Consider the following 230,686-nt stretch of genomic DNA (forward strand, 5'->3'; position numbering starts at 1 on the left):
GCAGCGGCACTAGTGCTCATGGACAACCCTTAGCTTATATGGCTTAGACAATAACTGAATAGTAACTGGATGATAATGTCTCAACGATAAATGATGGCTAATACGGTGAGTTTAGTGGCAGTCATTATAGCACAATCGATATTAGCATTGAGGCTAGGCTATCAGGCTTGTCGCTTATTAGTTTTGGGACAGAACCAATATCTCTCTTGATAAAAGCAAAGCAATCTCAATATACAAGTGTAAACTTAACTACGAAAATCACGGTTATATGCTAAACTACGTGCGCTTTCGCAGTCTAATATAATGACTGTAATCCCAAATATAAGTGTCAATAGCGCACTGTAACACTAGTAATGATCGATAGGACTATTTATGAAACGTTATGAATGTATTGTCTGTGGCTGGATATATGATGAAGAGCTCGGCTGCCCAGAAGAAGGAATCGCACCAGGTACCAAATGGGATGACATCCCTGATGACTGGACGTGCCCAGAGTGCGGTGTGGGAAAGCTTGATTTTGAGATGATTGAGCTGTAGTAGACGACTCGCTAATTAGGACACTTCATGACTATATCAAATGATATCAATAATGCCAAAGTAAGTGCCAAAACATCTGCAAGCCTTGATGACAGCGTAGGGAGCTACCCCACTGCTGAATGGCAAAAGTTTGGCGCGCATCAATGGTGCGACTCTGACTTGAGCAAACACCTGTATCAATCGATGATTAACATCGGTGATGGTATTGAACTCTGTGTCGAGGCTGGTGGTAATCCTAATAATCCACCACTGCTGATGATTATGGGGCTTGGCTCACAGATGATATTTTGGCCAGATAACTTCATCAAACGCCTCATTGATGCGGGTTTCTTTGTGATTCGTTTTGATAATCGTGATATTGGCTTGTCTTCTAAAGTTCAAATTGATGGTCTACCGCGTATCAGTCAACTAAAAATGATGATGCGTTTGCAAACAGGTCTGTCTAATAAAAGTACGCAAGTTGCTTATAATTTGACAGACATGGCAGAGGATACCGTGCGCTTAATTAAGGCACTGCAGTTGGGTAAAACACACATAATAGGCGCTTCTATGGGCGGTATGATTGCCCAAATCGTAGCGGCACGTTATCCAAGCCTAGTACAACGCATGGCATTGATGTTTACCACGACCAACCGTGCTTTTTTAAAGCCACCAAAACCAAAGCAGCTATACACACTCATTAATCGTCCTGAAAGCCATTCTGAGCGTGATATTGTGCGTCATAGCGTCTGGTTTATGAAAACCGTCGGCACACCCGGACATGTCAATGTGCGTATGGTGCGTGAAATTGCCAAAATTCGCTATCAACGCAATTTTCATCCGCTCGGTACGGTGCAACAACTCAACGCTATTTTGGCATCAGGTTCTATCAGCCGGTTTAGCAAACAAGTCAAAGCACCGACTATCGTGCTACATGGTAGCGCAGATGGCTTAATTCCTGCGTCACAGGGCCGAGTCGTTGCCAAGACCATTCCTAATGCCACGTTCCATCTAATCGAAGGCATGGCGCATGACATTCCTGAGTATTATCAGCCATATATGGTTGATTTGATTGGCTCGCACTTATTAGAAAAATAGTTTTTAAAACGCTAGTGGCTTAACTGCTTCACATAAAAAAGAGTGTAAAACCTATTATCAACTCATAGGCTTACACTCTTTTTTATTGCTAGAATACGACCTAAATATTTTACATGGGTCTTTAAACATAAGGGCAGCCTCTACTCACAACTGATACTAGTCCCTTCTTTATCAATGCACATTTTATTACCATTTTTTAGATTACCAATCCACGCCTTACCATCCGTAAATACAAACGCAGGCTTACCTTTGTAGCTGTCATTCTCAGACACACCGCTGTCAGAAAAACGAAACGGAATCACAAGCTCACCACCAAGACTGAGAAACCCCCAGTCTTTACCAATTCGTATGCCAGCTAAGCCTTCGGAAAATGACTGCACCTCATCAAACGAATACGTAATCATAATCACGTTATTATCATCAACAAAACCCCACTTACCATCTTGTTGGCTCGGCTGCAATGTCGTAAAACGATTGAGAGGTGCTGTCTTTGATTGGGCAAGACCGGATTTGGCAGAATTAGATTCTGATGAAGAGGGTCCATCATCATCTTTGCCATTTGGATCACTGGTCGTATTGCCGTTTTTATCCAACCAACTGATTGCTCGGCTTTTATTGACGCGAGCTACGCCACCTCGATAATCATCGATATCACTAATCGCTGCCGAAAATGGCACAATGGTTTTATTGGCGGTGTTAATTACTCCATAGTTACCATTTTTTTTCACGACTATACGGCCTTCCGAGACTCCTCTTGCCCAGCCTGCTGACTCACCTAATAGGTCATAAACGACTGGCACAACCTCACGACCCTGCATATTGATGTAACCAACTTTATTGCTGCGTTGTACGGGGATTAGGCCGCCAGCGATTTTATCTGCCTTGATCTCTTGATAACGTGATAAATCAACGACAGCTTTGCCTTTACTATTAATCAAAGCCACTGGCGCACCGAAATCTTTTATTGCCAAAAAATAACCGCTACTTGACGTACAAGAGACGTTTTTATAATAGCTCTTGGGCAATTTACAACTTGCAGCATGCGCGGGCATACCCATCACAATGGCCAATAAAGCTCCAAGACACAGGTAAAGCGCATATGTTGGAGATGACCATAAACGGACTAAAGCAGATAATGGTGAAAAAGACAAAGAACGTTGACGCATAAATAACCCTAAACTAAAAGTATGGTGGCGTTTTAAACCTTCACGACTGGCTGACAACTCACTTAGCACTAATATCGCACTTAATGCGATTAACACACTTAATATAGTGCCATCACCTAGTGAATATAGTAAGCCCATGCTAGGGCGTGTCATCGATTAGATTGTGAGGCTTAAAATGAGAGAAATTGTAGATAAACAAGGAAGAAATTGCCATTAATATGAATATATTGACAAAATTTCTAACGATGTTTAGCCATTTTAAGGCCACTAAATGTATTAATGTGCTAATTGATGACACGCCCTTATAACTTATGACTATTATAAACCCTCACATTGATAAATAGCGAATAGCTACCTAGTTTTAAGATTGCTAGCATGACAATGTCATAGTACAGCTATCCGAATAAAAACCTTAATCTATTTATTTCTAATATTTTTTTATGATTCTTGTTTTTCTTTAAAAATGTTTGCTAATTGCCTAGCAAGGCATTCATTTTTTAAGCCAAAACGTTTACAGTGAGACTTATATAAAATCGAGCATTACTCAAATTAGCTTGTCGTACTATTACCATCATTTTATTGTCTATAAATGATATCACTCCAACAACGTAACATCACTTTAGTCATAAGTATTAAAGTAAGGATAATTTATGGCAGTGACCTCTTCGCGCTCTGCATCTATCGGCTTGGTCATCGGCTGTATCATTTTTGGTTTGGGTAGTTTGATTGTGGCTCATGTGGATGTGGGCGGTTGGGCAATGGCCTTTTGGCGACTGGCCATCTCTGGTGTCATATTTACCGTACTGGCCAAACTAACAGGGCAACATTTGCCACGTTCAAGGCGTGCCATCATTTATGGTTTATTGTCAGGGGCGTTTTTGGGGTTAGATTTGGCGCTATGGCATGAGAGTATTTATGCGGTCGGACCTGGTATTTCAACCCTGCTTAATAGCTTACAGATTTTCTTTTTAGCCGCTATCGGATTTTTGTATTTTGCAGAGCGTCAGTCTATCTTGCAACTGATCAGCTTGTGCCTTGCCATGTTGGGTGTGGCCATGATTGGCAGCCCTGAGTTTGCACATAACACAGATGCCATTTGGGGCTTTGTGACGGGTATTCTATCAGGAGCTATGCTAGCTGCTTCTATGACCTTTATTCGCAAAACTCATGACACAGAACCCACACCCATATTTGTATTGATGCAATTGGTCAGTATTGGTGGCGTATTAGCCATGATTGTACCGATGTTCATATTTGATATGGGACACATATTACCCAATACATGGTCTGAGATTGGTTGGATACTGATTTATGGCGCCGTCATGCAATGCTTGGCATGGGGACTCATTGCTTACTCTATCCCTAAAATGTCTTTGGCATTAACAGGGCTACTTCTGTTGAGTGAGCCGGTGGCCGCATTAATAATTGACTATAGCTGGCTAGACAAACCTATCAATACCTTGCAATGGAGCGGTGCCTTATTGACCATGTTTGCCATTTATTTAGGATCGTTGAAGCCCAAACCACGCGCCCTACGTCGTTATCGGTTTTTTGCGCGCTTTTATAAACGTAGATATAAATAGCGCTAACATTATAGGTCAATAAAAAGCACCCATGCTATCGATAGCATGGGTGCTTTTTTAACGTTAACAATTTGGCTGAGATGTTCTATAAATATTCTGGAAATCAATCCATTATTTGGCTAACGATTTATTAGCAGCCTTCATCTCAGCGCTTTGGTTAAATAATGCATTTAATACGATAGCTGCCAACGTAGCAGTACCGATACCGCCCAAATCAAAACCGCCTAAGTGCAAGCTGAAGTTACCAGTACCCATAATAACGGTCACTGCCGCAATGATCAGGTTACTGTTTTTGCTAAAATCAATATGGTTGTCTAACCAGATTTTTACGCCTGCAAGCGCAATTAAGCCAAACACCACGATAGATGCGCCGCCCAATAATGCCGCTGGTATCGTCTGAATGATGGCACCAAACTTTGGTGATAGCCCAAGAATGATAGCAACTATACCAGCTACAACGAATATCGTCGTGCTATATACTTTAGTCACCGCCATAACACCAATGTTTTCGGCATAAGTGGTCACACCTGTACCACCAAATCCTGCTGAAAAAGTCGTCGCTAAACCATCTGCAAAAAATGCGCGGCCCATATAAGGCGTCACACGAGCTTTGGTCATGCCTTCGACGGCCTTAAAATGCCCTAAGTTTTCAGCAACCAAGATAAAGGCTACGGGCGCAATCAGAATAACGGCATTTTTATCAAAACTAGGCGTATGAATGGTTGGTAGACCGAACCATGAAGCGGCTGCGACACTACTAAAGTCAATCGGCGACCCGAAGCCTAGGACGTTAGTCATTACAAAATAGGCAAGATACGATAGTATCAGACCAACCAGTAGTAGCAAGCGACGCAACATGCCGCCTGTAAACACAGCCACACCACTAATCAATAGTACCGTCAATGTAGCCATCCAAGCGTCAAACTGATTACTAGATACCCCTTGAATGGTGACTGGTGCTAAATTAAGACCAATAATCATCACGATAGCACCAGTGACGATAGGTGGCATCAGACGCTCAATCCAGCCAGTGCCGGTTTTCATCACCAGCAGTCCAATCAACGCATAAATGATACCGCACGCCATAATGCCGCCCAAAGCGACACTTAAATTATCATTGAATCCTGCACCTGCATACGCGGTAACAGCAATAACTGGACCGATGAAAGCGAAGCTTGAGCCCAAGTAACTTGGCATACGACCGCCTGTGATCATAAAAAACATCACAGTACAGATACCTGACATCAAAATAGCCAAGTTAGGATCAAAACCCATTAACAATGGTGCCAGTACCGTCGCCCCAAACATCGCAAACGTATGCTGTACACCTAGCAACACACTTTTTGATGGCGGCAAGTATTCATTAATACCAACTGGATCACGATCCAAATCACCCTGATAAGAACGCCATGTTGGAAACCAACGGCCATTTTCAAAATCTGGGTTTTTTGGATAACTAATGGCTGCTGAATCAATACCTGCAGCTTCTAGTGCATTGTGAGCCGATTGCTCTTGGGCGCTACTTTCTGAATGCGAGGAAGGGTCTTTTTGAGAGGGCATGCGCTTATCCTATGTGAGCTGAGCTAAAATAATAGGCGACAATAAATGATGGAATCAAAACTGAGTCAAATCGTGAATTCAATAGATAAAGAGATGTAGGTAAAGATGAATATAGTCGATTCAATTTAAAAGTAGTACAAGATAACCGAGTGCAGATGTATATCAAATACTTCAAGCGAGGTTAACGCTGTAATGCTTTTATAGTGGAATGACTATAGCAAGCTCCACATCCTTTCATTTATAATATGTCGCCCTAATTCATTCATTTATGTTGCAACATGGCAAACCAAAAGTATTATTTGGTATGATGACCATGTTTTGCTAGATGTATCAAGTCGGATATGTTCTACTAAAAACGATTTCGGCCGTTATGTACTCAACGTACTTCATAGCGACAACCAACTTACAGGATGTTACACGGCAGTTGACTCCGAGCATGATAACGGAGTTTCAAAATAAATAAAAGTTATTATTCAATCACTAGTTGTACCCCTTTACGCTAATATTTTCATAGGTGTTGCCCTGCACACGTTTGCTTTCGGTGCATAAGGGTGGTGGCTGTCTATCATATTCTCAATAAAAGTGCCTAAAGCAATCAATACAACAGGCTAAAGCACTCAATACTTTTGGTAACTTATTATGATCAGTGTTTTTGATTTATTTAAAATCGGCATAGGACCATCAAGCTCACATACCGTCGGGCCGATGCTTGCTGCAAATCTTTTTTTGGCTTCACTAAGTAAGCATCAAGAACTGACAACGATTAAAACGATTGAAATTGAGCTTTATGGGTCTTTGGCGGCTACAGGCAAAGGGCATGCCACCGATACTGCCATATTGCTAGGTCTGCTTGGACACGCTCCTAGCACTATTGATACACGTATGACGAGTAGCTATTTATCGCCTATATTTTCTGACAAGACACTGAATATATCGGGTACTCACCTCATTAACTTTGATACTGAGCGCGATATTCATTGGTATGACGATACGGTGCTTCCTTATCATCCCAATGCCTTGATGCTTCGAGCCATATCGACAGACGGTACTCACTATCAGCAGACTTATTACTCAGTCGGCGGCGGATTTGTGATTAATGAAGAAGACGCTACCAATCCAGATGAAGATCATGCCAGCCCAACGATTGATGTGGTTCCTTACCCGTTCAATAGTGCCGCAGAGCTTTTAGAGCAGTGCCGCAAGCATGATCTAAGCATCAGCGATCTGGTACTGGCCAATGAGTGTCACTATCGCAATCAAACAGAAGTATTTGCCTATTTAGATTCTATTTGGACTTCTATGCAGGACTGCGTGACACGAGGGTGTCAAAATAGCGGCATATTACCTGGTGGCCTAGATGTGAAGCGTCGTGCTCAAGCGCTGCATCTGCAACTATGTGCTGAAAAAAACCAGCCAGTGACGAAAAACGATAAGCTTGCGGCGATGGATTGGATTGATCTATATGCCTTAGCCGTTAATGAAGAAAATGCCAACGGCGGTAATGTCGTGACTGCCCCTACCAATGGTGCTGCAGGTATTATCCCTGCCGTCATGCATTATTACCGTGACTTCCTATCAACTTATAGCATAGAAGGCGCTCGCCAGTTTTTATTGAACGCCACCGCTATCGGCAGCTTAATCAAACAAAATGCTTCAATATCTGGTGCTGAGGTCGGCTGTCAAGGTGAAGTTGGCTCTGCTTGTGCGATGGCAGCATCAGCATTGGCTGAAATCCTAGGCGGTGACCCTGCCAAATGTCTCAATGCCGCTGAAATTGGTATTGAGCACAATCTAGGTCTCACCTGCGACCCTGTTGGCGGACTAGTACAAGTACCTTGCATCGAGCGTAATGCGATGGGCGCGGTAAAAGCTGTGAACGCAGCACGCCTTGCCTGCCGTGGTAATGGGCAGCACTTTGTTTCTTTGGATAAAGTAATCGAAACGATGAAAGTAACAGGTGCTGATATGCTTGATAAATATAAAGAAACATCTCGTGGCGGACTTGCTGTCTATGCAGACAATCGCATCCCTACGGCAACTCGCGGCTTTACTGTTAATTACAGCCAGTGTTAAAGCTACTCAATAATTGATTAAAAATTGATTAAAAAAAGGCCTCTAATTTGCTAGAGGCCTTTTTTATTGTCTTTTCTATAGCGAGGTCGTAAGACACTCAGTAATCCAAGTAATTTTTACTCAGCAGTTTTTGAGATAACTTCATTCAAAATCCAAACTGGCTGTACGACGTTAGAGCCTTCTTCAGTCACAGCTTCTTGACGTATATCGAGCATATAACGATAGTTTGGCTCATAGGTAAAGCCTTGGATGTTACCGTTTAGAGTAGTGTAGTTTTTCTGATAGGTTTGACGATATTGTAAACACTGAGACTCAACTGTAGAGCCATCAGTTGCGGTAAGGTCACATACAGCTTTACGCGGTGCAACTTCTACTTCAAAACTTGGAATATTCACCACTTTTACATTCATAGGCTGCCCTTCAACAACCATCGTACGTTCATTGTCCATAGTAGAACAACCAGAAAGTGCAAAAGTCGTCATCAATGCTGCAAGTGCAAATTTTTTCATTATAAAATCCTCAGTGAGTTGTTATTAATTATAAGTAGCTTGTCTAAATTTATTTTTTTAACATCTAATCTGTGTAATAGCTAATCCTTGTAACAGTAAGCACGGCACTGCAAATGTGTTATTAACAAATAAATCATCAAAGTTTAAAAGTCTGGCCATGTGTTATTTACTAAGATTAGTATAAGCCGCAAGCTCTCTGTCTCTCTACAACTGCTTTGTAAAGTAACGTCAGCTTTTGCAACTGATGTTAATAGTACGTATTAACTAGTAGGGCTAATTGATACTGAGCAGGCGTCAGACAGCAAAAATCCAGAATGATAATCACTCTGGCTCAATCAACAATGTATTTACTTCAGTAGATTCTAACTACGATAATCAGCATTTATCTTAACGTAATCATAAGATAAGTCGCAGGTATACACCGTATCACTGGCATCGCCACGTGCAAGATTGATATGAATAGTAATCTCAGGACGACTCATGACTGCCTTGCCCGCCTCTTCCGTATAGCTAGGCGCAACGCCACCACTTTGGCAAATCATTACATCATCCAGATACACGTCGACTTGCTCTGTATCTAAATCTTCGATACCCGCATAACCAACTGCCGCTAAGATACGACCCCAATTGGCATCGCTCGCAAAGAATGCAGTCTTTACGAGTGGTGAATGTGCAACTGCATATGCCACATCGCAGCACTCTTTCGTCGTCTGGCCACCAGTGACTTTCACTGTCATAAACTTAGTTGCACCTTCTCCATCACGCACGATTAATTGCGCCAAACGCACAAATATTTCTGTCAACGCCGTAAATATTGACTGATAATGCGGATGTTCTGGGCTATCGATTACCTCTGAGCTAGCAGCGCCAGTGGCTATTAATACACAGCAATCATTGGTAGAGGTATCACCATCGACAGTGATGCGGTTAAAAGATTGCTCATTGATGGCACTTAGCATCTCTTGTAATAAGTCAGCAGCGATATTGGCATCAGTCGCCACGTAACCTAACATGGTCGCCATGTTCGGGCGTATCATGCCTGAGCCTTTTGACATACCTGTTATGTGATAACTGGTACCCGCTACATCAACTTTTTGACTGGCAAGCTTAGGAATCGTATCAGTGGTACGAATGCCATTGGCTGCTGCAAGCCAGTTATCAGCGCCTAAAGTAGCAAGTGCATTGTCTAAGCCTGCGATCACTGCGTCGCTATTTAATGGCTCGCCAATGACACCTGTAGAAAATGGCAATACAGCATTGCTATCTACGCCAGCTTTATGAGCCAGTGCAGCACAGATATCGACAGCACGACGCTTGCCATCAGTGCCCGTCCCTGCATTAGCATTACCTGTGTTGGTCACCAAGTAGCGAGGGCTGGCTTTAGCGAAGTGTTCGCGCAATACTCGTACAGGTGCAGCACAAAAGGTGTTTTTTGTGGTTACAACCGCAGTGGTCGCCTTATCCGCTATCTCTATGACGACTAAATCATCACGGTCTTTATAGCGCACACCCGCTGCAGTCGCACTTAGCTTGATACCTTCGATAGGATAGATCGTATTGGGTACTTCAATATTTCCGACAGCCATCATTACATCCTTATTGTTCAAGTTTTATTATGATTTATAGACTATGTTTTGATAAATACTATAGTCTGTTCAATATAATTTGGATACAAGGAAGCTGAGTGAAAGTACTAGAAACAATAGACTAAACGAAGCTGACACCGTATCCAATTTATAGAGGATTAACTATATAAACGTATTACTATTTTTTTTAAGTCAAATGCCGACCAAATTGGTGCATGATCAGACGGTTTTTCCATAGCGCGCAGATCATAGCTGATACCTGCATCAACACATGCTTCAACTAGGTCTGCGGTACACAAAATATGGTCGATACGCAGTCCACGCTTAGGCTCATCATTGAAACCACGACTGCGGTAATCAAACCAGCTATAGAGCTCAGTACTTTCTGGATAATGCAAACGATACGTATCTGTCAGCTCACGCGACATCAGTGCACTGTACCACTCACGCTCTTCTGGTAAAAATGAAGTCTTTCTGTTTTTCAGCCAGCGCTTGGCATTGACTTCACCGATGCCGATATCAATATCTTCTGGAGCGATATTCATATCACCCATAATTACAAGCGAGCGGCCTTCTGCTTTTAACGTATCAATATAAGCCATCAAATCTGCGTAATAAGCACGCTTCATTGGAAATTTAGTCGGATGGTCTTGGCTTTCTCCTTGCGGAAAATAACCGTTAAGCACATCGACTTCACGGCCTTCAAACTCATAGCGGGCATGGATAAAACGCTTTTGTGCTTCTTCCTCTTCACCCGGAAAGCCTTTTTGCACAAAAATAGGCGCGACTTTAGACAAGAGTGCAACACCATAATGCGCTTTTTGACCGAAATACTCTACGTGATAACCCAAGCTTTCTATGTTTTCTAAGGGAAACTGCTCATCGTGTACTTTGGTTTCTTGCAGACCCACCACATCAGGATCGATGACGTCTCGCATAGCCTCAAGCTGATGTTGGCGAGCACGAATACCATTAATATTAAAACTGACAAAACGGGTCATAAATTATCCTATACTGATTGATGAAATACGGTGCTAATACGAATAGTTGAGAGGCAAAAGATACAAACCACTATAGTCGATTCAATTTAAAAGTAGTACAAGGCAACCGAGTGTCGATGTATATCAAATACTTCAAGCGAGGTTAACGCAGTAATATTTTTATAGTGGAATGACTATATGATAACAGACGGAGCGCAACCTAACTATTGCGTGTCCTGATATCTTAAGCTAGAGTAGCTCTTATTATTAACTGTTATTTCTATAATAGTTTTGAATGACGCTTTATTATCGTCAAAACCCTATTATTAAAAGCAGTATTGTTATTTATTCAAAAGGCAATACTAAGGCGTGTCTTCATTTTAAAGATGGTGATGAAAATGAGATAAATTGCCGTCAAACAAGAAAAATAGCTCAGATAATATCGGGATATTAACCAGCTATTTGATGATGTTTGACAAGATTTAGCCATTTTTAGCCCATTTAGATGACTATTGAGTGAATTGAAGACACGCCCTAACCTTTATTAAGCAAAAACTTTTAAGCCATTTCTATTTATTTATACTGATAAAAAATACTGAGCATGATTATGACAACCACTAACAGCAAAAACTCAACTGCCGCATTGACGCCATTATTTGCTAAAGATTATAACGTCTATATTAACCATACTGATGCCGGTGGTATAGTCTACCACGCCAATCACTTGGTGTTTTTTGAAAACTGCCGCCGTGATTGGTTTGGCCAAATTGGTTTGAATGGTTATTTTCTACAGACGGACAATGGTGATATACAGCACTTTGTCGTGAGTCAGGCAGACTTGCAATACAAACGAGCCATTCTCTTAGATGAAGTGATCAGCGTGCGTGTCGATAAAGTCGAATTGAAACCTGCCAGTATGATTTTTTATCAAAGTATTCATCGCCATATGGTAGGTAGCACCGCTACAGACAGCAGCAACAGTTTACTAAGTAGCGGTAAAATCGTTATCGCCTGTGTACAAAATCAAGTTCAAGCAGAGCCTATATCTAATGATAAATCAGATACTACCGCTGCGAACAATGCACCCATGCGCCCTATCCGTGTACCACACAAGTTACGTAGTGCTATCGAGCAAGCTATTAGCGAGCAAATCGGTAGTTAATAATCCTAATAGATGAGCTTGCTCCATAACAAGGGTGCGGTTGATAAGGGTGAGTTTGAGGTTATGCTTACATTCGAAAATATTTGGGTACACAGCAAACGTATAGCGCCTTCGTATTCTCCTGGCACTGTGTCTGATAATGTATCTAGCAATGTCACTAGCGTTCAAACAAACCCATTTACGCCATCTAATATTTATCAAAAATGGTCTAAAAAACTAAGAAAAATAGTAAAGCCAGATCCTATCTTACCCGCTCATAATCGAGTATTGATAAATGGTGTGACTGGTACACTATTATCAGGACAAGTCACGGTGTTGACAGGGTCTTCTGGTAGTGGCAAATCTGTGTTGTTACGAGTATTAGCGGGACTATTGCCAATGAGCAACGGTGACGTCTATCTCAATAATGAGGATGCATCAAACATCAATGCGCCTCAGAGTATTTATGATATGCTGCCCACACAATGGCGCACGCAAGTTGCTCTGCTCGCACAGCATCCACAGTTGCTAGAAGGCAGTGTCATTGACAATCTAACAATGCCCTATCGCCTACAAGCTCATCAGCATCTCGATTTTGATATAGATTGGCACATCGCACAGCTCGAACGCTTGCAACGAAACGCTGATTTTTTACAGCAAGATACCTATCACTTATCAGGTGGTGAGCGGCAACTGGTCAATACCCTGCGCCTTTTACAGTTAAATCCACAGGTATTATTACTAGATGAGCCTACAGCCGCTCTAGACATTGACACTTCGGCACAGCTGGTACAACTACTACTGAACTGGCTACAACTAGATACGCAGCGCACATTACTATGGGTCACTCATGATACGCAAGATATCATGCCACTCGCCAATCATCATTGGCATATGCAATCAGGCGTATTAACTGAGGTGTTTTAATACCAGAACATAGTCAACACCTCATGTCATATCTTCACTGACTGGTTCTACCTAGTATTTATATTATAATATAGTCGGTGCAATATAATTTGGATACAAGAAAGCTGAGTGCAAGTGCTACAAATAGTAGACTAAGCGAGACTGACACCGTATCCAATTTATAGAGGATTAACTATAATGAGCACTTATGAGTGGTACGGATGATATACAAATGGTTCTGACTTATGGGGATGTCGCTTTAGCTAGTAGTCTAATTCTCATCGTACTTCTCGTATCATGGCGACTGCGCTTGCATCTGACTAAGATACTACTAACCGCTGCTATTCGTACCGTGGTTCAGCTTAGTTTCATTGGTTTGATATTGGCATGGATCTTTGCACGTGAACAATGGTATGAAGTACTCCTCATTTTAACCATCATGACCTTAATTGCAGGCAGCGCTGCCAAAAACCGGGTCAAGCGTAGCTATAAAGGCTTATTCACCGATACGTTTATCGCAGTCAGTACTTCAGCAGTATTCGTTACGGCAATCGCAATTCTTATTATTTTGAGGGTGCAGCCTTGGTACACCCCGCAGTTCATCATTCCTATACTAGGCTTAATACTGGGCAACTCGCTCACTGCCATTTCTTTGACTAGCAACCAATTGATTGAATCCTTTCATGAGCAACGCGGGCGCATCGAGATGATGCTCAGCTTATCTGCGCGACCATTTGAAGCCGTACATGAGCCCATACGTGCCGCGATTATCAATGGCATGACGCCAACGTTAAACTCAATGTTAGTCGTTGGTATTGTCAGTTTACCGGGTATGATGACAGGTCAAATCCTTGCTGGCGCCGATCCTACTCAAGCAGTTCGCTATCAGATTGTGACCATGTTTTTGATATGTGTGAGTAGCACGCTCGGCTGTACAATCAATGCATTGCTTATCTATCGACGTTTTTTTAATAAAAAACATCAATTTATCCTACCGTAAATACTGCGGTATTAATGTCTAATTACAACAATCACCTTATGTCTGAAACATACTTCTATATATTTGATATTAGCTATATATTTGAGCTCGATTTATGTACTGACCAGTGCTGCAAACCAATATTTCCTTAAGCCACATTCGTGCTAATGTGTTGAATAGATATCTATTTATTTTTGGATACTTCAACCATATAAAATAGACTTTTTTATTATTAAGGCATCTGTTTTTTCAACGCTCTTAATGATAAATTATACTTTCTAAAAATCATTCTCTCGAATGATTTATTTTTTTGAATGATAGCTAGATTCCATTATACAACGATGAAACAAACCCATCAGTCAGTCAATCGATAAGAATTTATCACTCTCAACAGCAAACGATCACGTCAGTGCTGATGAGTGTCATTGACACGGATACGACTGCCACATCACAATTTTAAATAGTAAAACTCAAGGACGCTGACTATGACGCCGAATAAACCATGGCTTGCCCATTACCCTAATATTGTGCCTAAGACGATCAATCCCGATAGATACAACAGCATCATAGATCTATATGAAGAGTGCTTTGATCGCTTTCGTTTGCACCCTATGAGCATCTGTATGGGCGTGACTCATACTTATGGTGACGTTGATAAAGCCTCACTGGCAGTTGCGGCATGGTTGCAAGCACAAGGTATCCCTAAGGGCAGCGTCGTCGCGCTAATGATGCCAAACGTTCCACAGTACTTGCCTACGATGATTGGTATTTTACGCGCAGGATATGTATGTACGCCTATTAATCCACTTTATACCGGTCGAGAATTGCGCCATCAGTTGAATGATTCAGGTGCGCAGATTATTTTTGTGGTTGATAACTTTGCCCAAGCACTTGAGCAAGTCATTGATGAAACCAATATCAAGCGCATTGTTCTCTCAAGAATGGGCGATATGATGGGGCTAAAAGGTATCTTGGTCAATACAGTTATCCGTCAGGTCAAACGCCTCGTTCCTAAATATAAGCTGAACGACCCTAAGCACGAATTGACCAAATTCCCTGATGTGCTCAAAAAAGGTAAAGCTCTTCCGTTCCATAAACCAGCCATGCAATTAAGTCAAAAAGCATTTTTGCAGTACACAGGTGGAACGACTGGACTGTCTAAAGGTGCGATTTTGTCGCAGCGTAATATCGTTGCTGCAGCCTTGCAGTCAGAAGCATGGACTCGGCCGATTACCTCAGAGATTAATGAGGTTTATATCAATATGGTGATGGCCCTACCGCTATATCATATATTTGCGTTTATGCTCAGTATGTTAGGCATGCGTTCCGGCTACACCTTTATATTGGTACCAAACCCACGTGACATACCAGGATTTGTCAAAACACTATCAAGGCAACCATTCCATATATTGCCAGCAGTTAATACTTTGTATAAAGGCTTACTCGATAATCCAAACTTTAAAAACTTAAATTTTAGTTCCCTGCGTCTCTCTCAAGCGGGTGGTATGGCTGCGACTGAGCAAACAGCTGCACGCTGGCTTGAAGTAACTGGCTGCCCTATGGTCGAAGGTTGGGGTATGACTGAAGGTGTGGCAGCAGGCACGGCTAATATTGTGACGGATCACAAATTTAATGGCACTATTGGTTTGCCGCTCCCGAGCGTTGATATCATTGTGGTCGATGATGAGGGCAATCGTCTTGGTATCAATGAAACGGGTGAGATGTGCATCAAAGGCCCCAATGTCACCTCTGGATACCTTAATAGAGACAGTAGTGATGACTTTACCAGTGATGGTTATTTCCGTACTGGTGATATTGTCAGCATGGATGAAAGAGGCTATATCACCCTACTTGATCGCAAAAAAGACATGATTTTAGTCTCAGGTTTTAACGTATTCCCGAATGAGATTGAATCTGTCATGTTGGATTGTAATGCTATCGTTGATTGCGCAGTCATTGGTATTCCAGATGAAAATCAAGGCGAAGCCGTTAAGATTTATGTCGTTCCTGCTGATAAAAATGTCACCAAAAGTGATATTAAAGAATTTGCTCTAGATAATATGACTGGCTACAAATGTCCACGTTATATCGAGTTCATTGACGAGCTACCAAAAAGTAATGTCGGCAAAGTATTGCGTCAAAAACTACGTGAAAAACACATATCAGACAATCCGAAACCTTAGATAGAAGTTCTATAATAAGAAAGCGTTCTATATCAATATAGAGCGCTTTTTTGTGCAGAGCTAATAATTGTTATTAAAAAAATTGCAGAATTGTAACAATGACATTAAAGTAATTATGTAGCGAACTGTTTTACCAGAGAGATACTTGGTATAATAATTTAACAAATTTCTCGAAAATAAACCGTTTATCAGTTTTTTTAACCGTTTATCTCAGTATTAGTTACAACATATATTGTTATTTTTATCAAATTTAAGTATAAACTATCAAGTTCTTGTATTGTCATAACGAAATCAATTGTAGTTATGTTAATGTATTACCAAAATAAGTTACTTCACTTTTTTTGGCAGTAAAGAAATAACCCGCCGTTTAATCTACTCAGATTCTTACCTTTTGCGGTTAAATCAATTTGTAGTTAAAAACTTTATACATGTAAAGGCCACCGTATTCTAGCAGTCTGTGAATCACTATGATGTCACTCGACAATTTATTGCTATTTTAGCGATAAAATATTGTTGACACGGATGTGACTACTTTTTTATAGAACCTTAACTTATTTCAACACTTAGGGACTTCAAGTATGACAGTAGATAAACCTTGGCTTGCTCAATATCCAAAAAACGTACCCAAAACCATTAACCCTGATCAATATACCAGTCTTATAGAACTGTATGAGGAGTGTTTTGAGCGATTCCGTATGCATCCTATGACCATCTGTATGGGTGTTACTCATACTTATGGCGATGTTGATAAAGCCTCAATGGCGGTTGCAGCATGGTTACAAGCACAAGGCATTCCTAAAGGCAGCGTTGTGGCATTGATGATGCCAAACGTTCCACAATACTTGCCTACGATGATTGGTATTTTGCGCGCAGGATACGTGTGTACGCCTATTAATCCACTTTATACTGGTCGTGAACTGCGCCATCAGTTGAATGATTCGGGCGCTCAGGTTATTTTTGTGGTTGACAACTTTGCCCAAGCACTTGAGCAAGTCATCGAAGAGACCAACATCAAGCGCATTGTCCTCTCAAAAATGGGCGATATGATGGGGCTAAAAGGTATCTTGGTCAATACGGTTATCCGTCAAGTTAAACGACTTGTTCCCAAATATAATCTTAATGATCCTAAGTACCATGTTACTAAGTTTCCTGAAGTACTCAAAAAAGGTAAGCACCTACCTGTTCAGTCACCAAAAGCCACCATGCAACAAAAAGCCATTCTGCAGTATACGGGCGGAACGACTGGACTGTCTAAAGGGGCTGTTTTAACTCAACGTAACATCGTTGCTGCTGCCATGCAGTCAGAAGCATGGTACCGCCCCGTTACCTCAGATATTAATGAAGTCTATATCAATATGGTTATGGCCCTACCGCTATATCATATATTTGCGTTTATGCTAAGTCTGCTCGGTATGCGCTCTGGCTACACCTTTATATTGATACCCAATCCGCGCGATATGCCAGGGTTCATCAAAACTTTATCAAAGCAACCGTTCCATATTTTCCCTGCGGTAAATACCCTATTTAAAGGTTTGCTCGATCAGCCAAACTTTAAAGATTTGAACTTTAGCTCATTACGTATCACTCAAGCGGGCGGTATGGCTGCGACTGAACAGACAGCAGCACGCTGGCTTGAAGTAACTGGCTGTCCTATGGTCGAAGGTTGGGGTATGACTGAAGGGGTAGCTGCAGGTACTGCCAACGTCATCACTGACCGTAAATTCAACGGCACTATTGGCATACCAGTCCCTAGTGTTGATGTCATCGTAGTCGATGATAACGGCAAACGTATGGGGCTGAATGAAGCGGGTGAAATGTGCATTAAAGGCCCTAATGTCACTTCAGGCTATTTCAATAAAGACAGTAGCAATGACTTTACCAGTGATGGTTATTTCCGCACTGGCGATATTATAAGTATGGATGAAAAAGGCTATATCACCCTACTTGATCGCAAAAAAGACATGGTGTTGGTTTCGGGCTTTAACGTATTCCCGAATGAGATCGAATCTGTCATGCTAGATTGTAAAGCTATCGTTGATTGCGCAGTCATTGGTATTCCTGATGCACATCAAGGCGAAGCGGTTAAAATTTATGTCGTTCCTGCTGATAATAATGTCACTAAAAATGATATTAAAGAATTTGCATTGGAAAACTTAACTGGTTATAAGTGTCCACGCCATATTGAGTTCGTAAGTGAACTGCCAAAGAGTGCTGTTGGTAAAGTCTTACGTCAGAAATTGCGTGAAAAACATATATCAGACAACCCTCAAACTCTTTAATTTTTAAGCGCTGTCAACTTAAAAATAGAAAGAATAAAAAAAGCCCTTTACCTAATAGGTAAAGGGCTTTTTTTATTCTGTGTAATACGTTTACTTTAGGGCGTATCATCAGTTAGATTGTGAGGCTTAAAATGAGAAAAATTGTAGATAAACAAGGAAGAAATTGCCGTTAATATGAATATATTGACAAAATTACTGACGATGTTTAGCGAAATTTAGCCATTTTAAGGCCACTAAATGTATTAATGTGCTAATTGATGACACGCCCTAGCTAGCTATTTATTTACTTTATTAATCACCTGTAGTGGCATATGCTTCATCGCCTGTCCCACGATCGACCATGGCAAACTTGGTACACAAGCTTCGTCAACACCAGCTTCAATCGCCGCAACGATTGCCTTGGTACCCGTGTCAGAATCTACTTCGAACGGTAATGGCTTCGCATTTTCGTTGATTTCAGTACGAATATAGCCTGGGTAAATAGTAGAAACTTTGATGGGTAATTTAGTTAGTAGCATATCAGCACGAATGCCTTCTGCTAAGTGCGCCAAGCCAGCTTTACTAGCACCATAGGCTGTCAAATGCTTGGGCATTCCACGAATGGCTGACATGCTTGATATGACCACTAGATGGCCACTACTCTGTGCCCGAAAAATATTCATGGCGGCTTCACATTGTGCCAACGCTGAGATAAAGTTAATCTCAACCGTACGGCGGTTCGTTTCAAACCGACCTTTACCAATCCGGCGGCTTTCGCCAATACCTGCATTCACAATCACCTTATCGATATGACCAAAATCAGTCACGAACGCATCAAACACCTCAAAGATCGCATCGTAGTCACTGACATCTAAAGCTCGGTATTCAACACGGATATTAGGATACTCCGCTACTAGTTCTGACTGTAAGGTTTCTAAGCGATCAGTACGACGAGCACATATCGCAAGGTTGTAGCCAAGTTTAGCAAAGAGTTTGGCCATCCCCTCACCCAAACCTGAACTCGCACCCGTGATGAGCACGGTTTTATCATGTCCAACCTGATGCTTATTTAACTTTCGTAAATAACGTGATGGCTGAACGGCACCGATTATCTCATCTTTACGTTGTTTAGCGCTTTTAGTGACTAAATTTATCAATCTATTTTGCATGGACAGTCCTTTTCATATCGACATGAGATCAAAACAATAATCTATCATATCGCAAATTTATAGGTTGATTTTGTCAGTGATCAAAATAAATTCATAGTATTCAACAATTACGACGGCTAATCTTAATCGAATAAAAGGTGGCTACCTACCTTAAGCAACCACTTTACCTTGCTTTTAACTTTATTTACTGGTTGCTAGCTTAACGCCACGTCACAAAAGAATTACCATCAGAGAATAAATGACTATATTCATTGAGTGACATCAAGCGAGTACTTTGATCTTTGAATGTGACCGAGGTTACCCCAGTATTGACCAAGCTTTTATTCAATTGATAAGCCGTCTGACTGCCTTGCTTGAGCAGCTGTGCAGTGATAGCTGCAATCACACCACCTGAGGTGAATACCAACACCGTACTGTCACGACTTAACCCTAAACGTGCTACTTGTGCGCGTACCTGTTCAAGCGCTTGCTGTGCACGGTCATTAAACTGCGGCCAGCTTTCAATATAGTCCTGATCATTGTCGCCACCATGCCAGCGCTGCATTGCCTGATCAAATAGCTCAGCCAAACGCGTGGCTGGCATCTCTGATTTAGCCACCTCAGCCGTAATTGCACCTTTATTGATGAAGTCAGGATCAGATTTAATAAATACATCTTTGTGATTAAACTCATCAAATTGCGGCAGAATATGACTATCAGGCTCATTTATATTCATGATAGGCAACACAGGTATACCATTGCTCTCATCAGCAGCGATAGACAATTGATAGCGTGCTAAAAAATGGCGTGCAGAGTCTTGTTGCCTTACCAAACTGCCAGTAAATATCGCATCGATACGGCGCTGTGTGGCTGCATAATGCTGACCTAACATTTGCGCCTGAATACCACCCAGCTCTGAGAGTTGATCATAGTTCTCTTGCCCAAAAGACGCTTGACCATGACGTGCTAAAAGTATGGTTGTCATAAATTATTACCTTTTATCATATTTGCTAAAGTACGGTTTTCTGAATGCTTAAGCTTCAGGAGAATGAGGTGCTTTTGCAAAATAACCTTTCGGTAAAATACTTTTGACAACTTGTTGAACAGTAATTGGTAACTGCTCGATAGCAGCAGCATCTACGCCGATGTCTTCTAAATTTGGCTGGACGTACTCATTAAACAGCGCCTCACCTTCGTATTGCGCAATTAATTTAAGACATTTAGCATGCATCACGTGTATGGCAAGCCACGCATTTTTGAAAGCAGAATTGGTCGTTTGCTTGTGGTAATAACGATAATAAATCTGTTGGATAATACCTGACAAGCGGAACAAGCCGAATACTTCATAGAAAGTCCAGTTGTCTATTTCCAAACCCGATTGTTCGAGATAATAAGCAACCACTTCGTCACGTGTCATCATTCCTTCTAGATGGGTGGGCTGACGACGGAACTGCTGCATCACGACATTGTCATCTTCTTCAATCCAATAAGCCAATGCACTACCCAAATCCATCAATGGATCACCAAGCGTTGCCATCTCCCAGTCAAGAACGCCGATGACTTTGGTGGGGTCAGCCACATCAAGTATCACATTATCAAAACGCCAATCATTATGAATAATACAGGTTTTACTATCAGCAGGTGTGTGCTTGGCAAGCCAGTCTCTGACTAACGCAAAGCTGGGTACATTGGGGGTTTTTGCTTTGACATAACGCTTGTCCCAACCACTCACCTGACGCGCGCAATAGCCATCGCCTCGACCCAAATTCACCAAATCAGGGTGCTCGGTATAATCTATTTGATGTAGTTCAACCAAGGCATCTAGGACATTGGTACAAAGTAGACGAGTCTGCTCCGGATCTAGATCGATACCCTCTGGTAATTCTGCACGAGGAATAATGCCTTCCATGCGCTCCATCACGTAAAAATCTGAACCGATAACGGCTTCATCGGTACACAGAGCAATCATCTCTGGTACATAAGGATAGGCTTCTTTTAAGGCTTTTTGAACGGTATGCTCACGCACCATGTCATGGGCAGATTTGGCTTTGGTACCTTTTGGTGGACGACGCAGTATCAAATCTTGGTTTTTGTCGTTGCCTTCGTACTGTAAACGATAGGTCCAGTTTGATGCGCCACCTGAGAACTGAGTGATGGTAGGCTCGCCTACTACATCGACACCTTGGCTTCGAAGCCACTCACTAACCGCTTGGGCATCGAGCTCTTCGCCTTCACGTACCATGCCGCCTTGGTCTAGTACTTTATTATCAGTTGCCATGAGATATTCCTTATCATGTGGTCTTTTATTTTTATAACAGATATGCGAGCTAGTTCTCAATTCAATTTATCTTATGCTTATTACCATTTTTGAAATGAGGATACGCCCTAGTGATAAAACATCAGTAGTGATGAAAAATTCACTACTAAATCGTTAATAGTGAATTTTCAATTAGCATTACGATTGGCTTGTTTCTAATAAAGGTTGCATGAGCAGATCAAGATTGACTCACACCGCCGTTTGTTGAGATTGAGATTGAGATTAAGCTTAAGCTTTATCAGATTTAGTCGAACGGCTAAAGCCCTGACGTTTGAGTTCTAGTTTGGCAATCATGGTTTTGTGTACTTCATCAGGACCGTCTGCCAAACGTAGCACACGTGCTTGCGCATAGAAATTTGGTAGCAGCGTGTCTTGACAGACGCCCATACCACCATGAATCTGAATAGCCATATCGACGACTTCTTGCAATACAGTTGGTGCCACTACTTTGATAGCAGAGATTTCAGTCAATGCTGCTTTGGTGCCATGCGCATCCATCTTCTGTGCAGCATATAAGGTCATCAAACGAGCTTGATCAATCTTAATACGGGCTTCAGCGATACGCTCAAAGTTACCACCTAATTGTAGCAATGGCTTACCAAAGGCAGTACGTGACATGCCGCGCTTAACTGCTAACTCTAGAGACTTTTCAGCAGCACCGATACAACGCATGCAATGATGAATACGACCTGGCCCTAAACGACCTTGCGCAATTTCAAAGCCTTTACCTGGTCCACCAATAAAGTGGCTGACTGGCACACGTACATTTTCAAAGCTAATCTCGCCATGTCCGTGCGGTGCGTCATAATCACCAAATACTTTGAGCATACGTTTAATGTTCACACCCGCCGTTTTGACTGGTACAAGCACCATTGAATGTTGATGATGACGGTCTGCGCTCTCATCAGCGGTATATGCCATGACAATTAGAATATCAACCGCAGGATCGCCAAGACCCGATGACCACCATTTGCTACCGTTTATGACAATCTCATCGCCATCGACTACAGCGGTTGCTTCCATATTGGTTGCATCACTTGATGCCACATCAGGCTCAGTCATGCAGAACACAGAGCGCGTCTTACCTTCTAAGATTGGTGTCAGCCACTTGTCTTGCTGCTCTTGGGTGCCGTAGCGCCATAATAGCTCCATATTACCGCTGTCAGGTGCATTACAGTTGAATACATGGGGCGCAAGTAAACTGCGACCAGTTAGCTCTGCGATAGGCGCGTAATCAGTTACCGAAAGCCCTGCACCTAATGTGTCATCAGGCAAGAATAAATTCCACAAGCCAGCTTCACGCGCCTGTTTACGTAGGCTTTCGTAGGCTTCAGGCCACTCCCAGTTTTCCCAATTACCATCAGGGTTTTTCTTATGACAATCTTCCCAAAATTGCGCTTCGATTGGCTCAATGTGTGTTTCAATGAACGCTTTGACTTTGGCATGCATGGCTTGACCATGTTCTGTTGCGGTAAACATTAAATTATCGTTAGACATAAATGACTTCCTTTTCTTTATTGATTGTCTAAATCAAGTGTTGATAAAAAGCTCCATGAGAACCTTATAGTCGATTCAATTTGAAAGTAGTACAAGGCAACCGAGTGAAGATGCATATGTGATACTTCAAGCGAGATTAATGCAGTAATACTTTTATAGTGAAATGACTATAGTGCACGTACGTATACTGTTTTCTGTATGCTACATTTATATCACAGCAATTATCAATAAACAGCAAAAAGGCGCGACCAGCTAGGCCACACCTTTTACAAAATACAAACAATGTATAAAGAACCATTTGAACTCTAAAATATTAGAGATTCACTATCATAATGATATCTAACATTATTTTAGAATATTTAAGCGATTATTTAAATCAAAACGCGCGAGTGCATCAGGCAGTTTATCAACTGCTATACTCAACGTTGCCTCAGCTGCTTGCGCCAATCCTAGCTTTTCAGCGAGTGTTGGTTTTTGACGTGAATGTAGTGCGTACACTTCACTATCTTCCATGCGCTCTAAGATATAGCTGTCTGATGTTTGCAAGCTATCAATCAAATTAAGTTTTAGCGCATCTTCGCCATACCAATGCTCTCCAGTGGCCACTTTTGCCACATCGAGTGTTGGACGATAGTTATTGACAAAGTGTTTGAATAACTCATGCGTCTGCTCTAGTTCTTCTTGATATTTGGCACGATCTTCAGCATCGTTCTCACCGAACACAGTAACTGTGCGCTTGTAATCACCTGCGGTAAACATCTCATAATCTACATCATGGTTTTTTAGCCATTTATGAAAGTTTGGCAACTGTGAGACCACGCCAATTGAGCCAATAATAGCAAATGGTGCGGCCACTACCTTATCTGCCACACAAGCCATCATATAGCCACCGCTCGCGGCGACTTTATCAACACAGACAGTTAGCTTTAAACCAGCATCTTTTAGGCGAACCAATTGCGCTGCGGCCAAACCATAACCATGCACCACACCACCACCCGACTCAAGGCGCACGACGACTTCATCACCTTTGCTTGCCGTGCTGATAAGCGTGCTGATTTCTTCGCGTAGATGCTTAACCGCTGTTGCTTTGATATCACCATCAAAATCAAGGACAAAAACTTGTGCTTTATCATCAGCATGTTTTTTCTTATTTTTGGTTTTTACCTTTAGTGCCTGCTTGGCTTTCTTGGCCATTGTTTTTTTGAACTGCTTGAGCGCCGCTTTACCTTGCGTGGCTTCAATTAAGTCTTCACGGCGTTGCTCTTGGTTTTTGTTTAGATGAATGACGCGCAATTCGACAGGGTTTTTGGCAGGATGAAAAAGCATGAACAGTATTCCTTACATGATTAAGATAACTTTAATAAGATCAATAGCAATAGGATCAATAGAATTTTATAAGTGAGCTTGATATAGGCACAGTCACTCAGGTTTTCAAGCAAAATGACAATTTTTAACCCAATACAAATGTTTGGGCACAAATACATCTGATACCTAGGCATTCCTATACTTCGATTGGACTCAGCTGGTTGTATAACAAGGGCAGATTAGGCATAATACGCGTTTACATTAAATTTTCTGCAGTCGACGTGATGGCCATTTGTCTTAATCGCGTTGTTTGTGCGTTTTTTTAGCGAATAGCTTGAATCGCGCAGTAATGGCTGCATTATTGTATTTCGAATTGGGCTGACAACTGGATAACTATATTATGACGCATAGCGAATACCGAGACGAATATTGCGGAGCTGTAACCGAAAGCTTAATTGAGCAAACCATTAGTGTCGTAGGCTGGGTACATCGTCGTCGCGATCACGGTGGCGTGATTTTTTTAGACATGCGTGACCGCGCTGGTATCTTGCAGGTAGTCGTCGATCCTGATACCCCAGAAGCTTTTGCTACTGCTGATGCGGTACGTCCTGAATATGTGCTAAAAATTACTGGTCGTGTACGTCGCCGTTATGAAGGCACTGAAAACGCTACTATGACCAGTGGTCAAATCGAGCTACTAGGCAAAGAGATTGAAGTACTGGCCAAATCTGAAACACCACCATTCCCATTGAACGATGAGAAGACTACCGTATCAGAAGATTTGCGTCTTAAGTATCGCTATCTCGATATGCGCCGTCCGCAAATGCAAGAACGTATGGTGTTCCGAGCCAAAGCGACTTCAACAATTCGTCGTTATTTAGACGATCATGGTTTCTTAGATGTTGAGACACCTATTCTGACTCGTGCGACGCCAGAAGGTGCGCGTGATTATCTAGTACCATCGCGTACTCGCCCAGGTAACTTTTTTGCATTGCCACAGTCACCACAGCTGTTTAAACAGTTATTAATGGTGTCAGGTTTTGACCGTTATTATCAAATCGCTAAATGCTTCCGTGATGAAGATTTACGTGCTGATCGTCAGCCTGAATTCACTCAGGTGGATATTGAGACTTCTTTCTTAAATGAAGAAGAAATCATGAACATCAACGAAGGCCTTATCAAGCATTTGTTTAAGACCATGATGGACGTTGAGTTTGAACAATTCCCTCGCATGACTTACGCAGAAGCGATGCGTGACTATGCATCAGACAAGCCTGACCTACGTATTCCACTAAAACTGGTTGACGTTGCAGATTTGATGAAAGATGTCGACTTCAAAGTGTTCGCAGGTCCTGCTAACGATCCTAAAGGTCGTGTGGCTGCCCTACGTATCCCTGGTGGCGCATCATTAAGCCGTAAGCAAATCGATGCCTATACCAAGTTCGTTGGTATCTATGGTGCACGTGGTTTGGCTTATATTAAAGTCAATGATGCTAGCAGCATCAACAACGGTGTGGACAAAGAGTCTGGCCTACAGTCTCCAATCATCAAAAACATGACTGATGATGTGCTTGTCAGCCTAATCGAGCGTACTGCTGCAGAAGATGGTGATATCATCTTCTTTGGTGCGGACAAAGCCAGTGTCGTGAACGATGCAATTGGTGCACTACGTCAAAAAATTGGTCTAGACCTTGAGATGACTACCTGCCAGTGGGCGCCACTTTGGGTCACTGACTTCCCAATGTTTGAAGAGACTGACGATGGTCGTTGGACATCAATGCATCATCCATTCACCAAGCCTAAAGGCTCAGTCGATGAGTTGAAAAACAACCCAGAATCTGCCCTTTCTATCGCTTATGATATGGTATTGAATGGTACAGAAGTTGGCGGTGGTAGCTTACGTATCAATACTTACGATATGCAGCAAGCCGTACTTGAAGCTCTAGGTATCGGCGAGCAAGAAGCTGAAGACAAGTTTGGCTTCTTACTTGATGCATTGAAATTCGGTGCACCACCGCATGGTGGCTTAGCATTTGGCTTGGATCGTTTGATTATGCTCATGGTAGGCGCTGACTCTATCCGTGACGTGATTGCCTTCCCAAAAACCAAAACTGCTGAGTGCCCACTAACTCAAGCACCTGCTGGCGTTGATGGCAAGCAACTGCGTGAACTTGGTATCCGTGTGCGTGAAAAAGCACAGGCTGACACCAATCAACCTGCACAGTAAATAGTTAAGATAATGTTTAGTTCTTTGCTATCTAACTGGTTACGTGATTCATCACCGTGTGAATGGTCATGAATCCGTATCATATTTTTAGAATCGTGCCATTGTCTGTATTGCAGATGCTGGCACGTTTTGTTGCGTGGGTGATTATAAAGATACCCAGCTTAAGTATTATGCGTACTGTCAGTACCAACATGGCGCTGATTGCCCCTGAATTATCCACTACGCAAAAACAAGCGTTAACCAAAGAAATCATCTATCACCAGTGTTTAACCAGTATTGAGTCGATCAAAAGCTGGGCGATGTCTCCTGAATGGAGTATCGCTCAAATTCGTGATGTCCATAATAAAGATATTTTATTAGAAGGACTTGCCAGTCCTAACGGCATGCTTGCAATCGTCCCACATCTCGGTACATGGGAGATGATGAATGCTTGGCTCAACCAGTTTGGTTCGCCGACCATAATGTACAAGCCCGTCAAGGGTAATATTACCAATGACTTTGTTTTACAAGGTCGTTCACGACTCAATGCCACGTTAGTTCCTACTGATGGTAGCGGTGTCAAAGCTGTCTTTAAAACGCTTAAGCAAGGTGGTTTTAGTATTGTGCTTCCTGACCATGTACCTGACCCATCGGGCGGTGTGGTTGTACCCTTTTTTGGGGTAGAAACATTGACCAGTACGCTGGCCTCAAAACTCGCTAGCAAAACCAAATGTGCGCTAGTCGGCATATCTTGTATTCGCCGTAAAGATGGTCATGGGTTTGATATCTATTGTTATAAACTTGACGACCCAGCACTCTACGACCGCAATGCCGAAACAGCTGCTCATGCGCTGAACCAAGCCATGCAACAGATGATTGAGAGCAAATGTAGTCACTATATGTGGGGCTATCGACGTTTCAAGCGCATTCCCTCATTGGGAAATCCTTATAACGCCAATGAAGAAACTTTGGCGAAATTCATTCGCAATAATAAGCAGTCTATTCATCACGATCATAACGCTAGTGATACGGTAAAATCCAATAGCAATGAGTAATAACCGTACAATCAGTTAAGCGTTTAGAGAGGTGGTGAATCGTAGTCGTGCTAATATTAGCTAACTTTTAAATCTTTTATTTTTATACCTTTTATTTTATTAACTATTTTTTATTGAAATCAATATGAGTGCATTATGGCAACTGACGTAACGAAGACCTCATCGACAGACCACACGAAAGCAAAGCTTAAAGTTGCTGATCAGCGTTATGTCATCTGTATGAAATGGGGTGATAAATACGGTCCTGAATACGTCAATCGCCTTTATAATATGGTCAGCCGCCACCTTACCTTAGATTTTCAAATGGTCTGTCTCACCGATGATAGTACGGGCATTGATCCTGCTATTACGTGCCACCCTATCCCAGAGATGGACCTACCAGCAGGTCCTGAGCGTGGTTGGAAAAAACTCACAACGTTTAAACCAGAGCTGTATGACCTTAAAGGGGTTGCGCTATTTCTAGACATCGATATCGTGATTGTCGATAATATCGATGCTTTTTTCACTTATGAAGCTGCACATAGAGACAGTGTTGTTATTATTCGTGATTGGAAAAAGCCATGGCGAATGATTGGTAACAGCTCCGTGTATCGCTTTAACATTGGTATGGGCACTTATCCTGATTTGCTTGCAAACTTTGAGCGGAACTTCGACACCATTAGGCAGCAAGTGCGCCACGAGCAAGCTTATCTATCCAACTATTTGCGTGAGCATCATCATTTAGAGTACTGGGATAAAACCTGGTGTGTCAGCTTCAAGTACCAGTGCATTGCCCCCATTCCATTCAACTTTGTGCGTACACCTACTCTGCCTGATAACGCAAAGATTGTTATCTTTCATGGTGAGATTAATCCACCAGATGCCATCAACGGTAGTGGCGGCAAATGGTATCGTCATGTTAAGCCAAGTCCTTGGCTAAAAGATTATTGGCGATAGGCTCGAACAGAGGATAAACCATGAAGTCAAATAATGAAAAACAAATAGATATTGTCATTGCTTGGGTAGATGGTGATGATCCAGCGCTTAAACAAAAAAGAGCACAATATCAAAAAACAACGAGCGCTGCCTCTGACGCCATCAGCTCAACACGATTCGCTAGTAATGATGAGATTTATTACAACATTGCTTCTATCTTAAAATACGTTCCTTTTTGTCGCTATATTTATGTGGTTACAGACCAACAGCAGCCAGCACTTATCTCTGAATTTTCCAATCAAGGTATTTGTGCTAAAGATAAAATACGTATTGTCGATCATAAAGAAATATTTTCTGGATACGAGCAATTTCTGCCGACCTTCAACACCAGATCTATTGAAACCATGCTATGGAATATCTCAGGTCTATCTGACTACTTTATATACATGAATGATGATTTTTTCTTTAATCAGCCTGCTATTCAGGAAGACTTTTTAGACAATGACAATATTATTATTTATGGACATTGGAGAAAAAGTGCTCTTTTACAAGCCAAGCTAAACTATCGGAAATCTCTACAAAAATTATCGGGTAAAGCCGTTCAACCCAAACATACCGTTGCTCAGATGTTAAGTGCTAAAGCGCTTGGGATGAATCAGTTTTTTGAGGTTCACCATTATCCACATGTCGTTGATAAGAACATTTTAAAGAGCTATCTACTAGACAACCCTCAGTTGCTGAACGAGCAGATTAGGTATAAATTTAGAGACGTGGCTCAAATAAATCCTATTACACTAATGAATCATTTAAAAATTCAGAAGAACGAAACCTCTCTTAAACCACCGATATCCGTTAACTACCTCAAAAATGAAAATAGTGTTGAAGGTTTTTTAGCTGATTTGCATAAAGAATCAATTAAATATGGCTGCATACAAAGCTTAGACTTGCTCAATTCAGGCTCATGCAAAAGAATTAGCGATGCTATGATTCATAAATTTTCAGCGTATCTGCCGCCATCACTATTACAAGCTGCTAACTAATAAATGCTAGATAGCAGTCGATAAAATAATAAACAAAATATAATATTGGGATTTTTATGAAAATAACAGTGGTAGGTACAGGCTATGTCGGTTTATCTAATGCTATGTTGCTTGCTCAGCACAATGACGTTGTAGCTGTTGATATCATCGCTGAAAGAGTCGAGCTGCTTAATGCCAAGCAGTCGCCTATTGAAGACATAGAGATTGAAGATTTTTTACTGAATAAAAATATTAACTTTACCGCTACGTTAGATGCTAAATCTGCTTATAAAGATGCTGATTTCATTATCGTTGCCACCCCTACTGATTACGACTCAAAAACCAATTACTTTAATACTAAAAGTGTAGAGAATGTCATTGAGGAAGTGCTTAGTGTCAATAAAACCGCGTTAATCATCATAAAATCCACTGTCCCTGTTGGATACACCAACGAAGTTAAAGAACGTTTTTCAACAGATAATATTGTCTTTTCTCCTGAGTTTTTGCGAGAAGGCAAAGCGCTCTATGACAATCTTTACCCTTCTAGAATCATCGTTGGTGAGCAATCTGAACGTGCCAAGCAATTTGCAAACTTACTTCTTGAAGGCGCCTTGAAAAAAGAAGTCCCTCAGCTGTTTACAGAATCTACTGAAGCTGAAGCCATTAAATTATTTTCTAACACCTATCTAGCGATGCGTGTTGCCTATTTTAATGAGCTAGATACTTATGCCCAGACCTTTGGACTGGATACCAAGCAGATTATAGAAGGCATTGGCTTAGATCCTCGTATTGGCAACCACTATAATAACCCATCATTTGGCTATGGTGGCTACTGCCTGCCCAAAGACACCAAACAGCTATTGGCAAATTATGATGAAGTGCCGAGCAATCTTATTAGAGCCATCGTTGATTCAAATAGTACCCGTAAAGACTTCATTGCGGATAAAATCATCGAAAGAAAGCCCAGAATTGTGGGTATTCATCGACTGGTTATGAAAAGTGGCTCAGACAATTTTAGAGCCTCCGCTATTCAAGGCATCATGAAACGTATTAAAGCAAAGGGTATCGAGGTCGTTGTTTACGAACCTGTATTGAAAGAAAATAACTTCTTTAACTCGCGAGTTATTCAAGATTTAGAAGCATTCAAATCAATGAGTGACGTCATTGTAGCAAACCGCCTATCTACTGACATAGAAGATGTAGCGGATAAAGTATTCACAAGAGACTTATTCGGGAGCGACTGATGAATATATTAGTCACTGGTGCGGCAGGTTTTATCGGTTTTCACTTAATCAAGGCGCTCTTAAAAATAGAGTCGACTGATCAAAACCATTTCATCGTTGGTATCGATAACATCAACGATTATTATGACGTCAATCTAAAAGCAGAACGTCTAAAAATATTAAGTGACTTATCAGAGCCAGAAAATTTTACATTCATTAAATTGGATCTTGCTGATCGCGAAGCCATATCTGGACTTTTTTCCACCTACCAATTTGATACGGTTATTAATTTGGGTGCACAAGCAGGTGTCCGCTACTCTATAGAAAACCCACACGCCTATGTTGATTCAAATGTGGTTGGGTTTGTGAACATCCTCGAAGGCTGTCGTCACCATGCTATCAAGCATCTGATCTATGCAAGCTCTAGCTCTGTCTATGGTATGAACATCAAGCAGCCATTTACAACTTCTGACTGTGTTGATTTCCCTATTAGCTTGTATGCTGCCACAAAAAAATCAAATGAGCTCATGGCACACAGCTATAGTCACCTATATAACATTCCAACGACAGGACTACGGTTCTTTACGGTTTATGGCCCTTACGGTCGACCTGATATGGCATATTTCTCTTTTACTAAAAGAATACTGGCTGGCGACCCAATTGACGTCTTCAACAATGGCGATATGCAGCGTGATTTCACTTATATTGATGACATCGTAAAAGGTGTCATTCGAATAATAGACAAAGTTCCCTCTCCCCAACATTCCACTATCACTACAACATCAGCCCCTTATAAGATTTATAATATTGGCAATAATCAACCTGTAACTTTACGCCGTTTTATCACTGCTATTGAAAGCGCTTGTGGCAAAAAAGCTCAAGAGAACTTGTTACCTATGCAAGCAGGCGATGTACCGATCACTTACGCAGATATAGACGACTTGGTAGATGATATTGATTTTAAACCTGAGACTAGCATCGAGGATGGGATTGAAAAGTTTGTCACTTGGTATAAACAATATTATTCAGTATGATTGGGTATCTTTCAGAAGCAATATAAGCATCTATATTTCGGACATTTAAGCTCTAATCGCATCATACCTTTTTAAAGGATTTTAGTGACATGACCACATCTACAAACTGGCAAAGAAAACTGCTATTAATATTTCGAAGTGAAAAAAGATTGAATGCGGGTAAAGTTTTTAAAAATTATGATGGCAAAAGCTTTGATGAGATGAAAGCAACAACCATTACTGAAGCATTGTGCGATATTGAAGCGCTAACAGATGAGCGTAAAAGTACAGACTTAGAGATCCATTTAAACAACCTAAAGCATCAATCGTTGGGTGAGTCTGAGCTCTGTTTTTATCACAATACGCTTGTTATATTGATGCGTCGCAAATACAAAACAGATAAAACCTTTGCTGAATTTGAAAGACTTTGGAAGGCAGAAAGCGATTATTTATTAGAGCATCTCTCATTACGTTGGATAGTTTCTGCTTGCGATACTTTCATCGACTATTCAGATGACACTCATAGAGCTGCAATCCTGATGAACGTCATTACTCTAATGAATACCTTGAGAGTGCATGAAACCAGAAGTTTTTTACAGTTAAGTGCTAACGCTGAACCCATGCCACTACTGGATGAAAAAACTGATCAACTTTATGCTGGGGATTTACCCTTATATGACGGGCTTACCTATTTTCGTATAGGTACAGACGATAGCTTAAGAAATATGCGCAAACGCTATAATAAATTCCTTAAAGTCGACAAATTAGCGACAACTATACTATTGGCTGTATTCGAAAAACTACAAAATAATCAAAGTGCGTTTGCCACGCTACGGCAATTACACAGAGATGATTGGTCTAAATGGTGGTTGGATTAAGATTTCTCACCTATATTCTCACAATTAGAAGCGAACTCAATATATTTTTTGGCTATCGTGATAGGTAGCAATGCCTCATTAAATTCAGAATGAAATTGCTCTGAATTTTTCATTGCTAAGCTTAATTTAGCAGCAATCGCATCTATATCTCTCATTGGCATTAAGTTGTTTTGAGGCAATAATTCACTTGGACCTGAGGGACAGTCAGTACTAATAACTGGTGTGCCTAACACTTGAGACTCTGCAATTACCAAAGCAAAACCTTCCCAATCAGAAGTTAGTACTTTAAATCTTGCATGTTTTATATAAGGGAAAGGGTTTTCATGGAAACCTAAAAAAACCACCTTATCCTCTAAGTTGAGTTCAACTACCAGTTGCTCTATATCATTCTTAAGTTTACCTTTGCCTAAAAGCAATAAAGGTAGAGACTGATCTGTCTTAGCATAAGCTCTCAAGAGTACATCATGACGTTTTGCTTCTTTAAAGCTACCCACATGAATAATATAATTCTCATACTCAGGAACGAACGCGTCACCTAGTTTTCGAATACAGTCTCTATCTATTGGATTGTGAATGGCTATCGTTGGTGTAATATCACCAAAATTTTCTAAAAAATCTTTCTGAACGCCATTGCTTACGCAGGCACAAGGATTTTTTGAGTAAATCTTAGTAAAGTTTTCTTTTTTCTGATGACCGATATCAGCCTGTTGAAACTTATACAATAAAGATAAAGTATTATGAATCACATATACAATATTGGGCAAACGACTATAACTAAAAATGCTGTCTGAGCGATCAAGATTGGATAAAATCACATCAGGCTGACCAATTTTTTTTGTGATATAGCGATCTACAGTACGAGCAAAAAACTTATCTCGACGCTGTGCTCCTGGTATCTTTTTATAAAGCCTGAATTTTAGAACATGATAAATAAGGTTCGGATTAAGGTCATACTCTACCCGAGGCTTGAATCTTAAAACATGTACTTCATATCCCAACTCATAAAAGCCCTGCCCTAATGTAAGTACAACACGCTCAGCGCCACCACCTTGTAGGCAGTTGATGACTAAAAGTATTTTTTTCTTATTTTCTCTAGGTAAATTATTGATTATGCTCGTGGCATTATTAGTCATTTTAAACTTTCTTAAAAGTGAGTGTTTTGAGTATAAAGAGGATTTGACAGTATCACTTTATGACATCTAGTCTTTGAGAGAATTTTAGATATTTCTCAGCTATTTTAACTGGAAGCAGTGACTCATCAAACGGGGTATGGAACTGTTGTGGATTGCTCATTGCCTGACGCATTTTTTCAGCAATGGCTTCAACATCTCCCATCGGCATCAAGTTGCTTTCAGGTAGCAGCTCACTCGGGCCTGACGGACAGTTGGTGCTTATAACTGGCGTACCTAGCACTAAAGCTTCAGCAATGACTAAAGCAAAACCTTCCCAGTCAGAAGTCAGTACCTTAAATTGTGCATGTTTGATATAAGGAAAAGGATTTTCGTGAAAGCCTAAAAACACCACCTTATTTTCTAGTTTCAACGCTGTGACTAAATTCTCTATCTCATTTTTATGCTTGCCTTGGCCTAAGAGCAACAATGGCATAGATTGATCAGTTTTTGCGTAGGCTTTTACCAATACATCATGACGCTTCGCATCTTTGAAGCTTCCCACATGAATTATATAGTTCTGATATTCAGGAACAAAAGCATTGGCCTGTTTTTGGATATTGTCTCTATCAATTGGATTGTGGATGGCCGCCGTTGGTGTGATATTGCCAAAGCTTTTGATAAAATCCTTTTCAGCACCCTCACTCACACATACACAAGGATGTTTAGAATAAATCTCGACCATTTTTCTTTTTAATTGCTCAGCATCTTGATTTTTATTGAATTTGTAGAGCAGCGATACGGTGTTATGAATAATATAAGTGATATTCGGTAGCTTACTATTACTCAAGATACTATCCGCACGATCAAGATTAGAAAGTATCATGTCAGGCTGACCGATATTTTGTGAAACATACTTATCGACAGAACGCGCAAAAAGCTTATCACGCCTTTCAGATCCTGGTATGAGCTTGTAAGGTTTAAATTTGAGCACATGATAATGAAGGTCTGGGCTCAACTCATACTCTACCAAGGGTTTAAATCGTAGAACATGTACTTCGTAGCCCAATTCATAAAACCCTTGACCTAACGTTAATACCACACGTTCCGCACCGCCGCCTTGTAAGCAATTAATAACAAGTAACACTATTTTTTTGTGCTGTTTCATAAACTACGACCTATCGAGTGATATCTTTATCCACTTAAAGAAACTTACAGTTATTTGATCGAAAAATCAGCGCTTAAAGAGTCTCGAAAACAGTGATTTGGAAGCACTCGGGCGAGTGACTTTATTACCACTGTAGCCTTGTTGAGATTTTTTTGGAAAACTACCGAAAGGTTCAACTCGATAACTGTCTAAATGATATCCAGCGGCAAGCGCTTCATGATAATACTTATCAAAAAGGTCGACCAAATCTTGTCTTGGATGTGGCATTATTTCACCATCGAACCAATGCTCGAACCCTTCCTCGCTCACTCTGGGTAACGAATATTTGTGACTGAACTGCGTTCCCATATCCGAGTAATGTAAGACCTTGATGTCCTCTATCGCTAAGTCTTCACCATCTATACAGTTATAGCTATTTTGATAAGACTCAATCAGCTGAGTATTTTTCTTAAATACCGCCATCATTTCTTTATGACTTTTAGGATCTTGTTTGAGTTTTTCGATAGGTAAAATGACAGACTTTGCAGCTTCACAATCCCACACGCAAGTACATAACCGAGTCATATCAGCATTCGTTTTAGCCGCTACTATGGCCTGTCCTTCGATAGGATGCTGCCATAATTTTGCCAAATCATCTAAAACAACGACATCAGCATCCATATAGATCGCACGTCCAGAATAATTGCAATACGCTGGAATCGCCCATCTAAAACCTGAAAAAGGCGTTGACCACTTGGTGGTATCCCAGCCTTTACCAGTCTCAGGGTTAGAATACCAATAACTATCAGGGTCACGTGAGAGCTGCATCCACACTATTTCCACTGGCACACTGGTATGTTTATGGATACTATAATCTAGAACCATCATCTGTTCTAGATCACAGTTATTTGGGTCACAGCCCACAAAGACTCTGATGATATCGTTTGTTTTCATAGTTCTATCCGTTCACTGGAGAATACTCTAACCCTAGTCATTTACAAGGCTATAAAACATCAGTATTAATTACGTCTAATGTGATAATACTCACTTATAAAGTTAAGCCTATTCTTTCCAATACTTTTCAATCCATCCTACTGGCAAGATAAAGTGGCGTAAATGTCGTAAGGGGCGTTTCAAATTTTTAGGTTCTGCCAGTCTTTTGAGATGATCTTTAGCATTATTAGCCGCATTTTTATTATACATGCCATCAATTGCATGCGTAGGGTATAAATCACCAGGGAAAATAACCAGACGAGCACCTTTAGGAATCTTTGGCTCTTTAAAGTAATTGAACGGAAATGGCTGACGACATTTACGTCTAAAGTGTGCCACCCATGCCTTTGGAAACAGCTTCACACCACCTGGTGCGTTACGAGTGACAAAACGCTGCTCGAAACGATACTCATCAGCGATACCTTGTGGATCCGCCTTGAATTTTTCTTGTAGTGAAACAAGCGAACCTATCTGGAATCTGAAACACGAAGTCTGTCCCAAACGCTCTAATGGGTTGCTCGGGTTATAAGATAAAATAACATCGTCCGGCTTGCCATACTCAAAGAAAGGATCGAGGCTATCGACAATAATCACATCCAAATCTACAAACAGTACTGTACCGGTTAAATCGCCAAGCTTTTCACCCCATAAACGAGATTTTGGCCACTTACCTAGTGTATTGGTTGGCATAGTGACATCTAATGGTGGCAATGCTTGGCATTCGATCTCTGGACGTACATCGGTGGTATCATCTGTAAAGCAAACAAAACGAAATGGCGGCGTAATATTACGAGACACCATGCCATATAGTTTGTTGGCATAATCAGCCCCGTACTTTGTACCCCATTTAATACAAATGATTTGTTTGATGTTTTTATTATCTGCTGTATCAGAATCTATTGGCATTGACTGCTCACTTTAACGGTATGAATAAATATGATGGCTATATTAGCATAAAAAAAAGACTGGACAATTATGTTCAGCCTTTTTAGTTTTTCAAAGTAACAGCATTGTATCAGTCAATAAAGCTTAACCAATCCATATATTGCTCATTGCGACCGTGTACTACATCAAAGTATAAAGTTTGTAGCTTTTCAGTCAAAGGTCCGCGGCCACCGTTACCGACCGTGCGATCATCATATTCGCGAATAGGTGTCACTTCAGCAGCAGTACCTGTCATAAATATCTCATCCGCTAAGTAAAACTCATCGCGAGTAATACGGCGTTCAACCACTTTGATACCTAGATCATCAGCAAACTGAATGATAGTGCGGCGAGTGATACCATCTAACGCACCACCAGCGAGATCCGGCGTATGCAATACGCCATCTTTTACTAAGAACAAGTTCTCGCCTGCACCTTGGCAAACATAGCCTTGTGAATCCATCAAGATAGCTTCGTCATAACCATTACGAGTGACTTCTTGATTGGCCATGATAGACACTGGATAGTTACTTGATGCTTTAGCCTTACACATCGTCACATTGGTCATATGATGTGTGAATGAAGACGTTTTCACACGGATACCGTTTTTGATACCTTCGTCACCCAAATAAGCACCCCAATGCCAAGCAGCAACCATCGCATTGATACTGTTATCACGCGAAGACAGACCTAGCTTTTCTGCACCGACCCAAATTAATGGACGAATATACGCTTCTGCCAAGTTGTTTTGTTTAACCACATCTTTATGTGCTTGCTCTAAAGTAGCTGCATCGAATGGTACGTCCATTTGAAAAATTTTTGCAGAGCCTAACAAGCGCTCGGTATGCTCTTTTAGACGAAAAATAGCAGTACGATTATCAGCAGTTTGGTAAGCACGCACACCTTCAAATACAGCCATGCCATAATGCAAACTGTGTGTCAGTACGTGAACTTTAGCATCTGGCTGCTCAATCATTGTGCCATTCATCCAAAGCTTACCGTCTTGTGTTGCCATGTTCATTTTGTAGTCCTTATGCTAGCGCTAACGTCTAACTTTTTTAGGTAAATTATATTTAATAGTATTTATCGACATCATATGATAACACCACTGCGTCAAATTTCATTGCTAAAATTCAGCATTATTGTCACCAATAAATGATGAAGAATTGCCAGTAATATCACGATGTGTGACCGATTATATCACTGGCAGTCCTAGCAAATGAACTCTTTTGGTTTGGACCTAGTAGGCTATTATTTATAGTTAAAAAACTGGAGATTCATACTACTCTTCATCTGCTGTATCTACACCCATCAAATGCTTCCATTGGTCTTGTACCAATGCCCGTGTTTCTTTCCATAATGACTCGTCAACCAACAATGATTGCTCTGACAATGCCAGTTGATGGGTAGCTGCACGAATTCTTAGATAAGCATCTGTCAAATCTTGACAGACTTGCGCCTCCCAAATGCCAAGTAAGGCAACTTCCTCGAAGATACGGACGTTGTCACTCCATTTGGTCAAACTTGGATGCTCGTGCGAGTAAGCCAATACCGCAAATTGTGCTAAAAACTCAATATCGATTATTCCGCCCGCATCTTGTTTGAGATGGAACTTACCAGATTTCTGCTGCCATTGATTGGTTCCTAGATGCTTTTGCATCTTGATACGCATACTGGTGACTTCCGTTCGTACCTGCTCTAGCGTACGCGGCAATGCTAGTACATTTCGGCGAATATCACAAAAGCGTGCTGTGACTCGTTTATCGCCACAAATCGCCCGCGCGCGCACCAATGCTTGATGCTCCCATGACCAGGCTTTATCTAGTTGGTACGTCTCAAAAGCGTCACATGACACCACCATCATGCCTGCATTACCTGATGGGCGCAGACGCATATCAATCTCGTAAGCACGGCCATCTCGAGTTTGGGTATTGAGATAGTTCATTAATTTTTGTACCAAGCGCGCGGCAAACTTCATTCCACTGACAGACTTTTCGCCCGTGGTCATGCCCTGCTCTTTTATCTTGTGTAAAAACACCAAATCCAAGTCAGAAGAATACGACAGCTCCAGCCCACCAAGTTTGCCGTAACCAATAATAGCAAAGCCACAATCCGCTTCGGTCACAGGATCGCCATCTTGACCAATAGGATAACCATAACGTCTGACAATTTCTGCAAACGCCCGCTCTAACACCGCTTCTAGTACCACCGCAGCGATATAAGTTAAAGAATCAGACACCTTCATAATCGGACGCGCAGCCAATATATCACTAGCCGCTACTGCCAGTATCTGGTTCTTTTTAAACAGCCGTACAACGCTGAGCAGCTTCTCTTCGTCATTGGGCTCTACGCGTAGTAATTGTTGACGTAGAATGTCACGCAGCTCACGCTTATCAGGCAAATGATGATAGCGCTGCTGTAAAAAAGTATCTAGCAGTACAGGATAGTGTGCCAGCTCTTTTGCAATCCAAGGACTGGCTGACAGCATTGGAATCAGCTCAATCGTGGCATTGGGGTTTTCTGCAATCATCACGAGATAGATGGAACGACGACAAATCGCTTCAAGCAACGAGATAAGACGAGGCAACGCTGTATTCGCAAGTTGCTGCTGGTCTTGATGTGCCAGCAGCGCGTGGACGATGACAGGATACGCATCATCTAAACGTTCTCTGGCTTCATCACTTAAATTGGCAACCAGTTTTGACTGCCAAAAATTCTCTAATAGATCTCGGTTTTTTTCCGTAAGTACGTTATCCAATCGTGCAATCTGCTCATCTAGATCTTTTGGCTCGAGGCTAGCATCTTCTTGATCCGGTACTTGACGTTCGGTGACCATACGCTCGAATGGGACGTTTACATTATTTCGATGCTGATTGAGCATGCTGAGTAGCGCGGCCCAGTCCTCAAACCCAAGGGTGATAGCCAGATTATATTGCCACTGCGTATCATGTGGTAAGCGCTGGGTCTGCTGATCGTTAATCGCCTGAATCGCATGTTCAAGTCGGCGCAAAAATCGATAGGCAGCTTGCAGTTGCTTATAGGTCGAAAGCTCTAAATATTTAAGTTGATATAGCACCTTCATCGCGTCCAGACAGGATTTGATCTGTAGCTGAGGATGCCTACCGCCATAAATCAATTGAAACGCTTGTACGATGAACTCAATATCTCTGATACCACCTGCACCAAGCTTGATATTGTCTAAATCTTCACGCTGTGCCACTTGGTTTTGAATAAGAGACTTCATCTCTCTCAATGCTGAAAAAGCACTGTAATCGACATAGTAGCGAAAGACGAATGGCTTAATGAGTGCTTGTAGTTCATCATAGAACGGCTGCTCTAACTGCCCAACCACACGGGCTTTTAGCCAAGCAAAACGCTCCCACGCACGACCGTGTTGAGAAAAGTATTTTTGTAGCGCCGACAAATGAATGGCCAAGTCGCTACCGTCGCCCCACGGACGCAGACGCATATCGACGCGAAAGACAAAACCATCTGCTGTTTTATGATCCAATAGCTTGATAATACCTTGACCCAGTCGAGTCATAAAGCGCTTGTTGTCTATGCTACGGGTACCTTTGTCCTTATCACCATTGGTTTCACCTAGCGCCTGATGGACAAAAATCAGATCGATATCACTAGATAGATTCAGCTCGTGGGCACCAAGTTTACCCATTGCCATGATGGCCATATCATCGATTTGCACATTACCTTTGGCATCAATAAAAGTCGGCTCACCATACTGCTCAATCAAATGCTGATAGGTATAATCTTTGGCAAAAGAGATACAACCCCCTGCAAACTCAGAAAGCTCATCAGTCAACTGCTCAAGTGAGATCAGCTGTAAGGCATCTTGCCAGATCCAACGCATCATTAGCAGAGTACGCAAATCACGTAGTCCTTTCATTACCTTGGCTTCATCAGCGATCTGATAGTTCTCATCCAAAGTATAGTCTTGTATCAGATCGTCAATTTGCTGGCGCGTTAGGGTCTGATCTAATGGATAGCTGCGCAAAAAAGTTTGACATGAGACCGTACGGCTTTCCCAAATCTGATAAGCAAACTCACTCGCCGTCTGCAATACTTGCAGCTGCTCTACTGTAGGCTGACTATCTGTACCATGGGTCTCGCGTGAAGGCATAGCAGGTAACATAGGTAAATAAACTCCTTGCATGGAATGATAAGACTACGTGAACCTAGCGCATAATATTAGCGTTTTTTCTTACGAGGTAGTCACCGAATCTGACAACCATACTAATATATGCCAGTATTTATGATAAAACCACTTTTAATCACACTGACGCACTTTGCTTTTGAGCGCTTTATGGTAGCATAAACACCTTTAGCATTGACGATCGACAAAAATCCTTATGACAACCATGCCCCCTTTACTTTTGATTACCGCTGATCCCAGTCATCCACTGGGTTCTCTAGCGCTACGTTATGCTCGTGCTTATCTTAAAAACACCTCAAACGAAGAAAACACGAATAGCAGTGAAACATTAAATGTCTTTTTTTATGGAGATGCTGCCCATACTGCCAATCGCTTACGCTGGCAGTCAGCAGAGCAAGTTGATTTGACCAAAGAATGGCAAAACCTTGCCAAGCAGTATCAGTTATCGCTACCCGTCTGCGTTAGTACTGCTCTCAGTCGAGGGATTAGTGACATGGATAACAGCTCACGCCATCAGCTCAATGGTGATAATCTTGCGACAGGCTTTTCGCTGGTCGGCCTGAGTGAGCTTGCGATGATGATGCAAGAAGACTGTCGCCTGATTCAATTTTAACAACGCATCGCTTTGAGATATTTTGGCTTGGAAGATATGATTGCGATGACAGCAATCGTCACGCAAGTAATCAGATTAGGATTTAACCATGAAACTATTAATTCAGTTGCACACGCCGACTGAAATGGCCAGTTATGAGGGCTGCGCGCTGGCGCTAACGCTAGCGACCTTTGGTCATGACGTACAATTATATTTGGATGCCCCTGTCTTTGGCCTATTGATGCAGTCTGAATCGCGTTTGCATGGCATGATTCAATCACTTGAGCTGTACGATATGCCAGCAGCTTGGCTGCCTGATGATGTATTCAGTGGATGGGTCACGGGTATGCTGCCAGTAGATCTGGCGTCACAACTGACGTTGATACCTGAAGTCGTGAACTCTCAAGACTTTGAGCAGATACTGACCTTTTAATTGATCAGATAGGAAGAACCAAATGGCAACGTTATATCAATTGCACAGTCCGATGGATACACTGAGACGCGGTATTGACGAGATGTCACGTACATGGCGCACTGGTGACAGTATTTTGCTGCTAGGCACTACTGTTGCCTTTATCGACTGGTTGGACGCTTATTTGGGCGATATTGAGATTGAGGGTATTGCTGGTATTTATGCACTAGCCGATGATGTCTCGCAACTGACGACCAATACGACTCTCAAGCTTAATTTAGAGGCCAAATTGAGTAGAATATTGACAGATAACGAGTGGGTCGAGCTGACTCAAAATACACAATTTGATAAAGTCGTGACCATTGCCTTATGAATAATAATGATGCCACTACCCCTGCTATGACGCCTAGTAATACTGAAATCAGTGTTGAATTAGATCAAGACGGTCATCTGTGTGATCATACTATCTGGACACCTGATATCGCACAACAACTGGCCGACACATTAGACGTCCAGTTGGAAGCTGAGCATTTGCAGATTTTACAACAAGTACGTGCGTTTTTTGCTAAATTCAATCATGCGCCAGCCACGCGCCCATTGATTAAATGGCTACAAAAAACCTTGCCTGAGCACGATATCAGTAATCAAAAACTACAGCAGCTATTCAAAACAGGGTTGGTCGCCCGCCATGTCAATCGCCTGTCAGGTCTACCTAAGCCACCCAACTGTTTGTAACAAATAATTAGCTGCTATATCAAGTCGCTCTGAACGTCATTCTGAACAAAGCGACCTACTAAAAAGACCTATTACTGGGATAATTTTTTTCGCTTACTGTGTTGATGCAAAGATAAGCTATCAAATACTGATATTTATCCCAATAGTACATCATTAAAGGTATAGCTCATTAGCGTGGTGCTACACCTTGATCTAAATATGGATACCTTGCTGTATATTCAGTATTTCACTAGTCAGAAAAAACCACGCTATTTGGGATCATACACCGTCAAGGTCTCATAGCCGACACTACGTCCTTCATCGCCAGCGAAGCCTTGCTGACGCCATATCTCATACAGACATATCGCAACACTGTTAGATAAGTTTAGACTGCGCGAATCAGCCAGCATAGGTAATCTCAACCAATTATCAGCGCCAATATCTTCGCGTATATCATCTGCTAGACCTGCCGTTTCAGAACCAAATACCAATGCAATATTGGGCATTTTCTTAGCTGTCTGAGCACTATTCAAATTTTCACTAGCCTGCAACCCACTAAAGTCATAATCGTAAAATGGTTTGCTCAGCTTAGTAGTCAATGCTGTGACCACATAGCAATCGGCAACGTTCAATGCCTCTCTTGCGGCTGCCCAGTCATCATGTACTTGCAGATGTGCGTATTCATGATAATCCAAGCCTGCACGGCGTAGCTTTTTGTCATCGAGCTCAAACCCTAAAGGTCTGACCAAGTGCAGCTGTGCCCCGCTATTGGCACACAAACGAATGATATTGCCAGTATTACTGGGCATTTTAGGGGCTACCAACACAATATGGATGGTCATACTAACTCCGTCAGTGGACAAAACTTATTATTTGTATTTATCATCGATAAGTAATCGAAAGTTACAGTTTACTGCCAATAATTACATTTTGATACTGTGCACCGTTTTTAACTTTCACTATGATGTCTGTAACGGATAAAGAGATAGTTATTACTTATAATTATCTCTCTATCTAATAAACCTTCAGTGAGTGTTAAGCATTACGCTTGGCATCGCTGTTATTATTTATAACAATCCATTTATTTTTTGAGGATACTATTATGAAAAAAGTAATCATCGCATCTTTGACCGCTATGTTTGTACTAACTGGTTGCAACACTTTTAAAGGTCTAGGCCAAGACGTATCAAGCGCTGGCAATGCTGTAACTGGTGGCGCACAAGACGTACAAGATAAAATCTAAGGTTTGATTTTTTTAGATTTTAGTAAAGGCTTATCATTTATTTGGTAAGCCTTTTTTTATTCCTTTATTTGATACTTATCCTACACTACTACTTTATTCTGAAAAGCTATAACAATACAGTGCTATAAAAACTCTCGTAATATCTGATTGAGATAACGCTGTCCTAATTCTGTTGGCTGTAACCGCTCAGCACTGTCTGTCAATAAACCTTGAGCCACGAGCTTATCTACTGATGGTGCAATACTATTAGCGCTTAGTCCGGTTCTTTCTTGAAACAGTGACCAAGCTACCCCGCCATGTAGGCGCAGCGCATTTAGCATAAACTCACTGACCAGCTCATCACTGTCAATTTCTTGCCAGCCCACCATCTTCGGTGTATTTTGGCTGACAGTAGATTGCTCATTAGCATCTAAATGCCCTACATAATCCTTAGGCAATCGCGACTTGCTAAAACGATAAATACCAGATTGTATTAACAACTCGCTCTTTAACGTTTTATTCGTTTCTGCTGTTTCGCTCGCTTTGTGATGCATCGTCGCTTTATGACTAATTGTCACTTTGCCATGCGCACCAGCCCCAATGGCCAAATAATCCCCAAATTGCCAATAATTGACATTATGACGACACGGCTGATCGGATGCGCCTGCCCAAGCGGACACTTCATAATTGTTGTAGCCCAATTGCTGCAATAGCGCCTGACCTGCTTGTTCAATATCTGCCAAATTGTCTTCGTCTGGCAAAATAGGCTGACTACGATAAAACACGGTATTGGGCTCAATCGTCAGCTGATACCAAGAGATATGTGTCGCCCCTGCATCGTGAGCCATTTGAATATCATCCAACGCTTCGCTCATCGTTTGTTGTGGCAACCCATGCATCAAATCAACATTGACGCGCTCAAAACCAGCAGCGCGTGCAGCGTGAATGGCAGACAGTGCTTGAGCAGGATCGTGTATGCGTCCAAGCGTGGTCAACTTATCAGCAGCAAAGCTCTGTACACCTATAGATAAACGATTGATACCGACCTCTAGGTATTGAGCAAAGGGCGCATGCTCTAGAGTGCCAGGATTGGCTTCCATGGTCACTTCTATATCATCAGCGAATGTAAAAGTATTACGCAAGCTAGTAAACAGTCGACGATACTGTGCAATAGGTAATAGCGATGGCGTGCCTCCGCCGATAAATATTGAACTGATCTCGCGCCCTTGGGCTAGTGATTGCTGCATGTTTGCATCTAACAGCAATGCATCTACGTATTCGTCATACATCGATATCTGACTGTCTATCGGTAGCTCATGAGAGTTAAAGTCGCAGTAAGGGCATTTTTTTACACACCACGGTATATGAATATATAACGCTAGTGGAATGCCACTCATTTCTATTGCACTGGTAGTAGATTCATTAGAGGTATCAGTGTGCTGTAAATCGTTAACGATATTGATATTTGACATAAAAGGATTTATCTATAAATGCGTTGCTGCTGTCATTAGCAGAAAGTAGCGCTAGGATAACGCCTAAATTCAGTAAAAAAAAGACTCTCTTAAAGAAAATCACTGCAATAACAAAACCAGTAACAAACACTCATGTTAACTACATCTTCTTATTGGCAAAATAGCTACTACTGTCGTCGGTTAACGGCTGGTGAATATTCAACACCCCCTAATAAAACCATAATAATTAACAGGATAAAAATATGGCTTACTGGTTGATGAAATCTAATCCAAAGTTTTTTGGCATTGAGGATTTACAACGTCTAAAAACGGATCGTTGGGATGGCGTACGTAATTATCGTGCCCGCAACTTTATGCGCGATGACATGAAAGTCGGTGACCAAGTAATTTTTTATCACTCTAGCGCCAAACCATCAGGCGTGGCTGGCATCATGACGATTAGCAAAGCGGGCTACCCTGATCCCACCCAGTTCCATCCTGAACACCGTCACTACGATCCTATTGCAACCGAAGATGAGCCACGCTGGTATATGGTAGACGTCGAATTTGAGCAGGCCTTTACCGATGTCATACCACTACTAGATCTTAAGTTTTTGCCAGCGCTTGAAGATTCATTGTTACTCAGAAAAGGCTGTCAGCAGTTGACGGTCATTCCGCTAGAGCCAAAGCATTGGCAAGCAATTATGGATATGGCAGAGACACTGGATCTCATATAAAAGGTCATATTTTCTTTCTTTATATTTCTTTATAGTTGTCTTGTATCCGCCATCATTGCTCGCCTTTGAAACATTGACATTATAGCCCAGCTTCTTTACCATCTTATTTATTTATGACCTGTTAATCCCCCCTTTGGATTGACGGGTTATTTTTATTTTAGTGCCGTCACTTTTTTTCATACTCTATTTATCTACTTATGCAACATTATAGGCTTGCTCATATTATTTATCGGAGTATTATCGTCGGCACTACTCTCATCTCATTGTTTCGTTTTATCTCCCTGTCTCGCTATTAGGGTCTGTTGAACATTCAAATGTGGTGCTGGCAGTCACTATTTTTTAGACAATATGCAGTGAAATTTTTGACACCTAGTCATTCTAGGTTAAACAATTTCGCCATGTATTGGCAAAAAATAGTACTGCCCTGAAGGGCTGATGCTAAAATCACCCCAAACGTTGTTGCAAGCCTAGCTAAGGTCTCGACATTATCGTCGACTTGCGCCTAGTTTGGTGCAATTTTAGCAATCAGCAGCCCTAATATTTGAATGTTCAACAGACCCTGGTTTATTGATGGCAGGTTTTGCTCGTTCCTAATAAATACCGTAAAGAATAAAAAGTTGCTCACTATGGTTTTCCCATTATCCTTTAGAGATTTTAAAAGCTACAGCTTACGTTTAGGTGTGCTCGCACTACCTATCTTGATTACCCAATTTTGCCAAGCGGCACTTGGGGTAGTCGATGCCATCATGGCAGGTCAAGTCTCTGCACTCGATTTGGCTGCTGTTGCCGTTGGTTCCGGTATTTGGCTGCCACTATTCTTATTAGCCACTGGTATTTTGATTGCTACCACACCGCTCATTGGTGAGGCAATCGGTCAAAACAAGCATGACCAAGTACCTCATATCACGCAGCAATCCTTATGGACTGCTGGTGTCATTGGTATTATTGGCTTTATTGTGGTTAATTTAGCCCCAAACGTACTTGGAATCATGGGGGTGCCTGAAAACATCCAACCAATCGCCACGCAGTATTTGCATGGTGTCTCGTTTGGTTTCCCTGCACTAGCCGTCTATGCCGTACTACGCAGTTATTGCGAAGCGCTTGGACGCCCTGAGCCTGTCACCGTCATTAGTATCATTGGTCTACTGGCAGATATTCCGCTTAACTATATTTTCATTCATGGTTTATTCGGCATGCCTGAAATGGGCGGCGCAGGCTGCGGTATCGCGACGGCCTTAGTATTATGGATAAATGTATTACTACTTGCTGCTTATACCAGCTTCACTAAACGACAGCAGTTTGCCAGCACACGGTTCTTTTATGGCTTTGCCAGTCCCAATCGTGAACAGATCAAAAAACTGCTGAAATTGGGTATTCCAATTGGTATCTCGATATTTTTTGAAGCAAGCCTATTTAGCTTAGGTGCCCTAGTTATCAGTCCCTTAGGTGAGATAGCAACCGCATCGCATCAAGTAGCATTGGCGGTAACCTCGCAGCTATTTATGATACCCATATCAGTCGCCATGGCGCTGACTATTATGATATCCAATCGCTTCGGCGAAAAAAACCTACTGGCATTACGACAAGTACAAGCCACAGGGCTGATTTGGACCGTATTGATTGCATTGACTTGTATGCTTGGCATATGGCTGTTTAGACCACAACTGGCAGCAGCATTTACTGAAAATCCAGTGGTCAGAGCACAAGCCATGCATTTGCTCATCTTTGCACTGGCTTATCAGTTATTTGATGGCTGGCAAGTCAACATTGCTGGGATATTGCGTGGCATGCAAGACACAACCATACCAATGTGGGTCACGCTATTCTGCTATTGGTTGGTCGCGCTACCGCTCGGTATTTACTTGGTGCGTTTCACTGATGTTGGCGCCCAAGGGTTTTGGATGGCATTAATCACAGGGTTGTTTTTATCGTCTATTCTACTGACTCTGCGACTGCGCTATCAACAGAGACGCTTAACAGCAAAGTGGGCTTAACAGCCTACCTAAATCATATTTGTCTAACGTATCGTTGATTCCAAATAATTTCGATACAAGGAAGCCGAGTGCAAGCGATACATTAGTATGGCTAATGAGAATGACGATGTAGCGGATTTATATGGATTTAACTATAGTATCTGGTAACCATCACTGGCGCTATATGGTTACATAGACTATGATAAATCATTGAACATTTCTTACGCATAACATATACGTACGTCATAATATGTAAAAAATCTCAGTTAACAACTGTACATCGATTGCTCATTGACGTGAATATAGGTATCATTAGCAATTATCTGCACAATATTTAGTTACACTATTTCTCGAATTTAGTACAAGGCAAAATTAAAACTATGGATATTGAAAAAATACGCACTCTGATCGCACTCATGGAAGAAAGTGAACTGGTTAATTTAGAAATCAGCTCAGACGACGAACACATTAGTTTGACTCGTCACTATGATGCCCCTGCACCAACGATGATGGCTGCTCCTACTGCGAGCGCGGCTCCCATTGCTGCCGAAGCAAAACCAGCTGTCAAAGCCGGTAGCGTTGAGACATCACCAATGGTTGGCGTTTACTATTCAGCTCCTAGCCCTAATGACCCACCTTTCATCAAGGTTGGACAAAAGGTACAGGCGGGTGACACACTCGGTATCATTGAAGCCATGAAAATCATGAATCCGCTTGAAGCAACTCAAAGTGGCGTCATTGACGAAATCTTAGTCGACAATTCTGAAGTAGTACAGTTTGGCCAACCTATCGTACGCTACAGAGCATAACGATAACTTTCGCCAAACTTTATCTCATTATGATTGAGACCTCGTTACCATTTGGCATCTGAATTTGAGTTATAGTGCATTAACTATAATAGCTTAGGTTCATGATGCCAAAATAGCGACTCTATCAATGACTGCCGCTTCGACAAGGATGACCCCATGATAAAAAAACTGCTCATCGCCAATAGAGGTGAGATTGCCCTACGTATTGTTCGAGCTTGTAAAGCGCTTGGCATAGAGACCGTCGGTGTCTACTCCACGGCTGATGCCAACTTGATGCACCTGCGTTTTGTTGATGAGGCAATCTGTATTGGCAAACCTAATGCCAATCAAAGCTATCTTGATATCAATACTATTCTAACCGCTGCTGAAATCACTGGTGCCGATGCCATTCATCCTGGTTATGGCTTTTTATCAGAGAATGCTGAATTCGCTGAACAAGTTGAAGAAGCTGGTTTGACTTTTGTTGGTCCTAATGCTGATCATATCCGCTTAATGGGCAATAAAGTTTCTGCTATCAATGCCATGAAAAAAGCGGGTGTGCCTACCGTACCTGGTTCTGTTGGGGCTGTGACACTACATAACGCTGAAGAACAAGCTCGCAATATCGGCTTTCCCCTATTGATCAAAGCAGCTTCTGGCGGCGGTGGTCGCGGTATGCGTGTCGTTGAGCGCTTCGAAGAAGTAATCGGACAAGTACAAGCTGCCAAACAAGAAGCTGAGCTGTGGTTTGGCGATGATACGGTCTATATGGAACGCTATCTACAAAACCCGCGCCACGTAGAAGTACAGGTACTTGGTGACGGTAACGGTAACGCTATCCATCTATATGACCGTGATTGCTCATTGCAACGCCGCCATCAAAAAGTACTGGAAGAAGCCCCTGCACCAGATATCCCTGACGACGTACGCGAGCCTATTTTAAGAGCCTGTGTCAAAGCATGTGAGCTCGTAAAATATCGCGGCGCGGGTACTTTTGAGTTTTTATTTGAAAACAACGAGTTCTTCTTTATTGAAATGAATACTCGTGTACAGGTTGAACATCCTGTGACCGAAATGATTACTGGCATTGATGTGGTCGTTGAGCAGCTTAAGATTGCAGCTGGTTATGGGTTGTCTTATCGTCAAAGCGAAATTGAAATCCAAGGTCACGCGATTGAATGTCGTATTAATGCTGAAGATGCTGCGACCTTTGTGCCTTGTCCTGGTACCGTTAGTCAATTATTTGCGCCAAGTGGCTCAGGTGTGCGTTTTGACTCGCACCTATACCCTGGATATGAGATACCGACTTATTATGATTCATTGATCGGTAAGCTTATCTGTCATGGTCAAACACGTCAGCAAGCGATATCTAAAACGTTGCATGCACTCGATGAATTAGTGATTGAAGGTATCAAAACCAATATACCGTTACATCGTGATGTGATTTTGGCAGATGATAACTTTGTTCATGAAGCGCAAAATATTCATTATCTCGAAAGAGAGCTTTTGACTGCTAATAAAGAAAAAACCAAGTCATAAGTTATTCAACTGGCTCAGAACCTAAAAAACCGCTATCTAAATAGACAGCGGTTTTTTATTTGTACAAGTAATAGGGTTAGGCCAAGTGCTTGATGCTAGATAGCTATACTTTAATGCATATAGCCATATGTAGAAATCGATGAGCGGTGTTCGATAGCGGTGATAGATGATAAACACCTGACCTCTATGGCAACACTTTATGAAAATTCATAAAACACTCTTTTCCTTCAGGATCTGCACACCACTGCATCTGATTACCATCGTGATTCAAAAAAGCAATCAATGCTTCACCAGTCTGATCAACTTGATTACCAGAGCAGTCTATTTCATTGTTGTCAGAGACCGTTCTAATCGCAATGACTGGTAGCCCTTCCTCTCGGTGAGTGACCAGATAACGACTGTAGGTCCTCTCTTTACCACTCACTGCCCACATCTCATTGTCAGCCCCAAAATTATACAACTCGCGGCACTGATTTGACTTTTTCGCAGATGCGTTCAATGTTGTATTAATATTAGGCTTGATATCAAAAACACGATTTTCACTTTGCGAGAAAATACCGCCCTCTGTACTAGTCATTACTTTAGGCTCGGTACTTTCCGCCTGTTGGGAAGATTGCAGCGTGTCTTGCTCGGCTTTGGCTTCTTTTGTCATCGTAATTGGACTATCTAAGTCGATCTCCCATTGTCCTGCAATAGCTGGACTAATATGGGTAGTAATGGTCGGCTTAGTGATAATTTCACCATTCGCTGGCACTGAAGCCAGAATAGATGCCAATGTCACTGAAGCAAAGGATAGAGGTTCCATGATTAACCTTATGTTTATATTAATATAATAATAGGTACTATATACATTAGCGTAAGTCTTAGACACCAAAAACACAAGTAATATTATGCTATTGGTCTTAGCACGCTAAGCAGTTCAAATATAGACTGTGTTGCGGTAGCACCCTCTAAAATGGCTTTTCTTTTTCTTATACAAAAAAATAACACCATCACTTCACTTGCTATAAGCAAGAAGCGATGATGTTATTTGCTATAGTCAATCCTCTATAAGTTGGATACGGTGTTAGTCTCGCTTAGTCTACTACTAGTAGCACTTTCACTCGCCTTCCTTGTATCCAAGTTATATTGAACAGACTATATCTCAAACTTAATTTTTTCTGATATTAAGCAGTAGTCACAGTGCCAAGTGCTTGAGCAAAGGCTGATAATGCACCTTTTAGCATGGCTGACACGGTGCTACTACAAGTACCGATACCTGAGTAAACCTCACCATCGACATTTAGCTGAATATAAGCTGCTGCGTTGGCATTGGTTTTGTTATCACGATTGGTGTCATCGTCGATGCCATCACCGCTATTGTGCTGCGGATTGATCGCATGTTCAGCATAATTGATAACATGTATCGACTTGCCTGTATGCTGAGCAAGACCATCGATGAATGATGACAATGGACCGTTACCTGTACCATCAATATTGATGGTTTCACCATTCATTTGTACTTGACCGTCAAAGCACACTTCACCCGCTTTATTATTGACACTATAATCTAATAGCTCAAACTCACCTTGCTGTAGATAGGTGTTTTCAAACGCCTGTAAAATCTCGTCATTTTGTAATTCACGTGCTGCACTTTCAGCTTGCTTTTGTACCACACCGCTAAAGTCAATTTGCATCCAACGCGGTAAGTTAAAGCCATAATTACGCTGCAAGATATAAGCGACTCCGCCTTTACCCGACTGACTGTTGATACGTACCACGTCTTGATAGCTACGACCAATATGCGCCGGATCAATCGGCAAATAAGCCACATCCCAAACGTTGTCTGTTTCGTCTTGATGTTTTTCATTATAGTCGAGAGATTTTTTGATGGCATCTTGATGCGAGCCACTGAAAGCAGTAAATACTAGCTCACCGACATAAGGATGACGCGGATGCAAAGGTAAATTATTACATTCGCTAACGACCTGAACGATTTCACTCATATTACTAAAATCAAGATCCGGATCGATACCTTGGCTAAACAAGTTCATCGCCATGACCATGATATCCATGTTACCGGTACGCTCGCCATTACCCAATAACGTCCCTTCGATGCGATCCGCACCAGCCAATACACCAAGCTCAGCAGCAGCAACCGCACAGCCACGATCATTATGCGTATGCAAGCTGACAATCACATGCTCACGCTGGGCAAGATGACGGCAGAAATACTCAACTTGATCAGCAAAAACGTTAGGCATAGAGGCTTCAACCGTCGCTGGTAAGTTAAAGATTACTTCCTGACCATGTTGCGGTTGCCATACGTCACAGACTGCATCACAGACTTCTACTGCATACTCAGTCTCTGTTTGGCTGAAGCTTTCTGGTGAATACTGAAAGACCCACTCTGTCTCAGGATATTTCGCGGCATATTGCTGCAATAGCTTGGCACCCGTGATAGCAATTTCTTTAATCTCGGCTTTGTCTTTGCCATAGACTTTTTCACGTTGAATGCGGCATGTTGAGTTATATACGTGGACAACAGCACGCTTCGCACCTTTTAATGATTCAAAGGTACGAGCAATCAAATGCTCACGAGCTTGTACCAAAACTTGCAAAGTCACATCATCAGGCACATGGTTTTCTTCGATAAGTTTACGAGCAAAATCAAACTCAACCTGCGCAGCTGATGGAAAACCAATTTCGATCTCTTTAAAACCCACATCGACTAGAGTCTCAAAAAAGCGCATTTTTTGTTCGATAGTCATCGGATCAATCAGTGCTTGGTTACCATCACGCAGATCCACACTTGCCCATATCGGTGATTTCTCAATTGTCTTGCTCGGCCAAGTACGATCTGGCAACGATGGTGCAAATGCAAATGGACGATACTTTTTATAATCAAACGCGGCATTTTTGGGTGTAACCTTTGCAGTCGTAGCGGCTACAGTGCGTGTGGCTTGGTCAGACATAATCAATCCTTAGAAAGTATGGGAATTTATGTTGTAACTAAATGGTTGATGACTAGGTCAATCTTTCTCATACGAGATAACCAATGTTTATGTCATTATAATATCAAAGTTTGCAAGATAGAAATCGGCTTTCTTCTATTAAATTTTAGGTTTTTTTAGTGGAAAAGTTTATATTGATAAGTATAATTAGATGAATTCACTAATAAGGTCATAAATTATGCCAAACAGCTCTTTTGATAGCACCTCTTTGGCTGATATAGATGAGACTGATAGACAATTATTACGCTTATTACAGACTCAGGCACGCATGAGCATCACGGAGCTTGCTGAACACGTGAACCTTTCAGCCACGCCTTGTGCTCGCCGTATTAAACGCTTAGAAGATGCTGGCGTTATCACTGGTTATTACACCAAAACGGATGCGCAAAAGCTTGGCTACCCGCTGGCCGTGTTCATTGCTATCAGTATGGATCGTCATACTGCCGAGCGCTTTGAACAGTTTGAATCCAAAATACAGAGCTTTGATGAAGTCATTAGCTGCAGTATTGTCACAGGACGTTCTGAAGACTATCTCATCAAAGTCAGAGTACGTGACATGGCGCATTATGAAGAGTTTTTATTGCACAGATTGAATCGTATCGAAGGCGTCGCCCAAGTACATACAAGTTTTGAGTTACGAGAGGTGTTTAGTCGTAGCGTAGTGTAAACAACTGCTGCTAAATTCGTGAGTGAGTACACTAAGTATAGGAAAAAAAGCTTTTAGAGGGCGTAATCATGACAGAGCCATTTTTCGGCAATGATCACAATCCTCTGTCGGCAATGAGCATAGCCCTCTGTATCAGGGTATGCAAATGATATTGGACGTATTGAGAGCACAGCAGTTGTATAGAATCGAGCAATGCCTGTCAATGACACTCTATACAACCTCTCATTAAAAGCGATAACATATTCAATAGTATAGTCGATTCAATTTAAAAGTAGTACAAGGCAACCGAGTGTAGATGTATATGTGATACTTCAAGTGAGGTTAACGCTGTAATACTTTTATAGTGGAATGACTATATTCAATATAACTGGTGAGGTTACATCCGTTTAATCGCGTCTAATGCCAATGACTTTTATGCTTGCCCTAGCATTTGTACGCGCTGATCGCTAAACATGTCCATATCCGGCGCAAGTGTACGCATAAACCGATCAAAATACAGCATCTGCTTAGTCAATAAGGCAAAATCACGTGGGAAATGAATACCATGACGCTTACCTACTTCTACAATCTCAAGCATCATTTGATTGAGCTCATCGGCTTGCTCTTTACTATTAAAAGGTACGCCACTCGTAAAGGCTCTGTCTTCTGCCATGATGGTCTTCATCATACGCTGTAGATCATCACCCAGTGCCACCACATCGACCTGATTGCCACCATGCGTCATCTCCATATCAATCATATGACGCGCCATTGCTTGATAGTCACTGTCTTGCATGGCTTGCATCATGCCCATACACGCACGCCAGCTTTCCGCTTTTAGCTTACCTACGATACCAAAGTCTAAAAATCCAATGCGGCCATCAGTCAATAACATCAAATTGCCCGCATGCAAATCCGCATGAAAACTATTGCACAGCATCAAACTAGCAAACCATGTGTTCAATGTATCTGCCATAACTTGTGCAGGATCAGCACAGTACTGACGCATGAGCGACTCATCGACCATAGAGACACCATACAAGCGACTCATGGTCAGTACACGCTTAGTGGTCAACGCTTCATATACGGTCGGAGCCACCACACGAGTATTGCCTGATACGGCTAAGAACTGCTGAAAGTCACGGATATTCTGCGCTTCAGCGATAAAATCTGTTTCTGCTAGCATACGCAGACGAATCTCATCGATAATTGGCGCAATACTGGCAAACTTCATCGATGGCATAAGGATTTCAAGTAATTTGGTCACGCCATGCAATACGCCCAAATCCGTCTGCATGATGGTCTCAACGTTAGGCTTTTGCACCTTTAACACCACTTCATCGCCATTGTGCAAGCGTGCAGCATGCACTTGGGCAATAGACGCTGAAGCCAATGGCTCTGAGTCGATATGGGCAAACTTGTCATCCAGCGTCATGCCGTCAGCCGCCAACTCTTCTTTTAGCACCTGCTCGATATAAGCATAAGACAAGGGCGTGGTTTGATCTAAGCAGCTTTGAAAAGCTTTTACGTATTCACGTGGAAATAAAGACGGCGTGCTAGCGATGAATTGGCCAATCTTGATATAAGTCGTACCTAATTGCTCGAACGTTTCTTTTAATAGCATCGCGTCGGGCTTTTCCCCTCTCGCGACTCTGAGCGCTGACAGGCCTGCCACACTCGCCGTTTGGCGAACACGATTGACAACATTGAACGTATGTTTTAATAAATGCGGACGGTGAATTTTCATAAGAAACAACTATGGTCATAAAAAGGATGTGGGAAAATAGAAGGTAATATGTGCAGATGAGCCAAGTAGCCACCAACTCATATCTATTGATTAATGACTGCTACAGACAGGACACTCTGCATCTTGGCGATAGCCCATTAGCCGTTGTTGCATTTGGCTACCATCCCATATGAGCAGCTTATTTGTCAGTGGATTTTTGGTTAATCCAAGGTATTGCAGGGCGGCATTGGCTTGCAAATTTCCCATAATCGCAGTCGTGCTAGCAAGCACACCTGAGTTGGCACAAGTACGCTCATCAGACTCTGTATCGCTCACCACTGAACCAAACACGCAATGATAGCAGCCAGTATTTAACTGTGGCTCATACAAAGCTAACTGTCCTTGCATCGCAATTGCAGACGCAGATAATAACGGAATCTGATAACGCACACTAATACGATTGATCACATCACGTGTGGCAAAATTATCAGTACAGTCTAAGAGCAAATCAGGCTTATCGGTCGCTATATCGAGCAATTCATAAGCATTGTCTTCATTCAAACGCGCCACCGTACCGCGAGCAGTGATTAAGGGATTGGTCTTCTCTAACATCTGCGCCGCTGCGATCGCTTTAGGCTTACCGATATCTTCAGGTAAAAACAATGTCTGACGCTGTAAGTTACTGGCTTCAATCTCATCGTCATCAATTAGATGAATATACCCAAGCCCTGCACGCACTAGCGTCTCAGAAGCAGGACAACCTAGGCCTCCTGCGCCTATCATGACCACACGAGACGACTTCAAGCGTATCTGAGCATCAATATCCCAGCCATCGAGTAATATCTGCCGTGCATAACGCAGCAGCTCATCATCCGATAGCTGCGCTGTCTCTAATGAATATGCCATATTTAACCCTTATCTACTACAGTCTCAAATCTATTCTCAAACAAAAAAACTGTCTATTAAATTTGCCCTAGCGTCACACGATCATTATCACCGTAGTCTTTTACCGTATGAACAGACTCAAAGCCATTATCCAGAAACAGCTGTCGAATAGCCACTCCTTGGTCAAAACCATGTTCAATCGCTAACAACCCACCTACACGCAAGTATTGCGAAGCTGTCTGGACGATATGCTCTATATCAGACAGACCTTGATTGGGGGAACTTAATGCGCTAATAGGTTCAGCGATTAAACGAGCCAAATGCTCATCTTCCTCATCGATATAAGGAGGATTGGACACAATCACATCGAATCGCTGACTGTCATCAGTAGGCAGACTGTCGTACCAACTGCTTTGTATAAACTCAATATTGGCAACATTATTGCTCACGGCATTGTGCTGAGCAACGTTAAGCGCCTCTGACGATAAATCAACCGCCACGACTTGCCAATTAGCTTGCTTAAGTTCATGGGCAAGACTAATAGCGATACAACCTGACCCTGTACCCAAGTCAAGCAAGCGCTTTGGTCGACTATCACCTGCACGATTTGATTGCGTATTTATCCAACCTAATACTTGCTCAATCAACACTTCAGTATCAGGTCTAGGAATTAACGTATGCTCATTAACAGTAAACGTCAGCGACCAAAACTCCTGTTGACCCGTCAAATACGCAAGCGGTATTCCTGCCTGCATCTTGGCAACACCTGCATTGAATTGCTCAAATTCGCTGTCTGTTAGCTGATAACCTTCATCTGTCATCAACGCTATCGCAGGCTTATCAACGACATACAACAGCCAGTCCGTTAGCCAAAATGACGGTAGCTTGCTGTTCTCAGCCTCATTCATCCATTGCTGGATGTGCTGCTTTATCTGACGAATATTTGATGCGGTCATATATAGTTCTTAAAAATAACGTACATAGCGAATAATAAGATAAAAACCAGATACAACCACCGCTCTGAAACACGTGGCCGCTCTTTGGTATCACTTAAGTTTGGATTAGACTTGGATAACTTATCCCCCATACCATTACTACTGTTTCCATCACTGTTGTCATCATCGCCATAAATGTCATCGTTGTCGCCAATGACGATATGCTTATCGACATAGTAAATCAGCGCCAGAATCGGAATACCTATTGCAAAGGTAAAAATGAAGAAAAATGGATAGCCCATATTATCGACGATAGCACCCGAGTATCCGCCCATTACTTTAGGAATCAACGTCATGAGTGATGAAAAGATAGCATACTGTACCGCTGTAAAACGAATGGAGGTCAACGCTGATAAAAAAGCAATAAATACCGCACTGGCCAGTCCTGCTGCTAAGTTATCAAATATGACCGCAACATACATAAACGGCAAACTGCCTGGATTGTAAGTGAGTAGCACAAATAACAAATTGGTCACACACGCCAGAATTGCGCCAATCATCATGGCATGCATCATACGGAAACGCTGTGCTAATAGCCCACCCAAGAACCCACCCGCAATCGCCATAATCACACCGACGAGTTTCACTGCATTGGCGATATCTGTTTTACTAAAGCCCATGTCTTGATAAAAGACGTTGGAGATCACGCCTGCCACAATGTCTGAAATACGATACAGACCAATTAGTGCCAGTAATAAAAACGCCTTTTTACCATAGCGTCTAAAGAAATCTAAAATAGGCTCAACCCAAGTGGCCATCGCCACTTCTTTTTTGACCAACCCTACTTGTACAAGCGCATAACCTGCAGCCATCGCCACACCCAAGCTTATCAGCAGATGCAATGTTTCTACAAAGAAGCTAGAAAACGCGCCTTCGAACTCTGGAAATAATGGTCCAATCAAGACATAAGCCATGACAAATGCAACGACAGAGAATACAAACAGCAATACCAATCTTACGTAATCTTCGCGAGTTTCAGCAACTAATGGGGCTTTATTAATAATTTTAGGTTGGTTGATAATGAAGTACAGCAGCAATAAAGGCGCACAAGCGACCAAGGCCAAAAAGTAAAATTTAATCGTTGGCATTGCCATTAATGGTATTAGCGCTAAGGTACTGCTAAATACTTTATTAACCAAGATATTGATTAAATATATCAAACTAAAAATCAATCCCGGTATTAGTAGTAAACCAGAATAAATCAGGAATACCTTAAGATTGCTCTTCTGCTTTTTGTGTTGTAACGTCTCAGCCGTTGGCTCATAGCTGGCAAACGTGGTCAATACCCCTAACGTCATGACACCTGCCATGATGTAGTAAGTATTACGCCATGCCTCATAACTATAAAAAGTCTCATTCGAGCCAAAAAAGTCAGCCAAATATAAAGCGCCTGCCCCAGCGACAATCATACCGATGCGGTAACCTGACACATAGATAGAAGATAGAATCGACTGCATCGATGGCGGTGCCAATTCAATGCGGTAAGCATCAATCACGATGTCTTGTGTAGCAGAAGAGAAGCCCAACAGCACCGCAGCCCCTGCCATATAGACTAAAACGTCTTCACTAACAGGGTTTACATTTGCCATCAAAAAGATAGCCAATATGATAAGTAGCTGCGATACCACCATCCAACTACGGCGTCGGCCCAACCATTTGGTCAGAAATGGTACAGGGAGCGCATCGATTAATGGTGCCCATATAAACTTAAACGAATAGCCAAGTGCTGCCCAACTAAACATGGTCACAACGCTACGATCAATGCCAGCTTCTCTGAGCCATAAGGACAAGCTTGAGAAAATAAGCAGTATGGGAATACCCGCTGAAAAGCCCAAAAACAACATGATAATGACACGAGGGTCTAAATAAGCTTTTGCAGCCTCTCCCCATGATTTTTTGACAACTGCTTGATTGGGTGGTACAGATTTGACAGCAGACATAATAGCTCACCAACAATTCAGACAAAGAACACAACCGTGCACAATTTTTATCAATCTTTAGAATAAGTTATAAACGAAAGGATCGATAAAAATTGCTCTACGTTGCACCAATATTACGATTACAACAAAATTCAGTTATGGTACTTGAGAACCTTTATTTTGACTAGATGTTTTTACATTAACTTATGGCTCGTAGCCTTTGTACAGTAGACTATCTTTCTAAGTAGTAACGCAAATGGTAGTAATATTTCAATAGGGTTGGTTTGGCTTTCTTTTTTCTTACTATCACCCCTTTTTAAAGGGTTCTAATAATGGCATTATCAATGGGCAACATGTAATAGATGGGCAATATATAAACAAAAATGGAATGGATGCCTGCTTGGTAGGTTTACCGCATGTTCAAATAGCCATTACTAAACCGATAGTAATGAGCGGTGGTACTAACAACGATTTTAATAAACAAAACATCAAGCTTTTTATGATTAATAATTTAAAACATATGATTCTTATATATTAGTTTTATAAATCTACTAAGTTTGGTTATGCTCTTTACATAAACAACGGTTACCAAGATTAACGGTTTGTTCTTTTCGATTATCATAACCCAGGAGTAATACCATGTCTGACTCAACCAATACTTCAACTGACAATAAGAACACAGCAGATAATAGCGGCTGTCCTGTAGACCATAAAGGCAGCAATACTGCATCAACCAATACCACCTATGATCAAGGTGATGGTCAAGGCCCAACAATCCATAGCGAAAACGTTGATAACTCACACGAGCCAAAACGCCCTAGCATGGGTGGCTGCCCAGTGATGCATCAAGCACATACTACCACTGCATCTGCTGCAACAGATTGGTGGCCAAATGCGCTTAATCTAGATATCTTACATCAGCAAGATTATAAAACAGACCCAATGGGTGCGGATTTTGATTACGCTGAAGCATTCAAACAGCTAGACTTAGAAGCAGTCAAAACTGATTTAAAAAACCTAATGACAAAATCACAAGAGTGGTGGCCAGCAGATTGGGGTCATTATGGTGGCTTGATGATTCGTATGGCATGGCATTCTGCCGGTACCTATCGCCGTGCTGATGGCCGTGGTGGTTCGAATACTGGTAATCAACGCTTTGCCCCTCTAAACAGCTGGCCGGACAATGTCAACTTGGACAAAGCACGTCGTCTATTATGGCCAGTCAAGAAAAAATACGGCAACAAACTGTCTTGGGCAGATTTGATGATCTTAGCAGGTAACATGGCTTATGAATCTATGGGCTTCAAAACTCTAGGATTTGCGGGTGGACGTGCTGATATCTGGCATCCAGAAAAAGACATCTACTGGGGTTCTGAGCGCGAATGGCTTGCCGCTACCAAAAACCGTTACGACAGTGATGAAGAGCGCGAATCATTAGAGAATCCTTTAGCCGCTGTGCAAATGGGTTTGATCTATGTCAATCCAGAAGGCGTCGATGGTAATCCTGATCCAATCAAGACAGCACAAGACATCCGTACCACTTTTGGTCGTATGTCGATGAATGACGAAGAGACGGTTGCTTTGACAGCTGGTGGTCATACAGTTGGTAAGTGTCATGGTAATGGTGATGCCAGTCTGTTAGAAGATGAACCAGAAGGCGCTGACATCAAAGAGCAAGGCCTAGGCTGGCGCAACCCTAACGGTACAGGTAATGCAGGTGATACTGTCTCAAGCGGTATCGAGGGCGCATGGACCACAAATCCAACCGAATGGAACTATGAGTACTTTGACCTACTGCTCAATCATGAGTGGGCATTAACCAAGAGCCCAGCAGGTGCATGGCAATGGGAGCCAGTCGATATTAAAGAAGAAGATCGTCCTTTAGATGCGCATGACCCAAGTGTACGCCGTAACCCAATCATGACTGATGCTGATATGGCGATGATTAAAGACCCTATTTATCGTGAAATTTCAGAGAATTTCCACAACAACCCAGAGTACTTCGACGAAGTGTTTGCAAGAGCTTGGTTTAAACTAACCCATCGCGATTTGGGACCAAAATCTCGCTATTTAGGTGCAGATGTACCATCAGAAGATTTCACATGGCAGGATCCAATTCCAGAAGGTAATGCTGATCTGAGTACTGATGATATCGATCGCCTAAAAGCACAGATATTAGACAGTGGCATTGATCATCGCGAGCTTATTATTACCGCATGGGACAGCGCTCGTACTTTCCGCGCTTCGGATTATCGTGGCGGTGCCAATGGTGCACGCATTCGTTTAGCGCCGCAAAAAGACTGGTTGGGTAATGAGCCTGAGCAATTAAATCGCGTACTTGCAGCGCTTACGACTATTCAAACGAACTTTGATAAAGAAGTAAGCATAGCGGATCTAATCGTATTGGCTGGTAATACCGCCATTGAAAAAGCCGCAGCGAGTGCTGGTGTCCAGATTACAGTACCATTCAATGCGGGTCGCGGTGATGCTAGCGATGAAATGACAGAAATCGAAAGCTTCTCTGATCTTGAGCCGATACATGACGGTTACCGTAACTGGATTAAAGGTAGCTATGTGGTATCCCCAGAAGAGATGCTATTAGACCGTACGCAGCTAATGGGTCTAACGGCTCCTGAAATGGTTGTGTTGGTCGGTGGTATGCGTGTCCTTGATACCAACTATGCTCAAAGCCAACAAGGCGTCTTCACTGAGCGTGCAGGTACGCTTAGCAATGACTTCTTCGTGAATTTAACTGACATGAGCTACACTTGGAATCCTATCAAAACGGATAATAATGAAGCCACAACACTATACGAATTACGTGAGCGCGCTACTGGTAGCGTGAAATGGCAAGCCAGCCGTGTCGACCTCGTATTTGGGTCTAACTCTATCCTACGCGCTTATGCTGAGCTCTACGCACAAGATGACAACTTAGAGAAATTCGTCAAAGACTTCGTTAATGCTTGGAATAAAGTCATGAATGCGGATCGTTTCAGCTAGAAACCCCCACAAATCATATCATTATTGAAGTTGTAAGATAAGACAGTCATCGAAAGGTGGCTGTTTTTTTATGTTTGTATCATATTATCTTAGGGTATGTCCTCATTTCAAATGATCAACAACCCGCTGACAAAAGATGCTATGAATACCTTTAGAGATTCAAAAACAACTTCCAATACATATTCTTTATACTTATATTCCAAAAATATATAAATAGATATCTATTTAGTATATACAAGAATAACCACTTTGTTTTACACTGTTCTCTTACTATATATTGATAGATTTTTATTTTATGTATACGGACAGGGTTTGTATATTTATATAACAGGATTAAGTTATGGCAATCGATGTAGTGGTCAATCAGCGACATTTACAGATTCAGCTCAAGCAGCTGGAAACAGTATGGCATACAGTGATTAATGGCTATAACTTAAGTCAAGCGGCGACCGTGCTACATACTAGCCAATCAAGTCTGTCAAAGCATATTGCGGCGCTTGAAAACCAGCTAAAGACCGAGGTTTTTGTGCGTCAAGGCAAACGCCTAACAGGTCTGACGACGATGGGTACAGCGCTCATGCCACATATTGAGTCTATCTTCGCTGAAATTCGTACCATTGAAAATCTTAGTCTTGATTTTAACAACCCAAATATCGGCACATTGACCATTGCTACCACTCACACGCAGGCTCGCTATGTATTGCCGCAAGTAGTAAAAGAGTTCAAAGAGCGTTTTCCAAAGGTCAATCTCATCTTACAACAGGCAGATCCAGAGACCATCGCTCAAATGGTGATTCGTGGTCAGGCTGATATTGGTATCGCAACCGAATCACTACTACACAATAACTATCTACGCTGTTATCGCTATTATGATTGGACACATCGAGTCATTGTGCCAAGCGACCATGAACTTGCTAATCAAGAGTCTATTGATTTGCCAACCCTTGCTAGCTATCCGATCGTGACCTATCACGGTGGCTTTACTGGACGTGGTGCGATTGATAAGACTTTCGACGAGGCAGGATTAGAGCCAGATATCGTGCTAGCCGCACTTGATGCCGATGTTATTAGTACTTACGTTGGTCTGGGTTTAGGTATTGGCATTATCGCCGAGATGGCGTTTGAGCCGAGTCATTATCAGAACTTGACCGCCATTCCAGTGGATCATTTTGGTCGCTTTACCAGTTGGATGGCAGTACGTGACGATGCCGAAATTCGCCAATATGGACGTGCTTTTATGGAATTATGCCAAAAGCAATTTGATCATAAAGATGAGATGTAAAAACTAAAATAATAGGTTGAAATTTGTTGAATTATTTAATAATTCACGTTTCAACTTCATTATTTGAATAATATCTGAAAGGGCTGGAAGATTTATCTACATTAATTTCACCTTTCTTCGCTAAAACCCTACCAGCCCATGCTGAGACTTTCTGAACTGTACATCCTACTGAATCTGCAATTTCTCTAGCTGTAGAAGACTCTTCTAAGGATAACTCAGAAATTAATCCTAATATTCTTATCTCAACTTCTGCAAAATTCCCACTTGTTACAGGCGACTCTTGATGAACTATCTCTTCTAATTTTTCGTCATCGATAAAGCAACGTTTTACTTTCACTTGTTTAACATCTTCTTCTGCATAAATTTTAGAGCACTCAGGGCATTTGTAACTTTTCTGTTTTGACTCTAAAAAATATGGATCGAATTCAGAAAGAACAGAGTTATATATAAAACGGATAGGGGTATATTCATCTTTTTTGTCAGCATATTTAATATTGTATTCGCTACAAACGTCATAATCTATTGAATACAAATTGTAGTTACCACCATGTTTTGATGTGACATTTTCCGATATAAAATGTATTAGAAAATTTTCACATAAAACATTAAGATATTCTTTTCTTAGTGGATCAGCCATAAAATGGCTTGCTGCTCTATCTGGAAATTTGTTTTTCTCTTCTATAGCCCTTGCTAAAATAGCACTCCACATATCTAAATGAAATCCTGGAACAAGTCTTTTCTTAACACTCCCAGTAAATTGCTTTTGATAAGTTTTTCTCGCGCTACCGATGCCATAATTAATTTCTGCTAACCCAATTTTTGAGTCTGAATTAGAGCTTGCTTGAACAAAGGCATTCTGAAGAATTATTCCTATAGTTCTTGAAACTCCTAAAGTTTCTCGCGTTATTCTGTAAACAATATCATTGAAATTAGCTTTAAAAACATCTGATGTTGACAGATTTGGACAGAAGCTTTTAATTCGCCTAACAATTAATGTTTCAACAAATGTTTGAGTCTTATTTATAGCAGCAATTGCTCCATTATATCTATCTGCGTATTCATTAAAATCAAGTGGAATAGGAAAAATATCACGTCCTACTATAATTCGTTCTCCAAAATCATAACGGTCAGTGATAACTCCTACTTTGAAGAACATTCCGATTCTAGAACCTAGAAATGATTTTAAAAGGGAACTAAATGTTGCTTGAGATGTTGGACTTAGGTCAGAATATTCGTCTATGAATACATAAATAGAGTCAATACCAGCTTTCTTCTTTATATCACTTATTTTATTTAAAAACTCTTGAACATTTAGCCCTTTAACTTGACTCTCAGTTTTACTTTGAGAAAGCTCAAAATTATCATTTTGACTTGCAGAAATCTTAGCGTTTGTTGTGGATAATTCTGCTGAAGCATCTACACTTCCTCCGATTTTTTTTGCGCTCGTTAAATCAACTACTTTAGACGAGGAAAGAGTAATACCTTCAACTAAAACTTTTTCAATAAAATCTAAATCATCTAAGGCAGGATTTTCTTTAGAAAAAATAGCAAGAAACTTTTCCTCAAACATTAAATTAAGTTGCTTTTTTAAGGAATCTATAATTTGACGGATAAAATGGATTTCTATCAGTTTAAGATCATTGTTTGAATCAAAGAGGTCGTTGCAAGTACTTAAATCTATATAAATTGGAAGCACCTTACTTTGTTCTATTAAAGTATCTTTATCCTTGAGTTTTGGTGATATAGTTTTTAAACACTCATAATAACCTCTTAGCAGATTAGTAGTTTTACCAGTTCCCCTTCTACCACTGATAAAGTTATCTTGTTTTTGAAGCAAGCTTTGAAGTATTCCAAAAAAGTCAATAAAATAGTCTTCTAAATTACCAAGTTCACTTAAATTATCTAATGTAATATAATCCGCTCGTAATATTGAGTCAAAGGCGCTTCTAAGTTTAAGTTTTTCCTGCGTGTTCATTATATGCTTCCTCTAAAATCACTCTAATTATTGCTCTTATAAGACCTACAAATGTCTAGTATCTCATACTTTAACTGTAATATGAAAAAAACTTTAATTTGCTCTAAAACCTAGATATCGAGGACTCTCAATCAATAGTTATAATTTTTTATTTCTTATGATTATAAAATGCTTATTAATTATTTATTTGTTGGTAAAAGATTTATCTTAATGATATCGCCTAGAACCAATAGTGGCGCTGTTTTGTTATCGTCCTTAACAATCACCTTTATATCTACAATAATTACCCCATAATATTAAGGGTCAAGCACTCAACGTTTTTTATAAGCAGCCTATAAGACTGTCAGAAAAACAATGAATGCTTTTAAACTGACCAAACAGGTGATTTATGAGTAAAAACATTCCCTTATCTTTTTTAGACCTCGCACCCGTACCTCAAGGCAAAACCATCGCTGAAGGTATTGCCCAGACCGTTGACACTGCACAGCAAGCAGAAAAATTCGGTCTGAACCGCTACTGGATGGCCGAGCATCACAACATGCCCGGTATTGCTAGTGCGGCAACCTCAGTACTATTGGCTCATATTGGCAGTCAAACCAAGCGTATACGTATCGGTGCTGGTGGCGTCATGCTGCCTAACCATGCACCACTCGTCATCGCTGAGCAATTCGGCACTTTGCAAGCATTGTATGGCGATCGTGTAGACTTAGGTCTGGGCCGGGCACCCGGTACTGATGGTGCGACTTTTCAGGCGTTACGCAGACAAATGAAAGATGCGGAGCGCTTCCCGCAAGACGTACAAGAATTGATGTACTTTTTAGGCAATGATACAGATGGCAGTGCTGTGCAAGCGTTCCCAGGAGCAAAATCAAATATCCCAATTTGGATATTAGGCTCGTCTCTCTTTGGAGCGACGCTAGCTGCACATTTTGGGCTGCCTTATGTATTTGCCTCTCATTTTGCCCCGCAAATGCTTGAGCAAGCGATTACCGCTTATCGTGAGCAGTTCAAGCCATCCGCTTATTTAGACAAGCCTTATGTCATGTTAGCCGCGAACTTGTTACTGGCAGATGATGATGCGACTGCACAGTATCACTTTACTTCAGCGCAGCAAAGCTTTGTACGCTTGCGCCGTGGTGAAACAGGTCAAATGCCAAAGCCTACTCACGATATGGATAGCATCTGGAGTCAAGCAGAAAAAATGATGGTAGATAATGCATTGTCAGTATCGTTCATCGGCTCTGTCGAAACCGTCAAACCAAAACTTGCTGCATTTCTCGCACAATATGAGCCAGATGAGCTGATTGTGACTGCCAACATCTACGATCAGGCAGCTCGTTTGCGTTCACTTGAACTTACATCTGAGCTAAACTTGTTTACTTTACAATGATATATGACAATTGCATAATTATTGATAAACCCTAATAAGACAAGTGCTATGGAAACTTCTACTTTGATTGGTTCATCGATATTTTTGTACATTGTCGCGTTTCTTGCCGTGATGGTCGTTGGCGGTTATTTGACGTACCGCACCAGCCCAAAACGTAAACAGCGCCGAGAAGATAAACGTAATAAAGACAATTTGAATTAGGCCGTATCTTCATACAAAAAGCCCCCTTCTCTTATTTGAAAAGGGGGCTTATTTAATTTCACTATCCGTCACAGAATAATTTATTGTGTTTCAACGATAAACAGATTTTACCAATCTACTGAAGAACCCAGACTCTGTTGTTGGGCTTGTTTTGCTACATATAATGCAACTGCCGCATCGAAACTGGCCGCACCGACCGATTTAAATAGCGTAATACCTTTATCGCTCTTAGCAATGCCTTCTTTTAATTTTGCGGTAACCAACGCTTGCAAATCACCGCTCAGGTCATCCCATACCCACGTACAGTCATCGCTGTCATGCGCCTGAATTAAGTCACCCGCTTCGTGATGGCTGCCAACCAAATCATCCACAATGACCATCTTACTATTAGCGATAACATCATTACTTATCTCTTTCATCGAAGGCTGATAGGCTCCGACTGCATTGATATGTACTTCAGATTTTATTTGATCAATACTAAATAAACCTTCAGTGGCACGAGTTGCTACATTAATAATATCGGCATCACGGACGGCATCGTCTAACGCTTCACAGACCTGAATATCTACATTCCATTGGGCATAATCACGGGCAAAACGCGTTTTAAAATGCTGTGCGCCTTCATGATTTCTATTCCATAAATACACTGTCTCAATCTCTGGACGTACCGTTAGCACTGCATGTAATTGCTCATAAGCCATGCCGCCACAACCAACCACTGCGACACTCTGGCAATCGGACTTTGCCATATACTTGGTCGCGATACCTGACAATGCAGCGGTACGTACCTGCGTAATATAGATGCCGTCCATAACTGCTAGTATAGCGCCAGTATCGTTATTGGATACGGTAACAATAGCTGTAGTCGTTGGCATATTGCGACTGGGATTATCAGGACAGATAGTCACTAATTTTACGACCGTGTATTCATTCTCACCATCATACATCGTGGCTGGCATAGATAGATGTGATCCTGAACGATGACTATCAGAATCAGTAAAGGTACTTATCACCAAACGCTCAGGGGATTTAATCCAATTAGGATGTGCTGCTTGCTGATGTAACAATGTCTCAATTGCATCAATGGCTGCCTGCATATTAAGGTGTTCCGTCACGACTGCTTTATTTAACAATTGCACTTTTAATGCTCCTACTTATGAATTTATTATTTCACTTGTGTGTCATCTTATAGCGCCAAAACAGAGCTTACATCATACCCAATCCGCGTAAAGTTGCCGCGCCAATTGCCATGCCAAACATACCGACGACGGTGGTAAACGCTAGAATATTGGCCGCAAGTATGTCATTGCCACCCATCGCTTTTGCCATCACGTAACTGGCCGCGGCGGTTGGGGATGCTACCATCAAAAACAGCACGCCCATGTGTACGCTAGATAGACCAAATGCCAAGCCAATGGCGATAGCAACAATTGGCGCAATGACGATACGTCCTATACTGGCTTGCATAGACAGCCCTGACGGATGCAACATAGACTTCATATCGATGCTCGCACCTGCGCAAATAAGTGCTAATGGCAAAGCTACTGCTGCCAATAAGTCGCCGGTCGTATGAATGACGCCAGTGATTGGTGGCAATGGCAGTGCTTTATAAACAAAAGCACTGACCAATGCTAGAATCAGTGGATTGGTCAATAGTTTTTTGACAATCATAATGCTACGACTGGACCACGTATCATCCACACTTTTAGACACACGGCTGAGGGTAATCACGGCTAAGATGTTAAATAATATCGTGACGACTCCCATGTAGACGGCCCCGATACTTAAACCTCGCTCTCCATAGGCGTTGGCAACCGTGGCCAACCCTATAATCGCCATATTGCTACGGAACACCCCTTGCACAAATACGCCTTGGTCAGCAGGTTTGCTCACAAAATACTTGGCGTAAATTTCCGCTCCGATAAACAAGAGGAACGTCACTAAGATACCGGCGATGATTAGTGTGATTTGCTTGGCATAATCGACATCACTGTCGACCACACTGAAAAACAGCAGGCAAGGCAAGCAGTAATTAAAGACAAAACTAGAGGCTTGATCGATAAACGTCTTACTCGCCTCACCGCGTCTTTGCATAAAAAAACCCAACCACATTAAGGCAAGGTTGGGTAAGACGATAGTAATAGCAAATACAATAGCATCAATCATAAATAGGCTCAGTTCGATGACAAGCCCATCATAATATGGACATCAGCGAGATAAATTAACAAGTAATGAGAAAGTTTCTGACCTAGTATAGAGACAAAGTAGCAAGTAAGACAAGGTCACATGCTCCTTTCTTTCGAAACCAACTGTAATCCTAACAAACAAAAGCCCGTAACGATATCTCGTTACGGGCTTTTTATACTATAAGTACTTTGTTATGAAAGGCTTTGTTAGGCTGTCATCAAAAATTAATACGGTTATTATGAATCTAGCGCAGCTTTTGCTTTTTTCTGTTTTTTAACCGTCATGGCTAACAATTGAATGGCAGCAGGCGTAACACCACTCACTCGTCCAGCTTGGGCTAAGGTCGAAGGACGAACTTGCGTGAGTTTCTGTACAATCTCATTTGATAGTCCAGATACCACACTATAATCAAAGTCCATCGGTAGCGCGGTATTCTCTAGACGCTTCATCTGATCGATGTCTTCTTGCTGGCGATCAATATAGCCTGCATATTTGACAGAAATCTCTATCTGCTCACCCACTTGTGTATCGACCTGCGAATCAGTAATAGCAGCAATATCAGCAAAATGTATCTGCGGACGCTTGAGCAAATCAAAGGCTGTCGCTTCTTTGCTAAGCACCTCTCCTGTTTGCTCTGTCACTTTTTTGCCTAGCGCATTTGCAGGGGTTGCCCACATGTCTTTTAGGCGTGAAGTCTCTGTCGTAATCGCTTCCATTTTTTCTTGATAAGCCTGCCAGCGCACATCATCAACCAAGCCAAGCTTGCGACCCGTTTCAGTCAAGCGTTGATCCGCATTGTCTTCACGTAAGAGCAAGCGATACTCTGCGCGGCTCGTAAACATACGATACGGCTCAGTAGTACCATGGGTAATCAAATCGTCAACCAACACGCCAAGATACGCTTCATCACGGCGCGGTGTCCACACGTCAAACTCACTATTATTAGTGGTCACGAGTGCCGCGTTTGTACCTGCCAATAAACCTTGTACGCCCGCTTCTTCATAGCCCGTCGTACCATTGATCTGACCAGCAAAATACAGACGATCGATAGACTTGGTTTCTAGCGTTGGCTTTAGGTTTTGTGGATCAAAGTAGTCATACTCAATCGCATAACCTGGACGGGTAATATGGGCATTTTCTAACCCTTTCATACTATGAATAAAGTCTAACTGCACATCAAATGGCAAACTGGTTGAGATACCGTTTGGATATAGCTCATGCGTCGTCAGACCTTCTGGCTCGATAAATATCTGATGGCTATCTTTATCCGCAAAGCGATGAATCTTGTCTTCGATAGATGGGCAATAACGTGGACCCACGCCTTCGATTTTGCCAGAGAACATCGGAGAACGGTCTAAATTCTCACGGATGATGTCATGGGTACGCGCATTGGTATGCGTGATATAGCAGTTGACCTGCTCTGGATGCATAGACACATCACCCATATAACTCATCACTGGCAAGGGTGTGTCGCCCGGCTGTACGGTCATCACACTAAAGTCAACGCTACGCGCATCAATACGTGCTGGTGTACCTGTCTTTAGACGACCGACTGGTAGCTTAAGCTCACGCAAACGATCTGCCAACTTGATAGATGGCTGATCCCCTGCACGCCCACCTTTGGAATTCTCTAAACCGATATGGATCACACCGCCCAAGAAAGTCCCTGAGGTCAGTACCACTGTTTCAGTTTTGAAGATAATGCCTGTTGAGGTGACCACTGCCGTTGCGCGGCCATTTTCGACCAAGATATCATCAGCGGCTTGCTGGAATAAATCAAGGTTTGGCTGGTTTTCTAGCGTATGGCGAATAGAAGCCTTATAAAGAATACGATCCGCTTGCGCACGTGTGGCACGAACGGCAGCACCTTTACGGCTATTCAATACGCGGAACTGGATACCAGCTTTGTCTGTTGCTAGCGCCATCGCACCACCCAACGCATCAATCTCACGCACCAGATGTGATTTACCGATACCGCCAATCGCTGGGTTACAGCTCATCTGCCCGAGCGTCTCAATGTTATGCGTCAACAGCAAGGTCTGCGCGCCCATACGTGCGGCTGCTAGAGCAGCTTCTGTGCCAGCATGACCGCCACCGATTACTATCACGTCGTAATGTTTTGGGTATTGCATGTGTGCCTCACTTGACTCATAACGCTGCCGATTACCCTATTTTATTATCAAACCGTGTGATTATAAAATAGTATGGCAATCGGCAAATAAACGTCAGTCGAATTTATAAAAAAGACAACGACTCAGATAAGTCGTTGGTAATTGGGTAGATAACCTATCATTATAACAATTTTTTGACGCTTAAAAAACGTTACGACAAAAACTATTAAAATTAGGGTCTACTATAAAAATTATTTCCCAGGGCTTAGCGGTACGATCTGATCGAATTGACCACTAGACAGCATATGATGGCTACCATAACCTTCTGGATTGATCTGCAGATACGCATTCATCTGACCAATCGCATCGCCGTCATCACTGGCTAAGATCTGCTCTTTAATCAATTCAACAGGTGGTAACAGTAAGTTTTTAAGCAATGCCAAGCGCTGTTGGTTATCACCTTTATTGGCCACCAACTCAATCAGTTGGCGCGCGTCAATTGGTAAATCTGGTGTGTTTTGTGCCAGTAATGCCAAATGATAAGCACCTGCCGTATCTTGATCGGCGACAATGCGCTGTTCGATAGCAATATACGTCGCTTCTGTCGCGCCGCCTGCCACACTAAGCTGATGGATACATTTCAGTGCTGAGTTAGACTCACTACTAGCAATTTCAATGATACGTGTCGATTCATTTTTTAAATGCTCGCGGCGTTTCTCTATTGCTGCTTGCTCAGCAGATACCGGTTCAGCCAATTGTTGTTCTGTTGGTTGATTGCTCATAATATTCTCTCACTATTTATGTTTTTATAATATTTGCTGTTGAGCCATATATGGGGGCAAGACTGACAAAAACAATAAAAGCCCGAGCGACCAATTAAGGACTGACTCGAGCTTTTATTGTTAATAACTTACCAGCTTGATAATAAAAAAGCTTAGATAAGTGTTTTTAGCATTAAGCAGCTGGGCTGTTTGCTTCAACCAATGGCTTTAGCTCACCTGATTGATACATCTGCAAGATGATGTCTGATCCGCCCATCAACTCACCGTCGATCCATAATTGTGGAAACGTCGGCCAATTCGCCACTTTTGGTAAAGTTGCACGAATTTCTGGGTTTTCTAAAATATTTACAAAGGCAAATGGGCGACCGATCTGAGTAAGAACTTCAATCGATTTAGCAGAAAAGCCACATTGTGGAAACTGCGGTGTGCCTTTCATATAAATAATAACTTTATTGTCACGGATTTGATCACGGATCAATTGTTCAACGTCGTTTGCAGCAGTGTTTGGGGTTTGCTCAGTCATAAAAGCTCCTATTGATAAAGCGGTTCATTGAAAACAGTGATTAATATTACAAAATAATTGAGTAAAGAGACGGCTGATACATGGGGCAATCAACACGATATTACAAGTATGATTATATATCGGTTAAACATCAACTCTATGAGGCACTAATAATACCACGGCATTGGCCATGATGCCCTCTTGACGACCTGTAAAGCCTAACTTTTCAGTCGTGGTGGCTTTCACACTGATATTGCTAATATCCGTTTGCAAATCACTGGCGATATTTTCACGCATTGCCTGACTGTGCGGCGCCAGCTTTGGACGTTCGCACATCACAGTAATATCCGCATTGCCTAACCGATATCCTGCCTCTTGTACTTTGCCATAGACGTAGCGTAACAAGACTCGCGAATCTAAACCTGCATGTGCCGCATCGGTATCAGGGAAATGCTGACCGATATCACCAAGCGCCAATGCGCCAAGCAGTGCATCAGCGAGCGCATGTAACACCACATCACCGTCAGAATGTGCAAGCAAACTGTGAGTATGCTCAATGGGCACGCCTGCTAATATGACATATTGCTGCTGCTGACCATTATTATGGAAAGCATGAACATCGATACCTTGTCCAATTTTTATCATTAGTATTCCAAATAAAATAAAGGCGATTAAAATAATTTAAAACTACTATCTGAATTTTCAAAGCAGTTTTACGAGCAGTAAGATGCCATAGGTCGCCACCCGTTTCAATTAACTGGTATAATATGACGCTTATTTTATCATAATACCAAATCTGAAAGATGAGATGACAGTGTCAATGTGGTCAACTTACTAAATCTAGTAACTTTAGTAAGCAGCACCAGCTTATATGGTCATATCAAATTTTGAATTAAGGTATAAATAGTTGAGCCGTCTTATGTCAGCCATCCCAAATACATCAAGCACACCCGTTTCTGATTCTTTCAGCGCCCAGCGTACTTTGACGCTTGCCGATATTGATAATCCTAGCACCAAGCATGTGATTGTCGGTATGTCAGGTGGTGTTGATTCTTCTGTGTCTGCCGTCCTACTCCAACAAGCAGGGTTTAAGGTAGAAGGCCTGTTTATGAAGAACTGGGAAGAAGATGACGGTACGGAATACTGTACGGCGATGGATGATTTGGCAGACGCGCAAGCCGTGTGTGACAAAATCGGCATGAAGCTGCACACGGCCAATTTTGCGATGGAATACTGGGATCGTGTTTTTGAGCACTTTTTAGCGGAATATAAAGCCGGTCGCACCCCAAACCCTGATATTTTATGCAACAAAGAAATCAAGTTCAAAGCATTCTTAGACTATGCCTTGACCCTTGGTGCTGATTACATCGCTACTGGTCACTATACGCGACGCAGTGTAAATTATACCAATGCCGATGGGGATGAAGTTGCTCAGCTCTTACGTGGCTTGGATAATAACAAAGATCAAAGCTACTTCTTACATGCTGTCGGCGGCGATAAAATTGCCAAGACATTGTTCCCAGTCGGTGAGCTCGAAAAACCTGTCGTGCGCCAGATTGCAGAAGAGCATGATTTAGCGACAGCTAAAAAGAAAGACTCTACTGGTATTTGCTTCATTGGCGAGCGCCGTTTCAAGGACTTTTTACAGCAATACTTACCTGCCCAAAAAGGCGATATCGTGACCGACGATGGACATACCATCGGCACTCATGATGGCCTGATGTATTACACCTTAGGCCAACGTGGCGGTATTGGTATTGGCGGTGTCAAAGATCGTCCTGAAGAGCCTTGGTTTGTATTGGCAAAAGACCTAGACAAAAACCGTTTGATTGTCGGTCAAGGTCACGAACATCCAATGATGCTCAGTAATGAGCTGACGGCTTATAAAATGGATTGGGTCGACGGCCTGCCACCTGCGGAAGTGTTTACCACAGAGGGCCTACTCTGTATGGTAAAAGCACGCTATCGCCAGCCAGATCAAGCGTGTCGTGTATTTGCAACAAGTGCTGACGGAAACGATGTTCGTGTGGTGTTTTACGAGCCACAACGTGCCGTCACTCCAGGTCAGTCAGCCGTATTTTATATCAATGAAGTTTGTCTAGGTGGCGGCGTGATTGCTTCAATTGATGCGCCATGCGGCTTCTAAAAGAATTACAGCGTTACTTTCGAGAACCGCGACACCATTATTAAATTATTTTTACTGTTGTACTTAAAACGATTTATTTCACTACAATCACTGACTAAGCTAAAGGATATCTATGACCACCTCTTTTTCTGCCTTGACAGCCCTTTCTCCAATCGACGGTCGCTATGCGTCTAAAGCCGACAGTTTACGTCCTTATTTATCTGAATTCGGTCTGATCAAAGCTCGCGTCACCGTTGAGATTCGCTGGTTGCAGTCATTGGCTGATAATAGCGCTATCGGCGAATTGGCAGCATTTGATGAAGCAACGAATGCTTTCTTAAATGCTATCGTTGATGATTTTAGTGAAGCCGATGCGCAAGCTATCAAAGATATCGAAGCCACGACCAATCACGATGTAAAAGCAGTTGAATACTTCATCAAAGACAAATTCCGTGGTCAGGACGCACTCATTGATTCGCTAGAGTTCATTCACTTTGCTTGTACCAGTGAAGACATCAACAACTTGTCATACGCCTTGATGCTCAAAGACAGCCGCGAGATCGTGGTTGCTAAAATGCAGCAAGTGACTGATAGCATCGTTGATTTGGCCATTACTCACGCCGAGCAGCCTATGTTGTCGCGTACACATGGCCAGACCGCTAGCCCAACGACCCTTGGTAAAGAAATGGCAAACGTAGCCTATCGCCTAGCCCGCCAAATCAAACAAATCGGTCAAGTTGAGCTATTGGGTAAAATCAATGGCGCGGTTGGTAACTATAACGCTCATTTTTCAGCCTATCCTGATGTAGACTGGCAATCACATGCCGAAACCTTCATCGGTGAGCGTCTTGAGCTAACGTTTAACCCTTACACCACTCAGATTGAGCCACATGATTATATCGCTGAGCTATTTGATGCCGTCAAACGCTTCAATACTATCTTGATCGATTTTAACCGTGATATTTGGCAATATATCAGCTTAGGCTATTTCAAACAGCGTCTAAAAGACGGCGAAGTGGGTTCTTCTACCATGCCGCATAAAGTCAACCCAATTGATTTTGAAAACTCAGAAGGTAACTTGGGCGTTGCGAATGCTATGTTGGCACATTTGGGCGAAAAACTGCCTATCTCACGTATGCAACGTGACTTATCAGATTCAACCGTATTGCGTAACATCGGTGTTGGTCTGGCACAAAGCATGATCGCTTTTGACGCTTGCTTAAAAGGCGTTGGTAAGCTTGAATTGAATGCGCAGCGTTTGAATGACGATTTGAACAATGCACAAGAAGTATTGGCTGAGCCGATTCAAACCGTGATGCGTCGCTACCGTGTGGAAAACCCATATGAAAAGCTTAAAGCATTGACCCGTGGTAACGCCATGACTCGCGAAGCCATACTAACGTTTGTCGAAAGTGATGAGTTGTCTGCTGTTAGCGATGCTGATAAAGCACGCCTACGTGACATGACACCAGCCACTTATATTGGTAATGCCACTGAGCAAGCCCTTACCATTAAAGATTGGATTGCCAAGCTTTAATTGACTGCTATTAACAGCTAGCAAAAAATAAGCGGGCAAAATGCAGCGACATTTTAAATCTGTGGTTGTCAGTACCATTGCGGTATTCATTGTAATGGTGCTGGCAAGTATTGAGCCTCTAGAATGGTCAAGCTACCTACTACATCAGTTGGGTACCTTGATTTTTTTAGGGTTTATGCTGCTAGCCTATCGTTATTGGCATATTAGGTCACGCTCCTATATTCTCGCTTCAATATTTCTATTCATTCATATTATCGGTGCACGTTATCTATACTCATATGTGCCCTATGATGATTGGACACAGCTCATATTTGGCGCCAGCTTAAACGATTTTTTTGGTTGGCAGCGGAATATGTATGACAGGCTCGTACATTTTAGCTATGGGCTTTTGCTGTTCTATGGGATGGTTGAGAGCTCAAAATTTATCTTTAAGATATCATCCATCAAACTTTTGATAGCGATTGCACTTATGATTAATATGTCGTCAAGTTTGCTCTATGAGCTATTAGAATGGGGAATTGCAACCACCTTATCGCCAGAAGCAGCAGAAGCTTATAATGGTCAGCAAGGTGATGTTTGGGATGCCCACAAAGACATGGCATTAGCACTACTCGGTGGGCTAATTGCTGCGGTGATTACTCTATTTCAAATTCGTTACGATAGGGCTATGATCAACATGATCAAGTAGCCGAAAATAACAGCCGAATAATAAACTAATCATCTTTTTTGTCGTCATCACTATCGCCCGGTATGATGGCTTTACCCACTGCGACCGTACCTTTTACCACGCCTTTAGTAGTTTTATAAGCAATCTTAGCAGGGACAGTCACAAGCTTATGTATACAGCCTTGCAATAAGAACACACTGGCGATAATGACAATAAAATGTAACTTTTTCATAAATTTCCTACGATTAATGAGAGGCTCCGATAGCAAGTATTATACTCGCTATTAGATAGGTGATAATCATAAACTATTAAACCCCTCCTATAAAGCAATCCTCATTATTAATCTTATACCTACCCAAAGACACGGATTTACTCATGACCTCTACACCTCTATGCTTGCCAGCCTCTATCACTGCTGAACAGTTCCTAGCAGAATACTGGCAAAAAAAACCGCTCCTTATTAAGCAAGGCTTGCCACAACTTATTGGCATGTTTGAACCTGATGACATGCTAGGCCTAGCACTAGAAGAAGAAGCCTCAGCACGCCTACTGACCCAGTCTGCGACCAAGACCGAAGGACAAGCACAGTGGCAACTTAAAAAAAGCCCGTTGACTGAAGCTGATTTTGATAACTTACCTGAGCAATGGACGGCACTCGTACAGAATCTAGAGCAATGGTCTCCTGAGCTTGGTCAACTGTGGCAAGCTTTTGACTTTATACCTCAGTGGCAGCGCGATGATATTATGGTCTCGTATGCGCCAAAAGGCGGCTCAGTGGGCAAACACTATGATGATTACGATGTATTTTTGGCACAAGGTTACGGTCACCGCCGTTGGCAGCTAGGCAAATTCTGTGATAAAGGTACAGAGTTCGTCGCCGATGAGCCAATCAGGCTTTTTGACGATATGGGCGAGATTATATTTGATGAGATATTAGAAGCTGGCGATGTGCTGTACGTACCACCTAAATTATCGCACTTTGGCGTTGCACAAGATGACTGTTTGACGTTTTCTTTTGGCTGCCGTCGCCCAAACTTGATGCAAATCATCGATAATATGGCTGATATCGCAACCAACGACAGCGATTTATTTATACCGATGCTACTGCCACAAGCGCTACAGGCATCAGGTGAGCTACAAGCTGACAGTATCCAAGCGATCAAAAACCAGTTATTGCAAATGCTACAATCTGATCGTGGTGATGACATGATTCGCCAAGCAGTGTCTGAAGTGGTTAGCAAGCGTCAATATGATGCACTCGTACCAGAAGAAACTTTGGATACAGACGAGCTGATGCAAGCTTTGGCTGAAGGCGCAACACTGCAAGCTGACTATAACAACCGCTTGATCTACAGCCACACTGATGATGGCATCCTACTATATGCGAACGGTCAACGTATTGATGGGCTAGATGATGCGTCAACGACGGTGTTGATACGCTTGGCCAGTGGCGAGCATTTAACAAAGCAAGATGTCACGGATATTGAACCAGATGAATTGAGTGAATGGTTAGAAAACGGCTGGGTTTGGATTAATTATCCTGAATAATGTGCTAATGCTGGTATTTAACTAAAGCTTAAACAGGCTTCATAGCGAAACATGCTCAGTGTCTATTTACAGAGTAACTTTAGTAAAATAGACACTGGGTGCCATTCAAATAAAGGCTATTAAAATAAGAGCCCTTCGAATAAAAGCCATTCGAATATGGACACTTAAACGCTGTCGTTTGAAGCGCTATACTGTGTTAAACAAACCATATTTTTATCACTTATTCTACAAACACTTATCCTATAAAGTCGTAGATCTTTTATAACGACTCACGCCAGCGATAACGGTCTGCTCAATCACTCTATCATCGCCTAGCATCATCAACACAAACAACTGCTCTTCAAGTGACTTGGTCTGTGTCATACGACGCTCAAGCAACTCCGTACCGCCCATATTTATCACGACAAAATCAGCTTCTTTGTTTGGCATGAAATTGCCAATTTTATCATCCAACAATAACGACTGCGCATTACCCAACGTAATCTGATACAACCCTTGATGGGCTGATAGTGATTTTTTCTGTAATTGCTGAACCTTATAAGCCTCTGATAAAGTCGTCAGCATCGATAAGCTAGTACCCGCCCCCACATCAGTCGCGATACTCACGCCGGTATAACTCAAGGTTTTGGACAAATCGAACAGCCCACTACCCAAAAATAAATTGGAGGTTGGACAGTGTGCTATTTGAGTACCCGTATCACGTAACACTTCATACTCTGAGGTTTCAAGGTAAATACCATGTGCCAGTGTGGTTCGTCTGCCCAGTAAGCCCATATCATGATAAACATCCAAATAGCCTTTGTGATTGGGATAAAGCTCACGTACAAAAGCCACTTCATCAAGGTTTTCGGCCAGATGTGTTTGCAAATAAACACTATCATAACTGCGGTATAGCTCACCCGTCATTTGTAATTGTTTTGGCGTCGATGTAATCGCAAACCTTGGAGTGATGGCCACATGTTGACGTCCATGCTCATGCCATTTATCGATGATATTTTGCGTATCTCGGATGCCTTGCTCAGTGGGCACACACAGATTCTCAGGGGCATTCTGATCCATCAGCACATTACCAGTAATCATGCGTGTGTTCAGTCGAATACTTTCAGTAAAAAAAGCCTCTACCGATTGCGGATGACTGGTCGAAAACACCAATGCACTCGTCGTACCGTTGGCCAATAACTGGTTTAAAAAGAATCGGGCAGTATCATGGGCAACTTTTGGATTACCAAAATTTGCCTCGGTGACAAAAGTATAATTATTGAGCCAATCGAGTAACTGCTCTCCAAAAGCAGCAATCATATCTATCTGCGGGTAATGCACATGAGTATCGATAAAACCTGGCATGATTAGATTGTGTTTACAGTTATGAATCTGTACTGATACTTTACTCTCTTGCTCGCTCTCATTGCCATACTGCGATATCATTGAGGCACAATCACCATAATCCACAACTAGACCTGTTGCATCATCGACTACGAGTGCACCGTCTGCAATATACTCAGGATAAACGTTCACGCCTGCGATGACAGGTAATAGTGAGGTACTGCTATCCAGCTCTATGGTATTGAGATACTGGGCATTGTCTGAATCTTTTGCCGCAGCCTCCAATTCTTTTGATCGGATAGCAAGGTCATCTTCGGTAAGATAATGCAGTAATTGAGCTTGATAAATATGTATAGCCATAAAAAATCTCACATTAATGGATCAGCACTTTGGCACAAGATTAGGCCGTGTTAAACACTCAAGCATGACGAGCATATTTTGAACACAAAGTGACTGAGTGCAGCCTATATATCGTTATGGCGTACAAAGATAAAAAACGAAAGTAATGTCTGAGTAATAAAAAGTTAAACCGTAAAGTTGAACAGTAATGCAAAGTTTATGGGTCAATATCAGTTATGACCTATGACATTTATGCACGATGATAAAGCTGTAAAACTTGAGCAGCGATAGATACCGCAACGGCCATAGGCTCTTTGCCACCAATCTCAAGTCCTATTGGCATGGTTAGCTTGGCAATCGCTTGCTCACTATAGCCGCGCTGAAGCAAACGAGTTCTAAAACGATTTTCTTTGGTTTTTGAGCTGATACAGCCTAGATAAGGCATAGATTGTAATGCGCTATCGTCGGTAGTGGCCTCATGAGCATCGGCATTTATATCTAGAGAAGCATCCAATGCAGCACGCACCAAGTCAAAATCAAGACTATGATCATGAGTCATGACTAATATAAAGTGCTGAGACCCTTTGTTGGCAGCTGCATTCCGGCGGCTGTTTGCAATGAATGGGCGTACAAAGTCCACAGGATCTTCTTCGATATGTGGACGAATATGCGCAGGCAATTGATAAGTGACTTGGTCATCTATAGCATTAGCATCCTGCGTCACATAACGCTCGAACATCTCAGCGCGGCTATCCACCCAATCGACCTGACAAGGTAAATCGGCAAGTATGGTCATTAATGCCGCTGCGACATGCCCTGCTCCAAAAACCAATAACGACATGGGCGGCATCACATTAAAGCACTCAAACATGACGGTGACACTACCACCGCAGCACTGCGCTAACTTGGCACCCAATGGGTAATGTTTGGTATAAACAGCGTCACGGCGTACTGCTTTGGCTTTTTCAGACTTACCTTCTCTTGATGGTTTAGAGCCTTTTGAGTCATCTGTATCTGGCTCACCTTTAAGCAGTTTCCTAGCAGTTATCGTCACATCATGCTCGAGACTACCGCCGCCCAACGTGTCACAGCAATCATCAAGCGTTACAATCATTTTAGACTGTAACTCTCGAGGTGCTGAACCATTAACAGCAACGACAGTGGCCAAAACATGTGCGATACCACGCTGCTGATATTCTGCCAGTCCATCATACCAACGCATCGAGGATATCAAAGGCATCGAGTGTACAGCTGAACACGATAACATTTGTGGCTCAGATAAGTGTGGCTCGGATATTTGTGATACTGGTGTTTGTGGCGCCGATATATTACTCACCGTGCGCAGGACCTCTAGCCGTTGATACATTTGGATCTTTTATCGCCTCGGGCTGATCGTCGAATAGCTGACCTTCAGTCTCTGTCGGATTGATATTTTTGCCATGAGATACTTGCTGCGGTAAGACTCGATCATCATCAATACCGTAATTATCATCAGCTGACGTTAAGCTCTCAATAGTGTCAACATCTACTTTATCAGCAATCTCCCACGCTTGACCTTGCATACGCATCACAGCTTTCAATACGGCCTCTGGCGTCGCTGGCATGGTCAACTCTGGATTTTTCTTATAATCCCCCAAGCTTGCGACCGCATTGTTAATCGCACACCAGACGCTGGCGGCCAACATAAATGGTGGCTCGCCCACTGCTTTAGAGTTATAAATAGTCTGCTCTTCATTCTTACGATCGAACAGTTTCACGCTCCACTGCTTTGGTAAGTCATGAGCCGTTGGAATCTTATAATTCGCCGCGCTATTGGAAGCAAGTTTGCCTGTCTTATCCCAAATCAACTCTTCTGCCGTTAGCCAACCCATACCTTGAACGAAGCCACCTTCAATCTGACCAATATCAATATCTGGATTAATAGATTGTCCAACATCATGCAAGATATCGCAGCGCAGTACCTTATACTCACCCGTTAAAATATCAATCTCGACTTCTGAACACGATGCACCCAGTGCAAAGTAAAAGAACGGACGACCCCATGCTTTTGATCGATCATAAAAAATCTTTGGCGTTTTATAATAGCCAGTCGAAGACAAACTAATACGATGCTGGTAAGCCAGCAATGTTAATTCAGCAAAAGTAAGCGTGGCTTTATCGGCAATATAGACATGATTATTCTCAAACTGAATGCTTTCTGCAACGACTTCAAAATGCTCAGCGGCAAACTCAACCAAGCGCTCTTTAATGGTAATACAAGCATTTTGTGCCGCTTTACCATTGATATCCGTACCCGATGAAGCCGCTGTGGGCGACGTATTCGGCACTTTGTCTGTACGTGTGGCCGTTACTTTTACAGTATCCAAATCTACATCAAATTCATTAGCGACAATTTGGGCAATTTTTACATATAACCCTTGCCCCATTTCAGTACCACCGTGATTAATCTGGATACTGCCATCTGTATAAATATGTACCAATGCACCTGCTTGATTCAAATGCTGTACGGTAAACGAGATACCGAATTTAACAGGCGTCAATGCCAGACCTAGGCGCTTATCACTGCCCTCTACTACAGCCTTTTGGTTGGCCTCTGTTATCTGCTGGCGGCGTTTATCGTATTCATTATCATCGGCTAGCGTCTGCATAATTGTGGCTAAATCAAAATGCTCAATCGGCTGCCCATAATGGGTGCTTTGACCGTCTTTGTATAAGTTCGCCAAACGTACTTGCAGTGGGTCTTTGCCCAACGTATAAGCGATATGGTCCATCATATACTCAGCCGTTAATAGACCCTGCGGACCACCAAAACCCCGATAAGCCGTATTAGATACAGTATGCGTCTTACAACGATGACCTGCTATCTGTGCCGCTGGATAGTAGTAGGCATTATCACAATGAAACATCGCACGATCGACGATAGCATCGGACAAATCAGGTGAATAACCACACAGTCCTGCTAATTGCATATCAACACCGAGAACTTGACCCTCGTCATTGACACCAACATCATATCGGTTAGCGAACTCATGACGCTTACCTGTCACCACCATGTCATCTTGGCGATCTAAACGCATACTTACTGGCACATTATGGCGTTTAGCAACAATGCCACACAGACATGCCCATGCAGCAGCTTGCGTCTCTTTACCACCAAACCCACCGCCCATTCTACGTACGACTGTCGTTACCGCATGAAAAGGCAGGTCAATCACTTCGGCGACGAGCTGCTGTACTTCACTGGGATGCTGCGATGAGGTATAGACTTCGAGGCCACCATCATCACAAGGTACGACGTATGAGACCTGACCTTCGAGATAAAAATGCTCTTGCCCCAACATATGAATATGGCCTGAGATGCGAGTAGTAGCCGATTCAAGCGCAGCGGGAGCATCACCACGCGTCATAAAATGACTGGGACGTACAAACTGTTCTTGATTTAATGCATCTTCAATAGTCAGTATCGCTGGTAATACTTCATACTCTATCACTGCTTTGAGCGTGGCTTTTTTGGCAGCGCGATGACTGGTTGCAACGACGACAAACAAGGTCTGACCCACATATTCTGTGATCTTATCCACCATCAGCGGATCGCCATCAAATACAGGACCGATATCGGTTTTGGCTGGGATATCTTCAAAGGTAATCACGTCGACTACCCCATCAGCCGCTTTTACTGCGCTGAAATCCATACTTAAAACACGTGCATGCGCATGGACACTTTTGCCTATAGCTAAGTGTAAGGTCGATTGTGGTTTTAGCATGTCATCGACATAAGTGGCCGTACCCATCACATGACTGATCGCACTATCATGCTTTGCGCCAGTACCGATTTTGTTTTTAGGTGGACGTACGCGACGGATACTGTAGCTGTCAAATAATGAAGAATGATGACTCATGATGATGCTCTCTTATATTTTTGGTCAAACCTGTATGTTCGGCTTCTAGCGTTTTGACGGTATGATAAAAGCTATGTTGCGAACGGCTCTATTGAAAGTTAAGTCAGACGCTAAACTTAATAATATTATTGTCAAAAGCACTGTCGCAAAATCATAACGGTTATAAATATCTATATTTGGGGCAAAGGAAGTTCAGATCCACTTTCGATACCAGCTGTCTCTATCAAGCGCTTATCGTTTGCAGCTCTGCTACCAGTTGCTTACCGCACTTAATGAGCAGTCGTTGCACCACATGCATACGATACTCTCGACTCGCTCTCACATCTGTCATTGGTGATACATCCATTGGTAGCATTTTTGCAGCCTTCTCAAAACTAGCTACCGTCAAAGGCTGTCCAATCAATGCTTGCTGAGATTTTGTCGCTAGCAGAGGGATAGCCGCCATACCACCTAGCCCAAATTTGACATCCTCAATGGTCATGCCATCTGCTGAGATATCCAGTCTTGCTGCAAGCAGACAGGCAGAAATATCATCTTCATAACGCTTACTAATTTTATGGATGTATAGATATTGATTGTCTTGCAGAAGTGGTATATGGACGGCGACCACATAGCTGCCTGCACGTAGCTTGGTTTTTTTATAATCTAAAAAGAATGCTGATAAAGGTATCGTCTCATCAGAGTAAGATGCCTGAGAAACACCGTTACGATTAGCCATATCACAATGACGTAAATGAACCTGCGCATCTAATGCTAATAGAATCGGTGGTAAATCGCCAATCGGTGAGGCATTGGCAATATTGCCACCGATAGTACCCATATTCCGAATTTGTGGTGAAGCAATACGTTCAAATACCGCAGCAAATGTAGGAAAATACTGCTCAAGCACAGGCAGTATTTTTTTATAACTCATACCAGCGCCGAGTATCAGTGATTTTGTAGATGCTGATGCTACGTTTTGCTTATCATCTGATAGCGCATTGGCATTATCATTAGCATCCACCACTGACCAAGTCTTTAGCTCATCAATCGCAGAGAGCTGCACAATCACTTCATGATCAACCAAATGCTGCGTCACACTTAGACCCAGATCAGTCCCGCCTGCCCAAATAGTCGCCTTTGGATTGGCCGCTAGTACTTGATTCAGCGCATCAATTGACTGCGGCATAAATAACTGCCGCGAGTCTTGCGTCAATGCAGGTTCGATAGCATTATCTTTCGGTGGAACAGACGCCTTGCTAGTTGCCATCGCATCGGTAGCTAGCGCTATCGTGAGATCTTTCGCTGCTGTATGCGCTTCGTCGCGCTGCTGACCAATAGTACCCATGGCCAGACCAGCTTCAATAATTGGGCGATAACCCGTACAGCGACATAAATTCCCCGATATTGAAGCGACAATATCATCATAGCTTAGCGCATCTATCGTCGCATCCTGCACTTTTTGCAGACGATGGTTTTCATAAACGCTGGCCAGCGACATCACAAAACCAGGTGTGCAAAAGCCACACTGCGAACCATGACAGTCAACCATCGCTTGTTGGGCTGGGTGCAATGAGGCGCGATCTGGATGATGCTCAGGATTGTCCGCGAGATAAGCCGCTGTCATCAGATGATGACCATCCATCAGTGAAAGCAAAGTAATGCAGGAGTTTAGCGTATAAAAAGGAGTGGTAGATTGTTCGCTATCATCTATAGCCAATCGTTGCGCCATGATGGTACAGGCACCGCAGTCACCACTACCACAGCCTTCTTTGGTATCGGTCTGTCGTTCGTGCAAGCGTAAATACTCAAGTACCGTTGTATTCGGATTGAGGTGGGTTATCTCATGGTGCTTTCCGTTCAGATAGAAACTAATCATAGCAAGACTCGGCTAAAAAATTGGGCTTTATAAAATTAGGCAGCTCAGATAAACCACCAACATAAATATCTACTAAATCGCTCAAAACAATCAATCTATATTTAATAAACCTTAAACAATAATGGCATTTAATAATACTTTTTGGCTAGATAGTTAATTCATTTTAAAAGAGCGTCAAGGCAACCGAGTGCAGATGTAACTGTGATACTTCAAGCGAGGTTAACGCTGTCACTCTTTTGTAGAGGATTGACTATATTTTTATTATATATCAGTGTCTTGAGTATCCACTGGTAAAAACAAACTTAATGTAATGGCTGTGATAGCACCGATTGCTACAGGTGATATCAGCACGTTACGTATCAATTCAGGCACGTGTGATAACACCTCAGGCACCATAGACACACCAATACCCATTCCGACAGAGGTCGCGACAATCAACATATCACGGCGGTCGAGCTTGGCAGTCGACAATACCTTGATACCTGCCACTGCGACTGTGCCAAACATTACTAGCGTTGCACCGCCTAGTACTGGCTGAGGCATGGTTTGCAATAGGGCACCGAATATAGGAAACATCCCTATGATAATCATGAGCGCTGCAATATAAATCCCGACATGGCGACTAGCAACTCCGGTAAGCGCTATAACGCCATTGTTTTGGCTAAAAGTCGTCGACGGCATACTGTTTAAAGTCGCGGCAATCATAGAGTTCACACCATCTGCCAATACTCCACCTTGAATTCGATTGAGATAGACAGGTCCTGTGACAGGCTCTTTGGACACCACAGCATTTGCCGTTAAATCGCCTGTCGTCTCAAGCGCACTTACACAATACAGAATAGCTAATGGAATAAAGGCGGCGATATCAAATTGAAAACCAAATCTAAAGGGAATAGGAACTGTCACGAAGCCAACATTGCTCAGTGAAGAAAAATCCAACCTGCCCATAAAAAAGGCGGCTAGCATACCTAAAACTAAAGCAATAACAATCGAGGAAAGTCTTAATAAAGGATTTTTTGAGCGGTTAAAAACAATCACTGATACCAGTACAACCATACCTAGAAACAGGTTCTGTAAGCTACCAAAATCTTTGGCACCAAAGCCACCTGCAATATCAGTCATGGCTACTTCGATCAATGGAACACCAATGAGAATAATAATAGTACCAGTGACAACAGGCGTAAATATTCTTTTTAATTTATGAATAAAACGACTCAGTACAACTTCGACAAAGGCAGCGCAAAAACTAACGCCAAAGATAGTGGCCAAAATATCTTCTGGTGAACCACCACGTCCTTTTACAATTAGGCCAGCAGAAATAATCGCTGTCAAAAAAGCAAAGCTGGTCCCTTGTAGACTTAACATACCAGCGCCTACGGGACCTATTTTTTTACATTGAATATAAGTGCCAATACCAGAGGAGATTAGAGCACAGCTAATCAAATAAGGAACATATTCACCCAACCCCAAAGTCCCAGCGACAATCAAAGTGGGTGTAACAATAGCAACGATGCTGGCTAATAGGTGTTGTAAAGCCGCGAAGCTTGCCGGCCAAAAACTAGGATTGTCATTGAGCTGATACATCAACTCGCTGTTTTTTTGAGACTCTATAGATTCAGGCACTGTTAATCATCCTTGATTAATATATTTTTAAGTCTACTAACACTTCTTGATAACAGGTGTCAGCAGCCTCGCTAATAGTTTTGGTCTGAGTGATTTGGTGTTAGTGATAACACCGCTTTGAAAGATGACCATTTGGTCAGGTTTTATGATGATATCACTACTGCTGTTTGCCGACAAGCGATAAAATAGCGTTCATAAGTCATAGGATTTTAAGTATTCACCGTCTAAAATATGAAATACTTGAAAAGCAGCCATAAAAAAAACGGTTAATGCTCATTTTCTAAGAGTTTTGAAGCTCTTGAAAACAAACATCAACCGTTATTCAAACAATGCTAAGTAGCGTCTTACTACCTAGCACATTTAATTTTTCTTATGTACCAAGCTCAAGTAAGCTAGCATTACCACCAATAGCCGTGGTATTGATGGTTTTGACACGCTCAGTGACAAAACGATGCAGATAATCAGGCGTTAGCATCTCTGACAAGCCTTCCATATCCGTCACGCTGATCACCTGCGTCAAAATACCATCAGTCTTAGCCAGCTCTTGGCTGATGGTCTGTGCATCAGCTCGGCTACCAGACACTGCCACTTGTGCAAGACGATCGATATACAACAAAGTAATGGTCTGTGAGTCATTAGCAACGCTCAACACATCTTCGCTAATGCCCGTTTCATAAAGCACTTTTGCTGCTTCAACACACATCTCATCTTGGCTTGGGCAATGCAATATGACTTCATTGCCTGTCAATAGTGCGGCAACCAGCTGGCCTAGTACGGCCATTGCACGGGCAGACTCACCGCCCACCACCATCGTCTTACCGCGACCAGTGACATACAAGTCGTTTGACTCGCCAGTGGCACCAACCATACGGTGCATCTCATCCAAGCTAGGTGCTGCACTCAATAGATGATTGAATAAGCGCTTGGCCTTGTTGGCATCACCAGTTAGCAGTGCCAGCTTTGGAATGGCTGCTTGTAGATAGGTTGCACGGTTTACTGCGCCCAGTAACCTCCAAGACTCACAGACCTGTGCATGATTTTTTTTGAATTCAGTCGCCATGATGCTACTCCTTATGCAAGTTCTGTTTGAGTGGTGGTTTGGGCTTGGCTATTGCTAGCCTCGATATCAGTCGCTGGCTCTGAGACTAGCTGCATGAGGCGCGATACATAGTGCGGGCCACCCGCTTTAGGGCCAGTACCAGACAGACCACAGCCACCAAATGGCTGGACGTTGACCACGGCACCAATTTGGTTACGGTTGATATAGGTATTACCGACAAACGCGCGGCGCTCGATGTTTTCAGTGGTGGTTTCGATACGACTGTGGATACCCAAAGTCAAACCAAAACCTGTCGCATTAATTGCATCGATCAGCTTGTTCAAATCACGAGCTTGGTAACGCAGTACATGCAAAATCGGGCCAAAGTGCTCACCGCCGATGACATCGATGCTTTTGACTTCAATCGCCGTTGGCAATACAAACGTAGACTGATCTTGGCTCACGACTGAGGTTGAGCTCATTGGTGTCTGTGCCAAAATCGTTGCAGTTGGCTCTGCTTCCATACGCGCGATATGCGCCTCTAGGCCTTGCTTGGCATCCGCATCAATCACTGGGCCCACATCGGTGGCAGCATACAGTGGATTACCAACAGACAGTTCTGCCATGTTGCCTTGTAGCAGCTCGATCAAATCATCTGCCATCTCTTCTTGCACGCACAAGATACGGCAAGCTGAACAACGTTGACCCGCTGAACCAAACGCTGATAATACCGCGTCTCTAACGACCTGCTCTGGCAGTGCCGTTGAATCAACGATCATCGCGTTCTGACCACCAGTTTCTGCGATAAATACTGGCAGCTCACCGCTGGTTTGGGCATGGTCGTTTAGGCTTTGATTGATACGCTGAGCTGTTTGAGTAGAGCCGGTAAAGATCACACCTGCGATGTTGTCAGCCGCCGTCAATGCGCCGCCCACATCACCTGCACCAGTGACCAATTGCAGGGCCGCTGCTGGAATACCCGCTTGATACATTAATTGTGCAGCAAAGTGCGCAATCAAACTGGTTTGTTCAGCAGGTTTGGCCACTACCGTGTTACCTGCAGCTAGTGCCGCCACGATTTGACCGGTGTAGATTGCCAATGGGAAGTTCCATGGACTGATACAGACAAAAGTACCACGTGCTTTGTAGACTTGACGCGCTTGTTTACCAGACAAATCGGTAAACTCATAAGCAGTCGCTTCTAAACGCTCGGCTTCATCTGCATAAAAACGGCAGAAATCAACCGCTTCTTTGATCTCATCAATACCATCTTGCAGAGTCTTACCCGCTTCAACTTGGCACAATGCCATCAATTCAGCGTAGTTCTCTTCGTATAGCTCTGCAATCTTACGCAAGATCTCAGCACGCTTTGCAGCTGATACATTTTGCCACTCATTTTGACCAGCAACAGCAGCATCGATGGCTTGGCGAGCCAGTTGAGCGTTGGCGTATTTGACGTCACCAGCGCTAACTTCATGGTTCCAAGGCGCACGTACCGTCTGAGCATCTAACTGATGCGTTGTGCCATCGACTTCGTAATCATTAACGGCTTTGCCATTGATGATAGGTGTCGCTGACCAAGACTTGTCTAAGTAGCTATCGATAGCCGCTGTAAACGGAGCCCACTGCGAATCAATAAAGATATTAGGACCAAAGCTGGCACGACGTTCACCATAGATTCCTGATGGTAATGGGATATCTGGGTTGTTCAACGTGGCATTGGCCAGCAGCTTGTCATATGGATGTACAGTCAACTTATCAATAGGATAAGACTTGTCTAGTAACTGATGGACAAACGAGCTGTTTGCGCCGTTCTCAAGCAAGCGACGTACCAAGTACGGCAGCAAGTCTTTGTGAGCGCCTACTGGTGCATAGATACGTACTGGAATCTGATAAGCATCTAAAATATGATCATAAAGTGCATCACCCATGCCATGCAAACGCTGGAACTCAAAGTCTCTGTGCGCGCTCATCGTAATGATTGACGCAAGCGTATGAGCATTATGTGTGGCAAACTGTGGCCAGATTAGCCCACGCAAATGATCCGATAATAAGAAACGCGCGCAAGCAAGATAAGCGGTATCCGTGCCTTCTTTACGAGTCCAAACAGGATAGCCTGATAGACCTTTTTGCTGAGCCAGTTTGATCTCTGTATCCCAATAAGCGCCTTTAACTAAGCGTACTGGGATGCGGTCGCCTACTTCACTTGAGAGACAAGCCAACCAAGCAAGCACTGCGATAGCGCGTTTAGAGTAACCCTGTACAACGATACCCAAACCATCCCAGCCAGCCGTCAAGTTATCACGGTATAGAGACTCAAACAGTTTTAGAGAAATCTCAAGACGATCTGCTTCTTCAGCATCGATGCTCAGATCAACATTGACCTCACGTGCCGCTTCAATAAGCAACATGCAGCGTTGACGCAGCAGTCCCATGACTTGCGTTTCTTGCGTGGCTTCATAGCGAGGATGCAGTGCTGATAATTTGATAGATACTGATGGCTTTGGCATGCCGTCTTTGACTTTAATGCTCGCAGTGGCTTTGATGGCATGCAGATAATCGTTGAAATATTTTTCAGCATCTCTATGCGTGATGGCCGCTTCACCTAGCATATCAAATGAGTAGGTGTAACCTCTATTGCGATATGGTTGGCTGTTTTTATTGGCGTCTTCAATGGTTTCGCCCAATACGAACTGATGCCCCATGATACGCATGGCTTTTTGCATCGCACTACGAATGACAGGCTCGCCCATCTTTTTGGTCATACGGTCTAAGAAACCTGATGCCGTTGTGCTGCTATCAATGCTCACGACGCGGCCCGTCATCATCATGCCCCAAGTAGAGGCATTGACCATAAAGCCGTTGTCATTTTTGATGTGCTTTTTCCAATCAGCCACACTCATTTTGTCATGAATCAAGGCATCAGCCGTATAGTTATCTGGCACACGAATCAACGCTTCTGCCAAGCTCATGAGCAAGATACCTTCTTGGGTATCAAGGCTATACTCAAGCAATAATGAGTCAACCATTTTGACGGCTTTGCCGTCATTACGCACATGCTCGACCAATTTACGCGTTTGCTCAGCAGCAGCATCGCGCTCTTCATCACTAGGTTTGGCAAGTGGTAACAGCTCAGACAACCAACGCACTTCATCCACACTATATAGCGGTGAAATACGGGTATGTAGCGTTTCTAATGACTGGGTAAGATATGCCGGCTTCAGCAAATCAACAGCAGAAAACAAGATAGGCTCTTGCGGGGTAAACTGGTCTACTGGGTTCATAATAACTCCATAACTATCGTTTAAAAACCATAATAAATGGTGCTTTAGGAAGTCTGATCGTCCTGTGTGACGGCTCACAACCGCTATCAAATTGAATAGTGGTTATTAACGGATACTCACAGTAATAATCAAAAGACCAAACGGCGCCATCACAAAACTAAAAATCCAGCAGAGGCTGGAGACGGTTAAGTAGGTCGTTCGACTGTTAAACGGGCTACGCTAACAATACAAAGGCAACAACGCAAAGCTAAGCGGCATTAGTGCCTTCTTCTTGTTAGTAGTGAAAGGAGTATGATGGTCAGATACCAGTTTATCAAAACGACATACGGTCGCTTTAATAAACACCAATCTATCATCTTAGGTGACGCTAATTCACTGTAAGAAAAACCTCTACGGCGTTGATTGAGGTGATGCGCTTAACGTGGCTATAATATCATGAAAAAAAATTTCGAACTAACGATTTTTTTTATTTTTATCGATAAATAAATCTTTATATAACAATAGCTTATGTCATTATTGCTGACCATGACGCTTTGGTTATGTTTTTTTGTTTACTATTGCCGATTGATTGTCATTACAGCACTAGATATCAGTATCAAAAATACTAGCGCGTGCCTTCAATTCACTCGATAGTCATCTCAATGGGCTAACACTCGATATAACGCTTATATCAATAAAAACCCCTCCTTATCTGACATAGATAAGGAGGGGTTTTTATTGCAAGCTAAGCTAAAACTGTATCGTTTAGCAAAGACTGCTGACTGGCTTTAAACCGTTAAACAAAGACAATTTTTGCCAATAGTACGAAAGTCAATATCCATACTGGAATGCTAATGTCAGAAAACTTACCCGTCAGTGCTTTGGTCGCCGTATAAGTGATGAAACCAAGTGCGATACCATCTGCGATAGAGTAAGTCAGTGGGGTAAATAATAATACGACAACGACTGGCGCTGCTTGAGTCAAGTCAGACCACTCTACGTCTTTTAGAGTGCCTAACATCAATACCGCCACATAAAATATCGCGCCTGCTGTTGCATAAGCAGGGATCATACTGGCTAATGGCGCAAAGAATATACTAAGCAAAAATAGCACGCCGACAGTCACAGCGACCAATCCAGTACGACCACCTGCAGCAATACCTGAAACGCTTTCGATATAACTGGTTGTCGATGACGTACCAAGTAAAGTCCCTGCTACTGTCGCAGTAGAATCTGCAAACATCGCTTTACCCATGTTCTTAACTTTACCATCTTTATCTACCAAGCCTGCCTGTTGCGTGGTTGCAATCAACGTACCTGCTGTATCGAATAAATCGACGAATAAGAAAGCAAAGATAACGCTGATCATACTCACATCAAACGCGCCAGCAATATCAAGCTGCATGAATGTAGGTACAATCGATGGCGGTGCAGAGACAATACCAGTGAAATGCGTATTGCCAGTTAATAAGCTGACCAAAGCCACAAGCAAGATACCAATAGTCACCGCACCAGGGACTTTCTTATAAGACAAAGCGAGAATAACAATAAACCCAACAGCAGCCATCGCCGGTCCAAAGCTTGTCATATCACCTAAGCCAACCAACGTAGCGTCATGATTGACGATGACGCCTGAGCTTTGTAACGCAATGAACGCTAGAAATGCACCAATACCAGCGACCACGCCCTGCTTGAGCGACACGGGAATAGAGTTGATGATCATTTCGCGAATTTTGAACAGACTCAACAGCACAAAAATACAACCAGACAAGAACACCGCGCCAAGCGCAACTTGCCATGTGTACCCCATACCAAGTACCACGCCGTAAGTAAAGAAGGCGTTAAGACCCATGCCAGGAGCCTGAGCAACAGGTAAACGAGCATAAAGTCCCATGATCAAACACCCGATTGCTGCTGCCAAACAAGTAGCAACAAACACAGCGCCTTTATCCATGCCAGCATCTGCTAGCACGTTGGGGTTAACAAAGATAATATAGGCCATCGTTAAAAAAGTGGTCAAGCCAGCAAGAATTTCAGTTCTTACCGTGGTGTTTTCACCGTTAATCCCAAAATAGCGTTCGATTGCATTCATAAGTGTCGCGCCCAGCTTGCTAGTGAAAGAACAAATTTATTAATGCCTAAAGTCAACACAACGTCAGCAGACAAATCATGACGTCATCTATAGAAAGGCAGCAGTAACGAAGTGTAACATTCTAGAGAAATTACACTATAAATTCAATCACTACCAGTACCCGGGGCGTACAAACGCGATTTCTCCTACTACTTAGAAATCATATTTAGACAGAATTTTAGGTAAATAAAACATATTTTCAAGATATCTATCGATAGATGCACAAACAGAATTTACCTTTTCAATAAAACAACATAGCTAAACATTCATTAATTATTTGGTATTTAACACTTTATTAAATGACCTTTCCTTCATTTAGCAGTACACTAGGCGGTTAATATAAGTGTGCAGAATTATTGCTCCACCATATTTTTATGTTATCGAATACCCTATTTGGCCTGCGTATTGCACCATGCCAGCTCTTGCCCATTATCCGTGAGTTCATTACATGCCTGAGTCATTAAATATTATTGATCTTATTACCCAAGCCAGTCTATTGGTGCAGATTGTGATGGCACTATTATTATTAGCGTCTTTATTCAGTTGGATCATTATTTTTCGTATGAGTGCGCGGCTTGGTACAGCTCAAAGTTTCGATCAACAGTTTGAAACTTGGTTTTGGTCAGGTGAAGATTTAGCCAAACTATATCAAGGTGTGCAAGGCTCACCTGAACGCCAAGGACTTGAGCAGATTTTTTATGTTGGATTTTCAGAGTACCTAAGAATGCATAAAAAGCGCCAACCTAAAGATGACATCATCGATGGCGTTGAGCGTAAGCTAAGAGTTGGGCTAGGTCGTCAACAGCAACTGCTCGAGTCAGGACTGACAACGCTGGCCAGTATCGGATCAGTGGCGCCTTACATCGGATTATTTGGTACAGTCTGGGGTATTATGAATGCCTTTTTAGGATTGTCGCAGACAGAACAAGCCACCCTCGCCTCTGTTGCGCCTGGTATCGCCGAGGCCTTAATCGCCACTGCCATGGGTTTGTTTGCAGCGATTCCTGCTGTACTGGCTTACAATCACTTTACGGCAAAATCTAGCCGCTTATATGACTCGCGGGCGCTGTTTTGTGATGAGATGACCGGCATGCTCCAACGTGAGACCAGTGCAGCAAACCCTGTCAGCAGAGAAACGCAATCTACTACCAATCAAGCATAAGGACGATGAAGCCATGAAGCAAAGTCCCTATCGCCGTGAAAAGAAAGCGCTAAATGCAGAGATGAATGTCGTTCCTTACATCGATGTGATGCTGGTGTTGCTGGTCATATTTATGGTGACTGCGCCGATGTTGATTACAGGTGTTGATGTCGATCTGCCAAAAGAGCAAACCAACACCATGAGCCAAAGCCAGCTACCGGTGATCGTATCTCTAACTGGTAATGGAGAGATTTTTATCAGTTACGAAAGTAATGTCGATTTGCCAGTGAGCGAACCTGAACTGATTAACACCTTGTCTAATTTGCAGACTCAAAACAGTGATGCCGGAGCGTCACCCGTACAGGTGATGATAAATGCCGACCAAAACAATCAATATGGTGCAATCATGACGCTAATGGCGACGTTGCAACAAGCTGGTATTCAAAAGGTGGGACTACTAACAGGCGCTCCTCTACCCACGCCTTCACTGTAATAAACAGATTAATAAGCACCACATTCGATCAAGCTTATAATAGAATCGTAGTCAACCCAATGAACCACGTTCATGAGTATAAATATTATGCATAATGCTCCTGCCGTCTATGTGCCTACCCAACCTGAAGGCAATGGGCTGACCTTGCCTACGCTACTCAGTTTACTCGCACATGGCCTTGTGATTGGCCTGCTCGTCTATAACTATCAACACACTGAAGTAGACATGACTGGTAGTATCGAAACGGTCATGGTATCACCTGAGCAGCTGGCTGATATGCAAGGTCAGATACTGGCCAATCGTGCTGCCGCGCAAGCTCAAGCAGCCAATGCTAGCAGCAGCTCATCGACAGTTACGCAAGCGAATGAGTCTAACAGTAACAATGCCAACCAAAACAGCAGCCAATCAAGCTCTCAGCAAGTACCTAGTTTTAGCCGCCCTGATGACACTGCTGGGCGTCCTTTGCTCATGAGCGAAGAGCATCATCAACGCTTACTTGAACAAAATAGAGAGTATGAGCAGCGGATGGCTGAATGGGCAGAGGAATTAGATGAATCAGTGACAGAAAAGCACGATGCGATTGAGCGAGACAAAAGAGATGAGCAAGTAGAAGAGCAACAAAGGCTCCAAGAGTATCGTAATAAGCCAAATGACACTCCCAAAATTGTACGTCCTAATAATAAAAGCACCAATATAGAATTTGAAAGTAATGATTCTGATGGCACACCTAAGAATTACAGTCTAGCAAAAGGTGACTCTGTCGTATCTAGCGATACAACAAGCACCACAAAAGAAAGCAGTCGTTCAGCAGCAGGTGGCAATCGCGGTGCTAGCAACAATGAAATTATCAGCTTAATCAAACGTAACTATAATCCACCGACAGGAGCGAAAGGCACGACTCAGCGCGCGACTCTAACGATTACTGTAAATGCTAGCGGCAAGGTAACCAATGTCTCAGTTTCAGGACCTGATAGTAGAGTCAATGAGGCAGCCAAACAAGCAGCTTGGGATGCGGATAGCTTCCCAATAGATACTAGCGATCCCAAATATCCTACTTTCGATATACAGTTTAGGGGTAGTAACTAATAAGTTGCTCATGTCTCACATTATTGATAACGTTACCTTAATAATCTTATACTGTTGAAGGTATTCCCATACCTTTATGGTTGATTGATTACTTGTAGAAATGATCACTATACTTTTTCAGGAGCTTGAATTACTCATGCGTACTCACAAAAAACTACTCACATCTTTACTTGCCAGTGCCTCAGCTTTGCTTGTCGCTCCAAGTATATTTGCAGCTCCTGTCGTTCTGGAACTAGATTACGACATTCCTACTCAACAAAACCAAGCCGCTTTTGTTCCCTTCGCTGGTGACACCGTCATGTCTTCTATTATCCTAAATGACTTAGGTAAAACCGAGCTAAAAGTGACTAGCGAAAATTTGCCACAGCAACCGCATAGTAGCAACGAGTTAGCAGGTACACTACCCGTATGGCAAAGTATCGGTATTCCTTACCTAGTCGTCGGTAGCAGCAGTACCAATCGCGGTAAAGTGACCACCAACTATGAAGTTATTGAAGTAAAGTCAGGGCGAATACTAGCAGGCAAACAAAGTCTAACGGCTAATAACGATAAAGAAAGTATGCGTTATGCTGGGCACGTCATCGCAGATAAAATATATGAGTTGATTACCGGGACGCCAGGAGATTTTTCAGGACGTATTGCTTATATTGAAGAGGAATTAAGCGGTAAGAATAAAGTCTCACGCCTAAAAATCATGGATGCTGATGGTGAAAATGCGAGAACACTTGCTGAAGTCAAAGGGTCTATCTTTTCACCCGCTTGGTCACCAGACGGTAAACGCATTGCTTACTCTGTACAACGTGATCAGTCTTATCAAGTCATCTACGTACAAAACGTTGATGGCGGCGGCGCAACCGCATTAACGCCATTTCCTGGTAGTAACTTGAGTCCATCATTCTCACCAGATGGCAGCAAAATATTATTCTCTAGCAGCTTTGAAGGCAGTGCTGATATTTACGAGATAAGTGCCAGTGGCGGTCAACCTAAAAGACTCACTAGCTGGCCAAGCAGTGAAGTACAGCCAAGCTATGCGCCTGATGGTCAATCTTTTGTGTTCGTCAGTGACCGCGCAGGTTTCAATAAGCCACAAATCTATCGTTATGAGTTTGGCTCAGGACGTACTACGAAGCTATCAAATAGTGGTTATGCGACTAGCCCGCAGTTCAATAGCGATGGTTCACAAATTGCCTTTTTGAATGGCTCATCAGCCGCTATCATGAATAGCAATGGCGCAATAACGGCTAATTTGGGCAATACGGGCATTGATGAAGCACCGAGCTTTTCGCCTAACGGTAAGCGCGTAGTCTATGCTTCAAAACAGGGTGGTAAAGGCATTATTACAATAAAATCACTAAATGGTGGTGAGACGTTTGGCAAGTCCGGACAAGGTACTATTCGCTCACCAGTATGGTCAGCCAGTCCGAAGTAAATAATCCACTTACTTTCTTTCTCAATCTATAAATCCTTGTATATAAAAAAGCGCCTAACTATCTGTTAAGCGCTTTTTTTCTAAGAGCAGTAGTGAAGTAATTTGTATATTAGGGCGTGTCCTCAATTCAATCGATAGTCATCTAAATGGGTTAAAAATGGCTAAATCTTGCCAAACAACGTCAAATAGCTGACTAATATCTCGATATTATCTGCGCTATTTTCCTTGTTTGACTGCGATTTATCTCATTTTTATCACCATTTTTAAAATGAGGACACGCCCTAGATATTTTTCTTTAATAGCCATTAGCTAAAAGTGTAAACAGTATTAATCATCACTCGGATCACCTGCTGGTGGGTTGTCATGACGCAGTTTTGCTACGTCTTCAGCCGTTACCGTCTCGGTAAAGCCATTCAAGTCACTGACCACATATTGAGTAACCGCAGCCATCTGCTCATCATTCATCATCCCATGAAATGACGGCATACCGCGAAAACCATTCATTAAGATATCAATGATGTAATACTTTGATTGCATCTTACTGTTATTAGCCAGTGGTGGATAATAGCCTGCGCCGTAAGCACCCTCACCTTTATGCATATGACAGGCTGCACAAGAGTCGTGATATAGCTTTTCACCATCTGTTGTCACAAATGCATTGGTGCCTTCAAATTTTGCTTCCCACTTAGTAATACTTGGGTCATTTTCCATATTGGGCAGTGAGCTGTCATCGACGATATTTGTAGAAGGTTTTGCAAGCTCATCACGACTCATATGGACTGCACCCCAAGCGCCTGTATTACGGCTGGCTTGATAATCAGCAGGTTGCGTAGCTTCTTTCTCTTGTACACTGGCTATCGTTTGTGCATCATCCGACCGCTGACTACAACCTAGCAGTGTCGCACTACTCACCACACTTAGCAACATCACATTCAGCAGTTTGGGTGTCATGTTTTTTATGACTGTCTTCTTCACGATTGCATTATCCATGATAGCCTCTGAATTTTATAGTTATTCGTATTAACCTAGTATTTTTGCTTTTTTATGTAGGCGCTTTGCGGCATCCATACCAGATAGAATAGCGCCTTCCTGCCATGCTGGAATGTGTGAACAATGCTCGCCTGCCAGTACGATACGATTATCAATACTGCACAGGGTATCGTAATGCTGCCGACGGGTCGATTCGTTCCAGATGCCATAGCAGCCAAGCGTCCATGGGATACGGTGCCAGACAACTGACGTACCTGCGCGGAATTCTTTGGGATACTGAGGATGGATATATTTACCATAGGCAAGTGCAACATTGATACGCTCTTTCGGCGTTAGGGTATTGAACTTATAAGATGTCGGGCCGTAACCATACGCGCCTAGCAACACCCCTGTCCCATCTTTGAACATATTTTGTGACGGATAGGCAATCTGAGCAATGGGCATGTCGGTATAAGTCAGACCACCAAATATCCACTCATCTTCTTCCCAAAATCGACGATTAAACTCTAAGCCAACTTTATAAGAGCTCTCATAAGGCACAGCGGCCATCGCCTGTTTCATAGGTTTTGAGACATTGATATCCATCTGCGTCAATATCGTTAGTGGGATATTACAGACGCACCAATCTGCACGGATGGTCTTAGTGGCGCCATCTGGACTATTGCTGTCGACATAATCGACCGTCACACCACTTTCGTCCTGATGGATTTTGGTGACTTTTGCATTAAACTCAATCATATCTCGACATTCGCGGGTGAATGCATCACCGATTTTACCCATACCACCCACTGGCTGAAACATGGTTGGCTGATGCCCATAAGTCATATGATTGCTATAGATATCTGCCCACATACCCGACTCTAATATCTCACTGATAGGCAGTGGCTTTGATGGGGTCGCATCAGGCATCAAGCCGCCACCCGGAAACACACTAAAACCGCGATGTTTGCTGGTCTCATTACTGGCACGGTAGCGATAGTCTTTATCGAGCACACCCCAACCTTTTAAGCCTTCTAACAGTTTCTCTTTATCTTCTTTATTCACAGAACGATCGAGAGCACCGACGTTAACGGACTTCGATAACAACTCCGCGACGTGACCTTGGATATCGTTTTTTACATCACCCAAACGTTGAGGTACACCGCCAAAATGAGTGCTACGGTGCAGATACGCACGATCATTGGTCTGAATAAATGGCTGCAGCTCAACACCGAACTGTTTGCAATAATGGAAGATGGCATAGTGATGACTGGGCAAACGCCATGGCCCACCATTAAAATAATTGCCTTCTTCAAAATCACAGGTGACTTCTTCACCGCCAAGCTCTATATATTTATCACCGCTGTTCAATGTCCAGCTGCGACCACCGCCACGGTTCTGATATTCGAGAACCTTGACATCATAGCCTGCTTTACGTAACTCATAAGCCGCTGTCAGTCCACCAAGACCAGCACCGAGAACGACAATACTAGCGCCCGGAGGTGCACCTTTTAGATCCATGGTCTCTTTGAAACTCGACTCTGAAGCAAATCCTAATGTCGTCATTGCCTGATACATCGCCGTTGCACCCGCTGTCTTACCAATCATCGAGAGCAGTTGGCGCCGTGTTGGAGACTGAGGCATGTCTTTCATAATAAAGTCCTTAAAGTAGGCGTTCGTGCAAAACAGGAGGCATTGAGACGATGAATCAGCTTGGCTTAGTTTTTCATTTTGTTGTTTAAGCTGTCGTGCCTTACCGTGTTGCCTTTAACGCCTTTCTTGTCATAAGTATTTAAATCGTATTTATAGAATTACTGGATTAACGGCGACGCCTAGCACGCAAGATTGCTCGTATGATAAATACAATAATAATGACGGCCACGATAATGCCAACTATTGCCAGCAGGCCCGCATATTTAATTAAAAATGGCGTATCAGCACCCGTCGTTGCAATGCGATCGACATCATCAGCGCTCACCTCACTACTCGTAAGGCCACCAAAATTCACACGTACATAATTGGTGATACCAGCGATTTGCTCGCTATTAAGCTCGTCTGAAAACCCTGGCATGATAGGCGAAGTATTGGTCGCCCCTTCTACTCCATGAAGAATCATGTTCACGAGTGCATCAGGCTTGTCGCGACGAATACTGCTGAGTCCGACGATAGGCGCATAACGTGCATCAGGCTGTCCATTACCATCGACACCATGACAGCTGCCACAAGCCGCCAGATATAGCGATTCTGATGAATCACTACCGTTGCTAACCTCTGCTTTAGCTTGAGTCAAATACTCATTTTGGGCGAGTAAATCGTGCGTAATGGACTCGTTGATTGGTGTTGGTAAACGAGAGATATCAACGGCTGCGACCTTATCTTCTGTTTGGATCGCAGGAACAGCTTTTAAATAAGAAGCAATGGCACTCAGGTCTTCATTTTTAAGATAGCGAGTACTGTGCGCAACTGCTTCGCCCATTGGCCCTCCCGCATAAGCTCGTTGGTCAAGCTCGCCGGTACGTAGATACGTGACAATATCTTGTTCACTCCAATTGCCAATGCCACTTGACTCGTCAGGTGTGATATTGGGCGCATGCCAATGACCAAGCTGAGCGCCTGATAGATATTTTTCTTTATCAAAGCCCATGGTGCTATTACGCGGGGTATGGCAAGTGCCACAGTGCTCTAGGTTATTGACGATATATTCACCGCGTTGCTGTGTTTGGGTGAGTCCATCACGGTTCTCGGTAGAAGGAACATTTAAAAAGTTCCAGCCCAGCATGAGCGTACGAATGTTAAAAGGAAATGGCAATTCAGTTTTTTGCGTTGGTGCCTCATCAACGACTGGCACGGTTTGCAGATAGGCAAATAACGCGCTGATGTCTTCTTCCTTCATGCCGCTATATGCAGCATATGGCATGGCAGGATATAACATATGCTTGGGAGCGCGACCTTTTTGCAGCGCATTTTTCAAATCCATCTCGGTATAGTCACCGATACCATAACGCTTAGACGGGGTAATATTGGTTGAATAGATACTTCCCATCGGAGTGTCAATCGCTGTACCGCCAGTATAGTCTTCACCGTGGCATGCCATACAGTCAGCAGCACGAGCAATATAAGCACCGCGGTTGACGATATCGCTATTAGCGGGACGCACATTAGGCAAACCGGCATTAGATAGACTAGAATCCGCTAATATGGTGGTAGGCAAGCGAGCACTGGCCGTGCTTGTTCCTTCAGCCATCACAGCACTGGAGGTAATACCCATTACGAGCATCGATAACATCATAGGAATTGGCTTCATAATATCCTCATATAGCTGGTACCTAGGGTATTTCACAGAGAGGTTTGACGACATATTCGATAGTGAGTAGCGTCTTTATAACTATTTATTTTTGCTGCTCTATGCGTCAAACATCAAACATCAAACATCAAACATCAAACAATTCATTAAAAAACAAAATAACGAGTAAACCATCTTTATGGAAAGCATCTGACAAAAAAAGCACCTAGTAAAAATAGTTTCTAGATAATGTCTACTCACCTCACCAATGTAAGACTTTTTCGCTACTATTACTTGAATGGTAACTTATTGGCCTAAAATTTTTACAAAACTTAAAGAACTGTCTGACAGCCATCTATTTCCGGCAAATTTTTATGTGTTTTTATAGGGTAATAATACGTATTTTAAAAAATCCTTTAAAAACAATAACTAAATAGACTGTTTAACAAAATTACGTCTCTCATGAATGATCTATCACTGCGATGAACCATTGCAAATAAGCGATATTTACTATCATTATTCGTTTGGGCTGTACATAATGGATACATAGACCGAAATCAAAATCGTCTGATTATAAATAATATTTTTATGATGCTATGACACATAGTTATTGCACCTCACCATATTTTGTTTATGATAGGCGCTATTTCCACGTTGCCAATCGCCGTCTGAGACATCATTATGAAGTCATTAACGCTCACTTATATATTCACATCTATTCTGTTATTAACAGGTTGTCAGTCGTTCCAGTTTGTTGATAGTCCGATTCCTGTCACATCGAATTTGACTCAATTGAATGACCAGTAACAGAATTGAGAGACACAAAAAAAGCAGACTTTATAGTCTGCTTTTTTTATTCAGGTTACGTTCGATAAAGTCGCTTTAACTCTGTGTATTGGCTGGTTGATGCTTGATAACGGTTTTAGCCAAATGATCACCAAACCAAATAGCAGTGTCGATATCTCCAGATCCTGGCGTTTCTTCAGGTGGGCCATCGAGTGACTGCGTCATTAAACCTAGGAAGCTAGATAGACGGTTTAGGTCGTGGGTTTCATGGCCCGTCGGCATCAATGGTAGTCCAATCCAATTCATCCCATGCTGCATGGCATATAGAGAAATCTGCTGTAATACTGCAAGTTTGTCACCGCTTAATCCGCCAGAGTTGGCAAAAGCTGCTGCCCACTTCCCTTCCCACTTACGATGATACCAACGCTTTGAGGTTTCATCCATAAAAGTCTTAAATTCAGCCGTGACGCTACCCATGTATACGGCACTACCAAATACCAGCAGATCTGCTTGATCTAAAAACTCCCAATCCACTTCATGGACATCTACCGCCTTGGCTTGCGATTCTGGTAACTGCTGACGGGCACCTGTTACTATGGCCTCAGCCACACGCTTGGTATGACCATAATTACTATGATAAATAACCGCGATAGATAGATTATTAGCTTGGTGAGTGACAGTTGAAGCAGACGATATAGATGTAGTCATACGGGCTCTAGTAATGAATGAATTGATGAATAATGAGTCGCTAAATAATAGTAACGTTTAGAATTTTCTGAGTAATTACAGCCATTATAGCCTGTAATCATATCGTTAGTACCGGATAGCTGTCGTTAATGACGCTATCGTCAGGTGCAAAGATAATCACACTACCTATTAACAGACTGTCATAGAGTAGCAATATTCAGCAAATTATCAACTCACTTATGTAAATCGAAACTTTGTCGAACGTTATGTAGCACATCTTGTGCGTATTAAATAAGAAAAAATAATCGTTAATAATTACATTTATTTATTCCATATACGCATATGTTAATTCCAGCTTTTCTTTCAGGCTTGTTTCTATTTTTACCGTAATAGGATTATGATGTAGCGCTTATTCCTAAGTTACGCATAAATACAATTAATGAATTAAAAAAATCATAAGAAAACTATAAAGAAATCACAATCAAATCGATAAGCAGAGGAGACTACTACTGTGACAACGTTAAGAGTTCAACCCGTAAACGAGGCGCGAGATCCAATCGTAAGAGACAGTCTTCGCTTGAATGATCCACAAAAAATGCTGGTAGCAGGCGGCGCCATTGTGAGCTTTCTCATGCTGGTCTATTTGCTAGATACGCAACATATTTCTCAGTCACTATTGCTCGGCATTGGCTTGCTGCTGGGCTATACCCTCTTTCATGCTCGCTTCGGTTTTACCTCCGCATTTAGGCGGTTAATGTCAGTCGGTAATGGACAAGCGATGCGCTCACACATGCTGATGCTCGCCATTGCTGTGACGCTGTTTGCCCCTATTCTAGCCTTTGGCACGACCATTTTTGGTGGGCCAGTCGCAGGTTATGTCGCGCCAATAGGTGTCAGTCTCTTCGTTGGCGCATTCGTCTTCGGTATTGGTATGCAGCTTGGTGGCGGCTGTGCCTCTGGTACTCTTTATGCTGTCGGTGGTGGTCGTTCAGTGATGTTCATCACGTTTATCTTCTTTATCGTTGGTGCCACTATTGGTGCTTACCATCTGCCATTTTGGACAGAAGAGCTGCCGAGCTTTGAGCCGTTTTCTTTGGCTACCTCTACCGGTCTTGGTTACAGCGGTGCTTGGATGGTCTCTTTGGCTCTTTTTGCTATAATCGCATGGATAACCTTGGTCGTTGAAAAAAGAACCAAAGCCCCTAAAATGGCGCCTGTTCCTTCCGAAAAAGGCTGGAAACGTATTTTCCGTGGTTCTTGGCCGCTATTTGCAGCAGCGATTGTACTAGGTGTACTGAATGCATTAACGCTAGCAACACGTGGTCAGCCTTGGGGTATCACGTCCGCATTTTCATTATGGGGATCTAAAATTGCGAGCGCTTTCGGGGTTGATGTCGCGAGTTGGGGCTATTGGCAAGGCGCAAACGCAGCAGCGCTAAATGCGTCTATATTTGCTGATTCAACGACGGTACTAAACATCGGTATCATCATTGGTGCTTTCATTGCGTCAGCGGCTGGTGGCTTATTCAAATTTACGACCATTACTAAAGGCAACTTTGCAGCTTCAGTGATTGGTGGTTTGATGATGGGTTATGGCGCACGTCTAGCATTTGGTTGCAATATCGGTGCTTATTTTGGTGGTATCGCTTCTTTTAGCTTACATGGCTATATCTGGGGCATACTCGCGATGGCTGGTACGTTCTTGGCTCTGTATTTACGTCCTTTATTCGGCTTGTCAGTGCCAAAGTCTAGCGACTCAGTCTGTTAATAAAATAGTGGTGATTGAATAAAAAAACAGCAGGTTAATTTTAACCTGCTGTTTTTTGTTATATAAAGCATATTGTGTTAATCAGACAACACTCATTTAGCCATCACTGCTCTGCATACTACGGGCAATCACTAATGCCATACGTCCCGTGGCTGGCTGCTGCAAATGTGTCTGACGACGATACGAGTAATAACGACTGTCGGCATAACTACAGTCTACAGGTAAGTCATTAATAACCGTCACGCCAGCAGTCTCTAACTGCATAGCCGCAAGCTTTGGTAAATCCAGCTTAATTTTGTCATCTTGAGATGGTATAGAAAAGAGCACCACAAAATCATCAAGTTGTGTCTCTGACATTGCTTGGTTCTCTTTGCACCCTGCAAATAGCTTGTCACGGACGTCTGTATTCACCTCATAATTCGCCTGACTAATACAAACGCCTATCCAAGCTTGAATCGGCATCGTACTATCAAACCTATTCACTGTTTTTTTGATAACACCGCAAGCCAAGCCTTGCCAGCCTGCATGAATCGCGGCTATCTGTCCTGTCGCCGGTTGGTACAAGACGATAGGCACACAGTCAGCCGTCATTATGGCAAGTCCGATACCTTGTTGCTGACTGACCATCGCATCAGCCGCCATGGGTGTCATACTGAGCGCGGAGGCATCGACATCGTGAACTTGATTACCATGGACTTGACTGACCCAGTGCAAACGTTTAATCGGCACATATTGAAAGCGCTTTGATGCTGATGCTAAAAAGCTTTCATTGATGCCAGACAGTAGACACATGCGGTTTTTCAGCACCTTTGCCGCATCATCATTGACATGCAAGCCTAAATTTAGATCACCGTAATCTGCCGGATTTTGCTGTCCTATTGTTTGAGTTTTTGACTCAGAATCATTGACAACATCAGTCAAAAAAGCCGCCGTTTGAAAAACAGCGACATCATCAATTTGCGCTAGCAATGTCATAGGAAGCTTATTAATCATGACTGGATCTACCATCTCAATGAATCATGTATATGTGGCTGACAATATTTCAATACTTGGTTTTATAGTTAGTTCTATAGCTTATATAGCGTAGATACAGATTTATATCAGGCTCGCTCAGTCTACAAGGTGTAGTACTTTCACTCACCTGTCTAGCCTCTTCTGAATTCTAAACCATATTGAACACACCATATTTTACACAACTACTCTGAATAATTGCTTACTCAGCATCATAACCATCGCTAAGTACGGCTATGAGTTGTTGCATATCTTCAGGCAGCGGCGTGTTGACTTCCATATCTTCACCTGTCGTTGGATGTACAAAACCTAGCGTATAAGCATGCAAGGCTTGGCGCGGGAAATTGTTAATCGTTTGACGCTGCGCTTCTGTGAGACCGGCTCGTAATTGACGACGACCACCATAAACGCGGTCACCCACTATCGGATAGGTAATATGGCTTAAATGCACACGAATCTGGTGAGTACGACCCGTCTCCAGTCCTACATCTAATAGACAGTAGTTACCATTAAGCGGTGTCACATTTAATAGATGAGTGACGGCCTCACGTCCTGCTGTCATCACAGTCATTTTGGTACGTTGATTGCGGTGACGACCAATGGGTGCGTCAATATGACGATGGCGTGTTAGGCTTGCCTTATCACCTGCCACCACACATTGATAGTGGCGATAGACTGACTTATCTTTTAGTTGCTCCATCAGTGCCATCTGCGCAGGTTTGGTTTTGCCGATAAGCAACAGTCCAGAAGTATCTTTATCAATCCGATGCACCAGACCTGCACGTGGCAAATGGTGCTGCTGCGGATAGTGATACAGTAACGCATTGACCAAAGTACCGGTCTGATTGCCAGCACCAGGATGCACGACCATGCCGACAGGCTTATTAATAACCAGCACGTCGTCATCTTCATAGACGACATGGATGTCTATATTTTCTGGTTGGTCTTCACTATGCTGCTCTAACGTTGTCGATAGATGCAACACATCATCAGCTTTGACACGAACCTTTGGTTTTTGCACACTGCCGTTATAGAGTAAGCTACCGTCAGTGATCCAGCCTTGTATCTGCACACGCGAGAAGTCTTTGAATGCTAGCGAGGCAACCTTATCGATACGCAGACCTGACTGATCTTCTGTGACAGTATGGGTCAACTCTATCGCTACTGGAACGGCTGGACCCGAAGCTGAAGACTCATCATCATCGCTATCGTCAATGTCGCTATCATCAATATCACCATCATCGATGTCATCTGCATCACTATCTGGTCGCATCACTTCTTCTGAAATCGCATCATCATGCAATTGCTCATCAAGCGCTGGCTGATTGTCGTCAAGTAACTCACTATTTTTTAAAACGTCATTTGTCATCGGTGACTCTTGTGCTGATGAATCAGTATCTAACGATTGATTCGGTGGTAAATGGGTGGTTATAGCATTATTATTCATAATAAATTAATACATAGCAAAGCGCCTAACCTCATTCTGTCAGGCAACTTTTTAAAAATTTTACAAAAAACCAGACTGCCGGTCACGTATTTATTGCTTATCATAATAGCAATCATTGTCAAAAAAATCGGCAGCAATATCGCGATAGTGTACCATGCCGAGTGCTTAAGCCCTATAGAAGCTGCTCGTTATCTATCATTTTTGATGATAACTTACACACACTCAGTATCGCCGGTTAACTCTCTAAAATATGACATTGCTGTAATTTACTGTATATTTATCGGTATCAGCGACATTCGATATCGCTCGTGATAGCCGCTCATGCTAAAATGCCGAACTGAAATCAGATATTATGTGGCTTATTACTAGCCGTATTGCCAGCCATATCATAGATACTAGCACTAATAGGTACTAACACGATAAGTACTGCGGCATAAGCACTGAAGCTCGGCAACCATGACCTGACTCAGATCTTGCAAAAACAATCTTTGCCACTGTCATGGTCGAATATCCAATACGATAGATTGCACATATCGAAAAAATAGACGAAGCAAACGTTATTCTATAAAGTATGACTATGTTTTGCTGTATGCTATTGCACTGAATTAAAAAATAACGTTTTTATTAGGGTCTATTAATAAGCCCATACACCATTACAATAAACTGCATTCAATAAAAACCATGTTGATGGTGAGGCTACTCGACGATGAGTATGCTTGATACTAGACAGTTAGCGGATGCCTCAAAGCATCGTTTTTTATTATTAACCTTTTATGTAGCATAATAGCGCTGCTGTTATTATGCGCCTCGTGTCGGAGAAGAAGTATGCAAGCTGTTGGCAATACGTTTATCAAACTGTCCTCAATAACTCTACTTACGCTAAGTGTAAGCCTAGTCGGTTGTCAAACTTTCAAAAACTTGACCGGCGGCGCTGACGTCGATGCGGTAGAAACTGCTCAAAAATCAGAGCAAAGTTATTATAACGATGCCATCGAACAGCTTGATAAGAGCCACCACACACAAGCTATCGAAGAATTGACTAACTTACGTACCTTTTACCCTACCGGGCAATATGCTGAACAAGCACTACTCGATATGATGTACGCACAATATGAAGGCGGTAAATATGAAATGGCAGCGTCAAGCGCTGAACAGTTCATTCGTCTATACCCTTCTAATCCACAAGTAAGCTACGCCTACTATGTTCGCGGTGTGGCAAACATGCAAGGATCATCAGAAGGCTTAAAACTGTTCAAAATGAACCAAGCCGAACGTGATACTGCTTATTTGCGTATTGCTTTTGCCAACTTCCAAGAGCTGGTTAATAAATACCCAAACAGCCCTTATACACCAGATGCTGCACAGCGCATGACTTTCATTTACAATCAGTTTGCTGAAAGCGAAATGAGTGCTGCCAACTGGTACATCGAGCGCGAAGCTTACGTCGCCGCTGCCAACCGTGCCAAATGGGTATTCCAGTACTATCCACTCAGTGAATCCATTCCAAAAGCCCTTGCCACGCTAGCTTATAGCAACGAAAAATTGGGTCTAACGGATTTGGCAAATGAGTACAAAACCCTATTACAGATTAACTATCCAAGCTGGTTAACCAGTGATGGCAGTGTGAAGTTAGAGACCAAACGTGACAGCACTTGGCTGAACAAAATCACCTTTGGTAAGCTTGGTCGTTCAAGCGTAGACGATGAATCAGTAGCGTCAGGCAACTACAATGGTGCTACCAAGACACAGATGATTCGTAATGCCAACCAGCTAAGACTGCCTAGCGCAAATGCTGCTTCTGCCAATGCACCAGCAAGTAATGCTGCTCCTGCACGTGGTACAAATGGCAATCTGCAAAACAGTCAGCCACCACGCGGCATCACCCAACCAAACCAAGATGCGCCTATTATTCCATAATTTGTCAATCCCTAATACTTTCAACACATTCTTTCAATGTGAATAATGAATGACTTAGAAGCTGTCTCATAAGAAATAAGGCCAACGCTCATGTTGGCCTTATTTTTCTGTTTTTATTTATCTAATACTTTATCTACTGTCAGCTATTACTACTCGCTGATTGTGGATGCCCAACATAATTGACCTATGGTAAACTGTTTTTTGTATGAGCATTCCTAACCATATCCTTGAGCAACTAAATAGCCAAGCTGACTTAGTCAGTATTATTGGGCGTCATACTACGCTCAAAAGAGCGGGTGGTGAGTTTAAGGGTTGCTGCCCTTTCCATGGTGAAAAATCACCCTCTTTCTATGTCAATCCGCAAAAAAACATCTATCACTGCTTTGGCTGTAGTGTCGGTGGCAATGCCATTAGCTTCTTACGTGATTATGAAAACCTCACCTTTATCGAAGCAGTCAATGAGCTATCCAAGCAAACGGGTATCGAAGTACCTAAAGAAGAGCGGCAAAACGTTAGCTATCAGCGTAGTGCACCCAAACCTGCTGTTTCTAAAACTGCCACGCCTAAAACTAGTACGCCTAAATCGAGCTCACAGCAGTCTGTGCCTAGCTCAGCTGTCGACCAAAGCAACTTAAGTCAGAACAGCACAGACCAAGGCGGTGTAGAACAAGGCGGTATAGAACCAAGCCATGTGGCACAGGCTAGTTACGATAATGCTCATAGCTACGACGATTATCCACCGCTAGATGCCTACGACTCTGCGCCTTATCCGGCAGATGCTTATGGTTCAGAGTATCCAGATGATACGAGCTACCCACCAGCTTGGCTCAGCGACAGCGATGAGACAATCAATCTACACGGTATGGATAATAGTGCCGATGCTGATGGCAACCTATACGATCTGTTAGAGCAAATTCAGCAGTTTTATCAGAATAGTCTGACGACTCACCCTCATGCCAAACATTACTTTTTATCGCGTGGTATCACTGAAGACATCTTTGAGACGTTTGGTTTGGGCTATGCACCCTTTGGTTGGCAACATCTTGAGCATCAGTTTCCACAGGATATTGAAGGGCTTAAAGCGTTAGGCTTAGTGCGCCAGTCAGAGTCTGGACGCGATTATGATCTACTACGTGATCGAGTTATCTTTCCGATTCGAGACAATCAAGGCCGTACGATAGGCTTCGGTGGTCGAGCATTAGACGACGAAGTAAAGCCTAAATATATCAACTCGTCCGACTCGCCCGTTTTTCATAAGCAGCATGTGCTATATGGTTATTATGAATCTCGCCAGCAGCGCGCCAACGACTGGCTCGTGGTCGAAGGCTATATGGATGTCATCGCCCTCTATCAAGCGGGCATTTATGGTGCCATCGCGTCGATGGGCACAGCGATTAATGAAAGCCAAATATCACGATTACTGACGTTAAATCCTACCCTAACCTTGAGTTTCGATGGGGATAGTGCGGGACAAAAAGCCGCTTGGCGCACCCTAGAAGTTGCGCTGCCAGTACTTGCCGATGACAAAGAATTACGGTTTTTAACTTTGCCGAATAATCATGATCCTGATACGTTTATCAAAAGTCAGGGCGGTGATGCCATGCGTGCGCAAATCGCCAATGCCATACCTCTGTCGCAGTATATCTTTGCGTATTTAAGTGAGCGCTACGATCTGACCTTGGTAGAAGGTAAAGCCAAGCTCATGTCCCAAGTACGCGCATTAACCATGGCATTACCCAAAGGCAGTAGCTTTAAGTATTTGCTTAACAATGACATTTATCAAAAGCTGGGCGGCAAACGCAGCCAGAATATCGAAGCCAAGGACGCCCTGCTAGATTTTGATGGTGACATGACCATCAGTCAGCAGTTGCAGCTGTGCTTTTTGTTCCAACCACGTGCACTACTTGAAGACCCCATTGAGTCGATTTGGCAACAGGCAGGTATCAGTGACTTACAACTGCCTGCACATATCAAACAAAAAGCTGCGAGCGATACCTTGCGGCCGCTTGCTTGGGAAGATTTGCAAGATACCGACCTGCTAGATATTGTCAGTACGATTAAGCGTTGCTTAAGATATTTACCAGCAGACGCTAATGCAGCGGCGCACTTTATATTGTCCAACGTGCGACCAATGACTCAAGAAACACTCAGCCGTAGTTGGGGTGGGTTTTATAAAACCTTGACGGCAAGAAATATTTTAAGCCTTGATGAATTGGTCGAAAACTTAGTCATGCAACTGCTCAAGCTACATTTGCAAAAAAAGATGCAGGAGCTGATCAAAAATCCTGATCACATTAAGCTGGCGATTGTCCGTAAGCAATCACAGCTGTTAAATGACTGGCTACGTGCACAGCAAGCCGAGCAGTCAGCGCAAATGACCACAGTTAAATCTTGACATTGACCTTCATTTTTGATGAATAAAAGATCAACCCTTTAAAAATACAGTGGCTGCCCCCACTACTAATGATTATGCCGAGTAGTCAAAACCGAATCTAAAAGAATGTTAAACATTCAACTGATAGCAAATAATCAGTAGAAAATGATCGGTAAGTCTCACTGTCTCGTGCTTGATTACTGTGGTCTGTGTTAAACTATGCGGCTGTATATTTGCAGCATTGCTTAGCGAACTATCATAAGCACGCATCATCAGGCACAAATTTTAGGTATTATTTTTGAGTAGCAGTTTTCAACGAATGCTATTTTGAAGTCTTTTTTAATGTTTAGCTGTTTTTCAGCATTGTTATTGTAGTGTTTTGAGCCTTTATTCATATCCACTCATTTTTGATATTATTGACAACCTCTACGCCATATTTTGATCAATCGACTGATAAGATCAACGCACCCAGCCAGCGATAGCGCGTCACGATATAAAAATGTCCGATGCAAGTAAGCGAGTATTTATGAACGATAAGTCAGTTTCTAAGTCCACATCTCAACTGGCCACCTTAATCCAAATGGGTAAAGAGCAAGGTTATCTAACCTATGCTGAGGTGAATGACCAACTGCCCGACTCTATTACCGAAAGCGATCAGATCGAAGATATTGTGCAAATGCTAACCGACGTTGGTATCAAAATCTTTGAGTCTGCCCCTGATGCCGATGACATCTTGATGAACGATGATTCAAGTGATGATGACATGGCAGCAGATGAGGCAGCGGCAGTATTAGCCTCTGTTGAGACTGAGCCTGGTCGCACCACTGACCCAGTACGTATGTATATGCGTGAAATGGGTACGGTTGATCTACTGACCCGTGAAGGTGAGATTGCCATTGCTAAGCGTATCGAAGAAGGTATTCGTGACGTACAGCATGCCATGTCTTACTGGCCTGGTACGGTACAGTTCGTCCTTGACGAGTATCAAAAAGTACAAGATGGCGACAAAAAACTCTCTGACGTCATCACTGGTTTCTTAGATCCTGAAACCGAAGCAGACAAAATCGCTGCTCAAGAAGCAAAAGAAGCGGCGAAAGAAGAAAGAGAGCGTATCAAAGAAGAGAAAGAAAACCCACCACCAGTCAAGCCAAAAGCCAGTGCAAAAGCCGCACTTGACGATGACGATGAAGACGAAGATGGTGATGAGGAAGAAGCCGAAGAAGAAACCAGCGGTATCGATCCAGAAGAAGTACGTCTGCGTCTAGAAGAGATCGAAAACCTATTCATCAAAGCCAAGCAAGCCCTAATTGATTATGGCCGTGGTAGTGTACAAGCAGATACCGCTTATGCCCTACTTGCTGAACGCTTTATGATGTTGAAGCTGAACAACCGCTTGTCAGATCAAGTCATGGCCATCATGCATGATGTCTATGATGATGTGCGTAAGCAAGAGCGTCAAATCATGCGTTTGGTGATTCGCCGTGGTCGTATGCCGCGTGAAGAGTTCCGTAAAACCTTCCCTAGCAATGAAACCAATGTTGATTGGCTCATTGAGCGTATAAGCGGCAAGCCTGCCTTTGCTGCTACGTTAGAGAAAGTCACTGATGACGTGATCTTATTACAACGTAAGATTCGTGATTACGAGCAAAAGCTCGATATGAAAATCCACGATATGAAAGACGTGGCACGCCGTATGGCTGTCGGTGAAGCAAAAGCTCGCCGTGCTAAGAAAGAAATGGTCGAAGCCAACCTACGTCTGGTTATCTCTATCGCGAAGAAATATACCAACCGTGGTCTACAGTTCTTGGATCTGATCCAAGAAGGTAACATCGGTCTGATGAAAGCCGTTGATAAGTTTGAATATCGCCGTGGTTATAAGTTCTCGACCTATGCGACATGGTGGATTCGTCAGGCAATCACCCGCTCTATCGCTGACCAAGCGCGCACCATCCGTATTCCTGTGCATATGATTGAGACGATCAACAAGATAAACCGTGTCTCACGTCAGTTGCTACAAGAAATGGGACGCGAGCCAACGCCTGAAGAATTAGGCGAACGCTTAGAGATGGACGAAGTCAAAGTCCGTAAAGTGCTTAAGATTGCCAAAGAGCCTATCTCTATGGAAACCCCTATCGGTGATGATGAAGATTCACACCTAGGTGATTTCATCGAAGATGGTACGATCTCTAGCCCTGTCGATGATGCGACGGCTGCTGGTCTACAAGAAGCGACTCGTGATGTACTCGGCAACCTGACTGAGCGTGAAGCACGTGTCCTAAAAATGCGTTTCGGTATCGATATGCCTACTGACCATACTCTTGAAGAAGTCGGTAAGCAATTCGATGTAACGCGTGAGCGTATTCGTCAGATTGAGGCAAAAGCACTACGTAAATTGCGTCATCCATCACGCTCTGAGCACCTACGTTCTTTCCTTGAAAATGACTAAATTTTTAAGAAAGTACTGAGCCTAGCTCATATTTTTTAAATAGTTAGAAAAATAAAAAAGCCGAGTTTATCTCGGCTTTTTTTGTGCCTGTTCGTTAATGACAGACTTTCTCAATCACAAATTTCGTTAATTATAGAGCTCTTTAATCACAAAGCCCTCTATCCCTCTTTTCTGTCCTCCTTATCATGCATGTCTACCATGCTGCTTTCTTATCTAACAATATCTAATCATGGACAAAGTACTAACTTCAAAAACCACTTTATAGTTGACACTATCAACCTTATTCTATATAGTTGCTTCTATCAACTATATTAAAGGTTCTCTTATGTCGGATAATTCATTGAGCGAAACGCTTCATCAATTAATGCATACCTATACCAATCTATTATTAGAAGGCATTCGGCAGCAAGGTGTGGATTTGTCCGTGACAAACATCCGAACACTAAAAGGGGTTTGTTACAACCCAAAGAGCACCGCACTATCTATCTCTAAGCACATGCAACGAGACAAAGCGCAAATCACTCGTGCCTTAAATGACCTGTTAGCGGCTGAGCTAATCCTTAAGACAGACAACCCATTGGATGGTCGTAGCCAATTATTACAACTGACGACCAAAGGCGAGGCAATTATGGCAAAGCTCGATGCGGCAGAGGAATGGACCAAAGGGCAACTGACTCAAGATTTGAGCCCTGTCGATATTGCCCTGTTCTTTCGCGTCAGTCGTACCATGATAGACAACGTTAGCATCAACAAGACTACCGATAAATAAGGACAGATCCGTATGAACAACACAATAAATCAAAAACCCGTACGAGAAATCATGACTGTTGCCCATAAACAAATGATTACTCCGCACTATATTCGTATATACCTAACAGGTCAGGCAGAGACGATCGCCAATATTGCCACCATGACAGTCGGCGCCAACAATAAAGTACTTATCCCTAGAGACAAGACGCAGCCTATCGACCTAGAGGATAAATCTACTTTCGTTGTCCGTACTTATACGCATCGCGGTGCCGATGTCGAAAAACAACAGATATGGATTGATTTTGTCGCTCATGGTGATGAAGCACCTGCCTCAGGTTGGGCAACTCATGCTCAAGTTGGCGATGAGATTGGTATCTTAATGAAGCCTAAAAATAAAGCGCTTTGCCCTGCTACAGATAACATTTTGTTGGTTGGTGATGCCACTGCCATACCCGTACTTGGTTCGATACTAGAAAGCTTGCCTGCCAGCGCGACCGGTCAATGCATCATCGAAGTGCATGGTGCAGAAGATGAACAAGAGCTGCCTACTCTAGCCAATATCACCATGACATGGCTACATAACCCACATCCAATGCAAGGCAGTCAGCTAGTCGATACGGTTAAATCTCTCACCTTACCAAGTGCGAGCCAGAGCCGTTTCGCTTATATCGCTAGCGAGTTTTCATCGGTTAAAGCCCTGCGTCATTACTTAAAGGTCGAGCAACAGTGGTCAAAAGATGAGCTATATGCTTTTTCCTATTGGAAAGCAGGCGTAGCTGAAGACCAATCTGTAAGCGATAGACAAGCAGAGAAAAACACAGACTAACCAACCGCGCTTCGTTACGATAGGAAAATAACTATCGCTGCAGAGCTGAGGTTTTGCGTATTGAATACGTCAACAAAAACATCATTACTATAGGGCGTATTGAATCCTCAACACGCCCTAATCTGTTTATGTTCAATCATATACTTGATGGTTCAAAAGTTGCGACGTCCCAGGTTTACTTTGTGTGTCCACAGGGTACATAATAAGTTTTGAGTCTTTAGATTCTTTCACCTGCTAAGGGGATTACAATGAACAATACCAATGACAATCAAAAACAATTAGACCGCTTCCCACATCAGCCAGATGCTAATAAAGACTATCCACATCATACCCCTCAAAACACCCTACCATTTGCTGACAAAATCGGTAATTATCAACGCAATATTGGCAGACCAACCAACGTTTATAAAGACAGCAAGGTCTATATTATCGGTGCTGGTATTGCTGGTTTGTCGAGTGCTTACTACTTCATTCGCGATGGCAAAATACCGGCAGAAAACATCACCTTTTTAGAGCAGTTAGATATATCAGGCGGGTCGATGGATGGCTCAGGTAATGCTAAGGATGGTTACCTGATACGCGGTGGCCGTGAGATGGAATTTACCTATGAAAACTTTTGGGACGTCTTTCAAGACATACCTGCAGTAGAAATGCCCGAGCCTTACAGCGTGCTAGATGAATATCGCCTGATTAATGATGACGATCCTAACTACTCTATCGCTCGTTTACTACACAATCAGGGGGGGATTCAAGATTTTAGCGGGTTTGAACTTAAGAAGTCAGACCAATTGGCCATCATACGTCTATTGCTCAAACGTAAAGAAGCACTGGATGATGTGAGAGTTAATGAATACTTTAGCGACAGCTTCTTTGAGAGTAATTTTTGGATATTTTGGAGTACTATGTTTGCCTTTGAAAAATGGCATAGCTTACTCGAGTTAAAATTATATATGCACCGTTTTTTGCATGACTTAGATGGCCTGCATAATATGTCGATGCTCGTATTTCCAAAATACAATCAATATGATGGCTTTATCGTACCACTGCGCAACTATCTCATCGAGAAAGGCGTCACATTTCAATACAACACTTCAGTGACCGATTTAGATATTGAGTTTGAGCAAGCAGATAACAGTGCGTCAGTGGCAGACTCAGCGCATGAGCCCACCAAAATGGTCAAAGCCATCCTTGCAGAAGTAGAGGGTACGCCCACAACCATTGCCATCACTGAGAATGACTATGTTGTGGTGACCACAGGAACCATGACAGAAGATAGCCGTTATGGTGATAATCATACGGCACCAAATTTAGACACTGTCTTAGGTAATCAAGGTCAATCAACAGGCTGGACACTTTGGAATACTCTTGCCAATAAATCGGCTGTCTTTGGTCATCCTGAAAAATTCAACGGCAATGTCGCTGAATCTTCATGGATGTCAGCGACGTTGACCTGCAAACCATCTGCATTGATAGATATACTCAAAACGCTTTCTGTGAATGACCCCTATTCAGGTAAAACGGCGACTGGCGGTATCATTACCTTTACTGACTCTAACTGGATCATGAGCTTTACCTGTAACCGTCAGCCACATTTTCCAGATCAGCCCGATGATACGTTAGTGCTCTGGGTCTATAGCCTACTGATGGATAAAGAAGGCAATTATGTTAAAAAACCCATGCCAGAGTGTACAGGCAATGAGATTTTAGCAGAGCTTTGTTACCACCTTGGTATTATTGATCAGTTAGACCACGTGGTTGAGAACACCCTAGTCAGATCTGCCTATATGCCATATATCACCTCACAGTTTATGGCACGTGCACATGGCGACCGCCCCGAAATCGTGCCCCAAGGCTGTACCAATTTGGGCTTGGTAGGACAGTTTGTTGAGACAAAAAATGATGTGGTATTTACTATCGAAAGTTCTGTGCGTACCGCCAGAGTTGCAGTATATAGCTTGCTTAATGTTAAAAAACAAGTACCAGACATAGACCCATCGCAATATGATATTCGTCATTTATTACGTGCAGCAAATACATTAAATGATGGTAAAGGATTTATTGGAGAAAGCTTATTGCGCAAGCTCCTAAAAGACACCTATTATGAGCATATCTTGCCGCCCGCTCATTTAGATAATCAGGAAGAGAGCAAGCGTAATGATTTTATTTTTTCAGAATACTGGGAGTCTATCAAGGGGCTTTGGCATAAATAAAATACTTGAACATAAATACATCTGTTTCGTTTGAAAAAATGATGGTCGCTTAGCGTTTAAGTGGCCACTCTTTATTTCTGGCGTTTCGCAGTCTTCGTTAAATTCATGGCGATTGGGGCTTTACAGATTCTTATTCTATATTAGAATCATACCCTGCACTTCATCGTGCATCTATATACCTCATCGCTAGGAAGCCAACATGATTGTCCGGCAAACACCAAACGCCCTTAAGATATTTCTTACCCTGCGTGGATCAGTCATTCCGAAAGTCTATCCGCAAATTTTACTTATCGCCATTCTCAGCACACTCATAACGATTGTGCAACACTGGTATCCTGACTCTTTTCCTTATTATGGTATGGCTCCTTTTACCTTGCTAGGGATCGCATTGTCATTGTTTCTAGGGTTTCGGAACAATGCCAGCTACCAACGTTGGTGGGAAGCACGAGGGCTATGGGGTCAACTGGTCTATGACTCTCGCAGCTTTGCCCGCCAAGTGCTTTCATTTGTAGATGATGACACCGAAGCTGGCCGCGATGCCCAACGTTCGATGATTCATCTGACAATCGCCTTTTCTCACGCTGTGCGCCATCGGCTGCGCGGTACGTCTCCTTGGCAAGATGTCGACCCTTTTGTAGCAGCGACCTATCATGACAGTATGCGTCAATCGAGGAACCTACCTAATTATCTGATGCGCCTCTTAGGTAAGCAGCTTGGTGATGTGCGTCGTCAACAGTTATCATCGGAACTTATGGTACAAAACATGGACGAGCGCTTGACGTCTATGACGATTGTATTGGCAGCCTGTGAGCGTATTCATTACACACCACTGCCGTTTGCTTACATGTTGCTAGTGCATCGTACGACTTACCTATATTGTATTACGCTGCCTTTTGGCTTGGTGGCCTCGCTCGGTTGGGCGACTCCCCTCATCTGTGCTGTCATTGCGTATACCTTTTTCGGTTTAGATGCCCTTAGTGAAGAGCTAGAGGAGCCATTTGGTTTTGCGTCTAATCAACTGCCACTTATGGCATTGTCACGCACGATTGAAATCAACTTATTAGAAGCGATGGGAGAGACAGACCTACCGCCTGAGATCGCACCTATCAACAGTTATTTGCAGTAGCTGTTTGCGACAGAGAGTGATAATAAGGTGGTGGCGTTCCCTATCAAAGTAATTGCCGTGCCCCATCACTTGAATAATAAGGTCAGCACCACTATAAATAGCCAATAAAGCTATTCTCTTAATAGCTCAAATTTTAATAAAAGCGAGGCACATATCATGAGTGATGATTCAAAAGACACTGATAATCAAAACAGCACCAATCAAAGCGCCAAAGACGCTACTAATCAAAACGCCAAAGACGTCACGATGACTGACATGACACCCAATGAAGGCGTCTTAAAAGGTAAAAGAACAGACATCCAAAATCCAGATTTGTGGGATTTCCCAATGAACTACCCATTGAGCATCATTGGTCATGAAGGCGAGCATGAGGGCTTGCTTAATGAAGTGAAGCTAATCCTCGGTAGTCAGTTCCCTGATTTTGATTTGGCTTCTATAGAAGTTAAACCGTCTAAAACGGGTCGCTTCCATTCAGCACGCGTCAATTTATACCTCACAGACGCCGATCAAGTGAATACACTTTATGCGTCATTGGACAATGCCAAAACAGTTCGCATGGTCGTATAAACAGGTAATGGGTATTTAGAAAAAAACAACCCCTTTTCCGTCTAAATCGTCACTCATATGGGTGGCGATTTTTTGTGGTTTGGTGTACAATCTGCGCCCGCATTATTGCCAGTACGATCACTATTATCAGTCGACAATAACCGATAAAATAAAAATCAAACCGTCACGATATTTTTACAAAAAATTTATAATGAGCGCATTTGCGTCTAACCCTTATCCCATCGTCCTTTGCCAAAATTTGGACAACACACAAGCCCTCAGCAACATAGTTTCACTCTAAAATCAATATAGTATTTTCAAAATTTTCCCGCTATATTGTGCCTACCAATTAATAAACACGCTATATGTAGTACTCAGTGATTTTAATCGTCACTACGAGTATTGGGTATTTTTTGCCTAAAAAAAGAGCAGCTAACGCCAGCAGTTACCATGTTTAGATAGCGTGTTTAAATAAGCAGTACGATAAAAAACGTTGAGCGGGCTTTACCGTTTAACGAATAATATAAGCAACCAAAATAGAGGCCAGCATGACACATATCGACAAAATCAAAGTGACCAAACGTGACGGACGATTAGAACTTATTGATTTAGATAAAATTCATAAGGTAATCGAGTGGGCAGCTCACAATTTGGATAATGTGTCGGTATCACAAGTTGAGCTAAAATCGCACATCCAGTTTTATGAAGGTATCAAAACTCGTGACATTCACGAGACGATCATCAAGTCTGCTGCTGACCTTATCTCTGAAACCACGCCTGATTATCAATATCTAGCGGCGCGTTTGGCTATCTTCCATTTACGTAAGATTGCTTATAATAAATTTACACCGCCGCATCTGTATGATCATGTCAAAACGCTAACTAATGCTGGCAAATATGATGAGCATATCCTAGCTGACTATAGCCGTGCCGAATTTGATGAGTTAGAAGAGTACCTCGATCACTGGCGCGATATGAACCTTGCCTATGCCGCTGTTGAGCAAATGGCAGGCAAATACCTCGTCCAAGATCGCGTGAGCAAGACTGTCTTTGAAAGCCCGCAGTTCTTGTACATGCTGGTCGGCATGTGCTTGTTCAGCCGTTACGAAAAGTCAGAGCGTATGAACTATGTGAAGCGTTTCTATGATGCGACCTCACAATTCAAAATCTCACTACCGACGCCTATCATGTCTGGTGTGCGTACGCCATCGCGTCAGTTTAGCTCGTGCGTATTGATCGAATGTGGTGATAGTCTAGACTCTATCAACGCGACCACTAGCGCCATCGTACGCTATGTGTCACAGCGCGCTGGTATCGGCATCAACGCGGGTCGTATCCGTGCCCTTGGTAGCCCTATCCGTGGCGGCGAAGCACAGCATACTGGCTGTATCCCATTCTACAAATTGTTCCAAACGGCTGTTAAATGCTGCTCACAAGGCGGCGTCCGTGGTGGTGCTGCGACTCTATTTTACCCACTATGGCATTTAGAAGTTGAGTCATTATTGGTACTCAAAAACAACCGCGGCGTCGAAGACAACCGTGTCCGTCATATGGATTACGGCGTCCAGTTAAACAAAACGATGTATACGCGCCTTATCAAAGGTCAAGACATCTCGCTATTCTCACCAGGTGACACGCCAGGCTTGTATGATGCGTTCTTTGAAGATCAAGACAAGTTCGAAGAGTTATATACCAAGTACGAAAATGATCCTGCTATTCGCAGCCGTCAAATCCCAGCAGCAGACTTGTTCAGCCTAATGATGCAAGAGCGCGCCAGTACGGGTCGTATCTATATCCAAAACGTCGATCATTGCAACACGCATAGCCCATTTGACGCGACGGTTGCGCCGATTCGCCAGTCAAACCTATGTATGGAAATCGCGCTACCAACCAAGCCACTTGATAATATCAATGACGAAGAAGGCGAAATCGCCCTTTGTACGCTATCAGCAGTCAACTTGGGTAAAGTTGAAAACGTCAGCGATATCGAAGAGCCAGCTGAGCTAATCGTCCGTGCGCTCGATGCCCTGCTCGATTATCAAGACTATCCAGTCAAAGCCGCTCAAAACGGTAGCATGCGCCGCCGTACGCTAGGTGTTGGCGTGATTAACTATGCTTATTACCTTGCCAAGAATGGCGTACGCTATTCAGACGACAGCGCGCTTGGTCTCACGCATCAAACGTTTGAAGCGTTGCAATTCTATCTTTTGAAAGCGTCAAACAAATTGGCAAAAGAGCAAGGCGCTTGCCCTGCGTTCAATGAGACGACATATTCACAAGGTATCTTGCCGATTGATACGTACAAAGCCGACTTGGATAAAATCTGCCAAGAGCCGCTACATCTCGATTGGGAAACGCTACGTAGCGAGATCACTGAGCACGGTCTACGCAACTCTACCCTAACCGCCTTGATGCCGTCTGAGACCTCTAGTCAGATCGCCAACGCGACCAACGGTATCGAGCCACCACGTGGTCTGGTCTCTATCAAAGCGTCAAAAGACGGCATCCTAAAGCAAGTCGTGCCTGAGATTACGACGCTAAAAGATCAGTACGAGCTACTATGGCAAATGCCAAACAATGACGGTTACCTAAAGCTGGTCGCTGTCATGCAGAAGTTCGTCGATCAAAGTATCTCTGCCAACACCAACTACGATCCTGTTCGTTATGCTGGTGGCCGTGTACCGATGAAGATATTGCTAAAAGACTTGCTAAACGCTTATAAGATGGGTGTGAAGACGTTGTACTACCATAACACTCGTGATGGTGCGAACGATGCCCAAGCGGATATGGAAGATGATTGTGCTGGCGGTGCATGTAAGATCTAAGTTTGCGGGAGAAGCTCTTTAAAGAGCGTTTCTGATGGATGGCGGGTTTGGCTTTGGGTTAAGCTCGCTGTTTGTTTAAAACTGTAAAAGCAAGCTAGGGCTCGTCATGAATATTTTATTTATTTTAGGTAATGGTTTTGATATTAATCTTGGATTAAAAACTAGATATCAAGACTTTTATGATGTTTATAGTAAAAATCATAGCAACTACGACTCAGTTATGAAGCTCAAAGATCATATTGGTAAAAATACAGATGGATACTGGTCAGATTTGGAATTAGCATTAGGTGATTATACTAATGCGTTCAAATGTACTGAAGATTTTGATGAAGTAACCGATGATATTAAATTGTCGCTGTCATCTTACTTGGATAAAGTACAAGCTGAATTTGATAGCCTATCTATTAACGAGGTCAAATTCTTGTATGACCTAATGTATCCAGAAGTATATTTGACTCCTGCTCAAAAAGATGAAATTACTAAATTTAAAAATGTATTTCAGAATACTCATTGGCGTTTCAGTATTGTTACTTTTAATTACACACATACTGTTGAGAGAATTATAGAAAAAAACGATAGCTCTGAAATCGGATCCCATGACAATACAAATAGAAATGGTAAATTAAAGCATATTTTGGATGAAAATGTGAATCATATTCATGGCTATGTAAATGATAGAATGATTTTAGGAGTAAATGATTTATCTCAAGTGGCAAATACAGACTTACATAACAATATTGATATTGAGGAGTCACTCATCAAATCAAAATGTAATGAAGCAAGTGGGCAAAAATCTAATATTTTTTTTGATGAGAAAATTGAGAATGCAGATTTAATTTGTGCGTTTGGTTTGTCTTTTGGTGACTCTGATAAGATATGGTGGGAAAAAATTGGACAAAAGTTAGAAAGTGGTACTAGCAGAATGCTAATCTTTGATAGAAGTACAAATGAAAATACGACATTATCATACAAAGACAATCGAACAAGACGAAAGGTAAAGCATCACTTCCTAAGTCAGACAGGTTTGACAGAAGATATGCAAAATTCTATTAGTAGTAGAGTTTATGTTGGTATCAATACCTCAATGTTTCAAAAAGTTGCATTTAAGCCTGAAAAAACTGAAGTGGCTGACAAATTCGGTAATGCGAAAATTGACTTATTATTATAAAGCACCCTTACAGCATAAATATTATGGAATGATTAAAAAGGTGCATGGAATTCACCCTACGCCTACTAGGTCGAAATGTTGAGCTTTGGTTCAAGTTATGAATAGAGCAAAAAGCACTTGTGATGAGTGCCAATCATCATACTTTAAAGATAGCTCAAAGATGTCAGACTTGTGTCCAAATTGCGCTAACAAACTTTATGGCTATCCAAACTGTAGCCATCATTTCGAAAATGGCATTTGTGTAGAGTGTGGCTGGAATGGTCAAGAATCTGATTATGTAAAAGACCTATAGTCATTACGCCAACGGCAAGGCAGATACAAGCGGTAGGCGGAATTGGCTACTGTTATAACTAAAACCTACAGACAGAACTAAAACGACGGAGGTCATGTGCAATATACCGCAATCATCAAAGACGGTGGTTTGTTTATCCCAAACGTATTTTCAGACCTAAACGATGGTGGCTCGCATATCGTACAAGTCGAGGTTGATATTGCAGAGGTGCGTCAGCAGTTAGGTGTAAACGTCGCACCAAAGGCAACCGTCGCCAAAAAGGCTGTGGCAAAAGCACCCAAAAAACCAGCATTAAGAGCCACTAAAAAAGACTCAAAAAGACTGTCAGAAGATGCTGATGTGAGTACCCTACGCAAAAGCGCACTCGATGAATTAGAAGCGCTCGATGATAGTGAGCTGAGCGAGATATTCAAAGCCTATATGAACGATGGACAAGAGTCCTCACAGATATCGTTAGAAAACTTGTAATACAATCAAATGAAAGCCCGTCACAACTATATAAATCAATAACCGTATCCATTATAAAGGCAGTCTCATGACCTACTCGATTTTTTCACAGACACCAAACAATGCGCTAAAAGAGCCGATGTTCTTTGGTAATCCAGTCAACGTAGCGCGCTATGACCAACAAAAGCACCCTATCTTTGAGCAATTAATCGAAAAACAACTGTCGTTCTTTTGGCGTCCAGAAGAAGTTGATGTGTCAAAAGACCGTATGGACTTTGGCAACCTGTCTTCGCATGAGCAGCATATATTTTTGAGTAACCTCAAATACCAGACCCTACTCGACTCTATCCAAGGTCGTAGCCCGAACGTGGTGCTATTGCCGCTCGTGTCTATCCCTGAGCTAGAGACTTGGATTGAGACATGGTCATTCTCTGAGACCATTCACTCGCGCAGCTATACTCATATCATTCGTAATATCGTCAATGATCCAAACATCATCTTTGATGACATTATGAAAAACGAGCACATCTTAGAGCGTGCCTCTGACATCGCCCAATATTACGATGACCTGTACCGCAACTCGCAGCTATATAGCCTATACGGCGCTGGTACGCACAACGTCAATGGCGAGGAAGTCACTGTCGATTTGCGATCACTGAAAAAGCAGATGTACCTGTGTATCGTCGCAGTCAACGTCTTAGAAGCCATTCGCTTCTATGTGTCATTTGCCTGCTCATTTGCGTTTGCCGAGCGTAAGCTGATGGAAGGTAACGCTAAAATCATCAAGCTCATCGCTCGTGACGAAGCACTGCATTTGACGGGTACGCAGCATATGCTCAACCTCATGCGCAATGGTCGTGACGATCCTGAGATGGTCGAGATTGCCGCAGAGTGTTATGAAGAAAGCATTGAGATATTCCGCAAGGCTGCCGAGCAAGAAAAAGAATGGGCAGGCTATCTGTTCAAAGATGGCTCGATGATTGGTCTAAACAAAGACATCCTTTGCCAATATATCGAATTCATCACCAACTTGCGTATGGAAGCGGTTGGCCTGCCAGCCGTGTTCCCGAACTCGAAATCAAATCCAATTCCATGGATCAATACATGGTTGTCGTCTGATAATGTGCAAGTTGCCCCGCAAGAGACAGAAATCAGCTCTTATTTGGTTGGTCAGATTGACTCTGACTTATCAGACAGCGATTTTGATGATTTTGAACTGTAACGTTTGAGCTATAAAATTTGAGTTGTAATAGTTTTACGCTTTAATAGTGTTTTACGTTTCGATGGCTGTAGGATATAGCAGCCAGATAGTCAAATCCAAATAGGATGAATTATGACGTGGGTAATGACCAGTAAACAGCAGTTTTACTTGCATGACGATGAGAGTCTGCTCGATGGACTGCTGCGCACCGGACATGAGGTTAATTATCAATGCCGCGAGGGCTATTGTGGGAGTTGCCGAGTCAAACGTATCGCAAGCTCACATACGGTCGACTATCCATTTGAGCCACTCGCCATGATTGACGAGGATGAGATACTGCCTTGCTGTTGCCGTGTACAAGGCGTTATACATATCAATCATGAGCCTATCGTAAAGTAGAGAAAAACAAATAAAAAGCGCGCTATCTTATATAGATAGCGCGCTTTTTTTATACTAATATCTCATTGCTATGAGCGATGACGAGAGATGTTAAAGGTAACTACTGAGGAGCACCATCATTCTCAAACAGTTTTAGCAGCTCTTCACGCATACGGTCACGCTCTGCTTCTGACATCATTGGAACGTTCTGCTGTTCGCTTTGGAGATCAGGTTGAGCAAAGCTCTCAGCTTGCGCAGAAGCAGGAAGCGCAACAGGCTCTTGCTCTGGACGTACTTCTAGCGAGATGGTGACCTGCTTGTTATTACCATTACGCAATATCTGTGCATCAAGCTGTGTATCAGGAGACTTGCGAGCGACATATTGAATCAACGTATTAGCATCCGTCATCTCAATGCCATCAATGGTCAAGATAATATCGCCCACTCGTAGACCACTCTTCGCAGCTGGGCTTTTGTCAATGACGTTTAGCACTTCTACACCAGTCGACGTTTCTAACTGCGTTGGATCACGTAGCTGTGATTGTATCTCGATACCCAACCAACCTCGACTGACTTTACCATCTTTAATCAAGGCATTCATAACCTGCTCTACGATAGAGGTAGGAATGGCAAAACCGATACCGAGAGAGCCACCAGATTGTGAAAAAATCACGGTATTGATACCAACCAACTCACCGCGAGCATCTACCAATGCTCCACCTGAGTTACCAGGATTGATCGCAGCGTCCGTCTGAATGAAGTCTTCAAACTTATTCACACCCAATCCAGTACGACCTGTCGCTGAGATGATACCTTGGGTCACAGTCTGACCCACACCGAACGGGTTACCAATCGCCAACGCCAAATCACCGACACGAATAGGATCTTCGCGGAATCCTAACGGCGTCAATCCTGTCATATCGACTTTAATCACGGCCAAATCACTGTCTGGATCGGTACCCACCACTCTAGCGCGACTCTTACGACCATCATTAAAGGCCACCGTAATCTCATCGGCTTTTTCGACGACATGGGCATTGGTCACGATATAGCCATCTTCTGACACAATCACACCAGAGCCTAGGTTGGTATTGCCTTGCTCTGCTGATTGGCCACCATGATACTCAAAAAACCGGCGCAGCACAGGGTCATCCATATAAGGATGCTCTGCTACGGTCTGTGTGGTATAGATGTTGACGACCGACTGGGATGCACGGGCGACCGCATTATGATAAGAGGAGATAGGTGCTGGCGTATCGGCAATAGGTTCTGAGGCTTGCTGCTCAGCAGGTGTGGTTCTCGGTGGCTCCCATTTAGCCTCTGACGTCGATTTCATACTCGTAAACAACCAGATAAACGCTGCCAGTACTAGTAGCAATAAGACCCAAGGTAACCATTTTAATAAAGAAGTCTTGTTATTGGTGTTCCGGGATGACGACATATACAACCTCTATAAATTTAATGCAGAAAATGATGATAAGTAATGAGTGAACACTGCTGCTGGTTTGATTTTTTTATTTAACACTAAGACCAGTATTGATGCCACTCTCTAATGAGACGCTATCAATCAGTACAGCTCACGCCTACAAATTATAACCGCCAGCCATACCAAATGGTAACGTATCGTGTACCATTTCAGTTAGTAGCTTTGTCTACTCTTTTACAACGCCATGTTAAAATGATTATTATAAAAAACTATGGATTATTTGCAATCATTTGACCGATTGCGACAACGATAAGGGCATACCATGACGGCTATCGACATTTCGACAGAATCAACCAACACTACCATGACAGCAGAGGCGCTAACGCAGTTTTGTGACGACTATTTGTCAGCCAATGCGTTTAAAGATTATGCACCCAATGGCTTACAAGTAGATGGTGGACGACCTATCCAGCGCATCGTCACTGGTGTGACTGCTTGCGAAGCGTTAATTGATGCGGCCATCGCTGATGGTGCCGATGCCATTATGGTACATCATGGCTACTTCTGGAAAGGCGAACCTGCCACTATCACAGGTATGAAAGGTCGACGTATTCGCAAATTGATGCAGCATGGTATCTCTATGATTGGCTATCACTTACCGCTAGATGCGCACCCTATCGTTGGCAACAATGCCATGCTCGCTGAGATACTAGATCTGACCATCACTGGTGCGCTCTATCCCGCTGAATCACATCCCGTTGGTAATATTACCACTTGTGTACCGCAAAGCACCGATGATCTTATCGCGAAGATTACTCAAGCATTAGGGCGCACACCACTACATATCGCAGCTGAGTATCATGAAAACTCATCTTCTGAAACAAGTAATAGGTTAATAGAACGTATCGGTATCTGCACAGGTGGCGCGCAAGATATGATCGAACAAGCCGCATTGATGGGCTGTGATGCATTTATATCTGGTGAAATCTCTGAGCGCACTACCCACATCGCACGTGAGCTTGGAATTGATTACTTTGCTTGTGGACATCACGCAACAGAACGAGGCGGCATTCAGGCATTGGGTAAGGTAGTATCTCAAGAGTTTGGCGTGCCTGTGACTTTTATCGATATCGACAATCCTGCATGAACTACCCACTACTTTAGAGGTAGGGGTTTCTTAGGTAATGCCCATACTTGATACAATGTTTTGTATCAGTGGTTAGGCAAATTTACTAAGCTAACCCTGTCGCACCGACAGTTTTTAATCGTTTAGCCAGTAGTAATCCTTGATTTAAGATATTGATACTGGCGTTAAGGTCGCGGTCATTTTTTTGCAAACAACTTGGACAATTCCAAGATCGCACCGACAGCGGTAATTCAGCTTTCGTTAGCAAGTGACCACAGTTTGAGCAGGTCTTAGAGGATGGATACCACCGGTCTATTTTGACAAGCGTTTTACCGTACCACTCTGCTTTATAGGTCAGCATAGTGGTGAATGTTGACCACGAGCTGTCTGATATGGCTTTAGCCAGTTTGCGGTTCTTAACCATGCCCTTGACGTTCAAGTCCTCTATCGCAATCACATCGTGGTTTTTGATGATATTGAATGAGAGCTTATGTAGAAAGTCTTTGCGGGTACTGGTTATTTTCTCATAAACTTTAGCGACTTTAAGTTTTTGCTTTTGATAATTACGGCTCTCTGACAGTTTGCGCTGATCCGCTTTAGCAATCGCTCTGCGTTTGGCTAAAATCTTTTGTGCGCGAGCCAGTTTGTCTTGCAGTTTCGATAGAAACTTAGGATTGGCAACTTTTGTACCGTCTGATAAGACGATAAAGTCTGTCAATCCTAAATCAATGCCGATGTTTGATTGGGTTTTTGGTAATACGTTAACGATGGTTTCAACCAATAGGCTGACGTAGTATCTACCTGATGGGGTGCGGCTAATGGTGGCGCTCTTAATCAGACCATTTATTTTGTCGGGGAACTTGGCGTTGATATGGCCTATTTTGGGTAGTTTAACGGTGCTGTCTGTGATCGCTACCGTTCCTTTTTGATTGTTGGTGGTATAGCTGTCCCTAATACCCTTTTTCTTGAAATTAGGGAAACCTGAGCTTTGCTTGAAAAACTTGTTGTAAGCACCTCTTAGCTGCTGCTGCACATTAGCCAATGCTAAGCTATCCACTTCCTTTAGCCACTCAAACTCTTTTTTATACTGAGCAGGTGTGTTGTTTAAGGTGGTTTTTGTGGCCTTGTAGTGGTCTATTTTATCGCCAAGCATCTTGTTCCAAATAAAACGACTACAGCCAAACGACTTGGCAAAAAATATCTGCTGATCCTCGTTTGGATATAGTCTAACTTTATGGGCTTTTAGAATTTGCGTGGGCATGGAGGCTTATTATGAATAAGTGATATAATTATTAATTATAATACCACAAGCACTAAGGGTAGTGATTAATAACGCATTCATCCCACTACTTTAGAAGTAGGGGAATTCTGCGCTAAGATGTTAAAACTTCAGTTTATAACCTCAATTATTATCTCTAAATTCATAGTTATTTATGGGAATTGGGAATAGAGACGACTCTTTCAATTCTCACAATCAATGATTATGACCTCAATCCATGCACCAAAAAGGGTGCTTTTTCTAACCGTCTGTAGCCCTATTGTTAAGTTTTATCGCTAATTTCTTAACTATACTTGAATAATCGGATGAATATCCGCATATTCTTACTTGAAGAAAGAACGTCTTGTCATGAGACTTCCCATTTATTACAGCTTCCGGTTATGGCGCTTAAATTATGGTAAATATCTAAAATCTCATTGTTCTATATGATAGATGAGCTGATATGGCTTAGCCAAAATACATTTTTATGGCTGACTACTCCTGAATTTTAGCGTTGCAATAATGGTTTAGTGATACCTGATTGATAGCTTATTTCGATAGATATTCTATTCATTATCAAACAGACTTATCTGCTGACCTTTGTTGCTGAACAAAATATTTGAGTTGTTATTTACTCTACTACAAACCATTTAAAGAGTAGATAGCGACTGATTTAACGTATAAAAAGTTGGATACTCAGAGTTATTGGTATTCCTTCTATTTTCGCGTTTTTGTTTCAAAAACTTATTTCATGACCTTACCTATGTTTAATATATAGTTGTTTTAGTATTAGCCTTATCTGTTCACCGTTGAAGGAATCATTTGATTTATACCCTTCTCGGTGTTGTGCGTTTTTATGATTTATATTGATACGTTAGAAGTAATATTTCAGCTTTGTACGTATTTGCCAACAGATGATTAGCTATTAAAAGACGGTACCACTCATGCTAATGAAGCAGCGATTAGCGCTATTGTTACTAAAGGCACTATTATTAAACAAGTAACCTCACACTTATACTATTAAGAAGTGTGAGATTATCTAAATGTAACATCGATGTATGCCTCTATTATTGGTATGCACCCATGAACATTTTACGGTAAGCAGGATGGCTAAAATCAGGAGACATCCATGCAGCGTATTACTTATCGTGTAAAAGTATCTGCGCAAGGGGCCAAACGCCGTATTTCTTATTTACTGCGTCCATCTAAACGCCTACTGAACACTAAAAGTAACATCGTTTCATCCGTTACCCCAATGACATCGGCGCGTTTTGCCAAAACAAAAAAATTGGTGCAGTTGTCTAGTATTGCCCTTCTCTCTTTACCTGCTGAGAGTTTGACTATCATGGGTTCGCCAGTGCCAGCCTATGACAATGTCATGCTACAGAACACTTTAACCATTGCTGCTGTCCCAGGCGACAGCACTTATTTTGCAACCGATGGCTTTCAACATGGCTTCGGCTTTGACTTGGTACGTACCTATGCTGACGAGCTGGGTGTTGACGTGAATCTAAAAGCTTATGCCAACGAAGAAGCGGCATTAAAAGCGCTAAGATCAGGCGAAGCAGACATGGCGCTGACAACGGCCAGTACTAAGCTAAAGAGTAGCTTTAATCTGTCATCGATTAACGTGAGCTGTGGTTATGATGCCAGCTTGACTAAAAACGGCTTACACCCAAAGGTCAGCTGGACGTTTAACTCGTCTAATGACCCGCTATCAGAAAAAGCCAGTTACTTCTTATGTGACAGTATTAAGCTGCAAAACACGCAAAAGCTTGCGGCCTTTTACAATCAAAACTTGCTAAAAGACGCCTATAGTCAGGACCATTTTCAAAAGACACTAACTGAAAAGTTACCAGACTACCAGTCTTCGTTTGAAGAGCAAGCACGCAACTATAATCACGATTGGGAACTGTTAGTAGCCATGGGCTATCAAGAGTCACATCTAGATGCGGATGCAGTGTCGCCAACAGGTGTACGTGGCCTAATGATGCTGACTAATAACACGGCCAAAGCAATGGGCGTATCAGATCGTGTTGATCCATACCAAAGTATCGGTGGCGGTGCGCGTTATCTAGAGCAAATGAAAGATGACTTCGCCGATGTACCAAAATCGGATCGAATTTGGTTCGCGCTGGCGGGCTATAACATGGGACCTAATGCTGTAAAAAGTATTCAGCGTACCCTACAAGCGCAAGGTGTCAATGATAAAAGTTGGGCCAATGTCTATGCATACCTCGCTGAAAACAGAGCGTCTAATAGCCGCTACGGTCAAGCGATGCATTATGTGAGTAACATCAGAAGCTACCTTGAGACGATTAAGACGCAAACGGTCTAGTTATCTCTGCTGGCTTAGACAACCACAAAGACTTTACAATAAAAAAGCTGCTCTTATAACAAGAGCAGCTTTTTTGTGGCTAACAATCTACTTTCAAGCAACCTACTTTCGAGATGCTTATTTTTAGTAATAAGCTATTGCTTAGCGATTAGGCACTGTCAAACGCTGACCACGCTGTAGCATAGTATCTGCTGCGATATTGTTCATATCTGCTAGCTCCTGCGTAGATACGCCATATTTGCGTGCCAAGCCAATCAAGCTATCTCCTGATCCGACCGTATAGCTCACTGTGGCTTTTGGTACTTTGAGGATCTGTCCACGTTGCAACTGTGCATTGGTCGCCAGACTGTTGGTCGCAGCCAAGTCTTCTACCGAAACACCAAATTGACGTGCTAAAGCAATCAGACCATCACCTGATTTTACTTTGTAGCTTTCCGTGTTGCTCAGCGTCTTACCACTGCTGCTCGCGGTGCTAGTGCTACTACTCGTAGCGCTACTGCTTTGACTACTACTAGACGCACTGGCGACACTTCCGCTAGCAGGAATGGTAATAGTGCGACCGAGTATGAGATTAGAGCTGGTATTCAAATTGTTCGCTGATGCCAAATCACTCAAACCAATATTGTAACGTTTAGCCACACCCGTCAAGGTATCACCTGACTTTACTTTGTAGCTGACGGCTTTATCATTTAGCTGACGATCAACCAACTCTTTAGAAGCGGGTACTTTGATGGTTTGGCCGCGTTGTAAGCGAGCTTTTGCATCGAAGTTGCTGTTTACTGCAGCAAGATCCGCCGCACTAACCCCAAGGTCGTTAGCAATCCCGATTAAGGTTTCACCAGATTTAACTTTATAGTTAGTAGTCGCCACTGAGCTTGAACTGCTTTGGCTACTAGCGCTGCTGCTAGTGCTAGTAGACGCCGAGCTAAAGTCAACGCTCGCTGGTACTTTAAGTGTCTGACCAACATACAATGAGCTTGTGGTACTGATGCCATTAAGACTGGCTAAGGTATCAGTAGACACATTAAATTGACGCGACAATGCAATCAGGCCATCGCCTGCTTTTACTTTATAGTTTTTAGTCGCAGTGCTTGATTTGGTCGGTTTGGTAGAAGGCGCTGCAGATGTGGTTGCAGGCGCAGTCACTTTACCTGGTATCAGCCATAGCTTTTGGCCTCTACGCAGATCCGAACGGCTGCTCAGGTTGTTATAGGTTGCTAGCTGAGTGACCGATAAACCAAAGCGATTGGCCGTACCAATCAGCGTATCACCACTTTGTACTGTATAACTTTCTGGCTGGCTATCTGTTGTACTACTCGCACTGCTTATTGGCTCGATGCTTTTTGCATTGTATAGGTACAAAGTGCTACCCGATAGCAAACTAGCGCTAGCATCTATTTGGTTCCATTCTGCGATATCACGCCAGCTCACGCCAGCACGACTGGCAATGTTAGATAACGTATCACCACGTTTGACGGTATAAGTGGTACGTGTGCCTTGTGGCTTCGGTTTACTTGCCGACGTCTGTGCAAAACTCAGCTTTTTCTCTGTGCCACTGGCTTCTAGAATCGATTGCTGCGTTTGAACTGCTGATAGATTGATATTGCCATCAGCATTGATGACGTTGGTTTCCGATGTGCTACTACGGATTTGATTGGCAATAAAATCACGCTCTGCATTACTTAGCGGTGGCTCTTGGACAATCGTATTGTTTTGCGTAATCTGCGCAGAGGTGGTTGGTAGACTGTTGCTGCTCTTAAGCTCAGCATTGATTTTATTGGTCTCTGCGGCACTTAATGGTGGCTCAGTACGTGCTGGCGTATTACCATACGAAGAGCTGCTGGTTGGTGTGACTGACGGCGAGATATAACTGGTCGTCTGCTGTGGCACACTCGCGCTAGCCGCATAATCAGCCAATGCGCTTCCCGTAGATGGCAATGAAGAACCACTGTACGGCTTATTGTTATAGCTTGGTGTGGTAGTCGTCGTACTTGGCGTGTTTGCTGCGGCCAGTACGTTGCCGGTACCGTTACCTCTTAGCGTGCTCAATTTGGCATCAGTCGTTAGGCTAACATCATTAGGAATGATAACGCGCTGCGGACCTGAAGAATCAACTCGTCCAGAGGTAAGTGCTGTATTTAACTTTTCTAGCTCGTCGTAAGTCACACCTGTCAATTGTGCTACTTCAGATAAGCTGACACCATAATTCACTGGCACACTACGGAAATGCTGACGGTTAGCAATAGCTGGTAGGTATACGCCATACTGTTCAGGCTTAGCGACGATTTCGGCCACTGCCAAAAATCGTGGCACATAGTTCATCGTTTCAGTAGGCAGTCTAAGCGACCAGTAGTCCGTAGGTAAGCCTTGAGCTCTATTGGCATCAATGGCTTTTTGAATACGACCAGGGCCAGCGTTATAGGCGGCCAATGCCAATTCCCAACTGCCAAACTGGTTATGTAGCGCGGTTAAGAAATCATAAGCAGCACGAGTCGATTCGATAACATCACGGCGGCCATCATAAGTACTGCTTTGGTTTAGACCGTAAATACGACCCGTACTTGGAATAAACTGCCACAAGCCTGCAGCCGCTGCACTACTGGTACCGCTTGGATCGTAGGAGCTTTCGATGACTGGTAGCAATGCAAGCTCAGTTGGAATATTGCGGCGCTCAGCTTCTCTTACCGTATGATAAATATAACGACTGGCACGCGCAGTTAAGCGGTTTAAATAATCCTGTCTACTGGTAAACCAGCTTTTTTGTCCTTCAATACGCTGATTATAAATCGGTTGGCTGCCATTCATACGGTAACCAGCACGCAGACGATTCCACAAATCACCATATTGCTGAATAGCAAGCTGATTGCCTTCTACCATTGTCATGTCAGAGGCTTCTAATAAGTCTGCCAATTCGTCTAAGCTATCTGCATCCAAATACGCAGTTGAGTAATCAGTACTCGTGGCAGCAGTCTGATTGGTGGCAGGCTTAGTAATAACCGATGAGCTATTGGTCGCACCATTGTTTTTTACCGTCGACGTATTGCTACACGCACTGATAAGCAAAGTCGAGACGGCAAGCGTTAATGGCAACGCAATAAATGAGCGAGAGGTTGATAGCACAGTAGACATGATATTAAGAGTTTCCTAACGACAAGAAGTGATGAGATAGAATTGCTTGATAGTATAATATGCAATATAAAGCAAAGACCAGTTAATATAAAAAGATAATAGTCATAAGTTGAGTCGACATCTAGATTGGTCTACTAAGGCGCCAGATTATTACGTCCATGCAGACAATCATGCAAACAACCAACATCGTACAGAATTAGCAGGCTTCAATAGATAATGATTGTCTTTTTAGTAGATAGTAACTGTCTTTTTGAATAAAGCAGATTTCTAAATAAACCCGTTCAATACCAAATTGGTGTTAATGACTGAATGGTTCATATAGCGTGCAATCGATGCTGAATCGCAAGAGCATGTCCTTAATTTTAGAACACGCTCTAGGGTGTGTCCGCATTTTAAAAATGGTGATAAAAATGAGATAAATTGCAGTCAAACAAGGAAAATAGCGCAAGTAATATCGAGATATTAGTTAGCTATTTGACACCGTTTGGCAAGATTTAGCCATTTTTAACCCATTTAGATTACTATCGATTAAATTGAGAACACGCCCTAATAAGCTGGCTAGTTAATCGTTATTTGTGATACCGCACGCAGCAGCACTGCATTGCCAGTTGATAGCGCCAAAGTCACTCTAGATGTGGTGACGAACGAGACCGTTTGACCGTCTTTTACCCAACTTTCGTTAGTGGTGACATTGGCTTTGGCCTGCTCGCCCGTAATGACAATGTTGTCTACAGAGATGTCATAGCGATAGTTAGAGGTGTCATTCCAGCTATTTTGTAGCAGTTTCAAATAAGCATCTTTGTCCAAGCTAGTAGACTTACCCTTTCTAGACAACGAAATCAGCGCATCATCAGAGACGAGACGAGCAACCTGACTGACATTTCGGCTATTTGCTGATGACTTCATTGCTGAGGCATAGTTCTGCACCAACGCTTCGGTCATGGGCGCCGCTTGCGCACTGATACTTACGGTACTTGCAATAGCTACCACAGCAGCCACGCCTGCGCCTTTGATTAACAACGCCAAAAGCCTTTTTCCCCATAATCGTTTCATGATAATCCTTAGCAATACAGTTTCCGTTGTTGTCATATATTGACGACTAACGTGTTTCTATCATTTGATTCAACATACTACCTAGTTATGTAATCATAAACTAAGCCAATGCTGTTGGCTCTCATGCTTTGGTTCAATAGCGATACTTCTTATTAGCTAATGAGACTTCTTAAATAGTGATACTTTTTATACAGTAATAATCTTCAGCTAGCTAGTGATACCTTGCAATAGCTGTCTTATCATAACCATATTTTTAATAGTCGTGACAGCGTTGTTGTATCATAGAGTGAGCCTATCATTTAATTCTCACAGCTATGTGACACCCTGTGTAATTATTGCGAATATCAAAACAGGCACAGTCATCGCCTTTAAAGTACGAGCAATATCATGATCTTATAATAAGTATGCATCAGCGCAGACTAAGTCACCTCTTTCGAACTACAACTCAATCTTCGCTTCAGCTTTAACGCCCTACCTATCAATCGATAACAACTCTGACGATGCTATTTTAAAGCCTGGTGTCTGTACTATTATTATCATAGCGCTCATCATCACTGAGCTTCATACCCAAACGCTCTACTCGTCTGTCCATCATTTGTCGAGCCAATGCCTGCATATCTTCAACGCGATCTATCTCATCAACAATCTCTAGACCCAATAAAGTCTCAAACACGTCTTCTAAAGTAACTAGACCTTTGACCTCGCCATATTCACCGACAGTAATCGCGATATGGATGCGGTTCTTTAGCATGAGCTCTAATAAATCAAACAGTTTCATTTTGGAGAATACAAAAGTGATTTCACGTTTGAACTGAGTCAATGGCTTATCTACAGCGTGGTTCACTTTTGCTAACAACATATCTGTTTTTAATACAAAACCAGTAACATTGTCCAAGTCACCATCGTAAATCGGTAATCGTGAAAACGTCAGCTTCGGGCGATCAACCAATAATTCGGCGACTGTTTTATTTTCTTCAAACGCGAGCATTACCGAACGCGGCGTCATAATATCTTCAACTTTAATGGCGCCAAATGCCAGTAAGTTACGAATGATCCGCGACTCTAAAGGATCAATTTGTCCTGACTCTTCACCGATACTCGCAAGTGCTGCAAACTCACGACGACTAAATGCTTGAGGTTCTTTGCCACGTACCAGCAGTTTTGTCAAACGCTCTGATACCCAAATGAGTGGGTACAACAGCAGGATAATACCACGAACAAAATAAGCGACAATGCCACTCAACTGACGCCAATATACCGTACCTAGTGTTTTTGGAATAATCTCAGACAAGAATAATATGGCCAATGTCATAATGGCAGAGAATAGACCAAACCATGCACTACCAAAGACAATCGTTGCCTGAGCACCAGCACCGATAGAACCTAATGTATGAGCGACTGTATTCAATGTCAAAATAGCTGCCAACGACTGGTCGATATTATCAACCTTTAGCCGTCTGAGCATATTTGCTTTTTTTGGATTGGTTTCTTGAACGTCAGCGATATAAGACGGTGTCATGCTGAGTAATGCGGATTCTGCTAAGGAGCAAACAAACGAGATACCGATGGCCACAACCACAAAGAATATCAATAACAGAATATTGATCGCTGTGGGATCTGCTGAAGCATCAGCAGCAAATGCCGGATAAGGTAGTAGCATTGCGAGTAACGCTAGTAGCCCAAAAATAGGCTTCATGCTTCTAAGACGCTTAAAATAGTGCAGCGTCGGAGGAGGTTTGGCTGACGCTTCTTTAAAAGCGCGCGGACGACATAAACTAGGTACAAACATAAAAGTGGTGAACAAGTTGGGTAACCTAAACAGAAAAGAGAAAAAGGAATCTTAAGCAAACAGCAGCAGATATAGAGAGCAAATAGCAGCACCAAAGTAGAAAGACATAAAGGTATCTGCCAACACTTTCTAGATAGCTATTTAAAGCTAACTTCATACTGTCTATTAGGCTTAATGACATTCCAATAAATAGTGGGCTAAATACAGCTAATTATTGCCATTTGATAGTAGCACTGATGCTGATATTTCACAATAAGTCGCTTTTTTTAAGTCTTTGCTTTTTGCTACCTTGTATTACGCTACTATTGCCTAATATCCACTAAATATCTGAAATTTGCTATAATCGCAGCACTTTGTCATCACTTATCGTATTACAACAAACATAACTTACGTGTTGCATTAGAAATACTGTCGTCAGAAATACTGTTATCAAAGATATGGTCACTAGAAGTAATGACCGCTGGCTTGATGAAGACGGGAAGAAAAACGTGCTCAGGCTATGATTAACAGTTACCAAGTCTGGGATTTTTTGTTACTATGCGTTTAATTTTATTATTATCCATGACTTACTGAGAGAAACTATGTTCTTATTTATTCAAGCTGCTCATGCTGCCGAAACTGCCGGTGCTGCGTCACTATTTGGTCAGATTCTACTGCCTGTTGCTTTTTTTGCGATTTTTTACTTCTTGGTTATTCGCCCGCAGTCTAAGCGTACCAAAGAGCATCGTGCGATGGTCAATGCCTTGAGCGTTGGTAGTGAAATCATTTTTGCTGGTGGCTTAATGGGTCGCATTAAAAACCTAGAAGGCGACTACGCAGTGGTTAGCTTAAATAATAATACTGATATCAAAGTACAACGTGCTTCTGTTATCTCAGTATTGCCTGCTGGCACTATCGAAAGCATTTAAGCATCAATCATTGCTATGAATGATTGTTTGATGGTCGTATCATCAGTAGATGCCACGACTAAAAATGACCGTACATTATTTACGGTCATTTTTCGCTATAAAGAAATGAGACAAAGTAGTCTTATAGACTGCTGGATAGTCTATATTTACTCTTATTGAGTAGGTTGTTTTTATTTTTTGTTTTACTATCACCGCGGATGATCGCAACGGTACATAATGATGGCTTTTATACGCAGCATTAGACCTTTGCTATCGCTAACTTCCCATCTGCTAACTTGTGGCCTACGTCGCCAGTTGTTTATCAACTTAAAGAAGTGATTATGCAATATCCCGCTTGGAAATACTTACTTATTACCGTCGTGATACTCATTGCCGGTCTATATGCTGCCCCTAACCTCTATCCTGACGAGCCCGCTGTGCAGATTACGAGTGCTGCTGCAGGTACACAGCTGTCTGAAGAGATCTTAACGCAGTCTCAAAGCTTACTCAAAGACGCTGGTCTGGATAACCATGACGGCACATTTGAGGGCAATAGTGCGCTGGTTCGTCTTGATAATTCAGTCGATCAGCTAAAGGCGCAAGAAGTGCTACGTCAAAATTTGGGCGAAAACTATGTGGTCGCTCTTAACTTAGCACAGACAACACCGCAGTGGCTACGCGACATCGGCGCAAAACCGATGAAACTTGGTCTTGATTTACGTGGTGGTGTGCGCTTTGTACTCGAAGTCGATATGGACAAAGCACTTGAGCAGCGTCTGACCGGTGCTAGTAGCGACATGCGTCGCGAGCTACGTGCTGAACGCATTGCAGTCAAAGGCATCAAGACCGAAGATCAAAGCGTGGTATTGCATTTCGCTGATACAGACACTCGCAATCGTGCACAAAACATCCTACAAGGATCGATGGGCACCACGTTTAGCTTGCAATCTTCTATTGACGATCAAGGTCCTGCATTACTCTTATCGTATAACGATGCGACACTTGACGAAATCAATAGCTATGCCGTCAACCAAAACTTGACAACGCTACGCAACCGTATTGCCGAGCTGGGTGTTACTGAAGCCCTAGTGCAATCACAAGGTGCCAATCGTATCGTCGTAGAATTGCCAGGTGTACAGGATACTGCAGAAGCAAAACGTGTCCTTGGACGTACCGCAAACCTTGAATTCCGTATGGTGGCAGAAGATGCCGACAACTATACAGGTGGTATTCCTCCAGCGGGCACTGAAGCGTTCCCGTTTGAAACACTGGATGGCCCGCCTGTATTGCTCGAACGTCAAGCTATTGTCAGCGGCGATAAAGTGACCAATGCTCAAACTGGCTTGGATGAAAGCGGTCTACCTGAAGTAAGTATTACATTGGACAGTGCTGGCGGCAAGCTCATGCAAAACGCCACTCGTACCGCTGTTGGTAAACAGATGGCGGTATTGTTCATTGAAAACAAGCAAAGAATCACCTATGAAGAAGACCCAGTAACTGGCGAGACTGAAGAAATACGTACGCCTTATGCTGAAACCAAAGTCATCAACCGTGCCAATATTCAAGCGGTTCTAGGATCCTCTTTCCGTATTACTGGGCTAGACAGCAGTGCTGAAGCTGCTGAGCTTGCACTACTACTGCGTTCAGGAGCACTTGCGGCACCGATGTACTTTGTAGAAGAACGCACCATTGGTCCATCACTGGGCCAAGAGAACATTGAAAAAGGTCTATTCTCTACACAGGTCGGCTATCTACTAGTCTTTGCGTTTATGATTATCTTCTATCGTCTGTTTGGTGTCATCGCTAACGTAGCACTAGCAGTCAACGTGATTATCATCATCTCTATCATGTCAATCCTAGGCTCATCGCTTACCCTACCCGGTATCGCTGGTATTGTTTTGACCATCGGTATGGCAGTTGATGCAAACGTACTAATCTTTGAGCGAATACGTGAAGAGATTGCAAATGGAGTAAGGCCGAAGTCCGCTATCGTGGCAGGTTTTGACCGAGCTTTTAGTAGTATTTTCGATGCCAACATTACAACTTTATTGGTCGCATTTATCTTATTTGCGATTGGTACTGGTCCGATTAAAGGCTTTGCGATCACGCTAGCTATTGGTATTATCAGCTCGCTGTTTACGGCTATTCTGGTCACACGTGCGCTGGTACAAGTTGCTTATGGCAAGCGTAAATCCATCAAACGTCTGAGCATCGGTTAGGAGAACATTATGGCTATCGAGAATAAAAATCCTCTAGAACAGCAGAATAGTCCAGATCGAAATGGTTCAGGCGGCTCAAATGGCGATGGAAACAATGCAAGCACGCGCCGCCGCAACAAACCACGCCGTGATGGCAAAGGTAGCAATACTAAAACCAATAACCCTGTCACAGCGCAGCCGAGTAACAGTAAAGCTCGTCGCAGTGGTAAGGGTGCTGGTAAAGACAGTCAAGCACTGGCTACTCAAGCAACTGAGCCTAACCTAGCAACAGGTGATGCGGCAGATGATGCAGCGGCACAAGCTGAAGGTGGTATCAAAGCCATTGGCAACCAGCGTATCATTCCTTTTATGAAGATAGAAAAGCCCATGGCCATTTTATCTTTATTAATGGTTATTGGTAGTATCATTGCTATCGCCGTAAACGGTCTGAATTTGGGACTTGATTTCACAGGTGGTGTCTCAGCAGATGTGCGTTATGAGCAGTCTGTTGAACAAGTTGATGTTGTCAATGCCTTGTCAGACAATGGTTTTGATGATGCCGTCGTACAGTACCTAGGAACATCACAAGAGCTACTGATTCGCCTACCACCTCAGTCTGATAATGTTGATGGACTCAATACCAGTCTGACCAAAGCATTGACCTTAGCTGATAATAATGTTGAAATCAGTAACGTCAATATTATCGGTAGTCAAGTCGGTAGTGAAGTCTACTTAAACTCAGTGATGTCGTTAGCGCTAGCACTAGCCTGTATGCTTGGTTATGTCGCTTTACGTTTCCAATTCAAATTATCCCTTGGTGCAGTCATGTCGCTGTTTCATGATGCAGTAGTCACTATTGGTGTGTTTGCCTTATTTGGCTTTCCATTCGACTTAACTGTGTTGGCAGCTATTTTGGCCTTGATTGGTTACTCATTGAACGATACGATTGTTGTCTATGACCGCATCCGTGAGAATTTCCGTCGCGTCCGTGGTATCACGCCGCGCCAGACTATCGACTTGTCTTTAACAGAGACGCTGCGCCGTACGATTATGACCATTTCAACGGTATTGTTAGTGGTATTAGCAATGCTATTCTTAGGTGGTGATGGTCTATACTGGTTCTCAGTTGCCCTCTTCATCGGTCTAATTGCTGGTACTTATTCATCAACTTATATCGCAAGTTCGATTCCATTACGTATGGGTCTATCTCGTGATGACTTTATTGTAAAAGTAAAACCAGAGTTTGAAGAAGAAATCGTTACTTTTAACGATCCAAAAATGTTTGAATAAATGTTTAATGGTATTATTTAATTTATATAAATTTGACTATAAAGTCTGCCATAAATAACAGTAGTAACGTTTAAATCAAAGCACCTGACTCATGAATAATGAGTCTAGGTGCTTTTGTCTTTGTAGCTGTGTTTGTCATAAATAGCAAATATGCTACGCTCAATCCTTGTTGGGTTTTAAGTATAAACGAGCCAAAAATGACTACTCCCATATCTAGTCCAATGCCGCCCATCGATACCCGTTATACGCGTATTATTGCCATCGCTTTGCCAGTATTATTGGCCAATCTGGCCATGCCTTTACAAAGCGTAATCGATACAGCGATCGTCGGTAATATGAATGATACCGCTAAACTGGCTGGTATGGGACTCGCGATACAGTTATTGTCATTGTTGCTCGTCAGTTTTAACTTCTTACAATATGCATCGTCCGGACTGTCAGCACAAGCAATGGGACAACTGGCCAATCATGCTACAGATGGTACGGCAACGTCAGTTAATACAGCCCCTTCGCCCCTACTGTCTATCTTACAACGTGCTTTACTACTGGCATTTGGTATCGGTGCTATTTTGCTATTAGCAAAGCCTTGGTTGATAGATTTTGGTTTGCAAGCGCTATCAGCCAATCCAGATAGTGGTCGTGCTGCACAGACTTATTTAGATGTTAGGTTTTGGGGCGTAATTGCTGAGCTGATGAACTTTGCATTTATCGGTTGGTTTGCTGGGCAAGGTAAAACCCGCTATATGCTATATCAACAAGGTTTTATTGCCATACTCAATATCGTCCTAACCTTGTTTTTTGTCTTTACGATGAAAATGGGTTTGGCCGGTGTGGCATTAGGTACGACCATTGCTTTCTGGTTTGGTGTGTTATTAGCACTGTGGTTAAGTCGTCATCATCTGCAAATATCTTGGCAGGCTTTGTTTACTGCCGATAAGCAATATTTCACTAAAGAGCGAATACTTAGGCTGTTCTCATTAAATAAAGACATCTTCATTCGCACACTCATCTTAACCTTGAGTTTTGCTTGGATTACTCGTCTTTCTGCTCAAAGCGGTGATGTCATACTGGCGGCCAATGCTATCTTACTTCAAGTCCTGAGTATCTCAGCCTTTGCACTTGATGGTGTTGCGGTATCTGCTGAAACGTTAAGTGGTCAAGCGGCTGGGCGCCGAGACTGGCCACGTTTTCGCATTATTATCAAGCGCACAGGTATTGTCAGTTACGGACTCGCCATCGCCTTGAGTGCTATATGGTGGCTTGCAATGCCAACATATTTAGGGTTTATGACCAATATCGAAACGGTTTTTACATTGGCATATAATTACCACCTTTATGCCGTATTACTACCCCTCGTCGGGGTCGGTGCCTATTGGTTAGATGGTATATTTTTTGGCTTAACAGCTGGTCATGTTATCCGTAATGCAGCCCTGATACTCGCCGCTATATTTTTCCCACTCAGTTGGTTTCTCTATCAGCAATGGGACATGACTGGTATTTGGTTGAGTGTGTGGTGTTTATTATTACTTAGGCTAATTATTTTAAGTGGCTTCTTGTACCACGCGCATCAAACCGGCAGCTACGAAAAACTACAGCCGGAAGCTTAATACCACTCTCAGCTACATGGTGTTGAATAACGTATTTTTATAAAGTGTTTGTAATATAGTTGGTTCAATTTAATTTGAACACAAAAACCATTAGGATATTCTGTGACTACTCGTTCAAAAGAATTACATCAGCCATATAAAATGCGCTATGACTGGGCTGAAGGCTTCAAAAAAAGCTTACCCGTGGCAATGGGCTACTTACCTGCAGGTATTGCCTTTGGTGTACTCGCGCAAGTTGCTGGTATCCCTGTGTGGGCTATCATTATGCTCAGTATCGTATTATATGCTGGCGCTGCGCAATATGCTTGTTTGCCCATGCTGAGTGCTGGTTTGCCGATTGGTAATATCGCGACGAATATTGCGGCTATTAATTTACGTCATGTATTCTATGGTATGCCTTTATTACAATATCTACCAAAGAACAAACTTGCTAAAATCTATTGTCTATTTGCGCTGACTGACGAGACATTTTCAGTCATGACCAGCTTGCCCAATGAGTCGCGACAGTCCCTGATACTACCAATCAGCCTCTTTAACCAAAGTTGGTGGGTACTGGCCAGTACGATTGGTATTATGATTGGCAGCACGCTCAGCGATTTGGTACCTCACTTGGATTTCGCCTTGGTTTGCTTGTTTGCGATTTTGGCTTATGAGCAGTTTCAAAGTATCAAACGCTATTTTCCAATTGGCATTGCCGTAGTCTCTCTAGCAGCAGCCTCGTTATTTACGAGTAACTGGTTACTATTGGTTGCGATTACCATTTGTATGTTGCTGATTTTAGCACGTGGATTTTGGGTACAGCGAGGCATGGAAGAAAAAAGTAACATGGCAGGAGAAACTGATGACCAGTAGTTATCTTATTTTCGCGACTTTTGCGATGGCCGCTGTTACCTTTATCACGCGCGCCCTACCTTCCTTAATACCCAGAAAACTATTAGACACACCTTGGTTGCATCGATTGAATGAAAGCTTACCGCTGTCCGTGATGGTGTTGCTCATTTTGACCAGTCTCTCTTATCAAGACCTGTCTGCGACCACGGCTCTGGATAGTGCCGAATTGCATCTATTGATGGCACAAATTGGTGCTCTACTTTTAGTCTTACTTGTCTACCATATCAGCCGTCAATTATTAGTCAGCATGATTGTCGGTATTGCTGCTATTAATAGTTTACTATGGCTATTAAATAACTTTCTAGGCTAAAAGCACTAGCTAGAATTCAGTGCCAAACAAAACGTTAAACAATATTTCAAACATAAAAAAGGCTGGATTCTATTAAGAATCCAGCCTTTTTCTAAGCGTACTGTTGTATAGAGCTAGTTAAGAAGAGTTGCTTCTTAAAGCTCCTCAACACCCATCATATCGACTGGGGTATCAGCCACGATTTGTACGCCTTTTTTACCTGTTTTAGCCGTGTCATTACGCTGCTCTTGTAGATGATCAAGATAGGCTTCATTGATCTGACCAGTGATATAGCAACCATTGAATACGGCACAATCAAAGCCTTCAACTTTGCTGTGTTTGGTATCTTTTACTGCATCAATCAAGTCATCCAAGTCCTGGAAAATCAAACGATCAGCACCGATGATTTCACGCACTTCTTCGACTGTATGACCTGAAGCAATTAGCTCGCTACGTACTGGCATATCGATACCATACACGTTTGGGTACTTAACCGGTGGCGCAGCACTGGCGAAAAATACTTTATTGGCGCCAGCGTCTCGAGCCATTTGAATGATTTCATGACATGTCGTACCGCGAACGATAGAGTCATCGACCAACAGTACGTTTTTACCTTTGAATTCTAACGGCACAGCGCTGAGTTTCTGACGGACAGATTTTTTGCGTTGTTGCTGACCTGGCATGATGAAGGTACGACCGATATAGCGGTTTTTCATAAACCCTTCACGGTACTTAACATTCATCTTAAGCGCCAACTCCATCGCAGAAGTACGCGAGGTATCTGGAATAGGAATAACCACATCGATATCGTGATCTTCGCCCCATTCATTCATGATCTTATCTGCCAGTTTTTCACCCATACGTAAGCGGGCTTTATAAACTGAGATATTGTCCATGATTGAATCTGGACGAGCGAAATAGACATATTCAAAGATACATGGTGTATATTCTTTTTGCTCTACGCACTGATGGGTGTGTATTTTATGATCGAGATCAATAAAGATAGCTTCGCCTGGTTTGACATCACGAATAATCGTAAATCCAGACCCCGTTAAGGCTACTGACTCTGAAGCGACCATATACTCAGTGCCGCCGTTTGGAGCCATACGCTTACCATAGATAAGCGGACGGATACCGTTCGGGTCACGAAAGGCAAGTAAACCATGGCCAGTAATAAGGGCGACAACACCATAAGCACCTTCAACACGACCATATACAGCCGTGACTGCTTCAAATATATCAGCAGGCGTTGCTTTGGTTTTACCCAAATTCTGCATTTCATGGGCCAGTACGTTCAAGAGTACTTCAGAATCTGAATCGGTATTAAGATGGCGGCGATCTTCGATGTACAAAGACTTGGCCAAGCTCTCAGCATTGGTCAAGTTACCATTATGCGCAAGGGTAATACCATAAGGTGAGTTGACATAAAATGGTTGAGCTTCAGCACTGCTTGACGTGCCTGCCGTTGGGTAACGAACGTGACCGATACCGAATTTACCAACCAGTTTCATCATATGACGATTCATAAACACGTCACGTACCATGCCATTTTCTTTACGTAGATAGAGTCGTCCATCTTGCAAAGTGACAATACCTGCTGCATCTTGCCCGCGATGCTGTAGCATCGTCAAACCGTCATAAAGTATCTGATTGACTGGTTCGTGAGCTGCAACTCCAATGACTCCACACATAATAGCTATATCCTATTTTGACCCATACATTAGTACTACAATAACGGCAAAAAATTAGACGGCACGCTATCTAAAATGCGTGCTGCCACTCACCGTCGACCTGATGATATTTACGAAACATTAAACAAGCATTTATCTTTTTGGTTTTCAAAAAATCAGCATCCATCATTAATTGATGCTGATTTATGAGCCTTAACTGCTATCAAAAATTATTTTTTCAAGAATGAATTTTGAATACGATGTTATTGATGCTATAAAAGCTTGAGTGGTAAAAAAGACATGATAAAAATCATAGCGTTAATACTTAGAAATATGACGAGTTAGCTTATGATTGATTGATTTGATCCCAAGCCATACCAAGCACATCTGACACCAACGCTTTACCCATCGGTGCATAAGGCATTAGCTCTGGCGCTAGCACTGAGGTTTGCCATTGCGGCATCTGTACCAATAGTGGCGCACTGACACTCAGAACCACTAAAACCATTAATACGTTTTTGGCTGCACCAAGGACGCCACCTGCCATCTTATCAACGATATCCAGACGTAAGGTTTTGAGCACCCCTGAAAATACAAACGCAACTGTGTGCATGATGGCTAATATTACGATCACCACTAATAGAAATGCCATTGCCATTTGTAAGACAGGGTTTTCTACGATACCTGCTAATTGAGGCGACACAACACCCGCCAGACGCGTAGCAGCGACTAGCGCAATCAACCAACCGACCAAACCAATGGCTGTTTTAATCAACCCTACTTGAAAGCCGCGCCACAAGCCAACCAAGACAACAATAGCAATCACAATATCCAGACCACTCATTTTCTATGCCTCATACCCTATGGTATTTTTATCAAGTATTTACTTAAGTGTTTATGACAAGGTTAATCTTTGAGCATTCAATTTATAATAGGTTTATGGACAGTCTAGCTTTCCATGGCATCATAATAACCACCGATTGCCTGAATACAAGACTGTACCAATCCAGGTCCACGATAGATAAGCCCTGTATAGAGCTGTACCATGTCTGCACCGGCCTGAATCTTCTTGACGGCTTTCGCACCACTGTCGATACCACCGACACCGATCAAGGCGACTTTGCCCTCTAGCTGATCAGAAAACTGTTGTAAAATCTGAGTGCTAATATGGCTCACTGGACGACCAGATAGACCACCCATTTGATCACCATCACGTAAGTCTTCTACGCCGACACGGCTCAAAGTCGTATTGGTCGCAATCAAACCATCAATTTCAAAATCTATCAGCTGCTGTGAGATATAGTCTACTTGTAGAGGCTCTAAATCAGGAGCAACTTTCAGTACCAATGGCACATAAAAACCATATTCGGTCGCCAATTGGCTATGACGGTTTTTAATGGTATCTAAAAGCTGAGTCAATGCTTCACCGCTTTGCAGATCACGTAAGTTTTTGGTGTTTGGCGAAGAGATATTAACGGTAATATAAGAGGCATGCGGATAAGCACGCTCTAAACAATAGACGTAATCATCTGCTGCCTGCTCTACTGGCGTATCGGCATTTTTACCGATATTAATGCCAATATTGCCTTTGTATTTGCAACGTTTGACATTTTCGATCAGATAATCGACACCTTGGTTATTAAAGCCCATACGGTTAATAATGGCATCTGCTTGCTTTATTCTAAACAATCTTGGCTTGTCATTACCTATCTGTGGCCTCGGTGTGACCGTTCCGACTTCTATAAAACCAAATCCTAACTCAGCCAAGGCATCAATATAGTCACCGTTCTTATCCAATCCTGCGGCTAAGCCTACTGGATTAGAAAACTGTAAACCCATACAGTCTGTTGGCTGCATCGACTGACCGTACACCAAACCTAAAACACGCGCTTTATGAGCTTTATCCAATAAGGACAAGGTCATCTCGTGGGCGTGCTCGGGATCCATCTTAAAGAAAAAAGGACGAAGTAAGGCATAAGACATAGTAATGACAGACCCTGCTAAAAAGAAATAGTGAATAAAAAGTGCGAATGAAATCAGGCGCTGCGATTATATCAGCTTAACAGAAATAAGAGCAAAGTTTCCTGCGGTAAATTTCTATATTAAAACCACAGCCTATATAGATAAATAGCGATTAACTGGCTATCAAGGCACAGGACGACCATCCGTCAGAGCTATCCAACCACGTACGATACGGTATAGATGCCAGACAAAGGTAAATATCATAATTAAGAAGCCAAATCCAGCCAAGAGTAACGAGCCAATAGCGATATGATCACTATCAGCCAATATGCTGACACCAAAGCCGCCCAAGGCAAACGTTATAATAACGATGCCGATTAGAAACAAAACAATGCTGTACCAAAAAGTCTTAATCTGCCAATCAAAATGTGTGGCCAGCCATGAGCCATTTGCATCGTGGCGCTTGGCATAGTTCATCACAATCGGCACAATCCACAATAACCCAGCAGTGAAATAGCTAATCACGTATAGAAAATAAGTAATGTGGTTATAAGTGGTGAGAGAACGGCGCTTGTCGTTATTCATATTATCGTTATTCATACTGTCGCTCATCGTATTATCTTGTCGTTGCTGAGAGATACCATAATCAGACCGCTCATCATTAAAACTAGCCCCACCTGATTCATGATGACTGTTATCAGCAGTTTTTGTCTGTTTTTGCAAACGATCATCAGAATTGTGATTAGGAGAATGGTTCATAGTAAAGTTCCATAACTGATAGTAGCTAGTTATTATTTGATGGGAGCAGATGAGCTGCTTTTCAATGAGTCTCATGATAAACAGTGATTTGAAAGCAATGTATTAATAATACTGTGTTGGAAGATAGCGCATGCTTATAGAACACACAGGCATGAAATAGTGGGCACTTACCCCTGAATTGGCGTATTTACTCTAACTTCTTTCAAGAGTTTCTGATAGATATTGTTTTGCGTATCGGTTTTATAATCATCATGGACAACTGCCATAAACAGAAATTTTTTGACCGTTCGTATGATACGGTCTAATGGGAAATATGGGACCAATGGTTTATTAATTAGCCTTAAAAAACACATGAGTAAAGAGCTTAATATGGCTGCTCAGGTACAAAGCGATCAACCTCAGTTGCCATCCCCATCATCACAAATTCCATCTCAAATACTCTGGCTTCTGCCAAAGAAAACGATTCAGGATAATCACCCGTTAATAGACCAGCGATATAAGCAACGATAGACATATGACACACGACGACCAGACACTCAGCTTCGATATTAGCCAAATCCATAAGGGCCTGACGAGCATCATCAGAAGGTGTAATGTTTTTTAATATGACCGATGGTACTGTCGGTGCTCTCGACTGAAATTCTGCTAGTGTCTGCTGTGCTCTGTCATAAGGGCTGACGACAAAGTAATCGGGATTGTAGTGAGTCGTCACATACTCTGCCGTTTGTATGGCTTGCTGTTGACCAAAATCTGTTAACTGGCGCGCGCTGTCTGGGCGCGATTCATCTTCTGCTTGACCATGACGAACGAGTATAATTTTCATAACCTTCCTTTATACGTTGTCATGATGGCGTTGTTTGCAGAATAACCATTCTTAAAACAACGTCATCATTTAACATTGGAGTTTTACTTACTGTCAGTATCGCCACTTTCATCATCAGTGCTGTCGCTTGACGTTTTCATTTGCGCGGTAAGTGCCGCATTGCTGTGGTCATGCGCCATAACAAATTCGACATCACTGCGGAACCCTGCTTCCATAAGATGCAAAGCCACACCCAATGCTGCTTTATCTTCATAAATAACAGCATAAAGCGCATGCGTAATAGGCATATAAATGCCTTCTTTGGTGGCTTTCTCATGCACTTGCTGAATGGTGTTGACCCCTTCAGCCGTCTGACCAAGTTTTTTCACCGCTGCATCGATGCTCATACCACGGCCAAGCATATTACCGATACGGTAATTGCGACTCAACTCTGAGCTACAAGTGGCGTATAAATCGCCAACGCCAGACAATCCTAAAAACGTTAGTGGATTCGCACCCGCTTCCACGCCAAAGCGACTCATTTCCGCCAAGGCACGGGTCAGTATCATCGCTTTGGTGTTTTCGCCGACATCGTAAGCCGCTGCCATACCCATTGCGATCGCATAGATGTTTTTGAGCGCACCGCCCAGCTCCACACCTTTGACATCATCACTGGCAAATACTCGAAAGAACGCACTGTGTAGCGCAGCTTGTACTGCATGGCGTAATGGCTCAGACTCACTAGCGATGACTGTAGCAGACGGCATGTTTTTCATGATTTCTATTGCAAGGTTTGGTCCTGACATGACACCAAAATTCACTTCTGGCAAAACCTCTTTAATAATATCGCTCATCATTGCAAAAGTGTCTTTTTCCATCCCTTTGGTCAATGACACAATAGACTGTCCACTAATAAATGGCGCAATATTTTTTAGGGTCTCTCGAAATGCCAAGCCCGGCACAGCAATAAAAATAATATCTTTGTCTTTGACGCTTGCCGCCAAATCATGGCTGTATTTGAGACGATCATCAAGCTTATAACCTGGCAAGTATTTTTTATTGGTTTGGGTCTTGACCATCGCTTTTACAGTACGTTTATTACGTACCCATAGCGTGGTATCACAGCCATTGCGGGCAGCCAAATTTGCCATTGCCGTACCAAAACTACCACCACCTAAAAATGCCAAACGCAGCTTGGTAGGATTACTATGAATATCCGCCATGTTTTTTGCCACTGCGGACTCTACCGCACTAGGATTTAGCTTTTTACGGCCAATACCTGATTTGGTTGCACGCTCGATGATACCTGCCAGCAGACTGTTTTGCTTTTCTGGCGTATTCTTATCTGTTTCGCTATTTTCGTGACTGGTTTTTTTATGGCTATTATTGGGGCTGGTCATATTCTTTTATCCATATTGACTGACTTATTATTAATAGAACTTATCATGACTTATGCATTTTGGGTGCTGAAGTTATTTGGCTTTTTTGACTAAGCAGGCGATGCTCAGAATAACTATGACTCAAATCGTACTAACGACTCGATATCAATGGCTTTACGTGGTGCCTCGTCTTTAGGACTGGTCCCAGTATAAACAAAAGCGGTGACATAATCATCTGGACCAACATCAAAGTAGGCTTTGACAGCTGGTTCGTTACATAACAATCCAGTACGCCACACGGTACTAAACCCTTGCGCTTTTAATGCCAAAATCAGATTTTGAACAGCCGCACCAGCACTTAGCATTTGCTCAAAAGGTGGGACTTTTTTGTGCGCTTGTATTTTAGTAACGACAGTAATAACCATAGGCGCACGTAAAGGCATATTATGGGCCTTTTCAATGTCTTTTTTAGAAAGCTCTTCTCCTTCTTGCACCGCTTTCGCTTGGGCCGCTTCTGCTAAAGCATTGCCTAGCTCATGACGAGCATCGCCTTCAGTGATGATAAAACGCCATGGTTGTAGTTTCTTATGGTCTGGTGCTGTTGCCGCACATCCAATCGCTGTTTCAACCTGTGCATGAGTGGGTGCTGGTGCATCCAGATTCCCCATGCTACGTCTTGAGTTGATCCAGCCAATCATTTCTTCACTGGTAATCGGCATACTGTCAGTGGTTACGTCTTTGATAGACAGTTTTTTATCATTATTGTTAGATGTGGTCATTATCGTTCCTTATTTCTTATTATTTTTTATCTAAAAAACTGCTGCTTTTATGCTGGAGCAACTTCGACACGATGCTCCATGCGCAAATAATCTTCTGACTGCATCTCAAGCAAGCGTGAACGTGTACGCTCAATCTCAAACGCTAGCTTCTGTCCTTGATACAACTCCAAAATAGATTGCTCTGCTCGCACTAATAGTTTGACACGGCGATCATAAAACTCATCGACCAGATAAATAAAACGACGCGTTGGATCACGGTAAGTATCATCCTCTAATGCAGGCACAGCATTGACCAACACCGTATTGAACTGCTTAGCGATTTCAATAAAATCAGATGCTGAACGTGGTTCCATACATAAATGACGGAAGTCGCAAAATAGAATATCTTCGGTGCGAGCATTGATTTTTATTTCTCGTCCATTAATAGTAATTGGCTCATTACTAATTTTCTGATTATTAGACAAGCTGGCAAAACGGTTGGCTAACCAATGATGGTTGGCTTTGGTCATGGGCGACTCATATAACTCTGCCTGTTGTAAAACGCGCAAACGATAGTCAATACCAGAGTCAATATTCATCACCGCTGTATGGCGTTCAACTTCAGCAATAGCTGGCATAAAGCGGTCACGATGCAAACCATCTTTATACAGTCCCGACGGCTCAATATTCGAGGTAGCAACCAACGTGATACCACGATTAAACAGCATGGTGAACAAATCGCCCAAAATCATGGCATCAGAGACGTTGGATACAAAGAATTCATCAAAACAAATGATGACTGCCTCTTCATAGATAATATCAGCCACTTTCTCTAATGGGTCACTCTCGCCTTGTAGCTTGTGTAGCTCCTGATGCACACGTTGCATAAAATGATGAAAATGCAGGCGCATCTTGCGGTCAATGGTCAATGAATCATAGAACATGTCCATCATCCATGTTTTACCGCGACCTACGCCGCCCCACATATATAGACCTGTTGGTGCTACGGGCTTGGCTTTTAAAAAGCTAAAAAAACTTTTCTTTTGTGGCACACTATTGACGAGCTGATGATGTATCTCATCAAGATAGCTCATGGCCTTGAATTGTTGCTCATCTTGAGTAAACTCATCTGTACTGACGGCTTGCTCGTAACGTTGCAATGGAGATAAACTCATAATACGACTCATCATTAGGCTAGGGCGTGTCATCAATTAGTACATGAATACATTTAGTGGTCTTAAAATGGCTAAATATGGCTAAATTTTGCTAAACATCGTTAGAAATTTTGTCAATATGTGCATATTAACGGCAATTTCCTCCTTGTTTAGCTACAACTTTTCTCATTTTAAGCCTCACAATCTAATTGATGACACACCCTAAATAAATATTAAAATAATAGATAAATTTTACCTGACCACATTCAAGTAAAACCTTTAAATGCTGTGTTTTTCTAGCAAACCTTTCAATTCTGACAAGCGTCCGTGAAAAAAGTGACCTGCTCCGTCCACGACACTCACAGGAATACCCAGTCGATCAGCAAATTCCTGCATATTATTAGGGTCGATGACTTCATCTGCATTGCCATAAATCTCAAAGGTTTTATCAGCAGGTAGGCTAATATCGCTGCTATCATTTTTTTCAACTGATGGTGCGATCAGCGCAACGTTTGACACCTCAAAGTCACTCAGTCCCCATATATGGGACGCCTCGATCACTTGCTCAGCCACACGTGCTGTCACATAACCACCAAAAGAAAAACCGCCCAGCCATAACTTGCGTGCATTGGTCTGCTCAGCAATCCATTGTAGCACGGTCATTGCATCCACCACTTCCCCTTCAGCATAATCATGCTCACCAGTTGACTGCCCTACGCCGCGAAAGTTAAAACGTACTACATGCATCCCATTGTCACGGGCAAAACGATACATGGTCGTAACGACTTTGTTATTCATCGTACCGTCGAATAGCGGATTTGGATGGCAAAGTAATGCCACGGTATCAGTATTTGGATCGTTAGGGTTGTCTTGTTGCCATAGTGCGTCAACTTCTAGCACGCCAGCAGGAGCAGGAATCAATTGCATACAATTACTTATTAATTAAGAGTGAATGGCTCAATTATCCTAGATATGGTTTTTATTTCAAGTGATTTGCTGTGACCAAGGACCGCTTTTTTTATTTTTGACCATGGTGAATGGCTGAAATTGGCTATATTTATAATATTAGGGTGTATGCTCATTTTGAAAGTAGCGATAGAAATGAGATAAACAATAGCCAAACAAGCAAAGCAGCTATGAAATGTCCCTGCAATATAGAACACAAGAACCGCCTAGACAGCCAAGAGTCGAATAGGTTAAATTCTTAAGCGTTACTGGACGACACATTAGTTGATATATTGCTCACATAATATCTGCTTAACATTGATATTTATGTTCGACTGACAGGGAATAAAAACTACTTATGAATACTTTTAATAAAACTGCCACCTTAACCGTGACTATGGCCGCCGCACTTGCTTTAAGTGCTTGCCAAAGTACACCTTCATCACCCGTTATCCAGCGCGCCAACTCTATTTATGAGACAACTGGCATCGCAGAGACCAAAGTAAAAGCACAGCAAAATGCGATAGACAGCGCGCAAAAAACCTGCCAAAGCAAGCAAGTCATTATCGTTGATGATACAGTAACTTATAACGGCATTTTAGATGAACGCACTGGCCGTATGGTTGGACAAGTGGGTGCAGTCGTCGGCTCAATTTTTGGTACAGGCTCGCCAGAGTTGTCACGTGATGACGATTATGAATACATGATTAATTTCCGCTGCCAATAATATCAATATCCTTCAGAAAAAGATTACTGTTTAGCATTTAGCCAACAAGTCTGCGGTTAATATATTATTCTTATCGCAGACTTGTTGGCTTCTCTTTTTGTGTGTACGCTTTTGGGTTAAACTACCCTATTCAATACTCAATAGCTTCTAGCCAATCTATAAGTTATCGGTCTATAGAAAACCAATAAACAACTCGCTTTTAAGCTTTCATCATCTTCGGTCTACTATTTATGCGCAAACCCAATCTTTCAAGTATCAAACAAGCGAAGGTAATAACGCCTGCTAAAGATTTGGCGACTTTAGAGGCTGAGTTAGCTGAGCAAGAAAACAACCTTGAGGTCAACTTAGAAGATACCGTATTGCGTCTGAGTGACTACTTATCAGCGGTTGATATGGTTATCAAACAAACCTTTAATCACCGCGTATGGGTAAAAGCAGAAATTCGTAACCTGTCTAGCAAAGGCGGACATTATTATTTTGAACTGGCAGAGAAAGATGACGACGGCAAGGTCATTGCTAGCTGCCGTGGTAATCTTTGGCGATTTAAAGCGGCACGTGTCTTAGCAAAGTTTGAGCGCGCAACGGGCATGCCACTCGATCGCGATTTGACCGTTTTATTAAAAGTATCGGCAGGTTTTCATGCGCAATATGGCTTCTCGCTCACCATTGAAGACATCGATCCTAGCTATACGCTAGGTGATCTGGCACGACAATATGCGGAAATGGTCGACCGTTTGACAGGCGAAGGGTTATTACATCTTAATCAGCAACTGCCTATCCCGTTTGATATAGAGCATGTGCTGGTGATTGCACCTGAAAAAGCCGCTGGACTAGGAGATTTTCAAGCAGATGCTGATCGCTTAGCCAGTACAGGTGCTTGTCATTTCCATTACCATAACGCCACTTTTCAAGGCAATCATGCGCCTGCTGAAATCCGCCAAGCTATCGTCAGCGCTCAACAGCAATTTTACGACACATATCAGCGACTACCAGATTTATTAGTCATTATTCGCGGTGGCGGTGCCGTTGGTGATTTGGCCTATCTCAATGATTATGAACTGGCCGCTTTGGTTGCTGAACAGCCTGTCCCTGTGTGGGTCGGCATTGGGCATGAACGTGACAAAGTTATCTTAGATGAAGTCGCGCATACTAGCTTTGACACACCCTCAAAAGTTATCGCTGCGATTAGCAGTCATTTGGCGCAACTCGTCTCTCAGACACTACAATATCAAGCGCAAATCAAGCAAGCTGCTCAGCGCCAACTGAATACTGCCGAGCAACAAACATCACGACAATTGAGCCAAATACAGTCGCAAACGATTGGACAGCTAACGTCCCTGAGAAAAGATAGCGATTATGCATGGCGTAATATCCAGCAAAGCGCACAGCGCCAAGTAAAGCAAGCCATCAGACTGACAGACGAACTACGTGTACAAACACAAACCTCTGCAAATCAGCAATTAGTCACGGCTGCTACTTATAGTCAGAATCATCAGAAATCTGTCATTCAAAATGCTCAGCAACAAGTCATACAAGCACAACGTGACAGTGAGCATCTACGTGACATTGTGCTACTGCATCGACCATCTCGTGTGCTTAAGCAAGGCTACACCATGCTGACTGACACAAAAGGGGAAAAGATACTGACCAGTAGCACCCAGCTATCTCCTGAGCAAACTGTGCATATCATCCTAAAAGACGGTAAGGCAAAAGCGCAGATTATTGATGTCAGTACGGATCAAAAAGCGACGGAAACCTCAGATATGCCAACTCAACCACATAATAATATTTAACGATTACCCCTCTACTTATCTTACCTTTTAAAATTAGGAAACTTTATGACTACCCCTACTCGTCGACGTAAAAAATCCGCCCCAAAAACCTTTAAGGCGGCTTATGATATTTTAAAAACCAATGCCGCTGAATTACAGCAGCAAGACGAGCCTGACATTGACAACTTGATGACAACGGTTGAAGAGTCGATTGCGGCTTATCGCGTTTGCGAGACCCGCATCAATGCGGTACAACAAGCACTAGATGCCGCCTTTGCTGAAGACGTTAAATCTGATGAAGTAGACAGCTAAGTTACACTTACTCTGGTTCATCCACTTCAAAGACTTGGCGAAGATAGGCAAGATATGTGTCATTATTGATCATGGTCTTGCCTGGGCTATCAGAGAGTTTGGCCACTGGTTGCCCGTTACACTCAACCAATTTGAGCACAATATTAATCGGTGTGATACCCATATCATTGGTGAGATTGGTACCAATACCAAAGCTGGTTCTAATGCGATCCTTAAAGTATTGATGCAGCTCCCAAGCCTTGTTAAGATTCAAACCATCACTAAAGGTGAGTATTTTAGTCTTAGGATCTATCTTCAATTTCTCATAATGAGCAATCGCCTTATCACCCCAAATATAGGGATCACCACTATCATGACGTAAGCCGTCAAATAGCTTAGCAAAATACAAATCAAAATCACGTAAGAATGCATCCATTCCGACCACATCCGTCAATGCAATACCCAAATCACCACGATACTCATGTACCCATGCTTCAAGCGCTGCTTTTTGTGAATCACGCAAACGCACATCCAAGGCCTGAAATGCCTGCATGAACTCGTGCGCCATGGTGCCGATTGGCGTCATACCTAATTTTTTTGCTAGATACACGTTAGATGTGCCGCTGACGATTTTTGGTTCAGCGTGATGTAATGTCTGTACCACATGCGCTTGCCACGCTTTGCTAAATCGTCTACGAGTACCAAAATCAGCGACAATAAATGGTGGTGTATCACCGTTTTCTTTCGTCTGTTCTGCTGCATATTGATGCAATAAAACAACTTTTTCATCGAGCCTACGCTGACCTTCTTCAATCACAATGTCACTTGATAACGCATCAAAATACAGCTCATTTACAATGGCTAAGACGAATACTTCAAAAAACATCGCTTGAATCATCGGCCCTTCAATATCGATAAACAAGCGACCTTCTTCATCAGTACTGACAGTAATAAAGCGACGCTTTAGCTTAAACAGTTCTAGATAATCGACGAAATCTGAACGCATAAAGCGTAAGCCGCGCAAGTATTCCAACTCATCTTCTAAAAATCGTAGCTCGCACAAACTGTCTAGCTGCCTCTCTAACTGTTCTTTAATATCAGCCAATGGATAGAGAGCATCTTTATTATTACGGCAGCGAAAACGATAGACACCATGCGTCTGTGGAAACTGATGCAGCATAGCTTGTAACATCGTAAATTTATATAAGTCGTTATCGAGTAACGAGGTAATAATAGGTGCATAGGTAGCAGTCATGCTATGGCCTTAAAAAACACAAAAATAAGAAATAAACGCCACCTAATACTCAAAGCGACATCATATGCGAATAAGAAAAGATGAAGAATCATTAACAAGCCGTCAAGTATAACGAAGTTTGCCGTTCATTTCAGAGTTCACGATTAATTGCAGCAGAATTACTACGATTACTCACACCTTCCATAAATATACCGCACAAATCTATCAATAAATACTGAACAGGCTTTATGCTTTAGCACGCATAAACTGTGCAACATAATCATCCGCTGGGTTGTTGCGTAAATCGCTAGGTGTGCCCGTTTGCACTAAGCGTCCACCATTTAATATGCTGATACGCTGACCGACTTTGACCGCTTCATCTATGTCATGAGTGATAAAAACAATGGTCTTGTGTAGCCGCTCTTGTAGCTCAAGTAGTTGGTCTTGCAATTGAGCACGAATGAGTGGGTCAAGTGCAGAGAACGCCTCATCCATCAGTAAGATTGGATTATCAGTTGCCAAAGCACGTGCCAGACCCACACGCTGCTGCATGCCTCCTGACAACTCGTCCGGATAGCTATGCTCTAAATTAGGTAGCCCTACCTCATTTAGCCAATACCGCGCGACCTCGTGGCGCTGTTTGGTACTCATTTTTCGCACACGCAAACCGTAAGCGACGTTTTGCATAACCGTCATATGCGGCACGAGGCCAAAGTGCTGAAAGACCATACTGACAGTTTGCTGGCGATAATGCTGCAATTGTTTATCATTCAGCTCTAATACATTGATAGCCGCAGATGGTTTTTGATTAGCTGCAAGTACGTCATCTGTGATAGTGGTCTGCGCATCGATACTCGTATCGACCCATATCTTGCCACTGGTTGGATCAATTAGACGGTTGATATGCCGTATCAAGGTTGATTTACCAGAGCCTGACAGCCCCATAATACAGTGTAGCTCGCCCGCTTTAACGTCTAAATTAATATCATATAGCCCAACCGAATAGCCTGTTTGCTCTTTTACCGCAACACTATCCATACCTTCAGCCAATAATGCCATCACAGACTTTGCTTGCGTACTACTGGCATTATAAATCTTACTGATGTTTTCTAGCCGGATGTGATTCATTGCGGTTCTCGCTATTGGTATTTTTTATTGAGGCCTGTCTGCATTGTTAGCCCATTCAAATGTTCATCTTCAAATGTTCATCTTCAAACTCTCATATTCAAATGCCAGCTTAATTTCTTTTATAGTCGACCAAGACATTAACCAATCGAGTGTTTGCTCGCGTCAATCGTTTTTTGACGGGCACGCTTGCCTTGACCAAACGCCTGAGTAATACGGTCAATTATAATAGCAACGATGACAATCGCCGTACCGGCTTGTAAGCCTTGACCGATATTAAGGGTTTGAATAGATTGTAAGACATCTTCGCCAAGGCCAGGCGCACCAATCATAGAAGCAAGCACCACCATGGACAGCGACATCATCACCGCTTGGTTGACGCCCGCCATGATACTAGGCAATGCTTGAGGCAATTTAATCCAAATAAGTAACTGCAAATGTGTGCTACCAAATGAGCGCCCCGCCTCTACCATCTCATGATTGACTTGTGTAATGCCTAATGTCGTCAGACGAATTAATGGCGGCAGTGCATAAATAATGGTGGCAAACAATGCAGGCACTTTACCAATCCCAAATAACATGAGCACTGGTATGAGATAAACAAAGCTTGGCATGGTCTGCATAACATCTAGTATCGGTGTCACAATCTTGCGGAGCAGCTTACTGCCAGCCATCGCAATACCAATAGGAATCCCAATCACCACTGTGACCAATACTGATACGATGAGCAAGGCAAAAGTATCAATCAATGCGCCCCATAGTCCAAATGCACCAATGAGGAACAATCCTGCTCCACATGCCAGTGCAAACCAAACCTTACGCACGCCAAACCAACCCAATACCGTGACAAGCGCAATAATCAGCCATGGTGGAATTACCGTTAATAGGCGCTCAATGGGTAGCAATAAATAGGTTAATGCCATCGTACTGATGCTGCGAAAGACGTCGCCGTAATTTTGAACAACGCTTGCCAATGTATTATTAAGCGGTGTCTCCAGTGACCATGAGGGGAAGCTTGATGCGAGGCCGAGCTGGTTATCGTTGGCGGAATTATTATTAACAGCCGTACTGTCGATAGCATCGCCTGTTAAGCTGATACCTAACTTCGCCGCAAGATTGGTAGCAGCCTCGTCAGATAACCACGCTTGCCAAACATTTGGGTTCTCACGCAAAAACACCAATGCTTGCTCGTCTCCGCTACGTTTGCTTTCGCTCATCTCTAAGATAGCGCCATTGAGATCATCAGAAGTGAATTGTATTTTTTTGAAGACATCTGCCAGCTCAGGATTAGACTCAATAAACGGCGTAGAGACTGCAATCCCTAAAGGCGATACAGGGAACCCAGAGACACAATCGACAGTACCATCAGCTCGTAATAAATCCTGCCAACAGGCAGCGTTATGAGCAGGAAACGCCAATGGCGCAAAGTCGTATTTTGCCATCAGACCCGTAGGTTGCCAGTAATAAAACAATAGTGGCTTATGCTGCTCAAAGGCAGAAGAGATTTCGGCATCAAGCGCAGCACCTGTACCAGGATGAGCATTGTTAAAGGTACTGTCTAGACCTGTGGTTTTTAGCAAACGGGTATTGAATATCTCACACGTCCAACCAGAGGGACAGTTCATAAAACGAGACTTTCTAGGGTCTTCAGGATCTTTAAACAGCTCAGCGTATTTGGGCAGATCCTGATAACTGCGTAGACCTGGATTTTCTTCTAATACATAGTCAGGAACATACCAACCTTGAGTTGCACCGCCCTTGAGCGTATCGCCAATGATTGCTACCTTATTCTGCTCAATGGCTTGCTCCATGATCGGTGAGCGACCAACCCACTGCTCCCCAATGACTTGGATATCATTTTGTGACAACGCCGTATCAAGCGCAGGGCCTGCCCCTGGTACCTCTTCAACTGTACAACCATAACCATCTTCAGCGATGTACTTGAGCACCCCTGAGGTAAACTGACCACTCTCCCATGTCAGCGCGCCAAATTTAATCGGCGACTCGCAAGCTGCTGACGCCGACACTGGCACTAACAGCACGCTCATACAGAGTAAACTTAACGCAATCCATTGGCGCATGGGGTGTCCTATTAATAATTGATACGGCACTAGAGCGATGACACGATACTTCTGTCTAGACTTATAACAAAGTGTAGCGACTTATCAGACTGATGACAAATGCTTATTTTTCGCTTAGTCAGCACCATTATCACGCTGCTAATAATATTGAAAATAGTGATTAAACCTTATCAATCTACTCATATTTTTGACAAAAAAATAGCACTTACCTAAGTAAATGCTATTTCTTATCATATTGTCTGTTTAGCATATCAATGATATGACCCTGATATAGTCAAAACAGCTGCTTAAACACAGTAATATTAAAAGCATCGCTATTTCAAACTTGAATATATCAATACTTCAAAATACTATTTTAAAAACAGTGCCATAGCCTTTTTGAACAATCCACCATAAGGTGGCAACAACAAATTCAGACCGTTGAGCTTCGATTGAACAAACACTGGTTTCATATGACTTAAACGCTCAAACCCTGCCTTACCATGGTAAACACCCGTACCTGACTCACCGACACCGCCAAACGGTAAATCATGCTGGGCCACATGTATCAATACTTCATTAATACATAGACCACCAGAGACCGTATTGTTACGCACTTTTTCGATACCACCATAGTTATTACCAAAAATGTATAAGGCTAACGGTCGTGGACGTGCATTCACAAACGCAATCGCATCATCAAGCGTCTCGTAATGCATCAATGGCAGTATCGGTGCAAAAATCTCATTTTGCATAACGGCACTATCAGGCGCAGGCTCACTCACAATCACTGGCGGCATTAGACGCGTTTCGATATTGGCCTCAACAGCAGTAAGCGGATGTATCTCACCGCCTGTCAACGAATCTAGGTAGCCTTTGACTCGTTTAAACTGGTCACCATTGATGATTCGCGAATAATCTGGATTGTTTTCAATATTAGGATAGTGTTTTTCCATCCATGCTTTTGCCAAACTGATGAACTGCTCATGATATTGACGTTGAATCAACACATAGTCAGGGGCAATGCAGGTTTGACCAGCATTTAATGTCTTGCCCATCATCACACGATTAACCACCGACTCTAGATTGGCATCATCCAATACAACCACGGGAGACTTACCACCAAGCTCAAGCGTGACTGACGTCAAATTAGGCGCCGCCGCTGCCATGACTTTTTTGCCCACTGCCGTCGAACCGGTATAAAGCAGGTGATCAAACGGTAACGAGCTAAATGCCGCAGCGATATCGACCTCGCCTAGTACCACACAGACCATGTCTGGAGAAAAATAACGCGCAACCGCATCCGCAAATGCTTGGGCAAATTGCGGTGCTGCTTCACTCATTTTAATCATCACCCTATTGCCCGCAGTCAACGCATCAATCAACGGCCCTACTGCCAAAAACAACGGGTAGTTCCAAGGCACCATAATACCGACGACACCTAGTGGCTGCGGCTGGATTTCGTTGTGGGCAGGCATATACAATGCTGAAATAGAAGCACGTTGGGTTTTCATCCATTTTTTGCCGTGTTTTTTGGCATGGCTGATACCCGTAAAGCTCGGAAATAGCTCGGCAAACTGCGTCTCTGACTCACTGCGATAACCAAAATCTGCATTGATTGCCTTAGCAAAACTGACTTGATTATCGCTGAGCATGATCTCTAAGTTGTCGAGTTGCGTCTCACGCGTTGCCCAATCATTGATTGGCTTCGTCCGGCTGAGTCCTTGCAGATGTGCAAACTGTGCTCGCATCTCATCAATAGTATTGGCGGTACTAAGCATTTTAGGCGCTCCTTGTGCTACTAGACTGGCATCCATTGAAGTCTGCTCACTGGTATTTTGGTTATTATCTGTCATTTAGCTTCCTTGTTATATGTATTGGCGTCACTATACTATGTTGGGTCATAGCTTCTATATTGGGTTAAAGACTCTATATTTCTAGTCAAGGGATTGCTGCAATGGCAACCTCTAAACGATAAATAATCGTGAGCTTCCATTCATTACATTCTAATGTAGCCTAGTCAATAGCCAATGAACAGCAGATTCAGTTGACTACTGCGTCTGTACACAGCTGGTCTTTATGAGTTTTACAGAAGCGAAATTTATAGAGTCTCAATTTATAGAGATACAGTTTACACAAGCACTTTTTACACAGGCACAAAATATAACCTTGGGTGGCAATCTGAAAAACTGCTACACTTCATATCAAGAAACGACACCTCCAAAATATTAATAATTCAAACTTTTAAACCAGAAACAATAAGACTGCTACTCTCATGGAAAATATCACGCAACCGCTCAATGAAACGCTGATCACTAAATATCTATCAGCAGCCGACTATAATCCAACCCATGATGCAATGCTTGAGCGTACGCTTGAGCGGATTGCCTTAAAAAAAGAGCAAGATATACGCACACCTGATGAATTATGGATTGTCGATCACAATGACGTTTACACACTTGGACAAGCAGGCAAAGAAGAGCACATATTACAGCGCACTGACACCCCAATTATCAAGACTGATCGCGGTGGTCAAGTCACTTGGCACGGCCATGGACAACTGGTTGTTTATTGGTTATTCGACTTGCACAGCTTAGGCTGGAGTGTGCGCAACTTGGTATCACATGCAGAACAAGCTATCGAAGATGTGATTAATGAATGCTTACAGGATTCAGAGGCCTCTAGTAATAATATCAGCGCCCACGCACGCCGTGATGCACCCGGTGTTTACTTATATGCGGATATGCCTGAACCAGATAGCAATACCGATATGCAAACCAACGACACACCTGATGATGATAAAATCATGCTAGGCAAAATGGCCTCGCTAGGCTTTAAGATTAAGCATGGCTTTAGTTACCATGGTATTGCTGTCAATTTAAATTGTGATTTGTCAGCATTCAATGCCATCAATCCTTGCGGTTATGCAGGGATGCAAATGCTACGACTGTCTGACTTTGTGACCATGCAGAAAGCGCCAAGTGCACAAGTAACTCAACAGATCAGCAACGCTTTAAGCTATGAGCAAGTGACTCAGAAGCTGATTGATAATATTGCCAAACGTCATGCTGGACTGATTGAGTTACGAGCACTCGCACCCAAATAGATGCTTTGAGTCCATTTTTGCATAATCTTTTTTTGCATAATCTCTTGCGCCCTTAGACTTAAGCAATATGAGAAAATTTGTAGCAAACTTGCTATAATCGCTGTCGGTACAATTGGTGCAGCGATGATATGACAATATCGCAGCCCAACCCTTATATATTATTCAAATATTTAAAACAAAATAAAACTGGAGCACCTTATGACTGATTTTAATAAAATTCTAGATGCAGGCGACGTAGATGGCGGCATCATCAACGTAGTAGTAGAAATTCCAGCTGGTAGCAGCCACAAAATCGAATGGAATCGCGAACTAGCCGTATTTGAGCTTGATCGTATTGACCCACAGATTTTTGCTAAGCCTTGCAACTATGGCTTTATCCCACAAACACTTGACGAAGATGGCGATGAGTTAGATGTGTTATTGCTGACTGAGCAACCATTACCGACAGGTATTTTCTTAAAAGCCAAAGTAATCGGTGTCATGAAGTTCGTTGATGATGGCGAAGTGGATGACAAAATCGTTGTCGTACCTGCTGACGACCGTGACACAGGCAATGCTTATAACAGTCTAGCTGATTTGCCAAAACAGCTAATCAACCAATTAGAGTTCCATTTCAGCCATTATAAAGACCTGAAAAAACCAGGTACTACGGTTGTTGAATCTTGGGGTGATGTTGCAGAAGCCAAAGAAGTCATCAAAGAGTCAATCCAACGTTGGAAAGATTTATAATTTATCAAAGATTGGCAGAAATGCTGATAAAGATAGATATTAAAATACCGCAGTCATGATTATGATTGCGGTATTTTTTTGCTTGAATATTATGTCTGTAAAGCAGCTATAATAAACGCAACACCATATTTATATTTTTACGTCGCAATAAGGACAACCATGTTTAACGCCGACCCTAGCTCAAAACCAGTCAATACAAAGCTGCCAAAAGATATCACCATCATGATTGAAAAAAACAATCTGGTGATGGCCATCAAAACATTGGCATCTGACGAAAACATCAGCATGGATGAAGCCAAGGTACGGATTGACGCTTATGAGATGCAGTTAAAGGTAAAGCAGCAGCAGAAACTCAATACTATCGCAAACAAGCAAGGCATACCCAGTCAGGCTATTAGTTTTGATAGAGAACCAGAAACGGAAGATAAATCTGATAAATTGGTCAAAAATCGTCTCAAAGCCAATAAGACAGGTAAATCGTTTAAGAACCTGCAAGATGGTGTAGAGAGTCAGCTTGATGATTTAGGATATAAAAAACCACTACTGCCTTATTGGATGAAACGGTTGCTGGTTATCGCTGTCGTTATGGCAGGGTTGTTTTGGATATTATGGCAAGTTTTCGGTTAAAATTTTGTACCGAGGCATTACAGCTAATAAACGTGATTGTTTAAATAGTTGGTACTAAAACCTAACGAGGTCTGCTAGTTTAGACGGTCTATTATAAGTAGTTCCACAAATACAGTCTGTTTTAAGTGGTCTATTAATGGATTTGAAGGGTGAAATAGCTAGTTTCCTTGGGGTATACTCTACGCTAACTATAACTTCATAAGGATTTTAAATGCCAGATGCCTATATGGAAATTTACACCGAACATCAAAGTGAGACTTGCTTAGAATGGGTAAATAGCATGGTTAAAATGCTGATGGACTTCTACGAAAACACAAGAGGATTAAAATGGTCAGGGGTATATTCAGAAACTTACCAAGGTAAAGGGTACACTTTCGTCCATCTTTCTACTTTACTCAAACACAGTGAAAATGATGCTTATAAATTACTTTTTGATTTTATTCAAGAACGATGCCTGTTACTCATTAAAGATCGCCCTGATAACTGTCATATCTTATTAACTCCGCAGTCCTCAACAGATTACAAAGATGGTTTGGGTCTAGGTAATAGCCAGACTACTCAAAAATTCATCCAATTTCCTAATGTTGGAGTAACTACTTCAAGGTTTGCAGGTTATAGACGAATAGAGGTCATCATGGCACATAAAAAAACTGGGTTTAGTGTCATTGCTAACGATCATAGAAGTCAGATTGCCAATACAGAAATAGCAGGTCAGTATCTGTATTCTAGAATACAGTTTTATAAATATTTACCTAAGGAGGCTATTTGGCATTAGAACATTTTGATATTCAATAATTATACACTATCAATTCACACGACGAGTATCACTTGAAGTACACTGCCATTATTTAGATAACTCTAACCATTGCTATCACTAGCCTACAACCGAAGATTCAAGTCCTCACTAGGGAACCGAACCAGTGAAAGCACTTGATTGGTTCGCCATAGGCATACCCAAAACATACATTCTATACACGATAACTCATCTATTAATAGTCGGGGCAGTTCAGAAACCTGACTTTAAACCCATAGGTTGAGTTGTATGGCGTTTTGCCATATATTTGCCCAGTAAGGGTAAGCAAAATGCTGGTAATTGAAAAGCACCCAGTAAAGGTAAAAACACCGCACCCATAAAAGGTGCCGTTATGGTGTAAGCAAGTAATACATTGCGTCCACCACACACCAACGCAGCGATAATGGCATTTTCATAGCCAAAACGCCGATATATTACATAAGCTGTAAAATAAAACACCAATGCCAATACAGAACTTAGCGCCAGTAATAACAATGCTTGCCACGGATTATGGTCAAAGGTGTCAAGAAATCCTGCCATCAACCCCAGTGGAAACAACATCAGCAGTAAAATATTAAACTGTCCAATTTTGGGATAATAACGTGACAAAATAGCAGGTGAAACGAGCCGACGTACCCCTAAAGCTAGCACCATTGGCATAACAATATAAACCAACAAGCGATTGATATAAGTGCCAATGTCTACATTCGCATTTTTATCGCCTAATAGCCACAATACGCCTAATAATGTACATGGCATAATGAGTGTAGCAGCGATGGTTTTTGCCGTCGCTAGTTGTGCATCAAACCCCACCGCATTGACCAATGCACCACTACCAAATAACGGGGCAGTGGCACCAAGACCTGCAATAGCCAACAGCCAATCGCCACGTACGCCGAGCGCATAAGCAATCAGTATTAAAACCAGACTCATACCCCCACTTTGCAACAAGGCAAAAACCCACACATAGCTTGTCGCTATACGCTTTAATAGCGCATATTGGTCGATACCCAGTAAAGTAAAAAACATTAAGAAAAACAACATTTGGGGTAAATATACCAATACCGCGTTGGATACGTTTGGAAAAACAAAGCCAAAAATTGCGCAAACTGGCATAATTAATGTGCTATGACGCGCAATAAAACGAAGAAACATGACCTTTCCTAATAAAAAATATTCATATAAAAAAGGATATTACTCCCCTTTTTTACCATCCATTATGCAAATAATCCCCACATGATACTCTTTTAGTATTTTAATTACCTAATCATGCCATTGTTACGGTTTACTGCCTTTTTAGTCCAGTTAGATAACTATCGCTTGAATTAAGGACATGCCCTAGAGAGACGCTACCCCGAACGCTCGAAAATATATCTGCTATTATAGCAATAACCTACAAATGTATATCCTAAAGCAACTCTCTTGAGACTCACCATGATCTTTCTGAATACCTCGCTCACCAGCAAGATAACCCTCTTTTTAACAGCAGCAATTTTATCCGTGTCGGCACTGGCTGCTGATTTTAACCAAACCCAACATTTGGCTTATCAAGGGGATGCTAAGGCTCAATTTAATCTTGGAGTGATGTACAAGAAAGGTGAAGGTGTGCATCAAGATTATGCCAAAGCGGCTGAGTGGTATAAAAAATCTGCTAACCAAGGATTAGCTGATGCTCAATATAGCCTTGGAATACTGTACAACAACGGCCAAGGCATGCATCAGGATTATGCTAAAGCAGCTGCGTGGTATAAAAAAGCGGCTGATCAAGATAATGCTAAGGCTCAATACAATCTTGGAGTGATGTATCTCAAAGGCGAGGGCTTACGCCAGGATTATGCGAAAGCGGCTGTGTGGTATGAAAAAGTAGCGAATCAGGGCGATGCTAAGGCTCAATACAATCTTGGGTTGATGTATGACGCAGGCTTAGGCGTGCGTCAGAATTCTGAAACTGCTAAAGAATGGTTTGGTAAATCTTGCGACAATGGGAATCAAGATGGTTGTAATAAGTATCAACAATTAAATGCAAGATAGAGAATATTAAACCTTTTCAGACAAGATAAAGGGATTATCAAAAATAACCTCTCAACTTTATGTTGCTCAATCTTCAGCACTACTTACCCAACCAAACTCTTCCATGATACGCATCCACTGATCGTCTAATCCCGCTTTTAGCAACAACGGTTCACCAGTAACCGGATGGCTAAGCGCTAACGTTTGAGCATGTAGCAGCATGCGCGTACAGTCATATTGAGTACGAAAAAATCGTGTGTGACGTATATCACCGTGGCTGGTATCACCTACAATGTGATGGAATAAATGTCTCATGTGCCGACGCAGCTGATGTTTACGCCCAGTCTCTGGTGTCAAGCGCATGAGACTATAGCGGCTAGTATCATGCTTTTTTGACACTGCAAACGGCAACTCAATCTGTGCCAAACTCTGCCAGTGGGTCACTGCTTCTTGAGCAGGTTTGTCCAAATTGGCAAACTTATCGGCAATCGCATCGGGCTTAAAGCTTAACGCATAATCAACACTGCCCTGCTCTGACATATAGCCGCGCACCACAGCTAAATACTGCTTCTTCACCTCGTGTGCCGTAAACGCTTCAGTAAGGCTACGCGCCACAGCTGGGCTCTTGGCAAACAACAACACACCTGATGTAGGCTTATCTAACCGATGCACCGGAAACACATGACAACCGACCGCATCACGGGTAAGTTGCATAGCAAAGCGCGTCTCGCCTTTATCCAGCCAGCTGCGATGCACCAGTAGACCAGCCTCTTTATTAATCGCCACTAGATACTCATCTTCATAGATAATTTCTATTTGGTTAGCTTGGTTAGCGGTTTCGCTTTCGATATCCATGTTTTCAGTGCTCATACTTTAGCCGTTTTTAGCCCATTTAACAGTTTTTGTTCGAATTTTGGACATGCTCTAACCAAAACGCTGTTGCAAGTAAGCGTTGATATCATTAGATTCATACATCCATTGGACATCGTTGTTTTCTTGAATACGTAAACAAGGCACTTTTATTCGCCCACCGTTTTCAGCAAGCTCATTGCGAAATTGCTCATTGTTTTTTGCATCTCGAAGCTCAATAGGCACATTTAACTTATGAATTTGACGACGTACTTTTACGCAAAAAGGACAAGATTGAAATTGATACAACGATAAATCTTCACCAGCCTTATTAACAAGAGCTTGTTCTTCTTCAGTGCGTTTCATAGCATTACCTTGGGTCATGACACTTATACCAGCAATAATTCGTCCTAGACCTTCTCGTAGCAATTTAACTAACATTCTTACCTCTTCAAATTATCTTATGTGAATTCTTTAACACTCAGAGAATGAGTGCTTAGTGTGTATCTATATGGCTGTTAGGATTTTTCGGGTGTGCAAGACTTAATTAATAATCTCATTGAGCATAGAAGTCGATATGATTAGACCATGGCAAATCTATTCTACTATACTCTCAACCGCATTGGTTAGCATCGTAAACGAGGCATCTATGCTGAGGTGCTAAAAACAAAATCTTAAAGCATCTAATAGTCTCGTGGTTCTGGTCATCAGATAGCTAAAAAGCACCGCTGTTCTACCCATTCATATAAGTATTAATATCTCTTAAGGCACTAAAAAAGGATACCGCAGTATCCTCTTTGATCTTATGTCAGAGCCAATAAACCTGCTGTTTTAGTGATACTCACCAGGAAGGATTCTAGCAAAAGCACGCTGAGCAAGGTTTAACTTCTTATCGGTAGTCATTCCAGCGCGAGTACTTGGGAAAATACGATAACCTATCGATTGAATGCCAACGTTGATCGCTGGTGCCAATGAATAAGTAGCTGACGCAAACTTGCCCATATTACTGGCAATGCTATTTGGCTTATCGACGATAGCTCTTGCGACCATCAACGCGGCTTCATCAGGCATCAACGCAGGCATGTAGCGGTATAGCTTGGTTGGGGCAATCATAGGCGTACGAACCAATGGCATAAAGATATTGGTAATCGTCACATTATCCCCTTTTACTTCAGCAGCTAAGCAGCGACTAAAAGCATCTAATGCCGACTTAGATGCGACATAAGCGGCAAAGCGCGGACTGTTTGCCAGTACACCAATCGAGGATATGTTGACAATTTGACCCGTCTGACGTTCAATCATCGTCGGCAAAAATCCGAGAACTATTTTAACGGCACCAAAGTAATTGATATCCATCGTACGCTCAAAATCATGGAAACGATCGACCGATTCATGAACTGAACGACGAATCGAGCGACCAGCGTTATTGACCAAGACATCAACATGGCCAAAATCTATCAAAATTTGCTCACTAACTTTTTCAATAGCATCCATATCAGTCAAATCGCAAGGGTAATAATCGGCATTACCACCAAGTTCCTCGATACTTTCTTTAACGGCTTTCAGTTTGTCTTCGGTACGTGCCAACAAGATAACATGAGCGCCGCATTCGCTAAGCAAAAAAGCAGTACGTTCGCCAATACCACTTGAAGCTCCTGTAATAATAATATTCTTACCTGTTACTGCTTTGGTTATCGCTTGTTTCGAGGGATTGGCCATAAAAATTCCTTTTTGTTTGTCCTATGCCTATGAACATCTCAATTATAGAATAGCAAGAAAGCATGGACTAAAGTGAATAAAACAGCCATCGCATCCAGATAATTTGACGACTTTGGGAATTCAAAAACTTATAATAGTGTGATTACTGCATTTGCGATTTCACCGATTCAATAACCCAATATTCCTGTGGCAGTAAACGCTTGTATTACCTATCACTCATGGGCTTTTAAAAAACTCTCTACAACGCGAAACTGACCAGCGGTACTCTCTTCACCATACATCGCTTGCCTAAAGGCGTTGGAGTTTGGAATGCCTGTCGTATACCAAGCGATATGTTTGCGCGCGATACGGCAACCAGAGTACTCACCATAAAAGCCATATAGCTCTTGCAAGTGCGCCAGCACAATCTCTTTTATCTCGCTCACACTAGGTGCTTCCAGAGTCTCACCAGTCCGTAAAAAATGCCCGATATCACGAAATATCCATGGTTGACCTTGGGCTGCACGCCCTATCATGACGGCATCACAGCCTGTTAGTTCATATACACGTTGGGCTTTTTGTGCGCTATCGATATCACCATTGGCGATGACTGGAATACTGATGCTTTCTTTAACTTCACGTATCAGCTCATAGCGTGCTTCGCCCGTATACATATCCTCGCGCGTACGCCCGTGAATGGCAATAGCGGCAATGCCTGCTTGCTCTGCCCGCTTGGCCACTCGCAAGATATTTTCACGGCCATTTTCATAACCCAAACGTGTCTTTAGGGTGACTGGTGCATCGACTGCATTGACAGCTGCATCTAGCAAGCGCGCAACCAAATCTTCATCCTGCAGCAACGCAGAGCCTGCCAGCTTACGGCAAACTTTTTTGGCAGGACAGCCCATATTGATATCGATAATCTGCGCACCATTATCAATTTGATAACGAGCAGCTTCAGCCAACTTATCCGGTTCCGCTCCTGCTATCTGTGCAGAAATAGGCGCAATTTCATTATCGAAATTGGCACGATAGAGTGATTTTTTGCGTGCATAAAGCGCCGTATCAGCAATAATCATCTCGCTGACTGCGTGACCTGCGCCAAATGACTTACACAATCGGCGAAAAGGATTGTCTGTCACACCCGCCATAGGAGCCACCATCAGACGATTTTCAATCGTCAGACCACCGATAGTTAACGGCTGTAATAATGGATGCTCAGACACTGGCAAAGACGAGGGTAAAACAGAAGAATCTATAGACATAAAAAACGGCTTGATCTGCAGAGAAAACAAGCCGTTATTCTAAGGAATCCTGCACTTATTGCAAGCTATTAACGTGAATAACTTGCATCAATAAACACTAATTCATCATCAAGCCGATTATTTATCGAACACACTGCCCTGCTCTAATGTGATGTCTTCATCGTGCTCTTGCATACGCCATGGTAGGCTATCTGGAGACACGTTTAAAAAGTGCAGGTATTTTTCGAACTGGTCGATGATATCGTTGATGACAGAGTCTGACTTATAACCATACAAGTCATAGGTTTGACCGCCACGGCGCAGATATACTTCTGCACGGTGATGATGCTCTTGTGGCAAATCATTGGCCATTTTTTCAGTGTAATAATCAGGAGCATCATGCTCTGACAAGCGCACTTCATACCAAAACTCAACATCGTCACCACGCTGTAGTTCCAGTATCGCGCGATTATTAATAGCATCATAATTCACAGAGGGCTTCCAACCTGTTTCAGCGAACTTCTCTGAAACCTCGGTCATCGATGGCATGACTACGTTTTTGATATAGCTTAAAACTTTGTCTCGTGTAGGCTGATCGGTGATGTAATCAATACGATCGCGCCATGCTGATGAATTTAATAGATGCGGTGGTAACTTGCTATTGTTATACAAGCTTTGGTTACGATGACCTTCGATACGTAACGCACGCCACATCCCAAACATCGCAATCAACATAATGACGGCAAACGGCAAGGCACTCACAATAGCGGCTGTTTGCAAGGCCTCTAATCCACCAGCCAGTAGCAGTGCTGATGCGACCGCACCTTCTGTAACGACCCAAAACGTCCGCTGCCACCATGGCGTATCACTACGGCCACCAGCTGCTAGCGCATCAATGACCAATGAACCAGAATCCGATGACGTCACAAAAAAGGTAATAATCAATAGAACCGTCAATGAAGAGACGAACTGAGTAAACGGTAAGTTCTCTAATAGTTTAAACAAGGCAATCGCTTGGTTGTTTTGCACGTCACCGATTAATGAGGTATAGCCATCAATCATAATCATATTCAGTGCGGTGTCACCAAATACGGCAAACCAAAAGAAAGTAAAGAAAGTCGGTACTAGCATCACCCCTAACACGAACTCACGAATCGTACGGCCACGGCTAATCTTGGCGATAAATAAGCCGACAAACGGTGCCCACGCAATCGTCCATGCAAAGATAAACAGCGTCCAGTTACCAATCCAGTCATTATGCTCATAAGCCTGCAAGCTAAAGGTACGCTCAACGATATTACCCAAGTAGCTCCCTGTATTTTCCATAAAGGCATTGAGGATAAATATCGTCGGCCCCACGATGAATACAAATAGCATTAAGGCGGTTGCCAATAGCATATTTAAGATAGACAGTCGCTTTACGCCTTTATCCATACCTGCCAGCACTGATGCCAGTGCAGCAGCGGTAATCACTGCAATGGCAATGACCTGAACCCCCGTACTGACAGGCACCAGATCTGGCATGAGATAATTCAGACCCGCGTTGATTTGTGATACCGATAGACCCAAACTGGTCGCGATACCAAACATGGTACCGACAATCGCAAACACATCGACCGCATGACCGATAGGACCATGTATCTTATCGCCAATCAGAGGATATAACGTGGAGCGCATCGACAGCGGCAAACCATGGCGAAAGGAGAAATATGCCAGCGATAACCCTACTACGGCATAAATCGCCCAAATGTGAAAACCCCAATGAAAGTAAGCAATCTGCATCGCTTCTTTTGCAGCGGCAATGGTCTCTGGCGCAGACATAGGCGGACTGGCAAAATGCATGACAGGCTCTGCCACACCAAAGAAGAGCAGCGCAATCCCGTAGCCTGCCGAAAACAGCATGGCAAACCATTCTAGGAACTTATACTCAGCCTCTGCATGATCAGGCCCAAGCTTAATCCCGCCATAAGGCGAAAAGGCCAATGCGATAATAAATAATAAGAACAATGCTACTGCCAGCATATAAAACCAACCAAACGTTTCGGTGGTAAAGTTCAGCACATCACTGAACAGCGCTCCCGCTGCATCAGGGTTGATAGCCGTACCAACCACCAATAACAGCATAATAATGGCTGCTGGTACAAACACTGGCAGTAAAATAGTCGAACGAGGTAATTTACTCATAAAAAATAATGTCCTCAAAATGAATCAAACGTACGTAGATAGGTATGATTTTTATCACACTCCTTTCAGAAACCCTAGGTAAGCACTGAATTCGTAACATTACTTCAAAGATTGTTACATGACTATTACCAAGCAATAAAAAAAGGCAGCTTGTTAGCTACCTTTTTATTGATATAGACCTATTCAAAATTTATAACTGACATCTCAAGCGATATTAATGCTTCTAGGGTGTGTCTTCATTTCAAAAACGGTGATAAAAATGAGATGAACTGCCGTCAAACAAGAAAAATAGCGCAGATAATATCGGGATATTAACCAGCTATTTGACGATGTTTGGCAAGATTTAGCCATTTTTAGCCCATTTAGATGACTATCGGGTGAATTGAAGACACGCCCTAATCTCTAATTGTATTTTATTTATTCAGCATCAATCACCGCCGCCAACTGCTTAGCCAAATTGGCCAACTGCTCTTGGTCAGCCATCACAGCAGCATGGCGACCCAGCTCATGAATACTGCTAGGAATCAAATGTATATGATAATGAAACACGGTCTGCCCTGCCTGCGCACCATTTAATTGCATTTGAATAACTCCTTCTCGCGCAAACACTTGGCGCTGGGCTTGCATGACTTTCTTAGACGTCATCAAAACAGCCGAGGCATACTCTGGCTCAAGATCTGCCAAATCAACAGCCTTTTGCTTCGGTATGACCAAAACGTGGCCTTCTGCTTGTGGCATGATATCCATAAAGGCAAGGGTTTTATCATCTTCATATACTTTATGATAGGGAATATCACCGTCTAGCATTTTGGCAAAAATGTTGTTGTTATCATAAGTAGTTTGTTGATTCAATTCAGTCATTATTTTTCCTTTGATTACATGATTATTAGATATTTCATTATATTTATAATGGTGCTGATCACTTTTTATATAGTGGACGAAATCCAAACTGAGTACAAGCCAACAATGTGAGATCAAGATTATTAAATCAATTGTAACTGGCTTTGTTAACGAGCTTTAAAAAAATACTTTTCCAAAAAATGAGCCAGCCATAAAAAAACCGGATACCAAAAACGATAAATATGTATAAACCGTTGATGTATAAATTATGAAACCATGCTTCTTGGTCTATCAAACCTAACGTGAACCAGTTTGCATTGGTTAAAAACGCTAACATGCCAATGGCCATAAAAAATCCAAAAATAAGCGACCAAGCACAACTACGTAAAAAAGACATGAAGCTATGAATATTTCTAGGGTCAATCTGCTGCATTCCCATCCATTTCAATGGCTTCCACAATACGATCGACAATGCCACTAAGATAGGAACAAACATCATCACTCGGATAAAGTGGTAAAACATTGCAGCATCACCAAATGGAGAAGCCAAAAACGCCCATTCGTCGCCAAACTGTTGCTTCAGTTTGGTATCTGCACTATTACCACTAAAATATAAATCAAAAAATTTTCTGTTCTCATTAATTGGTGGTAGCGTCAAGTTATTATGTATCCAACCAATGCAGGCATTGACCCAGTCAGGCTGCCACACTAGGCTCAGATCCCTTATCCAGCAGCGGGTATACAATATATCGAAGAGTATGAATGCAAATAAAAATGCCAGTGATAGCGTTTCTAATCGGTTAGGGGGCAACTTGCCATTGCTAGTAATCTGCTTATGTACCTGCTCTCTTTGCTCAATATCCTCTATGCTGTCTAGCGTTTCATACACTTTGGCAGTAGCTTGAAACAGGTACGCATTTTTGCCTTTTATCAGCCGATACCAAAACTTAGGAACACTTAAGGCCACACATAAGAGCAAGAACCATACTGAGTTGAGGATTAGGTTTTGAATATCGTTGAATACTGGTATGCGTATACCAATAGAAAATAAGCCAACGAAAAACCAAAATAGGCATATGAGTAAATAAAAGAAGAGATACTCTTCATAGAGACGGTCTGATGTCATCCATTCTTGGATAGATTCGTTATCGGAAGGGGTTTTCATTAATTATTCTATCTATATGCTTATCTAAAAATTCGGTTATATTCTACATTTTTTTAACAAACAAAATACGACTAGTTCATAATTGACTATTTACCCAATGATATTCTTTTACCAGTATAAATCACTTCCTCAGATCACCAATTTATTAGCGAGCCATGCCCTTAAAATGTTATATTGACCCTCTATTTTAATAACATGATGTTTATGGACTCGCCTACCTTGACGACTCAATCAGATGACAATCACGCTCATTCCACACTTAATGACACGCCATCAACCTCTGTATCCGATGACACAGTGTCTGCGAGCGATGCGCAACAAACCAATGCGAATAATAGTGCACAAACCCTTGCGCCTAATACCATTATTTTGGCAGATGCCTTAACTGATAAAACAATCGCTTGGCGGATTCATAATTGTAAAATCAGCAAAAAAACAGTCACTCAAGACCTCCCGCTGCCCTTTCTATATCATTACGACAGTTTAGATGATGTGATTAAACAGACGCATCCACTCACACCTGCGCTACTGGCTAAATTCAATATGCCCATGACGGCTCATGAAGCCGCTCAATTCATTGGTATTAGTGAAGCGCTATTGAGTAGCCCGTGGCATGTCAAAGTCATTGGCTCATTGGTTGTCTTTAGTGAGACTCTGCAACTAGCAGTACGTCTACATTGGACCAACTCAGGCAAAGAGACGCAGCAAATCTATACCAAAAATGCTGCTGACGCGCTCACCGCTTCATTTAAAGACTGGCAGTTTTTTGGCCGAGTGGATGTGCTCTATAAAAACACTCAGCAGGCACTGGTCAGTATCGACGAACAAGCACCCGCTAACGCTCAGATTATGAACATCGATGTGAGTAGCGATTATCAGCTTTTGCCATCGCCTCATGCGTTAGCGATTATCGCCAAACTAGATGCGGATAAAGTCGATCTGCCGTGGTTTGAGACAGCGATATTAGAGCGTCTTGAATAGCACTTTTTTGATCCATCATTTATCATAAGCAACGAATTGTTTTTAGGTATTCATAGCTAATGGTATGGTAACAACCTAGAATTATTCACTAGTCCTCACGCATCATAAAAAGCACACTATCAATATCACAGCTGAGGCTGAACATTTTAATAAACCTCGCCTATTTGTAAGGAATATCACATGGATTATCGCTCAAAAACCTCTACTGGTGGTCGTAATATGGCAGGCGCGCGCGCACTATGGCGTGCAACTGGCATGACTGACGGCGACTTTGGCAAGCCAATTATTGCCATTGCCAACTCATTTACTCAGTTTGTACCTGGTCACGTGCATCTAAAAGATCTTGGACAACTGGTCGCACGTGAGATTGAAAAGGCGGGTGGTGTTGCAAAAGAGTTCAATACTATTGCGGTCGATGATGGTATTGCGATGGGCCATAGCGGTATGTTGTACTCGCTACCCAGCCGCGACCTGATTGCCGACTCTGTCGAGTACATGGTCAATGCCCACTGCGCGGATGCGCTAGTGTGTATTTCTAACTGCGATAAAATCACACCGGGTATGTTGATGGCCGCCATGCGCCTTAACATTCCAGTGGTATTTATTTCAGGTGGCCCAATGGAAGCTGGCAAAATTTTAGCCAGTACGGTTGGTAAGAGCCACAATACTGATAGCAGTGACAGCAGCGCAGTTCGTAAACTCGACCTCGTCGATGCAATGATGGATGCCGCTGATGACAGCATTAGTGATGAAGATGTGGCCGCTATCGAAGCCTCAGCTTGTCCAACTTGTGGTTCATGCTCTGGTATGTTTACTGCCAACTCAATGAACTGCTTGACCGAAGCTTTAGGCTTGGCATTACCGGGTAATGGCTCACTACTAGCCACTCACTCACTACGCCGTGAGCTATTCTTAGAAGCAGGTCGCACCATTGTGTCATTGGCCAAACGTCGCTATGAGCAAGATGACGATTCAGTATTACCGCGCTCAATCGCTAGCAAAGCGGCTTTTGAAAACGCGATGACCTTGGATATCGCCATGGGCGGCTCGACCAATACTATTTTGCATCTGTTAGCGGCTGCTAATGAAGCAGAAATCGACTTTAAAATGCATGATATTGACCGTCTAAGCCGTGGTGTTCCTTGCCTTGCAAAAGTCGCTCCTGCTTCACAAAAATATCATATGGAAGATGTGCATCGTGCTGGCGGTGTCTTTGCCTTACTGGCCGAGCTTGATCGTGCTGGTCTCTTGAGCACTGACGTACCGACCATTCATAGTCCAACGATGAAAGAAGCGATTGATAAGTGGGATATCATGAACGCTGATAACCTTGAGGCGCGCGCACGCTTCCTTGCAGCACCTGGTGGCGTACGTACCACTGAAGCGTTTTCACAATCAAAAGAATGGTCAAACCTCGACGTCAACCGCGAGTCAGGTTGTATCCGTAGTGCGCAACATGCCTATTCTACAGATGGTGGTTTGGCTGTACTGTATGGCAATATCGCAGAGCGTGGCTGTGTGGTCAAAACCGCAGGCGTTGACGAAAGCATCTTAGTATTTACTGGTCGCGCACGCCTATTTGAGTCGCAAGATGATGCTGTTGCTGCTGTATTGGCTGATGATATCGTTGCTGGTGATGTGGTCATCATCCGCTACGAAGGCCCTAAAGGCGGCCCAGGTATGCAAGAAATGCTGTACCCAACGACTTACCTAAAGTCTAAAGGCTTGGGTAAAGAGTGCGCCCTACTCACCGATGGTCGCTTCTCTGGTGGTACATCAGGCCTATCAATCGGTCACGCCAGCCCTGAAGCAGCCGAAGGTGGTGCCATCGGTCTGGTTGAAGAAGGCGATACCATCCATATCGACATCCCAAATCGTACTATCAACATGCAAGTCAGTGATGCTGACTTGGCCGCACGCCGAGATGCGATGGAAGCACGCGGACGCGATGCATGGAAGCCTGTGAGCCGTGATCGTCATGTGACCCCTGCGCTACGTGCCTATGCTGCTATGACGACCAGTGCCGATACTGGTGCTGTCCGTGATGTGAGCCAAGTAGAACGCTAGAACGTGCAGACTGTGTTTTAAGGTAAATAAACTATCTTAAAACACATTAATCTAAAGACCCATGAAAGCCTGCATATCTTATGCAGGCTTTTTTTCACCAAAAAACAACGCAGCAGACGTTTTAATAACGATTTTTTGCGGTAATTGATTTTTTTTGGCGTCATGATAAGGGTTATCAAAACTGCCCCCTTAAAAACCACGACGTGCCTACTCCTTATGATCGAAAACTATAATTTATTCTTATTAATTTGCGGTGTCGCTTTTTTACTAGGAGCGTTGTTTCCTATTATGTTTAGACGCACGCCCGTCTCCTTACCTATGCTACAGGTCAGCTTTGGTCTAATTATGGGCTATTGGTGGACGACCCTATCGTTTTTAGATCCGATGGATAACGGTTTAATCATCGAAAAACTAACCGAAATTGTGGTGCTCGTGTCATTGGTGGGCGCTGGTATCAAGATTGATACCAAGCTGTCTTGGCGATTGTGGAAGCCGACAGTACGCCTATTACTGATTACCATGCCGATTGGTATCTTTGCGATGGCCATTTTGGGATATTATGCGTTTGGTTTGAGCCTTGGTGCAGCTATTTTGCTAGGGGCCGTACTTGCTCCAACCGATCCGGTACTGGCGTCTAGCATTCAGGTAGGACCGCCTAATACTGGCGGCGAAGACACACCGCGCTTTACTCTCACCTCAGAGGCAGGACTTAACGACGGGCTGGCGTTTCCCTTCGTTTATTTGGCCATAAAAATAGCGGAAGCATTTAGTGAAGGTAATAGCTTTACCAGTGAGATGCTTTGGTCGTGGTTTACCCATGATGTACTGTGGAAAATTGGTGCAGGTTTGGTGGTTGGCATCGTTGTTGGTAAAGTCATGGCAAAGCTAGTATTTTCGAAATATAGCCAAGACACTACTATTTCTCAAGGTTATGTGGTCATCGCCCTGACACTCGTAGCATATGGATTAGCAGAGTTTGTACATAGTTATGGTTTTATCGCTGTCTTTATTGCGGCATTTGCCTTCCGGCGTTCAGAGCATGAGCACAGCTACCATCATAAACTCCATGATTTCGCAGAGCAATCCGAAGGTTTGCTTATGTCGCTCGTACTGGTTATGTTTGGCATTTTTCTAGGTCAAGGATTACAATCAGGTGTGGAGCTGACGTGGCGTGTTTACATCGTCAGCTTCACCTTCCTATTATTGATACGTCCCATTGGTGGGTTTATCGCTTTATCAGGGCTGAATCTTCCTCGCACTGAAAAATACGCCATCTCAGCATTGGGCATCCGTGGTATTGGTACGTTGTACTATCTATCTTATGCGCTAAACCAAGGGTTCTTCGGTGATGAAGATGCACTCAAGTTATGGATTGTCTGCTCAATTGTGATTCTAGCCTCAATCTTCATTCATGGCTTGAGTGCAACTAAGCTACTTAAAATGACACCGAATAAGCCTCATTGAACTTATCAATAAGGTTTTTAAAGCGCTGCATCAATCATACTCAACACAGATTCCGTTAGCGCAAACTGACGGATATCATTGAGCATCGTTGAATCAAAATTATGGACAAAGGCAAATGACAACTGGCGCTCAGGGTCACACCAAGCTACTGAGCCGTTGTAGCCCATGTGCCCAAACCCTTGCTTGCTTACATCAGCTGTTTCATTGGCTTCATTTTGACAAATATCAAACCGACGATGATAACCCAAGCGCCAATGCATCGCTGCTGGCATAACAGCATCTAGTCCTGAGACTTGTGGTGTGGATAGCTGTTCAAAGATTGTGCTATCAATAAGCGTTTGTCCTTGCCACTCGCCGCCACTGGCAAGCATGGCATAAATGGTTGCCAATGCCTGAGCTGAGGCGACACCATTGGCGGCTGGAATCACGGCTTGTAGCGTTTCACGACTATGATAATCGATCGCTTGTTTTCCAACTGGTATGAGCGCTGCCTTATAATTTTTTAGATTGAGCTTGCTCGTGTCAAAGTACAAACGATTAATATAAGCCGTGTCCAACTTAGGCAAGTTGGTTTGCTCATCAGCTTGACCAATATCTGCCGATTTCATATTCGCTAATGCTTGTTGCTGCCAACATGAGTAACTAGGCAGGTTTTCGTAAGCATGCAAGACACTTTGCGAATCTACTTTTAAGGTTGGTTTTTGACGCTTACTACGCAGTTGTGAGTTGTCTTCATTTGATGACTCAAAATCTTTGGCCAGCTTTGCCACTTGGTTAACTTTGCTTGCTGGTACGCCAAAGTAACAGCTATCAGCAATACCTAAAGGCTCAGTAAGATAACGGCGCAGCGCTTCAGCTAAAGACAGTTCAGTAACGGCTTCTATGACACCGCCCAATACCCAACCATAGACTAAAGCACTATAAGCACTGTCATATAGCTCGGCATGGTCTGGTGCAGTGATCGGCATTGCAGCAACCGTCTTGAGCATGTATTCCCAGTCAAGTAAGGCTTCGCCGTCTACCTCGATACTTTGAATGGAAAATAAATTGGCTTGGTGTGACATCACATTGCGTAGCGTAAGCTCACCTTTACCTTGTACCGCAAATGCTGGCCAATAGTGTGCAATAGGCATGTCATAATCAAGCATCTGCTGCGAAACCAATACATGTACCAGCGTCGCCAATATACCTTTACCTGTCGAAAAGTTAATCGCTAAAGTGTCAGGCTGCCATGACATGTCTAAACGTGCCAACCCCGTACTTGCCTGAGCAATACACTTGCCAGCCTGATAGACAACCACCGCACCACCTGCTGGCGCATCATCAAGCTGTAAATCGGTGAGCAGTTGCTGTAAGTGCTGCTGAAGTTGTGTATTAATCTGATTGTTGTGATCAGTTTTATTATTATCGGTCATAGTTTTCCTGCTCTGTTTTATAAAATAGCTAAGTATGAAAAACCTTAGCGCTTAGTATTATACCAATCCCAAAAAATACGATTAGCGGTTCAAACTTATTTTTATTTACTCAAAAAAAAGGCCACCTATCGGTCGCCTTTTTACTCGTCAAACGTGCTTATACTTTAACGTGGTACCAATAGACGATTATGAACTTCTTCGGCAAGCTTAGTCAAACCATGACTGCGCCCACGTTCCATAGCAGTATCCATCTTACGCCCACGCAACCAACCTGCACGCAAGGCAATTGCCGCGCCTACTCTGTTGCCAGTTCCGCAATGTACGACTATTTTTTTGCCGTGGTTTTGGCGTAAAATGTTGTCAAACGCCAATATTTTCAGCTGTTTTAAATCCGCCGCGCCGCCAATAGGCAAATGCTCATAGTGCATACCTGACTGCTCGACCGCTGATGATTCATCAAAATTCAATTCATCATCAGCCTGCAAATTAATCACTAGCTCGACACCCGCTTGCGCTAAAGCTACCACCTTCTCGTCATCGAGTGCACCGCATACAATGGTGTTATCATCAGGACGAAAATAAGGCTCAAAAATAGCAGCTAGATTGACACCATTATCAGGAGCGTCTTGGTCAGTCGTAGCGCTGGCAGTCTCAGCATTGTTATTCGCAACGTCGTTATTAGCGACATCGTCATTGGCAGCTGAATTATCAAGTTGTTCTGGGCTTTTTGCTTCCGTATGTGCAGTCATAAGTATAAAGTTGTTCGTTAAGTTTGCTATTGAAATAGTTGTTAGTTAAACGGCAGTCATGTTACTGACTTCTATGCTAGCTTTCGTTAACTATCACTCTGTAATGTAACCGTACCTGCCAAATGCGGCTTGTCATTCTTAGAGCTATATAGGCCAAACTCACAAGTGCCATCTGCGCTCTCAAGCTGTGCCACTGGATCAGCAATGAGTTCGACTTCTGCTGGCAAAAAGATAGGCAGTTTAAACGACACATCAACAGTACAAGCGTCTGGCAACTCATCCATCATGGCAAGACACTTGGCCTTTGACCACATACCATGAGCGATGGCTTTAGGGAAGCCAAAAGCACGCGCAGATAATGGGTGTAAATGGATAAGGTTAAAGTCACCTGATACAAAGGCATAACGACGACCGATATCTTCTGGTACTTCAAAGATACTGTGAACGCCTTTTGGATTGACTGAGGGTTTGACCACGACTGGACGCGGCGTGCTTTTTTTGTCTTTGCTACGACTTGGTTGTTTGCTACGTGACAGATAGGTCGACGTACCTTCCCAAATCACCTTATCCTCTGATTTGACTGTGGTCACAAAATCAAACTGCTGACCTTGAGCATGGTCACGCAAGTTGTCAAAGGTGACAGACATAGCAACCGTTTCACGCTCACCAATTGGACGATACTGGGTCACACTGTTATCGACGTGTACCAATCCCAGCATAGCAAATGGGAACGGCTCTTTGACCATCATGTTCATTTGCAGCGTTTGAGACAGCACCGAAAAATACGTAATCGGGATATTGCCATTATCAGCAAAACCGCAAATTTTACGATAATCGTTTAAATTACCCTGATCGATGTGCAGATCGTCCACATAATAGGTCGATTGCGGCAACTGATCTCTACTAACTTTACCATTATTGACGATAGGCAATAAACTTTTGACGATATTGGCGTAGGTCGTATGCGCTTTTGGCAGCGCATCATAATGCTTGTCTGACATAATAAATCCTAAGTGGGGCTTGAGCAAATTTTCTTGGTGCATACAGAGATGCTATAAAGTCGTTCGTTAAGGCTTACCAGTAAACAGTATCTTAAGCGCTATACTCAATCCAAAGTATAAGTAATCTACGTGATTTTTAATACAAGTTACAAGCACTTATTATAACGAAACATAATTTGGCTGATGGTTTCTATGTTTTTATCATAAAAAAGCCACCCTCGGGCAGCTTTATTACGATTTATCAGCAATTTTTTCGTAAGCATACGTGAGGTAAATAATAAATAATTCACTATATTATATATTTATAATAGGCTTAATCATTACCTCTGTCTACTTAGAAATAGGTGTTAGGCCCCTAGTAAGCTCTGACCACAAACACGAACAACGTTACCGTTCAAGCCGCCAGAAGCAGGTGATGCAAACCATGCGATGGTCTCAGCAACATCTACTGGCAAGCCGCCTTGGCTCATTGAGTTCATGCGACGACCAGCTTCACGAATAGCAAATGGAATCGCTTCAGTCATTTGAGTTTCGATGAATCCTGGTGCCACTGCATTTATGGTCATACCTTTAGCATTGTTTTCTAGTTGCTTAGCAGTCGCATCAACCAGACCAATAACACCCGCTTTCGAGGTCGCATAGTTGGTTTGACCCAAGTTGCCAGCGATACCTGAAATTGACGACACACAGACGATACGTGCATTTTCTTTTAGCACGTCATTGTCTAGTAAGTAACGATTTAGCCTAGCAATACTGCCTAGGTTGATATCGATAACCATGTCCCATTTTTTCTCGTCCATGTTTGCCAATGTCTTATCACGTGTGACACCAGCATTATGGATAATAGAATCTAGACCGCCACGCTTTTGTGCTGCTTCAGCGATTTCTTTGCCTGCGTCATCACTAGTGATGTCAACGGTCACGACTGAACCACTGATTTCACTCGCGACTTTTTGTAGATCAGCTTGCTGCTGCGGCACATCGAGACAGATAACGTGAGCGCCTTCACGAGCCAACACACGAGCGATTGCTTCACCGATACCGCGACTTGCGCCAGTCACTAGCATGGTTTTGCCACCTAGAGGCTGCGTCCAATCTACTTCAACTGATTCGCCTTTGTTAACACGCACAACTTGTCCTGAGACATACGCTGAACGAGCTGAGGTGAAAAAGCGTAACGTCGAATCTAGATTTTGCTCTGCACCTTCTTCAACATAAACAAGCTGTGCCGTAACACCGCGCTTAAATTCTTTACCGACAGACTTTACAAAGCCTTCAAGTGAGCGCTGAGCCATTGCTGCTTCGATGTCAGTGATGTTTTCTGGTGTACGACCAACGATAATGACTCGACCAGACTTATCGACACGGCGAGCAACAGCATGGAAGAATTCATACACTTCTTTGAGCTGCTCAGCATTGACAATATTACTGGCATCAAACAATAGAACTTTGAATTTGTCATCGCCACCAGTATTGGCTTTTGCTTCGATGCTCGCATCAGCCAATTCATCTTTGATATCGTCACTGCTGTTCACATAAACGTCAGCATGTACATCTGACAAAATACGTGAGATCGATGCGCTAACGCTTTTATCCTCGCCCTTAGCACGACCAACCAACACACTACCGCGTACTAAATTCTCACCACTCTCGAAACGATCAAGAGTCACTGGTAATGGCAAACCCAAATTTTTGGCCACTTTTTTGCCAAGAGAAGACTGAACAAAATCACCGTAACGGTCTGACATAATATAATCCTTATAAAAATGATTAAAATAAAAAATGCAATGTGCCTATCATATAGACTCGGCAACATTATAATTATTGATATTTAGTAAGTGCGTACAAAACTGGCCTAACTATACACTGCCATCATAAACAAGTCCAAAAACTGACAATGTCCACAAAAATCTGTAAACAAGCAAGTACACAAGACGGCCGCTTTTTCTAGATTTAAAAACCATAACATTATGCTAAAATCAGACCTATAAGTTATGGTAAATAGAATTATCGATAACAATATATTATCAAAACAGCTTTTATGCAATGTTAATAGTCAATACCAGCCAGTCTACAAAAGTTATATTACTAACTGTTTTCAAAGCCAGTATCAACCTTATATATAAGTGTCACATAGTTTGCTAAAGATATACAGTAAGGTCGTAAAAACACTTTATCCTAAACAGCCATAACGCATAATAAATGATAATATTTACCTCTTATCTATTTTGAATCTCTTAACTGTATTTTTTAATTCAATTGAATTTTTTATTATTACCCTCTTTTTCTTCTACCCATATTTTTTAAGGATAATATTATGAGTAATAAAAATAACCACCCTGATAGCCCTGTTATCGAAAGCACTGTCGTAAAAACCAGTGATACAAAAAATGAAAACTCACAAGCAACCTCTACTGATAGCACTAAAAAAGAAACAGCTGTCAAAAGAACTGCAAGTGCTTCGGCTAAAGAAGCTGAAACGGTTGAGGACAAAAAAGTAACTGAGGATAAATCAGCAACGACTGTTGTCAAAACTTCTGCCACTGCTAAAAAGACCAGCAAAGCGAAGCCTGCTTCAAATCTAAACCGAGTGGCTATTCTAGGGGGCAACCGTATCCCGTTTGCTCGCTCAAACGGCTCATACGCTGATGTCAGCAACACAGACATGCTAACGGCTGCTTTAGATGGTTTGGTTGAGCGTTACAACCTACAAGGCGAGACATTAGGTGAAGTGGTATCTGGCGCTGTCATGAAACTGAGCCGCGATATCAACCTAACTCGTGAAGCAACATTAAACACAGCATTGAACCCGCACACGCCAACTTATGACATCTCACAAGCTTGTGGTACTGGCTTACAAGCGACCTTTGCCTCTGCAAACAAAATTGCACTTGGTCTGATTGATTCAGCCATCACTGGCGGCGTAGACACGACCTCTGATGCGCCTATCGCAGTTGGCGATGGCCTACGTAAAGTACTTATCAAACTGGGTGCCGCAAAAGACAACAAGCAACGCCTAAAAGCATTGATGGGTCTAAACCCAAAAGACTTGATTGATTCACCGCAAAACGGCGAGCCACGCACTGGTTTGTCAATGGGTGAGCACCAAGCGATCACGACGCTTGAGTGGAACATCAGCCGCGAAGCCCAAGATGAGCTGGCTTTTAATAGCCATCAAAACCTAGCACGCGCTTATGACGACGGTTTCTTTGACGACTTGATCACGCCTTACAAAGGTCTGACTCGCGACAACAACTTGCGTCCAGACACCACTTTAGAAAAACTGGCGAAGCTAAAACCAGTATTTGGCAAAAGAAACGCCAATCCAACGATGACTGCCGCCAACTCTACACCGCTAACTGACGGTGCTTCTTGTGTGCTATTGGGTACGGATGAGTGGGCAAAAGAGCATGGTCTAAAGCCATTGGCTTATATCGTACATCAAGAAACGGCTGCGGTTGACTTCATTGGTAAATCTGGCACAACGGAAGGCCTGCTAATGGCACCAGCATACGCCGTACCGCGTATGCTTGAGCGTGCTGGTCTGACGCTGCAAGATTTTGACTTTTATGAGATTCATGAAGCCTTTGCTTCACAAGTATTGTCAACACTTGCGTCGTGGGAAGATGAGAAATTCTGTGAAGAGCGCCTAGGATTAGAGGCACCACTAGGATCTATCGATCGTAGCAAACTGAACGTTAATGGCTCATCATTGGCTGCAGGTCATCCATTTGCTGCTACTGGTGGTCGTATCTTAGCAACTGCTGCTAAATTACTAGATCAAAAAGGCTCAGGCCGTGCACTTATCTCTATCTGCGCAGCAGGTGGTCAAGGTGTGACTTGCATTCTAGAAAAATAATCTGGATTGCATTTAGTTTAAAAAAAGAGATATGCTGATCTATTATTTTAATCAGTATCTGTCTGTAAAAAATGCCCTTTAAGTTAATTAAAGGGCATTTTTTATTGCCTATAGTTTGTTATTATAAAAGTGAACCAGGAGTAGTATCTTACAAAATCCAATATGCCAACCAAAGGTAATATTTATGGGTAAGACAAAATATTTATTAGAAAAACTAAGGGAAGTCATTTTTGGTTCTGAAAAATTTGTGATGTCAGAACCACGTACAACGACTGATTTTGAATCTTTAGCAACTAAAGAGCATGTAGATCAATACAATCGAGAACAAGCTATTCTTTCAGAGCGTATCGAGAAAGAAGTTCTGGATGATGAGTTGCGTCGAAAAATGCATCAAGATTTAATCGATACCTATGATGAAGAATTAGAAAATGAAATAGATGACTGTGCACGTGATTTTCGTTTTGATGGCCGCGAGATGAGCGAGCAGGAAAAGCTAGACCGACGAACATACTTTCATGAATTAGTCCGGCTACAACGCGAGCTTATAAAGCTACAAGATTGGGTTGTGGATCGCGGTGAGCGCATCGTCGTCATCTTTGAAGGGCGTGATTCTGCTGGTAAAGGTGGTGCCATCAAGCGTATTACTCAGCGTTTAAACCCTAGAGTGTGCCGTGTTGCCGCATTACCTGCTCCCACGGAACGCGAGCAGACGCAGTGGTATTTTCAGCGCTATGTCGCCCACTTACCAGCAGCTGGTGAAATTGTACTGTTTGACCGTAGTTGGTATAACCGCGGCGGTGTTGAGCACGTGATGGGCTTCTGTACAGATGCACAGTATGAAGAGTTTTTTCAATCAGTACCTGAGTTTGAACGTATGCTCGTACGCTCAGGTATTCGCCTAGTAAAATACTGGTTTTCTATTACCGATGACGAGCAACATGCGCGATTTATGAGCCGGATATATGATCCGCTTAAGCAGTGGAAGCTTTCGCCGATGGACTTACAGTCGCGCCGACGTTGGGAAGATTACACCAAAGCAAAAGAAACCATGTTTGAGCGCACTCACATTCCTGAAGCGCCGTGGTGGGTGGTCGAGGGCAATAATAAAAAACGTGCTAGGCTGAACTGCATTGCCCATTTACTCGAACAAATTCCTTATAAAGAAGTGCCACGTGACGAGGTCGAATTACCCAATCGAAAACGCGATGATGAATATTACCGTGAACCTATCCCAAACGACATGTATGTGCCACCGCGCTATTAGAACACTCTCACATTCCGCCAGTTTTTTATATTTTTGCTAAAAAGCAGCCTTATACCAAGTATAAGGCTGCTTTTCTATAGTGGCATTTGTTCAAAACTAATTATCGTAATGGATAAAAATATTAATGGTTGTAAAGACTACATCGTATAAGTCGCCTGCAAACCATCTACTTTACCAGCCAATAGTCGCTCAACTTCGTTTTTGATTCGCTGACCAGAAATATCTGTCCCAATCTGTACGGCAAAACCTGCTGGACGACCACCTTGTGTTTTAGAGTTTATCCAAACCACCTTACCGTTCATAGGTAAGCGCTCGCTAGAGTTCGGTAAGGTAACCGCGATAAACACTTCATCACCTAGTTGTTGATCTTGAGTCGAAGGTACAAACAATGCACCATTACTCACAAAGGATAAGTAGCTAGCATATAGCATTTCGATATTTTCAATATGGCAGGTTAATACCCCACCGCGTCCTGGCATCGCCATAGTTAGCTTCCTTTATTAATTGGGTTAAGTATATTTTTATGAGTGACTAACGGTATGTAGAGCAAAGCATTGCGTCAATTACCAAACGATAATAAAATGCCATAAAAATTGCTTTATAAATATGCCAGTTCTTGCATCAGCTTATCATAGGCAAATTTTTCTTGCACATTTTGTTGTAGTGCAATTTTGGTTTGCTGCAAGCTATTAGCGAATGCTTCCAACCCACTATCAGTCGGTTGATAACTCTCTAACAATGCTGATAAGTTGACGTCTTTTTGTAGCTCATCCAGTCCTAGACAAACACGGCGCATATCGAGCAGCATCAGCTCAGACAGTTGGATAAACTCTACGATGTTAAGCTGATTTTGCCAATAATCACTGGCTGCGATACTACTACGTTTGCCACTACGTAATGCTTGCCACGTCGTCAACCACAGTGAACGCTTACTATACCAAGGCACTTGTGCCAGTGCTATCGCTGCTAAAGGTGCGCCATTTGCCAGCTGAATAAGTTGATGAATAGCCGCGGTACTGACTGCTTCACGATTGATAGTATGGCCTAGCTCACCTGTTACATAGTCAACAGCTATCGCAGGCTCAATCGTTTGTAATGCCAGCTGTTGTACGCGGCTTTTAATGGTTGGTAGCAATTGGGCAGGCGTATCACTGATCAGAAACAGATGAACTTGTGCTTGTGGCTCTTCTAAGGTTTTTAGTAGGGCATTGGCTGCAGCAATGGTCATTTTCTCAGCATGGTCTAACACGCAAATCCGCATTCCTTGTCCACCTTGATAAATAAAAGGTTGTAAGGCACGGATATCATCAATTTTGGTCTTGAGAGCACTATTGCTAGCAGTTTTACTAGATTTTTTGTCTTTAGCGGTGCTGCTTGATTTTTCCTTATTATCTGCCTGCTCTGCACTGATAGGCATACTGACCAGTGGCAATACTTGCAAGCTCGGATGGGTGCCCGATCTCAACCATTGGCAGCTCTCACACGTGCCGCAAGCACCTGTTGGATGACTGTCACGGCTGCGACATAGCAACCAAGCGACCAGTCGCCATACAAAAGCACGCTTGCCCATTCCTTGCATACCTGCGGCTAGTAGCGCATGAGGTAAAGACTGCTGCTGTAATACTCGCTCTGTCAGTTGCGACCATAACGACTGCTGCCATGGCAATAAGGGTGCAAAATAAATGCCGTCGTTGATAGCTGCTGCACCCGTATTTCCTGTCACATCACTCATAGCTGTCGCCCTATAACATTGCTCGATTATTCAGGATATAGCGCGTTAATGACGCTTTAAATGAAAGGTATAAAATTTGAATTGGATTACTAACCTATAGACTACCGATAGGATTTAAAAAGTCAGCTAGGTTCATGCCATTTAAACGATCTAAATCTTCTTGCGTATCGACACCTGCTGGTAAATGACAAGCAGCGGCAGCAATGGCGATATATCCACCATTTTCTAACACACGTAACTGCTCTAAGCTTTCTAGCATTTCGAGCGGTGTCTGTGGCCAATGCACAAACTGCTGTAAGAGACGCACGCGATAAGCATATAAGCCCAAGTGACGATACGCATTTTTTGGTGGTTGTCTTTGATTATCCTCAGCCAACACGACATCACGATCACAAGGAATGGGCGCACGACTAAAATAAAGCGCACGCTGTAAATCATTGGATTGTTGACTGACAACCTTGACCACTGATGGGCGCATAAAAGTCTCATAGTCATCGATAGGCTCACATAAAGTGGCCATCACACTCTCATCATCTGCGACTAGAAGTGCTTTTACTTGCTCTAATAATAGCGGAGGTACCAACGGCTCATCGCCTTGCATATTGACCACAATATCATGGTCAGCCCAACCTTTTATAGCAGCCACTTCTGCTAAACGATCTGTGCCTGAGGCATGATCAGGGCTAGTCATTACGACATCGAATCCTGCATCCGTGCATACTTTAGCGATATCCGCATCATCAGTCGCAATACACATATCATCTGCAAAGTGTGCTGTCTGAGCCTTTTCAGCCACCCAAAGAATCATCGGCTTACCATGTATTTGTAGCAATGGTTTGCCGGGTAGTCGTGTGCTTTTGAAGCGAGCAGGAATGACAATATGTGTTTTGGCAGGTATGGCGACTGATGACATGGCTTGTTCCTATAAAATTTTGCGGCAATGTAAAATATTAGCGATTATCTATCACGTAGTTTTTATACTGATATCAGGATCAGACTGAATACCTAATATCTTTAGTTGCTCGTCTAGATTGTCATAACAACTATCAGAAAGTACGGCTGTCACTGGTAACACCCATAGTCTACTTGCCAGCTCCTCATACTCATCACTCAGTGCTTGCTTACTTGTATATTCGACTAGCAATGCTCTAATTTTCACTGCATCTTTGCTAGTGATAACAATGGGATAATCGCGATACTGCAGGAGCTCAGCCAAGCTAAAATCATAATGGTCAGAATAAGGATGACCGATTACCTCAAAGCCAATAGAATCCAAGGTACCGAAGAAACGCTGCGGATAACCAATCCCGCTGACGGCGTGTACCTGACTACCCTTTTCTGGCATGTCAATTTTCACTTTGGAGTCAGTAGCTTTAGCATCAGTTAATTTAAGTTGCCACAGGCGCTGCAACTTGTCAGGCATTAAATGCATAGTCGAACGACTGGCTAGAGGCAGAGTATTATTATCTTGATAAACTGCTTCTGTTTCTAACTTTTCATGATAAATGACATTTGCGCCTTCTAATCGTGACATTGGCTCACGTAAAAAGCCAGTGGGTAGTAGTTGCTCATTGCCAAAACCGCGTGCTGCATCAACGACAATCCACTCGATATCACGTTGCAATGCATAATGCTGCAAACCGTCATCTGCAATAATTAACTGTAAATCTGGATAAGCATCTAATAAGGTGGTCACTGCTTGCTGACGATTGGGACAAACTGCCATCGCGGCACCTGTCATGCTAACGATTAAACACGGCTCATCGCCAACTATATTAGGTAAGCTATCTATATTAACCAATGCTGGCATCTGACTGGTATCACCACCATAACCGCGACTAACAACCCCCACCTTGACGCCTCGTGATTGTAGCTCATTGACCAAAGCAATAATCAATGGTGTTTTACCGCTACCACCAACACTGATGTTTCCGATTACCATGATAGGAATGGGTGCGCGATAACTGGCTAACAAGCCAATTTTATAAGCTTGACGACGAAGTATAGTAATGAACCCATACAACCAACTAATGGGTAGTAATAGCCACAACCAAAGAGCTTGGCGTTGCCATGCACGTGTCACTATCGTTTCAATGCTCATGATTATGGACCACTTATTCTATAATATTCAGTACCGAAATATCATCCAATGTATATTGGAATAAAATCATATCAACCTATTCAAAATCGCGGTCATACATCTGTGCATAATAGCCTTGTAACTGCATCAACTCTGTATGTGTGCCTAGCTCGACAATCTGCCCTGCATCCAACACAGCGATACGATCAGCAGACTCAATAGTAGTCAATCGATGTGCAATCACCAATGTCGTGCGGTTTTTCATCACATTATCTAGCGCTTGCTGAATATAATGCTCTGATTCATTGTCTAGCGCACTGGTCGCTTCATCTAAAATTAGAATTGGCGCATCTTTTAATAGCGCACGAGCGATAGACAAGCGCTGACGCTGCCCACCTGACAATTGCAAACCTTCGGCACCGATTTCGCTTTGGTAGCCATTTGGCATCTTCATTATGAAGTCATGAGCAAAGGCATCTTTTGCGGCACGCTCAACGTCGGACTGACTTTTATTCGCTAAGCTACCATAAGCAATGTTGTTAAACACCGTCGTATTGAACAGCACCACTTGCTGATTGACCATCGCAATTTGAGCACGTAGGCTCTCTAGTTTGATATCTTCGATTGGTATACCATCTAAAGTAATTTGCCCTGCAGAAGTTGATAAGGTGCGTGTCAATAGATTTACTAAAGATGATTTACCAGCACCACTACGCCCTACCAGTGCAACGGTTTCTCCTGCACGTATATCTAACGTAAAGTCGCGCAGTGCCACTGTCGAATCCGGATAGATCAGACTGACATTATCAAGCTTCATCTCACCCGTTAAGGCTGAGCTGATCACGCCAGTGTCTTTTTCTTCTGGCTCATCTAGTAGAGCAAAAATTGACTCACCAGCCGCGATACCTTTTTGCAGTTTCTGATTAATATCCGTCAGTGAACGCACTGGTTTACTGAGTAATCCAGCAGCTGCAATATATGAGATAAACTCACCGGCCGAGATATTATTGATGACTGAAGGACGCAGTGCGAGCCACACCACAACCGACATGGCTATTGCCATCAGTAGCTGTACTGCTGGCGTATTGATACTATTAGTAACGACTACCTTCATACCTTGGAGCAAGTTCTTTTTTGACGTTTTGTCAAAACGTTCGGCTTCGTATGCTTGTCCGCCATAGTTTTTGACCACCTGATAGCCACCGATGACCTCATTGGTAATATGACTAACATCACCCATCGTCTCTTGAATACCCTTAGATAACCTGAGATAACGCTTAGATGCTATACGAATGAGCCATAATATCGGTGGTAGTACGAGGAATAAAATTAAAGTTAGACGCCAATTACTGTAGAGCAAAAATCCGATCAATGCTAATACCGTCAAGCCATCGCGCAATAAGGTCTTCATTGACTCTGTACTGGCTGCTGTGACCTGTTCAACGTCAAATATCAACTTTGATGAGATAGTACCTGCTGGGTTGGCAAGATAAAATGAGCTTGGCAAACGCAGCAATTTATTGAAGACTTCTACTCGCAACTCATATACCAAGTTACGTGAAACTAAAGCAGAATAGTAATTACCCAAAAAGCTACCCAAACCACGCACAAAGAACAATGTGATGATAAGCAAGGGAAACAAATTCTGTTTGCTTTGATCACCTTGATTGATAGCATCAGTGATGTACTGTAGAAGTTTGGCCACCCATATCTCTGTCCCAGCATTGATAGCGAAACCTAAAACCACTAATGCTAACGCCCACCAATATGGCTTAAGATAGCGTAACAGGCGCAATAATGTCGTACGCTTAGGTACATCTGATGGCTCTGCTGACAATTTTTTAGCAGATTTTTTTGTAGAGTCGGATTGATATGTTTGGCTCATAAAAGCCTCAATTTGGGTATCATGATATGAATAAACTGTACTCAAAGCACAGTTTTATAGGAGTATTTATGACACTAATATAGCCATACATTATTGCGGTAACGGTTGGCCAAGTGGTACAACCGTACTGATATTAAGGTTCAAAAACCCTAGTTTTCCTGCGACATCCATCACCCGTACCACAGATTGATGGGTAGCGTTAGCATCAGCAGCGATCACAAATAGCATATCACGATTACTACCCGCCTCTTGCTGTAGCATGCTGATCAATTCAGCCTCATTGCTACTGCCAAGGGTGATACCATTTACCAAATAGCTGCCGTCTTCTTGTACTGCCACTTCAATGCTGTTGTTTTGTTCTGTCAGTGCGACACCTTCAGCTTCAGGAAGAATAATATTCAAGCGACTAAAATGATTAAATGAGGTCGCAAGCAGCAAAAATACAATTAAAAATAATAAGCAATCAATCATTGGTGTTAGATTGATTTCAAGTGGTTCAACGGTTGGTTTTCTAAAGCGCATATCACTCTCTTTAATATTTTTACTATGCTTAAGGCGTGTTTAAAATGCAAATAGGATGACTAGATAATTCATCTGACCCTTAGTACTAAAAATAATACCAATAATATTAAAAATAGTGCTAAGAAGTCACTGTGACTCCGTCGCTTAAACTTACCGAATCATTACGTATAGTGCTATGTAATGAAGCATCAGGATTAAGCGTATCAAAACCAGAAGTATGCACATTTCCTAGCAACTGGTAGTCATACAACTCTTGAATCATCAATCCTGCTTGAGTTTCAAACTGGGCATTGATATCAATGATCCGGCGCTGAAAATAACGATAGCCAACCAATGCAGGAATCGCAACAATCATACCAGCAGCAGTTGTAATCAATGCCTGTGATACGCCAGCGGCAAGCATCGTTGGGTCTTGCATCGCGCCATCAGTAATCGCTAAAAACGAAGAGATAATACCCAATACCGTGCCCAACAAACCAAGCAACGGTGCAATCGCACCTATAGTACCAAGCATATTGATATTTTTTTCTAACTGATGAACTTGTACGCTCGCACGATTTTGCATATGCATCGTCATCGACTCTAAACCATACTGACGATAAAGCAAACCCGTTGCCAAAATATCACCCAAAGGTGTTTTTTCTTTCACGTTCATTAATTGTGTACGGCCGATACCGCCGTTTTCGCGTAGGCGCGTTATCAATTGTTCGCGCAATCTGTTAGGTACAATTTTGTTAAATTGTAAAGTATGGCTACGCTCAATGATGATAACCAATGCCAGTATTGAGCACACCACGATAGGCGTCATCAACCAACCACCCGCTTTTACCAACTCCCACATACTCGCTCTCTTTTATATTTTTATAAAAATAGTGGTAACCAAGATAGTTTAGACTTGTGCAGTCATTACAAACTGGATGAATACCTTAAGCCTGTGCTTCTATGTGCTTAATCAAGGCGGCCAACTGATCTTGATTTTGGAAAAATATCTCAACACTACCCTGTCCGTCTTTTTTATGCTTCAACTTTACTTCGGCCCCAAGCATATCCGTTAACCTTTGTGTCAAACGTTCCGCGTCATGAGACTGTGCTTGTTCAGTACGATTGGCTTTGGGAGCTGGCTGCAAAATTGACTTCACGAGCTTTTCAGCTTCGCGCACGGTCATGCCACCATCGATGATTTTTTGTGCAATAATCGGCTGCTGTTCAGAAGATAGAGCCAACAGCGTGCGGGCATGACCCATATCTAGCGCACTAGTGGCTAAATGATCTTTTACGGTATCGTGTAGCTGATTCAAGCGCAGTAGATTCGATACCGTCGTACGTGCCTTGCCCACAACTTCCGCAATCATCGCATGACTCATACCAAACTCAGTATGAAAGCGTTGTAATGCTGCTGCCTGCTCAATCACAGACAAGTCTTCACGTTGGATGTTCTCAATTAGTGCCAATGCAATAGCCAACTCATCTGACAATGCGCGCTCAATCGCCGGTATTACTGCTTTACCTGCCATTTTTGCAGCACGCCAGCGGCGCTCGCCAGCGATAATTTCATGAGTAACAAACGCTTCACTCTTATCTTCATTTGCCAATAATGGACGGATAACGATAGGTTGCATGACACCATGCTGTTCAATCGAAGAAGCCAATTCGGCAAGCGCAGTTTCACTCATATCACGGCGTGGTTGATACTTGCCTGCTTGCAATCGTGTCACATCGATTTGTACCAAACTGATTTGATCTTCAGAGGCACTGTTATCTGTTCCACTAACCCGATTTTTATTAGCACCAGTTTTGTGAATACTGCTCTTATTCATCGTACGTGGCGCACGTGCTTTACGATTACTAGAATCAGCAGCCTCTAGAACTGCTGGATTTGCAGTCGATTTTTCGTTGTCTTTTGCACGACTTGTTTGAGCGGTTGTGATTGCGTTTGTTATGTCAGTCTCTGGCGTTACAGCTGGCAAAGTATTATCACGCGCTGCCATATCATCTTGTAAGGCAGACGCAGTGATTTGCTTTTCTTTTTTGATTGATCCCAACAAGGCATCTAAGCCTCGATTGGCAGCCAATCCTCTTTTCTTCGCCATGATTACCTATCCTATAACGCTAAAATAAAAGCCAAATGATTGTGAATACGGCTTACTCATTACTCATAAATACGATACTTTGTGCTTTGTTATTTAATCTGGTTGATACTTTTATCACCAAACTTTTATCTACGGCCAAAACTAGCTGCTTTGCTTCATCACTTCAGCGGCTAGTTTTTGATAGGCACGTGCCCCTTTTGACCATCTCTCATATGCGATAACTGGCAAACCATGCGCAGGTGCTTCTGCCAAACGAATATTTCTTGGAATATGAGTCTTATACATGATATCGCCAAAATGTGCTTCCAGTTCAGCTGACACATCACGAGCCAAGGTATTGCGTGCATCAAATAGCGTTCTCACCACACCGCGAATATAGAGCTTCGGATTCAGCTCCGTGAGTCGCTCAATCGTCTGCGACAAATCTGCTAGGCCTTCTAGTGCATAGTACTCACATTGCATCGGGATAATGACGCTGTCTGTGGCAACCAATGCATTGATCGTCAATAAATTCAAGCTGGGCGCACAGTCTATCACGACATAATCGTAAGCAGGTTTTTTAGCCGCTATCTGATCGTTAACCAAAGCCACCATCGCTGTTTTAAACAATTCATGGCTATTGGTCTTGTTCATCAAGGTGATGTCCATCCCAGCCAAATCGCGATTGGCACCGATGACATCGAACCCTGCTGGACTGGTAACAATAGCATCCGACAGTGATACACCATCGAGTAAAACATCAGCGATGGTCAGCGCGAGTTCATTTTTATCCACGCCCGTACCGCTGGTCGCATTGCCTTGTGGGTCTAAGTCAATCAGTAGTACATGCTTACGCTTTGCAGCCAAGCTAGCGGTCAAATTTACCGCCGTCGTGGTTTTGCCCACTCCGCCTTTTTGATTCGCAATCGCTATGATTTCCATACACTCACTCAGTTTAATTAGAATTTATTACTGTTATTTTTTTAGCTATACATTTAAAAAGCGAGGCATATTCAGTCATTCGTTGTACAAACGACTCGCTTTGTCTCGACACCATTTAAATATTATGTCATTTAATTAAAGACGTAAACTATGTTTCACAATCGGGCAGTCACTGTTTCATAGTTGCGATTTCATGACTGAAAGGTGCTCATAGCTTAGACATTTTTACGAGACAATTCAATTAAATGACGACTATCATGCAAACGTGGTACTTTTAGCTTGATTGTTTTTATGTGCCAATCACTATCCAATGCTTGCAGTTCTTCTTCACTCGGCGCCTTACCTTTCATAGCACATAAGTGACCATTATCTGCTAGTCTTGGCTGCGCCACATCGACGAAATCTATCAAACTGGCAAACGCTCTAGAAGTAACCACCTCATAGCTTGCTTCGTGCGCTTCGATACGAGAAGCAATCGGCTGCATATTACTCAAACCAAGTTCACTACTGATTTGCTTAATAAAACGTATTTTTTTCTGGTTACTATCAAGTGCCGTACATTGGCGCTCAGGCTGACAAATAGCAATAATTACGGCAGGCAATCCTGCACCCGTACCAATATCAAGCAATGACCCTGATGGCAAATGCGTTATAATAGCCAAACAATCAATCACATGCTTGATTAAAGCTTCTTCAGGATCAGTAATAGCGGTCAGATTATACGCTTTATTCCACAACAAAAGCTGGTCTAAGTACAATAATAGTGTGCGCTGCTGCGTCTCACTTAAGGATAGACCGAGCTCATGAATGGCTTTCGTCAGAGTATTGGCCAGCACTGGCAATTGTGATCCAAGCTTTACAAATCCAGTAGGATCAATATGGATAGTACCTGTACTAGCAGATGATGACGTGATTTTATCGGAAGCTGACATACAACGAGTTATCCAGTTTTAACATGTGAACCGTCTATTTTATCATGCACTCTGTCTATTGAATAGTTGCAGATTGCGCCAATGTGAGACATCTTATACTATCTAGGCCTGTATTGAGGTGTTATTCTCCTTTGATAGCAATAAACTCACTGTTAATTTGTCTCTCACTTATTCATCATACACACTGGTATATCTCATAATGATACAAAACTGCGTTTAATGATTTAGCTAAAACGTTGCTGCATCTTGTAAAATACCTTATAAAATATCTTGGTTAGCTATTCAATATAAAGTATAAAAAGTTCAGCATGAATGTGAATACCTGATAGCATAAAACCAATTATAGAGATCAACACTCCACCTTTTTAAGAAGATATCTCCTACGCCTATGACCGAACAGCCACACGCCCCTATCTCTAAAATATCAAGAGACGCTAATAAAAAAGACACCAATAATATGGCAACACCCATCGCTGAATTGACAGACACATTGACGAATGACAAAAAAGTAAAAGTACCGCACCCACTCTTTATTGAGGTAAAGCAGCGCTGCCTTATTAGCGCTGAGCAATTAAAGCGTTATAGTGAGCTAAGCGAGCTGCCAACAGACACACGTACGGCACCAGATTTAGATGTTGGGTTTGGTCAGGAGCGCGCGCTCAAAGCCTTAAACACAGCTTTAGACATCAAAGCCAGTGGCTACCATGTATTTGCAGCAGGTGAAAATGGCTTAGGTAAACGTACCGTAATCAGCCGCTTGCTGAAACGCATCGCAGCCGATGCGCCGACGCCTGATGATTGGGTCTATGTGCATAATTTTACCGATCCGCGCACCCCGTTGGCATTACGTCTGCCTGCCGGTCAAGCTTCGCTATTGCAGCAACAAGTCAATAACTTGTGGCAACAAGCCAAAAAGCGACTGAGTCAACGCTTTCGTAGTGACCAATACCAAAGTAAAATCGAAGCCATAAAAAATGACACGCATCAAAAAGAAAGTCATGCTTATGAAGTGCTCAATGCTGAAGGTAAACAGTATGACTTAGCGCTGACGTTCCGCTCTTTCGATAACAAAGCCATGTTTGTGCACCCAAGCAAGCTACCTACAGAAAATAGCGATGCTGATGTCAAACATGAAAAATCCTCTAACAATGATGAAGCTCCTTCGACGATAGAGGACAGTAGCACCGCTGATATTTCTAATATCAATACCAGTATTGACAACAATGACGATGACAGCACTAACGCATATGGCAACAGTGAATACGAAGCTGAGCTAAATAACTTTGTCCAAAAAAACCACATGCAAAAACGCTTGAGTCAGCTGACCATCGCGTTAGAGCAGTTAGAGGACGAAGCCAATGATGCGATAGAAGCATTACATCGCAATATTGCACGCCGCGCGCTACAACCTTTATTTACACCTGTTTATGAGCAATTTGCCAATCACCCGCTGATTGTGGATTATCTCAAAGCGATATTTGCCGATATGGTCACTCATGTAGAGCGTATCGTTAATGGCGATGATGAAGAGTTTGTGACGGCTGTCCTGACCACAACACCTAGTCGTTATGCGGTCAATGTCATTGTCAGTCATACGCCTGACAGTGGCGCACCCGTTATCTTTGAAGATTTACCGACGCATTTAAACTTATTAGGGCATGTCGAGCAAATCACGCAACTGGGGACTGTCACCACTGACGTCAGTATGATTAGAGCAGGGGCTTTACACCGTGCCAATGGCGGCTATCTGTTATTAGAAGCCAGTCACTTACTAGAGCACCCATATGCTTGGCAGGGTCTCAAGCGAGCATTACAATCCCGTAAAATTAAACTCTCAAGTCTTGAGCAGATGCTCACACTCACAGGAAGCTTATCGCTAGCGCCTGCCCCTATTGACCTTGATATTAAAGTCATTTTACTTGGCGAAGCAGATTTATATTATGAACTGTTAGAGCTTGAGCCTGAATTTGATGCGGTTTTCAAAGTTCGTGCCGATTTCCACGATGATGTGGTTCGCACCAGTGAACACGAACTGGCATTGGTCGCGAAAATGGCTGACATTATTGATTATGCCAACCTCTATCCGTTCGATCGTAGTGCGCAAGCCACTCTACTTGAGCATTTGAGCTTACAAGCAGAAGACCAAGATCGACTCAGCTTGCACAGTGATTTATTGATTAAGCTGTTGCATGAGTCGAACCGCCATGCACGTTTGAGCGGTAAAAACATCGTCAATGCCAATCACGTCACCCAAGCCATCGAAGATATGGACGAGCGCTCAGGGTATTTACGTGATCTCTATTGGGATGAGCTCAAAAATGGTCAGCAACTCATACAAACACAAGGCAATGCCGTTGGACAAGTCAATGCGTTAACGGTGGTCAGCTATGCCGATAGTGAATTCGGCATGCCAGCACGTCTTACGGCCGTTATTCAGCCAAATATTGGTACTGGTGAGATTCTCGATATCGAGCGCGATGTGGACTTAGGTGGTAGCTTACACGCCAAAGGCATGCTAATTATGACCAGCTACTTGCGGGCCCTATTTAGTCAGCATCATGCCTTAAACTTTAGCGCGTCACTCGCTTTTGAGCAGAGCTATGCCCATATCGATGGTGATAGCGCCACCGTTAGCGAAGGTTGTGCGTTGTTATCTGCCTTAGCAAATGTACCGATTGATCAGTCATTTGCGATTACTGGCTCTATGAACCAGTTGGGTGAAGTGCAGGCAGTAGGCGGTATCAACTCTAAAATTGCAGGGTTCTTCGATGCCTGCCGAGAGCAAGAGTTAACGGGCCAGCAAGGTGTTGTCATTCCGATGGCCAACGTCAAACAACTCATGCTACGCGACGATATTATTGCTGCCGTCAGTGCCGATGAATTTCACATCTATGGTGTCCATACCTTGAGTGAAGCACTGACGCTGATGACTGGCCTACCTATCGATACCATGAACAAGAAAAGTCGCTATCGCAAAGAAACATTATTTGGAAAAGTCTTAAGCCGTCTGATGCTGTGGGACGAGAACCAAAATAGCGATGATGATATTGATGATAAAAAATCGAAAAAGAAAGACAAAAAGCAGAAAAAAGAAAAACGTCAAAAGAAAGCAGATAAGAGAAAAAAAGAAAAACGTAAAGAGAATGACAGCACGATAATCATTGATAGCGAAGCAGATACCCATAACGAACCAAGTACTCAGGATAGTGACACTTAGTGAGGTATTGACGCTATATAAGTTAATATACAGCAGAATCATTGAATAATCTCCGTTGCTAGACGCTACGGGGATTTTCTGCGATGATATAGGGTCACTGACCCGCCGCTAGCATTTAAAATTGCTCTATAAAAACTGACTCGATACTTCATAAAGGCTACTTCCTAATGACTGTACATCCGACTGACGCCGATCACATTCAAACTCAGACAGACGCTAACGAGCAAACCAAAGCGCTAGCGGCTGAGAGCAGTAGTACCTCGGAAGTGAGCAACGATAATCGACATGGCGCAGCGACGACTGCTCGCCAATGGCAAGTACTGTCGCAGCTACAACGCAATCGTTGGGTAGGCACCACGCATATCTACGAGCAGCTGATGATGGCAGGTTTTGATATCAGTCTACGCACGGTTCAACGTGATTTAAATGCGCTGGCAAAACGTTTCCCTATTGAAAAAAACAATGCCAATCCACAAGGCTGGCGCTGGTGCGATGACGCGCCGCTACAAAGCTTGCCGCATATGAACTTATCACAAGCGGTGGCCTTTAATATGGTGGAGGCTAATCTCACCCAATTACTACCCCCTGTTATTTTGGATGAACTGTTTCCTTGGTTTGACTTAGCACGGCGCCAACTTAAAAACAGCAAAGTCACCCATTCATGGATCGATAGAGTACGCATCGAACCTGCCACGCAGCCATTGATTGCCCCGCATATCGATTTGGATAGCAAAGACAATATTTATCATGCGCTATTTTATCAATTACAAATTAAAGCCTGCTATACACGCAGTGATAAATCGCAATCTAGTGAATATATCCTAAACCCTATTGCCATTATTCAACGTGGTGTCATTATTTACCTACTGGCAACTCGTACCGATGACCCAGAAACTGTCATTCGCACCTTTGCGCTACATCGATTTGCCAGTGTTGAGATACTCGAAAGCGCAGCAAAAACGCCTGACAATTTTCAACTCGATACTTACTTAGATGCAGGTGGCATGGGCTTTAGTCATCCATTATTCAGTGAACTGCCTGACCATGGTAAAAATACAGCTATCGAGCTACAATTCACCACACAAGCAGGCAAAAGCCTCACCGAAAGCAAGCTCAGCGACGATCAAACCGTCACGTTAGATGGTGACAAACTGACAATACAAGCAACGGTCAATCTAACGTCACAACTGGTTTGGTGGTTGCGCGGTTTTGGCAGTGGTCTACTAGATGCAAAACCTCAGCTGCTATATCAAGCGGTATTAGACAAGTCTTTAGATGATGAGTAGCGACTGGATAGATAACGACTAATAGCTATGACGCTAAAAGTTAAACGTATTCAAACTTCTAAACTCAATATACCTCTATTAAAATTTAAGATCGAATAAGGAACACTATGTCAATCACTGCCCCATCGCCATTACTGTCAGACAGTTTAAGAGGACTGGGCCTAGATGCAGGAACCTTGTTTTTTTCGTTAAACTATGAATTTACTAAGATTGAACCCAAAGGGTTGTTCAAGCGCTTTAAAAAAAATCAAAGCGCGATTGATATTGATTTGGCCTGTGTGTTGTACGACAAAAACTGTACGATCAGTGACATCGTTTGGTTCAAACAATTGCGTGACAAAGCTGAATCGGTTAAGCATCAGGGTGATAGCTTAAACGGTAAAGATCGCGGTGAGCAAGCGATGTATTTGGCCCCTCTCGATCAAGAGCAAATCAGACTATACTTAGATAAGATTCCAACACATATCACTCATATTGCTATGATTGCCAACTCTTACCATGGTCATCCGTTTTCTAGAGTAAAAACAGGCGAGATTCATTTAAGTGATGATGAAGGCAACCATTGTTTTGAAGTCAATCTCAAAAAGTTACCACGTGACTGTACAACGCTTTGGGTCGCTCATTTACGTCGAGAAGTGGATGACTGGCATCTAACATTGCAAAACTTACCGCTGCCTGCCGAAGATTTGGCCAGTGCCGCGCAAGAGGTGGCTCACGAGCTGGCACGTGCACTCCCTTTACAAGGGATATAGCATTCGTACGATACTCACCAAGTAATAGTGTATAAAAAGGGTGCGACGTTATAAAAACGCTGCACCCTTTTTTGAACGCACTTCATAGTAAAAAAAGCACTTTTCTACAATCGCTCACCACAATGTGAGCAAAAATTCTTCTGCCCTATTTCTACCTCTTTTTCACGGCGCTCAAGCTCTTGTTCACGCAGTACTTGCAGTACAATATTTTGCGCCTGCTCTTTATCTAATCCTAGCTCGCGGCGAATCTTATCGATCATCATCTGATTCTGTACTAAGTCAAAATCACTATCGATCAGTTGCTCTCGAAAGTGCTGCTCAAGCCCTTCACGTCGCTGAGCAAGCTCATTGGCCAAACCTGTCGCGAGGATACCTGCAGGTAATGCTGCTAAGCCCACACCCAATATCGTAATAACGGCGCCCAATATCTTACCCGCATTGGTAATCGGCGTGACATCACCATAGCCCACTGTGGTGAGTGTTACAACAGCCCACCACATCGCCTTGGGAATCGATTCAAACTCTTCTGGCTGTGCATGATTCTCAACCAAATAAATCCCACTAGAAGCCGTTACAATCATAATAATCAAGATAAAGATAACCGCTTGGAACGAGCCTTTTTCCTTACTGATGACCACCAGCAGGATACGCATCGAAGCAAAATAGCGTGTAAGTTTGAGGATACGAAATAAACGTAGGATACGTAAAAAACGTAAATCGATAGAGACAAAGAAGTTCAAAAATGCAGGAATGATAGCGATCAGATCAATCAACGCAGATGGGCTTTTTAGCCAGTTCCAACGCTGTCGCCAAGTAGTGCCATCTGGTTTTACTTCAGCCACGCTCCACAATCGCAGCATATATTCGATGGAAAATATCACAATAGAGAAGTTTTCAAACCACGTAAAATAATCTTGGTAAGGGTAATACCAACTATCGACTGACTCTGCAATCACGGCAGCCACATTCGTCATGATCAAAAATATTAAGAAATAGTCGATATAACGACTGAAGAGCGTGTCATGCTCATCATTTTGTAGAATATTATAAACAAAAATACGCAGGCGCCGTATAGATTGGAATAGCATACCGTCCCTATGCGGTGAAACACCGATCTTATATTAGTAGATACTTAACAGTATAGTACTATAAGCGTGCTGCCAATCGCGAAAATAGAAATTTATGAGAAATCACGGTAATGTACTATAAAAATAGTAAATATAGATTACCGTAAATAACGTACAGATAATCACCATAATAGAAAATCTTAGGAACTGCTCGTCAGCATATAGTTGCTGACTAACATCCTGAGCAGGCAGTAGAAATAGACTGCATTCAGGACAACAGGAGTCCATCCGATTCAATATCTTTATAGAATAGGCATTGTCACAGCGCAGAGGAGAATTACTACAATAACCAAGCATAATATATTACGCCTATTTTTAGACCATAGTCATTCATTTGATGAATGAGATATTAAATATATTAGAATCTCAGAAGCAATAATTACCAGAGTACTTATCACTTCTTCGTATCATCATAAGAGCTATAATACCATCTTACAATAGTTGATTATTTTAAGTAAATACTAAATACATTAGTACAAATGACTTTATATTGTAAATTGTGAGATAAAAATCTTTAATATGCGTTTAAAACCTTACAGATAAAACGGTTTTGTACTATAATGGAGTTATAATGTTACAGTTTAATAAACAATCATAACATTGTGTATCAGTAACTAATGCAATCCATTGTTAGAAACTGGCCCATAATCATCTATCACATTGAGGAACTAAACGATGAAACTACAATCCCTAGTTTTAGCCGCTGCTACTGCACTTACTATGACGACTGCTTTTGCAGTACCTGCTGGTACTTGGTCAGTTGCTGCCGGTGCACATTATGTTGACCCTAAGAGTGATAACGGTACGCTCAATGCAGGCGGCACAGACTACTCTGTAGATGTTGGTGGCGATGCGCGTCCAACACTTACTGCCGAATACTTCGTTGCTAATAACGTTGGTATTGAATTGCTAGCAGCGATTCCATTCAACCATGACATCACATTGACTGATGCTGCTGGTAACGAAATTAAGGGTGAAACTCAACATTTACCACCTACTTTGTCTGTCCAGTATCACTTTGATGGTTATAACATCCCTCTAAACATCAAGCCATTCATTGGTGTTGGTGTGAACTACACGACTTTCTTTAAAGAAAAACTATACACTGGCGGTTCAGCTAACTTAGATATCGACGATAGTGTTGGCGTTGCTGGCCATGTCGGTGTTGATTTCCCATTCACTCCAACGGATGCTTTCCGTATTGATGCACGCTATATCGACATCAAATCAGACGTAAGCCTAAATGGCGATGATCTTGGTGAAGTAGATATCAGCCCTTGGGTATATGGTGTTGCTTACGTAAAAAGCTTCTAATTAGAAGTCCGTTTTACTAAGTCGTACTTATAGTAATGAAAAAGCCGGTATCTACCGGCTTTTTTGTGTCTGTTGTTTAGCGACAATACAAGCAGTTACTATCCAGGTGTACTGCAAATGCGCTAATGGAACCTGTTTGTGCATACTCGATATATCTTAATTACGTTCAAACTTTAGCGCATAAAAAAGACCGTCCGTAGACAGTCTTTTTTCAAACCAACACTATTATGTATTTAGACTTATAGCAAAATGCGGCGTGGATCAGCCAGTAGCGTTGCAATATAACGGGTAAACACTGCGGCATCTGCCCCATTAATCACACGATGATCGTAAGACAATGATAACGGTAGCATCAGGCGTGGCTCAAAGCTTTGCTTTTTAGCATCCCAACGTGGCTGCATACTTGCCTCAGACACACCTAAGATACCCACTTGTGGCCAGTTCACCAGTGGTGTAAACGCTGTACCACCTAGGTTACCTTGACTTGAGATAGTAAAGCTCGCCCCTTGCAAGTCTTTGGTGCTGAGTTTCTTATCACGCGCTTTAACGGCAAGCTCACCGATTTCGATAGCAATTTGCTTCAGACCTTTATCCTGCACATTTTTAATAACTGGTACGATGAGGCCGTCATCAGTTGCCACTGCGATACCCATATTGACACTTTTACGCAAGATAACTTGAGTATTATCATCGCTTAAATGACTATTAAAGCGTGGATGCTGAGTTAATGCATAGGCAGTCGCTTTGACCACAAAGGCTAAGATAGTGAAGCCAATACCTTCTACCTTCATACCACCTTTTAGCTCGCCACGTAGTTTTTCTGTCTCAGTGATATCTGATAAGTCAAACTGCGTCACTTGCGGTAGCAATGTATTGTAATTGAGCTGTGGTATCGACACTTTCTGTAAACGGCTAAGGTCTAGTGTCGATGTTTCACCCCAAATCTCAGTATTACTCATGTCAGGTAAGCTCGGTAAGCCTGAGCTCGCCACACCACTGCTAGCAGGTGCTGCTTTTTGAGTGGTCAAACTCTCTTTGACATGTGCAAACAAGTCTTCTTTTAGAATACGATCATTCAGTGCCGAACCACTTACTTTTGTGATATCCACACCCAACTGACGTGCAAGCTTACGTACAGCTGGACCTGCATAAACGTCAACCAGCTTTTCATTTACTTGTGTTTCTGTCAGCTTGTCAGCTTTCTTACTGGCGGCCACATTAGACGTTGTAGATTTTTCTGCCTGTTTTGGTTCACCAGTTGTTTTAGCAGCAGCTTTCTCTTCTGATTTGGCTGGTGCTGACTCTTTCGACTCAGAACTATCTGATGCAGATTCACTCTCATCAGCAGCGTCTGTACCACTGCTCATGATAACGATGAAGTCTTGACCATTGGCGACCATGTCACCTGTCTGGACTAAGATTTTTTCAATTTTTCCGGCTTCTGGTGCTGGTACTTCGACAGATGCTTTGTCAGATTCAATCAATAAAATCGACTGATCCGCAGTCACTGTATCGCCCACACTAACCATAATTTCAGAAACTTGCGCTTCATCAACACCTAAGTCAGGTAGTGCATGAGTCGTTGACTTACTAGCATTAGCAGCGGGCTTGGCGCTAGACTCTGATGACTTTGATTCAGTCTCAGTTGGCTCAGCTTTTGCTTCTGGCTTAGCAGCAGCGGCTTCTTCTGTATCACTCGCTTCTTGATTGTCATCAGCAGCGCTATCATCACTTTCCGCACCGTCTTCTGCACTCTCAAGCTCAATCAGCACCATGCCTTCGCTAACTTGATCACCAATAGCAATATTAATCTTGGTGACTTTACCAGCAGCAGAGCTTGGCACTTCAACTGAGGCTTTGTCAGATTCTAATAATACGATGTTGTCATCTTTTGCGATGACATCACCGATTTCTACCATAATCTCGCTGACTTCGGCGCTATCAACACCCAAATCGGGGGCTTTAATGTCCATGATTTATCTCCTAGTCTTATGGTTATTATTCTTTGACATCACCATCATTGAGTACATTAGCATCTGCTTGATCTTCAGCGCGACCTTCACTACTGATTTCTTCGTCGTCTTCAGCGATAAACTCAGGGACAGGATTTGGATTCACGTTACCTGGTGCTGGTGCATCTGGAGACTGATCATAGTAAGACTGCTGTTGCCATGCAGGTGGATGATCCACATCAATGCCTAGGCTAGAAATAGCGTCTTTAACCAAACGCATCTCAACTTCACCTTCATCCGCTAAACGTTTAAGCGTTGCAACAACGATATGCGCGGCATCAACGTTGAAGAAACTGCGTAAGTTTTCACGAGTATCAGAGCGGCCATAACCATCAGTACCCAACGTGGTATAAGGACGGTTGTCTGGTAACCAAGCACGAATCTGCTCTGAGTAATTGCGCATATAATCTGTCGCTGCAACTACGATACCTTCGTGCGGTGCTAATTGCTCAGTAACCCAAGGCACTTTCTCTTCATCCATTGGATGCAGACGGTTGTAATCATCACAAACCATACCATCACGAGTCAACTCATTAAAGCTGGTCACGCTCCATACGTTAGACGTAATATTGAACTCGTCTTTTAGGATCTGTGAGGCTTTTTGTACTTCACGTAAGATAACACCTGAGCCCAATAGCTGTACTTGTGCTGAGCCATTGTCCTCGAGCAAATACATACCACGTTTAATACCTTCTTCGGCACCTTCTGGCATTTCAGGTTGCTCATAGTTCTCATTCATTAGCGTTAGGTAATAATAAACGCGCTCGCCTTCGCCATACATGCGGCGTAAACCATCATGCATAACTACTGCTAACTCATAACCAAAGCATGGATCATAGGTCACACAGTTAGGCACGACATTGAACAAGATTTGTGAATGGCCATCTTGATGCTGCAAGCCTTCGCCGTTAAGCGTCGTACGGCCAGCCGTTGCACCCAATAAGAAGCCTTGTGCTTGACAATCACCTGCCGCCCAAGCCAAATCACCCACACGTTGGAAACCAAACATTGAGTAGTAGATATACATTGGAATCATCGGCAATGCATTCACAGAATAACTGGTTGCCAACGCAATCCAAGTACTCATCGCGCCTGCTTCGTTGATACCTTCTTCTAACATGTGACCGTCGATAGCTTCTTTATAGCCCATCAATGCTTCACTATCTTCTGGCGTATATTTCTGACCAACAGCCGAGTAAATACCCAATTGACGGAACATACCTTCTAGACCGAAAGTACGTGCTTCATCAGGTACGATTGGTACGACGCGATCTTGGATGTCTTTGTTCTTTAGCATCGCTGATAGTAAGCGTACGAATACCATGGTCGTCGATTGCTCTTTACCATTACTGCCTTTTAATACCCGATCGAACATCGATAATTCAGGGATATTCAGTGGAATATGACCACTGCGACGGTTTGGTAAATGACCACCCAACGCTTCACGACGGCCTTTGAGATACTTCATCTCCGCTGAACCTTCTTCAGGACGGTAGAATGGTAGGGTCTCTAGCTGCGCGTCGGTAAATGGCAAATCAAAACGATCACGGAAATACATCAAGGCTTCTTGATCAAGCTTCTTGATCTGATGCGACTTATTGACCGCTTGCGTTTGGGCAGATAAGCCATAACCTTTAACGGTTTTGACCAAGATAACCGTTGGCTGACCTTTGGTTTTCATGGCTTCACTAAATGCAGCATACACTTTAACTGGATCATGGCCACCACGGTTTAAGCGCGAGATCTCTTCGTCAGTCAACGCATCTGCCATTTCTTCTAACTCTGGATATTTACCGAAAAATTCTTTGCGGGTAAATTCAGGCGTGCGCGCTTCGTACAACTGATACTCACCATCAACCACTTCTTCCATGCGCTGCTTAAGCACACCTGTATGGTCTTTACCAAGTAACGAATCCCAGTTACCACCCCAAATAACTTTGATGACTCGCCAGCCTGCGCCGCGGAATACTGACTCAAGCTCTTGAATGATTTTACCGTTACCACGGACTGGACCATCAAGACGCTGCAAGTTACAGTTGACTACCCATATAAGGTTGTCCAACTTTTCACGACCTGCAAGAGAAATGGCACCTAAGCTTTCTGGCTCATCCGTTTCACCATCACCTAAGAATGTCCAGATCTTACGACCTTCTTTTTCTAGCAATCCACGGTTTTCCATATAGCGATGTACATGGGCATGATAGATAGACATGATTGGACCAAGCCCCATCGATACCGTTGGGAACTGCCAGTAATCAGGCATGAGATAGGGATGCGGATAGCTTGATAGACCTTTGCCACCTACTTCACGACGGAAATTGTCAAGCTGATCTTCGGTCAAACGACCTTCTAAATAAGAACGTGCATAGATACCTGGTGCTGAGTGACCTTGATAATAAATCATGTCACCACCGAAGTGATCGCTAGCCGCGCGGAAGAAATGGTTAAAACCCGTTTCATAAAGTGTCGCACTAGAAGCGAATGTCGCTAAGTGACCACCCAAGTCGTCATCATTTTTATTGGCACGCATAACCATAGCAAGTGCGTTATAACGAATCAAAGCACGTATTTTACGCTCCATGCCTAGATCGCCTGGGTACATTGGCTCATCTTCGACCGCAATACTATTGACGTAAGCGGTGTCTAATCTATTGAACGGCAATCCTTCTTGAACCGCCATGTTGTACAAAGCTTTTAGCAAAAACTGAGCACGATCTTTGTCTGCATGTTTGAGTACAGACTCAAAAGCTTGCAGCCATTCCTGTGTTTCGGTGCTATCAGCATCCTTATAATAATTCATCTTTGTTGTCCTTGTTTGTCAGTCAATCCTACTCAATAGCAGGAATTTATAAAATCAAAGTATTACTTAATACTGTCTTACATACATGATGTGCTCAATGACTTCCTTGTTAATTTTGAGAAGTTACGTTTCATATTGAAGCTTGTATGACTGTACTTCACCGCTCCACAATGTCGAACCGTTCAATGTAACGATTCTAAAAGCAGCAGTACTATCCATTACATACGAATGGAATCGTTAGGCAGTCAGGACAAAGTCATCACTCAACGCCTACAGCCAATTATCAAACGATAATAACTCTCTATTATAGGCGCTTATGACATAGATGTTTATAGCTGTAAAGAAATGACGATATGACAAGTATTTTTAAAATAAATAATGATTAGTTTTTTTAAAAATGACTAATATAGTGATAGCTTAAAGTCAAGTATATAAAAGGTAACAGGTTAATGACCAAGACGTCTTGATGTGATTGGTCATAACAAAACTACCATTCATCAACTTCCTATGATTTTTACGAAATTATTACCTAATATACGTATTATGTAACATATAGAGCGGTTTGGTAGGTAGATATTTATACCGAGTTTTCGTTTATAGGAACAGCAGCATGCAGCAAACTCAACGACTTTTAGACTCAATTAGCACATATTTATTCAGTAAATATATATGTCGAATGATGGCATTGATAGCCGCTGTTCCTATGCTTTTAGTCAGTAATTTGGCCTTTGCTGAAGCCAACCCTACATGCCCAAGCGATCATGCGATGTACTATCTGGGCTCTAAGAGCACTACTCCTGCACCCAAAGCAACGCTCAGCTGGTCAGCAGCAGGAAATGCTAGTACTACCTATAGCTTTGATAGCGGTCTTAAGTTAGTACTATCATTTTCTGATATTAACTTTGTTAGAACTGGCTATCCAGAGGTCAGCAGTTTTAGCGGTGTGACAACGAATGCTCTTAATATTCGCCATAGTAGCGAGAAAATCGACATCAATCATAGGCTGACAGCTACTATTAATAAACCAGTATCAAAATATGGATTTGTTGTTCAGGATTTAGATGCAAACCTAAGTGGAAAATATACTGAGTCAGTCTCACTTGTCACTGCTGGTGGTGCTTTTAGCAATTATACTACATCAGGCACTACAACCAACTTCACATTATCTAATTCAAGCAAAACGATTACTGCTAACCAATGGACGAACTGTAACCCCACTAGTCCATGTAACTTTAATATTGAATGGGGAGCACAGTCAGCAAACACACCATTTGTTACCACTCATGGTAATACCTATACGGGGGCTTCTACAACCGCATCCACTGGTGACCATTTAGTGGGCTACTCAGACTTCTACTTTTGTCTTGCACCACCTAAATTGACTGTAAAAAAACAATTAGAAGGTACTCGTTTTAACGACAGCGATACTAAACGTGACCAATTCAATATTAAAGTAGCTGGTGGAAAGTTGACTCCTGATACTCAAGGCTCTACAGCTTCTTTTACGACAACAGGGACAGGTTCAACCGTAACTAACGGAAGCACTGTTACCCCATTGGAATTAGCTCCAAGTACTATCTATACCATATCTGAAAGTATAATAAATGGTAATGCTAGTAACTACAGCACTAGCTATACTTGTACCAATGCGACAACCGGTAGCACGACTGTGATGCCTACTGGCACAGCCAGCTCATTTACGTTGTCCAATCTAAATTATGGTGATGAAATCACATGTACTATCACAAACAGCCCTAATTATGTGTTCACAGGCACTGTATTTAATGACAATGGTGGCATTACCGACGCCCAGGCTGATGCTACCAATAGCACCATCACGAGTGGCGTGTATAACAACTCTAATTATTTCAACGGCATATTGAACGCCCCTTCTGAAACAGGTATCTCTGGCAGTACAATTACATTAGTAGATAAATGTGAGAATCCAACCAAAACCTACGGCACACAAACCTTAACCTCGACAAACGTAAGCGATATTGGTACTTACCAATTTAACATCGCTAGCAGTGTCATCGGTACTCAAAGTTCTGTTTGTCTCATCGAAACTTACAGTGGTAGCGCCTACCCTGTACGCACAACGATTGATAAACGTAGCATCAGCTTAATAACCAATACCTATAGTTACTCAAATAATAATTTTGGCCGAGTGATTACCAAAAACTCAGCCATCGTACTTGAAAAAGAGCAAGCAGCAAATACGTGTACTATTACAGATCTGACCAAGGTAGCCACATATAGTAAAAACGCATTATCTAGCTCAACGAATGGTGCTGATGTGCAGCCAGGTCAATGTATTGCTTATAGAATTACAGCCACAAATCGCGCAAATATGGATATTAGCAATTTTATTATGCAAGATGTACTACAAAAAAATGACGCTAGTAATCCAGCAGACACTACAGTTACCTCTGTATTGGCAGATCCAACACGAGCCTTTGGCATTTACAGCGATGGTCTCGTTAAAGGTCAAAATGGAACTATTACTACCATAGCTACTGTGTTGACAAAAAGGAGCATTCGCAGCTTTTATTTCAACACTCAATATGGATCAACGCAGTCCAAATAATCTTTCCGTACAATCGTCTACAGCCCTTACCACCTATGAACAACAGTCGATATCATAAATTGATCGACTGTTGTTTTTTTTTACCTATTTGACGAGTCAGTTTTACCATTCAGCTGTTTTATAACTCCCTCCATCTGCTTTTTCTGAGCTTAAATAATAAACGATATATAATTACCTTAAGAATACTAAAAACGTATTTTACTTACATCAAACATACAGAACATTCTGAAAACACATTGGAAAAATTCACGAAATGAATTGGTTTGTTGAAGTGAAATAAATATTTTTTACTGAAAGAGAGACGAATTATGAAATTTTCTGCCATAACAACCAAATTAGTAATGACAACTATATTATGTGCCAGCTTTCTGGGTAATGCACATGCAGCAGATGCTCTAAAAATGGAACTAACAGCCAGTCAAGTTACCAAAAATGCAGACGGTAAGACAGTATATTCTCCGGTACGTACCGCACCAGTAGGTACTGTCATTCAATACAAGGCAACTTACACCAATACTATTAGTAAAGATATCAACGACTTGATGGTCACTCTACCTATTCCTATAAATATGACATTTACTGGTGAGGCACAACCTACAAGTGCACAAGCCAGTACTGATGGCAAGAATTATGCTGATATGCCTTTAATGAAAAAGGTAGATGGCAAGATGGTAAAAGTTCCATATTCTGAATATCGTACTCTACGCTGGAATATCAAGTTATTACCGGCGAAGAAGACAGCTGTTGTTGCTATCAATACTACCGTTGACCGATAAACCTATTGACTCTTAACACCTCTAATTAAACCCCTAGGAAATTTACCGTATGAAACCTAATTCATTTAAGTACTCAGTGTTGGCTGTTGGTCTAGCCACAGCAATGAGCATCACTACTGCCAATGCTGCTACCCCGACGGGTGGTACTTCTGGTTCATTTAATGTAACAAACAAAGCAACTGCTTCTTATACGGTCGCCGGTAATACCACTTCACAGACTGCAGAGTCGAATGTAGTTACGGTGAATGTTACTGAAACTGGTTCGTTCTCTTTGATATCAACAGTAGTTGATGATGTAAAGGATGATGATTTTGGTAAAGACCGTACTATTAATGCGCAAGCGAGCTCAACAGTAGATTTCACTCATACATTGACTAACGGTGGTAACGTTAACGACACTTACAAGATCACTCTTGCTAATGTAACTGGCGATAATTTTGACTACAACCTTGGCAATAGTGTTATTAAGTATCAAAAAACCAATGCAGCTGGCACTAACATTGGTAGTGAAGTAACTATTACTAATAACGATTCAATTGCATTGGCACCAGGTGAAAAAGCGCTCATTACCGTTACTGCTCAGTCTGATACTAAGCGTGTTGCGGACGCTAACGGTATCTTGACGGTTACTGCTGAAAGTACTTACTTAAAATCGAAATCTGCAAACACAGCTCCTGCTACTTATACAGCAGTCAACACTGATAATGCTAAAACAACAACTCCAATATACAAAATCGTAAAATCAGCTCAAACCAATCTTTTAAACAAGAACTTTGATTTAAATAATGCCAATGCTTATGTTGATTACACTGTAACCGTTAAAAACGAAGGCAATATTGATGGTACTGCCATTGTTATTTCTGATGACTTACCTACAGGCTTAGTTGCCATAAAGTCTACTGAGACTAGCTACACTGCACCGACCACTATATCTTCTAACGGTAGCGCAGCAGTTACACCTGTTATATCTAGTGATGGTAAAACCATCTCAGTGACAGGTCAAAACGTTAAAGTAGGCGAAACTATTACGCTTACTTTCCGTGCTAAGAAAGCAACTGGCGCAACAACTAGTAGCTTATTTACCAACTATGCAGTTGTTAAAGATAATACTAAGAGCGATGTAAACGCTAACACCCCGGATATCATTGATAGGTCTGATGATGGTGCTACTGCAGGTGGCCTAACAGAGAGCACTTATGAAAATACAGCTACGCCTACAATAGGTAAAGATGACAATACTAATGCAACCGTGACAACGACTAATCAGACTCGTGCTATTGCTATTACTCCAGGTGTAAACAAAGAAGTGGCTTTGGTCACTCCTGCAACTAACAATGATGTTGCTAACACTTATACTTATACCATCACCAACAACGGTACTGATGTCACAGAAGCAGCAGGAACAGGCGATAATGATAGTTCTGTAAAACTGTCTATAAAACCGACTGCTACTAGAAATAATGGCATTATCGATGACCCTAATATCAGTATCACACGTGTATACGTGGATGCTAACAACAATGGTAAATTTGACTCAGGTGAAACTGAACTCGTCGGTGTGAACGGTATTTATGAGCTGAACGCTGCCACTCCTTTCATAACAGGAAGTACTACTAATCGTAAAGGCCTAGCTCCTGGCGAAAGCGTCAAAATTGGCGTGCAAGTTGCCTCGTCAGGTGAAGGTAGCAACGATCCAAACTCTACACAAGCTAATGTAAATAACATAGGCGACTTTGAGACTTTGACAATAGCCATTCAGCCTAAGGGTCCAGTTAACGGTACTGCTGCACCTACTAGTACTGGCGATAATCCATTGTCCACAACGTCTACTACGACTATGCAAGGTGTTAATCTGACAAAATACCAAATAGTAGATAGTTGTGGTGCGAATCCTGCTGTTAGCTCTGCTGCTTGGTCAACTGGAAATGTAACAGCGACTGCTGCTCAGTGTATCTTCTATAAGTTAGAATCTAAGAACACTTTTACTGATAGCGCTAGAGTAATTAACAACCTTGTCGTATCAGATACTTTGGCATCTACGCTTACTTATCAAGCTAACAGCTTTTCAGCTTCGCCGACAGCAACCGATCAATCTCTTGGTCAGGTGATAAAAGTTACGTTTGCAACTGTAGCAGCTAATACAACCGCTAACGTTGTGTTTTCTGCGAAACCTTCACAGACCGGTACCAATCAATAATTAACTCAATAAATCTATGAGTAGCGAATGCTGCTTATAGAACACCCTTCTAGCTTGACCTAATCGATTTTTATTAGCCAAGCTAGAAGGCTCTTACCCTACCCCTTTATGTTTTATTGGATAAGCGACATATGACTCTATCTATCATGACACCGTCTAATCGTATCACATTGTGTACAGCGAAGATTTCTGCGCTGTCATTAGCGATGTTGCTTATGCAATCAAATATGGCGTTTGCTGCGCCTATTACTCTCGTGCAAACTATCAATAATATTGCTAATGTGGCTTATGACGTTGAGTCTATCAAACAAAACGGTATTTCAAATCAGGTACAGGCTAAAGTCTCAGACCTACCTGCATACGGTATCAGCTTGACTCAGCAGCCTCTACGCACTGTCATGCCTAACACAGAAGTAAGTTGGGTTAACGTACTGAGTAATACAAGTTATAGCGAGCAAACGGTTGAGCTAACACTTGCTATCTCGCCAACAGTTTCTAATTTAAAGGTCTATCAAGACCTTAATAACAATGGAAAAGTTGATTCAGCAGATAGACAAATCATGCTCGATAACTTGAGTGCTCAAATCAAACTTGGTCAGAGTGAAAGCATTCAGCTTATCGTACAAGCGCTATCAGATATCAATGGTCAAGATGGCGATACTGCTGATGTAAAAATTGGCGCTATCATACTAGAAGACCCATCAATAGCAGCGGTTGAAGCGATCGACAGACTTGTTATCATCGAGCCTGAGATAAAATTTACCACGCCTCAATTTGATGAAACCAAAGCCACCTCACAAATCAATGAAAACGTCTACGTTGACGCAAGCTATGCTCAGTGTAACGTGCAGACTGATAAGCCAGATCAAGTATGGATCACGGTTAAGTCTCCACTAACGGGTGACACCTACTCTCTCAAAGGCATCGAAACAGGCAATAACACCGGTAAATACCGCCTATCTGCCCCGACACAAAATAATGCCAATGCGATTGATGATAAATTTATCCAGACCTTGGTCAACGATACCTTAACGGCCAGTTTAGATGCTTGTATCGACCCTTCTGTCGGTACAGGTACTGATCAGTTACCAACTGCTAGCGACTTTACTGTCCGTATCGATGATCTAAATACGCAAATCAATATCATTGATGACAATGCAAGCTTAGTCGTGACCAAAGAAAGTGACGTCAAAAGCGCTGATCTTGGAGATTATGTCAGCTATACCATCAATGTTACGAATAACGGTAATGCTACGGCTTACGATGTACAGCTAAAAGATGCCCTACCACGCGGTTTTGATTACGTTGATAACAGTGTGCGTGTCAGTCCAACGACCAATGTAGATATCAATCAAGCACAGACTACTGAGTTTAAGGCTGATGGCAAATATCAGGTGCTAAGCTTAGGTAATATGGCAACTGGCGAAAGTAAAAAGATAACTTATCGTGTGTTGATTGGTGCCTCATCATTAGGTGGTGACGGTATCAACCGCGCGACTGCGGTGGCTAGCAACGACCAAGGTCAAAGTGTTGCTTCAAGAGAAGCACAATGGAAAATTGATGTAGAACGCGGCATCATGAATACGGAAGGTATTATCATTGGTAAGGTCTACCACGATATCAACCGTGACGGTATTCAACAAAAAGAAGACGGCGAGCTCGGTGTCGCAGGCGTCCGTATCTACATGGAAAACGGTAACTTTGTGGTTACTGATCCTGAAGGTAAGTATAATTTCTATGGGATCAGTGCAAAGACACACGTCCTGAAAGTAGACCGCACCACCATCCCTCATACAACCGAGATGGTCACCCAAAGTAATCGAAATGCTGGTGATGCTGGTAGCCGTTTTGTCGATTTAAAGTATGGCGAACTCCATCGTGCTGACTTTGCTATCGTTGGTGGCATGGACGATAGCACTGAACGCTTGAATGCTGAGCTAGTCGCTCGCAGCAAATCGGTAGGTACTAAAAATGATACCCTTGAGCAAGCGGTAAAAACAGAGCTGACACTAGACCCTGACTATAACACCGATACTACTGACAATGTCGATGCCAGTGGCTGTAATATCAACGGCGATTTAGATCTTGGTAATAATTGCGACTCTGCAATCGTCAATGACATGGTTGGTGAAGCAAGCAAACGTGTTGACATGGCTGTGACGACAGTAGCACCACCCGTCGAACAAGAATTAGAGCTATACCTAAAAGAAGTCGCTAATAATGATGTTGCCTTTATCAACTTAAACGAAGGTCAACAGCTTAGCTCTTATAAGCAAATAGTACAGGTACAAGCACCACTTGGATCAATATTCACACTATATGCCAACGGCAAAGCGGTATCAGAGCAAAAAATAGGTAAAACAGCTGAACAAGAAAAGCAAAACGTCACTGCTTTCGATTATTACGCAGTGGACTTACAACGCGGCAAGAACACCTTGCGCGGTGTGGCTACCGATATCAATGGTAAAGTCATCTCTGAACAAACGATCAAAGTATTGACGCCAGATAGCCTCCAAGCGATTGACTATCGTACTCAAACCCAACTAGTAGCTGCCGACGGTATCAGCGAATACCAAATCGTCATCAGCCTAAAAGATCGTGATGGTCGTCCTTACATTGCTTCAACACCGATTACTATTGACACGAACATCGGACGTATCAACCTGAAAGACGGTAGTCAAGACAAGGCCGGCACCCAAGTTATTGTATCTGGTGGCGAGCTATTGATTCCTGTAACCGCACCTAGCGCACCGGGTAAAGGCGAGCTGGTTATCGATACTGGCAGCAGCAAACAGGTTATCTATCTACAGTTTACCGCTCAGCTGCGTCCACTGATCGCTGTGGGTATTGTAGAAGGTGCTATCTCGCTCAAAGACTTTGATGGCGGCAGCATCACTGATGCTCAAGGCGCATTTGAACAAGAGCTAAATGAAATTTCTGGCGATGACAACTATTCAGCGACTGGTCGTGCTGCTATGTTCCTCAAGGGCAAAGTACGCGGCGACTATCTGCTGACATTAGCATATGACAGTGATAAAAAAGGCGAACGTTTATTCCGTGATATCGATCCTGGCGAATACTATCCTGTTTATGGTGACTCATCAGCTAAAGGCTTTGATGCCCAATCTACTAGCAAGCTTTACGTACGCCTTGATAAAGGTCGCTCGTTCGCTATGTATGGCGATCTAAAGACTCAGATTGATAATGATGAAGGTATCAAGCTCGGTCAATACAATCGTACTTTGACAGGCCTAAAAGCTCAGTTTGAAGACAGCAATACTCGTGTTACCGCTTTTTTAGCAGAGACCAGTACAAGCCAGCGTGTCAATGAGACTCGTGGTCTTGGTATCTCAGGCCCTTACCCGTTGGCTGAAAACTTTGATGCCGTACTAGAAAACTCTGAAACCATCGAAATCATCACTCGTGACGCAAACAATTCTGGACTGATCGTCAGCCGTGAGACACTGACACGTTTTGCTGATTACGAAATTGACCCTATTAGCCGTAGCCTATATTTAAAAAGTCCTATTGCCAGCCAAGATATTGATGGCAACCCTGTCTATATCCGTGTCACGGTAGAAGTAGATGAAGGTGGTGAAGATTACTTGGTTGGTGGTATCGCAGCCAAGCAACAGTTAAATGAGAAAATTTCTATTGGCGGTAGTTATATCAATAGTGATGATCCACTCAACAAAGAAGAGCTTGCTAGCCTGAATAGCGTCATTAAATTCAATGACAAGCTAAAGCTAGTCGCTGAATATGCCATGAACAAAGCTGAAAATCCAAACTTTCAGCCAAGTAACCAGATTAACACCACAGAGCTGAACGACAGTAATGTCGAAGGCAACGCATTCCGTATCGATCTTGATTTTGATAATAAGAAAAACACACGTGCCAAAGCTTATTACAACGATGCTGATGAAGGTTTTGTCACTGGTTCATCGCCACTGACTGCTGGGCGTACCGAATCTGGTGTAGAAATCAACCGTACTTTAAATAGTAAGCAAACTGCGTTAACGTTAGAAGGCATACGTACAGAAGATCATACTACTGATGCTAGCAGTGAAGGTGTACAAGCCAGTATCGAGCATCGCTTGACTGAAAACGTCGTTGGTGAAATTGGTGTGCGCTACTACAAACAAGACGCAACCGCTGCCTCACGTAACACTCAAGCTGCAACAGATGTTTTGGACATCACAAACGACACCTTGTTCAATGACGACATCATCAATCAGTCAGCGTTAAGCAGTATCAGCAGTGCGGACGAGGACATCGAAGGCACCACTGCTCGCGCCCGTATCACAGCGCATTTGCCGAAGCTAAATAATTCATTGGTATTTGCAGAATATGAGCAAGATATTGAACACAGCTCACGCAATGCAACATCTATTGGTGGTGAAACTCCAATGGGAAGCTTGGGCCGACTATATGCCCGTCATGATTTGATCAACAGCTTATCTGGTACTTATGGCCTTGATGACACTGATGAACGTCAGCGTACAGTTTTCGGTTTTGATGCCGCTTATATGAAAGATGGCAAAGTCTATAGCGAATACCGCATGAGTGATGCCATTAGTGCTCGCGAAGCTGAAGCTGCTATCGGTCTAAAAAACAAGTGGTATGTTCAAGAAGGTCTGACTTTAAATACCTTATTTGAGCGCGTTGAATCTCTTAAAGGTGAAGAAGATAACACGGCAACGGCGGCAGGTATCGGCGTTGAGTATCTTGCAAAAGAAGACTACAAAGCATCAGGACGTTTTGAGAAACGTTGGGGCGAGACGAGCGATACATTACTCGGTAGCGCAGGTATTGCGTACCGCTATACCGACGATATTACCTTATTGGCTAAAGACATTTATTCGCGTATTGACTATGACGATAGTGATCGTACGATCAACCGTTTTCAGCTAGGTGCAGCATACCGTGATTACGATAGCAACCAGCTAGACATGCTTGCAAAGTTTGAATATCGTTTAGATGACAATAATACTGGCGATGATATTTATCAGAAAGATACCATGGTGTGGTCATGGAACGGTAACTACCATCCTACGCGTGCTATGACATGGTCTGGTCGCTATGCAGGTAAATATACAGAATACAAAGCAGATGGGTTGACGAGTGATAACACTGCTCATGCCGTCTATGGTCGCGGTCTTTATGACATCAGTGAGCGCTGGGATATCGGCATGCAAGCGGGTACTTACTGGAACGAGCAAGCAAATGACTTGGCTTATATGCTTGGTGCTGAAGTAGGCTATAGCCCAATGACCAATCTTTGGTTATCCATTGGCTATAACTTCATGGGCTTTGAAGATGAAGATATTGCCTATGATGACAGTACGCAAGAAGGCGCTTACTTCAGATTGCGCTTTAAGTTTGATGAAGACTTATTCAAACGTGAAGATCCACGCAAGAATAACCGTCTAGCCAGTGACTCTACCTTATAGTTTGACAACATTGTTCTCAGTTACTGAGAACAATGTTGCACTTACTCTGTTATTTAGCATCAACCGATAGGCCATAGTTCTAGCCATAATGATGCTAAATATCAATACTTATTACCTTAATATAAGGTTTGCACCATGTTTACATCTGTAATTAAAACCATTTCTCGCAAACAGCCGATATATGCTGCACTGTCGGCAACAGTACTGCTAACAACTGTCTCACCTGTTTTGGCAGACAGTGCTACTGTACAGATCACAGATAAACATAGCATTACTGACTGTCGTAGTAATGCTCACTACCAAGAGCCTTCTTATAGATACCAAAGTAATGAGCAACGCGTCCTGAACTGTATGGTAGATCAGCTAAAATTTTACCAACAAGCTGATAAAACTGTGCAGCAACAGTATTTTGCTTACCAGGCACAAGGATGGCTAAACTACGCTATTCATCAAGACAGTATGAATAGCAAATCATCTGCTGGTCGTATAGCGACAGAAATGGCCGAGTCGATACTGCAAGCGCTAGAGACTGATACGATACCAAACATCGCACTACATCAAGACATACCTTCAAACTCTGCTCTTATGCGACCTGATTTATGGGCAACTTTAAATGCTCTTAAAGATAGTGATGGTATCGCCTCAGCACCACGTGAGATAGCATTTAGCGAAGTGGCTCTCATTTGGGCAGCCACCAATCAATGTGAGCGCGGCTGGCGAGAGTCAAGTATGCATTTTCGTATGGCAGACCGCTGGCTTGAACAAGCACGTGAGGCTTATGTAAACGCGCACGACTCACAAACCAATGTAAATTTAGAACAGCTAATCGTCCGCTATTATAAGCAATATGCGCCTTTGGACACGGGTGATGATGTTTGCCAAGGGCAAGTGTTGACCCCAGTTTCATAAAGCAATCATAGCCATATTCATTGATAATGGAATTATTAAAATCTTAAACACAAAAAAGCCGACATATTATGTCGGCTTTTTCTATACATTCTTAAGGCGATTGCTCTACACTGATACTTTTTTACGTGGTAGCTTCTCTGGCAAGTAGCAACGTAAATAGGCAATAAATGCAGTATTCGCTTCTTGGATATACTCATCAGTGATTTTCTGATGACGGCGATAAGACAATGTAAATATAGAATTGACAATACTATAAGCAATCAACAACGTATCTTGGATATCGTGGAAACCTGGCATCTCATAGCGTTCTGATAGACGTTTGTAAACCAAATCAACGATTTGATGATTAATGTCTTCACCAAAACTATCACCTTCAAAATCAGGCGTGTTGGTGTCATAAATGAGCTTTGCTTTCGTTTCATCATTATGAAATATCGTCACACACTGGTCAATCAGTGCGGTTAAATAGCCCTGCCATCTATCATAATTACCAACATCAACCGTCTCTACTATTTCTAATATTTCAATAGCATTCAAAAAGCGCAATGCTAAAAATATTGCTTCAATATTAGGGAAGAAATGATAAGCAGATGCTCTTGGAATACCCGCTTCTTCACAGACAGCAGCCAAGGTAATATCATTAATTGGTAGCGTTTCGCTCAATTTTTTGGCACCAGCCAACAATTTTTGACGGCGCGCACGGCCTTGCTGACTCGTAAACTTAAACTTATTCGGTACAAGTTTTTTTGCCAGTTCCGAGTCTACCAACACGTCTTCAATCTTTTCGTCTTTATTTTCGCTCATTATAAGTCTCTTAAGGTTACACCCTGTTTTATAAATACAATTTTCATTGGATAATATTTGTCCAAAATGAAATTATTACATCCTATTAGTAAGTAATATAGCGTCAATATGAGCGCTACTACATCTAACGGAGACGCATCATAAACGCTTGTACACCATCAAGCAAGGGAGATAAATGGGTTAAAAAATAATGTGTAAATCAACAATCTAATAGAGTTGACCATTTAGTGCAATTTAATATAATAAAACTAACTATTAAGTTTTATTTTCGCTCTTATAATACCATGATCGATGACTCTATCTGCATAATCCCATTTTAAATGGTCATTGAAATAGTCCACCCATTCAACCTGACCAAGTGAAAACTTACTGTCAGGCAAAAACTCTTCTGAAACAAATAGTTGATCAATCACTTCTGGCATGCCTTGATAGATATGGGTATATGCCACATCTTTCATCCAGCCATAGCGTGATTGAATTCGAGCAGCATCAAACAATGCGATATCGCGCATGCTTTTGTCATAGTTAACTTCACCCGTTTCTGCCATTAGTTGGGTGGTGACGCTACCAGTAACATCATTCATATCACCCAATAAAATCAATGGCTCATGAGTATGCTGCAAGCGCTCTATAATAGACATACGAATAGAAGCGGCTTCTGCAGCACGCATACATAAACTGCGTAGCTTGGCACGGACTCTAATATTAGGATCGTCCATATCTTCTAACAAGATGCCATTTTTATCACGTAAGAAAAAAGCACGCTTACTCTTAAGATGAGCAGTGATAATCGTTATTGGTTGGCCATATGCATTAACACGTACCACCAACGGCGGACGATTAAATCGCTGATAAGGACCTATATCAGGAACCTCAATCACCGCTTCAGGTAAAATCTCTTCTAACAAGCTGCTTTCCAGCTGTTCAAAACGGCTGATAATGCCAACAGCAGGCGTGTTCTGTGCGCCTTTACCTTGGGTATAAGGACTCGACACGTCATTACTGGCCAAGGGAACGACCACATGCTCCGCCTTAAATCCTAACGAGACTGCCAATGCTTCAAGCGCATCACTGTCCCATACTTCTTGCACAGCGATGATATCAGCATGTGCTTTTGATAATAAATCACTAATACCCTGTAGTTTGTGCTCATACTCATCACTATTATAAGCGGGGGCATTCTCGTAATAAATACGATCTGGATTAGCAAAATTTAGCAAATTAGCCGTGGCTATGTAAAACTGCTTTGAATTATTCTCTTTTATATTATTATTCATGGATTACCTACTATTATTATTCTTAACATTTGTTTTTAATAGTGTTTTTTGGAAATAACATGCATATATAACAAACAATATACAGCAAAAAAGCCCCCAAAGAAATCTTTGAAAGCTTCGAAAATGCATAAATTCAAGTTATTCTGTCTGTTAATAGAGCAATATCTACAAATTTACTCAATCTGGTCATAAGAGTGCAAGCTTACACACTGTTTGCTTACTTACACTTAATATGCTGTTAGTTTCACCTAGTTGATTTTAGTTCACTAATTAACATAAATAACTATATTGTTATTGTTCATTATGATACACGGTTCCATGCGTCACGTGATGCTCTACGTGCATCGTTCCATTCCATGCGCGATTCGCCTTTTACTTCGTGCCATGAACGCTCTAGCTCTGATTCATGATCTTCAAACCGAGCATCTACGGGATAGTTAGCACGATTAGCATAGCCTACTGCATAGGCGGGGTGCAAATCACGGTCGAAGTTATAGCCTTCTTTGTAATAATCCGCATTGGCATGCTCTGCGCGCCAGTAGGCTTCTTCATGGGTAGGATCAAGAGCTTCTGCTGCTGCATGTCCAGCGCCGCCGCCAACGATAGCACCAATAGCGCCACCAATTAAGGTACCCAGTGGACCTGCCATTGTACCAATAGCTGCACCTGCCGCTGCACCGCCTACACCACCAATACCTGTTCCTAGTGGATGTGAGCCTGGCTCACCAGTGATAATGTCAGCATTTAGGTCTTGCTTTGCCTCTTTTGACATATGTTTTACTTCACTGCGATCAATACTGTCATGGTTACTCATATTATTATCCTTAATTGTTTATTATATATTCGATTTATTAAGTGCCTGTTTCTTAAGCACCTGTTTCTTAAGTGCTTATTTATTAAGTTATGAATCTTAAAATTGTAATTTTACCAATTTCTGAAGAATCAGCACGTTTGCTTAATTCGACTAAAGTATAATAATTTATGGATAACAACGGATAGGCAGATTATGTAAACTGTGTCCAAGTTGCGATTGCGTTGCGTTACAGCCTGTATCTTTATAATGTTTTTGTAGAACACTCAACAACGTTAAGTAATCTTCCGTTAATTAGTGACAGCGTTTTAATGATACTGTTCGACCATTTATACCGTTCTTAATGCTCGATCAATAGCTTGTTTCCACTTATTGAGGTGTTGCTCACGAATATCGCTGGACATTGTAGGTTCAAAAATCCGCTCAACTTGCCATGATGCTCGCATCGTTGCTTCGTCATATAGCCCAGTTTTTAAGCCTGCCAGTAACGCAGCACCTTTGGCAGTAATTTCTGTGTCTCTCGGGCGCAGTACTGGTACATTAAGTAAGTCAGCCTGAAACTGCATCAGCAAATCATTATTGGCCGCACCGCCATCTACTCTTAGCTCAGTCAGCGGATGAGGGCTGTCTTTTTGCATGGCAATGAGGACATCGTAAGTTTGATAAGCCACTGCTTCTAGAGCTGCACGCGCAATATGCGATTTAGTAGTGCCACGGCTCATGCCCGTGATACTCGCGCTGATATCAGAGCGCCAATAAGGTGCGCCAAGTCCTGTAAATGCAGGTAGCAAAACCACATCCTCACTACTGTCTACCTGCCGTGCCAAATCTTCAACATCGCTGATTTTTTGAATCATACCCAAATTATCACGCAGCCATTGGACGATCGCACCCGCCATAAACACACTGCCCTCTAATGCATAGGTCACTTCTTTTTTGGGTGGCTGTAGCATACGCTTACCCGATTGTACGATTTGATCAAACGATAGATTCTCTGGACGAGTTGGCATAGGTTTTCTTTGCCACGCGATGGTTGTCAATAATTTATGCTCACTGAGTTTTGGTTTTTGACCAATATTCATCAGCATAAAACATCCTGTGCCATAAGTATTTTTTGCCATGCCAGCATCGAGACAACCTTGCCCGAATAGCGCGGCTTGTTGATCACCCAATACAGCATGAATGGGTATCTGCTTGGCAAATAGGCCTTTTTTAGTTTTACCAAAATCACCATCAGATGGTAGAACCTTTGGCAAGATATTCATGGGTATGGCAAACCGCGCACACAACTCTTGTGACCACGCCAGTTTATGAATGTCATATAGTAACGTACGAGAAGCATTGGTCACATCAATGACATGCTCTCCGCCAGTCAGTTTATAGATAAGCCAACTGTCTATCGTACCGACCGCGATTTCACCCCTATTAGCACGCACGCTCAATTTGGGATTGTTTTCGAGCAACCAAGCAATTTTACTGGCACTAAAATAAGGATCTAGACGTAAGCCTGTGATACGTTGTACTTCACTTGCCATGTCTTCATCGCTATCATTAGTAACCTTTTCCACAGCCAATGTTTGACAATAGCGCTCCGTACGGCGATCTTGCCAAATAATAGCAGGCGCTAAGGGCTTACCCGTTTGCTTATCCCAAATAACAATCGACTCACGCTGATTGGTAATCGCAATACTGGCGACATCGGTAGCAAGTAGGCCTGCCCGATTGATCACATCATGTGCACAGCTAATCTGAGTCTGCCAAATTTGTTGGGCATCTTGCTCGACATATCCAGCTTTGGGTGTT

The 230,686-nt window shown here is 42.6% G+C and carries 175 protein-coding genes (1 of these 175 only partly in view); 82 read left to right on the forward strand and 93 right to left on the reverse strand.

The features are described 5' to 3' along the window. Positions 1 to 372: 372 nt before the first annotated feature. On the forward strand, positions 373 to 537 hold the full coding sequence (locus AAEY75_RS01595) for a rubredoxin (RefSeq protein WP_110922890.1): 165 nt from the start codon (positions 373 to 375) through the stop codon (positions 535 to 537). Between the two features lie 27 nt (positions 538 to 564). After that, complete coding sequence (locus AAEY75_RS01600; protein WP_352258012.1) at positions 565 to 1,614, forward strand: alpha/beta fold hydrolase; 1,050 nt, start codon at positions 565 to 567, stop codon at positions 1,612 to 1,614. A 140-nt stretch (positions 1,615 to 1,754) separates the two neighbouring features. Here AAEY75_RS01600 and AAEY75_RS01605 read toward each other — a convergent pair whose 3' ends face one another. Beyond that, a complete protein-coding gene (locus tag AAEY75_RS01605; RefSeq protein WP_227681284.1) occupies positions 1,755 to 2,918 on the reverse strand; it encodes a WG repeat-containing protein in 1,164 nt (387 codons plus the stop codon). A 512-nt stretch (positions 2,919 to 3,430) separates the two neighbouring features. On the opposite strand from AAEY75_RS01605, the gene AAEY75_RS01610 reads away from it, so the two are divergent. Continuing rightward, positions 3,431 to 4,363, forward strand: a complete 933-nt coding sequence (locus AAEY75_RS01610) for a DMT family transporter (protein ID WP_352258014.1) — start codon at positions 3,431 to 3,433, stop codon at positions 4,361 to 4,363. Positions 4,364 to 4,474: 111 nt separating this feature from the next. On the opposite strand, the gene AAEY75_RS01615 is transcribed toward AAEY75_RS01610, so the two are convergent. After that, positions 4,475 to 5,923: a solute carrier family 23 protein gene (locus tag AAEY75_RS01615; RefSeq protein ID WP_352258016.1), complete on the reverse strand. Its 1,449-nt coding sequence runs from the start codon at positions 5,921 to 5,923 to the stop codon at positions 4,475 to 4,477. A gap of 639 nt (positions 5,924 to 6,562) precedes the next feature. Between AAEY75_RS01615 and AAEY75_RS01620 the strand changes: the two genes are divergently transcribed. Then, entirely contained in the window at positions 6,563 to 7,996 is a 1,434-nt protein-coding gene (locus AAEY75_RS01620; RefSeq protein ID WP_352258018.1) for an L-serine ammonia-lyase, read from the forward strand. Positions 7,997 to 8,112: 116 nt separating this feature from the next. Here AAEY75_RS01620 and AAEY75_RS01625 read toward each other — a convergent pair whose 3' ends face one another. The 3 genes from AAEY75_RS01625 to xthA all read right to left on the reverse strand — a co-directional run bounded on the left by AAEY75_RS01625 (position 8,113) and on the right by xthA (position 11,092). Then, positions 8,113 to 8,505 carry a DUF4377 domain-containing protein gene (locus AAEY75_RS01625; protein ID WP_194197562.1) on the reverse strand — a complete coding sequence of 131 codons (393 nt, stop codon included), beginning with the start codon at positions 8,503 to 8,505 and terminating at the stop codon, positions 8,113 to 8,115. Positions 8,506 to 8,867: 362 nt separating this feature from the next. Next, positions 8,868 to 10,091 (reverse strand): bifunctional glutamate N-acetyltransferase/amino-acid acetyltransferase ArgJ, encoded by a 1,224-nt coding sequence (argJ, locus tag AAEY75_RS01630; RefSeq protein ID WP_352258020.1) that lies wholly within the window; start codon positions 10,089 to 10,091, stop codon positions 8,868 to 8,870. Between the two features lie 158 nt (positions 10,092 to 10,249). Then, a complete protein-coding gene (xthA, locus tag AAEY75_RS01635) occupies positions 10,250 to 11,092 on the reverse strand; it encodes an exodeoxyribonuclease III (protein WP_352258022.1) in 843 nt (280 codons plus the stop codon). Positions 11,093 to 11,678: 586 nt separating this feature from the next. Here xthA and AAEY75_RS01640 point away from each other — a divergent pair. The 5 genes from AAEY75_RS01640 to AAEY75_RS01660 all read left to right on the forward strand — a co-directional run bounded on the left by AAEY75_RS01640 (position 11,679) and on the right by AAEY75_RS01660 (position 18,559). After that, the gene (locus AAEY75_RS01640; RefSeq protein ID WP_352258024.1) at positions 11,679 to 12,233 is read left to right on the forward strand and encodes a thioesterase family protein; all 555 of its coding nucleotides are present in this window, start codon (positions 11,679 to 11,681) and stop codon (positions 12,231 to 12,233) included. Positions 12,234 to 12,296: 63 nt separating this feature from the next. Next, positions 12,297 to 13,139, forward strand: a complete 843-nt coding sequence (locus AAEY75_RS01645) for an ABC transporter ATP-binding protein (RefSeq protein ID WP_352258026.1) — start codon at positions 12,297 to 12,299, stop codon at positions 13,137 to 13,139. A 187-nt stretch (positions 13,140 to 13,326) separates the two neighbouring features. Then, on the forward strand, positions 13,327 to 14,118 hold the full coding sequence (locus AAEY75_RS01650; RefSeq protein WP_352258028.1) for an ABC transporter permease: 792 nt from the start codon (positions 13,327 to 13,329) through the stop codon (positions 14,116 to 14,118). Positions 14,119 to 14,582: 464 nt separating this feature from the next. Continuing rightward, a complete protein-coding gene (locus AAEY75_RS01655) occupies positions 14,583 to 16,280 on the forward strand; it encodes an AMP-binding protein (protein WP_352258030.1) in 1,698 nt (565 codons plus the stop codon). Positions 16,281 to 16,858: 578 nt separating this feature from the next. Then, positions 16,859 to 18,559 (forward strand): AMP-binding protein, encoded by a 1,701-nt coding sequence (locus AAEY75_RS01660; RefSeq protein ID WP_197216083.1) that lies wholly within the window; start codon positions 16,859 to 16,861, stop codon positions 18,557 to 18,559. 275 nt (positions 18,560 to 18,834) lie between these two features. Here AAEY75_RS01660 and AAEY75_RS01665 read toward each other — a convergent pair whose 3' ends face one another. The 5 genes from AAEY75_RS01665 to sohB all read right to left on the reverse strand — a co-directional run bounded on the left by AAEY75_RS01665 (position 18,835) and on the right by sohB (position 24,826). Next, positions 18,835 to 19,707 (reverse strand): SDR family oxidoreductase, encoded by an 873-nt coding sequence (locus AAEY75_RS01665; protein ID WP_352258032.1) that lies wholly within the window; start codon positions 19,705 to 19,707, stop codon positions 18,835 to 18,837. Between the two features lie 199 nt (positions 19,708 to 19,906). Continuing rightward, positions 19,907 to 20,671, reverse strand: coding sequence for a histidine phosphatase family protein (locus tag AAEY75_RS01670; RefSeq protein ID WP_352258034.1), 765 nt, complete (start codon positions 20,669 to 20,671; stop codon positions 19,907 to 19,909). Positions 20,672 to 20,719: 48 nt separating this feature from the next. After that, on the reverse strand, positions 20,720 to 21,964 hold the full coding sequence (locus AAEY75_RS01675) for a phosphotransferase family protein (protein WP_352258036.1): 1,245 nt from the start codon (positions 21,962 to 21,964) through the stop codon (positions 20,720 to 20,722). Between the two features lie 267 nt (positions 21,965 to 22,231). Further along, complete coding sequence (locus tag AAEY75_RS01680) at positions 22,232 to 23,482, reverse strand: acyl-CoA dehydrogenase family protein (protein WP_227686654.1); 1,251 nt, start codon at positions 23,480 to 23,482, stop codon at positions 22,232 to 22,234. 363 nt (positions 23,483 to 23,845) lie between these two features. Further along, positions 23,846 to 24,826 carry a protease SohB gene (sohB, locus tag AAEY75_RS01685; protein ID WP_352258038.1) on the reverse strand — a complete coding sequence of 327 codons (981 nt, stop codon included), beginning with the start codon at positions 24,824 to 24,826 and terminating at the stop codon, positions 23,846 to 23,848. A 379-nt stretch (positions 24,827 to 25,205) separates the two neighbouring features. On the opposite strand from sohB, the gene aspS reads away from it, so the two are divergent. From aspS to AAEY75_RS01720, 7 genes are all read left to right on the forward strand, one after another. Further along, positions 25,206 to 27,032, forward strand: a complete 1,827-nt coding sequence (aspS, locus tag AAEY75_RS01690) for an aspartate--tRNA ligase (protein ID WP_110922909.1) — start codon at positions 25,206 to 25,208, stop codon at positions 27,030 to 27,032. A 68-nt stretch (positions 27,033 to 27,100) separates the two neighbouring features. Then, a complete protein-coding gene (locus tag AAEY75_RS01695) occupies positions 27,101 to 28,066 on the forward strand; it encodes a lysophospholipid acyltransferase family protein (RefSeq protein WP_352258040.1) in 966 nt (321 codons plus the stop codon). 219 nt (positions 28,067 to 28,285) lie between these two features. Continuing rightward, entirely contained in the window at positions 28,286 to 29,002 is a 717-nt protein-coding gene (locus AAEY75_RS01700; protein ID WP_406947663.1) for a glycosyltransferase, read from the forward strand. A gap of 20 nt (positions 29,003 to 29,022) precedes the next feature. After that, positions 29,023 to 30,021 carry a stealth family protein gene (locus tag AAEY75_RS01705; RefSeq protein ID WP_352258042.1) on the forward strand — a complete coding sequence of 333 codons (999 nt, stop codon included), beginning with the start codon at positions 29,023 to 29,025 and terminating at the stop codon, positions 30,019 to 30,021. Between the two features lie 56 nt (positions 30,022 to 30,077). Then, positions 30,078 to 31,244 carry a nucleotide sugar dehydrogenase gene (locus tag AAEY75_RS01710; RefSeq protein WP_352258044.1) on the forward strand — a complete coding sequence of 389 codons (1,167 nt, stop codon included), beginning with the start codon at positions 30,078 to 30,080 and terminating at the stop codon, positions 31,242 to 31,244. Next, positions 31,244 to 32,257, forward strand: a complete 1,014-nt coding sequence (locus AAEY75_RS01715; protein WP_197216100.1) for an NAD-dependent epimerase — start codon at positions 31,244 to 31,246, stop codon at positions 32,255 to 32,257. The genes AAEY75_RS01710 and AAEY75_RS01715 overlap by 1 nt, the downstream gene beginning before the upstream one ends. An 89-nt stretch (positions 32,258 to 32,346) precedes the next feature. After that, positions 32,347 to 33,114, forward strand: coding sequence for a hypothetical protein (locus AAEY75_RS01720; protein ID WP_352258046.1), 768 nt, complete (start codon positions 32,347 to 32,349; stop codon positions 33,112 to 33,114). On the opposite strand, the gene AAEY75_RS01725 is transcribed toward AAEY75_RS01720, so the two are convergent. From AAEY75_RS01725 to glnE, 6 genes are all read right to left on the reverse strand, one after another. Then, positions 33,111 to 34,247 (reverse strand): glycosyltransferase, encoded by a 1,137-nt coding sequence (locus AAEY75_RS01725; RefSeq protein WP_352258048.1) that lies wholly within the window; start codon positions 34,245 to 34,247, stop codon positions 33,111 to 33,113. The two genes, AAEY75_RS01720 and AAEY75_RS01725, sit on opposite strands and share 4 nt — an antisense overlap. 52 nt (positions 34,248 to 34,299) lie before the next feature. Next, complete coding sequence (locus AAEY75_RS01730) at positions 34,300 to 35,391, reverse strand: glycosyltransferase (protein WP_197216106.1); 1,092 nt, start codon at positions 35,389 to 35,391, stop codon at positions 34,300 to 34,302. Positions 35,392 to 35,457: 66 nt separating this feature from the next. Further along, positions 35,458 to 36,324, reverse strand: coding sequence for a glycosyltransferase (locus AAEY75_RS01735; protein ID WP_352258050.1), 867 nt, complete (start codon positions 36,322 to 36,324; stop codon positions 35,458 to 35,460). A gap of 108 nt (positions 36,325 to 36,432) precedes the next feature. Further along, positions 36,433 to 37,269 carry a glycosyl transferase gene (locus tag AAEY75_RS01740; protein ID WP_197216108.1) on the reverse strand — a complete coding sequence of 279 codons (837 nt, stop codon included), beginning with the start codon at positions 37,267 to 37,269 and terminating at the stop codon, positions 36,433 to 36,435. A 109-nt stretch (positions 37,270 to 37,378) separates the two neighbouring features. Next, positions 37,379 to 38,308, reverse strand: a complete 930-nt coding sequence (locus AAEY75_RS01745; protein ID WP_197100309.1) for a branched-chain amino acid transaminase — start codon at positions 38,306 to 38,308, stop codon at positions 37,379 to 37,381. 261 nt (positions 38,309 to 38,569) lie between these two features. Further along, positions 38,570 to 41,437 carry a bifunctional [glutamate--ammonia ligase]-adenylyl-L-tyrosine phosphorylase/[glutamate--ammonia-ligase] adenylyltransferase gene (gene glnE / locus AAEY75_RS01750; RefSeq protein WP_352258053.1) on the reverse strand — a complete coding sequence of 956 codons (2,868 nt, stop codon included), beginning with the start codon at positions 41,435 to 41,437 and terminating at the stop codon, positions 38,570 to 38,572. Between the two features lie 217 nt (positions 41,438 to 41,654). On the opposite strand from glnE, the gene tusD reads away from it, so the two are divergent. The 4 genes from tusD (at position 41,655) to AAEY75_RS01770 (ending at position 43,197) form a co-directional block, all read left to right on the forward strand. After that, positions 41,655 to 42,071: a sulfurtransferase complex subunit TusD gene (gene tusD, locus AAEY75_RS01755; RefSeq protein WP_352258055.1), complete on the forward strand. Its 417-nt coding sequence runs from the start codon at positions 41,655 to 41,657 to the stop codon at positions 42,069 to 42,071. An 88-nt stretch (positions 42,072 to 42,159) separates the two neighbouring features. After that, a complete protein-coding gene (locus AAEY75_RS01760; protein WP_352258057.1) occupies positions 42,160 to 42,483 on the forward strand; it encodes a hypothetical protein in 324 nt (107 codons plus the stop codon). Between the two features lie 22 nt (positions 42,484 to 42,505). Continuing rightward, on the forward strand, positions 42,506 to 42,835 hold the full coding sequence (locus tag AAEY75_RS01765) for a hypothetical protein (protein ID WP_197216111.1): 330 nt from the start codon (positions 42,506 to 42,508) through the stop codon (positions 42,833 to 42,835). 26 nt (positions 42,836 to 42,861) lie between these two features. Beyond that, positions 42,862 to 43,197, forward strand: coding sequence for a TusE/DsrC/DsvC family sulfur relay protein (locus AAEY75_RS01770; protein WP_197216482.1), 336 nt, complete (start codon positions 42,862 to 42,864; stop codon positions 43,195 to 43,197). A 248-nt stretch (positions 43,198 to 43,445) separates the two neighbouring features. On the opposite strand, the gene AAEY75_RS01775 is transcribed toward AAEY75_RS01770, so the two are convergent. Continuing rightward, entirely contained in the window at positions 43,446 to 44,018 is a 573-nt protein-coding gene (locus AAEY75_RS01775; protein ID WP_197216112.1) for a tRNA (cytidine(34)-2'-O)-methyltransferase, read from the reverse strand. A gap of 260 nt (positions 44,019 to 44,278) precedes the next feature. Here AAEY75_RS01775 and AAEY75_RS01780 point away from each other — a divergent pair, with 260 nt between their 5' ends. Beyond that, positions 44,279 to 44,419, forward strand: a complete 141-nt coding sequence (locus AAEY75_RS01780) for an entericidin A/B family lipoprotein (RefSeq protein ID WP_101204419.1) — start codon at positions 44,279 to 44,281, stop codon at positions 44,417 to 44,419. 122 nt (positions 44,420 to 44,541) lie between these two features. On the opposite strand, the gene hemW is transcribed toward AAEY75_RS01780, so the two are convergent. Further along, a complete protein-coding gene (hemW, locus tag AAEY75_RS01785) occupies positions 44,542 to 45,795 on the reverse strand; it encodes a radical SAM family heme chaperone HemW (protein WP_227681299.1) in 1,254 nt (417 codons plus the stop codon). Positions 45,796 to 46,112: 317 nt separating this feature from the next. Here hemW and AAEY75_RS01790 point away from each other — a divergent pair, with 317 nt between their 5' ends. The 4 genes from AAEY75_RS01790 to accC all read left to right on the forward strand — a co-directional run bounded on the left by AAEY75_RS01790 (position 46,113) and on the right by accC (position 50,886). Beyond that, positions 46,113 to 46,586, forward strand: a complete 474-nt coding sequence (locus AAEY75_RS01790; protein WP_197216116.1) for an EVE domain-containing protein — start codon at positions 46,113 to 46,115, stop codon at positions 46,584 to 46,586. A gap of 626 nt (positions 46,587 to 47,212) precedes the next feature. Beyond that, positions 47,213 to 48,580, forward strand: coding sequence for an MATE family efflux transporter (locus AAEY75_RS01795; protein ID WP_352258060.1), 1,368 nt, complete (start codon positions 47,213 to 47,215; stop codon positions 48,578 to 48,580). Between the two features lie 359 nt (positions 48,581 to 48,939). After that, positions 48,940 to 49,368, forward strand: coding sequence for an acetyl-CoA carboxylase biotin carboxyl carrier protein (accB, locus tag AAEY75_RS01800; RefSeq protein ID WP_352258062.1), 429 nt, complete (start codon positions 48,940 to 48,942; stop codon positions 49,366 to 49,368). Between the two features lie 156 nt (positions 49,369 to 49,524). Next, a complete protein-coding gene (gene accC, locus AAEY75_RS01805) occupies positions 49,525 to 50,886 on the forward strand; it encodes an acetyl-CoA carboxylase biotin carboxylase subunit (protein ID WP_197133427.1) in 1,362 nt (453 codons plus the stop codon). Between the two features lie 184 nt (positions 50,887 to 51,070). Here the strand turns inward: accC and AAEY75_RS01810 are convergent, their stop codons facing one another. Beyond that, positions 51,071 to 51,691, reverse strand: a complete 621-nt coding sequence (locus tag AAEY75_RS01810; RefSeq protein ID WP_352258064.1) for a hypothetical protein — start codon at positions 51,689 to 51,691, stop codon at positions 51,071 to 51,073. Between the two features lie 361 nt (positions 51,692 to 52,052). Continuing rightward, entirely contained in the window at positions 52,053 to 53,840 is a 1,788-nt protein-coding gene (gene leuA, locus AAEY75_RS01815; RefSeq protein ID WP_352258066.1) for a 2-isopropylmalate synthase, read from the reverse strand. Between the two features lie 217 nt (positions 53,841 to 54,057). Here leuA and AAEY75_RS01820 point away from each other — a divergent pair, with 217 nt between their 5' ends. Further along, positions 54,058 to 54,546 carry an Lrp/AsnC family transcriptional regulator gene (locus AAEY75_RS01820; RefSeq protein WP_201551744.1) on the forward strand — a complete coding sequence of 163 codons (489 nt, stop codon included), beginning with the start codon at positions 54,058 to 54,060 and terminating at the stop codon, positions 54,544 to 54,546. Between the two features lie 412 nt (positions 54,547 to 54,958). Here the strand turns inward: AAEY75_RS01820 and AAEY75_RS01825 are convergent, their stop codons facing one another. The 4 genes from AAEY75_RS01825 to AAEY75_RS01840 all read right to left on the reverse strand — a co-directional run bounded on the left by AAEY75_RS01825 (position 54,959) and on the right by AAEY75_RS01840 (position 60,071). After that, complete coding sequence (locus tag AAEY75_RS01825) at positions 54,959 to 56,272, reverse strand: ABC1 kinase family protein (RefSeq protein ID WP_352258068.1); 1,314 nt, start codon at positions 56,270 to 56,272, stop codon at positions 54,959 to 54,961. A 90-nt stretch (positions 56,273 to 56,362) separates the two neighbouring features. Beyond that, positions 56,363 to 57,157 carry a HesA/MoeB/ThiF family protein gene (locus AAEY75_RS01830; protein ID WP_197216131.1) on the reverse strand — a complete coding sequence of 265 codons (795 nt, stop codon included), beginning with the start codon at positions 57,155 to 57,157 and terminating at the stop codon, positions 56,363 to 56,365. 56 nt (positions 57,158 to 57,213) lie between these two features. Beyond that, positions 57,214 to 58,092 carry a peptide chain release factor N(5)-glutamine methyltransferase gene (prmC, locus tag AAEY75_RS01835; RefSeq protein ID WP_197216132.1) on the reverse strand — a complete coding sequence of 293 codons (879 nt, stop codon included), beginning with the start codon at positions 58,090 to 58,092 and terminating at the stop codon, positions 57,214 to 57,216. Continuing rightward, on the reverse strand, positions 58,089 to 60,071 hold the full coding sequence (locus tag AAEY75_RS01840; protein WP_352258070.1) for an AmpG family muropeptide MFS transporter: 1,983 nt from the start codon (positions 60,069 to 60,071) through the stop codon (positions 58,089 to 58,091). Before AAEY75_RS01840 ends, prmC begins: the two co-directional genes overlap by 4 nt. An 801-nt stretch (positions 60,072 to 60,872) precedes the next feature. Here AAEY75_RS01840 and katG point away from each other — a divergent pair. Continuing rightward, a complete protein-coding gene (gene katG, locus AAEY75_RS01845; protein ID WP_352258244.1) occupies positions 60,873 to 63,050 on the forward strand; it encodes a catalase/peroxidase HPI in 2,178 nt (725 codons plus the stop codon). Positions 63,051 to 63,390: 340 nt separating this feature from the next. Beyond that, positions 63,391 to 64,332 carry a LysR substrate-binding domain-containing protein gene (locus AAEY75_RS01850; RefSeq protein ID WP_352258072.1) on the forward strand — a complete coding sequence of 314 codons (942 nt, stop codon included), beginning with the start codon at positions 63,391 to 63,393 and terminating at the stop codon, positions 64,330 to 64,332. Positions 64,333 to 64,375: 43 nt separating this feature from the next. On the opposite strand, the gene AAEY75_RS01855 is transcribed toward AAEY75_RS01850, so the two are convergent. Then, a complete protein-coding gene (locus AAEY75_RS01855) occupies positions 64,376 to 66,307 on the reverse strand; it encodes an ORC-CDC6 family AAA ATPase (RefSeq protein WP_352258074.1) in 1,932 nt (643 codons plus the stop codon). A gap of 388 nt (positions 66,308 to 66,695) precedes the next feature. Between AAEY75_RS01855 and AAEY75_RS01860 the strand changes: the two genes are divergently transcribed. Both AAEY75_RS01860 and AAEY75_RS01865 read left to right on the forward strand, forming a co-directional pair. After that, a complete protein-coding gene (locus AAEY75_RS01860) occupies positions 66,696 to 67,697 on the forward strand; it encodes an LLM class flavin-dependent oxidoreductase (protein ID WP_352258076.1) in 1,002 nt (333 codons plus the stop codon). 48 nt (positions 67,698 to 67,745) lie between these two features. Beyond that, positions 67,746 to 67,898, forward strand: coding sequence for a hypothetical protein (locus tag AAEY75_RS01865; RefSeq protein WP_352258078.1), 153 nt, complete (start codon positions 67,746 to 67,748; stop codon positions 67,896 to 67,898). Positions 67,899 to 68,005: 107 nt separating this feature from the next. Here AAEY75_RS01865 and AAEY75_RS01870 read toward each other — a convergent pair whose 3' ends face one another. From AAEY75_RS01870 to ispF, 6 genes are all read right to left on the reverse strand, one after another. Beyond that, positions 68,006 to 69,037 (reverse strand): ornithine cyclodeaminase family protein, encoded by a 1,032-nt coding sequence (locus AAEY75_RS01870; RefSeq protein WP_352258080.1) that lies wholly within the window; start codon positions 69,035 to 69,037, stop codon positions 68,006 to 68,008. Positions 69,038 to 69,104: 67 nt separating this feature from the next. After that, positions 69,105 to 70,064, reverse strand: coding sequence for an AEC family transporter (locus tag AAEY75_RS01875; protein ID WP_197100289.1), 960 nt, complete (start codon positions 70,062 to 70,064; stop codon positions 69,105 to 69,107). A 257-nt stretch (positions 70,065 to 70,321) separates the two neighbouring features. Next, complete coding sequence (gene mnmG, locus AAEY75_RS01880; protein ID WP_110922944.1) at positions 70,322 to 72,217, reverse strand: tRNA uridine-5-carboxymethylaminomethyl(34) synthesis enzyme MnmG; 1,896 nt, start codon at positions 72,215 to 72,217, stop codon at positions 70,322 to 70,324. Positions 72,218 to 72,447: 230 nt separating this feature from the next. Beyond that, positions 72,448 to 72,978, reverse strand: a complete 531-nt coding sequence (locus AAEY75_RS01885; protein ID WP_352258083.1) for a hypothetical protein — start codon at positions 72,976 to 72,978, stop codon at positions 72,448 to 72,450. Between the two features lie 172 nt (positions 72,979 to 73,150). Further along, a complete protein-coding gene (grxD, locus tag AAEY75_RS01890) occupies positions 73,151 to 73,501 on the reverse strand; it encodes a Grx4 family monothiol glutaredoxin (RefSeq protein ID WP_110922946.1) in 351 nt (116 codons plus the stop codon). A 123-nt stretch (positions 73,502 to 73,624) separates the two neighbouring features. Further along, positions 73,625 to 74,125, reverse strand: a complete 501-nt coding sequence (ispF, locus tag AAEY75_RS01895) for a 2-C-methyl-D-erythritol 2,4-cyclodiphosphate synthase (protein WP_194197513.1) — start codon at positions 74,123 to 74,125, stop codon at positions 73,625 to 73,627. A gap of 274 nt (positions 74,126 to 74,399) precedes the next feature. On the opposite strand from ispF, the gene mnmA reads away from it, so the two are divergent. The 3 genes from mnmA (at position 74,400) to AAEY75_RS01910 (ending at position 77,830) form a co-directional block, all read left to right on the forward strand. Continuing rightward, complete coding sequence (gene mnmA, locus AAEY75_RS01900; protein ID WP_352258085.1) at positions 74,400 to 75,626, forward strand: tRNA 2-thiouridine(34) synthase MnmA; 1,227 nt, start codon at positions 74,400 to 74,402, stop codon at positions 75,624 to 75,626. Between the two features lie 112 nt (positions 75,627 to 75,738). Further along, positions 75,739 to 77,142, forward strand: a complete 1,404-nt coding sequence (gene purB / locus AAEY75_RS01905) for an adenylosuccinate lyase (RefSeq protein ID WP_197216143.1) — start codon at positions 75,739 to 75,741, stop codon at positions 77,140 to 77,142. A gap of 40 nt (positions 77,143 to 77,182) precedes the next feature. After that, positions 77,183 to 77,830 (forward strand): DUF2238 domain-containing protein, encoded by a 648-nt coding sequence (locus tag AAEY75_RS01910; protein ID WP_197216144.1) that lies wholly within the window; start codon positions 77,183 to 77,185, stop codon positions 77,828 to 77,830. Positions 77,831 to 77,855: 25 nt separating this feature from the next. Here the strand turns inward: AAEY75_RS01910 and AAEY75_RS01915 are convergent, their stop codons facing one another. Beyond that, positions 77,856 to 78,041, reverse strand: coding sequence for an NF038104 family lipoprotein (locus AAEY75_RS01915; protein WP_110922951.1), 186 nt, complete (start codon positions 78,039 to 78,041; stop codon positions 77,856 to 77,858). 143 nt (positions 78,042 to 78,184) lie between these two features. Here AAEY75_RS01915 and AAEY75_RS01920 point away from each other — a divergent pair, with 143 nt between their 5' ends. After that, a complete protein-coding gene (locus AAEY75_RS01920; RefSeq protein ID WP_197216145.1) occupies positions 78,185 to 79,357 on the forward strand; it encodes a cupin domain-containing protein in 1,173 nt (390 codons plus the stop codon). Positions 79,358 to 79,597: 240 nt separating this feature from the next. On the opposite strand, the gene guaD is transcribed toward AAEY75_RS01920, so the two are convergent. From guaD to AAEY75_RS01960, 8 genes are all read right to left on the reverse strand, one after another. Further along, complete coding sequence (guaD, locus tag AAEY75_RS01925) at positions 79,598 to 81,040, reverse strand: guanine deaminase (protein ID WP_197216146.1); 1,443 nt, start codon at positions 81,038 to 81,040, stop codon at positions 79,598 to 79,600. 229 nt (positions 81,041 to 81,269) lie between these two features. Further along, the gene (locus AAEY75_RS01930) at positions 81,270 to 82,355 is read right to left on the reverse strand and encodes an XdhC family protein (protein ID WP_320158620.1); all 1,086 of its coding nucleotides are present in this window, start codon (positions 82,353 to 82,355) and stop codon (positions 81,270 to 81,272) included. After that, entirely contained in the window at positions 82,348 to 84,918 is a 2,571-nt protein-coding gene (gene xdhB, locus AAEY75_RS01935) for a xanthine dehydrogenase molybdopterin binding subunit (protein ID WP_197216147.1), read from the reverse strand. The genes AAEY75_RS01930 and xdhB overlap by 8 nt, the downstream gene beginning before the upstream one ends. Before the next feature lie 223 nt (positions 84,919 to 85,141). Continuing rightward, positions 85,142 to 86,776, reverse strand: coding sequence for a xanthine dehydrogenase small subunit (locus AAEY75_RS01940; protein ID WP_352258089.1), 1,635 nt, complete (start codon positions 86,774 to 86,776; stop codon positions 85,142 to 85,144). Between the two features lie 261 nt (positions 86,777 to 87,037). Beyond that, on the reverse strand, positions 87,038 to 88,399 hold the full coding sequence (locus AAEY75_RS01945; protein ID WP_320158621.1) for a uracil-xanthine permease family protein: 1,362 nt from the start codon (positions 88,397 to 88,399) through the stop codon (positions 87,038 to 87,040). 370 nt (positions 88,400 to 88,769) lie between these two features. After that, positions 88,770 to 89,459, reverse strand: a complete 690-nt coding sequence (locus tag AAEY75_RS01950; RefSeq protein ID WP_110922956.1) for a 1-pyrroline-5-carboxylate dehydrogenase — start codon at positions 89,457 to 89,459, stop codon at positions 88,770 to 88,772. Positions 89,460 to 89,470: 11 nt separating this feature from the next. Further along, positions 89,471 to 92,722, reverse strand: a complete 3,252-nt coding sequence (putA, locus tag AAEY75_RS01955) for a bifunctional proline dehydrogenase/L-glutamate gamma-semialdehyde dehydrogenase PutA (protein WP_352258092.1) — start codon at positions 92,720 to 92,722, stop codon at positions 89,471 to 89,473. A gap of 775 nt (positions 92,723 to 93,497) precedes the next feature. Then, complete coding sequence (locus AAEY75_RS01960) at positions 93,498 to 94,793, reverse strand: NCS2 family permease (protein WP_194197501.1); 1,296 nt, start codon at positions 94,791 to 94,793, stop codon at positions 93,498 to 93,500. Between the two features lie 487 nt (positions 94,794 to 95,280). Between AAEY75_RS01960 and tolQ the strand changes: the two genes are divergently transcribed. From tolQ to AAEY75_RS01980, 4 genes are all read left to right on the forward strand, one after another. Continuing rightward, a complete protein-coding gene (gene tolQ, locus AAEY75_RS01965) occupies positions 95,281 to 95,994 on the forward strand; it encodes a protein TolQ (RefSeq protein ID WP_201551762.1) in 714 nt (237 codons plus the stop codon). Positions 95,995 to 96,007: 13 nt separating this feature from the next. Next, the gene (gene tolR, locus AAEY75_RS01970) at positions 96,008 to 96,466 is read left to right on the forward strand and encodes a protein TolR (RefSeq protein WP_110922960.1); all 459 of its coding nucleotides are present in this window, start codon (positions 96,008 to 96,010) and stop codon (positions 96,464 to 96,466) included. A gap of 72 nt (positions 96,467 to 96,538) precedes the next feature. Next, entirely contained in the window at positions 96,539 to 97,552 is a 1,014-nt protein-coding gene (locus AAEY75_RS01975; RefSeq protein WP_227681285.1) for a cell envelope integrity TolA family protein, read from the forward strand. A gap of 136 nt (positions 97,553 to 97,688) precedes the next feature. Beyond that, positions 97,689 to 98,981, forward strand: a complete 1,293-nt coding sequence (locus tag AAEY75_RS01980; RefSeq protein ID WP_197216152.1) for a beta-propeller domain-containing protein — start codon at positions 97,689 to 97,691, stop codon at positions 98,979 to 98,981. A gap of 327 nt (positions 98,982 to 99,308) precedes the next feature. Here AAEY75_RS01980 and AAEY75_RS01985 read toward each other — a convergent pair whose 3' ends face one another. From AAEY75_RS01985 to AAEY75_RS02000, 4 genes are all read right to left on the reverse strand, one after another. Then, entirely contained in the window at positions 99,309 to 99,971 is a 663-nt protein-coding gene (locus tag AAEY75_RS01985) for a cytochrome c (protein WP_197100275.1), read from the reverse strand. A 30-nt stretch (positions 99,972 to 100,001) separates the two neighbouring features. Then, positions 100,002 to 101,603 (reverse strand): flavin monoamine oxidase family protein, encoded by a 1,602-nt coding sequence (locus tag AAEY75_RS01990; RefSeq protein ID WP_352258095.1) that lies wholly within the window; start codon positions 101,601 to 101,603, stop codon positions 100,002 to 100,004. Between the two features lie 166 nt (positions 101,604 to 101,769). Continuing rightward, on the reverse strand, positions 101,770 to 103,254 hold the full coding sequence (locus tag AAEY75_RS01995) for a c-type cytochrome (RefSeq protein ID WP_352258097.1): 1,485 nt from the start codon (positions 103,252 to 103,254) through the stop codon (positions 101,770 to 101,772). Positions 103,255 to 104,115: 861 nt separating this feature from the next. Then, positions 104,116 to 104,727, reverse strand: coding sequence for a flavodoxin family protein (locus AAEY75_RS02000; RefSeq protein ID WP_352258099.1), 612 nt, complete (start codon positions 104,725 to 104,727; stop codon positions 104,116 to 104,118). 490 nt (positions 104,728 to 105,217) lie between these two features. On the opposite strand from AAEY75_RS02000, the gene AAEY75_RS02005 reads away from it, so the two are divergent. Next, positions 105,218 to 106,474 carry a YeeE/YedE family protein gene (locus AAEY75_RS02005; RefSeq protein WP_197100271.1) on the forward strand — a complete coding sequence of 419 codons (1,257 nt, stop codon included), beginning with the start codon at positions 105,218 to 105,220 and terminating at the stop codon, positions 106,472 to 106,474. Between the two features lie 96 nt (positions 106,475 to 106,570). On the opposite strand, the gene AAEY75_RS02010 is transcribed toward AAEY75_RS02005, so the two are convergent. Together AAEY75_RS02010 and AAEY75_RS02015 are read right to left on the reverse strand one after the other, a co-directional pair. Beyond that, entirely contained in the window at positions 106,571 to 107,467 is an 897-nt protein-coding gene (locus AAEY75_RS02010; protein ID WP_197216160.1) for a purine nucleoside phosphorylase YfiH/LACC1 family protein, read from the reverse strand. Between the two features lie 220 nt (positions 107,468 to 107,687). Next, the gene (locus AAEY75_RS02015; protein WP_502944356.1) at positions 107,688 to 108,932 is read right to left on the reverse strand and encodes an RluA family pseudouridine synthase; all 1,245 of its coding nucleotides are present in this window, start codon (positions 108,930 to 108,932) and stop codon (positions 107,688 to 107,690) included. An 825-nt stretch (positions 108,933 to 109,757) separates the two neighbouring features. Between AAEY75_RS02015 and AAEY75_RS02020 the strand changes: the two genes are divergently transcribed. From AAEY75_RS02020 to yfaE, 13 genes are all read left to right on the forward strand, one after another. Then, positions 109,758 to 110,849 (forward strand): outer membrane protein assembly factor BamD, encoded by a 1,092-nt coding sequence (locus AAEY75_RS02020; protein WP_352258102.1) that lies wholly within the window; start codon positions 109,758 to 109,760, stop codon positions 110,847 to 110,849. A gap of 205 nt (positions 110,850 to 111,054) precedes the next feature. Next, positions 111,055 to 113,244, forward strand: coding sequence for a DNA primase (locus AAEY75_RS02025; RefSeq protein ID WP_352258104.1), 2,190 nt, complete (start codon positions 111,055 to 111,057; stop codon positions 113,242 to 113,244). A 505-nt stretch (positions 113,245 to 113,749) separates the two neighbouring features. Further along, positions 113,750 to 115,669 (forward strand): RNA polymerase sigma factor RpoD, encoded by a 1,920-nt coding sequence (gene rpoD / locus AAEY75_RS02030; RefSeq protein ID WP_197100267.1) that lies wholly within the window; start codon positions 113,750 to 113,752, stop codon positions 115,667 to 115,669. Positions 115,670 to 115,994: 325 nt separating this feature from the next. Then, positions 115,995 to 116,438 (forward strand): MarR family winged helix-turn-helix transcriptional regulator, encoded by a 444-nt coding sequence (locus tag AAEY75_RS02035; RefSeq protein WP_197216165.1) that lies wholly within the window; start codon positions 115,995 to 115,997, stop codon positions 116,436 to 116,438. A 12-nt stretch (positions 116,439 to 116,450) separates the two neighbouring features. Further along, positions 116,451 to 117,245 carry a siderophore-interacting protein gene (locus tag AAEY75_RS02040; protein WP_352258106.1) on the forward strand — a complete coding sequence of 265 codons (795 nt, stop codon included), beginning with the start codon at positions 116,451 to 116,453 and terminating at the stop codon, positions 117,243 to 117,245. 248 nt (positions 117,246 to 117,493) lie between these two features. Next, positions 117,494 to 119,455 (forward strand): oleate hydratase, encoded by a 1,962-nt coding sequence (locus AAEY75_RS02045; protein ID WP_197216167.1) that lies wholly within the window; start codon positions 117,494 to 117,496, stop codon positions 119,453 to 119,455. Between the two features lie 199 nt (positions 119,456 to 119,654). Then, on the forward strand, positions 119,655 to 120,581 hold the full coding sequence (locus AAEY75_RS02050; RefSeq protein ID WP_194197490.1) for a bestrophin family protein: 927 nt from the start codon (positions 119,655 to 119,657) through the stop codon (positions 120,579 to 120,581). A gap of 246 nt (positions 120,582 to 120,827) precedes the next feature. Next, the gene (locus AAEY75_RS02055; protein ID WP_194197613.1) at positions 120,828 to 121,148 is read left to right on the forward strand and encodes a YbeD family protein; all 321 of its coding nucleotides are present in this window, start codon (positions 120,828 to 120,830) and stop codon (positions 121,146 to 121,148) included. A gap of 527 nt (positions 121,149 to 121,675) precedes the next feature. Next, positions 121,676 to 123,952, forward strand: a complete 2,277-nt coding sequence (gene nrdA, locus AAEY75_RS02060; protein ID WP_352258109.1) for a class 1a ribonucleoside-diphosphate reductase subunit alpha — start codon at positions 121,676 to 121,678, stop codon at positions 123,950 to 123,952. 106 nt (positions 123,953 to 124,058) lie between these two features. Then, on the forward strand, positions 124,059 to 125,120 hold the full coding sequence (locus AAEY75_RS02065) for a bacteriophage abortive infection AbiH family protein (protein WP_352258111.1): 1,062 nt from the start codon (positions 124,059 to 124,061) through the stop codon (positions 125,118 to 125,120). Between the two features lie 388 nt (positions 125,121 to 125,508). Then, the gene (locus tag AAEY75_RS02070; RefSeq protein ID WP_352258113.1) at positions 125,509 to 125,880 is read left to right on the forward strand and encodes a hypothetical protein; all 372 of its coding nucleotides are present in this window, start codon (positions 125,509 to 125,511) and stop codon (positions 125,878 to 125,880) included. Between the two features lie 67 nt (positions 125,881 to 125,947). Further along, positions 125,948 to 127,081, forward strand: coding sequence for a class Ia ribonucleoside-diphosphate reductase subunit beta (nrdB, locus tag AAEY75_RS02075; protein WP_189581383.1), 1,134 nt, complete (start codon positions 125,948 to 125,950; stop codon positions 127,079 to 127,081). 111 nt (positions 127,082 to 127,192) lie between these two features. Beyond that, positions 127,193 to 127,459, forward strand: coding sequence for a class I ribonucleotide reductase maintenance protein YfaE (yfaE, locus tag AAEY75_RS02080; RefSeq protein ID WP_110922985.1), 267 nt, complete (start codon positions 127,193 to 127,195; stop codon positions 127,457 to 127,459). A 100-nt stretch (positions 127,460 to 127,559) separates the two neighbouring features. Here the strand turns inward: yfaE and AAEY75_RS02085 are convergent, their stop codons facing one another. Continuing rightward, the gene (locus AAEY75_RS02085) at positions 127,560 to 128,879 is read right to left on the reverse strand and encodes a S1C family serine protease (protein WP_352258116.1); all 1,320 of its coding nucleotides are present in this window, start codon (positions 128,877 to 128,879) and stop codon (positions 127,560 to 127,562) included. A gap of 307 nt (positions 128,880 to 129,186) precedes the next feature. Here AAEY75_RS02085 and AAEY75_RS02090 point away from each other — a divergent pair, with 307 nt between their 5' ends. Further along, positions 129,187 to 130,011: a Nif3-like dinuclear metal center hexameric protein gene (locus AAEY75_RS02090; protein ID WP_352258118.1), complete on the forward strand. Its 825-nt coding sequence runs from the start codon at positions 129,187 to 129,189 to the stop codon at positions 130,009 to 130,011. An 85-nt stretch (positions 130,012 to 130,096) separates the two neighbouring features. Here the strand turns inward: AAEY75_RS02090 and tnpB are convergent, their stop codons facing one another. Beyond that, positions 130,097 to 131,251, reverse strand: coding sequence for an IS200/IS605 family element RNA-guided endonuclease TnpB (gene tnpB / locus AAEY75_RS02095; RefSeq protein ID WP_352258120.1), 1,155 nt, complete (start codon positions 131,249 to 131,251; stop codon positions 130,097 to 130,099). Between the two features lie 1,126 nt (positions 131,252 to 132,377). On the opposite strand from tnpB, the gene AAEY75_RS02100 reads away from it, so the two are divergent. Beyond that, on the forward strand, positions 132,378 to 133,586 hold the full coding sequence (locus tag AAEY75_RS02100) for a transglycosylase SLT domain-containing protein (RefSeq protein ID WP_352258122.1): 1,209 nt from the start codon (positions 132,378 to 132,380) through the stop codon (positions 133,584 to 133,586). A gap of 141 nt (positions 133,587 to 133,727) precedes the next feature. Here AAEY75_RS02100 and AAEY75_RS02105 read toward each other — a convergent pair whose 3' ends face one another. From AAEY75_RS02105 to AAEY75_RS02115, 3 genes are all read right to left on the reverse strand, one after another. Next, positions 133,728 to 136,715, reverse strand: a complete 2,988-nt coding sequence (locus AAEY75_RS02105; RefSeq protein WP_352258124.1) for a LysM peptidoglycan-binding domain-containing protein — start codon at positions 136,713 to 136,715, stop codon at positions 133,728 to 133,730. A 558-nt stretch (positions 136,716 to 137,273) separates the two neighbouring features. Beyond that, complete coding sequence (locus AAEY75_RS02110; protein ID WP_197216193.1) at positions 137,274 to 137,768, reverse strand: nuclear transport factor 2 family protein; 495 nt, start codon at positions 137,766 to 137,768, stop codon at positions 137,274 to 137,276. Positions 137,769 to 138,276: 508 nt separating this feature from the next. Continuing rightward, positions 138,277 to 139,428, reverse strand: a complete 1,152-nt coding sequence (locus AAEY75_RS02115) for a hemolysin family protein (RefSeq protein ID WP_413787052.1) — start codon at positions 139,426 to 139,428, stop codon at positions 138,277 to 138,279. 710 nt (positions 139,429 to 140,138) lie between these two features. Between AAEY75_RS02115 and yajC the strand changes: the two genes are divergently transcribed. The 6 genes from yajC to AAEY75_RS02145 all read left to right on the forward strand — a co-directional run bounded on the left by yajC (position 140,139) and on the right by AAEY75_RS02145 (position 146,740). Then, positions 140,139 to 140,465, forward strand: a complete 327-nt coding sequence (gene yajC, locus AAEY75_RS02120; protein WP_110922992.1) for a preprotein translocase subunit YajC — start codon at positions 140,139 to 140,141, stop codon at positions 140,463 to 140,465. Positions 140,466 to 140,785: 320 nt separating this feature from the next. Continuing rightward, entirely contained in the window at positions 140,786 to 142,663 is a 1,878-nt protein-coding gene (gene secD, locus AAEY75_RS02125) for a protein translocase subunit SecD (protein ID WP_197216195.1), read from the forward strand. 9 nt (positions 142,664 to 142,672) lie between these two features. After that, on the forward strand, positions 142,673 to 143,932 hold the full coding sequence (gene secF / locus AAEY75_RS02130) for a protein translocase subunit SecF (RefSeq protein WP_197216197.1): 1,260 nt from the start codon (positions 142,673 to 142,675) through the stop codon (positions 143,930 to 143,932). A gap of 197 nt (positions 143,933 to 144,129) precedes the next feature. Further along, on the forward strand, positions 144,130 to 145,539 hold the full coding sequence (locus AAEY75_RS02135) for an MATE family efflux transporter (protein ID WP_197216199.1): 1,410 nt from the start codon (positions 144,130 to 144,132) through the stop codon (positions 145,537 to 145,539). Between the two features lie 102 nt (positions 145,540 to 145,641). After that, a complete protein-coding gene (locus AAEY75_RS02140; RefSeq protein ID WP_413786932.1) occupies positions 145,642 to 146,391 on the forward strand; it encodes an AzlC family ABC transporter permease in 750 nt (249 codons plus the stop codon). Further along, positions 146,381 to 146,740, forward strand: a complete 360-nt coding sequence (locus tag AAEY75_RS02145) for an AzlD domain-containing protein (protein ID WP_352258128.1) — start codon at positions 146,381 to 146,383, stop codon at positions 146,738 to 146,740. Before AAEY75_RS02140 ends, AAEY75_RS02145 begins: the two co-directional genes overlap by 11 nt. Positions 146,741 to 146,874: 134 nt before the next feature. On the opposite strand, the gene purF is transcribed toward AAEY75_RS02145, so the two are convergent. From purF to AAEY75_RS02190, 9 genes are all read right to left on the reverse strand, one after another. Further along, positions 146,875 to 148,410 (reverse strand): amidophosphoribosyltransferase, encoded by a 1,536-nt coding sequence (gene purF / locus AAEY75_RS02150; protein WP_197133593.1) that lies wholly within the window; start codon positions 148,408 to 148,410, stop codon positions 146,875 to 146,877. A gap of 325 nt (positions 148,411 to 148,735) precedes the next feature. Beyond that, positions 148,736 to 149,233, reverse strand: coding sequence for a CvpA family protein (locus AAEY75_RS02155; protein ID WP_352258130.1), 498 nt, complete (start codon positions 149,231 to 149,233; stop codon positions 148,736 to 148,738). Positions 149,234 to 149,337: 104 nt separating this feature from the next. Continuing rightward, positions 149,338 to 150,372 carry a quinone-dependent dihydroorotate dehydrogenase gene (locus AAEY75_RS02160; RefSeq protein ID WP_197216205.1) on the reverse strand — a complete coding sequence of 345 codons (1,035 nt, stop codon included), beginning with the start codon at positions 150,370 to 150,372 and terminating at the stop codon, positions 149,338 to 149,340. A 162-nt stretch (positions 150,373 to 150,534) separates the two neighbouring features. After that, positions 150,535 to 151,110: a DUF4870 family protein gene (locus AAEY75_RS02165; RefSeq protein ID WP_227681287.1), complete on the reverse strand. Its 576-nt coding sequence runs from the start codon at positions 151,108 to 151,110 to the stop codon at positions 150,535 to 150,537. A gap of 364 nt (positions 151,111 to 151,474) precedes the next feature. Continuing rightward, the gene (locus AAEY75_RS02170; RefSeq protein ID WP_352258132.1) at positions 151,475 to 151,933 is read right to left on the reverse strand and encodes a SixA phosphatase family protein; all 459 of its coding nucleotides are present in this window, start codon (positions 151,931 to 151,933) and stop codon (positions 151,475 to 151,477) included. An 83-nt stretch (positions 151,934 to 152,016) separates the two neighbouring features. Next, on the reverse strand, positions 152,017 to 153,312 hold the full coding sequence (locus AAEY75_RS02175) for an NAD(P)H-dependent glycerol-3-phosphate dehydrogenase (protein WP_352258134.1): 1,296 nt from the start codon (positions 153,310 to 153,312) through the stop codon (positions 152,017 to 152,019). 113 nt (positions 153,313 to 153,425) lie between these two features. Beyond that, positions 153,426 to 154,070: a nitroreductase family protein gene (locus AAEY75_RS02180; protein ID WP_201590930.1), complete on the reverse strand. Its 645-nt coding sequence runs from the start codon at positions 154,068 to 154,070 to the stop codon at positions 153,426 to 153,428. A 47-nt stretch (positions 154,071 to 154,117) separates the two neighbouring features. Beyond that, positions 154,118 to 155,224 carry a cell division protein ZapE gene (gene zapE, locus AAEY75_RS02185; protein WP_352258137.1) on the reverse strand — a complete coding sequence of 369 codons (1,107 nt, stop codon included), beginning with the start codon at positions 155,222 to 155,224 and terminating at the stop codon, positions 154,118 to 154,120. 258 nt (positions 155,225 to 155,482) lie between these two features. Then, positions 155,483 to 156,130, reverse strand: coding sequence for an alpha/beta hydrolase (locus tag AAEY75_RS02190; RefSeq protein ID WP_352258139.1), 648 nt, complete (start codon positions 156,128 to 156,130; stop codon positions 155,483 to 155,485). Positions 156,131 to 156,506: 376 nt separating this feature from the next. On the opposite strand from AAEY75_RS02190, the gene AAEY75_RS02195 reads away from it, so the two are divergent. The 3 genes from AAEY75_RS02195 (at position 156,507) to xseB (ending at position 158,959) form a co-directional block, all read left to right on the forward strand. Continuing rightward, complete coding sequence (locus AAEY75_RS02195) at positions 156,507 to 156,875, forward strand: hypothetical protein (RefSeq protein WP_197216215.1); 369 nt, start codon at positions 156,507 to 156,509, stop codon at positions 156,873 to 156,875. A gap of 230 nt (positions 156,876 to 157,105) precedes the next feature. Then, a complete protein-coding gene (gene xseA, locus AAEY75_RS02200) occupies positions 157,106 to 158,668 on the forward strand; it encodes an exodeoxyribonuclease VII large subunit (RefSeq protein ID WP_197216216.1) in 1,563 nt (520 codons plus the stop codon). Between the two features lie 45 nt (positions 158,669 to 158,713). After that, a complete protein-coding gene (xseB, locus tag AAEY75_RS02205) occupies positions 158,714 to 158,959 on the forward strand; it encodes an exodeoxyribonuclease VII small subunit (RefSeq protein ID WP_197216217.1) in 246 nt (81 codons plus the stop codon). A gap of 7 nt (positions 158,960 to 158,966) precedes the next feature. Here the strand turns inward: xseB and pncB are convergent, their stop codons facing one another. From pncB to AAEY75_RS02225, 4 genes are all read right to left on the reverse strand, one after another. Next, entirely contained in the window at positions 158,967 to 160,193 is a 1,227-nt protein-coding gene (gene pncB / locus AAEY75_RS02210; protein WP_197216218.1) for a nicotinate phosphoribosyltransferase, read from the reverse strand. Positions 160,194 to 160,418: 225 nt separating this feature from the next. Beyond that, positions 160,419 to 161,300: an ATP-binding cassette domain-containing protein gene (locus AAEY75_RS02215; RefSeq protein WP_197216219.1), complete on the reverse strand. Its 882-nt coding sequence runs from the start codon at positions 161,298 to 161,300 to the stop codon at positions 160,419 to 160,421. 137 nt (positions 161,301 to 161,437) lie between these two features. Then, complete coding sequence (locus AAEY75_RS02220; RefSeq protein WP_352258142.1) at positions 161,438 to 163,378, reverse strand: glycine betaine ABC transporter substrate-binding protein; 1,941 nt, start codon at positions 163,376 to 163,378, stop codon at positions 161,438 to 161,440. A gap of 350 nt (positions 163,379 to 163,728) precedes the next feature. Then, entirely contained in the window at positions 163,729 to 165,213 is a 1,485-nt protein-coding gene (locus tag AAEY75_RS02225) for a coniferyl aldehyde dehydrogenase (protein ID WP_502944357.1), read from the reverse strand. A 419-nt stretch (positions 165,214 to 165,632) separates the two neighbouring features. Here AAEY75_RS02225 and lipB point away from each other — a divergent pair, with 419 nt between their 5' ends. The 4 genes from lipB to AAEY75_RS02245 all read left to right on the forward strand — a co-directional run bounded on the left by lipB (position 165,633) and on the right by AAEY75_RS02245 (position 168,594). Then, positions 165,633 to 166,463 carry a lipoyl(octanoyl) transferase LipB gene (gene lipB / locus AAEY75_RS02230; protein ID WP_197216224.1) on the forward strand — a complete coding sequence of 277 codons (831 nt, stop codon included), beginning with the start codon at positions 165,633 to 165,635 and terminating at the stop codon, positions 166,461 to 166,463. A gap of 198 nt (positions 166,464 to 166,661) precedes the next feature. Continuing rightward, entirely contained in the window at positions 166,662 to 167,192 is a 531-nt protein-coding gene (locus tag AAEY75_RS02235) for an inorganic diphosphatase (RefSeq protein WP_352258144.1), read from the forward strand. Positions 167,193 to 167,351: 159 nt separating this feature from the next. Continuing rightward, positions 167,352 to 167,819 carry a hypothetical protein gene (locus AAEY75_RS02240; protein ID WP_197216226.1) on the forward strand — a complete coding sequence of 156 codons (468 nt, stop codon included), beginning with the start codon at positions 167,352 to 167,354 and terminating at the stop codon, positions 167,817 to 167,819. Positions 167,820 to 168,030: 211 nt separating this feature from the next. After that, on the forward strand, positions 168,031 to 168,594 hold the full coding sequence (locus tag AAEY75_RS02245) for a peptide chain release factor family protein (RefSeq protein ID WP_197216228.1): 564 nt from the start codon (positions 168,031 to 168,033) through the stop codon (positions 168,592 to 168,594). A 231-nt stretch (positions 168,595 to 168,825) separates the two neighbouring features. Here AAEY75_RS02245 and AAEY75_RS02250 read toward each other — a convergent pair whose 3' ends face one another. Then, positions 168,826 to 169,767, reverse strand: coding sequence for a lantibiotic ABC transporter permease (locus AAEY75_RS02250; protein ID WP_352258147.1), 942 nt, complete (start codon positions 169,765 to 169,767; stop codon positions 168,826 to 168,828). Positions 169,768 to 170,046: 279 nt separating this feature from the next. On the opposite strand from AAEY75_RS02250, the gene AAEY75_RS02255 reads away from it, so the two are divergent. After that, complete coding sequence (locus AAEY75_RS02255; RefSeq protein ID WP_197216231.1) at positions 170,047 to 170,643, forward strand: tetratricopeptide repeat protein; 597 nt, start codon at positions 170,047 to 170,049, stop codon at positions 170,641 to 170,643. Positions 170,644 to 170,709: 66 nt separating this feature from the next. Here the strand turns inward: AAEY75_RS02255 and truC are convergent, their stop codons facing one another. The 7 genes from truC to AAEY75_RS02290 all read right to left on the reverse strand — a co-directional run bounded on the left by truC (position 170,710) and on the right by AAEY75_RS02290 (position 178,602). Continuing rightward, the gene (gene truC, locus AAEY75_RS02260) at positions 170,710 to 171,477 is read right to left on the reverse strand and encodes a tRNA pseudouridine(65) synthase TruC (RefSeq protein WP_352258252.1); all 768 of its coding nucleotides are present in this window, start codon (positions 171,475 to 171,477) and stop codon (positions 170,710 to 170,712) included. Between the two features lie 69 nt (positions 171,478 to 171,546). After that, on the reverse strand, positions 171,547 to 171,912 hold the full coding sequence (locus tag AAEY75_RS02265) for a glutaredoxin domain-containing protein (protein WP_197216232.1): 366 nt from the start codon (positions 171,910 to 171,912) through the stop codon (positions 171,547 to 171,549). Between the two features lie 390 nt (positions 171,913 to 172,302). After that, the gene (locus tag AAEY75_RS02270) at positions 172,303 to 173,190 is read right to left on the reverse strand and encodes an SDR family NAD(P)-dependent oxidoreductase (RefSeq protein WP_352258149.1); all 888 of its coding nucleotides are present in this window, start codon (positions 173,188 to 173,190) and stop codon (positions 172,303 to 172,305) included. A 212-nt stretch (positions 173,191 to 173,402) separates the two neighbouring features. Next, positions 173,403 to 174,434, reverse strand: coding sequence for a tRNA dihydrouridine synthase DusB (dusB, locus tag AAEY75_RS02275; RefSeq protein ID WP_201551811.1), 1,032 nt, complete (start codon positions 174,432 to 174,434; stop codon positions 173,403 to 173,405). Positions 174,435 to 174,551: 117 nt separating this feature from the next. After that, positions 174,552 to 176,597: a BCCT family transporter gene (locus tag AAEY75_RS02280; protein ID WP_352258152.1), complete on the reverse strand. Its 2,046-nt coding sequence runs from the start codon at positions 176,595 to 176,597 to the stop codon at positions 174,552 to 174,554. A 417-nt stretch (positions 176,598 to 177,014) separates the two neighbouring features. Then, complete coding sequence (locus AAEY75_RS02285) at positions 177,015 to 177,458, reverse strand: HIT family protein (RefSeq protein ID WP_352258154.1); 444 nt, start codon at positions 177,456 to 177,458, stop codon at positions 177,015 to 177,017. Positions 177,459 to 177,585: 127 nt separating this feature from the next. Next, on the reverse strand, positions 177,586 to 178,602 hold the full coding sequence (locus AAEY75_RS02290) for a hypothetical protein (RefSeq protein ID WP_352258156.1): 1,017 nt from the start codon (positions 178,600 to 178,602) through the stop codon (positions 177,586 to 177,588). Between the two features lie 219 nt (positions 178,603 to 178,821). Between AAEY75_RS02290 and AAEY75_RS02295 the strand changes: the two genes are divergently transcribed. The 3 genes from AAEY75_RS02295 to AAEY75_RS02305 all read left to right on the forward strand — a co-directional run bounded on the left by AAEY75_RS02295 (position 178,822) and on the right by AAEY75_RS02305 (position 183,114). Next, entirely contained in the window at positions 178,822 to 179,583 is a 762-nt protein-coding gene (locus AAEY75_RS02295) for a hypothetical protein (RefSeq protein ID WP_352258158.1), read from the forward strand. Between the two features lie 180 nt (positions 179,584 to 179,763). Continuing rightward, on the forward strand, positions 179,764 to 181,650 hold the full coding sequence (gene ilvD, locus AAEY75_RS02300; RefSeq protein WP_352258160.1) for a dihydroxy-acid dehydratase: 1,887 nt from the start codon (positions 179,764 to 179,766) through the stop codon (positions 181,648 to 181,650). Positions 181,651 to 181,866: 216 nt separating this feature from the next. Then, positions 181,867 to 183,114: a cation:proton antiporter gene (locus AAEY75_RS02305; RefSeq protein WP_352258162.1), complete on the forward strand. Its 1,248-nt coding sequence runs from the start codon at positions 181,867 to 181,869 to the stop codon at positions 183,112 to 183,114. Between the two features lie 17 nt (positions 183,115 to 183,131). On the opposite strand, the gene AAEY75_RS02310 is transcribed toward AAEY75_RS02305, so the two are convergent. The 4 genes from AAEY75_RS02310 to AAEY75_RS02325 form a co-directional block, all read right to left on the reverse strand. Then, entirely contained in the window at positions 183,132 to 184,529 is a 1,398-nt protein-coding gene (locus tag AAEY75_RS02310; protein WP_352258164.1) for a serine hydrolase domain-containing protein, read from the reverse strand. A 164-nt stretch (positions 184,530 to 184,693) separates the two neighbouring features. After that, positions 184,694 to 185,278 carry a protein tyrosine phosphatase family protein gene (locus tag AAEY75_RS02315; protein WP_352258166.1) on the reverse strand — a complete coding sequence of 195 codons (585 nt, stop codon included), beginning with the start codon at positions 185,276 to 185,278 and terminating at the stop codon, positions 184,694 to 184,696. Between the two features lie 86 nt (positions 185,279 to 185,364). Then, the gene (locus tag AAEY75_RS02320) at positions 185,365 to 186,279 is read right to left on the reverse strand and encodes a MaoC family dehydratase (RefSeq protein WP_194197448.1); all 915 of its coding nucleotides are present in this window, start codon (positions 186,277 to 186,279) and stop codon (positions 185,365 to 185,367) included. Positions 186,280 to 186,626: 347 nt separating this feature from the next. Continuing rightward, complete coding sequence (locus AAEY75_RS02325) at positions 186,627 to 188,027, reverse strand: 3-oxoacyl-ACP reductase (RefSeq protein ID WP_197216243.1); 1,401 nt, start codon at positions 188,025 to 188,027, stop codon at positions 186,627 to 186,629. Between the two features lie 569 nt (positions 188,028 to 188,596). Between AAEY75_RS02325 and AAEY75_RS02330 the strand changes: the two genes are divergently transcribed. Beyond that, on the forward strand, positions 188,597 to 190,138 hold the full coding sequence (locus AAEY75_RS02330) for an acetyl-CoA C-acetyltransferase (protein ID WP_197216245.1): 1,542 nt from the start codon (positions 188,597 to 188,599) through the stop codon (positions 190,136 to 190,138). Positions 190,139 to 190,322: 184 nt separating this feature from the next. Next, positions 190,323 to 191,402, forward strand: a complete 1,080-nt coding sequence (gene ppk2 / locus AAEY75_RS02335) for a polyphosphate kinase 2 (RefSeq protein WP_265090846.1) — start codon at positions 190,323 to 190,325, stop codon at positions 191,400 to 191,402. 137 nt (positions 191,403 to 191,539) lie between these two features. Here the strand turns inward: ppk2 and AAEY75_RS02340 are convergent, their stop codons facing one another. From AAEY75_RS02340 to rsmG, 10 genes are all read right to left on the reverse strand, one after another. Beyond that, positions 191,540 to 191,887 carry a PilZ domain-containing protein gene (locus AAEY75_RS02340; protein WP_110923035.1) on the reverse strand — a complete coding sequence of 116 codons (348 nt, stop codon included), beginning with the start codon at positions 191,885 to 191,887 and terminating at the stop codon, positions 191,540 to 191,542. A 113-nt stretch (positions 191,888 to 192,000) separates the two neighbouring features. Then, the gene (locus tag AAEY75_RS02345) at positions 192,001 to 193,134 is read right to left on the reverse strand and encodes a DNA polymerase III subunit delta' (RefSeq protein WP_197216247.1); all 1,134 of its coding nucleotides are present in this window, start codon (positions 193,132 to 193,134) and stop codon (positions 192,001 to 192,003) included. A 94-nt stretch (positions 193,135 to 193,228) separates the two neighbouring features. Beyond that, on the reverse strand, positions 193,229 to 194,047 hold the full coding sequence (kdsB, locus tag AAEY75_RS02350; RefSeq protein ID WP_197216250.1) for a 3-deoxy-manno-octulosonate cytidylyltransferase: 819 nt from the start codon (positions 194,045 to 194,047) through the stop codon (positions 193,229 to 193,231). A gap of 51 nt (positions 194,048 to 194,098) precedes the next feature. After that, entirely contained in the window at positions 194,099 to 195,235 is a 1,137-nt protein-coding gene (gene lpxK, locus AAEY75_RS02355; RefSeq protein ID WP_352258171.1) for a tetraacyldisaccharide 4'-kinase, read from the reverse strand. Between the two features lie 76 nt (positions 195,236 to 195,311). Next, on the reverse strand, positions 195,312 to 197,099 hold the full coding sequence (msbA, locus tag AAEY75_RS02360) for a lipid A export permease/ATP-binding protein MsbA (protein WP_197216254.1): 1,788 nt from the start codon (positions 197,097 to 197,099) through the stop codon (positions 195,312 to 195,314). Between the two features lie 90 nt (positions 197,100 to 197,189). After that, positions 197,190 to 197,621 (reverse strand): ExbD/TolR family protein, encoded by a 432-nt coding sequence (locus AAEY75_RS02365; RefSeq protein WP_110923039.1) that lies wholly within the window; start codon positions 197,619 to 197,621, stop codon positions 197,190 to 197,192. Between the two features lie 118 nt (positions 197,622 to 197,739). Next, entirely contained in the window at positions 197,740 to 198,462 is a 723-nt protein-coding gene (locus AAEY75_RS02370) for a MotA/TolQ/ExbB proton channel family protein (RefSeq protein WP_197216256.1), read from the reverse strand. Between the two features lie 85 nt (positions 198,463 to 198,547). Then, positions 198,548 to 199,711 (reverse strand): ParB/RepB/Spo0J family partition protein, encoded by a 1,164-nt coding sequence (locus AAEY75_RS02375; RefSeq protein WP_352258174.1) that lies wholly within the window; start codon positions 199,709 to 199,711, stop codon positions 198,548 to 198,550. Positions 199,712 to 199,852: 141 nt separating this feature from the next. Then, complete coding sequence (locus tag AAEY75_RS02380; RefSeq protein ID WP_194197440.1) at positions 199,853 to 200,632, reverse strand: ParA family protein; 780 nt, start codon at positions 200,630 to 200,632, stop codon at positions 199,853 to 199,855. A gap of 215 nt (positions 200,633 to 200,847) precedes the next feature. Continuing rightward, entirely contained in the window at positions 200,848 to 201,564 is a 717-nt protein-coding gene (gene rsmG, locus AAEY75_RS02385) for a 16S rRNA (guanine(527)-N(7))-methyltransferase RsmG (RefSeq protein WP_197100222.1), read from the reverse strand. Between the two features lie 388 nt (positions 201,565 to 201,952). Here rsmG and AAEY75_RS02390 point away from each other — a divergent pair, with 388 nt between their 5' ends. The 3 genes from AAEY75_RS02390 to AAEY75_RS02400 all read left to right on the forward strand — a co-directional run bounded on the left by AAEY75_RS02390 (position 201,953) and on the right by AAEY75_RS02400 (position 206,819). Continuing rightward, positions 201,953 to 204,781 carry an AAA family ATPase gene (locus AAEY75_RS02390; RefSeq protein ID WP_352258176.1) on the forward strand — a complete coding sequence of 943 codons (2,829 nt, stop codon included), beginning with the start codon at positions 201,953 to 201,955 and terminating at the stop codon, positions 204,779 to 204,781. Between the two features lie 167 nt (positions 204,782 to 204,948). Then, the gene (locus AAEY75_RS02395; RefSeq protein WP_352258178.1) at positions 204,949 to 206,067 is read left to right on the forward strand and encodes a helix-turn-helix transcriptional regulator; all 1,119 of its coding nucleotides are present in this window, start codon (positions 204,949 to 204,951) and stop codon (positions 206,065 to 206,067) included. A gap of 107 nt (positions 206,068 to 206,174) precedes the next feature. Further along, the gene (locus AAEY75_RS02400) at positions 206,175 to 206,819 is read left to right on the forward strand and encodes a TerD family protein (protein ID WP_197100219.1); all 645 of its coding nucleotides are present in this window, start codon (positions 206,175 to 206,177) and stop codon (positions 206,817 to 206,819) included. 104 nt (positions 206,820 to 206,923) lie between these two features. Here the strand turns inward: AAEY75_RS02400 and AAEY75_RS02405 are convergent, their stop codons facing one another. Continuing rightward, positions 206,924 to 207,907 carry an ion transporter gene (locus AAEY75_RS02405; RefSeq protein WP_197100218.1) on the reverse strand — a complete coding sequence of 328 codons (984 nt, stop codon included), beginning with the start codon at positions 207,905 to 207,907 and terminating at the stop codon, positions 206,924 to 206,926. Positions 207,908 to 208,621: 714 nt separating this feature from the next. Between AAEY75_RS02405 and AAEY75_RS02410 the strand changes: the two genes are divergently transcribed. Beyond that, positions 208,622 to 209,260: an OmpW/AlkL family protein gene (locus tag AAEY75_RS02410; RefSeq protein WP_352258181.1), complete on the forward strand. Its 639-nt coding sequence runs from the start codon at positions 208,622 to 208,624 to the stop codon at positions 209,258 to 209,260. A 239-nt stretch (positions 209,261 to 209,499) separates the two neighbouring features. On the opposite strand, the gene AAEY75_RS02415 is transcribed toward AAEY75_RS02410, so the two are convergent. Beyond that, a complete protein-coding gene (locus AAEY75_RS02415; protein WP_352258183.1) occupies positions 209,500 to 211,233 on the reverse strand; it encodes a 2-oxo acid dehydrogenase subunit E2 in 1,734 nt (577 codons plus the stop codon). 25 nt (positions 211,234 to 211,258) lie between these two features. Next, on the reverse strand, positions 211,259 to 214,072 hold the full coding sequence (gene aceE, locus AAEY75_RS02420; RefSeq protein ID WP_110923050.1) for a pyruvate dehydrogenase (acetyl-transferring), homodimeric type: 2,814 nt from the start codon (positions 214,070 to 214,072) through the stop codon (positions 211,259 to 211,261). A gap of 610 nt (positions 214,073 to 214,682) precedes the next feature. Here aceE and AAEY75_RS02425 point away from each other — a divergent pair. The 5 genes from AAEY75_RS02425 (at position 214,683) to AAEY75_RS02445 (ending at position 225,991) form a co-directional block, all read left to right on the forward strand. After that, positions 214,683 to 216,659 carry a hypothetical protein gene (locus AAEY75_RS02425; RefSeq protein WP_352258185.1) on the forward strand — a complete coding sequence of 659 codons (1,977 nt, stop codon included), beginning with the start codon at positions 214,683 to 214,685 and terminating at the stop codon, positions 216,657 to 216,659. 308 nt (positions 216,660 to 216,967) lie between these two features. Beyond that, positions 216,968 to 217,435 carry a hypothetical protein gene (locus AAEY75_RS02430; protein ID WP_352258187.1) on the forward strand — a complete coding sequence of 156 codons (468 nt, stop codon included), beginning with the start codon at positions 216,968 to 216,970 and terminating at the stop codon, positions 217,433 to 217,435. A gap of 49 nt (positions 217,436 to 217,484) precedes the next feature. Beyond that, a complete protein-coding gene (locus tag AAEY75_RS02435) occupies positions 217,485 to 219,632 on the forward strand; it encodes a beta strand repeat-containing protein (protein WP_352258189.1) in 2,148 nt (715 codons plus the stop codon). 131 nt (positions 219,633 to 219,763) lie between these two features. Then, on the forward strand, positions 219,764 to 225,082 hold the full coding sequence (locus tag AAEY75_RS02440; protein ID WP_352258191.1) for an SdrD B-like domain-containing protein: 5,319 nt from the start codon (positions 219,764 to 219,766) through the stop codon (positions 225,080 to 225,082). A gap of 135 nt (positions 225,083 to 225,217) precedes the next feature. Further along, on the forward strand, positions 225,218 to 225,991 hold the full coding sequence (locus tag AAEY75_RS02445; protein ID WP_352258193.1) for a hypothetical protein: 774 nt from the start codon (positions 225,218 to 225,220) through the stop codon (positions 225,989 to 225,991). A gap of 105 nt (positions 225,992 to 226,096) precedes the next feature. Here AAEY75_RS02445 and AAEY75_RS02450 read toward each other — a convergent pair whose 3' ends face one another. From AAEY75_RS02450 to glpK, 4 genes are all read right to left on the reverse strand, one after another. Next, the gene (locus AAEY75_RS02450) at positions 226,097 to 226,795 is read right to left on the reverse strand and encodes a TetR/AcrR family transcriptional regulator (RefSeq protein ID WP_197216278.1); all 699 of its coding nucleotides are present in this window, start codon (positions 226,793 to 226,795) and stop codon (positions 226,097 to 226,099) included. Between the two features lie 248 nt (positions 226,796 to 227,043). Beyond that, positions 227,044 to 228,072, reverse strand: coding sequence for an endonuclease/exonuclease/phosphatase family protein (locus tag AAEY75_RS02455; protein ID WP_352258195.1), 1,029 nt, complete (start codon positions 228,070 to 228,072; stop codon positions 227,044 to 227,046). Between the two features lie 301 nt (positions 228,073 to 228,373). Next, positions 228,374 to 228,886 carry a hypothetical protein gene (locus AAEY75_RS02460; RefSeq protein WP_352258197.1) on the reverse strand — a complete coding sequence of 171 codons (513 nt, stop codon included), beginning with the start codon at positions 228,884 to 228,886 and terminating at the stop codon, positions 228,374 to 228,376. Positions 228,887 to 229,212: 326 nt separating this feature from the next. Continuing rightward, a protein-coding gene (glpK, locus tag AAEY75_RS02465) for a glycerol kinase GlpK (protein WP_352258199.1) crosses the window boundary here: on the reverse strand, positions 229,213 to 230,686 show its 3' portion. It continues 110 nt past the right edge of the window; 1,474 of the gene's 1,584 nt are visible here — the last part of the coding sequence; the start codon falls outside the window, past its right edge; it ends in the stop codon at positions 229,213 to 229,215.

It is taken from the genome of Psychrobacter sp. TB55-MNA-CIBAN-0194, from assembly GCF_040309505.1.
GTDB classification, from domain to species: Bacteria; Pseudomonadota; Gammaproteobacteria; order Pseudomonadales; family Moraxellaceae; genus Psychrobacter; species Psychrobacter fozii.

What these genes read in the sequence shown, in the direction of transcription:
- AAEY75_RS01595 (WP_110922890.1), top strand. Translation starts at nt 373, where the DNA reads ATGAAACGTTATGAATGTATTGTCTGTGGCTGGATATATGATGAAGAG.
- AAEY75_RS01600 (WP_352258012.1), top strand. Translation starts at nt 565, where the DNA reads ATGACTATATCAAATGATATCAATAATGCCAAAGTAAGTGCCAAAACA.
- AAEY75_RS01605 (WP_227681284.1), bottom strand. Translation starts at nt 2,918, where the DNA reads ATGGGCTTACTATATTCACTAGGTGATGGCACTATATTAAGTGTGTTA.
- AAEY75_RS01610 (WP_352258014.1), top strand. Translation starts at nt 3,431, where the DNA reads ATGGCAGTGACCTCTTCGCGCTCTGCATCTATCGGCTTGGTCATCGGC.
- AAEY75_RS01615 (WP_352258016.1), bottom strand. Translation starts at nt 5,923, where the DNA reads ATGCCCTCTCAAAAAGACCCTTCCTCGCATTCAGAAAGTAGCGCCCAA.
- AAEY75_RS01620 (WP_352258018.1), top strand. Translation starts at nt 6,563, where the DNA reads ATGATCAGTGTTTTTGATTTATTTAAAATCGGCATAGGACCATCAAGC.
- AAEY75_RS01625 (WP_194197562.1), bottom strand. Translation starts at nt 8,505, where the DNA reads ATGAAAAAATTTGCACTTGCAGCATTGATGACGACTTTTGCACTTTCT.
- argJ (WP_352258020.1), bottom strand. Translation starts at nt 10,091, where the DNA reads ATGGCTGTCGGAAATATTGAAGTACCCAATACGATCTATCCTATCGAA.
- xthA (WP_352258022.1), bottom strand. Translation starts at nt 11,092, where the DNA reads ATGACCCGTTTTGTCAGTTTTAATATTAATGGTATTCGTGCTCGCCAA.
- AAEY75_RS01640 (WP_352258024.1), top strand. Translation starts at nt 11,679, where the DNA reads ATGACAACCACTAACAGCAAAAACTCAACTGCCGCATTGACGCCATTA.
- AAEY75_RS01645 (WP_352258026.1), top strand. Translation starts at nt 12,297, where the DNA reads ATGCTTACATTCGAAAATATTTGGGTACACAGCAAACGTATAGCGCCT.
- AAEY75_RS01650 (WP_352258028.1), top strand. Translation starts at nt 13,327, where the DNA reads ATGAGTGGTACGGATGATATACAAATGGTTCTGACTTATGGGGATGTC.
- AAEY75_RS01655 (WP_352258030.1), top strand. Translation starts at nt 14,583, where the DNA reads ATGACGCCGAATAAACCATGGCTTGCCCATTACCCTAATATTGTGCCT.
- AAEY75_RS01660 (WP_197216083.1), top strand. Translation starts at nt 16,859, where the DNA reads ATGACAGTAGATAAACCTTGGCTTGCTCAATATCCAAAAAACGTACCC.
- AAEY75_RS01665 (WP_352258032.1), bottom strand. Translation starts at nt 19,707, where the DNA reads ATGCAAAATAGATTGATAAATTTAGTCACTAAAAGCGCTAAACAACGT.
- AAEY75_RS01670 (WP_352258034.1), bottom strand. Translation starts at nt 20,671, where the DNA reads ATGACAACCATACTTTTAGCACGTCATGGTCAAGCGTCTTTTGGGCAA.
- AAEY75_RS01675 (WP_352258036.1), bottom strand. Translation starts at nt 21,964, where the DNA reads ATGGCAACTGATAATAAAGTACTAGACCAAGGCGGCATGGTACGTGAA.
- AAEY75_RS01680 (WP_227686654.1), bottom strand. Translation starts at nt 23,482, where the DNA reads ATGTTTACCGCAACAGAACATGGTCAAGCCATGCATGCCAAAGTCAAA.
- sohB (WP_352258038.1), bottom strand. Translation starts at nt 24,826, where the DNA reads ATGCTTTTTCATCCTGCCAAAAACCCTGTCGAATTGCGCGTCATTCAT.
- aspS (WP_110922909.1), top strand. Translation starts at nt 25,206, where the DNA reads ATGACGCATAGCGAATACCGAGACGAATATTGCGGAGCTGTAACCGAA.
- AAEY75_RS01695 (WP_352258040.1), top strand. Translation starts at nt 27,101, where the DNA reads ATGAATCCGTATCATATTTTTAGAATCGTGCCATTGTCTGTATTGCAG.
- AAEY75_RS01700 (WP_406947663.1), top strand. Translation starts at nt 28,286, where the DNA reads ATGAAATGGGGTGATAAATACGGTCCTGAATACGTCAATCGCCTTTAT.
- AAEY75_RS01705 (WP_352258042.1), top strand. Translation starts at nt 29,023, where the DNA reads ATGAAGTCAAATAATGAAAAACAAATAGATATTGTCATTGCTTGGGTA.
- AAEY75_RS01710 (WP_352258044.1), top strand. Translation starts at nt 30,078, where the DNA reads ATGAAAATAACAGTGGTAGGTACAGGCTATGTCGGTTTATCTAATGCT.
- AAEY75_RS01715 (WP_197216100.1), top strand. Translation starts at nt 31,244, where the DNA reads ATGAATATATTAGTCACTGGTGCGGCAGGTTTTATCGGTTTTCACTTA.
- AAEY75_RS01720 (WP_352258046.1), top strand. Translation starts at nt 32,347, where the DNA reads ATGACCACATCTACAAACTGGCAAAGAAAACTGCTATTAATATTTCGA.
- AAEY75_RS01725 (WP_352258048.1), bottom strand. Translation starts at nt 34,247, where the DNA reads ATGACTAATAATGCCACGAGCATAATCAATAATTTACCTAGAGAAAAT.
- AAEY75_RS01730 (WP_197216106.1), bottom strand. Translation starts at nt 35,391, where the DNA reads ATGAAACAGCACAAAAAAATAGTGTTACTTGTTATTAATTGCTTACAA.
- AAEY75_RS01735 (WP_352258050.1), bottom strand. Translation starts at nt 36,324, where the DNA reads ATGAAAACAAACGATATCATCAGAGTCTTTGTGGGCTGTGACCCAAAT.
- AAEY75_RS01740 (WP_197216108.1), bottom strand. Translation starts at nt 37,269, where the DNA reads ATGCCAATAGATTCTGATACAGCAGATAATAAAAACATCAAACAAATC.
- AAEY75_RS01745 (WP_197100309.1), bottom strand. Translation starts at nt 38,308, where the DNA reads ATGAACATGGCAACACAAGACGGTAAGCTTTGGATGAATGGCACAATG.
- glnE (WP_352258053.1), bottom strand. Translation starts at nt 41,437, where the DNA reads ATGTTACCTGCTATGCCTTCACGCGAGACCCATGGTACAGATAGTCAG.
- tusD (WP_352258055.1), top strand. Translation starts at nt 41,655, where the DNA reads ATGACAACCATGCCCCCTTTACTTTTGATTACCGCTGATCCCAGTCAT.
- AAEY75_RS01760 (WP_352258057.1), top strand. Translation starts at nt 42,160, where the DNA reads ATGAAACTATTAATTCAGTTGCACACGCCGACTGAAATGGCCAGTTAT.
- AAEY75_RS01765 (WP_197216111.1), top strand. Translation starts at nt 42,506, where the DNA reads ATGGCAACGTTATATCAATTGCACAGTCCGATGGATACACTGAGACGC.
- AAEY75_RS01770 (WP_197216482.1), top strand. Translation starts at nt 42,862, where the DNA reads ATGACGCCTAGTAATACTGAAATCAGTGTTGAATTAGATCAAGACGGT.
- AAEY75_RS01775 (WP_197216112.1), bottom strand. Translation starts at nt 44,018, where the DNA reads ATGACCATCCATATTGTGTTGGTAGCCCCTAAAATGCCCAGTAATACT.
- AAEY75_RS01780 (WP_101204419.1), top strand. Translation starts at nt 44,279, where the DNA reads ATGAAAAAAGTAATCATCGCATCTTTGACCGCTATGTTTGTACTAACT.
- hemW (WP_227681299.1), bottom strand. Translation starts at nt 45,795, where the DNA reads ATGAGTGGCATTCCACTAGCGTTATATATTCATATACCGTGGTGTGTA.
- AAEY75_RS01790 (WP_197216116.1), top strand. Translation starts at nt 46,113, where the DNA reads ATGGCTTACTGGTTGATGAAATCTAATCCAAAGTTTTTTGGCATTGAG.
- AAEY75_RS01795 (WP_352258060.1), top strand. Translation starts at nt 47,213, where the DNA reads ATGGTTTTCCCATTATCCTTTAGAGATTTTAAAAGCTACAGCTTACGT.
- accB (WP_352258062.1), top strand. Translation starts at nt 48,940, where the DNA reads ATGGATATTGAAAAAATACGCACTCTGATCGCACTCATGGAAGAAAGT.
- accC (WP_197133427.1), top strand. Translation starts at nt 49,525, where the DNA reads ATGATAAAAAAACTGCTCATCGCCAATAGAGGTGAGATTGCCCTACGT.
- AAEY75_RS01810 (WP_352258064.1), bottom strand. Translation starts at nt 51,691, where the DNA reads ATGGAACCTCTATCCTTTGCTTCAGTGACATTGGCATCTATTCTGGCT.
- leuA (WP_352258066.1), bottom strand. Translation starts at nt 53,840, where the DNA reads ATGTCTGACCAAGCCACACGCACTGTAGCCGCTACGACTGCAAAGGTT.
- AAEY75_RS01820 (WP_201551744.1), top strand. Translation starts at nt 54,058, where the DNA reads ATGCCAAACAGCTCTTTTGATAGCACCTCTTTGGCTGATATAGATGAG.
- AAEY75_RS01825 (WP_352258068.1), bottom strand. Translation starts at nt 56,272, where the DNA reads ATGAAAATTCACCGTCCGCATTTATTAAAACATACGTTCAATGTTGTC.
- AAEY75_RS01830 (WP_197216131.1), bottom strand. Translation starts at nt 57,157, where the DNA reads ATGGCATATTCATTAGAGACAGCGCAGCTATCGGATGATGAGCTGCTG.
- prmC (WP_197216132.1), bottom strand. Translation starts at nt 58,092, where the DNA reads ATGACCGCATCAAATATTCGTCAGATAAAGCAGCACATCCAGCAATGG.
- AAEY75_RS01840 (WP_352258070.1), bottom strand. Translation starts at nt 60,071, where the DNA reads ATGTCTGCTGTCAAATCTGTACCACCCAATCAAGCAGTTGTCAAAAAA.
- katG (WP_352258244.1), top strand. Translation starts at nt 60,873, where the DNA reads ATGGGTGGCTGCCCAGTGATGCATCAAGCACATACTACCACTGCATCT.
- AAEY75_RS01850 (WP_352258072.1), top strand. Translation starts at nt 63,391, where the DNA reads ATGGCAATCGATGTAGTGGTCAATCAGCGACATTTACAGATTCAGCTC.
- AAEY75_RS01855 (WP_352258074.1), bottom strand. Translation starts at nt 66,307, where the DNA reads ATGAACACGCAGGAAAAACTTAAACTTAGAAGCGCCTTTGACTCAATA.
- AAEY75_RS01860 (WP_352258076.1), top strand. Translation starts at nt 66,696, where the DNA reads ATGAGTAAAAACATTCCCTTATCTTTTTTAGACCTCGCACCCGTACCT.
- AAEY75_RS01865 (WP_352258078.1), top strand. Translation starts at nt 67,746, where the DNA reads ATGGAAACTTCTACTTTGATTGGTTCATCGATATTTTTGTACATTGTC.
- AAEY75_RS01875 (WP_197100289.1), bottom strand. Translation starts at nt 70,064, where the DNA reads ATGATTGATGCTATTGTATTTGCTATTACTATCGTCTTACCCAACCTT.
- mnmG (WP_110922944.1), bottom strand. Translation starts at nt 72,217, where the DNA reads ATGCAATACCCAAAACATTACGACGTGATAGTAATCGGTGGCGGTCAT.
- AAEY75_RS01885 (WP_352258083.1), bottom strand. Translation starts at nt 72,978, where the DNA reads ATGAGCAATCAACCAACAGAACAACAATTGGCTGAACCGGTATCTGCT.
- grxD (WP_110922946.1), bottom strand. Translation starts at nt 73,501, where the DNA reads ATGACTGAGCAAACCCCAAACACTGCTGCAAACGACGTTGAACAATTG.
- ispF (WP_194197513.1), bottom strand. Translation starts at nt 74,125, where the DNA reads ATGATAAAAATTGGACAAGGTATCGATGTTCATGCTTTCCATAATAAT.
- mnmA (WP_352258085.1), top strand. Translation starts at nt 74,400, where the DNA reads ATGTCAGCCATCCCAAATACATCAAGCACACCCGTTTCTGATTCTTTC.
- purB (WP_197216143.1), top strand. Translation starts at nt 75,739, where the DNA reads ATGACCACCTCTTTTTCTGCCTTGACAGCCCTTTCTCCAATCGACGGT.
- AAEY75_RS01910 (WP_197216144.1), top strand. Translation starts at nt 77,183, where the DNA reads ATGCAGCGACATTTTAAATCTGTGGTTGTCAGTACCATTGCGGTATTC.
- AAEY75_RS01915 (WP_110922951.1), bottom strand. Translation starts at nt 78,041, where the DNA reads ATGAAAAAGTTACATTTTATTGTCATTATCGCCAGTGTGTTCTTATTG.
- AAEY75_RS01920 (WP_197216145.1), top strand. Translation starts at nt 78,185, where the DNA reads ATGACCTCTACACCTCTATGCTTGCCAGCCTCTATCACTGCTGAACAG.
- guaD (WP_197216146.1), bottom strand. Translation starts at nt 81,040, where the DNA reads ATGGCTATACATATTTATCAAGCTCAATTACTGCATTATCTTACCGAA.
- xdhB (WP_197216147.1), bottom strand. Translation starts at nt 84,918, where the DNA reads ATGAGTCATCATTCTTCATTATTTGACAGCTACAGTATCCGTCGCGTA.
- AAEY75_RS01940 (WP_352258089.1), bottom strand. Translation starts at nt 86,776, where the DNA reads ATGATTAGTTTCTATCTGAACGGAAAGCACCATGAGATAACCCACCTC.
- AAEY75_RS01950 (WP_110922956.1), bottom strand. Translation starts at nt 89,459, where the DNA reads ATGGCGACTGAATTCAAAAAAAATCATGCACAGGTCTGTGAGTCTTGG.
- putA (WP_352258092.1), bottom strand. Translation starts at nt 92,722, where the DNA reads ATGAACCCAGTAGACCAGTTTACCCCGCAAGAGCCTATCTTGTTTTCT.
- AAEY75_RS01960 (WP_194197501.1), bottom strand. Translation starts at nt 94,793, where the DNA reads ATGAATGCAATCGAACGCTATTTTGGGATTAACGGTGAAAACACCACG.
- tolQ (WP_201551762.1), top strand. Translation starts at nt 95,281, where the DNA reads ATGCCTGAGTCATTAAATATTATTGATCTTATTACCCAAGCCAGTCTA.
- tolR (WP_110922960.1), top strand. Translation starts at nt 96,008, where the DNA reads ATGAAGCAAAGTCCCTATCGCCGTGAAAAGAAAGCGCTAAATGCAGAG.
- AAEY75_RS01975 (WP_227681285.1), top strand. Translation starts at nt 96,539, where the DNA reads ATGAGTATAAATATTATGCATAATGCTCCTGCCGTCTATGTGCCTACC.
- AAEY75_RS01980 (WP_197216152.1), top strand. Translation starts at nt 97,689, where the DNA reads ATGCGTACTCACAAAAAACTACTCACATCTTTACTTGCCAGTGCCTCA.
- AAEY75_RS01985 (WP_197100275.1), bottom strand. Translation starts at nt 99,971, where the DNA reads ATGGATAATGCAATCGTGAAGAAGACAGTCATAAAAAACATGACACCC.
- AAEY75_RS01990 (WP_352258095.1), bottom strand. Translation starts at nt 101,603, where the DNA reads ATGAAAGACATGCCTCAGTCTCCAACACGGCGCCAACTGCTCTCGATG.
- AAEY75_RS01995 (WP_352258097.1), bottom strand. Translation starts at nt 103,254, where the DNA reads ATGAAGCCAATTCCTATGATGTTATCGATGCTCGTAATGGGTATTACC.
- AAEY75_RS02000 (WP_352258099.1), bottom strand. Translation starts at nt 104,727, where the DNA reads ATGACTACATCTATATCGTCTGCTTCAACTGTCACTCACCAAGCTAAT.
- AAEY75_RS02010 (WP_197216160.1), bottom strand. Translation starts at nt 107,467, where the DNA reads ATGATTAATAAGCTTCCTATGACATTGCTAGCGCAAATTGATGATGTC.
- AAEY75_RS02015 (WP_502944356.1), bottom strand. Translation starts at nt 108,932, where the DNA reads ATGAATAATAATGCTATAACCACCCATTTACCACCGAATCAATCGTTA.
- AAEY75_RS02020 (WP_352258102.1), top strand. Translation starts at nt 109,758, where the DNA reads ATGCAAGCTGTTGGCAATACGTTTATCAAACTGTCCTCAATAACTCTA.
- AAEY75_RS02025 (WP_352258104.1), top strand. Translation starts at nt 111,055, where the DNA reads ATGAGCATTCCTAACCATATCCTTGAGCAACTAAATAGCCAAGCTGAC.
- rpoD (WP_197100267.1), top strand. Translation starts at nt 113,750, where the DNA reads ATGAACGATAAGTCAGTTTCTAAGTCCACATCTCAACTGGCCACCTTA.
- AAEY75_RS02035 (WP_197216165.1), top strand. Translation starts at nt 115,995, where the DNA reads ATGTCGGATAATTCATTGAGCGAAACGCTTCATCAATTAATGCATACC.
- AAEY75_RS02040 (WP_352258106.1), top strand. Translation starts at nt 116,451, where the DNA reads ATGAACAACACAATAAATCAAAAACCCGTACGAGAAATCATGACTGTT.
- AAEY75_RS02045 (WP_197216167.1), top strand. Translation starts at nt 117,494, where the DNA reads ATGAACAATACCAATGACAATCAAAAACAATTAGACCGCTTCCCACAT.
- AAEY75_RS02050 (WP_194197490.1), top strand. Translation starts at nt 119,655, where the DNA reads ATGATTGTCCGGCAAACACCAAACGCCCTTAAGATATTTCTTACCCTG.
- AAEY75_RS02055 (WP_194197613.1), top strand. Translation starts at nt 120,828, where the DNA reads ATGACTGACATGACACCCAATGAAGGCGTCTTAAAAGGTAAAAGAACA.
- nrdA (WP_352258109.1), top strand. Translation starts at nt 121,676, where the DNA reads ATGACACATATCGACAAAATCAAAGTGACCAAACGTGACGGACGATTA.
- AAEY75_RS02065 (WP_352258111.1), top strand. Translation starts at nt 124,059, where the DNA reads ATGAATATTTTATTTATTTTAGGTAATGGTTTTGATATTAATCTTGGA.
- nrdB (WP_189581383.1), top strand. Translation starts at nt 125,948, where the DNA reads ATGACCTACTCGATTTTTTCACAGACACCAAACAATGCGCTAAAAGAG.
- yfaE (WP_110922985.1), top strand. Translation starts at nt 127,193, where the DNA reads ATGACGTGGGTAATGACCAGTAAACAGCAGTTTTACTTGCATGACGAT.
- AAEY75_RS02085 (WP_352258116.1), bottom strand. Translation starts at nt 128,879, where the DNA reads ATGTCGTCATCCCGGAACACCAATAACAAGACTTCTTTATTAAAATGG.
- AAEY75_RS02090 (WP_352258118.1), top strand. Translation starts at nt 129,187, where the DNA reads ATGACGGCTATCGACATTTCGACAGAATCAACCAACACTACCATGACA.
- tnpB (WP_352258120.1), bottom strand. Translation starts at nt 131,251, where the DNA reads ATGCCCACGCAAATTCTAAAAGCCCATAAAGTTAGACTATATCCAAAC.
- AAEY75_RS02100 (WP_352258122.1), top strand. Translation starts at nt 132,378, where the DNA reads ATGCAGCGTATTACTTATCGTGTAAAAGTATCTGCGCAAGGGGCCAAA.
- AAEY75_RS02105 (WP_352258124.1), bottom strand. Translation starts at nt 136,715, where the DNA reads ATGTCTACTGTGCTATCAACCTCTCGCTCATTTATTGCGTTGCCATTA.
- AAEY75_RS02110 (WP_197216193.1), bottom strand. Translation starts at nt 137,768, where the DNA reads ATGAAACGATTATGGGGAAAAAGGCTTTTGGCGTTGTTAATCAAAGGC.
- AAEY75_RS02115 (WP_413787052.1), bottom strand. Translation starts at nt 139,428, where the DNA reads ATGCTACTACCTTATCCGGCATTTGCTGCTGATGCTTCAGCAGATCCC.
- yajC (WP_110922992.1), top strand. Translation starts at nt 140,139, where the DNA reads ATGTTCTTATTTATTCAAGCTGCTCATGCTGCCGAAACTGCCGGTGCT.
- secD (WP_197216195.1), top strand. Translation starts at nt 140,786, where the DNA reads ATGCAATATCCCGCTTGGAAATACTTACTTATTACCGTCGTGATACTC.
- secF (WP_197216197.1), top strand. Translation starts at nt 142,673, where the DNA reads ATGGCTATCGAGAATAAAAATCCTCTAGAACAGCAGAATAGTCCAGAT.
- AAEY75_RS02135 (WP_197216199.1), top strand. Translation starts at nt 144,130, where the DNA reads ATGACTACTCCCATATCTAGTCCAATGCCGCCCATCGATACCCGTTAT.
- AAEY75_RS02145 (WP_352258128.1), top strand. Translation starts at nt 146,381, where the DNA reads ATGACCAGTAGTTATCTTATTTTCGCGACTTTTGCGATGGCCGCTGTT.
- purF (WP_197133593.1), bottom strand. Translation starts at nt 148,410, where the DNA reads ATGTGTGGAGTCATTGGAGTTGCAGCTCACGAACCAGTCAATCAGATA.
- AAEY75_RS02155 (WP_352258130.1), bottom strand. Translation starts at nt 149,233, where the DNA reads ATGAGTGGTCTGGATATTGTGATTGCTATTGTTGTCTTGGTTGGCTTG.
- AAEY75_RS02160 (WP_197216205.1), bottom strand. Translation starts at nt 150,372, where the DNA reads ATGTCTTATGCCTTACTTCGTCCTTTTTTCTTTAAGATGGATCCCGAG.
- AAEY75_RS02165 (WP_227681287.1), bottom strand. Translation starts at nt 151,110, where the DNA reads ATGAACCATTCTCCTAATCACAATTCTGATGATCGTTTGCAAAAACAG.
- AAEY75_RS02170 (WP_352258132.1), bottom strand. Translation starts at nt 151,933, where the DNA reads ATGAAAATTATACTCGTTCGTCATGGTCAAGCAGAAGATGAATCGCGC.
- AAEY75_RS02175 (WP_352258134.1), bottom strand. Translation starts at nt 153,312, where the DNA reads ATGACCAGCCCCAATAATAGCCATAAAAAAACCAGTCACGAAAATAGC.
- AAEY75_RS02180 (WP_201590930.1), bottom strand. Translation starts at nt 154,070, where the DNA reads ATGACCACATCTAACAATAATGATAAAAAACTGTCTATCAAAGACGTA.
- zapE (WP_352258137.1), bottom strand. Translation starts at nt 155,224, where the DNA reads ATGAGTTTATCTCCATTGCAACGTTACGAGCAAGCCGTCAGTACAGAT.
- AAEY75_RS02190 (WP_352258139.1), bottom strand. Translation starts at nt 156,130, where the DNA reads ATGCAATTGATTCCTGCTCCTGCTGGCGTGCTAGAAGTTGACGCACTA.
- AAEY75_RS02195 (WP_197216215.1), top strand. Translation starts at nt 156,507, where the DNA reads ATGAATACTTTTAATAAAACTGCCACCTTAACCGTGACTATGGCCGCC.
- xseA (WP_197216216.1), top strand. Translation starts at nt 157,106, where the DNA reads ATGCGCAAACCCAATCTTTCAAGTATCAAACAAGCGAAGGTAATAACG.
- xseB (WP_197216217.1), top strand. Translation starts at nt 158,714, where the DNA reads ATGACTACCCCTACTCGTCGACGTAAAAAATCCGCCCCAAAAACCTTT.
- pncB (WP_197216218.1), bottom strand. Translation starts at nt 160,193, where the DNA reads ATGACTGCTACCTATGCACCTATTATTACCTCGTTACTCGATAACGAC.
- AAEY75_RS02215 (WP_197216219.1), bottom strand. Translation starts at nt 161,300, where the DNA reads ATGAATCACATCCGGCTAGAAAACATCAGTAAGATTTATAATGCCAGT.
- AAEY75_RS02220 (WP_352258142.1), bottom strand. Translation starts at nt 163,378, where the DNA reads ATGCGCCAATGGATTGCGTTAAGTTTACTCTGTATGAGCGTGCTGTTA.
- AAEY75_RS02225 (WP_502944357.1), bottom strand. Translation starts at nt 165,213, where the DNA reads ATGACAGATAATAACCAAAATACCAGTGAGCAGACTTCAATGGATGCC.
- lipB (WP_197216224.1), top strand. Translation starts at nt 165,633, where the DNA reads ATGGAAAATATCACGCAACCGCTCAATGAAACGCTGATCACTAAATAT.
- AAEY75_RS02235 (WP_352258144.1), top strand. Translation starts at nt 166,662, where the DNA reads ATGACTGATTTTAATAAAATTCTAGATGCAGGCGACGTAGATGGCGGC.
- AAEY75_RS02240 (WP_197216226.1), top strand. Translation starts at nt 167,352, where the DNA reads ATGTTTAACGCCGACCCTAGCTCAAAACCAGTCAATACAAAGCTGCCA.
- AAEY75_RS02245 (WP_197216228.1), top strand. Translation starts at nt 168,031, where the DNA reads ATGCCAGATGCCTATATGGAAATTTACACCGAACATCAAAGTGAGACT.
- AAEY75_RS02250 (WP_352258147.1), bottom strand. Translation starts at nt 169,767, where the DNA reads ATGTTTCTTCGTTTTATTGCGCGTCATAGCACATTAATTATGCCAGTT.
- AAEY75_RS02255 (WP_197216231.1), top strand. Translation starts at nt 170,047, where the DNA reads ATGATCTTTCTGAATACCTCGCTCACCAGCAAGATAACCCTCTTTTTA.
- truC (WP_352258252.1), bottom strand. Translation starts at nt 171,477, where the DNA reads ATGGATATCGAAAGCGAAACCGCTAACCAAGCTAACCAAATAGAAATT.
- AAEY75_RS02265 (WP_197216232.1), bottom strand. Translation starts at nt 171,912, where the DNA reads ATGTTAGTTAAATTGCTACGAGAAGGTCTAGGACGAATTATTGCTGGT.
- AAEY75_RS02270 (WP_352258149.1), bottom strand. Translation starts at nt 173,190, where the DNA reads ATGGCCAATCCCTCGAAACAAGCGATAACCAAAGCAGTAACAGGTAAG.
- dusB (WP_201551811.1), bottom strand. Translation starts at nt 174,434, where the DNA reads ATGTCTATAGATTCTTCTGTTTTACCCTCGTCTTTGCCAGTGTCTGAG.
- AAEY75_RS02280 (WP_352258152.1), bottom strand. Translation starts at nt 176,597, where the DNA reads ATGAGTAAATTACCTCGTTCGACTATTTTACTGCCAGTGTTTGTACCA.
- AAEY75_RS02285 (WP_352258154.1), bottom strand. Translation starts at nt 177,458, where the DNA reads ATGACTGAATTGAATCAACAAACTACTTATGATAACAACAACATTTTT.
- AAEY75_RS02290 (WP_352258156.1), bottom strand. Translation starts at nt 178,602, where the DNA reads ATGAAAACCCCTTCCGATAACGAATCTATCCAAGAATGGATGACATCA.
- ilvD (WP_352258160.1), top strand. Translation starts at nt 179,764, where the DNA reads ATGGATTATCGCTCAAAAACCTCTACTGGTGGTCGTAATATGGCAGGC.
- AAEY75_RS02305 (WP_352258162.1), top strand. Translation starts at nt 181,867, where the DNA reads ATGATCGAAAACTATAATTTATTCTTATTAATTTGCGGTGTCGCTTTT.
- AAEY75_RS02310 (WP_352258164.1), bottom strand. Translation starts at nt 184,529, where the DNA reads ATGACCGATAATAATAAAACTGATCACAACAATCAGATTAATACACAA.
- AAEY75_RS02315 (WP_352258166.1), bottom strand. Translation starts at nt 185,278, where the DNA reads ATGACTGCACATACGGAAGCAAAAAGCCCAGAACAACTTGATAATTCA.
- AAEY75_RS02320 (WP_194197448.1), bottom strand. Translation starts at nt 186,279, where the DNA reads ATGTCAGACAAGCATTATGATGCGCTGCCAAAAGCGCATACGACCTAC.
- AAEY75_RS02325 (WP_197216243.1), bottom strand. Translation starts at nt 188,027, where the DNA reads ATGTCAGACCGTTACGGTGATTTTGTTCAGTCTTCTCTTGGCAAAAAA.
- AAEY75_RS02330 (WP_197216245.1), top strand. Translation starts at nt 188,597, where the DNA reads ATGAGTAATAAAAATAACCACCCTGATAGCCCTGTTATCGAAAGCACT.
- ppk2 (WP_265090846.1), top strand. Translation starts at nt 190,323, where the DNA reads ATGGGTAAGACAAAATATTTATTAGAAAAACTAAGGGAAGTCATTTTT.
- AAEY75_RS02340 (WP_110923035.1), bottom strand. Translation starts at nt 191,887, where the DNA reads ATGGCGATGCCAGGACGCGGTGGGGTATTAACCTGCCATATTGAAAAT.
- AAEY75_RS02345 (WP_197216247.1), bottom strand. Translation starts at nt 193,134, where the DNA reads ATGAGTGATGTGACAGGAAATACGGGTGCAGCAGCTATCAACGACGGC.
- kdsB (WP_197216250.1), bottom strand. Translation starts at nt 194,047, where the DNA reads ATGTCATCAGTCGCCATACCTGCCAAAACACATATTGTCATTCCTGCT.
- lpxK (WP_352258171.1), bottom strand. Translation starts at nt 195,235, where the DNA reads ATGAGCATTGAAACGATAGTGACACGTGCATGGCAACGCCAAGCTCTT.
- msbA (WP_197216254.1), bottom strand. Translation starts at nt 197,099, where the DNA reads ATGAGCCAAACATATCAATCCGACTCTACAAAAAAATCTGCTAAAAAA.
- AAEY75_RS02365 (WP_110923039.1), bottom strand. Translation starts at nt 197,621, where the DNA reads ATGCGCTTTAGAAAACCAACCGTTGAACCACTTGAAATCAATCTAACA.
- AAEY75_RS02370 (WP_197216256.1), bottom strand. Translation starts at nt 198,462, where the DNA reads ATGTGGGAGTTGGTAAAAGCGGGTGGTTGGTTGATGACGCCTATCGTG.
- AAEY75_RS02375 (WP_352258174.1), bottom strand. Translation starts at nt 199,711, where the DNA reads ATGGCGAAGAAAAGAGGATTGGCTGCCAATCGAGGCTTAGATGCCTTG.
- AAEY75_RS02380 (WP_194197440.1), bottom strand. Translation starts at nt 200,632, where the DNA reads ATGGAAATCATAGCGATTGCGAATCAAAAAGGCGGAGTGGGCAAAACC.
- rsmG (WP_197100222.1), bottom strand. Translation starts at nt 201,564, where the DNA reads ATGTCAGCTTCCGATAAAATCACGTCATCATCTGCTAGTACAGGTACT.
- AAEY75_RS02390 (WP_352258176.1), top strand. Translation starts at nt 201,953, where the DNA reads ATGACCGAACAGCCACACGCCCCTATCTCTAAAATATCAAGAGACGCT.
- AAEY75_RS02395 (WP_352258178.1), top strand. Translation starts at nt 204,949, where the DNA reads ATGACTGTACATCCGACTGACGCCGATCACATTCAAACTCAGACAGAC.
- AAEY75_RS02400 (WP_197100219.1), top strand. Translation starts at nt 206,175, where the DNA reads ATGTCAATCACTGCCCCATCGCCATTACTGTCAGACAGTTTAAGAGGA.
- AAEY75_RS02405 (WP_197100218.1), bottom strand. Translation starts at nt 207,907, where the DNA reads ATGCTATTCCAATCTATACGGCGCCTGCGTATTTTTGTTTATAATATT.
- AAEY75_RS02410 (WP_352258181.1), top strand. Translation starts at nt 208,622, where the DNA reads ATGAAACTACAATCCCTAGTTTTAGCCGCTGCTACTGCACTTACTATG.
- AAEY75_RS02415 (WP_352258183.1), bottom strand. Translation starts at nt 211,233, where the DNA reads ATGGACATTAAAGCCCCCGATTTGGGTGTTGATAGCGCCGAAGTCAGC.
- aceE (WP_110923050.1), bottom strand. Translation starts at nt 214,072, where the DNA reads ATGAATTATTATAAGGATGCTGATAGCACCGAAACACAGGAATGGCTG.
- AAEY75_RS02425 (WP_352258185.1), top strand. Translation starts at nt 214,683, where the DNA reads ATGCAGCAAACTCAACGACTTTTAGACTCAATTAGCACATATTTATTC.
- AAEY75_RS02430 (WP_352258187.1), top strand. Translation starts at nt 216,968, where the DNA reads ATGAAATTTTCTGCCATAACAACCAAATTAGTAATGACAACTATATTA.
- AAEY75_RS02435 (WP_352258189.1), top strand. Translation starts at nt 217,485, where the DNA reads ATGAAACCTAATTCATTTAAGTACTCAGTGTTGGCTGTTGGTCTAGCC.
- AAEY75_RS02440 (WP_352258191.1), top strand. Translation starts at nt 219,764, where the DNA reads ATGACTCTATCTATCATGACACCGTCTAATCGTATCACATTGTGTACA.
- AAEY75_RS02445 (WP_352258193.1), top strand. Translation starts at nt 225,218, where the DNA reads ATGTTTACATCTGTAATTAAAACCATTTCTCGCAAACAGCCGATATAT.
- AAEY75_RS02450 (WP_197216278.1), bottom strand. Translation starts at nt 226,795, where the DNA reads ATGAGCGAAAATAAAGACGAAAAGATTGAAGACGTGTTGGTAGACTCG.
- AAEY75_RS02455 (WP_352258195.1), bottom strand. Translation starts at nt 228,072, where the DNA reads ATGAATAATAATATAAAAGAGAATAATTCAAAGCAGTTTTACATAGCC.
- AAEY75_RS02460 (WP_352258197.1), bottom strand. Translation starts at nt 228,886, where the DNA reads ATGAGTAACCATGACAGTATTGATCGCAGTGAAGTAAAACATATGTCA.